Genomic DNA, 230,686 nt, shown 5'->3' with positions numbered 1-230,686 from the left:
GCTTAAGCGGACAGCTAGAACCTCTAGAAACCTGGACACTATTAGGACCATACTTAGCAATAAAGTCGGTCGCAATGCGCGTTGATACATTAATATTGTCAGTGTTACCTAACGTAGAACTCACACCTACAACATCAACTTCAACGCTGCGTAATAAAGAGGCTATTGCATAACCATCATCAACATCACAATAGCTAAATGGGCCATTTTTTTCACCCATCGTAATATCCGTATCAATCCAAATCCGCTTCTGTATAGCGATGTTATTCATTTATGACTTCCTTGCCATTTTTCCAATGCACTACGTTAATAGCATTTCGCCCGCTGTCTTTAGCGCGATAAAGCGCTTTGTCAGCAAGTTCGTATATTTGGTCCATGCTTACATTCGAATCTAGATCGACCCCTTTAGCGCATACGACACCTATTGAAAGGGTTAACACCAAATGCCCTGGATTTCCTAAGTGTTCAATTTCCAATCCTTCGAGCTGAGCACAAAGCTGCACTGCAATCTGCTGGATATCTTCAGCACTTTGGGTTTGTAAAAGAACAATAAATTCCTCACCACCTAAGCGATAAGCCCCATCGGTATCGCGCTTTAATGCGGATTGAACCGTAAGACCGGCGCGGCGTAAAACCCGGTCGCCTTCCGGATGCCCATACATATCATTAAAGGCTTTGAAGTTATCCAAGTCACAAATCAAAAAGCCTAAATACTTACCTTGACGTCGAGTTTGAGCCACAAAGTCTGCTTTAACACTTTCATACAAAAAACGAGAACCAAGCCCAGTTAAACTGTCAATTGCAGAGCGCTTTTCAAGCTCAACTATTTGAAGTTGTACTTTTTTAGCCAGACTATCTAGGCTGCGCACAACCACACCTAATTCATCTTTACGTTCTATCTCTGGTTCGCCAGTAAAATCAATATCTTTAACATCTCGATTCATTTGCAACGCGATATTCTTAAGCGGCTTTACAATGCGCCGAGTTGCCCAAATGATAAGCAACAAGGAGAATAGAAACGCTAAACTAGCCTCTTTTAAGAGCTGGAATTGAATGTCACTTTTAACGTTGAGTAAGGGAGTGGCATCGAAGGATAATATGATTTCTCCTCCCGCTACATTGCGCAAGTCTTGCTTAAGCAGTAATTGCGCATTGTCTTCATCCAAGTAATAGTCGTCAATTGCGGTAATGCGTTTGAACTGCGGACAATACTGCTTGGTGTGGCCCATATCCTCTTCAATACGTTGCAGTAGTTCTTTTCCACGGTTTAAAAGAAAATTGAGTTTTACATCGTCGGAGCCAGCAGTATTTAAGCGCTGTTCTAAGGCTTCGATCTCAATTTGCTGTGCTAAGCGATCTTCAAAGGTAAGATTAGTTCGAAACGCATCGCCGAGCTCCCGTGACCACGCAAAAGAGTATTCATGTTCAGAGAAATCAGATTGGGCTTGTACCGTAAAAAAAAGTAAACGATCGCTACTGGCATACAATGCCAACGCATTGTTGAGTCGAATATTGGTGTAGTTACGACCCGAGGCAGACAAAGAAACTAGGTCTACAATGGGATTACTCACGGCGCGAGCAAGTTCAACCGCATGTGAAATACGGGTGCTCCATTCACTGTTGTAGCGATTGTAGCTCATGGTAAAAACTAGCCACATCACTAACAGTAAATGCGAATAAAAAAGTAGATGACTTATTTTCAGCCTAGAAGCTAGATTGAAGCGCGTCATCGAAATAATTACTTGAACAAATCAATAACTGGAACACTGCAAGTACCATTAATGCAGATATCTTGATAAGTGTTGTGGCAGCTTTCACAATACTGCGGCTCAAAGGTGGGGTGTGTAGACGATATGTCCTTGCCATTGACATCATAAGTGCCATAAATGGGCTTACCGGACAAATGTTCGGTCACGAAAACTACGCCTGGCTTTTCGTAAACACCAACGACAGTAATGCCATCGCTATATGGGCCGTGAGTTTTGTATTGCTCAATCTTATCAGGGTGGACGTGAGTCGTAAGCTTGGTGCCTTGACCATCATTGATCCAGTTATAAGCAGCAACGGCTTCTTGTATAAACAGCGGGGTTTCTTCCGGGAGCACGACATCGCGTCCTGGTACCATGCTTTCACCAACAACGGGCCAATCGCGCCAATCAGCAGGATAACTCGCTATAGACGCGGCAAAAGCAGTTAAAGAGAGGCTTGATATACAGGCAACAGCCATTATTTTCGGTAGTCTAAAGCGCACTTTACTTTCCTTGTAAATGATAACTTTTTGATAATACTGAAAACTACGTTCTATATATATAGTTTTCCTTACTTAGACTGATTTTTGTGCGCTAAATAAGGAAAACAAACTGTTTTGGTTTCAAAAATGTACTACTGACTTTTATACACTCTTCGGTTTTAAGACTTTCGGTAAATACTATAAATGGCTAACAAAGCCAGTATCATTGGATACCAAGATGCGGAAATAACTTGCACTGGGCTCAAACTGAACAAAGAACCAAGCAGCAGTGCTTGAGCACCATAAGGTATCAATCCTTGCACAACACACGCAAAAATGTCCATCAGGCTAGCACTACGTGCAGGTTGGATTTTATAGTCGGTGGCCATTTGACGGGTTAAGTCACCCGAAACTAAAATCGCAACGGTATTGTTGGCAACACCAATGTTAGTAAGCCCGGTAATTAAGGCAATACCGAACTGTGCAGCTCGCGATGGATTACGGGCTTTATTAACTTTATTGCCCACCCAGGCTTGAATGAATGCCAAGCCACCTTGGCGACGCATCAACTCGCTCAAGCCGCCAACAAATAACGACAGTAAAAATATTTCCTGCATATTGCTGAAGCCTTGATAGATATCTTTGCCCCACTGCAATGCACTGTAATCCATACTCAATCCAGCAAAAGCGCCAGCTAATAAGGTACCGCTAAACAGTACGACAAAAACGTTCATACCACTAAGCGCTAGTATTAGAATAGCGAGGTACGGCAGTGCGTTATACCAATTCTCGATAGGGGCTGTAGCTATAGGCGTGCTTTGCCCCAGAGCAAATAGCAACAAAATGGTAACCAATGCGGCCGGCAATGCTATAAATACATTCTGACGAAACTTATCTTTCATATCGCAGCCTTGGGTACGAGTTGCTGCAATAGTGGTATCACTGATAATCGATAAGTTGTCTCCAAACATTGCTCCGCCAAGCACGGCGCCAGCCATGTAAACAGGCTCTATACCCGCACTTTGAGCTAATCCCAAGGCAATAGGAGCAACGGCTGCAATTGTACCCATAGAGGTTCCCATCGCGGTTGCTATCAAACCCGATACAATGAAAAATCCAGGTAGTAAAAACCACGACGGCACCGCATGTAGAGCCAAATTAACTACAACATCAACACCACCGGAAGCGCTAGAGACAGCGCTGAATGCTCCAGCAAGCAAATAGATGAGACACATAGTCATAATATTGCTGTTGCCCATCCCTTTAAGAAACTGCTCAATGGCGTCATTTAGCCGCTCTTTACTCAAATACAACGCCAAAACAATTGCAGGCAAAATGGCTATAGGGGCGGGAAGTTGGTAGAACGCAAATTCAACCTTTTGCAAGTGAAGTATGGTTCCCACTCCAACAAACAAACTTAAAAACACGAGTAGAGGAAGTAGAGCCAAGGCTGAAGCCTTGATCTCTAAATTGCGGTGATGACTCATAAGGAAAACTCAAAATTAGGATTACCGAGATCATACTTAAAAATAGCCATCTGTCAATCTGGACGGCTAAACGTCCAAACCATTATTGATAGATTTGCCATTGCAGTCCTTGAGCCGAGATAGCTAAGCTGGAAAATCTCTGAAGGTCTCTTTATTAATGCGTAAACAGCTTTCAATTAACCAGGATATAAATGTCTATATGTAGGGGCTTACTAGCGCTCGCGTTCAGCAATTCAATACATTTATCCACTTTTGGTGCTAGTGATAAAATTGTAGGGTGCTGGCAACCTGAAGGTAGCTCTACCAAAACCTTGTGTTTCATCGAAGACAAGTCCTTGTATCTAAATATTGTGGACAACACCATCCACGGTTCTTGGATACGTGAGGGCGATTCTATTGATGTTACGTTGGGGGCTTATAAACTTAGGTTTGAAACCCAATCTTTGACGGCCCCCGAGCATGTAAGCACCAGTAATCAATCCACTGGTATAAATACTGACAACAGAACTGATTTTCAGCTCCCGGAGGTAGCTGCAGCGGTTGAACATGATTTCACTCAGGCAGATGAAGATCAAGATGACATGGTGGACGACATAACTGCAATGATAAGCGACAAAAGTCGATTTAAAATAGAAGTATATAATGGAGACACTTTAGCAATGCTGCTCCACTGTAGTTGCGAACTTGATGTTAAAACAAATATTGCAAGTGCACTAAAAATACAAGGCCTCGAAAATGGTGGACCTTTAGTTGAACGTTTTTTAGAACTTGTATGTAATTCAGCCCTATCAGTCGGCAACTCAGAGATCGAACTGGCTTATCAAGTTCAAATCATCAATACCTTTTATAATGGCAATGAGAAACTAGCCGATTTGCCGTGCAAGTTAAACCTTCAGCCCTCATCTAGTAACAAGATCAGCTTATTTGGATTGTTTATGACAAGTGATCAGGTCAGTCGATGGCAAGTTCTCGAAAACAAGCGGGTTAATATTTGGTTGGGTCAATTTCTTTATAGCCCAAGCGATAGCGTGATGTTAGAGATGAGTTTAAAATCTGAAGGTTGGCAAGTGCAAGCAGCGTGTTACTCAACTCGGCTGTAGCCTTAAGCATAAAACGCATAAAAAACGAGGCGGTATACGCAAAGTATAGTTCGCCTCGCTTACTTATCAGTACTAACGTGGTTTCTAGGCTAGCGCTTTTTGAACTTTATCATCGCGTTTGGCATATTTAAACAGCCCTACTAACGACGCTACAATCCAAAAAACTTCAATCACAAAACTAGCCAAATTGAAGTTGATGCATAAACTAATCAACAACAAAATCGCGCCACTTAAGTTCATGACATTATAGGTTAAACCTCGAGGGTCTAAACGCTCTAGTTGTAACAACATGAACGCGCCAACAACCAAACCAGTACCGCTAAGACCGATGACATCGGTAAGTAATTCGTACATTTTTTTCTCATTAACAAGCAAACGTTATCGTCCTATTGCTGGCCCTATCCGTGGGATGGACGTTCTCACATCAAACTTCAATGATTCCTTGAGACAGCTTGTTAGTGGCTTTAACCAAGGGTTAAAAGCGTGCGTAATGTAGCAGACTGAGTTCAAATGTCGAAGGCAATATGAATTTATTTCAGCTTACAGTTGTTAGCTGAAGTAAATAACTCTAAAATGCGCCCTCGTATAAGCGTATATCTACGCATTTGTTAAAGAGGAATGGGTTCATGAACCATTTAGTTGCACTTTTGACTCGTCGTGCACAGCAGCAAGCTCAGCAAGAAGCACTCAAAATCTGGCAACACGGAAGCTGGCAATCAATTACATGGACGCAATTTCAACAATCTTGGCAAAAAGTTGCTCAAGCCTTGATCCATTTGGGGCACAAAAGCGGCGAACGCGTAGCGATTATGTCCAATAACCTGCCTCAATGGACAATTAGTGATTTAGGTATTTTAGCTGCACGCGGTTGCGTGGTACCTATTTACCCAACGAATACCGCTGAGCAAAGCCAGTATATTCTTCAAGATTCTGGCTGTTCCATTTTGTTTGTCGGCCACCGCGAGCAACTTGAACTTGCCTTAGAGTTGCAGCAAAACGGCGTGATTGAGCACCTTATTTGTTTGAATCCCGATTTACAGCTCACAGAGCAAGAAGCGAAATCGGTTATTGCTTGGCAAGAGTTACTTGAAATGAACTCATCGATTGCCAGTACTGAACTCGCAAATCGACAGCTGCAATTTGATAGTAGTGAACTAGCCACGTTGATCTACACCAGTGGCACTACCGGCGAGCCTAAAGGTGTGATGTTAGATCATGACAACTTCGCTGCTGCTTTTCGCATGCATGATGAGCGGCTTAGTGTTGATGAAACCGACACTTCCTTAAGCTTTTTACCCCTAAGTCATGTGTTTGAACGGGCGTGGACGTACTACATTTTGTATCGCGGCGCTTGTAACGTTTACCTTGAAGACCCAAGTGAGGTCCAAGCAGCATTAGAGCGCACTAAGCCAACTCTTATGTGCAGCGTTCCGCGTTTGTACGAGAAAATTCATGGTGCTATTTTACAAAAAGTGGCCGCAGCCCCAAAAACGAAGCAGATGCTTTTTAACTGGGCCCTTAAAACTGCCGAAATGCGCTTTTTGGCAATGAATAAGCATCAATCGGTGAGCTTTGCTTTAGAGAAAAAGTACCAGCTTGCAGACCGCCTCGTTTTACGCAAACTTCGTTCTATATTTGTGAATGCCAAAATTCTACCTTGTTCTGGTGCTCGGCTCGCTGATGACATAAATTTATTTTTCCAAAGCATTGGGGTTCCGCTGAACTACGGATACGGAATGACAGAAACCACAGCAACGGTTTCATGTTATCCAGAAGGAAAAATACGTATTGGTAGTATTGGCGCGCCAATGAATGACATTGAAGTTAAACTCAATGACGAGGGTGAAATATTGGTAAAAGGTGATACCGTGATGCGCGGTTACTTCAATAAACCTGAAGCAACCGAGCAGTGCATTATTGACGGTTGGCTGCATACGGGTGACGCTGGCGAGTTCGATACTGCAGGTAACCTAGTTATGACCGAGCGCATTAAAGAGCTGATGAAAACATCGGGGGGCAAGTACATTGCACCGCAACGGGTTGAGGGCGAGTTAATCCGTGAACCTTTATTTGAACAAGTGGCCATTATTGCGGAAGCTCGCCATTTTGTTTCAGCGCTAATAGTTCCGGCATATGAAGCTTTAGAACTACATGCGCATCAACTCGGGCTGAAGTTTAAAGACCGCGCTGAGTTGCTAGAGCATGCCGAGATCAAATCACTCATGCAAAGTCGCCTCAAACAAGTACAAAGTAATTTGGCTCGATTTGAACAAGTGAAGCAGTTTACCTTATTGCCGCGCGAGTTTTGCATGAAGCAAGGCGAACTGACGCCTACCCTTAAATTGCGCCGCAAAGTGATTGAGGGTCGTTTCGCAGAGCAAATCAAAGCCATGTACGCCATTAAGCCTGCGACTATTTAAAGTCCCAACTATAGCTACTCACGAGCTTGCAGTTATCACATTTGAAATCGATAACATCATGCAACTCGTGCGCTAAACGCCATTGCCCACCGCAACTTGGGCAAAGGCGTTCTTGCTCAGTGGCTAAAGACTGCCCGCCGCCTCTATAGATGTAATAATAAGTAGGCACTCCACTTAAGTTTTCAATTTGCTGGGCTAAGCTGCGCCCCTGCTTGGACAACTCCGAATCAAATTCACTTATTTGTCGACGCGCCGGTTCAACCAAAGCGGTGCCAAGCATTTGTAGTTCATCCAAAGCCATCCAGTTTTGCTGCCATTGCAGTAATGGCTTAAAATCGCGAGCCCCTAATGTTTGTTCAAAAAACTGCAAAGGGATCGGCATAAAATGGTCGCCACAGCGCAACGGCGTGCATGAACTTAAATAATTAGTGTAAACAATTTGCCAGCTAGGTTGTCCTTCTTCATAGCAAGGGTCGCTATGGTCGGCATGTAAATCGATACCTTTAACCGCTACTTTGGGTTCAAGTACGCCAGCAGCGTGTAAATCATCCACCGCTTTAAGGCAAAGCTTGGAATAGTTTTTTCGCGTCACACTATCAGCCCGTGGCGACATGGCCCGGGTTATAAAGGCCGACTCGACCATATGAGAGGGGAATTCTCGACCTATAACTAGACCACAGTCGCGCAGGGCTTCAATATAATCACTGATCGCTTTATCGGCTTTACTGACGGTGGTGTCTTGATAACACTCGAAATTTAGCTCAATGCTATACATGCATGACTCGCAAGCCCAAAAAGGCATAGCATAGCGCACTTGACCGCACCCTGACCAACACCGATAATCCGCGCAGTATATAAATTGGAAAGCCACATGTCAGATCAGCCGCAAGATGAAGACGAAATTTACGTTGATGCCCAAGAGGTTTTTATCGACGAGCAACCCATTGAGCTCTATAAAGTACTCAAACTAGGGAACTTAGTCGGAGGTGGTGGCGAAGCCAAAATGGTCATTGCTGAAGGCTATGTTGGTCTAAACGGTGAACTTGAACAACGTAAGCGCTGTAAAGTTTTTGATGGTGACTTGGTTAGTTTTAATGACGAGTACTTGCTTATTGTATGTGAGCAGCCGGTGGCAGACCCTAAAGAGCAACTGGCACAGAAAAAAAACAAACCAGCAAAACCAGCAAAACCAGCATCGAAGGCTAAATCCAAGGACAAAACCGCCAAATCTAAACTTGATAATAAACCAGTGGAACAGCCGCGTAGCGCAATTACAAAACGGCGTCCGATCAGCTTTTAGGTAAGTTAATCATAAGCTAAGTCTTGCGCCTCAATATTGATAAAGTGCGGGGCTAGCTTATCAGGGATTTGCTTAACTTGAATATGCGTATCGCCACGCATCAAGGCTTTACACACACGGTGCATGCCATCGATTATTTTTCCTTCGCTACAAAGCAATATCGGATAAGTTAGGTCAGCCTCATTAATCAGTTTCGCATGCTCGCTAATTGCTCGGCAGCTTGGTTGTGCACCGCCAAGTTCAAACCAATAATTTTCATCAATTTCAGATATTTCACTTAATCGCCAAGCCCGCTGAGGCAAGTATTGGTATTGATCCAACAAACGGTTTACGTCCCAAATAAAGACATCACCTTCTTGTTTCCTAAAATGATATTGCTGACGCATTTTTACTCTCAATAGACTCTTACAACATGCTGCCCTTTATACAAGTACTGTCGCTTAAGAGCTGTGATCAAAGTCCGCTTGCATAAAACACGCGTTGAAAGAATAACAATTGAACCTAATTGCTTTTTGCGTTGCCTAAATTTTACTCCAAATCGGTATCTAGACTCCCGAATAGCAATCGCGATTTACAGCCCGTCACACGCTTAGGCTTGCCAATGATCCACTTAAGTTACTATCTGGCAACTTTTTAGTTGATTAAGTCAACATATGCGCTTATATTTGTTGATTAGATCAACTAATAATAAAGGCTCCACTGATAAGTAGCCTTCAAGCCGCCCCAGACTTGAGTTCGGAGATTATCGTGAATAACTATCGCAGTATAAATCACGCGCTACGCGCTATTCATATGAACATTCGAAGCAAGATGATTGCTGAAGTGAAGCGTCAGCAAGTGGAGTTCTCACCCTTAGAACACATTGCGATGAGTTACATATTAGAAACGGGTGCTAGCTCTCAACAAATGTTAGTTGAATCGATGAATAAAGATAAAGCTCAAATTGCTCGAATAGTGGCGCGCTTGCTTGCGCAAGACTTAATTATTAAACAAGAGAACCCAGCAGACAAACGAGCAGTCTTGTTAGAGCTCAGCGCCAAAGGTAAAACGCTACTACAACGACTTGATGACGTTGAAATGGAAATTCTCACCGACATGCTACAAGGCTTTACTCAAAGCGAATCTCAGTCCTTACAATTATTACTCGATAGAGTAAGTAAAAACCTTGGTTAATCGAAAGACTGGCCCAGCTATTCCCTCAATCAAAAAGTATATTCACGCCTGCGGCGTAAAGCATTTTTAGGAATCATGAATTGAAACAAGCACAGCATATTTTAGGTAGTACTGGAACCCTCATTTTCTTGGTAGTTATCAGTGCATTCCCGCCTCTGACAACGGATTTATATCTCCCTGCACTTCCTCAAATGGTTGAAGTCTTTAATACCAATCAAACCATGGTCAACATGACTCTAAGTGTCTATTTCGTCATTTATGCCTTTGGCTTGCTCTTTTGGGGCCCCTTAAGTGACAAATATGGTCGAAAGCCAATTATGTTGATTGGCATCGCCATTTATGTGTTGGCTAGTTTGTTATGTGCTTTTTCCGGCAGCATCGAAATGCTAATTGGTTCACGCGTCATACAAGCTTTTGGCGGCAGTGCGGTAACTGTGGTTGCCACTGCCATCGTAAAAGATCTTTATGATGGCCGAGAGCGTGAGAAAATCATGGCGACCATTATGTCACTCGTAATTATCGCACCAATGATTGCACCGGTGGTCGGTGCTTTGCTACTAAAAGTAGCAGCATGGCCAATGATGTTTGTAGCTTTAGCTATATTTGGAGCTAGTTCAGCCATATTTGCGTTGTGCTATCAAGAGACTTTAGAAGTCCGCAGCAGCGGGACTATGCTGCAGTCTTGGGCTCGTTTAGGTGTGGTTATCAAAAACCCAAACTTTGTGTCTTTGCTTGGTATATTTTCAATTGCGCCAATGGCACTCATGGCCTTCCTGGGTGCGGGCTCATACATTTACATCGATGGTTTCGGACTTACCGAGCAACAATTTAGCTACGCCTTTGCCTTCAATGCTCTATTCGCCTCTTTTGGCCCAAGTATTTATCTGCAGCTATCTAAACGTATCGCCATTCAATCAATTATTTCATTATGTTTTGCCCTACTTTGTATATGTGGCGTTTTAACCTTTACCATTGGTCATTTATCCCCTTGGATTTTCGCACTCATAGCAGCGCCCGCGACATTGACGGTGATCGCGACCCGAGTGCCGGGTACAAACCTTATGCTAAATCAACAAGATAAGGATACGGGTTCGGCAGTCGCTATCATTCAGTTCCTAGGTACAATGTGTGGCTCAATTGGCATGATCTTAGTGTCTCTAAGACCCGAATCACTGATAGAGAACTTAGGGACCATTCAGTTTACAATTGGTATGATCGGCGGTGTTTCGTGGTGGTATGTAAGGAGCCGTTCTTACGTTGTCGACAAATTGCCGCAGTCAGTGCAAGCAACATAGGGATTAGTTTTTAAGACCACTACTACTGATTAGTGGGTCTTCATTAGTCGTATATATAATTGCTTAGATCAAGATAAAAGATCGCAGTTACTAGTTGACCTAATGACACCATTGTTGACGCAGGGATAAGTAATAGTAGTCAGCTAAGCTGCATCAATATTTAGTAGGGTTGGTATAATATGAACAAAGTTTAATGTTGTGGCAATCTTGTGTTTAGGGCTACTGCTTTAATCTGAGCATGTATTCACTAATCAGGTAACAAAAATGAAACTAAGTAAAAAAGTAGTCGCCAGCATAGCCCTATTAATCAGCAGCACAGCAAGCTTCGCTGACGAAGATGACGCCATCTCGGCATTGGTTCTTAACCAAGCACAGTTCAGTATTGAGCAAGCGATCAAACAGGTTAATAGTAATTATCCGGGCCAAATTATTGAACTAGAGCTTGATGAGCACAAAGGCCAAGGCGTCTATGAAATAAAAGTAATTGATATCAACGCCGAACAAGAACAAAAACTGTACATTAGCTTAGAAAACGGCGAAGTTCTGAAAACTCAAACTAAGAGCTTAAAGATACTCGGTGTCAACAAGCTTGACGACGACGAACGCCAAGCGCTTGCTGCACTGCAAGACTCAGAGTTCTCTCTTAGCGAAACCTTAGCGGAACTCGAAAGCAGCCTTCAAGGTAAAGTACATGAGTTTGAACTCGAAAATGAAAAAGGTATCACCTATTATCAATTTGAGCTGATGACACAAAGCGGTAAACGTAAAATGATTGTTGATGTAGCCAGTGGTCAACAAATTCCAATGACCCGACACGATTAAGAAGAAAACATGCGAGTTCTAGTAATCGAGGACGACAATACCACCCGTGAATTCCTGCAGCGTGCGCTGCAGGAACAACAATATCAAGTTGATACTGCCGATAATGGTCAAGATGGATTGTTTTTAGCTTTAGAGCATGATTATCAGGTTATATTACTTGATCGAATGTTACCCAAACTCGATGGGCTAAGTGTTCTAAGCACCCTACGCAGCGCTGGAAAAACAACCAGCGTGCTTATCCTTAGTGCACTTGATAGTGTTGATGATAGAGTTAAAGGGCTTCGTGAAGGTGGGGATGACTATTTGGTTAAACCATTTGCCCTGTCTGAGTTATTGGTTCGCGTACAGATTTTGAGTAAACGTCAAAGTCATGCTCAAAGCAGCAGCGATACTTCCCTTCAAGCCGGCGAGCTACACATGGACTTATTAAGTCATCAAGTTCGCTGTAGTGGGCAACTGTTAAGCTTACAGCCCAAAGAATTTAAGCTACTTCGTTATTTAATGGAGCATAAAGGTCAAGTTGTTACCCGAACACTGTTGTTTGAAGCGGTATGGGACTATGATTTTGACCCTCAAACCAATGTCATTGATGTGCATATCGCCCGACTAAGGAAAAAATTTGAAGCGCAAGGACAGGCAGCCATTTTACAAACGATTCGTGGCAGCGGTTACCGCTTGGTGGACGCGTAACTACAAAGCTAACTCAATTTGGAGAATGACAGCTAGCTTTTGCGCGCTAATGCTGATCATTGTCAGTATTCTAATTGGTGTTCTCTACGACCGAAGTGTTGGACAAATGCAACGCAGCCAAGAGCAGCAATTCTCTCAGCTAATCGAGCAGCAGCAGGCTTTGGCTGATCAACTTGACCCCGATGCTTTTTTAGAACAATTTATTCCACAGGCACAAGAAAATCGCCAATTCTTAATGGTCGCTAGAATAAACGGTCAGATTTATGGTCGTTTGCAGTCTTGGCCAAAGGGCATACGCCAATGTCCTAGCCGAAACCTTTTCCCAATTTGGTCCCAGCGCTACGAAGAACTACAACTAGTATCGGGCTGCCAAATTGGCTTGTCTCAGGGTCAAGAGTTGCTCATTGCAACCGACGACACCAGCTTACGTCAACTTAAAGACCAGTTTATATCTTCAGCAGCTATCGCGTTGCTCATTTCCTTTAGTTTCGCTTTAATCGCTGGATGGTGGTTCTCTGCCCAAGTGTTACGCCGAATCCAATCAATAAATGCTGTTGCCCAGCAAGTTAGTCATGGAAAAATGTCCTTACGAGTTCCGCCTTCGAGCAATAATGATGAATTCGACCTACTGGGTAGCAACATCAATCAGATGCTAGACAGACTTCAGAATTCTTTAGAAATGATCGTTAATAATAGCGATGCTATTGCTCATGACTTACGCACGCCCTTAGCACGGCTACGATTACGGCTAGAACAAGCATACATCCAAGCTGAAAATCAGCAGCTTTCAAGCGATGAGCTTGGGATTATGATTGAAGAGTTGGACGAGATATTGTCGACCTTTAGCTCTATCCTGGAACTATCAAAACTAGAAAGTGGAACCCTTGGACAAGCAAAAGAATCGATATCCTTAAACCAAATTATTGAAGACGCCTGTGACTTAGCCCAGCCACTGGCAGAAGAGCAACAACAAAATCTTCATCTAATGACCAATGAACAAGTCATGGTGAACGCCGATCGTCGATTACTGTTTCGTGCGGTCTACAACCTGGTAGAGAACGCGATCAAATACGCAGGAGCAAACGCAAGGATTGACGTGGTCATCAATGCGCAAGATTTTAGGATTATAGATAATGGCCCAGGCATCCCCAAAAGTGAGCATAATAAAGTGTTTCGTCGACTCTACCGCATGGAATCGAGCCGCAGCTCACCAGGACACGGCTTGGGTTTGGCCCTGGTGAAGGCAATTTTGGATAACCACCAAATGCAGATTGAACTCATATCAGCGGAGCCCGGACTAGAAGTTAGAGTAAGTCTTTGAGCATCCACACATCACAGCCATTATGTTCACTGGCTGCTAATGGCGCTTTGAGCTGGGTAAAGCCTAGCTTCTTATAGAGTGCTATCGCAGCCTGCATACTCGATAAAGTATCCAAATAGCACTGTTGGTAGTTAGCACTTTTAGCAAACTCGATACACGCTTCACTCAGTTTACGCCCTATTGATAGCCCTCGGGCATTAGGCAACACAAACAATTTACGCAGCTCACAGGTTTGCGTTACGGCGTCCATCGGTGCAATCCCTGCCCCTCCGACAACTTGTCCCTCAACAGTAGCGACGTAATAGGCGTAACCGGAGAGTTCGCTATAGTGCTGGCTCATACTGCTTACTTCGGCATCTGATGGTCCAAAGCCCTCGCCTATCGCACCAAACTCTCGACCGACTTGTTCGATGATCCGCTTAATCGCCATATCATCCTCAGCTTTAATTAAACGAATTTCTACGTGCTGGGGTGTCTTCATGGTGCTACCCATTCGATAATTGAGCCAGAGCTGACAGGAGTTGAGCGTTTACTTCAGGGTCTACTATAGATTGACTGTGAGCATCGAATACTTGCGTGAATTTGCCAATTGATAGACTGGCTTTTACATCTGCCGAAAAATGCGGCATAGACTTTAGTGCGCTATTGAGAACGGTCTTAGCACCACCAGGCCCTGGTGATGCTGAAAGCAAAACCATCGCTTTGTTTTGGAACACACCCCGATCAATACGTGAAAGCCAATCGAAGGTGTTTTTATAGAACGCGCTATAGCTTCCGTTGTATTCCGCAAATGAAATGATAACTGCATCAGCATGTCCAATTTTCTCAAATAACTGCTTTGCCAGTTCAGGCTGACCAAGTTCTAGCTCACGTTCAGCGGTAAACAAGGGCAATTCATAGTCACTTAAGCGTAGCAACTCCACCTCATCCGCTGTCATTATGCTAGCTACGTACTGTAGCAATTGATGATTGATTGAGTTTTGACTTCCACTTGCAGCAAATGCGAGCACTTTCATTGACTTCATTCCCTTTCGACTGAGGCTATTAAAAACAACAACTTGGATAAGCTACAAACAAGTTAACTGAAATAGATGCAAATTTTAAGTGCCATTCCAATTTTACCTAGACTTAAAGCAGTCCCTCTAAGTGAACATCAAGGTTCGCGCTTTGCTTATAGCCAACTACACTAATGGTTATTGATTAATCAATTCGAAAGGGTCTCTAGGAGCTGAGCATGTTATTTATTACGAATCGCCTACCCAAACAAAGCTCTCGCAGCCGCAACGGCAGGAAATTTAGTTTTGACCTAGACAACAATAGTGTCAGTACTTCAGTCTTTTTCGCCAAACGACTTTCGGACAACGAAAACACCGAGCTTGGTAATCGGGCTTTCTTTACCGAACTTAAAAACTCATCAAAGCGGCAAATTTTGCTCTATATCCATGGTTTTTCTAATCTACCCGAGCAGATCTTCGAGGCCGCACACGAACTACAACAATTATGTGATGCCCAAGACCAGAACGAAGTGCTGGTTGTGCCTTTAATCTGGCCTTGTGACAATGACAGCGGCATTATCAAAGATTACTGGGACGACCAAAAAGCTGCCGACGCCAGCGCTATTAGCTTTGAACGGGTTCTGGATAAGTTTCTTAGCTGGCGGGGCTCAGACGACGATAATCAAGATCCCTGTTTAAAAAGAATCAATATCCTAGCTCACTCAATGGGTAATCGAGTATTACGCCAAACTTTACAAGCTTGGAAAACTTACGAACTGCCCAATGGAGTACCCATGCTGTTTCGAAACAGTTTTCTTGTGGCAGCAGATATTGTGAATGAATCACTAGAAGAGGGAGAAGCTGGTGAATTGATTTGTCACGCTTCGCGTAACGTAGTTGTTTATCATGCTTCGGACGATCTCGCACTACGAGCAAGTAAAGCAAGCAACCTAAAACACAAAATCGCGTCCAGACGATTAGGTCATAGTGGGCCAGAGAATCTAAGTTTATGTCCCAGTAATGTTTATGCTGTTGACTGCGACGACATAAATAATAGCTACGATTTTCCAAAAGGGCACAGCTACTTTCGTTATGGTAAAAACCACGGGCAAGCTGGAGTGGTTTTCAAACACTTATATTCGGTGCTAAAGATAGGTCGGGTATTTCCAAACGATCCCAAGCGAAGAACAATGATTTTAGATGATCCTCATAGTTAAAAAGGCAAAGAAAAAGGCAGCCACTAGGGCTGCCTTTAGAATTTTTTTTAATAATGCCTAAGCATTATTCATCGGCAATTAAACTGCTACGATGTTCTCAGCTTGAGGACCTTTTTGGCCTTGAGTTACAGTGAACTCAACTTGCTGACCTTCAGCCAAAGTTTTGAAACCGTCACCAGTGATTGCACTAAAGTGAGCGAAAACGTCTGGACCAGACTGTTGCTCGATAAAACCAAAACCTTTAGCTTCGTTGAACCACTTAACAGTACCTTTAACAGTAGACATATTTATATCCTGAACAAAATTTTAATTAAACTGCCTCCAACGAGGCGTGAGTAGCGAAGAACAGACTAACACTTAGAAACTTCAGGACGAGCATTTACTTACTAAATACATGTTGAGATTTCAAACACAAGACTTTCTTTCTAGCTGCGGGCACTTTAAACGCTACGCTTAGTCTTGTCAATAGTATTTCACTACAGACTTAATGGGAATAATTAAAAAAGCAAAAACTCAATGTTTTCAACGCCATTTACATCATTAATCACTAAAAAAGAGACCAAAACGCAATAATTATTGCGCTCACTCTTTGTTCAAATAGCACAAATAATCAGCAATTTCTTTACCCGGTGTTATCTCAAAATGTTGACCATTTGGATGAATATGCTCAATTCTATCAACCCTAAAATTGCGAAAAGCACAACGTAACTGGCACCACGCTAGAAGTGTCCATGAAGTTCTCCAGAAATAGATCGCTAGAGGGCGTATGCAGCGCTGACTTACAAGTTGCTCAGCATCACGATAATGCAGTTGCAATAGTTCGCGTTCACGAGCGGCTTTACGTAATAGATCAAGGTGCCTAAATTCGTCGTCATTGATGTAAAAGTCTGGCGCATACATCAAGGCTTCAAAATCTTTAAGACGTTGTGGCAGCACTGACTCCACCTTGATCAAAGTCTGCTTTGCGGCATGTGCTAATTCATGGCCGCCAAATGCTTGTACCATGCGCATACCGACTTGCAGTGCTTCTAACTCGGCCTCATTAAACATTAAAGGCGGAATATCAACCTCTTTGCGCAGCATATACCCAAGACCCGCCTCCCCCTCAATCGGGATACCACTTAGGCTTAAGTCTTGAACATCTCTATAGATAGTTCGAGTACTAACCTCTAGACGCTGAGCCAACTCCGATGCAGTGGTGAGCCGGCGTCCGCGTAACAATTGCACTATCTGAAACAAACGGTCAGCACGCCGCATTTACTATCCTTTCATTGTAACGACTACTTTTTAGCCTACGCGTTTGGTGACCAAAGCCCAACCTTGTTGCCTTCGCAATCTTCGAAGATAGCAATATGCCCAACTTCACCATCCTTAATGGGCATAGCCGGCAACAAAATCCGGACATTGGCGCTTGCTAATTTATCCACCAAACTATTTAAAGACTCACTTAAATACAAATAAACCGTACTGCCTTCAAGACTCGGCTTCATCATTTCATGTTTAACCAAAGCAACCGATGCTGCCATAGGGTCTTTGGTTTCCAGTATCGACATTTCCATGTCAGCCATATCTTCTTTGCGAAAGCTAACCCCAAAATGTTTTTGATAAAATTCAACGGCGCGTGACATATCGTTTACGGCTAACTCTGACCATACTAAAGGTGCTTGTTCCATCATTTTTCTGTCCTCGAAGTTTAGTTAGTTAACTGAACAAACACCCCATGGTGCCCGCTCACAAACCAGTCTACTCCGGGGCTACTGACAGCATTGTGTCAGTAGTGATCATCGATGATTGAATTAAATTTATAACCAAAAAAATGCACCAAGCATGATTTTCGAAAACTGCTGGTCCTGTATCGAATTAGGCTCAAAATGGTTGGACAATAAGCCGGCACTTTACTCATTGTTCATCTTTAAGCAATCGAACCTCGCTCTGCGGATATGGGATGCTGATGTCGGCTGCTTTTAGGGCGTCAAAGACACTCATGTTAACTGCAAATTTAAGCTCGTGAAGTTGCGGCGTTTCTACCCAGAATCGATAACTTAGACGGATCCCACTGTCAGCGAAAGCTTCTATACCTACGCGCTGCTTTGGTGCTTCAACCACACAGGGATTGGCATCCAAGCATTGTTCAATAATCGCAATAGCTGCTTTAGGATCATTTTGATACGCAATGTCGACACTGCCTTCAATCAACGAGAACTGCTGAGTATTTTTTAAGATTTCCCCAACAATATGACGGTTAGGGATGGTAATCCGCTCCCCGTCTTCGTTGACCAATACGGTGGTGCTTAAGTTTATTTCTTCTACGATGCCAGTATACCCGCGCACGCTTAAGGTGTTTTTAAGCACAAATGGACGGGTAAGAATAATTGCCAAGCCCGCTCCATAGTTAGAAAGCGTACCTTGGATAGCTAAACCCGCACCCAGAGATATGGCACCTAAAGCAGCAACAAAGGGAGTGATGCTAATCCCTAATTTACCGAGGCAAATAATGACTGTCATAGCGATCAGCAGCACTTTAACCACATTACCGATAAAGTTGGCTAATGTGATATCAAGGGATTTGGACTCTAAAAGTCGGTAAACGAGTTTACCCATGCGACTGGCAAACCAAAGCCCTAGAAATAGAATCAGTACTGCTGCGACCAGCTGAAAACTGTAGCGTACTAAAAAATCAATAATGATTTGGTATACCGACTCAAGCTGCGCTATTTCTTGTTCAATCATCTCGCTTCCTTGCGTAATTTGCTTTTAACTAGTTAGTCTATACCAGCATAGCCATCACTTGTAAGCTTCTCCTTTAAAATCGTTCTCTAGATAAACGCTAACTATTACTGATACCTAGTCATCCCAAGTTTCATAACGGTCGTCGTCAAAATGGGCTGGGAATGGCCTTTTCTGAGTTAACTCCGGGTAGACACGTGTACAGTCATCATCAAAAGGTTCAAATTCACCATCGTCGAAACAACGTGGGTCAGTTAAACGAGGGTCATTTGCCAAAGCAGCTTTTGCTTGCGGCTGTTCAATTAAGCCCTTACATCCATCTTCGGTAAGTACTTGCCCGGTAGGGCAAAAGTTGTCTGCCCACGCTACATTTGCGAGTAACATGCTTAGAACAAGGATAATCTTTTTCATTTTTATTCCTAAAAGTATTAGATGTGAGGCAGTGCTTATCACAGCCTCGAGTAGATGTGCTATTCCAAAGCTAAACGTTTGGTACTAGCGAAGTGATTTATCGATATCATTGAACCAAACTAGTCAAAGCAAACTTGGGTGTAGTCTGAGAAACGCGGATTGTCGCCAGCTACGTATGCGCAGCCATTTTTAGTGTCAAACACCACGGATTCAACGGTGACAAAGTCTGAATCGTACTTAGCCATATTGATTGGGCGCTGCGAAAGAATGTATTGCATTGCATTCACATCTCGCTCTTTGGCGTAACTAATAAATGCGTTACCAGCATCCTCGCGAGCAAAGGTATCGGCAAAGGTAGCATTAGCTTCACGCAGCGGCGTGTGAGATAAAAACTCGGCGCGCATTTCAGCATTATGATTGGCATGGGCAATCCCACCATCACCGCGCACAATCCGAGTTCCGTTAGTTGTCATCTCTATTGAACCATGATCTCCTGAGTCATCAGCTACAGTGAAATTCAGGGCGACATGGGTCGTGAAATCTTTTAGCTTGTTAAAGGCTTCTTCAACACTTGCTGAAGAAGTAATTGCAGCAAAAGCGGCGTCAGTGGTTATCACATTCGATGTATCGACAGTGGCAGCGGGACCACTTGGGTCGCCCATAAAGTTAAGAACTGCTGCGGTATGCCTTCCCATGCCCTGAAAATGACCGCCATCGGTTGCCAGAAAAATTGTGTCATCGGTTTTAATCACAGAAGTATCACCTTCATGTAGAAAGCCAATACCCATATCATTGTTCAAGCCTACAATTCCGGTTTCAGCGAAAGCTAAGGTTGTACAACCTCTAATTGATTCCACTGCGCTAGTTAATGCTGCGGTGTCTTCGGCTTGTATAAAGTTTTTGTTTATGTCCCAGTCAGCTTGGGCAATCGAGGCAAATAGTTGATAAACCGGAACCCCTTTTATCTGCGCTTGACGCTCCATGATTTCGACATACTCGGGCGCTACTTTTCGGTTATTCTCAACCGCATTTTTAGCAATTTGTAACACCGCTTCTTCTGCTTCGCCGCGAGGCAGCGATGCAAGCTGTTGGGCAATTGCTTCCATTCCCTGCCCACTGAGGTCAATCACAATTGCGCCATTTTGTACTGCTTCACGCTCAGCATGGTAGTAATCTAAAACATCCCCCGCTAAATGTTCTGCGGATGCAATTGATGTTGCAGCTGTGATTACGGCTAGTGCTATTAATGCTTTTTTCATTTGGTTTGCCTCATTTCTTTCGTTGTTTTGTAGAACCAAATTGCATCCAAGCTATGGTTCAAATGATTTAATATTGACTTCAGCTGTATAATCTCACCAAATTCGATATGCTTATAGGACCAAATGGCCCAATTATGAAATGGTTAATCGCAAGCTTAGGGCAAACATCAAAAAGGTAAGGCAAATGCTAGGAATCAATAGTCACTATTTAGAGTGCTTTGTTGCGGCGGCGCAAAGCGGTACCTTTAACAAAGCCGCGAAACGGCTAGGCAAGTCGGCTTCAACGGTGAGTCGCTGGATCAATGAATTTGAACAGCATTTGGATTACCAACTGTTTGAGCGCCAAAGCAACGGCTTAGTTGTGGTATTAAGTGAGAAAGGGGCCTTATTGTTACCTAAAGCTATCATTGCTATCGACTACCTAAAAAAGTTTGAGCACCTCGCTCTGTCTATTCATGATAAGGCAGCCCCTTTATCCCTCACCATGAGTTTTAGCGAGCTAGTAAGTATTAACGGAGTGGCTCAAGTGATAAGCGACCTCAAAGTCAATTCGCCGAACCTTCAAATTGCACTGCGCAATGTTGACTTGAGCAATGTGCAAAACGCACTAGATGAGCAGCATGTTGATTTCGCACTTGGAATTATCAGTGACTCCCTTTACCCAAATGTTGGAGGGGTATTAGTAGGAAACGAAAACGTGCGCTTAATTGCGCATCCAAGCAATCCATTGGCAAATCAATCGAAGGTAAGCACTGATATGCTGCTAGGACAATGCGCAATTTGGTCCTCGCCTTATGCAAAAACGCAACCGTATCAAAGCGCGCTGTTTAACAGCATTGAAGTTCTAGAATGCAGCGATCTGTCAACGGTAGTTGCGCTAGTAAAACAAAATTTAGGGGTCGCATTACTGCCGGAATACATCGCGCATTCGTCGATCACAGCGGGGGAAGTTGTGGCTCTAGATTTGCACAAAGAAGAAGTAGATCAAAGCATTCAGTTGATGCTGTATTACCGTTTAGATTACCCCTATCCCGAAATTGTAGCGCAACTCACTGATTCGCTGCGCGACTGGTTTGGTTATATTGAATCCATCTAGGTGTATTTAGCTTACGATGGTAGCTCTTGAAGCGTGGTCCAACTAATATCAATCGCATGCTCGGCAACTGAGATGTAAGCAGAGTTTCCGGTAATTGTGACCGACAACTCCATGGTTCGACCAACTAAAGCCGCCAAAGATTGAATGGAAGACCAATCAAATTGACGAACCTCAGCCTTAAGATAGCCCATTTTTCCTTGCTCTTGTTGCCACCACACATTGGACTTACTATTAAACGTGTAGACAACAACTTGCTTAGCTATTCGGCTGGCTTTCTTTATTTTATCTACGTTTGGTTCACCAACTTCTATCCAAAGAGAAATGCTTTCATCAAGTTCACGAGCCCAAATATCTGGCTCTTCAATAGCACTAAGTCCCTTAGTAAACTCCAAATTTTCCTGCGCGTGTATGCAATACGCAAGCATACGCGCCATCATTCGTTCAAGGGTTTCAGAGGGATGTTGAGCCACGGTCAAGTTAAGCGCATCGTAATAGTTACGCTCAAGATCTGATAAAGCCACCCGCATTTTGTAAATCGTTGGTTTTAAAGCCACATTCGCCTCTATTCTAGTAATTCGAAGGTATTCGATGATTGCTGATTGTTTTATACAGTAACAAGCGTCAAATACTAGCCTTAACCGAAATTACTACGCTGTATCACTATCAAGGTCGAGCAAAATCACGTCGGTAAAATGATCATCGTAATAGGTGCTAACCATTGCCCGTAACTCTTGGCGAAACGCTTCATAGCTTTTAACAGACATGTGCGGCTCTATGCTGCGTACCTCAACCGTGACCCACCAGCGACGGCCCATTTTCATCACTAGGGTTTGGGTGACTTCAAATTCAGCATGGGAAACCTGGTTTTTTAAGGCATGAGTAACATCTTGAGTTAGCTCAGTATCAGGTGAACTTAAGCTAATTTCCTTCATACCGTTTTTAACTAATAGGTAGGGGTCTCGTAAAAATAGAATAGAGAAAACAATCACTAATACTTGGTCAACATAACGAGCGACCCAACCAAATGCGGTTTCTTGAATGCCCATGACTAATACCAATGCCACGCCAATACTGCCGGTGATGATTGCGTTTAGTAACCAGCCTTGTTTTTCAGCATTAAGAATTGATGAAGGTTTTTGCTCAAAAGCACGCTGACAAAAGAACCAAGCCAGAACACAGCATATGACCGCAGGGACCACATAAATCAGCATCAAGCCAACTTGGGGTTCACGTCCACCATCTAATAAGGTTTGAATATTAGAACTAATGGCGAATACAACCAAAAGCAAAATGCTTATCCCTTTCACCACCACCAACAGTGGTTCGAATGCAAAATAACCCATGGGATAGCGCTTGTTATAGGGCTCGCTGGTGAGCATTGCTATGCGTAAACCTAAAATGGCCATCACTGATGAAAGCAAGTTGTAAGCGCCATCAAGCATAATAACTCCAGACCCCGTGTACAACGCCATCGATATGCCCCACAGAGCCAGTACAAATGCTAATGAAGCTGAAATCAGCAATGTTTTACGTTCGATGTTCATTATTACTATCCTTGCATACAAGCCATACGGCCTAACTAAGGTGAATTCTCGCGATATCCAAAATATCTAATATTCGTGCGATATAAGGTTCTTTGGGTCGAAAACTAGAACGGCTTTTACGTTTAAAATCTTGCTCCAGTTTAACCAGCATGCGCCGCAAGCGCCATTGATGGATACCGAGTCGGGCTTGCAATGGATCGATGATTAGACCAGAAAAACAAGCAACTACGGCAAAGAACACAATACTAATAGTTATGCTCCCCATACTAACCCATATGCTTGGACTTGCATCGAAGACAGTGTAGTAAAGTTGACCTAACCAAGGCCCTGCCCAAAACTCATCAATGGCTATCCATTTTGCCAACCATCCTGCCCCATATAAACCTAGTGCAATACCTCCAGGTGTATACTTTTGAAAAGCAAATACCCCTATCACCATACTTAGCATCGAGTTGCTAATATCCGCGCTGGCTGTGCGGCTCAGGGTATAGTGATTAATCGCTTCATCAAGCAGGGGTCTAATTTGCTGCTCTAAACTCGGGCCAACCACAGCATAATCACTAGCGGACATTGCCATGCGCAAGCGATTTTCGATGGCATCACGCAAGCCATCTTTATCGCCAGGCTTAATCGGGCGCTGCAATAACTGCTGATAACATTGTTGTTCAAGAAAGAGTTGAACACGGGTTGAAAATCCACTGGGGATTTTTTGCAATGCCAACGCTATCGTTTTAAAACCTAGTTTTTTAGCTATCCATGCCATCAACATAAACAACAAATAGAAAGGAGCCCAAAATAGATTTAACGGGGCTTTGATCAAGTCCCAGCCTATCGCCAATCGGTTGAGATGAAATGCACCGGGATACTGAAAATTTTGAGTAACAAAGCTATCAACACGCTGGTGACAATCGCGAAAATAATCTTGTGCGCCGGAACCAATCGAGTCCCAAAGTAGGTTTTCAAACTCAGCTTGGTTAAAGCTGCTAACGGAAGGTGGCATGTATACTAAACGACTCGTCTCTAAATCTGGTCACGATTTTAACACTCTAGCGCTTAGCAACAAGCCCTGCATTGGGAGCAAGGCCAGCTGCGGAATATCTGCACTTATGATTATTCTTAGTAAGCGTCAATTAGTCGATGAACTTGCAAGGCTCTGTGCTTCCAGCTTTCACTGCGAACACTTAAGCGTTGGAATGCGCCACGGCGATGCAGTAGATCTTGCGAGCTTTGATCAGCTTTAAGCAAGGCGTTTACAAAGTCTTCCACGTCATCTACAACAGTAATCAGTCCAGTATAAGGTCGCAAGGCTGGAAAATCGGTACTGACAATGGGCCGTCCTGCCGCTAAATATTCGCGTAGCTTTAACGGGTCGCAACTGCGAATTTGCGAACACTGCCGAAATGGAAGCATCGAAATAGTCCAATGCTGCACGTATTGAGGTAATACACTATGCTCCACTGCGGGTAAGAATTCTATATTTGGTAAACTCCGCAGCATACTTACATCGGTTTGAATGTTCCCGATAAAAACAAAGCGCCAATTCGGTAAACGACGCGCCGCTTTTGCGATCAAATCTAGGTCTAACCAAGACGCGATGCTGCCATAAAACCCTGCAACTGGCTGCTCTTTACAAAGATTGGCAGCCAGTGCGGCAGGTTTGGAAAATAAATCGAAATCAACGCCGTGGGGCAACATGGCTGTTTTCGACGCATAACCTAGTTTGGAGAACTTTTGGCTTAGCTTCTCACTTGCGACCAAAATGTGATTAGCTTTTGCTGCAAGTTCTTTTTCGCAAGCAGTTACATGCTGGTGATCAACGCCAGCCAAGGCCGAGAAGTCATCACCACAATAGTAAATCACATTATCTTCTTGTAGGTGCCCAACTATATCCACCGCTGTGGGTAACGCGATCCACAAGGCTCTAGATTGTAGCCCCATTCGTTTCGCAACTCGATTCACCTGCCATTTCAGTAGTTGTCGGTTCAGAGCGCGTAATAAGGAGCTTTGTGGCGCTGGAAATACAATCGGAGACAATACGATGAGGGCTTGCGGTAAGTCGCTTTTTGGTTGATTTGATTGACTAAATAATCTTGCTTTCACCATCGAGAACAGCTTTTCTACAATCCGTTTACCATCTTTTAGCGATAATCGGGGTTGACGTAAACCAATCGAATTAACCCATAGCACTCGATGATAAGCAGCCAATTGTGTGACCACGTGCTGACTACTACTTGGATGACGTTGCCAGTCTTCTCCAAATACAATTAAGTCTTTAGGCATTAGAACTATCCTCCAACTTACGAATCACTTTTGCTGGAATTCCAGCAGCTAAAACTCCATCAGGTAAGCTGCGAGTCACAATACTTCCGGTTGCTACCACCGTACCTTGCCCAATGGTAACTCCCGGCAGTACACTTACCTTTGAGGCCAACCAAACATCTCTCTCTAATACTACAGAACTGCGCGAATGGGCGGGTTCGGCATGGCCGGCGGCTCGCAAGTCTGCTTGCAACGGGTGCCCTGAATAGCCAGCAATAAAACAGCCTTGAGCAATGCGTACATTGTCAGCAATCGTTACCTTGGTCCCAACCGCTATCGTGCATTGCCAACCGATGTCAACATTGTTACCAATAGATAGTCGTGCCGGTTTACCCTGCTCACTGCGTCCACTGAAAGTGGTATGGGCACTAATTCGGCAATCATCACCAATCTGCATGACTAAGCCCTCTCCCAATAGCGGTATACCGCCGTATAGGTAAAGCCTGCGACTAGTGCCTTGCGTTTGACCTCTAAACAATGGTGTCCACCACAAAACCCGCAGCACTGCCGTCACTACGCTACTAGCAAATACCCAAAGTCGGTAACACAGGTCAAAAATCAACGGGATCTTTGGCAGATTGAATTGCCGTATGGCCTTAAGCTGTTTAAAACTAAATTGCGCGAGCGGATGCTGACTATGTTTCAACCAAACACGGGTATTGGCTATCATGTCTCGAGTCATTAGGCTTTCCTTAATGCTATATCGTGTACTTAATCAGAGATTGCAAATATGAGGCCAATAAAATTTACCTATAAATATCAAATAGATAAAAACATATTTGCATTATGCAACGCTTAGTTCAGTTTCAACCTGGAGGCATTACTGCGTGTTAAAAATGCCCAAGCCAAACTCACCAGAGCGGCTAGAGAAAACCAGTCATTTAGGGTGCTTAATGACAAACCAACAAAAACAAGCGGCAACAACAAAGCAATGAACAACCATGAAGATTGGTAAGCCAATGGACGGATGGATTGACTAAGGTAAAAGAACACCACTAGTCGGGAGGCATAAACGATGTTTAAACTCAGCAATAAGCCCCAAATGCCGTAGCTTGGAACTAAAAGTGCATAACAGACCAGCGCCAAAACCGCTGCGGCGGCGTTACCCCTAAATAACCATACCGGTTTCGCATTGAGGTAGCAGGCCATATCGAAAACCGATGTCGCTAGCTTAAATCCACCCGCTAAAACCAGTAACGGCAACCATTGCAAGCCTTGCAAGTATTGCTCGGGGATCAAAAGCGGTAATACAATTGGCGCCAGCACCAAACAGCTGAGCATGATTAGCATCAGTGCCATTAGCATCATCTGATGAACTTGTAGAACCTTGCGCTCGCCACCATCTTGACTAAGCACCATAAACCTGCGTGGATGCCACCAGGCTTCCAAAACACCAAAGCACATGGCCATTGCCTCAATAAGCTTCACCATAACTGCGTACTGAGCTAAGGTTTCAGCACCAAGACTTGAGGCTAAAAAGATTCGATCAAAACCGTGTAATACGAATAAGCACATAGAAGCTGCAATTAAGTAACGCTGGTAGACCAACATGGAAGTCACCAGGCCTGTCTCTAATCGCAAAGCCAACTGCTTTCGATTAAACAATACAGCCATTAATAAGGCCACCGCGTTTCCAAGCAAGCTAGCATTTAGAATCGCATCAATTCCCTGACCTGATTTTAATCCTGCAATCGCCAAGCTTAATTGGCAAACAACTTGAATAAGGACGACGACTGCATACGCATTGACCCGCTCGACCACGCGTAGCCACATCAATAAAGGTTGCAGAGCAATCATAAGCGCGATAATGCCGGTAACTTTTATTATTTGGCTGTCGCTATAGAGTGACAAAACTTCAAAGCCAGAAAAGCGCAGTCCCAAGCCAATCAGTAAGGCTAAGACACTGCCATAAGCAAGGCTTAAACTAAAAGCGGTACTAATCAGCAATTGTTGTTGCCGTGGTGTCGAATACCGTTCTATAAATCGAGGCAGCGTTCCGGCACTAATTTCCAATAAGGAACAAAACGAAAACAGGACTAGCAGTACCTCAACTAGGCCATATTGCTCAAGACTGAGGTAGCGCGTACTCACTGGAATTAAGATCAAACCAGCTGCTTTTTGCAACACCAGCAATACACTATAAATTGCTAATTGAAAGGTATTCTTTAGCTTATCCCATTGCATCGCCAAGCCTCCGTGCTCGCTTGCGCATCAGCCATAAGACCCACAAGCTATGCCTCCAACGGAAATAGCGACTGACAAAGTAATCATGCTCACAACTGGCGCGGTAAAGCTGCAAGTTGTAGCGCTCAATCATGTCATCAACAAAGCGCCAAAACTGGATTAGTTTTAGCCAACTGACACTACTGCTCAATTGTAAAAAAGCATGTCGGCATAACATGCGTAAGAACAAAGGGCCACCGGCATCGATCAACCTTGAATCCTGCATTTTTTGCATAAAGTCATTCAAGCAATGCTCGCGCGCTTTAAGTCGTTTATCGTCGCCATTGGCACTACGGCAGATTCCTAAAGGATTAATACGATAGAAATAATCAGGCCGAGGCACACAAACGTGGTGGTCTGCCAACAAGTATGACTTGTAGCTAAACAATTCATCTTCGAACAATTCACCAGCACTGAATTCAAGCTGATTTTTTCGAATAAAATCACGGCAAAATAATTTGTTACACACTGAGGTATTTTCAGCAATATCGTGCGATACAAATTCAAATTGCTGTTGCGAGTTGAACTTCGTAAACCCACAATACGCAAACTGGGCGTGCTCGCGTTCAATTGCCTGCAGCAGGCAACTGTACATAAACGGATTAATGTAGTCGTCGCTATCCACAAAACCTATATAGCGACCACGGCAGGCCTGAATCCCAATATTACGAGCTTGGGCTAAACCTTGATTTTTAAGCAGCTCAATCACTTGCACAGGCCGCGGGTTTCGGTTCTGAAAGCTTTTAACTAAACCTATGCTGTCGTCAGTTGCAGCATCTATCACCACAACAATCTCTAGGTTATCGATGGTTTGTGCTGCAATACTTTGCAAACATTGCAAAACGTAGTCTTGGGTATTGTAAACAGGCACCACAATCGAGACATTAATTTGCTTAAGACTCATAGGCCACCTGCTTAACGAGCAACACTTTCGAACCAAAGGACTTCAGTCCGAATCGTAGGCTTTGTACATGAGTCACCATTGCGATACGTAGTTTTAGGGCTACGATTAACCACGGTGATGCTTGAAATTTCGTAAATCGAGAAACATAGTAGCTCGAACTATCGGTGCAATATGGCCGAAGTCCGTACTTGTCGATAAGGTAGTTAATAAACGAATAAAAGCTTAGCAAATCAGATAAGGGAAGTCGGTAGTACAGCGCGGCAAGAGCATGATGACAAAGACATTCTAGGATTTTATCAGCTTGGTTCTTTAGTTGATGACGATTTTGAACATCGAGCATAAAACGGCTTAGCATCAGCTGTTTTTCGTGCAAGTTATTACGCGCTTTGAGACCTTGGTTGTTAGGGTCATTACACAAACTTTGCTGCCCTACCCGATAGAAATACAAGCGTTGATTAACAGCCACTGTCTGCTGACTGCTGAACCAGGCGGTATAGACAAAGGGTTCGTCTTCGAAAATCTGATCTTTATAAAACTGAATTTTGTGCTTAATTAGCAGTTCGCGTTTAAAAATTTTATTGGTAACAAAAGTATTTTGAAACAAAAACTCACAAGACATCGCTTGATTACGCTCGCTGGGAGATTGCGTGCTAAATGCGGCCATTTCGCAGTAAGCTAAATCAGCCATCCCCTCACAAGCCGCTTCAAATAGGCATTGGTACATACGTGGGTGACATTGATCATCGGCATCCACAAAGCCAATGTATTCGCCTTGGCTATGTTGCATACCTATATTTCGGGCCATGGAAACCCCAACATTCTTAAGCAAAGCAACAACAGTAAATGCCTTTCGGTCACGGCAAAATCTTTGCACCACTTGCGCACTGTTATCCGTCGGTGCATCAAGCACCACAATTACTTGCAGAGACTCGATAAAGCTTTGCTGTTCTATCGATACTAAACAGGCTTCGATAGTGCTTTCACAATTATAGGCCGCTACGACTACAGATATTTTGTTCATGGCTTAGACATCCAATTAGCTACATTGATATGGATAGTGCAAAAGCTAAACCAATAATTTAAAAATGTTATTTTTCAAATGCTTATTGAACTATTTCGAAGATTTATATGCGTGATTTCGCAATTTGCAAGCATCAAGAGGATACTCGTTTCTGTTCAGGCTTAAGTTGTAGCCACTGCGAGCAACTGATGGTTAAAGCGAATAGGATATAGAAGGGCCAAGTAAAGCCTTGAGTTAGAAAGGTGCCAGCGACGATGGTAGCTAACAAACCCGAAAACAGCGCTTCACTAAACCCTATCAGACTGGCGCCGAGTTGACGCTCTTGAATGAGATTAAGGTTCTCTAAAGCGCGCATCACAACTTGCTTGATCATCAACGCAAAAACGATGATTCCAGTAAAACCAGTTTCAGCCAAAATGCCAAACCAAGTGCTATGTACAGCGTGGTTTTTTCCATCCCAATGGCTCGAATAGAAGTAGTAGTTACTATAGAAATTATCTAGTCCTACACCTGTAAATGGATGCGCTAAAGCCATACCAAATGCTGCCTGCCACGCGTAAATCCGCCCCATCGATGACTCATCAATACCCGACTCAAGAGCTCCACCGGAACTACGCTGGTCAATTCCAGCCAAACTAAGTAGCAACAACCCCACAGCCATGGCTAGCACAATCAGTAGGGCTTTGTTTTCAACTCGACGCCACCCTAACACCGCAAATATACTCAACATGCCTAAGATCCCTCCGCGACTTTGAGTCGCAATCATGGCCATTAGCAGCGCTGAAAACGCAACCAAGGCACAGACACGTTGCCACCAAGCAATTCGATGTAAACTAAAACTAGCTGCAAAACTTAAGGGAAATAGCAGTGTAAGTGCTAGATCGTTAGGATCGCCAAGTACTGAACCAAAGCTGCGCCCTATCGTGACACGAGTACCTTCAACCATTTCTATGCCAAGCGCTGCGTTTTGCAAGGCAACAATTGCTATCGCAAACCCAGCCACAATAAAAAGAGCTGCGCTCATTACAAAGTCTTTGCCGCAACGCAGCATCCAACAAATTGCAAAACTCATCAGTATAATTTTGCTAAACACACCATTGAAATAAGCCATCGCGAGTCCACGGTTGCTCGCTAAAACCACCGAGATAAAACACAACAGCGCAAAACAGGCCAAATAGCTCATTTCACGCGTCCAAAAAATACGGATCTTGCCACTTAGCCCTATATGCCAGGCCAGCGTTGCTAGACTCGCTAACGCTAGTAGTTGCGGAATACGTAAACTGTAGAGCGCAGGATAAGCTTCATGAATTCTAAAAAAAGAGAAGATAACAAAGGCTAATATCACCAATATTGGCCAGCGCAGCACTGCTAATATTGCAAATGGAAGACACCCCGCCGCGAGTACGATAAGCGGATGAGCGAACTGGTACCACGCAAGGGAAATAAGTAGGCAAAACAACAAGCTAAGCACTATGTCTTTACGAAAATAACTTGATGTTTCTATCACAACATTCATGTTGGCACTCCGGTTGCAGTAAGCCTGTTATTGCAATTTGCAACTGGCTTTATCTTTCTAGATATAAGCAACCACAGTGCCAAGGAGAAAATATGATTGATTTATCGGTTCGATGCAGCGTCATCATCCCCACTTACAACTGTCTGAACTACTTAAAAATTGCGCTTCAAAGTGTAACCGAGCAGCTTTACCGCAACTACGAGCTTATTGTGGTAGATGACGGTTCAAGTGATGGAACATGGGCTTGGCTTCAAACATACCAAGCCAACTCAATAAATGTAAAAATAGTTAAGGGCAAAGGACGAGGCCCAGCTCATGCCCGAAACTTAGCAGTTTCGCACTCTACTGCGCCCTACATCGCCTTTTTAGATGCCGATGATCAATGGAGTGCACAAAAACTGGCAAATCAAATGTCGATTCATAACCGACATCCAGAGCTTGGCTTTAGTTTTGGAGACTATTTACATCAAAACGAGCTAGGCGAAAACTTAGGTACATGTTTTGAGTTTTGGCCAAGCTATAAAGACTACCTAGATTTAAACGATGCATATGTTATTGAACCAAAATTTGCAGCTCATTTATTTGCACAAAACGGGGTCGGCACCTCTACAGTAGTCGTTAAACGTAGCTTGTTTCTCGACGTTGGCGGCTTTGATGAAGACCTTGTCTCCGCTGAAGACTGGGATCTGTGGATAAAACTTGCACTTGCTGCGCCTGTTGCTGTGCTTCGCGATAGCGATTGTACTTACCTGATGCGCAGCGACTCCCATTCCAGTGCTCAAGACCAACGAATTCAGGCTTTATCGCAGATCATTGCCCGTTACCAACACCATTTTAAATTGCCGCAACGCGCCATTGCCCAAGCCCGATTATTGATCGCCAAAGCCGAGTATAGTCAAAGCAAGGGGAAAAAATGGATGGCTTTCGCTTACCGCTTAAGCGCACTAAGTTTCCAACCTACATGGAGAACTAGTCGAGAACTTATCGCCAATGCTTTACCGGGGCGACGTAGCTGATTCACCCTTGATCTAGAATCTAGAATTGAGTTGTTTGCAAAACGCGAATACTAATAACATACAGCACCAAAACAGCATTAAGGCATTGATATTTATCAATAATTAAAAATCGGCACGATCCTCGCTATAGCTAGTATGGAAACAGTAAATAAATGAATAACTAGCCTCGGAACAAGGATTTTACGATGATTAAACAACTACTAGGTTTTAGTGTTTTGGCATTACTTCAGAGTCAAGCTTATGCCTCACTGATCTTAAGCATTGAAGACGCAGCTGTTCAAAGCTCTCAAGTAAACTCAGAATTACGAGTTGAAGACTTTAACCGTATAAGCACATCACAGCTGGATGGATACCGCACCTCGTTTGGACAGTATTTTATCGACTCAGGTAAACCTTCTATACAAGCTGCTGGACCATGGGGAGGCGCGCAAGGCATTGGTAACTACTTATTTGTACCTCGTAGTAAGCAAAGTGCGGTTAGCCTCAACTTTTTTGACCCTGTAAGTTATTTTGGATTTTGGTGGAGCGCCGGTGATGGGGGTAACTTATTGCGGGTAAACACAGCAACTGAAACTCTTGAATTTACCACTCAAGCGATTCTGGACTCAAGTGCTCTGGTAGCTGATCACTTCGGCAATCCCAATCGCACCAACAGCAATACTAAAGAGCCCTATGCCTTTGTTAACCTGTTTGCGTCAACAAGCCAAGACTATATCGAAAGCATTACCTTTTACGGAAGTAATTTTGAAACTGACAACCATAGTATCGCCTACGAAAGTGTCGCACTGCGTGGCCGCAGCTTGGCTGCTACAAATGTGCCTGAGCCCTTAAGCGCCGGTCTATTTGCCTTAGCCTGCTTAGGTTTAGCGTATAAGCGCTCGCACAAAAAACAAGGTAAGTAATTTGAATACCTACAACGAATAAGCCTAATAACAATTGATTAAACACTTAGGCTTATGCTGTAAAACTAGAGCATGTTTAAAGCTCGAATCGTTGCTTTAACTGCTCAATAAATGTTGGTGGCCCACTTAGTTTCCATTCAAACCAATTGTCCCATTGCATGTATAAAGTGCTAGAGCCAAGTACTAGCTCATAGCTATCAAAGTCGATACCTTTATCAAATGCTAATGGACTATATTGCGAGCGGACTTTCCATCCTTCTCGTTTTAACTGTTCGATTATCTCATTGCCCTTAAGCGTAGCGACGTACTCGATAGTGCCGAGCATTAACTACGAAATCCCAAAAGCGCATCAAACCAATCAGATAGGCCCATCGCGCATCGCTCATCCGCTGCTCGAAGACCCCCAACAGTATTTTTTGAGCTTGTCACATAAGCCAATTGATTGAAGGGCCCGCCAACAATATCAAATGATCTTTTCATCTATGTTCCTCACAGAATTGACTAATCATCGGAATGAACTAACTACCGGCTTAAGTAAAATCATTCTTAGCTCTCAAGACTCAAATACGCTTCGCACATCCATACCTTAAGATATTGTCTAATATGGTTTTTTCTAGAAATGTAATCAAGAAAAAAAGTCCAAGATCAAATGAACTCGGTATATAGTTAACCAGCTTATAGAAGACTCGGAGCATAGCCGCTAGACTTAGCTGCGAATTAGCAATGACAAAGAGCTATAAATTAGCCCTTGCTCTTGAGCTGATTTCCTCTGATGTCCAAACGTATCGAGTCTCTTTATGACATCAAATCACTTATATCGGAGTTCAATCATTTGACTAGAAAACTAATCTCAAGCGGTTCCGAATTTGAGGCTAAAATTGGCTACTCAAGAGCCGTTGTTGAGGATCAACTGGTATTCATTTCGGGAACTACCGGCTACGACTACAGCACAATGTCCATAAGCGACAATGTCGCGGAGCAGGCCGAACAATGTTTTCTAAACATCCAGTCAGTGCTCGAAGAAGCCCAATGTAGCATCAGTGACATTGTGCGTATTCGATACATATTGCCCAATCGAGACGACTTCGAAAATTGTTGGCCAATCTTGCAAAAATGGTTAGGCGAAGTTCGCCCAGCAGCAACCATGTTTGAAGCGCGCTTGCTCAACGATTCCATGAAGATCGAGATTGAAGTGACAGCTAAGAAAAATAGCCCTAAAGCACAGCCCTAATACTCAGTCAACATTCAGCTTATTCGTTGAAGAAGCCGCTTCGCTTAACAAGCGGCTTGTTTCTATTATGCTAAATCAGCGGCTATAACAATGGCTTGTGCCTGATCCAACACCGTGCTACTTAACATAGTGTCTAAGCTTTCGGCATTGCTGACTGCATGTGAAACACGATGCGCACCTGCGATTACCGGCCCAACATCAGCTTGGGCAACCAACCATTGAATCGCCAAATGAGCAAGTGGAACCTGGTGTTGCTCAGCCAACGCTTTAAGTTGCTGTGCACACTTAAAATAGGGTGTGAAGTCGTCGCCGTTTAACTTAGGGTTATTGAAGCGATCATCGTTTTGATCAAAGTTATTGCTCGCGTTGAAATCCCCCCCTAACAAACCTTGCATCAACGGGCTATATGGTAAGTACTTCATGTCGTTTTCTGCACAAAATGGTAGGACTTTGCTGCGGCTGCGATAATCTAACTCGATATTATGATAGTGAGTCGGATCTTGCTCTAGTAAGTTGTAGAGCCCTTGAAAACTTGCGATATCAACATATTCTTGCAAGATTTCGACATCGCCTAAGCTATAGTTACACACACCTATATGGCGTACTTTTCCTGAAGCCCAAATTTTTGCTAAAGCGTCACCAGTTTGCTCTAAGGGGGTATTTGGATCAGGCCAATGAACTTGTAGCAAATCTAGATAGTCCGTGCCGAGGCGTTTTAAGGACTCTTCCAATTCACGTTCAATACTGGCTGCACTTAAATCATTGCGGACTTGTTTTTCGGCGTTCCAAGGCAAACCGCATTTGCTTGCGATAATTAGTTTGCTGCGGTCTTGAGTCTTTAACGCTCGGCCAAGCATGATTTCAGAGTGCCCTAAGCCATAAACTGGAGCGACATCAAAAAAATTAATACCACGGTCGATGGCTGCGTGAACAGTGCGAATCGACTCATCGTCATCAACGTTATTCCAAGTGCCGCCCATTGCCCAGCAACCAAATCCAATTGCCGATGCGTTTAAGTCTTTTATTTTTTTGTATTGCATACTTATGAGTATCCTATGAGGTTTTTTGGGTTGATGACGCCAAAACTGCCAGCTTGTCTAAGCTGAGATAATGCTGTTGAGATTGCGTATAAAGTTGGTCGAATAAAACTTGCGCATGCGCGTAATAATCTCGCATTTTCGGATCAGGCAATACTTGTTCGCTGTAGTGCACAACCCGAGCGCAAGCCTCTTGTAAGCTGTAGTACTTATTAATCGCTAACGCTCCTAAAATACAGCAACCTAAAATGCCATTTTCTTCACACTCTGGTTTAACTATTGGCAGGTCATAAATTGAGGCTTTAATTTCAAGCCAAAATCTATCTTTAGCCCCGCCGCCAGAAGCAATAACTTGCGTAACCGGACTATGGTCTTGCTTACGCATCAACTGCAAATTTCGCTGGGCGGCCATCGCAACGCCTTCAAGTATGCTGCGATAAAGGTCCGCCGCACGATGGTTTCGACTCAAACCGAAAAACTGAGCTCTTGAGCGACTAGCCGCGTTAGTTCTTTCACCGCTAAGGTAGGGCAAAAACATGAGCTGACTCGAACCTAAGGCTGAATCACGCGCCGTTGTTAACATCTCTTGATAACTTTTTTGATTATCATGAAACGCCAAACGTGCCCAGCGCATAGCGTCTCCCCCAGCGTCGAGAATAGAAAAGTTACCCCAAACATGCTGGTTTATGAGTACGTTATTAAGCAGTGGATTGGCGGTATTAGCTTGTGACCCAAGTACCGTAAGTAGGGTTGAAGTTCCGGTACTATCTGAGGCTTGTCCAGGGCTACAAACCCCCGAGCCAATTAAAGTAGCAACCATGTCAGCAGCACCTGCAATAACCGGAATCCCAATGGGTAATCCCGTATGCGTCACCGCCGCTTGAGTGTAGCCAATAATGGTATGCGATTCGACAATGGGTGGTAACTGTTGGGCTTTTATTGAAAACAGTTCTAATAGCTCTAGGTCCCATTGCTGAGAATAAGCATCCATTAAATAAAAACAAGAAGCTTCGCTGTGATCGGTGGCAATTTCTCCACATAAGCAGAAATTTATATAGTCCTTCGGCATCAATACCTTAGCTGTATTAGCCCAAAGCTGCGTTTCGTGTTCTTGAATCCATTTTAATTTGAAGGCTGGCCATGCTGTCGTCGGAGGGTTGGCGGTTTTAGACAATAAAGACTGCCAATCATTAGACCCTTTAAACTTTGATACTTGCTGCTGACAACGCTTATCGTTCCATAGTTGCGCATATTCGTTCAACAACTGACCGTTACTATCAAGCAGTACCGGGGCGTGCATTTGCCCACAACTAGCAATGACCTCTATACGCGAAAAAATCTCAGAATGCAGTAACTTAAGCTGTGAAATACAGCTACAAATACTATCCCACCATAGCTTTGGCTGTTGTTCTGACCAGCCTTGGCGTGGGGTGTTTTGGTCATATTCTTGCTGAACCAACGCTTGAATGGTGCCGTTGTGTTCGACCAAGGCGGCTCGCGCGCTTCCGGTTCCAATGTCTAAGGCAAGAATCACTGCGTTCATCGGTTTTCCTAGTTCAGAGCTGAGGCTTCAAGGTTGGATTCAAGCTCGCGAAATAACTCAGGTTGCTGTTCAAGCTGACTAAGAACCATAGTGGCAGTACTTAAACTCAAACCAAAACGGCGTACACCGAGCGCATACAATTGTTTAATCAATTCTAGGTCGCGAATGCCGCCCGCTGCTTTTATACCAATTCGGCCTTTGACTTGATCAGCGATAATACTCACTTTTTCAACAGTGGCGCCCGACTCAGCCCAGCCCGTCGATGTTTTTATCCACGTCATTCCAGCCGTGATAGCGATATCGCACACCCGCCGGATTTGGGCTTCATTTAGATAGTGAGTTTCAAGTATTACTTTAGCTGGCACTTCACCCGCCGCAGCTACCAAAGCAACTAGCTCTTGTTCGATGTATTCGAAATCTCCAGTTAAGACTTTGCCAATGTTAACCACACAATCAACTTCTTGAGCGCCGTCAACAATCAGCTGCTTGAGCTCAGCAACTTTGGTTGCTATCACATGCCCACCGCTAGGATAGCCAACCGGGCCAGCTGGGCGCACCAATGGGCTGGTGTTTAATAACTGCGATAGTAGCGGCATCCAGACCGGTAAAACATGTACCGAAATGAGATCGTAATGTCTGGCTAATTTGGCAACGGCTTCGATATCTCGCTGTTGATGTTGCGCTTGAACTGCGCTTAAGTCGATCATTCGTGCCAAATTAGACACCACAACATGCTGCTGAGCTTTCATAGATTATTTCGCCTTAAAAATATATAAACACAATAAAAGATAACAAAGAAAAATAAAAGATAATTCGATGTGACATTCATCGCAAAAATGCTAATGTTCATTGTCGACTCATTTTGTTACTTTAAACTCAATTAATTTGAATGGATCTGCCATGTTTGCCGAAGAACGACAAAACCACATCATTGAGATTCTTAATTCTCACGGCAAGGTATCGGTAGCCGATTTAAGCCGAGACTATGGGGTGACTGCAGCTACCGTTCGTGCAGACCTTAAGGTGCTTGAAGAACTCGGCTTATTGGTAAAAACACATGGGGGGGCGATTCTAAAATCCAAAGCTAGTTTCGAGCTAGGTTCAGACAAACGAAAGAGTTTGCATGAAACAAAAAAGTTGAGCATTGGATCGTTGGCAGCAAGCATGGTTGACGATCACGAAACCATTATTCTAGATACTGGAACCACTTCCCTACAACTAGCTAAAGGTCTACTCAATAAGAAGGGCTTGAAGGTTATTACCAATGATTTCGAAGTCGCTAGCGTGCTTGAACACGGGCAAGATTTAGATATTATTTTTTTAGGAGGCTTAGTTAAACGCCATTATCACTGCACCTATCATTTCGGCAATGACTCTATCGTAAATACCCTAAATGTCGACAAAGCCTTTATGGGAACCAATTCATTTTCAATCGATTCAGGCGCCTCAGTCGCTGACTTAAACCTAGCTGAAACAAAGCGTCTAATGGTAAAACAAGCCCGTGAAATCATTCTCATGTGTGACTCAAGCAAGCTGGGAAAAACATCCTTAGCTGTTTTTGCCCGGGCTGAACAAATCGACGTTCTAGTGACCGACACACCTCCACATGACATCGACTTATATACGCAAGCAGGGATAAAGGTATTGAATTGAACCGCGAGTCTATAACCTCAAGAGACTCTGCTGTTCCCCATAATTGGGTGCGTTTACAGTTCAACTATAGGCTTATTAGTCAAGTTACATTTCGTTTTACTATCTTTTGGTTTCTTTCTATAATCTGGACTAAGCCAGCCTTTCAGACAAGAACTTAGCAGCCGTACAACTGTTGGAATCGCGGTAATAGCGCCTTCGCCGAGTAATGCTGTTCAATACTAGCGCGAGCTTGCCTTTGCAGATGTTCGGCTTGGCTTTTGCTTAGCGATTGCCAATCAAGCAGAGTTTCACTCCATTTTAGTGCGTTAAAGTGCTCAAACATGTAACCATTACGCCGATGCTCAATCAAGCTTGCAAGCCCCCCCACCTTGGTTGTCATCACCGGAACCTTATTTGCCATAGCCTCTAACACGGCCATGGGCAATCCTTCTTGCAATGATGTTAAACACAATAAATCAATCTGCTTCCAATGGGATTGCATGTTCTTAACTTGACCTTTCCAAATCACATTAGCTGGAGAGCTCTGTTTGAGTTGATGTTCCATATCTCCATGTCCATAGATAAGAAAATCAAAACCGGGCAAGTGAGCAGCGAGTTCCAACACCCGTTGTGGCGCTTTAACCGCAACCACTCTACCAACAAACGCAATTTGCGGCCGCTTTAGGCGTAAAGGACGCTCATTTACAGGATTTATATTCACGAAATTGTCGATGTGAACGCATGTGCCTTTTACCTGTTGCTGCAAGGCAAGCGATACGCTGATATTGGCATCGGATAAGCGAGCACTATAAAAATCAAGCTTGGTATAAAACGCTAGGGCTCCCGTGCAAGCTTCTGCGGCGTGGTAACTTGAGACTAAGCGAACTCGACTGGTGCGGCAAAACAAACGCGCTAAAATCGAAGCTTTGTAACCATGACAGTGTAAAACCGATACACCTTGCTTAAGTACATATGAGCGAAGACGCGCAATGCTGCCATTTAGATAAATCACTTGGATTTGCTTGCTAATTAGCTGTGTGTGCAATGGATGCTGCTGACCATAATCTTTCCAAAACAACACGCGAACACTATAGCCTTGTGCTTGCAAGGCCGCAGACAGCTGTAACACATGGCTTTCAATTCCTCCTATGCCGCGACTATCGAGAAACATACAAATGGTGGGTGTGCAACATTTAGACATCACATTCCCTTAGAATTGAAATTCAATTTGTTGTTGATCAGTAGTGATGCTTTGTACCACTATCTCTGAACTTGAACCGGCCAGGGATAACAGTAAAACCTCGGCTATCAACTGTTCAGAGTGGCCCGCTAGACTAAGCTTTATCTCTAACTCATCAGCACTTAATTGCCCACGATAAACACAAGAGTTGTAGTTGATGATCTCTAGGTCTTGATCAAGCCACTGGGTACAGATATTGATATAACGTTTTTGAGCATCAAAACCGGGATAACTGATATTGACGTTAACTTGCTCATCGTTAGAAAAGTCAAACTCAGCGGCGGCTTGCAAGTCGCTTAATTCAAGATTAGAAGCTGCAATTGTTGAAGCGCTTTGCTGCGAGTTATCATTGTTTACCTCAGCTTGTGATTCAAGCAAACTGAAGCTTGAGCTGCTATTGGATGAAGCGCTTGAATTACCAGTAGTTGCGCCTTGAAAATTGTTGTTTGAACCAACATTGGTGTCGGTAGAGCTGACAGTTTCGCCACCAGATCCACCGCCACCACAGGCGCTTAGGAACATCAAAGGTAGCATGGTTAAGGGAGTCATTTGATTCATGGGTTGTCCTTTGTTAGTCGCTAAAAAGAAATTCTGCTTTCGCGTTGTCGATTAAGTACCAATCACTATATTCACGCCCTTCGCTAAGTACGTATGGGATAAATAGCGGATAAGCATCTGAGATACGGATCCGCTCCCAGGGGTGTTGCCAGTCGTAAGGGATTAAGATTGCCCACGGTAGTCCTCGCTCATTCTGGTAATAAGCACCCTGGCTAGGCTGACTAAAGTCGTCAAAGCTTGACCAAAAGCTATCGTCTACAATGTCGCGAGGCATCTGATTCTTAAGGTGAATTTCTAAAGTTTTACCTGGGCTAGTTTCAAAAATAGGCCACCTGGGGTAGTCTTCGCTGGCAAAAATAAAGGGATCAAATGGTGCTGGAGGAAGTGCCGATAACGCAAGACCACTAGCAAAGGGCAACACCACTTTAAAACGCAGCTCACCCGAAGCGGTGCATCCGCTTTGGGTCCTGTAGAAGTCACAGGTGTTGTCTACATTTAGGTAATCTCTGACGTCATCAGCGATTACAACCGTAAGTTCACTGTCGTCAACGTCTAGCGGGGTAGCCATAACTAGTTGGCCATTGATTTCAAAATTGATATTATTTTCAAGCACCTGCTGGCGCATTATGCCCGGTACGCGGATGGCCAAACCATTGTGATAACTCGCGCCTAAAGCCCGAACACTGCCATGTAACTCTAAACTTACAAGTTGAGCATTTTGATCACTAATGATTCGTGTTTGCAGTTTTAAAACTAAATCGTTGAGGTCGTAATCGCCCTGGGCAGGCCAGTTGTCCTCAAAGGCTACCGTAGCAAAACCACTTGCATTGGGATAAAAACTAACTGAATTTCCTTGATCAGCGATATATAGTTGTAGGTCTTCAACTTCGCCATCCGGGGCGCCGCCGCCGGCTTGAAGTTGTTCAATTGAACTAACTCTAAAACGAGCCCAGGTATCGCCTTTGACAGCATCAATAGGAACCTCAATTAACAAGGTTTGAGAACCTTTAGTGAGCGCAAAACCTTCAAAAACTTGCTCATTGACATCAAAGAGACCGTTACTATTAAAATCTATCCAAGCATTTAAATAGCCTGCCTTGGACGCGATCACTTGCACCAGAAACTCAAGGCCTTGTTGCGCTGGAGTAACCCATGCTACGCCATCTTCATCATCTCGCCACTGATCGCTATCGTCACTGAGCGGGAATACTCGAGCATCGTTTTCACCATCAACTAAGGATCCTAAGCGAATGGCTTCAGCCACCAATTGATGCCTAGCACCATTAACCCCTAGCGAGCTTGCATAACTATCAGGGGCATCTCCAAAGTCAATATTGGCTTCTTGCGACAAAATTGGCGCGATAGCGCAACGTGCTCCGTCGTTATTCCCAGAGCTAGGTCCCTGTGCAAATTCAATCGCGATCGGCTCACTCTGGCTCACATCAATTTGAAATATTTTGCCATCGCTATTACGGCTGATATAAAGCATACCTTCGAGGTCAAAGTAAACCGCGCCAAAAGTGCCGCTAACACCGATATCTGAAACTAGGTCACTTGCGCCACTTAAACTATTTACCCGCCATAACTGTCCATAACCATCAACACTATAAAAATGTCCATCAGATGGATGAAAAGCAAGATCAAAAATTCTAAGGTTAAGTGCGCTACCATCAATGACTTTTGCGGCCGCTAGAAAGTCTGGGGAGTTAGGATCAAGTTCAATGCGATACAAACCAAAAGCAGCACCACTGCGATACAAATAATGGGCATTTTCATCAACAGCAATGTCGCCCACATAAAAGCTAGTTTGAGGGTCTAAGCCACGCCAATCGATAGCCAAGGGTGACACTTGAAAGTCATCGCCTATTTTTACTAAGGTTCCGTATTCATAAGACCAAGCGTATAGGTAATCATCATGTAGGTTGAATGCCATCGCATTGAGCTTGGAATTTGTCCCCATGTCTGTTGAAAGCTCTTCAACAAAACCGGTGGCTAGATTCACACCATAAATCTTTGCCACCGAGTCCTGGACTAAAAAGGCTTGGCTTGGACATTGCAAAAATGGGGCACTAAATCCTGTTAACGGGAACAATAAAAACCCGAGCAAAACAAACGATGACATTCTCATGGGCAATCCTTTCGCTACAAATCAAGGTTAAAGCGATGATTAAATCGCTTTAACATGATGGGTATAGCAAGGACCAAGCCTAGTTTTTAAGCTTCTGATTTACATATAAAAAAACGCCCGAAGGCGTTTAACAACAAGCTGTTTTTGCATTTTGCAATTTAGGCTAAATTGGCATCTTCCCAGGCTTGCTTTTTGCGGTAAATGGTTGAAGGGCTCACTTCTAAAAGCTCAGAAGCTTTCGGGATATTTCCATCACAATGCTCTATGGCTTGCTCGATGACTTGTTTCTCGGTTAACCACAAAGGTTGAATCGTATACTCACTGGCGCTCTCTTCACTAACGCTAAGTTCATCTGTGCTTAGCTGCGCTACTTGAGGCTCAATTTTTTCGACACTCCCCTCGGGCACATGTTGGCTTAAAGGGAAAGGCAATTGCGCTGCCAGTACTTCAATACCGTCGTGCAATACACACACATTGCGAATAACGTTTTGCAGCTCTCTAACGTTTCCTGGCCAATTATAGTTACTCATCACAGTGGCGGTCAAATTGCTAAAGCGGCGAAACTGTTTGTTCTCTTCCTTCGCAAAATGCTGCAAAAAACGCAAGGCTATGGTGATAATGTCTCGCCCACGGTCGCGTAAGGGCGACAAATGCAAGGGTACAACGTAGAGGCGATAATACAAATCTTCTCTAAAACGCCCTGCTTTTACTTCTTCCCAAGGGTCTCGATTCGTTGCACATAAAAATCGAATATCGACGACTTCTTCTTGACTGCCACCTACTTTTTGAAAACGTCCTGTTTGCACAAAGCGCAGTAGTTTGGTTTGTAACTCAAGATCCATCTCCCCTATTTCATCGAGGAAAAGCGTGCCACCATTAGCCTGTAAGGCTGCGCCAGCGCGGTGAGTATGCGCTCCGGTAAATGCCCCTTTTACATGTCCAAAGATTTCACTTTCCATGAGATCTTTGGGAATAGCGCCACAATTTAGCGCAACAAAGGGCTTAGCTGCGCGCGGACCTTGTTTATGGATGGCTTCAGCGCACACCTCTTTACCAGTGCCGCTTTCGCCGGTAATAAATACGGTTGCTTTACTGGGCGCAACCGCTTCAATCATGCGATAAACCTGCTGCATTGGCAGGCTTGATCCCACAAAACCGTGAAAGCTATCGCGATTCACGTCGCGCTGGTAATCATCAACAATAGCGCTTAAACGATGTAACTTAAGCGCGTTATTGACAGTCATTTTAAGACGCTTGGCATCAAAGGGTTTCTCTAGAAAGTCACTAACTCCTAGGCGCATAGCGTCTACGGCGGAGTCCACAGAGCCATAGGCGGTGATAATAATCACTGAAGTAGGGATACTTCGTTGTACCATCCATTCGAGAACTTTAAGGCCATCCATGTCTGGAAGTTTTAAGTCAAGTAACATCACTTGTGGGCTTTGCTGCTCAAGTATAACTAACGCTTGCGCGCCCGTAGCTACTCGCTGAACCTTTAGGTCTTCCTTACTCAGATAGGCACTATAAGTTGCTGCCAAGGTGTCGCTATCTTCGACTAAAAGTATTGATGCTTGCGCAGTTGCAACCATTGTCCTTCCTTTTATTCAATAAAGGCTTGTGCAAAGTCGAGGATCGCAGCCAGTGCTATCTCAACTTGCTTGGGTAAGTACGGAACCAACTTTTCCAACTCACTGCTGTCTTCACTTTTGGCGCTGGATTCAACCTGAGCACAAATCATTTGTAGGCGTTTCGCACCAAAGGTAGCAACATTACCCTTAATCGCATGTGCTTGAGCACAAACACTTGACCAATCTTGCTGCTCGAAGGCTAACATAAGCTCGTCGAGTCTCTCGTTAGTTTCGGACTCAAGAAGGTTAAGCATCAATGGCAGCGCTTCAAATCCTGCATCAAAGGCCAGTTGTTCAAGTCGTTTGACATCCAAAATATCAAATTTATCAAATCGCGGATCATCAAACTCGTCTTCAATAGCTTCAGTTGCCTTTTCATCCTTAAAGTCGGGTCTTAATTCAGCGGCTTCGATTTGGCTTAAATCGAGCTGTTCAGTTGTTAATTGTTGATGGGGTTCGTGGCTTATATTTGCTTCAGCCTCGAGTTCTGAGTCCAAATCAAGTAGGTCACCGCTCACCAACATCGACCATTGCTCAATACAGCTACGAAGCAGCGCAATATCCAAAGGTTTAGTTATAAAATCATTCATACCTGCACTAAAGCAAGCCTGTTTATCTTCTTCAAAAGCGTTAGCGGTCATGGCGATGATTGGACAATGCTGGTTCGGCCCAAGCTTTTCTCGAATACGGCGCGTAGCTTCCAGCCCATCCATCACCGGCATTGCCATATCCATCAATATGATATCAAATTTTCGCTGCTGCGCTTGTTGTAAGCCTTGTCGCCCATCGTTAGCGCAGACTAACTCGTGTACATAGCCTTTTAGCACTTGTTCAACTACGGAACGGTTCATGGCACTGTCTTCAACGAGTAAAACTATTGGCTTGCGGGCCAGACTTGGCCCATCTTTTTTACTTGATGACATCGGAAGTAATGGGCTTTTTCGACCACTAAATGGAAGCAGCACAGAGAAACAAGTCCCTTGATCCAACACACTATCAATGGTGATTTTGCCATTCATTTTTTCAACAATTTGATGGGTGATGGCTAAGCCTAAGCCCGTACCTGAATAGGTTCGGGTGCTGGTATTATCAACTTGAAAAAACTCTTCAAATAAATGGGCTTGTTGCTCTGCCGATATTCCGATCCCGGTGTCTTGGATCTTAAGTAACACACCCTGTTCGGCTTCAACTAGCAAACTCACCTTAACGCCGCCATGATTGGTAAATTTAAGCGCATTCCCCAGCAAATTGAACACAATTTGTCTAAACCTTAAGGGCTCACCAAAGTACTCATCGCTAAGATTTTCATCCAAATCCAAGCTCAAACTTAAATATTTTTGCGACGCTGTTGAGTCAAATAGTTCCACAATACTGCGTAGTGTTGAACGCGGGTTAAACCACTCCTCATTGAACTCCAATCGTCCTGCTTCAATACGAGAGAAGTCCAACACATTGTTAACTAAAGCCATTAAGGTATGCCCTGCCTCATTGGCAGTATTCACAAAGTGACGCTGTTGATCGTCGAGTTGTGACTCTTTTAAGATTTGGTTCATATTAATAATGGCGTTGAGTGGCGTTCGAATTTCGTGACTCATACTTGCTAAGAAACGACTTTTAGCAAGACTCGCCGCTTCTGCATCGACCTTAGCTTGCGACAAGGAAGCTTCAACCGCTTTTTGTTCACTTAAGTCAGTAAAGTGAGCAACATAGTGCGTCACAACTTCATTGGAATCTTTAACTGAAGAAATACTTAGCCATTCAGGTAAAAGCTCCCCATTTTTACGTTGATTCACAATTTCGCCTTGCCAAGAGCCGGTATCGTTTAAGGCTTGCCACATATTCTTAAAAAAGGCTTGGTCATGTCGTTGTGAAGAAAGCAGACTAGGGCTCGAGCCAATAGATTCGACTTCGCTATAACCAGTAATACGGCAAAAAGCTTGATTCACTCGAACAATTGTAGCCTTAGCATCGGTAATAAAAATTGCTTCATTCGCATCAAAAGCTTGCGCTGCTAATCGTAACTCTTGTTCGGCCAATTTTCTGTCACTGATATCCCGCATATAAGCGGTAAAAATAGTATCGTCGCCCACTTCAACCGAAGAAATCGTCAGCTCCGACAAAAACTCGCGTCCACTACTATCAATTGCTGGTAATTCTAAGCGCTGGCCTAAAACCGGCGCCTCTCCGGTATCTCGAAAATGTTTCAAGCCTTTTCGGTGTGCTTCTCGCAAGTGTTCAGGCACGATGTAATCAGATAGATCTTTGCCCATCATGTGTTCACGGGTATAACCAAAAATACGTTCGGCGCTTTGGCTAAATTCAATAATATGTCCGTGACGATCGATGGTAATTACTGCATCCATCGAGGAAGACAAACTGGCTTTAAGCAGTTGTTGGTGGCGGCTGAGCTCTGTAGATAAGCGTTCTTGTTGCGAGATGGATTGTTTAAACTCCAAATGCGACTTTTCCAATGCCTTCGACATTTTATTGAATGCAGCCATGGCTTGGCTGATCTCATCGTCACCGTCGATGTCCAATTGAAGACCGGGACCCACTTCGGTAATTGTTTTTGCGGCATCTCGCAGCCGTAATAGCCGTCTGGTTAAATAGGTACCTAACAGAAGCGAAAACACGCCCAACATGGCAACATTTAGTGCGGCAAGCCCCATAGCAAAAGAGCTGGCAGTACCGATAAGTTCGTGGAATTGATTAACATGTATCCCAACTAAGACACGCCCTATCACCTGCCCCTGCTCGGCTATATTTGCATAGGATCGAAACACACCATCGAGAGTGTCCGAGGGCTTGAGTACATACGATTGCGGGGCAATAGTTGGATAGTCGCGACCACCTTGACTAAGGATTTCACCCGAGGAGTTTTCGAAAATGACATAACTGATATAAGGCTTGGTTAACAACTCTTGCACTGTGCTGTCTAGCAAAGCGATATCATTTTGAGCCAGAGCTCTAGCACTGGTATTTGCAATAAGCTCGGTTGTCGTTAGCGTATAATGAATGAGGTGTTGCTCGTTGGAATCATGTAACCAGCGTACGCTGGCCACAACTAACACCGCCAATAAAGCCGCTTGGATGAAAGTAACACCCAGTACTGTTTTTGCCCTAAAACTTAACTTCAAGCGCAAACTTACATCCTTGATTTAGCGTGTTTATAGCTTGATTCTAGCCCTATACTCGCATAGATAACAATTGAGAATTTTGAATGTGTTGTTCACACCATCTAAACAGCTTAGGTGATATCTTATTTAATCGCTTTGCACTGCGTAAAACTAAGCTTTTAAAACTAGGATTAAATCTATCGTTTAAGACCACCCCCATCACGTTCGCATCAACGCTCTCAAGCTCTCGTTTAGCATTTAGCAGTTGTATGCTGGAAGTCTTACCAGCCAACACACACAGCAACACGCTATCGCTGACACGACATACAGACTGGGCGCTAATGTTGCCGCTGTTGTAGCGATTTAAAGCACTGGTATCAAGTAAAACTAAATGATAGTGCTGCTTCCAGCTTAAAAACCATTGTTGCAACAATTGGGCATCGCGCAATTGTTGACGTAAATCGAAATCAATTGGTGCACACAAGTAGTCAATTCGTGCTTGAGTCTGTAGGTTTTGACTGTCAAGGGCGCGAGTCCAACAAATTTGTGTTTCCGGCGCGATATTACTACGTGGATGGTGCAAATTAAGATCGACAACTAACACCCGTTTTCCGGCATTTTTTGTGCGCTGTGCAATCGCATCAATTAATGTGCTCACCCCTTCACCCGCTGTCGCAGAAGTGACGCTAATGCAGCTTGAGCTTAAGGGGCTAATCTGCTGATAAACTCGCTCTAATTCTTGATAATTATAAGGTAACAGGCTCATTTTATTCTCCACGTTTAACTGCGAAAGCTTATAAAATCCCAAGTACAGCAGTGATGGTAACCACTCTAAATACATCTTCTAAACCTTGACGCGCTTTAGCCCAGTTACTGTCTTCACGCATCGGGACATACACCGTATCGCCAGACCGAAGTACAGGTAATAATGCAAAGTCTCCAGTTTGTGCAAATTCCAACAAATCAAAGCTTTGGGCCTTGTCTTTGCAACACGACAAATTAACCACGGTTATTTTTTCTGGGTAACCGTTGTTTTCCAAACCACCAGCCTCGGCCAGTAAGTCAAGTAAGGTCATGTCGTCATTAAAGCGATAACGACCAGGTTTACGCACCGCTCCTAAAACTCGAACGGTGGTTTCTTTTGATTCAGACAACCAATCTCTGTCCTTTTCTGGGATGTAGATAGAATCGCCAGGCACAACTTTAGGTAACAAGGACTCGTCGCCAGTTTCGAAGTACAAAGCCAAATCCAATTGCGATACGCGAGCATGGCCACCGTCTCGATGACTGATGCGCAAGTTACGCAGGTCAGCATTTGCCGCTGGACCATCAGCAGCCGCTAAAATATCTAGGAAATGCATGCGGGGGTCAAAACGATAGCGACCAGGCGCAACCACTTGCCCAAAAACATAGATGCTGTCTTCTGAACGCTGACGTACCCACTGACTTTTATTGTCACTTGGGTCATCTGGTAATTGCGGCACCATTATCGTAGTACCAGCAACGATCGGAGGTAACATGTTTCCAGCTGACTCGCCGCTGATATACGCATCTAGATTGAACAACACTGATTTGGTTTGCTGGCCGCCCATCTGATACAGAATACGAATTGCGGCGGTGTCAGCACTAGGTTTTGGGCCTCCGGCATGTGCTAATAAGTCCATTAGTGACATTTCATCGGACCATTCGAAACGACCGGGTTGATTCACCTCCCCCATCACCTTAACTGCTCGATTTGGTGATACTTTGGTCCATGATTTCTCATTAAGGTCAGTTTTTTCCGGAACAAAAATCGCGTCACCAGGGCCTATATCCGGCATGCTAGTTATCAAGCCTTCGGTAAACGCCAGTAAATCAAAGGGCTCCACCCCGCCGCTTTGACGAATAATTCTGATCTGTCGGGTTTCAGCAAAGCGCGTTGGACCACCAGAATTGGCTAAAATGTCTAGAAAACCAGCGCTTTGATTGCCCTCGTAAGCACCTGGCTTAAACACTTCGCCCATAACATAGACAGTATTTGCTCCGGATTTGATTTCTTCTTCTTGCTTGGGTACAAAAATGGTAGTTCCAGCTTGTAGCTCAGGCAACAAACTAGCATCACCACTATCAAGATAAGCTTTTAAATCAAAAGTTTGTGGTCGAGAATCGACGATAACTCTAATTTGTTCAACACTCGCATAGCGAGTAACCCCACCGGCTCGCATTAACATATCAACTAAGCTGGCATTGGCTTTAAACGAAAAGCTGCCAGGGTTATACACTTCACCAAATACCTTTACAGCTGAGCGATTTTCAGCCGCGTCCCCTTTATCGTTTAAGCTCTTCGGATCAAAATCTACGGCCACATTACCTATTTTAGGAGAGGCGGGAACAAACAGTACGTCTAATGATTGTAGTGTTGGAAGTAAGCTTACATCGCCACTATCAAGGTAGCTTTTGTAGTTAAACACTAAGGGGTCTGGCATCGATTCCCGGCGCAGCTGTATACGATCAAGTTGCGCTCCGCTACGTAAACCACCAGCGGCCTGAATGGCCATTTGTACACCTGAACCCTGCGACAAGACCACTTCGCCAGGGACTTTTACGAAGCCTCGAACGCTGACTCGTATACGTTGTTCAGCAAGAATAACTCTTAAGCCACTGAGGTCTCGGTATGCCGAACTCAACTTGCGCTGAATCTGCTTCTCCAGTTGTTCTTCACTAAAACCTGAGACCATTACCGGTCCAACTTCAGGCAGAATCAACTGACCACTGCGATTAACCTCAAAGGTTCGATCCAAACTGCTCTCCCCTGGTAGTACGATTTGAACAACATCACCGGCTTTCACCAATATTCCGCGCTGGGCAAAACTAGCCGCCGATACCAGTAAACAAAACAACATGGCGCAATAAAAAGTTAAACCTTTGATATTCATAATTTTTTCCTTAAAGAGCTGCCATCGCATTGATACGCAACGCCTGCTGGTGCTCCAAGCTCGCATTCAGACTTGAACTGGGTTCTAAAAAACTAATAGTTACCCGACGATTAGAAAGACGAACCGCCTGTTCATCTCCGGCTAGATATGGCGCGTTATCAGCAATCCCTAGCACTGTCATTTGCTCGCTTACAAGGCCTTGTTTGGCTAGATAGCTGGCCACATTTTCGGCCCGCTTGGTTGACAGCTTTTGCTTATAAGCTTCATCCCCTTTGCTATCGCTATGTCCAGTGATGGTAATTGCCAATGAACTTGCGATTAGTAAGGGAGCAACCTTTTGTAACTGGTCTTGATAAGCGGGACTTAAATCACTGGAATCATAAGCAAATTGGTTATTGCTGTTCACTAAGGCGTCTAGGGCTAATACAAGGGCGCTAGCATTTAGTTGCGGAAGACCATCAATACGACAAGCTGAGCCATCAAGCGCCCGTTGCAGACGTTGCTCCAGCATATTAAGAAAGCGTTGCTGAATTTCAATATCATTAGCTGCATCGAGTCCTAAGCCCCCTTCTATCTCACGAAATATTCGCTGCTCTTGCAAGCGAGCTTGACTCACCGACGCGGGGAAACATAGCTCAGCGCCTTCGAGCACCAAAATCTCTAGCTGGTGTTTGAGTAAGGTGGATTGAAACAACATGCCATGCTCAGGTCCTAATTGTTTCTCTGGCCCCATATCGACCCAAGCTAATAGATCAAGCTCATTCTCGGCAAAACCACCTTTACCAGGCTCCGCCCATGTGGTGCAGCCAGAGAGTCCAATCGAGCACGCTAATACTAAGACCATGTTCTTCATCACTTGCTCCTTACGCCGCTACGGATTGTTCGATAGACCAGCTTTGATCTAATCGAAGCAAGGCCAACAGGCGCTGTGATTGCTGGCTTACTCCGCAAATATGCAACTGGCATTGCTTTGAACGTAACAGCTTGAAGATTTTCACTAATCTATAAATGGTTTCCATGCCCAATTCTGGTTGCTGTTCAAAATTAAGCGTGACTTGTTTACAGGGACTGTGGCTACTAAATTCGTGAAAACTCTGCTGTATGTTTTGCAGTACTTGGGCGTGGCTGTCAGCATTGGTCAAATTGGACTGCCAATCGATCAGTAGTTCATGTTGGCTTGGTGCAATAGTCGTATTCATAGTGCTTCCTCACGTTGACCACTTGCCGATTAATTCGTCCAGTGGTGGATATATTTTGTTGCTGTACACCCTGGTATAGCGAGAATCGTTCCAATTTGTAAATAAGCAATGAAAACAGCTAGATAAGTATATGTTTAAGGCATAAAAAAGCACATTTGCAGAATGCGAATGTGCTTTTTAGATAGCGCAGCATTAATCTAGAATCGTTTGGCTAAATAACTGAGCCCACCATAAAAGCTAGCAAAATGACCTTCGACTAAATAATTCAAACTGTGGCACAACTTAGGACTTACACCTTTGGGGAGCAAGCGCGGCAAAAATGCTAAAACATACGCCAGCGCTTGCAGCCCAAACAACACAGCAAACCACGTTGAGTGCTGTGCTAGCAGTAGCGATCCTATGCAGCTAACAATCATGCAAAAAGGGATGACCACGCGCAATGCTTTGCCTGAGAAGAAGGTAAATGCTAAACCTTTGAAACGAGGCTTTAGCATTCCCCGTAAACGAATTAACTGCTGCATGTTGCCTGCGCCAATACGTTTACGCCGGCTTCGATCTTGGGAGTTTGGGGCTTGCTCTAATTCAAGCGCATTAATTCGTGAATCATAGACCGCTTCAAAACCACGCTGCAAAATTTGCATTGGGATCATAAAATCATCATTTATGGTGTCGGCCGCCAGTGTTTGGTAAGCGCTGCGCTTGAACAAATAGAAAGCGCCATGCGCACCTAGAGGTGCACCCAACTGCGCTTCGCAACGTTTTAGCTCTCGCTGATAGTCCCAATAACGGGCTTCACCGTGAGAGCCTGGACTGAGCATATGATAATGCGCGCACACCACAGCAGTTCGCGGGTTTTGAAAGTCGCTAGCCGCAATGAGCAGCGCGTCAACCGATATCAAGGCTGAAACGTCGCTAAGACCAACAATGTCAGCCTCACTGGCTGCAATACATTGGTTCAGTACCGCCACTTTTCCACGATTGCGTTCAAAGTTGTGTAATTGGAAATCAATTGCACACTCACTCAAACAATCGATGGTTTCACGGGCAATTTTGGCCGTATCGTCTGAACAACCATCGCAGGCAATATTTACCGTTAGCAATTGTTCCGGATAATCAAGGCTAGCCATATTAAGTATTTTTTGGGCGATAAATGCTTGCTCATTGTAGGCCGGAATAATGATCTCGATACTGGGCAGCTTGTCACCTAAAGCGTAAGCGCGCTCACTTCCTCGCAACAGTTGATTGTCTTGGCTTACTCGGCAGCTAAGTAATTTTAACAATAGCGGATATATCGCATGGTGATAAACCACCAAAAACATCGCAAGCCCGGTTAAAAACATGAGTACATTCATGATGTTCTCCTTATTGATAAAGCTGACGCAAGGCGGCGTAATTTCGAGCTGTGGTACGAAGGTCTCCACATTTTTTTACGAATTGTCGCGGATTACTAACCTTGCTATTGTTAATTTGTTGCTCTAAAGCTTGGGCTAAGGTGAATGCGGAGCCCGGCTCAACTAAAAGTCCGCTACCTGGACAAAGCGCTTCTTTTGAAGCGCCAACGTTGGTCACCACCGCCGGTATAGAGCATGATTGCGCTTCTAAAATGACTAATGACAAGCCTTCAAAATAAGAGGGTAAACAAAACACATCGAGTGACTGATAAAACTGGGGCATGTTTTGTACATTACCTAGCAAATGCACGCGGCCCTGTAGGCCAAATTTCTCAATTAACTGCTCCAAAACTGACTTTTGACTGCCCTGACCCGCAATACATAATTGATAATTCGCCGGCAGAAACTGCATTGCTTCTATCAGTACAGCGTGCCCCTTCACCAATTCAAGTCGCCCCGCAGTACCAACCATATGCACTGCAGGTTCAAGGCCTAAAGCAGCTCTTGCTCGGGTCTTATTACCGGGCACAAACTGGCTCAGATCCACCCCATTTTTTATTACTTGAACTTGATCATCATCCAAGATCAACGCGTTGCGAAGCTCACTAGCAACCCGCTCGGCGTCAGCAACCAAAATCGGTTTAACTAGCTTTAGAATTGCCGATTGTAAAAATCGACGCTTAGCCTGTCGCAGATGCCAAGCATCATGTTCAGTATGAATCAGTACTGGTACGTGGGCCAAACGAGCAGCTATTCCTGCATATATCAAGGGACCTATATGATGGGTATGCACCACGGGGGTTTGCCATTGTCGAAATAGGTTTACTAAGGTGCGTACTGTGGACCAGCTCCATCCCGCTTGCTTGTCCAAAAATATTAAACGATCAGCAAAAGGCTTTAATCGGGGCCAAAGCTCTAATGCATCTTGCTTATTACCTTCCAACGATACGATAACGCCCTCTTCATCACTGCTCTCAAGCCTTTTCAAGTCTAGCGCCATGGTTTCAATACCACCCGGCTGTAGATGCTGTACCACTTGTACCCATGTGTTCATAAACTATTCCTTTAATGGTGGAATTCGACTTAAGACGCGTAAACCTAACAAGTCTTCGACTTGCTGTTGCGTGCGTAGACTGGAGTCACAAAGTTCGCTAAGCACTACAATTGCAAATCCTAATAACAAGCCAGCTACTAAACCTGCAACGGCGTACATCCAAAGGGGCAGTGTTGACGGAGAACTTGGCGTATAGGGACGGTCAATTATCTTAATCCGCTCGGAACCTTCAAATAAGCCCAATGCCCCGGTCACTTGCGCCATTTCGTAGCGAGTTAACAAATTCTCATAGAGCTGACGTTTTACTTTTAGATTACGATTTAGCTCTCGTAGCTGCTGTTCTTGCTCCCCGACCCCTTGCAGTTTTGACTCAATGCTTTTGGATAGGGCTCGTAGCTGGGTGACTTCTTCCTCGGCGGCAACAACTTTATGCCGTGCGCTAAGCAAGGCTTGCGCTTGCACAACTAACATATCGCTTTGACTATCACTCAATTGCAGCTGTGAATTTAGAATGCCTTGTTCAATCGTTAGCAGTCTCTCACTGGGCTGTTCAAGTACTGTCATCCGCTCTTCCTCCAAGCGGCGTAAGTTACGTTTAACCGCCAAGACTTTGCTATGCCCATCGGTATAACGAGAACTTAAGTTGGCGAGATTAGACCGTTGCGCCACAATTTGTTCTTCAAGACGAAGTAACACAGGGTCGGTTCTGGAAAGCTGCTGATCAATGGTTCCTAGGCTTTGCTTGGCACCGGCCAATATGGCCTCTTTTTCTACTAAAGACTGGCTTAACTGGGCCAGTCGCTCTGCATTCACGGTATAGAGTTCGGGTAAACTGCTTGCGTTTTGGGTTCTAAACCAAGCCAATGCGTCTTCAGCTTCTTGTAATTGTTCACTGCTTTTAAGCAAGTGCAGCTCTAAAAATTTTTGGGAGTCTTGAATCGAAGAGCGCTCTGGGGCTAACAGTTGGTCGATAAATTGCTGAGAAACCGACTGCAACAACTGAGCCATTCCCTCGGGACTTTGAGCTTGGTAATCAATGCGTATTAAATCACGGCCAATTAAGCGCACATTGAGATTTCTCGATAACAACGCTATTACTTGATCTTTGCTCAAATCGCTGTCGTTTTCCTGGAACAAACCTTGGTCAAGAGCAACCTGGCTTAAAATGTGCCTACTTTTTAAAAGCGTAGACAATGCGTCCATACGAGAGTCAAGGTTAGAGGACACAGCTAGATCTTCCAAAAAGGGATTTAGTTTTGCTGTTTCTTGTATCAACATACTAGTATGCGCTTGATAGCGCTTAGGTGCATTTGACCCTACAGCGAGGCCGACAACCGGAAGTATCAATACCGGAAGTACTAAAGCATAACGTCTACGCCACAGCGCAAAACAAAACAAATATAGCTTTAACAGCACTTGCGCCATTGATTTCCCCTAGTTCAAAACAATATGAACGGGTGTTGCCAGATCCATTCCAGTTTTAAAATAGTTTTTATTATCATGTAGTTAAATGAGATTCATGCACCCAACCGTTATCAGTTTGCAATTTGCAAAGCGCACACTTGAGTTAACGAATGAAGCTAAGCTTGGAACAAAAACAATAGTTCTACACAGGCTGCAGGCAACTAAGAACTTGCTAGGCTTAAAGTACACGTGCTCTTATTTCCCGTTTATGTCGCTTTAAATTCCAAAACCCCAATTTTTTTAGCTTTCAGGCAGCTTTAGTCGGTCAACAGACATAGCCGTAGACATTGTTTAAAACGGTTGGCACATGGATAAAGCAAAGGCTTGAGTTGTAGTGGCTAGGCACTCTGTTTGCTAAGGAAGGTGAATCGATGATCAATAGTGCTGAGTTGGTATCTTAGGGCGACAGCTAGAATTTAAGGGACTTTTTAGTCTTTTGGAGCAACAGCGGTGCTACCTATCAATGTTTTTACACCCTTGGGATTATTTCATTGCACCGATTTAAGCTGCCTTGGAGCCAGATGCTAGCAGCAATATTCTTTATCGCTGTTGGCGTTTGAATAAGCTGCACTTACCTTTACTCAAAACAGTTTCAATCGAGCGTAATTTAGCGCCGCATAAGGATGAGAGTTAAAAATATTTTGCTAGGAACCAGCAATAACAATCCAGTGCCGATAAGCCCAGCAATGATTTGCACTCCCCGCACTCCCATGCTGGAGCTGATATCTGTGAACATGGCCAACGCTATACCTAGGGCAACTAGGCACAAACCCAAGCCCATCACCAAGTATAGGATTAACTTAGTTTTATCGCTCATTGCCTTCTCGCATGTACAAAGTGATTATTTAATTATGCCGAATAATAAAATCAACTTTGTTGCGAGAACTCAATTTAATATTGATTAACCAGGATGGCCATCGACCCGCGCCTTAAACAACATTTTTGCGTGCAAAAGGACAAACATACTAAATCCACACATCCATAGTGCCGCTGAAACATGTAACCACAGTTGCAGTTGTGTTGGCCACCACGCAACCGCAACCCCACGAATTAGTGCTGCTATTGCAACAGCCAAAAAGGCGGGCCACATTACCGGACCTTTATATATGTCTCGACCAGTATGACCTAAGGTGACGCGGCTGATCATCGCAAGTATAAGCCCACCTAAAGCGCCAATAGCAAAGATGTGCAATGCGCTGTGGCTTAACAAGGGATTATTAGCCAAGCCTTTCACAATCAAAAAGCTTGGTATAAACGCGTAGGCCAAGTGTAGAGACCAAACCAGCGGTTCTGCCATACACAACCACGGTTTCCAACGCACAAAACGCAGCAATTGAGCTAAGCCTGCGAACAGCATGAGCATGGGAGCAAGGTCTAAGTAGACCAAAGGGAAAAAGCTTAATAAAAACAATAATAACAAGGAGATCGTCGCCAGATACTCAAGTGCCGGTAGTGGCTCAGCTTTTTGGTAATTAAAGCGCCTTGCTGAGAAAAACGGTATGACCCGTCCTCCCATAACCGAGAGTAGCAAAACAAACCACCACAACATCGCCTGCCATATTGCACTAGAGCTAAACGGTGTTAAGCCTTTAATGCTGGCGTAACTTGCAAAATTGACCGCAATTGCCATCAAAAATAGCGGTACAAAGAAGAGATTACGCCAACCTTTGACCACAACAACACGCCAGCCAATTTCGTAGCACACCCCGAGTAGAAATAAGCCTTCAATAACACTAATCACCCAAGTAGGTACCGGTAACCAAAACATGACTCGCACGCTAAGCCATAGGGCTAATAACAACGCTAGTCGCCAGCCCTTGGTGCCCGGATTACCGGTCCAGTTTTGCACCGCCGTCAACACAAAGCCGACAACAATCGCAATTGCAAAACCAAATAGCATTTCATGTACATGCCACCACAGTGCTGGCACTTGCAGCGCTGCAGGTTGACCATGACTTAAAGCCCAAATCCACAGCGCAATCGCAATCACAGCATAACTTGCACCGACCAAAAAGAATGGTCGAAACCCTAAGCGAAAAAAGGGAGGAGTACGCTCTTCGAGGGCTTTATCAATAATGTTCAAGGCTGTTCCTTTAGAGTTCTCTTAAGCTCAAGGCGCACACTCTAACCTAGCCGGGTTTTGCCGCCAACTTATTCAAGAAATAATTCAAGAAAATGGTATAGCAAGCCATATGAACGATTCTCCCGACTCTTATTCTAAACTCGCAAGGACGTGTAAAAACAACTGATATTACAAACAGAAACGGTCAATCCAAACTCAAAAAGGCTTTGAACACTGGTGTTCAAAGCCTTTGTTTGGTTCTGGTATTTGTTAGTTGGTCGCTGTTCCGCGATAGCTAGGGTGTGCCCCCAAAACAACTCGCTCAGCTTTTTGCGTATCAAAATCAGCCATACTGTATTCTTCTACGGCCCATGTATCATGACGGTCTAGTTTCCAAGTTCCTGCATTACGGTCGGTATAATTAGTCCATAAAGTTGGAAAAACGGCTGTACCATCACCGACGTACGGATCCATGCGGTCGGTACCCGAAAATGCTGTTGCTCCGACGGCTTTAATTGCAATTGCTGCCTGCTCACCCTGCACATTACGGGTGTACATGTCTTGAACTTGCGCTTTAGCACGCAGACGACGGTCAGTTGCACGAATAGAGGAATTGGCTTCAACTTTTTCGGCATCTTGGGTTAAATGATAATCGAAAGTTGGGTCGTTACTCATATAAGCTGCACCATCAACTTGATAAATCTTCATTTCGCCGGCGATGTATTCAACAACCGCTGAATTCCCATGCTTATCGTTAATTTGGAAATGAACCGGCGGCTTAATACTTTCACCTTCGTGCCCTTCTAAGTTGTAAACTTCAGTCCCAATCACATCGACGCCTTTGAGCCCAGCAATGGCCTCATCGACATTGGCAAAGTTATCGACTAAGAAACGCGGTACGTTAGTAGCGTCTACATTTTGAAAATCGGCAGTATCAGCTTGGAACTCAGTACCAGCACTAATGCCTAAATACAATAAATGAACTTCTAGGCCCTGCTCATTCATGGCCTCGGCTACAATACCGGGATTAAACGATTCAATTTTGAGCGCGGCATACTTAGAGGTAGTTTGTAAGCCATCGTTGTCGCTGTAGGAGTTGAGCATTCCGGCGCCGGTGCCAACGACTATCGCTTCATCGTTACCAGCCCAATCCATAGTCCGAGCCGAAATTGAAGTATCACCATTGTGATATGCAGCGGTGGTACATGCTTGAGAAACTCCAGTTCCAACGATACTCATGGTTGCGATTACGCTTGCAATTATTGTCTTGTTCATCGTGTCAGCCCTTGCTAAAAATTGGTCTACCGTTTTGGTCTGAACACATAGTATGTACAAATAGTCGATTGAACGAGTTGGTAACTATAGGAAAAACGAATATGTTAAAGAGAATATTAAGACAAGCATCAGCACTTAGTTCAGCAAGCCATCAATTAACTCATCAGCATGAGCATTAATATAGTCGATGTCGGCTAAGTACCCCAGGTGATGTCCATGTTCGACATTTTCTATAAAACAGCTTTCACCCGCGCTGGCTTGTTTTAGCATAAAATTGACTAAGGCTTGTAGTCGCTTCGCCATAAGCGAGGGTAAGCGGCGACGTTGTTTAGCATTTAGCCCATAATTGTCACAAAAGATCCGTGCTCGCCTAAGTTGCTGTGGCCAACGATTTAAACCAGTACCAATACTAGCGACTGTTCCGGTTTTTAAGGGAGCCCAACAATAAACTGCGTATGCGACATCCCATAAGCCGCTGCCAGGATGCGCGGTATCAAAATCAAACACGCCTACGACGAGCTCGCCGCGTAGTGCCACGTTGTAAGGAGAAAAGTCACCATGGCAGACAAGCTCTATAGGCTCATTGCTTTCTAACATCCATGGCAATGACTTATAATCAATTGTCTTTAAAAAGCTAGCGCTATGTTGGTGAAATTGTTTGAGTAATTTAGCGGCGCTTACCAGTGCAGTTTCGCTAGCTATCGGCCCCTGTAAGGGATAATTATAAACATCGCCATCAATAAAACTGAGGATCTCCTGACCTTGCTCAGATTGCCCTAAAAAGCGCGGGCTTTGGGTAAAACCTTGCGCTTGTAAATAGTTGAGCAAAAGATGCACAGAGTCTGACCAGCTATTCCATGGCCGATAAACACAGTCTTTTTCCAAATAAATAGCTTGCCTGCGACCACCACTAAGTTCAATCATTTATCGATTGCCTTAATCGCAGCAATTGCAGCTTGCACGCCTAAATACGGACTACTGTAGATTGGAATTTCACATTGGGTCGCTTCAACAGCGCCGGCCATTGAAGCTTGCGCAAGTACGATGGCATCATAGTCGCTCTGAACATTTAAAATAAGTGACCGGATTAATGCTAAAGACTCACCTTGCTGGCCACTCATATACATATCAAAAGCGCCGTCAATCACAGCCGTATCCATCGTAATCGTTTCACCTTGGTTTTGCGCAGATTGCGTTAGCAGTTGGCAAGTAGGCTCCAAAGTACTCGCCAATGTTGCCAATACCAGTAATCGCGAGTGCTTTACAGCTTGGTCAGCCATGGCGCGATCAATGCGCGAAATAGCATAGCCATAATCGCTGGCGGCTTGCTCAGCTATTTCTCCAATAGACGAGCAAGTGCACACCACCAGCTTGGCCTGCTGCTGCATCTGTTCCAAGGCAGCCAACATCGTTTGTTTAAGTCCCCTATCACAACCGTAAAGCTGGGCATGCTTTAGATAATCTGCTTCAACTCTATGCCCAACGTTTAAGGTCAGATTATCGTCACTGGCCAGCTTGTGGCTCAAGGCCTCAAAAGTGTTTACGTGCACCTGGCCCGTATGCAAATAGTAAATATCAAACACGATATATTTAACACTCCAAAACTACTCAAATAGTAAAATTACAAACTAGCAAAGCGTTGCTTTAGCTTTCGGCGCATTTCTATATGAAATTCATCATACTGAAAGCGCTTATGATAAATCATGTTGTAGCGGATTTTTTTGAGACCAAGTGGCATGGGTAGCACCTGTAGGCCTAGCGTTTCTCGCCACGCTAATGCTAAAGATTGCGGACAAGAGCCTATAAAGTCAGTTTTGGAACTGAGCATTAGAAGACTGGCTAATGAGCTGGTTTCAATGGCAATATTGCGCTGTTTTTGCGGACCGTCGGATAAAAACTCGACTGCGTTTTGACCATTGCGCCTTATTTTTAGCGCAATGTGCTGCTCTTGATAATAATGGTCAAGCGCTATGCTGCCGTTAATACGCGGATGATCAATACGGCAAACCGAAACGGCAGGCTCTTCAAATAAGGGCTCTACCACTAAGGCTGAGGATGTAACGCTTAAAACATCCAAGACCAAATCAACTTTTTGTTGAATCAAGTCATCAATTAACACGTCCTCTTCGAGCGGCGCTTCGTAGATCACTAGCCCATCAATATCATGGATGAATAGTTGCAAGTTCTCTCGGCAATAAAGAGTTAAGCTTTCAAAGCTCTCCCCTACGCTTTGCATGACCGTTAGCGGCTCTTCAATTTTATGAGCTAAAGCTATCGCAGAGCTAGTTGGCGAGATACCGCGGCCACTACGTACAAATAACTGCTTTCCAATCTGTACTTCGAGACGTTTAAGCGCGGCACTAATTGCCGGTTGCGACAATTCAAGCTCGTCAGCCGCTTTAGTGATAGAGCAGTGTTTGTATACGCTACTAAAGGTGCTTAATAGATTGAGATCCATAAACGTTTCCCCAGCCGGTTAATTTAGCTACGTTACCTGATTTAACTATATTTTAGAATGACCTAAGCCTTGTTAGACCGGCGACGATAAAGCAGACGATAGCCAAGGGCCAACAACAAGCAGATACTCGCGGGAACCATAAGACTATTGAACTGGAACGACGTAAATAGGCCAGCTCCTAAACTAGCACCACAAATAAAACCCAAAATGATGATTAGCAACAAGGTCATTTTCCGGCGATCTAAGTGCTCTCCCTTGAGAGAGCGACCAAGCATAATTCCAATATCTGTAAATAGACCCGTAACATGGGTAGTGCGAACAATGGCCCCACTATAAGTGGTGGCCATCGCGTTTTGCAATCCGCAGGCAGCCGATGCTAGATAGTGTCCCCAAAATGAGGACTCTGTGAGTAACAGCATGGCAACTAAAAGTAACAAACCTTCTATGAGCAACAATGAATCATAGTGCCGCCCCAGCTTTAATCCGCTAGATTCCAGCATCAGCCCAGACAAGGCACTACCAAGAACAAAACTCAACATGATCATCAACAGGTGCCAGGTATCACTGCTCCCCATGCCTACAAAACTTGTACCCACCAAGGTGGCCGTACCGCTCAAATGCGAAATTGATTGATGCTTAAAACCCAGTAGACCTATCGCGTTAACGCAGCCTGCGATAAAGGCTAATACAAATGCGCCAGATTCAACCCAGCGCGGTAGTTTTGAAATCACATTCTCTCCAGGTCATTGCCACGCTTTTTGCCTAAGTATACGCCGATAAAACTAAGCAATAAACGACATGACGCAATTCTAATCATTTGATTTTAATGTCTAATCGTTTTGGGGTTTCGGTGTATGCATGGCCATACACAATCTTGGGTTACTAGCTTTTGAAAGGTTTTCTAGTGATTGATTTACATGAGACCCAACCAATAAAGCGCTACTTTTCGCTTTCAAGCTACTTCATACCTAGCCCTTGTCGGGGATCAACATCAAATCTAATTTTGATGGTTACTATCAAATCAACAATTTAACCTTACTAATTGAAATTGGACGAGGGAGCACCAATGCAAGAGCTAATAGATCAATATACTGGGGTTGATGAAGATGGGCGTTTAACCCGGCAATTAATTACCCAAATGGAATTTGATACCACCATGCATGTCTTGAGCGAGTATCTTGCTGCTGGTACCAAGGTTACTGAACAAGGCGCAGCTACAGGGCGCTATTCATTAAAATTTGCCAGTATGGGTTGTGATACTACAGCAGTTGAGCTTGCTCCTGAACAAGTTAGCATCTTAAAGCGCAAGGCCAACGAACAAGGGTTACAACTGGATATTTACGAAGGTAATGCTTGTTCAGTCCCCTTTGTTGAAAGCAACTCGCAAGACGTCTGCGTGATTCTTGGTCCACTCTATCATTTGCAAACACAAATGCAGCGTGACCAGGCAATTCGCGAAGCACATCGAATCTTAAAACCAGATGGGATTATAGCTGTTGCCTATATTTCTCGTTTCTTTGTAGCTGGGATGTTCGCGCAGCAATCGGCGCAGCTTATTACACCTGATGTTCTAAGTACCTTGCTTGAGACAGGCTTAGTCCCAAGCAAGCTCGCTGATAGTTTCTTTAATGTTGGCTATTTTGCCACCCCCGCTGAAATGGAATCTTTGGTTGGCAAACATGGCTTTACCAAGCTGCGCCACGTATCCACCGATGGATTTGGCCGCTATATTTCATTTGGTGTAAACAACTTTACGCAAGCGCAATATCAAACCTGGTTGAACTATCATCTGAAGACCTGCGACGAGCCTTCGCTTTTAGGTTCAAGTAACCATGGTTTAATGTTAGCTAAAAAAAGTAACTCAGATAGGGTCTAAAACAAGACATAAAGCTGACAAGTTTGCTTTCTTCATTTATAGCGCAGCTTAGATGACCCTAATCCACTCGATTAGGGTCTGATTTATCATTTCGAACACGTATCCAAACTGGCAACAAAACGTTAATGCTCAATCCGAGCATAATTAAACCAGCTCCAAGAATCTCATTAAGCGCAAGCTGTTCGTCTAGCCACAGCGCTGAACTTGCAATACCAACCACAGGAATCAATAAAGCAAATGGAGTGACACTGGCTGCACTGTATTGCTTGAGCAGTTGTCCCCACAATGCAAAAGCCACCAGAGTCGAAATATAGGCCACATAACCAAGCGAGAGCCAGCTAGCAACATTACTTTGAGACAATAACTGCAAGGGCTGCTGACTTTCACTGAAATATGAGAGTAAAAACAGCGGCAAGGGAGGCACTAAGCTTACCCAAACCATAAAATGTAGAATATTAACACCCTGCATGCGCTTCATTATCAGATTTGAAAACGCCCAAAATAAAGCGGCACTTAAAATCAGCACTAGGCCTTTTTGGGTGATGTGCGCGGAGTCCTGTAGTGCAAATACCAGAAAACCCACCAGCGCGACCGCGATGCCGAACACTTGCCAGCGATTGAGCTTTTCACTAAAGATCCAATAACTTAAAGCAATGGTGAAAAAGACCTGCGCTTGTAAAATAAGAGATGACAAACCGGCACTAGCATCTTCTTGCATCGCTACAAACAACAAGCCAAATTTGAACACGCCTAAAAACAGTCCAACAGCTAACACGTTCCAAAATGAGGTTTTTGGCCGCGGCACAAAAAACACGGCAGGCAGTGCAACGACAGCAAAGCGCAGTCCTGAAAACAACAGTGGCGGAAGTTGTTCCAAACCCATTTTAATGACAGAAAAGTTAACCCCCCAAATCACCACCACTAGCAGCGCAAAGCATATATCTTTAGCTTTCACCGCTGTGCTCACCTTGCTGATAAACGCTTGGTTGCCATATTTGCATAAAGCGTTCTGGATTAGATAAGGGTTCAAATCCGAGTTTTTCATAAAGCCCATGCGCATCAGCCGTCGCAAGCACTAAACGACGCAAACCTTTAACCTCTGGTTGGTCAAGTATCTGTTGCACAATCGCTTTGCCTAATCCCTTGCCCTGGTGCTGTGGACTGACAAATACGTCAGCCAAATACGCAAAGGTAGCGCGATCAGTGATCAAACGCGCAAAGGCTAGCTGCTGCTGATTGCCATCAAATAAGGCAAAGCACCAAGAATTCTGCAGGGCTCGTTGGCATAGCTCTCGTGGCATACCTTTGGCCCAATAGCTTTGACTGATAAAGCTATAGATAAAATCAAAATCCATTTGATCTAAATCGCTACTAATTCGATAGTCCAATATAACCTCCCTAGGCTTACTCTAAAAATCGCTTTATCACTTGGCTTGTGCACGCAGTTCAACGAACTTGCTATCACCTTTAATCGCCCAATAACGCAAGGCATGACGAATCAACCATTTGCGCTCCTTATCCGCATCCAGCAACCAGCGCTCGCACAAGTCTAATACTAGCTGCGGGTGATCTTTGCCTATATCACCTAAGCTATTGGCTACGCTGCGACGAACATATAGGCTAGGGTCATCTTTTAAGGTCTCCAAAATTGGCAAAATCGGGCTTGGATCTTTGACAAAACTTTGGATGCGTTTGCCCCAAGGTAACTTAGGACGCGTACCTTCACTGCACAAGCGACGAATGTCGGGCTTGGGGTCATCTAACCAGGCTTCGAGTTTGGCTAAAGTACGCTGCGGATCTTGGATCAAAAATGGACGAATACAAAACTCTGCACTGAAATACTGGGTTAAGGTATATTGCGCTGCCATTGATAACTCGAAGGGATCTTGCTGGTCGTTAAACTGTGGTTCTAAACCATAGGTCGCGATAAAACTACTATGAGCCAAGTAGTAAAAAACAGCTAAACCTTGTTCCTCACTTTCATCGGGCAACGGTCCAAGCGACTCTAGCAGAACCTCTAAAGCTGCGGCATAAGGTTTGGGTAAGCACTGAAATAGGCAGACTGCAATATGCTCGCCGCGCTGCATCAGTGTTAATGGCTCCAAGCCATCATTGGCTTGCTGGCTGAACAGCTGTTGATCAAAGCTTGGATAAACCGCCGCAATGTTGACTGCCATGCAACTGATCACCTCAGGTGAAATGACGTTTTTAAGCGGTACACCTTTTTGTATCGACATCGGTGCTTTGGGGATTTTAGGGCGCTGCATACTGTCCATCCTTGGCTTTTTAGAGTGCAGTTTAAATCGATTTTGTGTATACGCGTATTCCTAAGTGACTCCAACAAGCTCAATCTAACGCGCAATTAACGCTTGCGCGGCTTGGCAAGTGTCAATAACTTGGTAACACTATATCTCAATCTTCTTCGTAATTAAGGCAAAATTTGACCACAACGAACGAGCAATGGTTACCCGCCAGTATCAAACTTAGTGTCGCATTTAGTGTGTTCTTAATTTTGCCTAGCTATCTTGACTCAGTGTCTCGATTATTTGAGCGCGACCTACTCAGTTTGAGTTATCTGGCGAGTATAGAACTTGCCGGATTTGCCTTTGCAACTATTCTCAGTTTTATACTTAGTAGTTACAGTTCGATAAAAATCAATGAAAGGCTGACGATCATGGTATTGATCGTCAGCCAACTGGCCAGTGCATGGTGTGATGATTTAAGCTTATTTGCCGCCTTGCGACTAATCGCAGGGCTCAGTGCTGGGCTAATCGCGATAAACAGCTTTGAGTCTTTAGCCCGCCAAAATAATCCTGATGCTGCCTTTGCTAAGGCAATTGCTACGCAAATGGCCTATGGTGCTGCCCTACTTTTTGGACTGCCAGCTCTAATTGATGTACTCGGTTTGAATGCAATATTTTTAGTATTTTCAATTTTAAGTTTCGGTTTATTAATACTGCCACAAACTCAGGAGCGGCGACGCCAATCAAGCCCAAATACCAAACAATCAGACGTCAGTGAAGATAATCGGAGCTTTATTATTGTGGGTCTGGTGGCCATTTTTTTAGTGATGGTCAGCCATTCGGGTACTTGGTCAATACTTGGTTTGGAAGCAAGCAAGTTGGGGATTAGCGCTCAAAACCAAGGCAATATTCTAGCCACTGGAACCTTATTCTCAATCGTAGGAGCCTTGCTGGCCAACTACTTTGCTGATTTTGAAAACAAACGCATGATTGTAATCATTGCTATCGTTTTACAAATGTTCGTTATTGAACTAATGATAGATGCAAAACACACTTGGCAATACGTGGGATCGGTATGTCTATTTATGTTGAATTGGAATTTTGTTCTGCCATACGTAATTGGCGCGCTTGCACGCATTGACTACAGCGGCCAAAGTTTACGCTTCGCCTTAGCGCTGCAAACCTTAGGGGCGGCCATTGGGCCTTCTGTTATTTTAGAAAACTGGCTTGAAACTGAACTGCAATTATTAATGCTGCTTAGTTTACTTGCCGTCTATCCGCTATTTATAAAACGCCACTTGCAAACGGGTAAGGCCCGCAAATAATCGGGCGAAAAAGACGTAAAAAAACCAGCTATATTACAGCTGGTTCGCATCTCAACGATAAGTTCAATCCAATTAAAAAGGCATGCTCATTATTTCTGACACTTCTAAACTGCCACCAATACCTAAAAACGGACAGGCTTTTGCGTCAGCCAATGCTTGGTCCATATCTTCTGCTTCGATAATCGTAAACCCTGACATCTGACAGGCGCTACCCGCTGTGGCACTTCCATCAGGCGCAATGGTTTGAGTACCTTTGAAAGGATTCGCTGGACTAACGGCGCGTTCACCAAGACCAGCCATCCAGACTTGGTATTTTTGCATATGCTGCTGACCTTCTTCAGGCGTTGAAGGCGGCTGACCGCCCGTATAAACAATTGCAAATTTAGGCATTCTAATTTCCCTGTGTGATATCACGTTCAATTAAGCTTAACATTAGTTTAACACTTATGCGCAATGGCTCAAGTTACGACTATGCAGCCCACCATTTATCCAAACACTGAAACAATGCCGATTCCAGTTCAACAAGTCTATTTGGTTGCTGTTCAATTAGCGCAGCAGACCACCCCTCATGTTTTGCAAAGCCTGCTAACATAGATTGATCCCATTCAGGATGAAACTGTAGCCCCAGATGCCGGTCTATTTCAAATCCCTGGCAGACACAATCCTTACTTGAACCCAAGGAAATTGAACCTAAAGGTTGATCAAATAGATAGTCGTGCCATAGGAATACCTGATCCAATTTAGATAAGGGCTTGAGAATATCATCTGGCTTGAGCTGGTTCATTTCTAGGTTTATCCAGCCGAGCTCAGATCGCTTTAGGCGAGTTATGTTAGCGCCCAATGCAAAGGCAAGCAGTTGAGCCCCTAAACAAATTCCAAAGACACTGACACCTTCGGTCAAACAGGCTTGCAACCATGCTTGCTCAGCCTCAAGCTCTGGATCACCAACATTACTCGGCCCACCTAGCAGCAGTAGTTTCTGATTACCGCTAAGGGTCGGAAAGCTTTGCTCTTGAAAGGCATATATTTCTTGTACTTCAATCCCACGAAGTTCACACCACTTGAGAATTCGACCTGGGTGTTCAAGTTCATTGTGACGCAAGATGGTCAAAGATTTAGTCGTCATTAAGTCCCTCGCTAAGCATGCTAAAGTGAATCAACAAGATGCATGCGCTGTTACTTAAAAACTGGTGTTCAAGACCTGCAGGAATACTTATTTGTTCACCCACAGCAAGGTCAAATTGTTGTTGATTTGCGCTAAGCATACATTGTCCTTGCAACACCGTAATGGTTTCTATCGCCTTGGCATGACACTCCAAGGGGTAAGTTTGCCCCTCGCCTAAGCGCAGTAGTAGCTGGGTTGAGTGAGCGCAGCTCGATAATTCGTAATCGCGGTCAATAGCAAGTGACTGGCCGATAGCCAATAGATTTATAACTTCCATTTATGATTTTTCTCAATTAAATAATATTGGATTTTTTGGAGTATAGCTTTTGTTTGGCTAGCTATGCTTGCAACTCGGGAAGAGCTGAAAACAACAACAGCATTAGTGCAACCGCAGGGGTGCGGCCTTGACCAAGACTTAGTGGGTAGGTGTAGTTAGTATTCATCGGCGAAATACTACCATTTAAGAAGACAAAACCAAGTCTAATTTGAATTAAGTCCAAAGCTGCGCGAGCCTAGTTTGCGTTTAACTAAACTCTCGGCCTCAAGTACATGAGTATCAGGCGTGTTAATTTCAAATGCTTGGAGTACAGTAAACTGATAATTGATGAAGGCATCAGGATTACGTACAAGCCGCTCAACTAATAGTTTGTTCCCGCCATGGCCATTACTCGTATAGCTTAACCATCGTTGCCATAATCCCCCAGATCCGATAGCGGCCCCCACATATTGGTTACCATCACTAAGATCCAATATTAAATAAACCGCTTTTATCTGACTCAATGCATCTCGCCAGCTAAAATCCATAGAGTGTTGAATCTGTAGCAGGTCTTGGTAGCTAAGTACAAACTCGAGAACACCTCGATACTCCAAACGATTTACCACAGCTTCGGCCTTAGCTGGAAATTTAGTTTTATATAGAGATGCAGATTGCTTATCACTCAGTTCTAAACTATCAATACTGCTGTACTGTTGATAGGAGTGGCCAGGACCCGTAATACTAACCTGAGCACTGCTATCATGTTCATGTTTAAGCAAGAACTTGGCGGCAGCTAGATTTGCTCCAGGCAAACTAGCGTATTTACTAGTTTTTGAGGTGTTTCGAACTCTATATATCACTTCAAAATTATTGTTGGCCATCTCTACACTCTCACTCGCCTATAGTAGAATCGAGATACTTCATACGAAGTTGCTGCCATTTCGCCTTCCCTAAGCGTTCTTGAAATAAAAGAGCAGACGCGCTATCAAAGTCGCCTTGTTGATCAAATTCCAGCTGTGTTACTAAGTGATCGAGTTGGAATCCCTTAGCGGTCAATGATGTATCTAAGGCATGCCAAAATGCAGCGCCTTTTAGATAGAATAAAGGATAGTACTGATAAAGATGCTTTTGAGCGACCAAATGGTTTGCCTCTAATAAGCCTATATTAGCGAAAGGGAATTGTTTTGATTGCAACTCCCAAGCGAACACGGGCCGGTCAAACTCGTACTCGGTGCCGAACAAGGACTTTTGTGCATAGTATTCCGCCAAGCTTTCGTTAGCCCAGAGGCTATTGGGATACTGGACGATAAAATGGAGAGCTTCATGGGCACTAATTTTAAGCAAATGCGCGAAACTTTTATCTGCAATAGCACCTTTGGTCACGGGAACATTGACCAACAAGCTCTCGTTGCCAGCAAGCCCTGAGACCGATCCGGAGCTTTGTTCCCGGCTAAGATAAACAAAGTTCCAATCAGCTGACTCTTGTTCTGCGAAAACCTGTTGTAAGTAATTAAGTTGCGACTGTAGGCGCGGTATCCATCGTTGTGAAGATTCGAAAAGAAACTCCAGATTAGTGCTGATGTTCACTTGGTTTTCAGCGAGCTGTATATGTTTGACCGCAAGTCCCCATACTATCAATAACGGGGCTTCATCAACTGTCGGTAATACTTGGCAGTGTTCGCCTGCAATACAAAGCTCCACTTCATAGTTGCCCTTGATTCGTGGTAGAGAATTCCATTCACTTAAAAAATACCAACCTTGCTGCGCATCAAAGCTATCTTGTTGTTGGGAAAGGTCTATACCAAGTTCACTCACACTTTCAAAGTTAAGCCACCAAAAAACAGACTCGCATTGTTGCTCCTCTTGGTATGCCAACTTAATGACTTGCTCTGAGTTCAGTTTACAAAAAAGCTGTGGTGTAAAAGAGTCCCCCATACTACGAGCAGCTTCAAAGTTCACAGTATCAAAGCTGCGTGTATCGAGTTCTACTTTTGCTTTAGCGGCATCATTTGGATCAATTTGTAAGTCGTAGACTAGCGCCGCATTCACTCCAGTCATCATTGATAATAAAGATACCCAAAGTATCCAAAACACAAGCTTATGCATTCGCAATTTTAACATCCTTGTTGGATTTGATGGGTCAGTATAACTGGGCAATTACCCAAAAACCTTTGACGACAGACAAGAAAACCGAATCCAAGTTTTTTCGCGAGATGAACTCGAGTTGTTCTGAAAATAGTTAACGATAATGATTGCCAAGTTGCGACTGACTGTTAATATTATTCGCCGTTTTATTGCTAAGCACTTACTTTCAAAGGAAAATAATATGTTGAATGGACTCAACAAACTAGGCCTGGTATTGACTGCTCTACTGCTCAGTCAGTCTCCTGCCTTTGCTGAAAAAGGACAAGACCATCCTGTTATAAGCCGCATGCCTGGCGCAACTATCGATCACTATGCCCAGCTCGACTATGAAGAAATGCAGCTAATTCTAAGTAAACCCTATAAAAAAAATGGTCAATGGATAGCTGACAAAACAAAGCCTGTTGCTGGCAAGCTTACCTATATTCACTACGAGCTTCCGAATAAGTACTCTGCTTTACAAACCTTCCGTAATTATCAAAAACTAGCCAAGCGTGAGGGGATGCAAACCTTGTATAGTTGCGACCGTCCTTGCCCAAACACTAATTTAAGTAATCTTGACGACCTGATTCAAAACAACAATGATTTTTACATCAACGGCAACAAACAAAATCAATATATGGTTGCCAAAAAAGGGAATCTATATTTTTTCGTTTTCGTTAATGATATGAATGGAACCAACGTCTTCCAGTTCATTATTGAAGAGGATAGTCTTGATGACGGTTTGTTATCTTCAATGGCGTCAAGTATCGTCATGGATGGTAAAATTGATCTTTACGGTCTGTATTTTGACAGTGGTAAATCGACCTTAAAATCTAACTCTAAAGCCCAATTATCGGAACTTGCAGAGTTGTTATCTGACTATCCTGATCTTAAATTAGATATTGTAGGTCACACTGACTCTGTGGGTTCAGGCGATCAAAACAAAAAGCTAAGCAACGCTCGGGCCGCTGCCGTACTACAAGCACTAGTCAACGATTATGGCATTGAGAGCTCTCGCCTTGATAGCCTCGGCCGCGGTGAAGCAAGACCGATTGCCAGCAATGACAACGCCGAAGGTCGGGCTAAAAACCGCCGCGTTGAACTTGTTGCTCTAAATCCAGAAGTCATAGGTAGTGCGCCACAAGCCAATGACAGTTCAAATAAAACGTCAGCAACATCGAGCAGTTCAGAAAAACAAGAAAAGAGCGAGAGCGAGCTTGACGTTATTCTAGATAACGCCGAAAAAGTAAGTAAAATCGGCAGCGCACTTAAAAGCTTGTTCTAAAGCAGTTAAGCTTTAGCTGCCGTTAAAAACGGCAGCTTTACCCTCTTTGCATAGCTCCAAAAAACCATACCTTTTGCTCATTTTTCTAGCGGTCGCGTTTACAATTTCTTGGCCGGTATCTATAGATTTTAGTTTCGGAAGTACCTTTAATAGGCAAAAGTCAGGCTTTGCCCTAGAATATTACCTTGCAACCAAACAAAGCGTAAGGAGGGAACCAATGCTTCTCAACACCCCCATTTGTGATTTTGGCTGGAAAGCACCCAATTTTACCCTTTCAGACCCTAGCGGTAATCAGTTCACCATGATCGACAATTTAGGCGACAAAGGCTTAGTGATCGCATTTATATGCAATCATTGCCCTTATGTTAAAGCCATTGCCGACAGACTCGCATTGGACGCCAGCATACTTATAGATGAAGGTATTAATGTAGTGGCCGTTATGTCTAATGATTACCGCGATTACAGTGCTGATAATCCAGAGAATATGGCCATATTTGCCGCCCAGCATAGTTTCCCATTTTTATATCTGGTAGATGAAGACCAAAGCGTTGGGAAAGCTTACGGTGCTATTTGCACACCAGATTTCTTTGGTCTAAATCACCTTGGCCAGCTTCAATATCGAGGCCGAATTGATGATGCTCAAATGGGTGACGCTAGCAAGCGAAGTCCTGAACTGCTTGACGCAATGCGACTGGTCGCCCAAACCGGGCGTGGTCCTAAACAACAAACAGCTAGCATGGGCTGTTCAATTAAATGGCGAGACTAAAAATGGTAGTTGGCGCTTAAGCGCCGAGTAGATGTTGGTGTTTTAGGTTTTTGTAGTTCAGAGCCATTAGCAAACAAGGGACAATTACAGCGGTATCTATAGCGTTGTCTAAACTTAGCCGTATTTCACGATTGCCATGAAACTCTAAGTCATCGGGATATAGTTCGCGAAAAGTATCGACCAGTTTAGTTTGGCAGTTGAAATAAATACTAATGTGATTTGGATACTTTGGTTTCCAATCAATGCGGATCGGGCTGGAATGGGGAGTACCATAACTGAGTTCACCCCACTTGAGGTTTTCGCTAACTTCACCAAGTCCATAAGTAAGCGATATGTCAAAAATAAGTGCTTTAAGCTGCTCTAAGGCAGCTTTTGCAGTCGCTGGATAATTTGCCACCTTTTGTTCGAAAAGACTCATGGGCATTCCCTGGCCGCTTGGTATTAGCTCGATATTTTTAAACCAACAATCCCTAGCACAATAAAACTTAAACTAAGCATACGTACTAAATTTGCAGGCTCATTAAACATAACCACCCCAAGGATCACTGTACCAATGGTGCCAATGCCAACCCAAACAGCATACGCCGTCCCTACAGGTAGACTATTCATCGATAAACCTAAGAGCACAAAACTTACGATCAAACAGCTTAAAGTTGCGACACTTGGCCAAAACTGGGTAAACCCTTGGGTATATTTAAGTCCAATTGCCCAAGCAATTTCAAACAAGCCAGCAAAAAACAACACTATCCACGCCATATTAAAACCTTACTTAACAGCGAGGCCGTCCTCGTTAATGGTTACGAGCGGTAAGGTCGTCCCTACTTCGAATGTACGGTGGTTAATCTCTAGCTTACCGTCACAACGTCGTTATACCATAAACGTTTACCGAGATAATTTACTTAAGCGGTGAAGTTGGCCGCAACTACAACAAAAAATCTAGATGAGGTTCAGCGCTTATTGCCCCATCCTGCCCAAGGATCTGCACGCCCTGTACTACTAACTTCGGCCGACTTAGCTGGTTTGCTTTGCGACTTGAGCTTAGGCTTAGGCTTTAACTTAGTCTTGGAATTTTCGTTATTCTGCGGTTTATGTTTAGGTTTATGAGCCGATTTAGAATAGTTCAAATCAGACTCTGGTAAATCCTTTAGAACCATAAACTCAGGAATTTGGCGGCGCTCAATCTCTTGCCCAAGTTTTCTCTCAACCGCGCAAAGACGTTTAAAATCGTCTCGTGAGACTAGCGATACAGCTTCACCTGAGGCGCCAGCTCGTCCGGTGCGGCCAATACGATGAATGTAATCGTCAACGTCGTCAGGTAAGTCATAATTGACCACCGTGGATAAGTCTTCTATATCTATCCCTCGCGCCGCAACGCCGGTGGCAACCAACAAGCTTATTTTACCTGACTTAAAGTCTTCTAGGATGCGGCTCCGAACACTTTGACTTCGCCCACTATGAATCGACTCGGCACTAATCCCCCGCTTTTCTAACTGACTGACTAACTTTGCAGCTCCGGCTTTAGTGCGGATAAAAATAAGGGCTTGAGGCCATTTTAAGTCACTAATCAAATGACTAATTAGCGCTGATTTCTTTTCTTTATCAACAGCAACTAACCACTGCGAAATTTTTGGCGTTGAATTTTTGTTCGCACTAATGCTGATTTCAACTGGATTTGAAATGGCAGTTTTAGCAAGCGACTTTACTTCCTTCGAGAGCGTTGCTGAAAACAGCAAGTTTTGCCTGATCTTTGGCAGGCGGTCAATAATTTTATTGATGTCACCAATAAAGCCCATATCAAGCATACGGTCAGCTTCATCAAGAACCAAAAATTCTAATTCGTCAAAGTACAAAGCCCGTTGGTGTGCCAAATCAAGCAATCGGCCCGGTGTCGCAACTAAAATATCAACGCCGTCAATCAACGCCTGCTTTTGCGGCTCAGAGTCTAAGCCTCCGACCATAACCATTGAACGCAGTTCAAGATGCTTGGCATAGGTTTGGATATTGCTCTCAACTTGCATCGCCAATTCGCGGGTTGGTACCAATACCAACGCTCGAATGCGCTTTGAGCGACGAGTTCGCTCAGTGTTTAAACGCTCTAGTATTGGCAATACAAAACTTGCGGTTTTACCGGTACCCGTTTGAGCACTAACAACCGCATCTTTTCCCGATAAAACAACAGGGATTGTTTTGCTCTGCACAGGAGTAGGCTCGGAGTAGCCTTGTTCGTCTAGGGCTTTTAGGATTGAGCTACACAGCCCAAGCTTGGAAAATGACATAGTTAGTCTCGAAAATTAGGAAATTTGCCCACAAAAACTCAAAATAAGCTTAAGCCAACAGTGCAATATCGTAGCAACCGCCTAATATAGCACATTCGAGAAGAAAACCCTTGGTATCAGCTCGCAAGCCAGCTGATACAGACCATAGTGGATACTGCTTTGTCCTTTTTATGGCTGGGGTTAACTTAAGGTTGCCAAGGAGAACAAATATCAACTAAGCAATTGTCGGGGTCTTTACATAAAAAACGTCGTTGGCCATAGAATTCGTTACGTGGCTCTGACACCAATGGCACGCCCATTTCTTGAGCGCGTTGAAAGCTCGTGTTGACATCGTTGACCACAAAAGTGAGATACATGCCCGTTGGCTGTTGTTGGTACTCTAAGGGCACAAGATCATGATAGCGATCGATAATTCCTAATTCGATCTCACTATTTTCCGCAGAGCACAACTGAACATACCAATCACTTTCAAACTTCACGTCTAAGTTTAACAATTCGACATAAAATCGTTTACTAGCTTGTAAGTCCGACGAACAAATATTTGGCAAAATTTTCATGCATATGCTCCACGAGAAAGTATTGTTTAGGGTTGTTTATCGAATTGTTTGACGCCATCAGGAATTTCAACCCAGTCCAGCTTTTCGCAAACCCAAAAGTGCGCAGTAGGTTTGAATAAACTGTCGTCGCTAAGGCCCATTGGCTTAAGTTTCAATTTCACTGTACTTAGATCTTGGGGATTATAATGATAAATCCTATTTCCACATCCTGGACAGAATGCGGCAGTATTGGAATTACCGCTATCGGCGGTACGAGTCCATTCGTTTAGCTTGCCACTAAACTCAATATCCTCACTGGCGACAATGCCGGTAATGCTAAATGGGCTAGTAGCCAGTTTCTGACAGGCTTGACAATGACAGGCAACGACCATTTTAGGCGCTGCTTTTAACGAATATTTAACTTGCCCACATTGGCACGAGGCTTCAATTGGAAATTCCATGTTAGCTATCCTTGCTGAGTTTGAAGTCAGACTATAACAACCATTAAAGCTAATTGAGAAGCCCTCAATGTTTAATTTTTGTTAATCATTGAAAATTCCAATCAACTGACATTAAGAATATCCGAACAGCCTCTTCCATTCTCGGTGCTTAGCTTTAGGTAAAAAGCTCCAAGCAACAAAACGACTCACTTTATTACCTTGCGCCATATCAACGATTCGATGTTCGACCACTCCGGCTTTCACCAAGGCTTCAGTGATCGCCTTTAAGTTATCTTGCTTAGATACCAAACTGGTAAACCATAGAACATTACTTTGGAAGTCACTACTTTCGGTGATCATAGTTCGGATAAAGGCTAGTTCACCGCCTTTGCACCAAAGCTCATTGCTTTGTCCACCAAAATTTAATGCGCTTGAGTTAGTCGTTGGTTTTAAGCCAGATTGGCTCAAATTTTTACTTTTACGCTCACTTCCAGCTTTAGCCTCAGCTGCGCTGGCATGAAAAGGAGGATTACACAGGCTTATATCAAAATAGTCATCACTTTGGATTATGCTTTTAAATATATGCTGTTGTTTACGCTGTAATCGGAGCTCTATAAGTTTGGAGAACTTCGGATTCGCATCCAAATTTGCTTGAGCTTGGACTAAAGATTTGGGGTCGATATCGCTACCAACAAAACTCCAAGCATATTGCCCAACCCCTAACAAAGGGTAAACACAATTAGCACCGACACCAACGTCCAAAGCCCGAATTGATTTGTTTTGATAGGCTTTGGATCCGTAACTGTGCTCGAGTAAGTCACCTAAATAATGTAGATAATCCGCGCGACCAGGTATCGGGGGGCACAAATTGTTCTCACTAATAGTCCAGTTTTCAACACCGTAAAAACAAGCCAACAAACTTCGATTAAGTTCGAGCACTGCTTTTGGCTGAGCAAAGTCAATGGTAAGATCGCCACGCGGGCTCGCCTTTATATAGGCTTGTAACGCTGAATTGAAACTAACCAAGCGCTCAAAGTCATAGCGTTCAAGGTGCTGACTACGTGGATGCAGTAGGGTTTTACTATTATTTGGGGGCTGCTTATTGTGGGTCATTCTCTTAAGCCTTGTTGAAGATTCGCGCACGTTATCACTATTTGAAAGCCGCATCAGTAAAAATAGCATTTCAGGAGCAGTATTGAGCTTTTTTACTGTTATAAATCATTGCTGCTGCCCTGGCTGCTGATTACAATACGCTTTTGTTTTCAGACAGACGCCATTTTGACTTTTCACAGCGCAGCAAATGTTATTGTTCTCGACTTCGAAACCACCGGTTTATCGCCAACTCAAGGCGACCGAGCAATTGAGATTGGGGCGGTTAAAATTGAATCGGGGCAAATAACTGATACTTTTTCACGTTTAATGAACCCCGGCTTTCGAGTCAGTTCGTTTATCGAGAACTACACCGGTATCAGTAATCATATGTTACTTGGTGAGGACGAATGCGCAGCGGTTATGGATGAGTTCGCCGACTTTATTGGTGACATGCCCTTGGTAGCGCACAACGCATCTTTTGACAAACGCTTTTTAGATGCCGAATTAGATGCAATTCAACGTACTTACCCGGGGATTTTTGCTTGCTCAATGTTGATTGCACGAAGACTATACCCGAATGCACCTAACCACAAATTAGGTAGCCTAATTGATTACAAAAACATTGCCCATGACGGCGTTTTTCACAGAGCCTTAGCCGATAGTGAAATGACAGCCAAACTTTGGTTATCCATGCTCGAAGATCTAAATCTGACATATCAAATTGAAAACCCTAGTTTCAAATTGATGCAAAGACTCGCTAGAACGCCCAAAAAAGATATATCGCGTTTTCTCAGTTCCCAATTGCCAGCATAATACCTTTAGAAATACCATAAGCTTATTAAACGGCGAACCAAAACAAAACTAGTTGTAATTTCTGGTACAAAAAAGCCTCCACTGTGGGAGGCTAGTATAGTCAAAAGTTTTGTACTGATAACAATAGTTTATTCGTACTCTGAAGAATATGTTTCTGAATACGAGTGAGAATAAAGCTCAAAAAGATTTCCAAACGGGTCTTCTAGATAAACCATTTTGTATGGGCGATTTTCGTCTTCAGGATGATAACGCATAGTGTCCATTCGGGCTTTACCGCCGTATTGCTCTACTCGCTTAATCACACCCTCAAAATCATCAGTTTCCAAACAATAATGGAAGATCCCAATTTTAGTGAAATCGACATTATGTTTTTCTTCACGGTCAATCATTTCGAATAGTTCGAAACCAACACCATCGCTTGTGACTAGGTGTGCAATATTGAAACCTTTGAAGCCTTCTCCAAACACGGCTATACACATCGCACCAATTGCAGATTCTTTCTCTTCAACGACTGCAGATTTACCCATAACAGTTTTAAGACCTAAAGCTTTAGTATAAAACTCAACCGCTTTGTCCATATCGCCGACCATAATGCCTACATGACTCATTTTCATATTGTTCTCACTTAACGTATTAGTTGCTTGCTTTGATGAGTTCAGTATAGGTACAAATGTGAATCACAGGAAATTATCAAGCCTTATACATTTGATAAATTTACGTTATACAACCTTAATGAACGCAAGCAAAGGCCTTGATCAATACCTAAGTTTTGTCTTCATCTAAACGTTCTAATAAAACTTGATTTTGTTGCGTCGTTTTCTCTACCAATTCAGCGGTGATTTTAAGACTAGAGGCAAGCTGGTTAACATGACTAGTAACGGTAATGATCGACCGGCTAGTTGGAGCAAGTACCCCAAAATAGATCGCGAGTATTGAAGCAATGATAATTAAAACTAAAGCGACCAAAATAATTATCACCCACAATTGGATCTTTTGGGAAAGATTATCGGCTAAGCTTACGATTGGCTTGGCGCTTTGCTCTAGCGTTTTTGGCACCTGCTGCAAGCTTGCATTAAGCTGCGTACTCAATTGCTCAATTGCTAAAAACGTTTTATCAAGTTGCGCTTGCTCCTCTACACTCAACTCTGGATCATTTGCCAACATCTCCATGCTTGTTGCAATATTAGTTAAGGCTTGAGCTGCTTGCTGCGCTGCTTTGTCAATTCCGACAACTTCGAGGTTCAACTGCAAGTTAATCTGGGGCTTATTTGTTTCAGTACTGTTTTCTATCGCATCTTGTGCAGCACTTAAGGGGAATACTAGACTTAGTAAACCGATAAGTAAGACCTTTTCGAAAATTGCTAACATATTGTTTCCCTACAATAATTTGGCTCTATTAGATTCAAGTTAAATGATCATGCGCTTGGCTTAACCCATAAGAATGCTTGATCAAAGCGTAGTAAGCGTCTATTGAGATTTGTTTAGTTAGTGGCGAATAAGCAAAGACAGCGCTGATGACTTTAGTTAAAAGCTCATCAATGCGCTACAGCCTTACCAATACCCGCCCTGTTATTTTTCCTTTAACAATTTTTTGTGCATATTCGGCAACTTGTTCAAGCGTGATACTCTCGCAGGCTTCTTGATAAAAACGATTGGGAAGTAAAGCCAATACTTGCTCCCAAGCTGCAACACGCTTCTCATAGGGACACGACACAGAATCAATCCCAAGTATGCTCACACCTCGTAAAATAAAAGGCATCACCGTTGTCGGCAGGGCGTATCCTCCAGCTAAACCACAGATTGCAGCCGCACCTCCATACTGCATTTGGGCAAGGGCAGTGGCGAGCACTTTATTGCCAACCGTATCCACCACGCCAGCCCAACGTTGTTTTTCTAACGGTCTAGCGTCGATTTCCAATTCACTGCGATCAATTACCGAACTGGCACCTAGCGCCTTCAAATAACTGCCATTTTGCTCAACGCGACCAGAGCTGGCAACCACGCTATAGCCAAGTTGCGTTAATAAAGTCACTGCGACGCTACCCACTCCACCGCTTGCACCAGTAACCAAAACATCACCGTCGCTAGGTTTAAGACCCGCCGTTTGCAGCGCCTGTACACATAGCATCGCGGTTAATCCTGCAGTACCGATTTTCATCGCTTTTTGGTCATCACAGCTGCTTGGCATTGGTACTAGCCAATCTGCTTTAACTCGCGCTTTTTGCGCTAATCCACCCCAATGGTTCTCACCTACGCCCCATCCGGTCAAAATTACTTTATCACCTGTTTGATAGCGCTTGTCACTTGACTCAAGTACCTCTCCTGCGAAATCTATACCAGGAACCATCGGAAAATTGCGGATGATTTTACCTAGTCCAGTCACTGCAAGCCCATCCTTATAGTTAATCGATGAACAAGCGACACGCACCAATACTTCACCATCAGGCAAATCACTTTCTTGGATTTGACGAACTTCAGCGAAGGTGGCTTTTTCTTCTTGAGTCAAAACGAGAGCATTAAACATGAGTATTCCAATCGGCAAGGATAAGCTCAGCATAAGCCATAACGAGATATCGGCAAATTGAAATTAGGACTAGACGAGGTTCGAGTTAAAAAGGGCTTGTACAATTACGCCATTTAGAAACAAAAAAAGCGCGTCATTTAACGCGCTTTGTTTAGGTTTTTTCGGTATTAAACTAAAGCTTAAAGCTCCCAACCATGGTATCGAGTCGCTCAGACAAATCACGAAGTTCGTTACTTGCTTGGGCTAGCTGCTCGGCGGTGGTGGTTGTCACTTCATTAATTGCATTAATTTCATCAATGTTTTGGTTAATGGTATGCACCACTGTCGATTGTTCTTCGGTTGCTGTAGCAACCTGTGTATTTCGGTCCGATATATCAACGATTCTATCTGAAATGGTCTCTAATACATGAACCGCCTCATCTGAAGAAGAAACCCCTTCTAAAGTAACTGACTTACCTTTCTCCATGGCCTCAACTGCATCTTTGGCATCACCCTGAAGTTGATTGATCATCTTCTGGATTTCTTCTGTGGAGTCGGCGGTGCGGCTAGCTAAATTGCGGACTTCATCAGCAACCACGGCAAAACCGCGACCTTGCTCTCCAGCACGAGCAGCCTCAATTGCAGCATTTAGTGCTAACAAGTTCGTTTGCTCGGATATACCGCGAATCACCTCGAGTATGGAACCTATATCTTGAGTTGTGCTTGCTAAGTGCTGCACCACCTGACCGGTGCCTTCGATATCTGCGGCTAAGCGTCCTATCGCATCTTTAGCTTGGCTGACCACTGCCCGGCCTTGCTGAGTATTATCTGAGGCTGTGTTTGCTGTTTCTGCTGCTGTTGCCGCATTGGACGCGATTTCACTAATTGTGGCTCCCATCTCATTAATAGCAGCAACTACCTGAATGGTTTGATCGCGTTGCTCATGGCTATTATCACGGGTGATATTGGCTTTATTAGAAACACCTTCGGAGGCGATTTGTAAAGCCTGGCTAGTCGCCGAAACCTCTTTCATCGACTCATGGATTTTTTCTATAAATCCGTTGAATCCTTGTGACAATTGAGCGATCTCGTCATTACCTTTAACCTCAATACGCTGTGACAAGTCGCCATCGCCTTTGCCTAAATCGGAAAAACGATGCGCTATTAGTCGAATAGGATTGGTGATGCTGTTGGCTAAAATAACCCCTAAAAGCACAAAGCCGAGAGCAACAACAATGGTAATGATTAACATGGTTCGGGCACTTGCGTTTAATTCCTCAAATACCTCGTCTACAGGTACAACTCCAACCACAAACCAGTCCATTGATGGCACGTAATTACTAGCCAAAAATACGTCTTTACCTTCAACTACAGCTGGAACTAGGTTAAAGCTATTTTTACTCAAAAGCTGCCCAACATCTGCATCATAGATATCTGAGAGGTTTTTCTTAAGCTGGGATTCTTGGCGATGGATTTGCACCCCACCTTCAGAGTCGGTTAGAAACACATAGCCCGTTTTTTCAATTTCGAATCCATTAAGCATAGCGATCATATCGTCTAGGGTTTTTGACAAGCCCGACAATGCAATCCCGTTCACTTGCTGAAAATTTGCAAACATCTTAGTTTTTTCTGTCGATGAGTGATACACACTCACCGTTGTTTCTAGGCCGGAATTAACCAAGGCAAAAAACCAGCCATCTCTTTCTGGCGACATCTGACGTAAGAAACCTTTTTGGTTCCAATAATTAGCCGTTTTTCTGTTGGCTATAGATGCATCACTTAATTGATACTGATCTTTAAGGTTTTGCAGTTCTTTAACTAATTGAGCTTCACTAGCAGCATCTAGTTTTGTGGCAGAGATTGCCTGTTTTACATATTCATTGTTCGCCAGTTGCTCAGACGCTTGAAGTAATTGAACAACCTCTTTATCAATCTCCATATTGATTTGTTCAAGCATCATTGGCAGCTCAATTGTCATCAATCGTTGAGTTTGAGAATTGCGCGCTTGAGAATGCGCCATCCAACCGACGATAATGGTTGAGGCTAAAACCGCAAATGCAATTCCAGTTACGACTTTTTGCTTGATACTCATTGAGCTTAATTTGAACATGCTTTTCTTTCTTCTTTGAATGACTGGGGATCGAAAACTATCGATATATAGGTTGAAGCATAACGTAAGTTAGGTTTTTGGGAAGCGCAGAAGTATAAAATTTGTATAAAAATTGCTCGATTTCGCTTATTTTTTGACCGAACGGTCAATTTAGTTGTCACCCTTCATTGTTTGTTGATGTTTTTATCCAATTATAAGACCTGAACACCGTAACCAGATGGTTGCGGTGTTCGTCAAAAGTACACTTCGAACTTTAAAAATGTAAACATTGAGTACTTAGCATCGCGAGTCGCTAAGCGATGTCAAAAGAGCTACCTCGTTGTGTTGATTGCCAATCTCTAGCGATCGCAACGGTTGCATGATCCGCCGCTAATGGCGATAGTCCCAAAATCATATCAGCCGCTTTCTCGGCGAGCATAATCGTTGGTGCATTCAAATTACCATTTGGAATACTAGGGAAAATCGAAGCGTCGACAACTCGCAAAGCCCTCACGCCTCGAACTTGAGTCTGAGAATTAACGACCGCCATATCGTCTTCACCCATTTTGCACGAACAAGATGGATGATAGGCACTTTCGGCAGCTTGTCTTACAAAGGCATCTATCTCTTCATCACTTTGCACCCCTTTGCCGGGTTGAATTTCATCACCTCTGTAAGCATCAAAAGCGCTTTGCTCGATAATTTCTCGAGTTAAACGCACGCAAGCTCGGAAGCCTTCAATGTCATCAGGATGTTGTAGATAGTTAAATTGGATTTTGGGCGCATCTTTAGGATTGCTCGATTGTAATAACACATGCCCGCGACTCTTGGGTTTGTTATGCCCAACGTGCACCTGAAAACCGTGACCTGAAAAAGCTTCTTTACCATCGTAGCGAATTGCCGCAGGTAAAAAATGATACTGAATATCGGGCCATTCAACTTGTGCTTTTGAGCGGATGAATGCGCAAGACTCAAAATGATTGGTAGCACCTAAACCACTGCGATTGAGCAGCCAACGTGCTCCTATCAATCCTTTAGATATAAGGCCTAAACGACCATTAAGCGTTATTGCTTGCTTACACTTATATTGAAAATAGAACTCTAAATGATCTTGCAGATTTTGTCCCACACCGGGTAGATGATGCTTATATTCAACACCTGCAGACTCAAGCACGTCCTTATCCCCAATACCTGACAGTTGCAGTAGGTGCGGCGAACCGATAGCGCCGGCGCTCAAAATCACTTCCTTATTGGCCATCGCATATCGGCTTTTACCGGCGTGTTGATAGTGGACACCTGTCGCTTGCTGGTCTTCTATTTCAACGCGTTCAACCAAAACTTTGGTGATTACCGTTAGGTTTTTGCGCTTCATCGCTGGATCTAAATATTCCCGGCTGGTCGAGCTGCGAACGCCATTTTTCACCGTCATGTGCATAGCGGCAAAGCCTTCTTGCTGTTGGCCATTGTAGTCTGCACTTACGGCATAGCCGGCTTGCTTACCCGCATCAATAAAACATTGGTATAAGGGGTTTTGCATTTGATTGCCGTTATTGACCCCAAGAGGCCCTTGCTCGCCTCGGTATTCATTTTTACCTAGGTAATAGGTCTCGGCTCGTTGGAAGTACGGTAAGCAAGCCTGGTAGTCCCAACCTTGTGCTCCCAAATGCTGCCATTCGTCAAAATCTTTGGCATGACCGCGCACGTAGACCATGCCATTGATCGATGAAGAGCCGCCAAGAACCTTGCCCCTAGGACAATGCATTTCGCGATTATCTAAATACGGTTCAGCTTGCGTATGAAACTGCCAAGCATACTTAGGCGTATTCATTGGAATTGACAACGCTGTGGGCATTTTAATAAAAATGCTTTTATCGCTGCCACCAGACTCAAGAAGCAATACTTTATGGGTTGGGTTTTCAGACAAACGATTTGCAAGTACGCAACCTGCAGAACCAGCCCCTACGATAATATAATCGTAACTATCACTATTGTTTTGGCTCAAAACGGACTCTCTATATTAGTCATTCCAACATAAATTGATTTGGTTTGAGTGTAGTGCTCAAGTGTCTCAATCCCGTTTTCTCGGCCTATACCCGATTGTTTGTAGCCACCCACAGGCATCTCTGCGGGAGAGTTTCCATAGCTGTTAATCCAACAAATACCTGCTTGCATTTTATGGATGACTCGGTGGGCACGCTGAATATCCTTGGTAAAAATCCCAGCGGCTAAACCTAAATGGGTGTCATTGGCTCTTTGGACAACGTCTCTTTCATCGTCAAAGACTAAAATGCTCATCACTGGTCCAAAAATCTCTTCGCGAACTATGCGCATATCATCTTGGCAATCAACAAACACGGTCGGTTCAACAAAATAGCCATTTGCAGCTGATGCGGGTCTCATCGCTTTTCCACCGCAAAGCAAGCTAGCGCCCTGCTCAATGCCTGAGTCAATATAGCTGAGCACCAACTGTTGATGTTCTCTAGAAATTAAGGCTCCAAAATTAACCTTAGGGTCGAGAGGATCGCCTGCAACAATGTTGTTTTGAATACGATGAAGCAATTTTTGAGTAAACTCAGTGTAGATATTACGGTGCAGATAAACGCGCGTACAATTGGTGCAGATTTCACCCTGGGTATAAAAGTTACCGAGCATGGCCGCACTAACAGCTTGGTCAATGTCCGCATCCTCAAACACCAATAGTGGCGATTTTCCACCCAGCTCCATAGTGACCGACTTCAACGATCCCGCACTACTAGCGACTACTTTTTTACCTGTTCCTACTTCGCCGGTAAACGACAGCTTGGCTATCTCAGGATGATGGCTTAACCACTGACCCACTTCAGCCGCACCTTGTACAACATTAAACACACCGGCCGGAACACCAGCTTCGCAAAATACTTCTGCCAACTTTAGCGCGCCCAAAGGTGTTAATTCTGAGGGCTTAAAAATTAGAGCATTACCAGCAGCCAAGGCTGGACCCGATTTCCAACAGGCAATTTGTAAGGGGTAATTCCATGCCCCAATGCCGGCGCAGATGCCTAAAGGTTCTTTACGAGTATAGTAAAAGTCAGCTCCTACTGTTTGCTGTTGACCAACCTGTGTCGGGGCTAGACCTGCGAAGTATTCAATAACATCGGCCCCAGTTTCAACGTCGACACATTGCGCTTCTTGCCATGGCTTGCCTGTATCGAGAACTTCTATTGTTGCGAGTTCATCATTTCTTTCGCGTAGTATTGCCACGGCTTTTAATAATATGCGGCTGCGTTCAATCGCGCTCATCGATGACCAAAGATCGAAACCCAACTTTGCGCTCTCTATTGCTGCTAGTTGTATGGATTCATCCGCAATCTCAACCCGATAAATGACTTCATCTGTCGCAGGATTCTTTACTTCAAAATGCTCGCCAGTAGTATTGGCTAAGTAGCGCCCATGAATAAAGTTTTGGTAAATAGGTAGTGTCACTTTGAGTCTCCATACTGTTTGATCAGAGAATTGATATAAGTCTTAGCCAGCGCTTCGCTTTGTTTAAAAGCTATTGGGCCAGATTGTGAGAGTACGCTTCGAAGCCATAGCCCATCGATCATGGCGGCACTTAGCAAGGCCGCTTGTTTCGCATCTTTGCGAGGCATTAGCAAAGCGAAGGCGTAGCTCAAATTACTAATGAGGCGACGGTCATTAACTTTTTGTAGACGCTGTAATTGTGTATTGTGCATCGATTGCGCCCAAAAACTTAGCCAGGTTTTAGTAAACGCAGCACTATGCTGTAGCCCAGAGAAGTTAGTTTCGACAATGTACATAAGCCTCTGCTCAGCGCTGCAATGACCGTCAATTTTCGACAAAAACTCTTGCTTTAATCGAGCAAGCATATACCGAACTGAGGCATTGATTAGGCCCTGTTTACTACCAAAATAATGGCTAATAATGCCACTTGATAGGCCTGCCCTCTGGCTAATCCGACTAATGGTTGTAGCGTGCATCCCAAATTCTGCGATGGACTCAATGGTTGCACTCATCAGTTGGTCGCGTCGTATAGGTTCCATTCCAATTTTTGGCATATTTTTATTAATTGAACGTTCAATATAAATAAAGGCTACGTCATTCTCATGGTTTACTCAAGTCAAGTGTTAATGGTGTGCCTGAATTTCAACAATCTTTCCAAAATTGTTATGTTCGGTGCAAGAACAGCAATCAAAACGTCTAATTTTTTTACACTTGATTAACACTTGTTCAAAGCAACAAAACACAAAATTGCACTAAAATATTGTATTTATTTAGTATTTTTATAAAGGAACAATTATTGCAATAGTTGCAATTCTTTAGTGAATACGGATATCCCACCAATAATGAACATCAATAAATCTATTACCCTTGCATTTGGTACTTTGTTAGCGCTTTCGGCAAATATGGCTGTTGCAGGTGTGATAACTGGCGTAGGTAGCTATGCTGCGACGTCAACCTCTAGTAACTGTCCCTCGTATTGCACCAGTGGTGATGACTACTATGAATCCATGGGTGGCGAGTACCAAAGCACGGCTCAAAGCGAACTAAGCAATTATGCTGCTGCTAAAGCATTTTCCGGTTTTGTTGATGGCTCCTATTTACCCTTGCTAAGGGTTGAAACTTCAGCAGCTTATCGACAACGCGCCGGTGCAACTGCTTTTTCGGTACAAAACTATACCAATACCAGCGGTAGTGACCGAACCATTGGCCTGAATTTAAATTTGCACGGCTCTGTGGGAGGCTCAGGGAGTAACTCATTGAGCGCAAGCGTCGCGATTATGCGTGGATCATTGCTAGAGTGGTATCCCGACTTCGCCACCTTGGTTTACGAATTTGGAGGTGGATTACGGGTCGGAGATCCTACCAACACTTACATTTCGAGCGGCCAAGATGTTAATGTTCCAGCTTCACTAAGCTTTGATTTAGAAGAAGGCGAAAGTTTTTTCGTAGTAGCAGCTATGTACGCAAGTTCAAAAGACGGTTACGCTGATGCTTGGAATACCCTAAGCATGAGTTTTAGTGATGGTAGTGGGCTACAAGCAGCTCTTCAGCCAATTGCACAATCTGTTCCTGAGCCAGCAAGCTTGGCTTTGATGGTGATCGCTCTTGCCGGATTAAGCCGTAAAAAACTACGTAGGTAGTTCATCGTACGACATAAGTTACCTTAAAAGCCAAGTTATAAACTTGGCTTTTAAGTTTTTGATTTCTTTATTTTCACCCACACCCTGATACCGATCTTTGTTTGGAACTTAAATACTCCCTGTACTGAGCGACATATAAAAGATGAGACGAAGCAAAGATCAATAATTTACATTTCAGCTTAAAACTAATTGTGTCAATTATTTTTACAAAAATAATAATCCTTTCAAAAGAAATTTACATAAACTTCTGTTTTATATGCTTTTTATAATTAGGCCTATTTATTGCATCACGATCTCATAATTGCTGAAACTGCAATTTCATAATTTTAAGTAAAGGAATACGCATTGAAAAAACTACAACTTGCGGTGCTAAGCACCGCACTGCTGGTGTCTGCTGGCCATGCATCAGTCATGCTTAATGGATTTGGTGGCGAGCTTGGCTACGGAACAAATGACATCTCATTTGGAGATGACACCAGTAGTAATGAGTTAGACCTCCCATTTGTAATAAATTACTTTGGTGAAGTACATGACACCTTTTTCATCAACTCAAACGGTAACATTACCTTTAACGATGGCTTCACTACATTTACTCCGCAACCTTTTCCTTTAGATCGCATCGCTGACGGCGGTGGCTGTGAAGAATGTGGTGACGATGGCGAACCAGCTCCACAAGCTCTTCTAGCGGAGCCAGAACCAGATTATTTGAGCATGATTGCTCCATTTTGGGCTGATGTCGATGTTAGAGATGGAGGCCAAATATTTTTAGGTGCCCCTGACCAAAATAGCATTGCGGTCACTTGGAAAGATGTTGCTGGTTATGGTTTAGACTCTGAACAGACGAACAGTTTCCAACTTGTTTTAATCAACCGTGATGATACCGGCGCTGGTAACTTCGATGTTGAGTTTCGTTACGACCAAATTGAATGGACTACGGGCTCGGCTTCTGGTGGTGTAGCAGCGCAAGTAGGTTATGATGCTGGTGATGGTGAAAATCATTTTACTCTTCCAGGATCGCGTAGTGAAGCAGTAAGGGACCTCGTTTCTACCTCAAATACGGGTGAAGATGGTGTATGGCGCTTTGCTATACGTGATGGTGCTCTTCCAGGCCAAACCCCATTAAACCCAATTATGCCTGTGATAGTCGATGGCGGATTTGACTTTGATTTTAATGTTATCGAAAACGAAATCGTATTCATTGACCCTGATGTAGCCGTTGGGTACGACTACATCGTTGATCAAGGTCCAAATATTCGTTCGGTTATTCTACCCGCTGGTTTTGATGACGATATCTACGCACTTTGGTTGTTTGGTGTAAATGGTTGGGAAGAAATCGGAACCATCAATGCAGGTGAAGAGTATTTCTTCGCATCTGGCGGCGTTAATCAATTCCGCATTACCGGTATTGATGTAGATAACGCAGTTGACCCAGAAGATTTACTTGCCTTTGTCACAGGCTTAAGCTTTGTTGATGCTGGCCAAGTTCAAATGCGCCAAGTACCAATTACCGAGTTTGTTGCAGACCCTTCTTCAGTACCTGGACCACAAACGCTGATCTTGCTAGTTTTAGCATGTTTTGCCTTGTCGGTTCGTAGCCGTAAGATAACTCGCTAGTTCTAACAAGTTATTCTTAAGAAAGGCCACCTAAGGGTGGCTTTTTTGATTTAATTTCTAGGTACAACTGTTATTGTTCGCCTTATTTACTAAAACAATCTGTTGCTGTTTTCACACGGAAGTACTATGCCAATTCTTATCATTTTAACTCTAAGCTTATTTAACTCCTTCGCCTTTGCAGAACAAGAACTAGAACCAGTCTGGAAAAGTTCATGTGACCAACAGCAACGTTGTAATGCCACGCTACCTGTTGTTGTAGAGAACCAAGGACAAAAAAGAGTAGTTGCTGGACTGACGTATCTCTACAACCCACCCGGAGACATTTTACGTATTCGATTTAGCCCAAAGGCAACTCGAGGAGCCGGCATTGGTTTGAAAGTGGATCAAAACAAGGCGCTTCAGTTGCCAATTAGTAATTGCGACGACAAAGTATGTGAAGTGAATATTGCTGTTGATACCCAGCTGTTAAACGAACTACGCGGTGGGCAGTGGATGCTACTTGCTTACCAAGAAAATACGAAGCAACGCACACTACCCATACAGATTTTTGGCTTTAATGCTGTTTATGAGCAATGGAACCAAGCGCGAGAAAAGCCAACTCATTAATCGACTTAATTTGGTTCAAATTGCTTAGCGCTAGTCAGCCTAGCCAAACCATCTGAGGCAACGCGCTTAAGTCCAATTTGTCACCATGTTTAGCCGCAATCGTCGACGAGGGGCTTAGTTTGGTATTCTCTTGTAAGGCTTTAATGAGTCCCTGCTGAGCTTCCGGCTCACCATGGACCAATATTAAGGGCGGTGCGTTATTAAATTTGCGATACCAACTGACTAACTCATGTTGATCAGCATGTGCCGACAGCCCGCCAACCGTGTGTAACTTGGCAGCAACCTTCACAACTTTGCCATGGATCTTAAGATGATCTGCGCCATCAACTAACAAACGTCCCGGTGTACTCAGTGCTTGATAGCCGCATATAATGACATCGCATTCTGGTCGCCATAGATTGTGTTCTAAGTGGCATCGAATACGTCCACCATTACACATACCACTACCAGCAATAATAATTAGGCCTTGGCTTACATCGTTGAGTTCCATTGATTGTTCAGTACTTTGAACAAATTCGACATTTGACAGTAATGGATGTTCACCAGGATGTTGGCGAGTAAAGCGTTTAAAGTCTTCATCCATCAGTGGATAATTATCTAAGTACACTTTAGTGGCTTCAATTGCCATTGGGCTATCTAAGCAAATTTTCCATGCTGATAAGTCCCACTCTTCGGCATACAAATGAAATAAGTACAACAGCTCTTGCGCACGCCCAACCGAAAATGCGGGTAATAGAATGTTGCCACGGCTACCACGAATCGCTTCGGCAAAGATTTGCTTAAGTTCGGTGATGGTATCTAGCCATGAGCGGTGGGTACGATTGCCATAGGTGCTCTCCATCAGCACCAAGTCTGCCTCAGGTATAGCCACTGGATCATTGAGAATCGGCATGCCTTCACGGCCTAAGTCGCCACTGAAAACGAGTTTTTTTTGTATGTCTTGGTCGGTGACCCATAACTCAATAATAGCCGAGCCAAGAATATGCCCTGCATCACTAAGACGAACTTGAAGCTCGCTGAATATCGTTAGTGTTTGGCCATAACTAAGCGCTACAAACTGCTTCATTGCCTGCGTTACGTCGTCTTCGTCAAACAAGGGTTCAAGCTGGGGCAAGTCATTTTTCTTACGTCTTTTATTGAGTCGCTCAACATCACGACTTTGCAGCATCGCTGCATCTTTAAGCATAATGTCGCACAATTGAGCACTGGCTTTATGCGTATAAATAGGCCCTCGATAACCTGCTTTTATTAACTTAGGTATACGACCGGAGTGATCGATATGGGCATGACTAAGAATCACAGCGTCAATAGCCGTAGGGTCAAAGTCAAACGGGTCTTGGTTACGTAGCGTGTCTGCTTTGCTACCTTGGATAAGGCCGCAATCGAGTAGAATTTGTTTGCTGCCGACTGTTAGTAAATGACATGAGCCCGTCACTTCTTCGGTGGCACCTAAAAACTGTAGAGTCATCGTCATGATTTTTCTCCGCTTCAGTTCTTTAGCGTCTAAATATAGTTATAACTAGACTAAGGATTGCTCTTACTATTAGCATAGACCAACTGCCGTTAACGCAATGTGCGCTAGTTCCAACAACGCCATAAAGGCTATGTAAAGCAATGCATGTTATTGTGAAGTGATTACTGCTAGGTCGAATTTATCGCGAATTTACATCGTACTCAAAAAACACCACATCCCCGCTTCCATCAATACTTTGGCTAAATCCAAGTTTACGTAACAACTTTAAAGACGCGACATTGGTGACATCAACTCCAGCGACAAGCGTGTTCCAATCTAGCTTGCCTTGCGCAAACACTAGAAATGCAGCCAACAACTCGGACGCCAAACCTTGCCCCCAATATTGCGGCGCTAACAAGTAGCCAATGTGGTTTCGTCCAGCATGACTATTGGATACAAACAATAATCCAAGGGTGCAAGTAGACCCCTTATCTTCAAGCATAAATAGACTACTTTCGCTCAACATTCGATCTAACCAAGTAGCAGCATCTTCCATGGATAAAATGTTATGGAAATATGGCGGAAGATTCTCGACCACTTTAGGACTTAACAATGAAACAATACTTAACAGTAGCTGCTCTCGTTCTAACTCAGATATTTCGGGCTTAACTTGCTTTGCATGTAAACGTTCACTTCTGAATTCCATAATCTTCCCTATTCATAGGTATTAATAACTGCCTGAATTACAATCGGAAAAATCAGGCAGTTTTGATAGTCATAGATCAATGTAACTTAAGCAAAGCCACAATAAAAAGGCCGCTACTAATAACACAACTTCCAACTCTTACATGATTCCAACGCGTCCAATACCTCATATAACGTTTCCACAAGCGCTCCTCACTCTCTGAGTTAGCGCCTTGTAACTGCTGATTAAGAGGGACATTAAATAAGCCAGTACAGGCAATCCCACCCAGCAGATAAAACCCACCAGCCCAATAAATCCAATGCGCATTAGGGTGCACCGATGATATCAACATAAGCAACAATGCCAATACAATCGAGCCTAAAAACAAAGGCATGAATGCTGACTTTAGAATCACTAGATTAATGCTGTTCATACTTGCTACCGCAACCTGGACCGGTAGCCTATCAAAGGCCCGCATTATGAATGCTGAAAACGCAAAAACGATGCCAGCAACCAAACCAATACTAAGGGCGGCTACGCTTAGGCCTATGACTAATAGGAGTTCCATATTCATAACACCGGCTGCTGTATCTGTGCATCTATGAGGTCCCAAATACCGCTGCGTGCAGTATTAGCAACATAGTCTTGGAATCTCCTTGCTGGCTTACCCAATACTTGCTCAATCCCATTGTTGATATGGCTATTTCGCCCATCAAAGACGAGGCTAAACAACTCGTTCATTAACCACAGCATTTCTTGGGGCATATCGAGCTGACGTAAACCGTGCAAAAACTGCTCTACGCTGATCGGTACAACCTCAATAGGGCTATCAATAGCTTTAGAAATGATTTGCGCGCAGTCTCTAAAGCTAAGTAATTCAGGCCCAGTTAGCTCAAATAGTTGATTTCGTAGTTCAGGCCTAGTCAAGCAAGCAACTGCAACCTCGGCAATATCATCGACATCGATAAAGGGTTCTAAAGTGTCAACAGCCGGCAGTATAAATTGACGGCTGTTGACACTTTCAATCAAAAAGCTTTCGCTAAAATTCTGAGAAAACCAACTCACACGCACTACATTCCAGTTTATGCCACTATCAATCAATATTTGCTCGCAGGATTGAGCACCACCCTCTCCGCGTCCCGACAGCAACACGATGTGCTTTATTCCTGCTATCTTCGCAATTCGAACAAACTCTACAATTGCTTGTTGCGCCAAAGGCAGCGCTAAGTCTGGTTGGTAGCAGACATAGGCACGGCTACAGCCTTGCATCACCGATAACCAGTCTTGCGGTTTATTCCAATCAAAACTAAGTTGCGTGCTGCGTGATACCGCGCGTGTAGCGTAGCCTTTCATTTTAAGTATCGTTTCGATTCGACTACCCGTTTTAGCGTACTTGCCAATGATCAATGTTGTCTCTGAAGTCATGGTTATTTCCTTTAATAGTTGAATACCTTTTGCTCGGCAAACCTAGTATTCTCGCTATTGACTGGATCTTTAATGCTTAATCGACTAAAAATAATGATTAAACGTCTATTTTTGTTGGTCTAGGTAAAATCAATGCACGCATCGTCGATGAACTTTCCACAGGCAAGCGATCCGCTCGGAGAAGCGCTGCATCGATTAAGGCTTGAAGGCAGTTTGTATTGTCGCTCGGTACTTCACGGCAATTGGTCATTTGCTATGCCCCAAATGCCTGGGAAAATGATGTTCCATATTGTGACCTCAGGACAATGTTGGTTAAGGCTTGAGGGAGAAGAGGCAACGCTTCTTGAGCAAGGATCATTGGTATTGGTCCCACATGGACAAGGGCATATCATTGCAACCGACCTTGATCGAGAGGCGACCCCGCTGTTTGATGCAGATGTACAAAGAATTAGTGAACGCTACGAAATACTAGAAGTGTTAGGTCCCGGCACAAAAACAGAGGTGACCTGCGGGGTTATGGGCTTTGACCAATTGGCGGGCAAGCAGTTAATTGAACAATTACCAAACTTGGTGACGCTTGAAAACCTAAGTCAAGAACGTGAGCAATGGTTACATCAATCGCTAGCATTTATTGCTAGTGAAGCTCAACAGCTTAAACCTGGCGGCGAGACCATCATCACCCATCTGGCAGACATTCTAGTGATACAACTCATTCGCCATTGGTTGGAGCAATCCCCGCAATCAAACACCGGCTGGATAGGCGCACTACGCGATAAACAAATAGGTGCAGCCATGCGCGCTATTCATAATCAGCCACAACTTAACTGGACCGTTGAAACCCTTGCTCGGGAATGCGGAATGTCACGATCTGGTTTCTCGGCTCGGTTTTCGGATTTAGTCGGAAACAGTGTGAAAAGCTACCTAACCCAATGGCGTATGAGCCTCGCATATCAGCAACTTAAACATCAAAACGTGCCCTTAATTAAGCTTGCCGAAGATCTTGGTTACAGTTCAGAAGCAGCTTTTTCACACGCCTTTAAACGAGTTATTGGCGTGTCGCCTGGTAAAATAAGCAGCAATCATTATTAATCTTTAACAAGGGCTATAGTTACCATGTATATACCGTTTTTCCAGTGATATTGGCTTGCGGTACAAATCCCCAATAACGGCTGTCCAAGCTGTTGTCTCGATTATCTCCCATAACAAAATAATGGCCCTTTGGCACTAGCCATTCACCCGAAACTCGCCCAGTTTGTGAAAAGTAATGCTCGAGAAGTTCAGCCCGATTGGGATCTTCTAGAACCGTGTAACGGTTGTCTTCAAGAGACTCTTGATAACTGTGTAAAACAAACTGCTGCACAGTTAAATCTGCTAAGCGCTCTTTTGTGAAGCGAACAGGCTTTGAGCACGGCGAACGTTTAGCTTTGCAAACAGGCTTAATCGTAATCGTTTTGTTGCGGTAGACAATCCGTTCACCCGGCAAAGCGATTACCCGTTTTACAAAATCGACTTCAGGAGATTGCGGATGTTGAAACACGATAATGTCGCCGCGTTCTGGCTTCTTACTGGCTTGAGTTCGTAGTATTTGGTGCCCTAAAAACCGATAGTTACCATAGCCCCACTTGCTAACCAAAATTTGCTGGCCTACATTCAAGCTGGGGCTCATTGACGCCGAAGGTATAGAGAAGGGTTCATAGAAAAAAGTTCTAAAGCTAGCACTTATAAACATGACCACGATAAAACAGCTCAGTGTAGCCCACCAACTGGCGAACCAAGCTCGAACTTGTGTCGTGTCATAGCGCCGAGCCAAAATAAAAGCATGTATAGGGCAAATAATTACCAGTATTAACGGCAATCGTAGTTGCGAATACCATTCACCTTGGGCAGCACCGCTATGCATCTTCAAATCAACAATGCTTAGAAGCAACGTGGCCAAAAAATAAAAGATAAATAGCTTAGGTCGGTTGATATATAGAAATGCAAAAGCTTGGGTGACTAGGCCCAAAACCGCAGCGAGCCAGGCTTTAGGCTTCCAGGTTAATTCCATTAATAAGTCGCAACATCCGTTGAAAACTGATATTAAAATACAGCAAAAACAAATGAATAGAAGTTTTTTGTGCATCCTTAAGTTAGATAATGATTCAATTCAGAACAGCAAACACATCTCTTCTAAAACATGAGCAAAACCTAGCTCAAAAACAATTGAACTAGGCCCTTGTCTCAACTATGAGACCTGACGAGTAGCGCAGATCACGATTTCACGAATGCACACACCCTGTGGCTGTTGATACGCATACTCAACCGAACGCGCGATATCATCAACATTGAGCACACCACCCATATCATCTTTCCAAGCTTGGTAGCCATCCTTGATATCTTCAGATGTAGTATGTGATAGCAATTGGGTTTCAACCGCTCCAGGGGCAATGGTCGTCACTCTGACATTATGGTCGGCAACTTCTTCGCGAACATTTTCAGAAATGGCGTGCACTGCAAACTTAGTACCGCAGTATGCTGAGTGGTTTGGGAAGGATTTACGTCCTGCTACCGAACTTATATTGATTATACTGCCACTTTTACGTGCTTTCATTGGGGAAAGCACCGCCTGCATGCCATTCATCAATCCGATCACGTTTACATCAAACATAGTTTTCCACTCAGCTGGGTCTTGAACGTCTAAGGCGCTTAGAAGCATGACACCTGCATTGTTTACGAATAAGTCGGTTGGACCATATTGGGCTTCTGCTTTTGCGATTGCAGCACCAAAGCTAGCTTGGTCGCTTACATCAACTTTGGCACAAATGGTGTTTTCTAAACCGAGGTTTTCTAGTAAATCGAGACGACGAGCAAGTAATAGCAGCGGATGACCTGCTGCATTCATGCGTCGTGCGATAGCTTCGCCAATTCCTGAGCTAGCCCCAGTAATAACAACTAGTTTTTTCATGCCTATTTCTCCAATCAAAGGTGTGGCGAACAAAGCAGTTTGTTCGCGATACATTAATCATAAGGTAGAAGCACTTTGTTGATATATAGCAATTCACTTGAAACATTGTTTCTATACAGCACCAATAAAGACTAGAGCTTCAAGCTTTCGAATTGCTCTTTTATATAACTGATGAAGGAGCTTAGCCGTTTAGATTGGTATTTGTCGCGGTGATAAATAACAGAAAATTCAACACTAGGGATTTCCCATTCAGGCATAATTCGAAGTAAGCGCCCACTTTCAACATGCTGGGCGCAATACATCATTGGTACTCGGATAATGCCATTACCTTGTAATGCACCATCGACCAATGCCCGACCATTTTTACTATGCAGTCGACCATTGACAACCACTTCAGCATGTTGAGATGGGTCGCCACCGTTGATGTAAGTCCACTTTGTGACTGAACCACACAAGGTACGATGCTGTGACAACTCCCGAGGATGGCGAACTTCACCATGGCTTTGAACATATTCTGGACTGGCCAAAGTTACCATTTCGATGTCCATTAGCTTTTTAGCGACAAAGCCAGCATCTTCAATCTGACCCATCCTAAATGCTACATCAAAGTCATCTTCAATTAGGTCAACGCGATGGCTAGAAAAATCTAAGCTGATGTCTATGTTAGCCTGCGAACGCATGTACTGACTGACAAATTTTACGATAATTTCTTCGCCGATATATCCACCTACGCAATTGACTCGAATCAAACCCCGAAGGGCTTCGGTATTGTCTAAGGCAGCGAGTAAGGCTTGATCGATAGAAGCCAGCGCAGTTTCGCATTCCCTAAAAAATCGTGCACCAGCCAAGCTAAGACGCTGGGTTCGAGTCGTTCGGATTAGTAGCGTCACTCCCATGTCCGCTTCTAGCTGGCTAATTTGTCGAGACACGTGCGAGCGCGAAACACCTAATGCCTCTGCAGCCTTAGTAAAGTTTCCCAATTGAGCGGTCAGCACAAATGAGCGGATATCGGCAAGATTAGTATTGTTTATCATCTCTACGCTCTAGGCTCACAAAAATACTTGTTCATGACGAAGGACTAACACAGCTATGTATTACGTTCTTAGGTAGTTCATACACATCGCTCGCAGAGTTCGGGCTCTCGTCTGGAATTATAATCCACAGCGGATCCAATTTAACGACTTGCCATTGTTGTTGCTGCCAGCTTAATGAGATCTGAGTTTCACTGTTCATTGCCAAGGCCCGACTCTTTTGCTCCACATTGCTGACAATAGTTAATTGTGTCGGCTCAATGTCAGACAAAACCAGCTCAATGCACGAGCTAAGTAAATCATGGTTTGCAAGTTCTGTATGTTCGCTAGTGTTACTAATGATCTCAGGCTCGACCTGTACTGATTGTATTTGGCTTTCCATGGCGAGAGACCTATCCGCCATCTCAGATTTCTTCGCTATTTGCTGTTTGCTATTCAACGACTTTTGTTGCTTCATCTGATTGTCTTGCTGACGAAGTAATTCGCGCTCAAGCGTAGGTGCTGATGAGGCTACGCCTGATTGCTGCGTTACTCGATTTGGTGCAGCTGGCGTTTGCATCATCTGAAACTCGTCTTGCTCCATAGCTGCATCAAAACTTGGCCCACCCGTTTGCATGTACAACCACCAACTCAGCACACTAACACAAGCTAAAGACGCCGCACTCGCCCACCAAGGTGCGCTACTCCATGTATAAGCTGCTTTGGGTTTTGTTGTGGATTGCTGAATTTTAGTCGCCTGTTGCTTCGCAAGATTGGCGATGCGTTTATCCACCAACTGCGAAGGCTGGTTATCACTCACAGCAGCCTGATAAGCAGCGTCGAGGTCTTTATCACTAGGAGATAAATCGGTACTTGGTTTATCTGTCATGGTGTTTCTCCCAGCATTCTCGAAGTTGTTGATAGGCGACTCGCAGGCGGCTCTTAATCGCATCAAAACTGCTATCGAGTACCTTGCCGATTTCAGCCACCGCTAGACCCGATTGTTTCAAGGTAAATGCCTCTTGCTGCTTTTGTGGAAGTCGCGAAACGCAGCTCAATATCAGCCGTTTATCTATGTCTTGCTGATGCTCTTGTTCCGGATCAGAGCTCGAAAGCAGACTATCAAGATCATACTCTTCGGTAGCCGGACTAATTGCATTCTTACGAAAGTAATCGGCAATTCGACGACGGGCAATGGTATATAAATAACCACGGAAATGCTTTGTTACTTCAGTCGTGGATTCATCGACGGTGGGAACCTGATAACGGTCAGCGCCGCTAATTAATGATTCCCACACATCTTGAAATACCTCGTTACTGGCAGCCTCTGTCATTTTTTGACGGATAAAAGCAAACAGAGGTTGTCGATAACGTTGATACAGACGCTCAAACGCGGCGTAATCGCCACGCTGCGCGTAATCAAGCATCAGTTGTTCATCGCTGGCTAAGTTCATACCGGTGCGCTTGGTTCCTTTCTTGTAACGTTAGCGGAGTTGGCTGTGGAGTAATGTCGTACTGTGGCACTGGCGCGGTTATTGCCTCCGAACTCAATGCCGCTGTCATGGAGTGGCTCAATCTAGCCAATTTAACAAACTCTGAACGATAACCAAACTGATCACTACCTTTAGACGAGCTTGCCCAGTCAATGATTTGTGCAAATGACAGATCATCTACAACGCTATTGCCACGAAGCTTCTGTCCAAAAGCGGCTACCGCGATTGCAAATCGGTCATCCTGAGTAATGTTGTCAAACTCTATGTATTGAGTCGGTAGCACGCGCTGGGTATATTTTTGTGACACGCTCGATTGTGACTGTTTATAACGCACTCGTACTTCAGCTAAGGCTTCATTGCTCGATGGCTTAGCCATTTTGTTGGATGCTTGCACTTGGAAAACTAGCGGATCGATTAAGCCTTGGTTTGCTGCCGGCGTGATTTCGTAGATTGCAGTGACACTATGCCCTGCTCCCATGTCACCAGCATCCTTTTTGTCATTATTGAAATCCGCTCGTTCTAGTTGGCGGTTTTCATATCCTAGTAACCGGTACTCAGAAACCATGCGAGGATTAAATTCAACTTGAAATTTAACGTCGTGAGCGACGGTGAATAGTGTACTGCCAAGTTGATCAACCAGTAATTTTTGGGCTTCATGTAAAGTATCAATATAACCTGCAACACCATTGCCGGTGTCCGCTAATTGTTCCATCAAATGATCGTTATAATTGCCCTCCCCAAACCCAATCGTTGAAAACTGTACCCCAGCTTTTCGTTTTTGAGAAATACGATGCTTTAAGTGGTCGATGTCTGTCATTCCAACATTGAGGTCGCCATCTGACATTAAGTAAACGTGGTTAATTCCGTTTTCAATAAATCCTAGTTGCGCCTGACGATAAGCCAGTTCAATACCTGCTGAGCCATTAGTTGATCCACCAGCACTCAAACTCTGAATGGCATACTCAATGTCAGCCTTATTGCTCACCTTGGTCGATGGTAGCGCTACTGACGTGCCGCTGGCATACGTAACAATAGCTACACGGTCGTCTTCATTCAGGTTATTTAGCATCAGCAGCATCGATTGTTTAAGCAATGGAAGCTTCTCATTGGATTGCATCGATCCCGACACATCCACTAAGAACACGATGTTGGCAGCGCTTCGTTGCTGCACATCAGGTTGGTAAGCACTTACGCCGATGCGAATCAATTGATTGTTAGCATTCCATGGCGAGGCACTTAAAAGCGTACTCAGTGTTATTGGATTTTCTAAACTTAGCGTTGAATTTGACGGATTTTTGTAATCGTACGAGAAGTAGTTGATGAGCTCTTCAACTCGAACCGCATCTTTTGGGGGAAGCGCTCCACTATTGATAAAACGGCGCATATTAGAATAACTAGCAGTGTCTACATCGGCGCTAAAGGTGGACACAGGCTGCTGCAACACAGACACAACCGAAGCATCTTGCAACTTTTGGTAGTTCTCGGTATTGATGGCTTCATGGTAGTAGATATCATGGTTAGGATATTGAACTGCCGCTAATGATTTCATTTGCGACATACGCGCTTGTTTACTCTGCACCGCAACGGCTGCATGCTGCTCAACCGCAAGCATAGGGTGCATGGGTTGGACCATCATTTCATGCTCAACTGGCTGCGACTTTTTTTGATCATGATTTACGGTTCTGTCTTTGCTACCACCGCATGCGCCAAGAACAGAAACAGTGACAAGCAGCGCAACTGAGCGCGCCAATAGTGATACTTTAAAGTTTGAAATTTGCATTTGATTACCTTTGTTTAAGTCATTCTCAAACAAGTAATCGTTGTCGATTAAAAAGCGAGGCTAAAAAACTTTAAAATAATTTGAATTGGGCCTCGACTACAAAAAATACACCACTACAGACATTAAAAAGACACTTAGCGCCCGATAACCAACTTGTATCCATAACAGTTGCCAACCCCAGCCACAAAACAAGCTATCAGAAAGCATTGCCGGAAAAATAATGAGTAAGCCAAGTATCAGCCCAACCAAGGCTGCCATTTGAAAACTGTCCACGCTTAACACTGAAAATAACAGTGAAACACCAATCGCCGATAGTAAACTAGCAACGATGCTTCCTAGCATAGGTCCCGTTGATTTACCTAAAGTGTCCGCGGTTTTTCCAATGCATTGCATCCACACATTGCCAAACAAAAGTGGTGAGTACCACAAGGCACCCAATACCATGCCAATAATTGTTGCTACAGCTATACCCAATCCATTGAGTTCCATTGTTCTTTCCCCTTATTGGGTTAATGTCTTAAACAGTCTTTGAATAATACCATTCCTATTAATTTGTTGGTCTTTATTGGTCGTATATAGAATTGCTTAGATCAAGGAAAAATCGCAGTTACTAGCTAAGCTAATGACACCACTTTTGACGCTGATATAAGTGATTGTAGTCGGCTAGACTGACTTAATAATTATTAGGATTAGTTAAGTATAGTTGTTAAAAAGAAAAAGCTATAAACCGCTCCCCTAGCTACAGTTCAAATTGTACGACAAGCAACTTCGAACTTAGGATTGTTAATTAGTTGCTAGATGAAGACGCTTCATCTCAGTTATTCGCAAGCAGTACCTTTTTTAACAGGTTTGCTAACTGGGCTTGCTCCTTGCCGTCTAACATGTTGACCATCGCATCCATATTCTCGACGTGGCTTACTAATGCTGCATCTAGTTCGATAACACCGGCTTGGGTTAACTGAACTTGGCAACTTCGGCGGTCTGCTGGGCTTGCTAGACGTTCAATCAAACCACGCTGTACCAGTTTTTCGATCCACGTACTAACTGCTCCCGAGGACAACATCAGCGTTTTATATAGCTCTGTGGGGGTTAAAGGCAATTGGTTACGGCGCAACGTTGCCAAAATATCGAACTCGATACTACTAAGCTCATGGGCCTTGAACACTGTATCTAACTGTTTTTGCCAATCTAAACTCACTTGTCTCAAGCGACCAACAATGCCCATTGAGTCACAGTTCAAGTTCGGCTTTGTGTCTGCCCATTGCAATAAAATGTCATCAACTTTGTCCTTCATAATAAGCCCTTTAATTAAATCTTTTTAAAAAGATACTTGAACAAAATATAGTTTTCCATTACTTTTACCTAAGTATCTTTTTCAAAAGATATATTTTCTTTTTAATGGCCAAATTTATGAAACCAATCCAAGTGTTATTTGCTTTAACTGTCACAGCCCTTGCCCCAATTGTATGGGGCAGTACCTATATAGTTACCACCGAGTTACTCCCTAGCAATATACCGCTAACGGCAGCTTTGCTTAGAGCACTACCGGCCGGTATGGTTTTAGTTTTGATCACCCGTACTAAACCCCAAGGTCAATGGTGGGGCAAACTTGCAATTCTTGGCTTGCTAAACATCGGTTTCTTTTTTTACTGCCTGTTTTTTGCTGCAACCCATTTACCCGGCGGAATGGCGGCACTCGTAATGGCCATATCTCCTATATTGGTCATTACGCTCAACTTTTTGCTTAACAAAAGCCCTTTAAGCCTGAATCAAGGACTTGCTAGCGTACTTGGGGTCGTTGGTATTGCGCTACTAGTGTTGAACAATCAAGCCGCACTTGACCTCAGTGGAGTGGTCATGGGATTGCTTGGGGCGTTCAGCATGGCTTTGGGCATGGTACTAACCAAACGTTGGAATCGACCTACTGATATGAACTTATTAGGCTTTACTGGATGGCAACTACTCTTTGGCGGATTAATGCTATTGCCCGTCTCATTATGGTTTGAAGGCCTGCCTCGTTCGCTGAGCTTAAACAATATGGTCGGCTATGCCTATTTAACTATCGTAGGCTCCATGATTGCTTATTCACTATGGTTTAGAGGCCTCGAAAAACTGCCGACTGTTACCGTCTCTTTCTTAGGCTTGCTGAGCAGCGTTTCAGCGGTTGCTCTTGGTTACTTTATTCTTGGAGAATCACTAACTATTATGCAATTTGTCGGCGCAATGACCATCTTTGTATCTATAGTGCTCGCATCGACTGCTTCCAAACCTCGACCTATTGTAAAAGCGGATAAAACAGCACTGGAGCCGCGACTCACTTAGAGTCTCGCCAGACGTATTTAAGCGCTCTTTGTCATCCGTAATATTTTTACGAGTTAGAAGCTAATGCATTAGGCGCTTGCTTAGTCGTCGCTGAGCTAAGCCTATATCTCAGCTTGTTTGAAATAGGCTTTTCGATAACTAAGTGAAAAACTATGGATGACAAAATACAGGCAAAAAAGATTACAACAAAGCTGAAAAAGGCGCCATAAACACCTGCACGCTGCAAACCAAGCAGCATGGCAATCTTGCACATAATACTAATCAGCGGGAAATGTATAAGATAAAGGGCATAGGATGACGCCCCAAGTAGCTGACTAAATTTGTTGTTTAGTAGCACCTTGCCCTTTTTCTCGAAAGCAACTAAAGACAAAACAATACAACTAAATGCGATGCCATTTAAAAGAATGTTATAGCTTTTGAGTTGCTCTCCAGCAAGGACCACATCTAAGGATGTACTCACGAAAATAAACATGCCTAATACAGCTAAAAACGCGGATAAAATCGTGCTAAATTCGGTTTGTGTAGATAGCTTCGCGCACACCATCCCCATTAAGAATAACCAAATATAATCACTGCTAAAGAAGCTTAATGGAAAATCTACGGTAGTTGGTGCAAACACAGAAACGCAAGCGAAACCTAGCACAGCAAGCAGGCCTAATCTGCGGTTCAATATTCCCAATGAAAACACCAAATAAAACAACATCTCAAACTGAAGTGTCCATGCCACGATCACCACAGGAGCTCCCTGGGCGCCCACAATGGCTTTGTCTTGTGGAAACAACAGCACTGATTTTAACAAGGTCGAAAAGTCATGAGGAACGGTGGCACGTAACTGAGGAATACTTAACGCTAGGAGATATACTGCCGTAAAAATGATCAAATAAACCGGATAAATTCGAGTGATTCTTTTATAAAGATAGCTTGGCAAAGCTTTGGGCTGACCAATGTCATTCTTATGCGCGTGATAAATAATAAAGCCGCTCAATACGAAGAAAAAGTCGACACCAAAACCACCAAAAGAAAACGGAATAAAAAAGGCTTCCATATCGAAATACTTTTCTTTGGCTATGGTCCCACCAAGATGAAAAAGCACCACCAATAACGCGGCGATTGCTCTACCCGATTGTAGCGACTTGTACATTTAAAACTCCCTTAACGGAAACTATGGTTGCACACAAGGTGTCCAAGCTAGTCCCCAACATCCAATACCATCCGTAGTACCGGAATAAATTACGACGAATATATACCGAGCTATGTAATGCTCGATCCTATAAGTTAATACATCGGCGCATAATAAAAATACAGCAGTAGGATAATGAATTACGCCCTAAGTAAGCAAGCGATACATTTTCAGTACCACGGTCTAAGGTTTAGCTTCGGTAACGACAAAGCACCCAAGAAGATTCTTCAACTCTGAACCGCAGCAAAGACACTGTGAAATGATTGCTGTTTTTGAATTAATTTAAGATCGCATTCCAAGTGGCTTTGCAATTTGTCGAATAAAAAATTCCCCATACTAATGCGCTTCACACCATTGGCGGCTAAGGTGTCAAAATTAGATAGTTCTGGCATGCACATTACATTCAAGGGCAACTTAGTGGCAGCAGCTAAGGATCGAATATCTTGAACTTGAGTAATGCACGGTACAAACAACCCGTCTGCTCCTGCGCTGTGATACAAGCCTGCTCGCTCAATTGTTTGCGCTAACGCGTCGGGCATGGCTAGCAAAAAGCTATCACTTCTTACGTTCAAGAATATATCTATGTTGTCTTCAACCAGTTGTGATTTGATCGCAGTAAGGTAGCTAGCAAAGCGCTCAGCTTGAATTAATGTACGCGTTGATTGCATATGACTATCTTCGATATTGATGCCAACCACACCCATTTGAGCCAACTTAGAAATATGCGCTGCGGTGATCTTAGGGTCTTCGCTATAGCCAGATTCAATATCAACACTAAGTGGTAACTGACTACATGCTGTAATACGCTGCACAACAAAACTCAATTGGTCAAAACTCATTTGCTCGCCGTCTTCATAACCTAGTGTGGCAGCAATGGCAGCACTAGAAGTCCCCATTGCTGTAAAACCAAGCTTTTCAGCAGTCTTAGCACTAGCCACATCCCAAACATTGCATATAAGCAGAGGTGAACGGCTATTGTGATGCAGGGCTTTAAACTGTTCGAATCTCATGTTTCAAATTCCTTTTGTTGAATAAATTCTTGCTGGTTAACAGCTGTTGATATCTATTGTGTCGCCAATAGTGTGTCCAAGCCAATGATAAAACTGGCCTAGTATTATAAGTTTTACTTATAATACTAAATGTTGTTCAAGCCAATATACCTAGCGAAGTCGGAATTTTAATGAACACTAAGCTCCCTAATTTCAATCTCTTACGCAGTTTCGAGAGCGCAGCAAGGCACCAAAGTTACAGCCGAGCAGCTAACGAGCTGTGTATTTCTCAGGCCGCTGTAAGTCAGCAGATGCGTAATTTGGAATCAAATTTAGGAGTCCAGCTATTCCAGCGAAAAGGTAAAAAAATGCACTTAACTGAGCCAGGAGTAACCTTGCTCAAAGCGGCGCAAAAAGCGTTCGGAATTCTTCAAGAGAGCGTCAATGCCATTACCAAGCAAGAACTTGCAGGTAGTTTAACAATCAGCTCCACACAAGCCTTTATCGCGCTATGGTTGATGCCAAGATTAAGTCAGTTCTCAGCGCTATATCCTGAGATTCAAATACGAGTACTATCTAGTGCAAAGTATGAAGACCTTAAACTTGAACACATTGATCTTGCAGTACACTTTGGCAATCAAGTCAAAAGAAATACCAATCCAGAATACGCTTGTGAGTTCTTCGGCGAAGATTTTGTATATCCCGTGTGTTCAGCACGTTTAAACGATAGCTTTAATTTCGAAGAACCGAGCGATCTGCTAAATAGTTGGTTAGTCGGTCTAGACCAAGCGAATAGCTACGATTGGTCTTCCTGGTTCGATCATTGTAATGTAAGAACCTATCAAAACCATCAACAATGGACCTTAGTTCATAGCACCGATATGGCCTTAAACGCGGTTCAGAATGGACATGGGGTAGCCCTTGCGGCACATTTCTTAGTTCGCGACAAAATTGATTCCGGCGAACTTGTAATACCTATAAAAACTCCCCACCCCAAAAGTATTCAGCGTCATTTCGTATTCGACCCACAATCATCCAAGCTGGCTCGCCTAAATGTTTTTATGCGCTGGATAGAGAGCGAGATGTCCGTATAGATCGGTTTTCTAACCCAAGGGCGAATAGGGATTAGAAAACCACCGTTGTTGATTATCCACTATCTGGTTTACCCTGCTGCGACAAGCGAATTAGAGCTTGGCTTACGGTTTAAAATCAGTCCGACTATAAACAACACAATTGTTAACCAGAAACCACTAACGGGCACAACCGATACACCGATAATTCCCCCTATCAATCCAGTCCAAAGCACGGCGTTACTAATTTGATTGGTATTGTTCCAACACTGAACGATTAACATGACCAGTGGCCAAGAAAAAATCATAAACCAAAATGCCGCTGCCCCCATTAAATAATCAGGACCTGCTACGTTTATCCAACCGCGATTTATCATTTCGGCGAAAACTGGATAAAACAGGACCACCCCAATAGAAATATGCCCGAGAGTTATCGCAAGTAAATATCTTGAAAACGTTCTTTGCATCATGGTGTGCTCCTTGCCTAGCGGCTTTAGTTTGTTAATTAGCGCGGCTGGACAACGCTATTCACTGGCAACAACACTACATTGAGCGCGCTCAATGAGCAAGCTCATTTTATTTATTCTAACAAAACAGGTAAAGTGATCACATCGAGTAAATGAGCCTACTGAACAAAATGACAAGACAAGAACAGAAACAACAAACCCGCAATAATATTGTTTCTACCGCAGAACGTTTGTTTAGAAGCCAAGGTTTTGACCAGATCTCAACGCGACAAATTGCAAAGGAATGTGGGATTGCGGTTGGAACTGTTTTCGCGCACTTTCCCGATATCAACGCACTAACACAAGCGATATATCATCAAAAACTAACCCATCGATTAGCCATACTATTCGAATCATTAGCCGAAGATTCAGATGGCTTAACTCGTTTTTTAGCCTATGCGAAAACACTCTATGAGCTCTATGATGAGGACCGCGCCTTTTCAAAGTTTCTACTAAAATCAGCTATGTTTGACCTTAGTTATTTTCAGCAGCAAATGGACGAATTTTTGTTGCAAATTGCAGAGAAACTTGAGGCGAACATGCCGAGAAATAACCATGAACAGCGTTATATCGTTGCCAAGTCGTTCTTCGGTTTTTACATGTTTAATTTGCTGCGGGGTCTAGAAGATACGCAAACTAGCCCAAATGATTGGCTAGCATTACTAGAAATTGACTGTAGGCAATTACTTACTATCTAACGATGATCGCCGCCAATGGGAGAGTAAACTGCATCATTGAGTTGGGAATAACATCTATCTTAGGGAAGTCTTAGTGTGGCTCTGCTATCACATAGCATGGATGTGGATATCCAAGTGAGGGATGCTCGAGCGTAGAGGCGACGAGTCTAATGCTATGTGACTTTTGAGTTTATCTATATTTACTTTTTTGAGCGCTTTCTTAGTACTAATATTTAGTTTAAACCACTATTTTTACTAATTAACAAACTAGTTTTGATTCGACTTTACCATTTTGTTTACGGCTATGTTGAAACCAAAATCTTTTACGACCTGTTGAACGAGACATAAGCGTCCTTATTATGTTCAGCATACAAAGTTTTATATTACTTCGATTACTGATGATTATATTTTTATGTGGAATTTATAGTGATGTTGCGAAGATAACTAAAAGCAGCGGCTTTTCTAAAACCAGGTGTTTGAAATGATTTTCCGAATACTCTATAAATTTTCAAGTTTACGCTAATTAGTGACGTAGATAGAAAATAGTCCCATCTACGCAAGCTTACAAAGTTATAGCGCGATTACATTCGCAGCTTGAGGACCCTTTTGGCCCTGCTCAACTTCGAACGATACTTTTTGACCTTCAGTAAGCGTTTTAAAGCCTTCTGAGGCGATAGCACGAAAATGTACAAATACGTCTGCACCGCCATTTTCTTGAGAAATGAAGCCAAAACCTTTGTCTTCGTTAAACCATTTTACTTCGCCGTTTGTTTTATTAGACATGTGTGTCCCTTATATATTCAAAATTAATAAATTTGTCGCAAAAAATGCGATGCGCTGAAAGCTTGAATTATTGAATGTGACGATGAAGCTAAGGGAAACACTAAGGATAACAACAATAACGAAGAGATTCTGAGGCTTTACTTTTACTTGATGGTTCATTAATAACTCTGAATGTCAGAGCGAGATACATATTACATCACCGGTTCTAAGAGTAAAGGCTTATTTTGATTTATTTTTAATCAACAATAATAATAAAAGCGACTCTCTACATGAGATGCTACATGAAAGCTGTTTGTTGCTCATTATTCTGTGCTTAGAGTTCTACTACACTAGCTTTAATCTAGAAACACCTAATAGGATGTATTCATGAGAATATTATGTTCACTAAACATAGTAAATGATGGGAAGCATAACCGCTTTTGTATGCTTCCCGTTTATGCTCAACTATTGCATAGAGTGTAAACCAATCATATTCCCTTCAGTGTCAGTTACTAGACTTATAAAACCATTCTCACCTATCGATACCTTCGGCGAAACTACACTACCACCGCTAGTGACAACTCTAGACTCTTCTAGGCTACAATCAACGCAGGAAAAATAGACCAAAGTGCTATTATTACCCGCTTTTACGCCTTGCATGCTGACCAAGGCCCCCATTGCACCGTAACTTTCCATACTGCCGGCGAAACTCCACATTTGCATCTGCATCTCACCTGGAGGTACATCTAGCTTTTCCAAGTTTGTTGCAAATACCGCTTCATAAAAGGCTCTTGCTCTTGGTAGATCATCAACATAGATCTCAAACCAACCCACCGCATTTGCTTGCATAATCACTCCCTAATTTGCCAACCAACCTCGTTAAGCATAGTCAATATTTAGCAACTATGTGCGCCAATACTGACTGTCACAGTTAAGTTAAACTTGCTCGTTTGGGATTTGGAAACTAAAAATTCGGTTCAGGGTTTTGCGAATGCGGTGACTAATGTGTGGCTATTTGGGCTGACTTAGCTTGTTTTTCTTTCTCGCATAGCGATAGACAACTATAGTAGCGGCCATAATCGTTGCAAAAAGGAACCCCCATGAACAAAACACCGACTCAAGAAGACTCATTAACACTTTATCATTTTGTAGGCTGTCCATTTTGCACTATCGCAATTTCCCCAATCAAAAAGCTTAATCTGAATGTTGAAATGCGCGATACCATGCAAAACCCCCAGTACCGAGCAGAGTTAGTAAAAGCTATGGGCCGAGGCACAGTGCCGGTTCTAAAAATAGTCGCGAAAGATGGCACAGAGAAATGGCTGCCCGAATCCAGAGATATAGCCAAATATCTTGAGCAGAAGTACGGCTAAACATCTTAACATTTGGCTGTATGCGGCAGTAAAGTTACCGCCGCATACAGCCATGTCAAAAGCTCTAATACAACGAGAGCCTAACGTTCAAAATTGCACTGACTTTGAGCCTAGCTAGGTGCTCAACAAAAAGATCGACACTATTATTTGCTGACAATCCTTTGAATAATTGCATCGTTTTTTTGTTCTTCGCTTAATGAAGGGTCGGACAAAATATCACTGGCATCAAAACTTGTGACCTCATCAAGGAATGGAATAGGCCACACTTGTTGTGGAGGATAAACAATGGCTTCAATTTTACCTAAGCGGCTTATCACCGAAACCTGTTGATTGCTGTGCGGATAGACCAAGAAATAAAAGTAGAGCGCAAACAAGATGCCCAGAATTGTTAGTCGCCCAGCCCAAATCGGTAGTCGGCTTGGTTTTTGGGGTTCTTGCTTTTCTTGCTGCTGCGCTTCTAGCTCATTTTGTGCAATTTGCTTTGGATATGCGCTTCTGGCATACGAAGCAAGCATACGCGGCTTCATTTTTTCCCAACTACTCACATGGCGTTCTAGGTCAATAAAAATACAGTGCGCTGGAGTTGCTCTAAACCCCATCCAGTGAAATTTTTTGCTAACCAATACATCGACAATTTTGTCATCTTTTAGCACCACAGCCGCCTTTCCCCGCGGGACATAAACACAACTGAGAGAAAATAGTAGGGCTATACAAAACACCAGCATGAACATCGAAAAGTGACCAAAGAACAGTACAACGATAGTCGGGATTAGAAGATATTTTAAGTATGCTTTCATTGCTCGGGGGGATATCCATATGTTGGTTTTAAGCAGCTTTCTGCGCGACCCAAGCAGGTTACTGTGTATTGACTTAAAACGTAACACTGAATTTAAATAAAGATAGAGACTAAACTTGCCGTGTGTCTTGGCTAAAGTCAGAGCTCTCAAATGTACGTCAGTATAGCTACTACTCAACAATACTAGTTAATTATGCGACTTGCTCTCTATAGACTTTTTTCTGCAGATACATACTCTTATCAGCTTCTGAAAGTAGTTGTTTAACGTTAGTAACCTGCCCACGGTACACCGTATATCCAATACTTAAGGATGGATTAATAACACGTTCATCCCAAATCAATGGCTGAGACTCTACTGCTCGCTTCATTTGAGATACTTTTAAAGCTGCGCCTTCGTCATCGGGTACATCACGCAAAATAACGATGAACTCATCACCACCAAACCTAGCAACACTATCCGATGCCCTAATATTATCACTTAGTAGCATCGAGACATGCTTTAGTAACTCATCTCCGGCTTCGTGTCCTATGTCGTCGTTTACCTGCTTAAAGTCGTTAAGATCAATGTTGAGTAGCGCAAAACTAGGTTTACTAAGACCTTTTGAAGTGAGTTCATTAAGCAAGTTTATAATAAATCGGCGGTTTGGCAGTTGGGTTAATTCGTCAAATAACGATGCTTTATGTAATTGTTTGTAGTTACGAAAGTGTAAAAATAACATCAGATATACCAGTAAGGTGACGAATGCACTGATACTCATTGTCGCTGTTCTAATTTCTCTAATATGCTGTAGTTCACCGACCGTAAATTTAGCCGCTAGTAGCCAACTATCTGAAGGAAGACGAATCGTGTGCTCAATATCTGGATTATCAAATATAGCCGCTGAACCATAGAAAACTTCTCCAACACCATCCGAGGATTGTGTTCTAAGCGCAATTGTCGCGCCTCCAAAATCAACTAAACCACTATCTTCTATCATTGCATCATAATCCATCACGACGCTAACACCGCCCCAATAGTGCTCATTCAAGGGGTAATCAGAGAAAATAGGGTAGCGAGCTATTAGCCCTAAGCCTCCCTGAACCAAAGTTAAGGGTCCAGCTATATAGACTTGTTTTAATTCCTTAGCCTTTAAAATACTTTTGTATTGTTCAGGTCGAGTTCTAAAATCTAGCTCTAGAGCTGCTTCGTTTCCCTCTATTGGATAGATCATAGAGATGACATCGTTCGGGGCAATTCCTATATTACGAACAAAGCTCGCTTTTGACATTAGTTTTGCTGCAATACTCTCCCAGTGAATTATCGCTAGTGCGGGGTCAATAGTGACGACAGTCGCAAGACTATCAGCCAAATAAGCATCTTGAAAAATAGTGCCTTCAATTTTGGAACGGATTAACACCAAGTTTCTAGCAACTACGGCTTCAACTTTTTCGGTTTCCCTCGCGACTAAATAACTACTCGCTATTTGAGTTAGAACTATAGCAATCGCAAAAAATAGCAATGAGCTAAGTACGAAAACTAAGTTAGCTTTTTTCTGTAGTTCTAGTAGCACTAAAAAACCTACTTTTTGTGTTTTAGGCTTGGAAACGACGACGAAATTGGATGATCTCAATCGCCAAGTATATGATTTATAACTCTAGCAGAGATTTCTAAAGCTCCAAATCGCTTGCTGACACGATTTTCGGACATGGGGAGTATTAAAGAGCCACATAAAGTTGCCAAACTTAAGCCCGAACTAGCATTGTTAAACTAATAAATGACATCAAGCAGTGGGTGGAACAAAGCAATGGACTCCAACTTAGCCCAAAGCTTTAGCATAGTTATATTCTATTGAAATCAAAGTGCCATTAGCATACTGTCAAGGGACAACTAGCTAAACGACACTTATGCCTGCTACTTTCCAGCCCGCTCGTGATGCACATTAAGTTGTTGATATAACTTGTCTTTCAAGGCCATTCGCTGCTGCTTAAGGGCGTGCATATTGGTATCATCAATCGGACTGCCCGATACCTCCAACTCGCGTATATCAAAGTCGAGTTGATGATACTGCTGCATGTCAGTTTTAAATACTGGGTCGTCGTGGTTGAGTTGAACGATGTCTAATTTGAACTCAGGGAAGTCTAAGATAAAGGCGTGATTTTCATTTAGCATGGGCATTCCTTTTAAGTCGAATTCCCTTCAGTATAAAAGTAATTAAATTGCAGAAATGTGGTCTAAAACACAAACTAAACATGTTGCGGGCTTTCAACAAGATTAGCTCATAGACTGCAAAGCAGCTTCGGCCTTTAACCAGTCAACAAAAACTAAGATTCTGGATTTCCGTATCGAATCAGCGTGATACACGGCTGAATATTCCACTCCGGGGGATAGGCTGATATCAAAGGGCTTCACAAGTAATCCTCGCTCAATAAAATCACCGGCTAAGCTATCGGTGCCAGCGCAAACCCCGTGCCCTGCCACAACAGCATTGATGCCCATATCAAAGGTTTCAACTTCCATCCAGTTAAAGACACTGTCATCAACAACAACACCAGCTTTTTTAAACCATTCTTCCCATGAAAAATGATGACTGCTGATGTTACTAACTAACCAACACTTAAGTAGCTGATCGGGCTGTGAGAGCTTCATTGATTTTGCCAGCTCTGGAGAACAAACCGGAAACACCGGCTCATCAAATAGTTGTTGGCAGGTGAGTAAAGTATCATCGATTTTGCAGTTAACCTCACCAATAGCAATATCAAAATCACCACTGAGATCGATATTAGGTTGATTAGATGAGCTAACTCGAATTGGTGTTTTTGGGAATGCTAATGAAAACCTCCACAGTCTTGGCATCAACCATCTAGATGCAAACGACGGACTGGTGACAACCGACAACACCCCTTCGATAGGTTCAGCTTGGGTTGCATTAAGGCCATCCACAATACTCTTAAAAGCCACAGACACGGTTTCATAAAGTCTAAGACCTTCGGCCGTAAGCAGCATATTTCGACCTTTACGCACAAATAGCTTACACGCTAACTCGTCTTCTAGCTGGCGCAATCGCTGACTTACCGCAGCCTGAGTAATGCTTAACTCTAATGCTGCTTTACTATAACTACCCAAACGAGCAGCCGCCTCGAAGTATCGCAATGCGCTTAAGTGCCGCAGTTCTGAATTCATAAGCTCTACTTATATATGTTGTTAGCAATCATCGTTCGCTCTGGGTAGCAGCTTACCCAATACTAAGCAAGTAAGCCAGATACTCGCCGACTTTGGTACTTGAGTATTGCTTGTTTACGGCATCTAAGTTGAGTTAAGGAAAACTTATGAGAAGTATCACTTTATTGGACCGTTACTTTAGGGGACAACATCCCAACGACAGCACTTTTCAGCTTAGATCTCCAATTTTTACATCAGGAGTAAGTTCTTATGAATAACTTCCACGACTATATTCCCGCGATATTGACGAAATCTTATCAAGAAGAAAGCATGGCAAAACCAATGTTAGTCACCAATGCCATAAGAAAGAAAACAACTTGGCATCTGACTGCGGTAGCGCTTACGAGTACATTTTTGGTCATATTATTCGTGTAGGAGTATACGAATACGTACTATAAATAGTGCTAACGCAACTTATAAGCCGTCAGCTGGGTATTCGTGTTTAAACAATGCTATTTCACAGGTATTACTACTATTTCCAACCATGGATCCAGCTCGTCGAATCTTTCAGGTCACGCCAATCTATGGCCGCAATTCGCTTAGTTAATACAGCCTCAACGCAGCAAGAAAGCACACTGTCATCTTCATCCAACTCCAATTCCGAGATAATAAAGTGCTTCTCTTTGAGCTTTGGGCTGACTGAGGTCCACTTACTATTTAGCAACTTCTTCGGATTTATTCTATTCATAGCAGCTCACTTAATGGTTTGCATCTTGCCTGCGCCTATTCGAAAGTCTCAGCTTTAGCTGTCGCTTATACAAAGTAGTGGATTCATTTACTTTTACGTTAAATCTGAGCTTTAGATCAAGGTCTGCAAACTTAAGCAACATAACCTTTGGTTCGTAACTCTTAGACAAGGTTACAGATACAAATATTTGTCAAAATTTATCTCAACATGAACGACTAAGTAGTACCGGAAAGACCAGTGTTTTGAACCAAAATAACCGGATTATCTACAGCAAACACTAGTCAAAAGCTTTTAAGCGCTACAATCAAAAATACTTAACAAACTGATAACTATGGCTTTTTGTCGAAAAACACTGCAAATTGGTCAGCATGTAAACATTTCATTTTTTATCTTCCAAATTAACAAGGACTTAATATGCAACCAACGCTTAAGCCGGCTTGCCCAAATTTCTCATCAGGCCCCTGCGCCAAACGGCCTGGATATCAACTGGATCAGCTTGATACCACAACCTTAGGCCGCTCTCATCGCAGTAATGTTGGTAAACAAGCCTTAGCACAAGCAATTGAGCAAACCAAAGCTTTACTAGAAATTCCTGACGATTACCGAGTTGGGATAGTTCCGGCCTCCGATACCGGCGCGATGGAAATGGCAATGTGGTCAATGCTTGGAGCGCGTGATGTTGATGTATTTGCGTGGGAGTCCTTTGGCAGCGGCTGGCTTAGTGATATCAACAACGAGCTTAAACTCAATGCCAAAGGTCATGTTGCTGATTATGGAAAGCTGCCAGATTTTAGCCAAGCGAACCCTAATAATGACACCGTATTTACTTGGAATGGCACCACTTCTGGGGTCAAAGTACCCAATGCCGACTGGATTAGTGATACGCGTACGGGCTTAAGTTTTTGCGATGCAACCTCTGCCGTATTCGCTATGCCTATGCCATGGTCCAAGCTAGATGTAACGACCTTCAGCTGGCAAAAAGTTCTTGGTGGTGAAGGTGGGCATGGGGTCATTATTCTTAGCCCGCGAGCTGTACAGCGCTTATGCGAGTTTAGTCCTGACCGCCCTATTCCTAAAATATTTAGAATGGCCAAAAACAACAAACTAATTGAAGGCATCTTTAGTGGGGCCACCATTAACACCCCGTCCATGCTTGCGGTTGCTGACTATTTAGACGCACTCAATTGGGTACAGCAGATCGGTGGTGTTAGTGCTTCCATCACTAAAAGCGAAAACAATCTAAAAGTTATCGAGTCCTTCGTAGAAAGTCACGACTGGATCAACTTTTTGGCTCAAGAAATCGAGGAACGCTCTAATACCAGCGTTTGTTTAGTGCTGGATTTAAATGCAGACCAAATAAAAACCATGGTGAGCTTACTCGCCCAACAGCAAGTTGCCTTCGATATTGGCGCCTATCGCGATGCGCCTTCAGGCCTTAGGATTTGGTGCGGTGCAACGGTCGAACAAGCGGATTTAGAGGCTCTTATGCCTTGGGTTAAGTGGGCATACCATCAGGTCAAATAGACCGATAACACGCACCCAATGCCTTTGTATTAAACAAAATAAATGGACTTATGATGTTTCAAATTAAAACCTTCAACCAAATCGCTAGCCTTGGACTCGATCATTTTCAGCACGAGAAATATGAAGTCGCGAGCGCTTTGCAAAACCCTGATGCTCTTATTGTAAGAAGTGCCAACTTACATCAAGAAACCCTGCCCTTATCAGTACGTGCAATTGCTCGCGCTGGGGCTGGGGTTAACAATGTTCCGCTAGATGATTGCACCAGCAAGGGTATTGTCGTGTTTAATACCCCTGGAGCAAATGCAAACGCCGTCAAAGAACTGGTGCTATGTGCAATGCTGCTTTGTTCAAGGGGTGCAATTGAAGGGATCAATCATTGCCGTAGCCTAAAAGATGTCAGTAATGATCAAATGGGAGCGACCTTAGAAGCGGCTAAAAAGCAATTCAAAGGCAAGGAAATATCAGGCAAAACCCTAGGCGTTATCGGTTTAGGCGCCATCGGTGCCAATGTGGCAAACATGGGTATTGATTTGGGCATGAAGGTAGTCGGCTATGATCCCGCCATCTCAATTGACGCTGCATGGCGGCTTTCAAGCAAAATTGAAAAAATGGAAAACCTGCAATCCTTAATGAGCCGTTGTGACTACATCACTTTACATGTCCCGGCCATCGAAGCTACCCGCCATATGATCGACCAAAATGCCCTGTCTCATCTTAAACCTGGGGCAAGTTTACTAAACTTTGCTCGCGGTGAAATCGTGGACTCGCAAGCAGTTATTGCGGCTTTAGATAGCCAAAATCTAAAACGTTACGCAACTGATTTTCCAACCCAAGCCATGATTAGTCGTGAGGATGTACTACCTATGCCGCACCTCGGGGCAAGCACAGGTGAAGCGGAAGATAACTGTGCAATCATGGCCTGTAAGCAATTGATCGACTTTCTTGAGAACGGCAACATTACTAACTCGGTGAACTTTCCGCCAACTAGTTTTGAGCGCTCCACCCCCTATCGCGTTACATTCGTGAATGACAATGTACCAGGGGTACTAGGTCACGTTTTATCGATTTTGGCCGAAATGAACGTGAACGTCGTCGATATGATGAACAAAAGCCGCAATAACATTGCTTATAACATCATCGATTTAGAGTGTGCTGCCAGTGAGCAACTATTGGCATCAATTTCAGAGATTGAGCACGTTATCAGTGTTCGGTCGTTGACCTAGCTTATTTAATGAACCGCATTTGAAACTAGGCATGAGCTAGCAGACTCGACGCTTTTCGTTAGTTAGCTCATCTTTTTTTTCGATAGAACATCACTCAACTACCAACTTCATTGTGTATTCGGGATGTCCGGTATGCGGGTCAGCTTGCTCGCTAACAATCTCAAAACCATTAGCGAGATAAAATCCCAAGCTGCGTGTATTATCTTTATACACACTTAGCGATAAATTTGAGCACTGAGCTTTTGCATGGCTAAGCAATGCCTTACCAATGCCTTTACCTTGATGCTCAACAGCTACAAAAATGGCGGCTAAGCTATCCTCATGTAGGCAATAAAAGCCAAGGACTTTTGAGTTTTCTTCGTAAACAACGTTTTTTGAGGCTGGGATATAAATATTACGCATGCTTTCAGCTTGGGAGCGCCAGAATGCCTCAGCTATAAAATGATGCGACTGAAGCGATGCTGTAAGCCAAATATCTAGCAAAGTATCAATATCACTCGTTCGATATTCTCTGATCATGTATTTCTAAGTCCTCAGCTTGGTTTTAAACAACTATAGCGCTAGACATCTCGCTTTTATTGAACGTTTACGACAATTTCGATCGCTCTAAGAACCTAGAATGACGCCAATTTTCACACGATGAGCTCAACAGAAAGACCCAATGGTTAGTGGCTTTCAACCTTAGCTTGGAATCGTATTTTGAACCGTGCAAACTTTATTTTTGCCAGTATTTTTAGCGGTATACAAGGCTTCATCAGCCAGTTCTAATAGCTTTCTCGGAGTTTGTTTTTCCTTGGATAAGGTCGCAGCTCCAAGGCTTATACTCATATGCAATGGTATTCTACTGGTTTCAAAAGTAGCATCTGCAATTGCTGAACGCAGTCGTTCTGCGACTACGAGGGTGGTACTTAAGTTGGTATATGGTAGGTAGACTACAAACTCCTCACCACCATATCGACCAAAAATATCGACATCCCGCAGCACTTTGCTACAGCGATTTGCGACCTCAGCTAGAACTTGATCACCGACCGCATGCCCATACATATCGTTAACTCCTTTAAAGTTATCGACATCTATCATAATCACCGAATAATCATGATTATAGTTATTAGCTAACTCAACTTCACCATCGCCTAATTCTAGAACTTTTCGACGATTATACACTTGGGTAAGACCATCAATTTCAGCGTTCTTTTTGAGCTCTTCTAAGGCACAGTATTCTCGCCTGCGTACTGTTGAAAGTTGAATATACACATACGAACCAAAGCAATTCACCACCAGAAACATAAGGAAACTTGTGTAAATGTATTCCAGCGACGCGTACCCTAAAACCCAACAGGTGATCAAAAATGTACTGCAACCGATGACACAAACAGCCATCACATCTTTAAATCGCGGCGGAAAACTGAGGTAGAACAGCAGTACTAAAACGGAGCTTCCCGGTATCCCTACATATGCTATCAATTCTGATTTTATGGCTATTTCTGCCGACTCGCCAAAGAGTACTAATAACAGCAATATACAAACAGCTTTGTTTAAGACTGGTGAATATTTATCTAAAAAGTACCCTAGTAGGCTAACCATCAAGCCTACGATTAGAATTGAAATTCTGATGACCGCAATTTCTCTGAACATCGATTCAGATGAGATCATTAAGTAATCGCCAATGAGCCCTAAACAATAGGCAAGAGCACCAGCAAAGCTTGCAAACATCATTCTGCGACGAAGTTCATTCCATTCATACTTTCGAAAAGAATGTTCTATCTCTGGGTCAATGAATTCGCCCATCCAATCAATCTTACTCATCTACAGCCACCTAATGTAACGATCGTTTAAGCTCCATTTCTGTGGGCCTGGGAGTTTATCGCTTTATATTAGTCAGCGCCGTCTTGTGTTCTGTCAAAGTTAAAGCTGAACGATAAGCCTGCTTTCGACAGTGATAAGTAAACGGGTATTGGTAGCAACTAGAGGTAAAGAACCGGAGTTGTAACAAGTTTACAGCAGAAACAGACAGCAACCATATTTGCGTAGGTCGCTCTCTCTTCAATATCTATAGTTGGACTGACTTATTAAGCGATTCGGATTATTGCAATTAAATCGGTATTCAAATTTGATATAACCCCTTTTAATCAAAAAAAATCTGAACAATACCCATGTCTAAATCCATATGCCTGAACAATAGTGGTATCAGGTATCACAAGCGCTGCAATACCGAAAAACAAATGACTTTAAATCGAATCTTATTTATTCATTTAAGAAACTACTAATAAGACTTAAGCTCCATTCAGGGTTCAGCGTTAGCATGTTATGCCCCATTTTATTGGCCTTGACATGACGCGTCTGTTGCGGCAACTTAGGCATATGGTATTGCTCTTGAAATGCATAACCAATGGCACTGCACTCACTACTGATTAGCATCAACTTACCGGTATAGCTTTCTATGCCTTGGCTTAAGTCATATCTGAAAGAGGCTGGATCGTCCATTACTGGCTTAAGCATGCTGTTAAAGGCTTCGTAACTAGCCCTAGTAAAACTGTTGTCTGGCATTGATTCTCCCGCACATTGGTAAGGTGCTCCCGGATCATTTTTATTCAACAGCTTGGTCATCACATAATCAAAGCCTTCGTGACCATCATGTTGACGAACAAAGGGATAAACACTCATATATTTGGCGAGGCTAAACAGACTGCCTATTGACTGATGTGCTTTCATCGTTTTGACAAAGGCTGCAGCTGCTTCGGGATGAAGCATCCCAGGCTCAACAAGGACTGCGTGTGACACTTTAGTCGGATAGGTAGACAAATAGCCCGCAACAAGCATTCCCCCCCACGAATGCCCGATTAAGGTCACTTTTCTATCTGCTGAGAAGTGTTCAACAAGTAAATCGAGGTCCTTTAGGTTTTGCTCTAATGTAAGCTGAGATTTATCAACTCGCGGTGACAACCCGCTACCACGCTGGTCGTAAAAAATAACGCGATGAGCTTTTGCAAGTGGGCCCATGGGCAATAAGTATTGATGGTCCGCACCAGGACCACCGTGAACAACTATCACAACCGGTGCCTTAAGGTCTCCCTTAACTTGGGTGTGGAATTTGTAACCCGAGACCTCGGTGAATTCCAAACGACTGTCGTGTTCCAATGTTTTGGGAACTTCAACACACGCACTCAAAGCAAAAGCGCTAGACAAGACCATCAGCAGTTTATTCATTTGTAGTTCCTTTTTGACAATATCTAATGACTTGCTTAAACATACTTACCCGCAGCACCATACTTAAATAAGCTAAATTGCTGGTGATAAGCTGCCTTAATTTCGTTTAGTGGGCGTAGGTTAAACAGGGTTGGTACAGCAAAAAAAATACCACACAGCGAGACCAGTAAATTATCAACTTCACAGGCTTTGGGTAGTTCACTTTGTTCAATCGCCTGTTGAATATAGAGCGATAACAAAGCTTTTAAGTCCTCAACATTAATGTCAGAAATCCCCTCACAATCGGGGTAAGCAACCAACTTATCTGCCGCGCCTAAACTGCTAGCACTAATACTTTTATGAGGTTTAGCCTGAAATGACACAATTTCGGCCATTAGCTGTGGTTGGGCCGCGCATATTTCGGCGGTGTCAGCAAAAAGCTGTTCAATCGCAGCTAAGCCCGTGAGTTTTTGTACTCTGGTGATCTGCCAGTGCATCTCAACGGCCCACAACTGAATGTAGTAAATCAAGATGTCAGTTTTTTGGGGAAAGTAGTTAAAGAAACTTGCTTGTGATACCGCAGCATCGTTGCAAAGGTCACTAATTTTAATTAAATCGAAATCTTCGCAAGACATCCGCGACAACAAGCTTTTAAGAATAGCTTGTTTGTTTTGTGCGGTTTTTAGTTCACGTTTACCTAGGCTCATGCTCTACCTTAAACTTGTAGCTGACTATAAGTTTAAGGTAGCAACATCAAAAGTTAGAGTCAACTACACTTTTAGTGTTTTTCTAACTATACGCAATTTAAACATTGAACAATCCACAGTTGTATCGCTAGTTTCAAACAACATTGAAAGAAGTGTAGCGAACCAAGGCAAGCTAGTTAAGCACTCGCTTCAAAGGAAAAATGCTTACCTAAAAGCGCATGATAAAATTCATTGTCATCCAGTATACCAACCAGTACTCCATCATCAGCCAAAAGCACGGCTTGCCCAGTGCGATAACGAATCTCTAAGGCTTCACGCATCGATATATCTGCTGGGGCAATCACTTGGCTATCTATATTAACACTCTGAAGTCTATCGCCCTCATGCCACACATGTATCGATAATAGGCTTTCTTGGCGGGTCACCGCGGCAACCTGTCCTGTTGAGTCAAGCTCAATAAAGCTTTGTTGATGCTCACTCAGCAATAGCTTGCCGTCTTGTTTAGGCAAGGTACTTGAATGTGTCATTAGTGAACGGCCGCACAAGACATTAAGCGGATTAGTATGAGCAACAAACTCGCTGACATATTTAGTTTTTGGGTTAAGCACAATGTCTTCAGGTTTGCCCTGTTGAATTAAGCGTCCCGACTCCATAATTGCAATCGTGTTACCAAGTTTAAGTGCCTCATCTAAATCGTGACTAACAAACACAATGGTTTTATTCAGCTTACGCTGCAATTCAAGTAGCTCGTCTTGGAGCTGGGTTCGAATTAAGGGATCTAAGGCAGAAAAAGGTTCATCCATTAATAAAATGTCACTATCCATAGTGAACGCACGTGCCAAGCCTACGCGTTGTTGCATCCCCCCGGATAACTCATGTGGGAAATTGTCTTTCCATTCGGATAAACCAACCATCTCTAGTCGTTCTTCAGCTAAGCACCGACGTTCGGTCTTTGCGATACCTTGTAGTTCAAGTCCAAAAGCTGCGTTGTCCAACACCGATAACCATGGCATAAGCGCAAACTTCTGAAAAACCATAGAAATACGGTTGGTACGTAAATGGCGCAAAGCCACTTTATCGCAAGTCGCAAGATCGATATCCTGCTCCCCATCGCGCACAGTAAGTGAACCGCGCGTCACCGTATTTAGACCATTAATAGCCCGTAGCAAGCTTGACTTCCCCGAGCCAGATAGACCCATGAGTACACATATCTCACCTTTTTCTATATCAAGGCTTACATCATGCACACCAACCACATCGCCAGTTGCGTCGATAATTTCTTGGCGACTACTGCCATTATCTAACATGGCTAAAGATTTACCATTTTGGTGCCCAAAGATAACGTCAAGATTCTTAATACTGATAGCACTCATGCTTATCCCTCTTTACTTTGGCTGGCTGGATTTTTGCACAGGCGGTCTAAAATGATAGCCACCAGCACAATGGCCAGACCGGCTTCAAAACCTTGAGCAATATTCACCGTATTTAGCGCTCGGACAACTGGTTTACCCAATCCGTCAGCACCAACTAGAGCGGAGATAACCACCATCGATAAAGACAACATAATACACTGCGTTACCCCCGCCATAATGCTTGGCATTGCTGCTGGAAGCTCTACTTTTAACAGCAGTTTGCTTCGGCTTGCACCGAAGGCTTTACCTGCTTCAACCAGTTCTTCGGGCACACGACTAATACCGAGATAAGTTAGCCGTATTGGAGCAGCAATGGCAAAAATGATGGTCGAAATAAGCCCAGGAACAACTCCTAAGCCAAACAAAACTAAGGTTGGAATTAAGTAAACAAAAGTAGGAATGGTCTGCATTAAGTCAAGAATTGGACGCAAAATGGTATACACCCACGGCTTATGCGCGGCCAAAATACCGATAGGCACGCCCACTAATAATGAAATAGTGGTGGCACTAAGAACAAGCACTAAGGTCTCTAACATCTCTTCCCAATACCCCAGGTTCATAATCAATAATAGGGCTGCAACAATGAAGACAACAAGGGAAATACTGCGGTGCAAAAACCAAGCTAACAACGCCGTTACAACTATCGGAACCGAGGGTGGGAACCACTTAAAGAGTTCAACCAAGAACATAATAATCGATTCTAAGGTGTAGGAAACTGAGTCAAAAAATCCAGCGGCGCTATAGGTTAGCCAATCCACGAAGTTTGCCATCCATTCGCCAAGAGGGATTTTGTGCTCTGTAATATAGTCCACTGGTACTCCTTTATGGTCTGTATTGTTCTAATAAGTATATAAGGGTCGTAAGCAGCCGGCCGCCACGCATATCGCGGGCAGCACAGCTAGCGTTTGGGTTTAGATGTTTAAATAAGCTTGTAGAGCTTTGCCTGCATCACCACCATCACGCGCGGTAACTTGCTCAAGCCATGCTTCTACGGCTGTTGGATTAGCTTTCAACCACGCTTTCGCTGCAACATCAGGCTTTTGATTGTCGTTTAAAATACTACCCATTAACTGGTTTTCCATCTCCAAGCTAAAGCTCAGATTTTGCAGTAATTGACCGACATTTGAACAGCTTTCCAAGTAGCCTTGACGCACGTTGGTATAAACACTTGCACCGCCATAATTAGGGCCAAAAAAGTCATCCCCGCCGTCTAAGTAAGCCATATCAAAATTACTGTTCATTGGGTGTGGTGCCCAACCTAAAAAGGCTACCCATTGCTCACGGTCAACGGCACGTTTCACTTGAGAGACCATACCCGCTTCACTCGACTCAACAAGTTTAAAGCCTTTAAGATCAAAGGCGTTTTTGTCTATCATATCTTGAATTAAACGGTTGCCATCGTTACCCGGTTCGATCCCGTAAATACGACCCTTAAACTGATCTTTGTGCTTGGCCAGGTCAGCAAAGCTTTGAACGCCAGCATCAAAAACATACTTGGGTACTGCAAGCGTGTATTTAGCACCTTCTAAGTTTGCACGCACCGTTTCTACAGAACCGTCATCGCGATACTTCGCAATATCAGCTTCCATGGTTGGCATCCAGTTACCTAGAAAAACATCAATATCATTGTTGGCCATAGACGAGTACGTTACCGGAACAGACAATAGCTGGGTGGTGGTTTCATACCCAAGTCCCTTAAGTACTTCGCTAGTAATAGCAGTGGTTGCCGTTATATCGGTCCAACCTACATCTGAAAAACGCACGATATCGCATTGCGCTGCAAATGCTGTAGATGCCGAAAAACTAAGTAATAGTGCGCTGCTGCCCAAAATGGCGTGTTTTATAGTGGTGTTCATGGTTTAGACTCTTCCTTTTTGTCTAGGGTGTTTGATTTGGGGCACAAATTGATCCCCTCAGAATTTTTGCTGATACTAAGCCACGCAAAGCGAAGCTGCCCTCAGCGAAATAGGTTTGGATTTATGGAGTGGAGAAGCTTGTCAGGGAAAACCGAGGCGTTGCGAGCTCGTCACTCGCTGCTCGGTTGCCCAACTAGGTGGGCTAACACAAATTTGATTCGAAGGAAAAAGCACCGCGTTTTCAACTGAGACTGTTGCTGTCATTTCAGTATCGACTATGGTTTGAGCATTACATTTACAATTCGAAATAACTGCCTTCCAGTGCTGTTGTGGTGAATTTCAGTGGTCATACGAGCACGCTTAGCTTAAGTACGGTGCTAGCTGCTTTTCTAAATAGTCAGAGATAATTTCTTGGGCTTTGTGCATAGAAATTCCCGCAGGGTTAAGTGCACCACGCAGCCAAATACCATCGATGAGCGCAGCAATACCCTGCGCCACAAAAACGGCTTGCTCTGCCGGCATGGCCTTTTTAAGCTCAAAGCGCAAATGAGAGAGTAAACGTCGCTCGTTAACCCGTTGCAAGCGGTGTAAGTCCTGGTCGTGCATTGACTGAGCCCAGAATGCCATCCAGGTTTTAGTCACCTTGCTTTCAACTTGATAGCCGTCAAAATTGGCAGCAACAATAGCCGTGACACGTGCCGAAACATCGTTAGGATCAACAGCGCGTAAATGCGCTATTGATGCCGTAGATAATTTACGCAGTACCGTACGCATGGTTTCTTCTAACAAACCGTGCTTGCCGCCAAAGTAATGGTGAATAATTCCAGAGGATACGCCGGCTTTTTTGCTAATGAGGCTCACGCTAGCGCCCGCCAAACCAACATCATCAATAACCGCCATGGTTGCTTCAACTAGTTGTGGTCTGCGTACTTCTGGCATTCCTACTTTAGGCATAAATGTTGCTCAAATATTTCTTAATTGCACGTTCAATTAAAAATAAATTTACACTAATTCAACCAAAAGTCAAAGTTATGTCATAGCGAGTCGAGCCCTCAGCAGCCCACACTATCTTTCTAACAAACTGTTTTGTATAGACTTTCATCAAGAATAAAGACTTTCAAATCAGCAGGATGACTATGTACATTGGATCTCTCCAAGGCAGTAAAGGTCAAACATAAACAACACGACAAGGGTGATTCTTTTAAATGAAATCAGCTCAAATAGAGCACTCATTCTAGCCTTTTTACAGCGTTCTTAATGAACGAAGAAGAGAATCGGGACGCGGGGCTAATTGCCAGAAAGGATGTCGATAAAACAGCTAAACAAATAGAACTGCCATGCATTTTGCTGGCAGTTGGAACGTATTTACAGCCTGTTAGATCAACGACACATGAGTGTCTATTCTTTTACATCTGACAAGGGCTAGTATAAACGTGAAATGACGACACGCGCTTACTTGGGAAATAAAAGTTGTACGGTAAAGCTAGAGCTCCACTTCGGTGCTCCCGTAGGTCGAACCGTATTATAATATCCTTCAAGTCTCATATTTACCGGCTGCTCACCAATAGTAAACACGCGACCGACACCACCACCAACAGGTACAGTCCATTGGTCACCAGAGGAAGCTTGCCAATTAGCAGTAATCACCATGTCTGTGAGTAGGAACCAGCCATCACTTAAATTGTAGTTTAAGAACGGTTCAACCAGGGTTTGATTAACGTTTTGCCGATCGTTGTCGCCCGCAAACGACCATAAATGACGACCAAGCATACCCATCGAGCCCCATTTTTGAGGAGCTAAAGCGACAGCGGTTGGACCGGCGCTCCACTTACCAGCGCCAAGCGTATCTTTAGATGCGGTAGGTCCAGTAATAGAAGGACCTACACCCCAAATCACAGAGCCATATTCAACCGGTGATAAAAACAAAGAGTAGTTGATATCTGATAAACCACTGGCTCGCGGCCCAGGTTCTGAATTTGGTATTCCTGGTAGTCCTGGCGTATTACCTGGTGCATCAGCAATCGGAACGATGAGTCGATTAACGTAGTTCCAGTCGCCATACGTAATCGGATAAACCGGTTGTATATTTAAAAAGTTAGCGTCACCATTTTCGGCGCCGTTATCTACCGTAAATTTAAAAGGCAAACTAACCAGAGAACTAATCGGGTTTTGAACCGCAGAGCGTAAGTCATCACTCGCGACAACATTGCTCGCATGCAGCGAGAGTATGCTCAAACTCGCAATACCTATAGATTTAATCATTCGAGTGACCGCCTTTTATATTATTTTTTTACATGGGAAACATTGTTGAGAATTGAGGAACTACCATAGCCCCAGTGCGCCAATACCTTGCTGATATCACCGACACTCACATCTTTGAGAACAGTTACTTGTTGTGTTGGATATGCGCGCACAAAACCGGTAAAACCGCTAGGTGCAGTAGGCTCTAAAACGACAGTGTATGGGCCACTCTCTTCAATAATATACACAAACTGCAATGCACCGCTTGATAACTCAATAAGCCCAGTTTGATAGCTATCTTTGCCCGAATTGCCCAGCAATCCGCCGAATAGTCGTTTTATGGCCTTATACAAAGGAATGTAGGCAATCGTTTTCGCTTCGACAAAATGAAAGAAACGTTGAAAGAGTTTTGAACGCAAGGCTAGCCCGAGTAAAAAAGACGCAATGATAAGAATTAAAAAAGCCAATACCGCAGGATAATCTTCGAAGTCGACAATCAAATCAGGAAATAGTGGAGCCAGAGGGGTCGCTAAGGCTACAAACACCTCAAACAATTTATCTGCAAGCAAATAAAACAGTAACAGCGGAAAAATAACTAATATTCCACCTTTAAAACAAAGGCCTAAGAAGTTTTTGATAGATCCCATAGCTGATTCGACAATTCCTTTCATCGTTAAACGCTCAGTTACAGTCTAGAATGCAGACTTGGCTTTAGCAACTTAATACTCGTAGCTATTCAGATGTATTATGACGACCCTATACTTATGTTTTTTAAGGTTATTTGTGTATCACTAACGGTCTATCAAGCCCTTCTCAAATTGCTTAGAGTCATTACAAACCACCGGTTAAATCTAAGTAATTACCGGTTGCATAAGATGACTTATCGCAGGCCAGCCAATAGATAGCTTCAGCAACTTCTTTAGCTGACCCACCTCGTTTTAAGGGGATAATGCTTTTTAAGCGTTCTACCCGCTGAGGCTCTCCGCCATCGGCATGCATGTCGGTGTAAATCAAGCCAGGTCGAACGCAATTCACTCGTATGCCTTCAGCAGCAACCTCTAAAGATAGTCCTTTGGTTAAGGTATCGACTGCGCCTTTTGAAGCGGCGTAATCAATATACTCATTAGGCGACCCTGAGCGAGCAGCTCCAGAGGAGACATTAACGATTACACCGCCCTCACCGCCATTATTAGTCGACATGCGTTTTACGGCTTCGCGACAACATAAGAAGTAACTAGTGACATTGTTGGTCAGAATTGTATTGATGCGCTCTGCACTCATATCTTCTAAGCGTGATTGTTGTTTTAAAATTCCGGCGTTGTTAACTAAAACAGAGATACTCCCGAGTTCTTCATCAACGGTGGCAAACAAACGCTCAACATCAGCCTCTTGAGACACATCGGCCTGAACTGTTATGCACTTTCCGCCCTTATCAGAGATAGCTTTGGCAACGCTATTGGCTGTTGGTTGATTGCTTTTGTAATTGATACAGACCGCATAACCATTTTCAGCAAACAATTCTGCCGTTGCGGCGCCGATGCCGCGACCGCCACCAGTGATGATAGCCACTTTCTGTTTACTCATTCATTTATCCTTAAATGTTAGAAGCTTAACGGTACATAGCAGTTAAATTAGGACCAGCCTTAGCTGTATGAAAATTCCCTAGGGCTTTTCAAAGGCGTACTTCGCATCAACAATATTCCCTTTCCAAACGAGCTCCAGACTATCATTATCATACCACCCTACCTCGCCATACTGTGGCACTTGCATTCCTTCCACCTCTTGATAGCTATCAAACCGCCCCTGCCACGCAACTTTTTTGTACTTGCCGCCAAATCGTCCAAACCTGCCGTCGCTATAAATACCCGTAATTTCACCGCTCTCATTGAAGCGAAACTCTAATGATACGCTTGTCCCATTGTGAGTTAACGTAGCGAGCGCGGAATTCTCATCAATCGCAGACCACTGTACTCCCGATTGCGGCAGCAAAGCAGTAGGATACCAAACCGCCTCAGCCAAATAACGATGCAAAGCACCGGAATTAAGTTCTGTAACATTGGCATCTGATGCGACAACAAAACAAGACAATAGGCTAACCCGCCCAGAGCCTGCGCCTGAGATGTAGCTATCCAACACGCGAACATGGCTGGCCAAAGGCATTTTAACTTTGGCATTCCACAAAAACGATTTTGAGAGTGGCATGACAATCTGTGAAGCAGTGAAGGCGGGCCAACTTTGACTTGCGGTAGATGTTCGTAATTGACCTGTTTGCTTAAAGGTCGCTGTCTTTATCAAATGCTGGGTGTCGCCCAGTACATGCTTAAAATATCGAGTAACCGGTATAGGAAGATTGTTGATTGAATCAAAATCAATAGTGCCCTTGTCCCGAGCAACAGCGTTTTCTGTCATTGATCTTAGCATCTGCTTGAGATGAGAGGACTCGCGAGCTCGGCCAAGCAATACAGCAGTCAAGACGACCCCGCAACTAGCGATTGCAATCCAAATACTCATGACTAACTATCCTTACATTTGGCCACTTATTCGCTAACCACTAAGGTGAAAAGTTGCATCAGCTGTCCATTTTTGTCTGTTACGCGCTAAAGGACTACGTCTTACATTGCTCAACTCCAGCGCCGCTTTGTTTTGCCAGTAGAGAGCTGTTTGCAATCGTTTCCTAACTGCCGATCGTGATGCTACTTGTTGTTTTCGTGAATAAAGATACCATCGAATGGAAAGTTCTAAGCTTAGTATAAACAACAATTCGAAGCTGCTCTTAACATTCGTAAAAACCATCAGCAATCCATTCGATATATATATACTTACTCACTCAAAGCATTTGAATTCCCGCATTATGATAAGCCTAAATCAAGAGCACGAAACAGACATTGTCTGCAATTACATTTAAACAAAGGTCTAATCATGAAAAACAAATTAATAGTTTCAAGCATCCTCGTTCTAACAACGTTAACTAGCGCCGGAGCTTTCGCTGCTGCTGGATTCTCTTCAGGTCAAACAGCTCAGAGCACTCAATCGTCATCGGTAGGTTTTAACGGGAACTTAGCTACCCCGGATACCGTTAAAGCGGCTTCGCAAGCCAGAGATGATTCCTATGTTACGCTCACCGGCAATATCATTGATCAAGTGGGACACGAACTTTATACCTTCAGTGATGGCACAGGCCAAATAGTGGTCGAAATTGAAAATGAAGATTGGTATGGCATCAATGTAACTCCAGAAACGAAGCTAACTATTCAAGGCGAAGTTGATCAAGGTTGGACGACAGTCAAAGTTGATGTTGACCGCATTCATGTTGTCAACTAACAACTAGCGTTTAAGCAGGAGCAAGTCGTCACCTTAGAAGCTGAAGGCCGGTGTATAATTACCGCTTTATTCTCAAAAAATAATGCTATTACCATACCAACAGGACTAAAAATGAAGCCCCTTACTCGACAACGCGAGCAAGGGGTTTAAAGATTTATACCAATCCCATTATATTTTTGGTCTTTTAGTTGTTGTACTAAAACGCTTAGCTTTAGGATATTAGCGGTCTAATGACAAGAGTTATGACAACAAGATTGGTGTTTTAGTCAAACAATAGTGATCAATAAATTACTGTGATTGGTATTAATCCCAAAGAACTATACCGTCTTTTCTATCGATGATTTGAGTAACTGCAATGAAGCCTGAATTTGCTCCAGCGGTGCAGCAAAATTCATACGGTAGTAGTTTTCGTTAGTTTCACCAAACCAAGTTCCCGGAGTTAAAGCTAGTTTTGCTTGCTGAGTTAATAAAAATTTCAGCTGGCTTGAATCGAGCTCTAAGCCTGAAAAATCAAACCAGATTTGGTTGGTTCCCTCGGGTTTAAAGGTTTTGACTTGCCGCAGTTCATTAGCCATAAAATCAACAATCCAATTACGCACGTTTTGAGTGTAAGCTAAAAACTCTTCAAACCACGGCTTACCATGCTGATATGCAGCAATGCTGGCAGCTGTCGTAAATGCGTTACCATGATCAAGCGCCAAAGAATTCGACGTTGCTTTTATCTTCTCCCGTAGGGCTTCGTTGTCGCTGTAAATATAGCCATTGGAAATGCTATTTAGTCCAAAGTTTTTCGCCGGCGATCCAATAATCGTTAAGCTATTTTCATAGTTCAATGACGCTATTGATGTAAAGCTTGCTCCCTCAAATACGATGTCTGCATGTATTTCATCACTTATAATAAGCACTTGATATTGTCTCGCAATATCGACCATTTTTTGTAACTCCGCTTTAGTCCACACTCGACCAACTGGGTTATGTGGATTGCAAAGTAGCACCATTTTTACGCTGCCATTTTTTAGTTGGCGTTCAAAATCTTCGAAATCAATAAGGTAGCGATCATCGTCTATTGATAGCGTGTTACTCACGACTTTTCGCCCAGCTGATACGATTAGACGGCGGAACTGATGGTAAACGGGCGTCTGAATCAAAACACCATCACCTTCATTGGAAAAATCGCGTATCAACAACGCAATGGCGCTCAGTACGCCGGGCACCTGCACAAAATGTTCTGCATCTAATTCCAGGCCATGTAACTCTTTATTCCATTTCGAAATAGCTTTAAAAAGAGTTTTAGAATCAAATTCATAGGAATAAGACTCTCGGCTTACCAATTGCTGCATGGCTTGGCTTATGGCTGACGCAATTGGAAAGTCCATATCTGCAATCCAATACGGCGTCAGCTCTTCGCTGCCATAGATTTGGCTTAGCATATCACTATCGCGCTTTACAAATTTATCATCAATATCACTACTGCTAGGGCTAGTTCTAAACATTATTTTTCCAGTAATTAAGTCTGTACTACTTAGACGCAGCACTTATCAAAAAGACGCAAATTATTGCGCATTAATTGCTTAGCATTAAGGAATCTAGAATACCTTTGCCACTATGAATTCCTCCTTCATTCTCACTCGCAGGCTTGCTTCGAATCAAATATCCCGCGTATCCATCCATTTCGGTAACCGGTTCTCCATCATAGAAAGCAGTAAACAAACCAATTTCACTGACAAGGTCATTGATCTGCGTTTGAACACCGTCGCGAACTGCTATCGTTGGCAGTTCACGCTCATGGGGATACAAACGTAACATTAAGGCCCAAGCGTCATACTCTTGCGTTGGAAGATGCTCCAGCTTTTTAACGATATCATCTCCAAATACGCAATGACCGCCGCCCTCCCCTTGGTTTTTTAGTACCCATTCTTGCTTTGTAGCCTGGCTGTTAAACCAATTTATAGTCTCTTGGTTTATCGGTTTCATGTCAGCCAATACGCTTTTAACTAAGCGAGCTTGTTCAAGATCTAAATCCCAACGAGCGAAGTCTTCAGCTGGCATCATGGTGAGTAACATTTGCATCGTTTTACTGCTTGCAAGTTGCTGACTAAACGTGGCGTTGACCGCAACATAGTGCTGTTCAATGAACAATCGAGTTTGGCTCAAGGTCTGACAACAAATGGCTTCTTCACCCGGCGCTAAATAGTAATCAGAATACTGATAGCCAGCTCGCAGATACACCGCATCTATTGCTCCCACTCCGTCTAAAACTAAGCGTTGGTTTTCGCCGGTCGACAGCTGGGTACTTAACTGCTCGAAGGTACGCCTCACTGTTCTTAAGCCTTGTTTGTTCAATGCAACTTCTAACAAGTGTTGATCATAAACATTGTCTTCATTATCTTGAATAACCATCAAAAAAGTCGGCTTACTTTCGACTACCTTGTGGCTTAGCGATACTTGTGTTGTAAAGCTCGCGTTTACTTTCTTAGCCGCTATCGAAATACCGTAGGCAAACTGATCCAGTCCATGATTTTCCGCTGGAGTCGAAACGCTTTCGTCCAAGAAGTGAGCAGATACTTGTGGCCATTGTTCGCGTAAAAATGCATGAAACTCTGTGCCACGCTGGCCAAAGGGCGCCATCCCTGCTGCAATACCATTAAACTCGATGACTTTTGCCCCATGCTGACGATCATCCATAAAATCTGTGCGCATCAGCAAAAGCGGTTTGCGTGCGGGTAAAAGCCTATGCGCCGCATCTCCATGTGCTTGTTGATGCAAAGAAAACAAACGACCAATAAACGGATCTGCTTTTGCTACATCGGCAAGTTGTGCTTGCAGAAAATCATGATCTTCAGAAACATTGTTAATCAGCTTGGTGATAAGCGGTGTCACTTTTTGTAAATGCTGAAATACCTCTCGCTGCATTGTTATGGGTGCAATACTAAATGGGCAGTGCCGCGCACTGTTGTCGGCTTGGCGAAAAGCGACGCCATGCATAATCGCCCATTGAGTCGCTTCTTCTATAATCTGAGCAGGGATAAGGGGGTTAGTTGAGCTGTTCATGGATACTCCAAAATTCTAATCACTAATGCAAGATTGGATTCAAGCGCCCATTCATCGCTCGTTCACCAAATGACATAAATAGGAAGTTTTATACTTGTGAGTCGCGTAAAGCTAACACTTACGCTGTGTATTAGATTTTTTAGGCAAGTAGTCGGTGATGCCCTCTCGCCCGATTTCAAAGTCACAACAGGCCATCATTTGTTCTCTAAACTTAACGCGTCCTCGCTGTACCCGACTTTTAGCTCCCGAAAGCGACAATCCAAGTTGGTCAGCAATGTCTTGCTGCGACACCCCTTCAAGCTCTGCCAGACGCAGGGGAGTTGCATACTTTTCGGATAGCTCGTCAATCAACGGGCCTAAACATTGCGCCAACTCTTCTCGCGCTTGTCTGCCGGTGTCGGATTCTTCAGCAACAAGATCCTCTGGCAGTTCATCGAATGGCTGTCGAGTTCTATAGAAGTCCATGATCGTGTTATGAGCAATACGGTAGAGCCAAGCTTTTAGGCTGCCCCTTGATTTCAATTGATGCAAATTGCTACTAGCTTTGATGTAGACATCTTGCAGAATGTCATCAACCGCATCGACATCATCAATGCGTGTTCGAACGTAAGCACCAAGTTGTTCTTTGTGATTTTGCCATTCCGAAATCATACTCACGCAATCTCTACTCTAATAAATTTCCAATACTCAGACAAAGACGCAGCTAGTTGTCAAAAGATGCAGATTTTAAAAACTATTTTTGACCTGTGCTTTCGAATCCGCGCTAACTTTAGTTGTGTAATACCTTATACAACTTTAGCACAGCGGCTTTCGTGCATTAGTAAAGAGATAAGGCTTAACGATATGAAACACTGATAAACGTAAGGAGTAGACTAAATTGTTGTGCGCTGATGAATCATTAATATCGAAAACCAAACGTCGAGCCACTTAATGATCGGACCCGATATGTACCAAAATATCAGTCAGTCTAAGTGACTCAAAGCTCTCAAGTTATTGCTTCACTTAAAAATTTAGGAAGTCGTTTGTTTTCTCAACCATTCTAAAATGGCATGGTTGGTTTGTTCGGGCTTTTCTTGCTGGATCCAGTGGCCGCAATCGAGACTGATCACATCAGCATTGGGAACAAACTCTGTAAGTTTTTCAAACTTAGGGATCACATCACGATCGCCGTAAATCATAAGCGTAGGGTGCTCAATAATAGGATTAACCGCTTCCAATAGTTGCCAGTTCCGGTCAAGGTTTCGGTACCAATTGATGCTACCGCTAAAGCCAGTAGATTCGAACGCTTTGACAAACACCGCCAACTCGCTGTCGCTCATAATAGGCATGCCGCTGGCTTGTTCCGCTCTGGCAAGGTTGATCATCACCATACCGGGCTCGGGCTCACTTTGCGGCACATTTTTCCGGTACAGATTACGCAAAAACTGAAAAGTATTCTCATCTAATACTGCGTCTGCGACGCCTGGTTGACGGTTAAAATGGACAAAATAATTATCACCACCAAAGAATTGTTCCATGAAGGCTATCCAAGGTATGGGTCCACGTTCTTGGTAAGGCAAACTTAGGTTTATTACTTTGTTGATACACTTTGGATGCAATAAGGCCAAATTCCAAACCACCATTGCCCCCCAATCGTGGCCAACAAAGGTGGCATTTTGGTAACCGTAGTGGTCAAGTAGTGCCACCAAATCACCGGTTAAGTGTTCAATGTCATAGTCTGTCACTTCTGTAGGACGAGATGAATTACCGTAACCGCGTTGATTTGGAACAATGACATGGTAGCCCGCACTGACAAGCGCAGGTATCTGATAACGCCAAGAAAAAGCATGCTCTGGCCAGCCATGACAGAGCACGATAGGCCTACCTACATTCTCCCGACCGGCTTCGAAAACTTCGAGTGTTATACCGTTTACTGAAACAAGCGTGGGTTTGGGGAAATCTATGGGATCAAACATTTAGTCATTCCTTAATCAAAAAATTGTTGATGCGCATTACAAGTGACAAAACTACTTGCTGACGCGGACAGACAATTTATATAACGTAATGGTGACAAATACTGGCACCATTGAATGGTAAGCTTAGAAAATGAATATTCGACTACGACAAGATGCTATCGTTCGTCATCTTAGACGCAACGGTACGTCGACCATCGCTGAGCTGGCACAGGAGGTTGAAGCCTCTAGACGAACAGTGTTACGAGATATTAGTGCCCTGCGCGATGAGGGCTTTGTGATCAACGCTGAACCCGGACGCGGGGGTGGACTGCAACTTGATCCAAGCTCCGTACAAACCACGGTGAGGCTCTCAGTCGCTGAGGTGTTTGCACTTCTTATCAGCGTTGCATCCATGTACGCAATCGGAGGGGTTCCGTTTTTGGGGCTGGCAGATGTTGGGCTGGCTAAAATTGAAAAATCATTGCCATCAGACAAACTGCGCGATCTACGCCGCTTACTTGATTGCTTATACATTAGTAAACTTGCACCGCAAGTTGGGATCGCTGACATGGGCGAAATGGACCCGATGCTGCTGCCGACCTTTGAGACGGCTTTTTTACAGCAGCTACGTTTGCGCTTTGAGTATTGCGACGCAAAAGGAGTAGAAAGCATGCGATATGTTGAGCCGCAAGCGATGCTTATTTTGCCCCCACTTTGGTATTTGGTGGCTTGGGATCCAACACGCGAAGGCTTTCGTCATTTTAGAATGGACAGGATCCGTTCACCAGAGTTCGTAGAAGGGACAACATTTCTAAGGCGACATGTGCCCTTTGAAGATCACGTATCCCCACTTCGCAATCTAGCTCGCTGATGTTAGGTAAATTAGTACGATTTAGTATATTTACAATTAAATTCAGTCGCTTACCAGATATTTTATGATTCTATTATTCGAGTTCAAATTGTCGACAAACAAGGTATTTTTGCTATGGTTAGTAGATGAAACCGTTTATATACGCGTAAGTTTATTCTCGCCAATACTGGTGATTAGGGATACAAAAATGATGGCAGTTTGTAGTTATTGTAAAGTTGCTTTGATTGGTCTGCTCTTTTTTTCTCAACCGGTTTTTGCAACAACGACTGTTGTTTATCGCTCTCCAGAGAGTGAAGGCGATGTACGTTATCAATACGACCTAGAGCTACTTGAGTTGGCTCTCCAGACAACCAAATTAACCGATGGTGACTATAAGCTAATCCCAAGTGCGAATATGAATTTTTCGCGAGCAAAAGCAATACTGAATAAAGATGAAATAGAAAACTTTATAGTAAAACTTAGCTTCGAGCCTGCTTACAATACACATTTTGCCTATGCACCTTTCCCGGTGGACTTAGGGATTGTTGGCTACCGAGTCTGTTTTACCAGTCATAAATTACTCGAGGATCTGAAAAAGGTCAGAACAAAGACCGACTTACTTAAATATAGTCAAGGCGTGGGCCATGGTTGGAGTGATGGGAAGATATTACAAGATAATGGCTTTGAAATAGTTAGCATCTCGCGCTACGAGAATTTATTTCGCATGGTAGCGGCTAATCGTTTTGATCTATTTTGTCGCGGTATTAATGAGGTGCTCGAAGAGTTCAATTCGCATCTGGATCTTGATGGTTTTGATTTAGAACAAAGCTTTGCAATATATTACCCTTTGCCAAGATTCTACTATGGTCATAAAAACAGTGCGCCGCTGCTCGAGCGGATTGAACGCGGCCTCAAAATTGCGTATCAAAATGGTACGCTTCAAGAACTATGGAAAAAGCATTATCAAGAAAGTATCGAATTCGTCAAATTAGACCAAAGATACTTGTTCAAGTTAGAAAACAAGTTCGCGCAGGATCTCGACCCTAGCTATAAGCAATACATTTATCACGCGCAACTTAAACAACAGTGACCATATCATTTTGCTAATGCCAAACGCTGTACAAGCTTATCTACCCAGGTATGCCCGTTAGAAACTGAAGGCAAACCGAGGGTATATCGACCATGGAAGCTTATTGATTAGCAATGCTATTCTCTACGCTAAAAGCTTAGTAGGCCACACCGATACGTTGGCGTGGAAATTGATTCGTTTCTAGCTCATCAATCATCGCAAGCGCGTAATCGCTGACTGAAATTCTGCTGTTGCCTTCTTCATCTGTTAGCAACGTATCTCCGCCTTTACGGTAGCTTGAGCGCTTATCACCGGGAAATATATCTGCTGCGGGGCTAATAAAAGTCCAGTTTAGTTTGCTTTCGGATTGCTTGAAGACCTTAAGTGCTTCGCCTTGGGCAAGTGCTTCGTTTTTATAATCAGCAGGGAAATCAGGAACCGTGACCAATGGTACGCCAGGGGCTACTTCGAGGGAGCCCGCACCACCAACCCAAAGTAAGCGTTCTATACCCAGACTTGGCAATGAAGCCAAAAGTTTTTCAGCTGTGTGTTTTACAATGTCATGATTCCCAATGGCACGGCCACCTATCGATGCAATCACCGCATCAACTCCCGATAGCGTATCAACTATATTTCCATCGCCACTTAATAGATCAAACTGACGAATTTCGATATTTTCTAATTCTACTCGGCTAGGGTCTCTGACGACGGCAACTACCGTGTGTCCTCGTGATTGCGCTTCTTTTGCTATGTGACTACCAATCCATCCTGACGCGCCTAATATTGCAACTTTCATTTTACTTCTCCTATGAATTAAGTCTGTTTCTCGACAGCCATTGCAGTTTAATAGATCACTATACAGCGATAAATATCACCAAATGATGTAGATTGTATCGATATAGCTTACTAATAACGTAATTTACTTATGTAACACTACGCTTTATGTGAATGAACTTAGCAGACCATAGTAATGACAAACAAAGGAACGTGGGATGGACAAATTAACTGCGATGCGGAGTTTTGTAGAGGTGGCCAATAGTGCCAGCTTTACCCAAGCTGCGGAGCATCTGGGGTTTAGTCGGCTCCAAGTATCACGCCACGTCCAAGAGATTGAAGCTTGGTTGAAGCAACGCTTATTGCATCGTACAACGCGCAAAGTAAGCTTGACGACAGCCGGAGAGGATGCGCTGAAACGTTGTGAGAAAATACTACATGAAACCGCAGAGCTAGAACTCACGGCATTAAATCAAACCGACCAACTTTCAGGCATTATTCGTATTGCAGCTCCGATAGGGCTAACTCAGAACATGTTATTGGAGGTCGTTGAGCAGTTTACTGACTTGCACCCAAATACAACAGTTGAGCTATTTGCTTCAGATCATTTTGCGCATCTGGTAGACGAAAGAATAGACATTGCACTTCGTTATACTGATCAACCTGACGATAGTTTGATCGCCCGAAAACTAATGGAGATCGAGCATGTGGTATGTGCTTCTGCCGAGTATTTAGCGAAGTATGGTGAGCCGAGCACGCTTGATGATCTTAAAGAACACAACTGCTTTAGACACTTAGAGACTACTTCTTGGACGTTTGTTAAAGATAATCAATACAAATCTGTTGAGATTAAGGGAACCATAAAAGCAAATGATGTTGCCGTATTAGCCAATGCAGCACAGCACGCAAAGGGTATCGTTAGTCTTCCTTGCGACTTAGCCAATCCATTAATTAATAGTGGGAAACTACAACCAATCCTGCGTGATTTTATCGTGCCCAGCAGTGCGTTATGGGCTGTTTACCTATCTCGTAGTTACCAGTTACCCATTATCCGTCAATTTATTGATTTTGTTGCTCAATCTTGGAGTTCAGATATTCGAGTCGGAGACGCTTAATCTAGGGAAGTTTACGCTAAAGGAGTAACAAGACTGCCTTTATAAAGAGGGTTGCCTTGTTATTTAGTTGTATGATTCCATTTAGATAAGACAGCCATGAAATATTGCCCGCTGATTTACCGTTAGTAAAGTCCTGAAAGCTAACTCAGCCACGTTAGTACTTTTTCAGGTTTAGGGATCCCTCCTGCGTGCACTACTTGTTCATCCATAACCACTCCAGGTGTAGACATAACACCGTAGTTCATAATCGTTTCAAGGTCAGTCACCTTTTCAACCGAAACTTCAAGATCTTGCTCTGCAGCGATGGTTTCAATTAACTTGGCTGTGTTAACACAGTTTGCGCAACCAGAACCTAAGACTTTAAATACTTTCATGTTTATTTCCTAAAATTGCCAGAATGGTAAATTAAATATCCAACCCATTACCGTAAATGCGCTCAGTAATAGACCAAAGAGTATCCCCAACAACTTCCATTGCATTACTTGTTTTAGCATTACAAACTCTGGAATGCTCGCTGCAACAGTACTCATGCAAAAGGCCAGGGTCGTGCCGATAGGTAAACCATTTTTGAGCAAACTTTCCATAATCGGAATCACGCCTGTTGCGTTAGAGTAAAGAGGGATACCAATCAGTACGGATGCGGGTACTGACCACCACTGCCCTGCCCCTAAATGAGTTTCAATCCATCCGTCGGGTACAAAACCATGTAATCCTGCGCCAATCCCTACCCCAATAAACACCCATTTCCACACTCGGCCAACAATACTTATCATTTCTTGTTTAGCAAATTGATGACGATAAGACATTGTTATTACGGACGGGTCGTTATTGGTGTGGTTGTTTTCATAACTGCTCTGCTGAGTCTGGGCCTTATGCATCGCTTTAGCAGCAAATGGTTGTAGCCAGCGATGTGCTCCTATTCGATCGAGCAACCAACCGCTAAATATCCCTATAAGCATGCCAACCACCACATACATAAGCGTGAACTTCCAGCCTAGTAAGCTAAACAACAGTAGTACTGCAATTTCGTTGATCAATGGGGAAGTAATTAGAAAGGCCATGGTAATACCCACCGGGATACCAGCAGTTGTGAAACCAAGGAAAACAGGAATGCTAGAACATGAACAAAACGGCGTAATTGCTCCGAAAAAACTGCCCGAAACGTATCCAAAGATACGCCGTTTTCCGGCCAAATAATGACGAACTTTTTCAACATTAAGTGACGCTCGAAACAGGGCAATGACGTAAATCATGACCACTAATAGCACCAAAATTTTACTGCTGTCTTCAATAAAAAAATGAGTGGCATCAGCCAGCTTACCGCCTTGCGGCATATCGAATAGCTGGTAGGTCATCCAGTCGGCAAGATGCGTAAAAACCTCAAACATTTCAGCCCCTCAAAACTATTTTATTGTCCCCTCTATAGTGAAGACGAAGCAGAGATAAAAAGGATGCAGAATATTCAATATTTAAATGACTCTTGAGTTGGTTAAAAGAGCTAGAACCAAATTTTAGGCAAAGCAAAAGTCAGACGGTCTAATTGGCGATTTATGACCTTATGAAACACCTGTAGTGGCAATTGTTGATGGCTATGCACGCTGTTCTTCGATACCTAAGGTGTACAAAAATGAAAGCTATTCACCATGCGCTTTATCTATAATATTTTATAGACAAGCGACATCACCATAGTGTTATCTGAACTAAGTTCGGCCGTTCTTGATTATCATTTGGTTGCGGTCGTAGGAAATGGCCTATTCCTTAAAGAAACAACAAACGCGCTGTTGCTCATCAAACTGTATATGACATTGCTTTTGCAGTATGGTTTTAAGCTTTTTCCTTGCACGTTGAATTCGTGATTTTGTTGCAACTATAGTCAGGCCATGTTCGCTGGCAAAACTCTGCTGGCTCATCCCTTGCAAATCACATTGCTGAATAATCTGACTCTCACTTGGGCTAAGTTTGTTCAAGGCTTTGGGAATGCACTGTGCCAAACTATCGATGGCATATACCTCTTGCTCCACCCATAAGGGCTCATAATCCAATAAAGGCAAATTTTGCTCTTGGTTCGCTTTACGCTGCCTATCGACAAGCAAGTTGCGTGTAACTCTATACAACCACGCACGCTGGTTCAAAATGTCACAAAAATCCTGTTCTTGCTGCAAGGCTTTTAAAAAGGTGTCTTGTAGCAAATCAAAGCTTAGCTGCGGATCATTGGTATGTTTAAGTAGCCAATGGTAGAGCTCAGATTCAGAAAGATGCCAGGTCTCCATTAGACATGGCACTGCTGAGGATGGTGTTGATGGATTGTATTTACGCATAATGCTGACATCTCATTCTTAGTGCGCCCTTAACCCAATCGACTTACTTAAGTTTAGACAACAGAAAGTAACTCTGACTCTTTTGCTGATGATGAAGCTCGCTCTTACTACATAGAACAGGGTCAGCTTTGGTATTTAGTCGCGATACATACTAATTAGTTGTGTGGCCTCTGCAGAATTTTTAACACTCGTAATGCCCGAAAATGGCGATATCTAAGCGGCCAAAATAAATACTATATTGTTGGTTTTGGTCTATAAGTGTCAACGCGCTATAGTTAACCCAGATAAAAATCTTGTTATGCTTACTCTATACAATATTCAGAAATCGACTGAATTATCCGCTTTTCGAGAACAACATTCCCAGCCCACCACCCCTTAGAATCAACAGGAAACCCTGTAAATTGGCACTTTTCACGATACATGCCATATAAGTTGCTTCGGATAGGTACGCTATAGCGACTAGCATCATCTTTTCTAGAAAAATACATCTTATAGGTTTCATTACCAACTTTATCTGAATGATACCCAACTCCATGTACATATAGAGTCTCATTGTTAGCTGCAAACCAATATGTCGGCCATGCCATAATATTAAAGCTAAACCAAGTGAGGAACATCATAAAGAGAAAGTAAACCAAGAGCATAATGCCATCTAGCTTTCTTTTTCTAAAATTATTGAGTAACAAGACTAAAACAACTATCTCAACAGGGATTACAAATACATATATAAAGCCCTTAATCAACTCACTTGCAATGTAAGGAACAAATGTAAAACTGATAAATAATGAATAGGTAATAATCAGATAGATTAAAGCTCGAAAATATATGATGCCATGTCCCTCGAATAAAAATGTGTCACTTTCAAATTTTGCTTAGACAGTTACGTTCATAGTACGACGAAACTAAATGCTTGTTAAAGCACAACGAATAAACCACAATTATTATCAGTGTGATCTAACTAAGGTAAACTTATTACTTCTGTCAAATTAACTATCTAGACAGAATTGCGACCACGAACAGCCATCCAAAGATAAGTAAAGCTGCAAGTCTGCCAAAAAAATACAATTTCGGCAGTCTTGCTATTTAGCAATATGATTCTATTTAAAGACGACACCTACATACATTTAAATCGAGCAGAATATCATTCGCGACCAGAGACAACTATCGGTGACTTGTTGCTTTTAATTTTTCCATTATTGAGCATAAATACTCCCAGCCAAACAAACCAAACGATTTGACTTACACCAAATATTTCAGTGAGCACTTCAGCAGGATAAATAGTTAAAACACCAACAATGCCAACAAACATTCCAAGGTAGATAAGCGCAGTGCTAAATTGTTTTCCTTTTAAAGCTGCAACACTTAACAGTAGAACCCATAAACCTCCAACAATTTCATTTCCACCCCCTATGCCTTCAACTACATAGTTAATAGTCCGCCAGATTGTCATCGCTTGTTCTGGCTCCTTGACTGATAGTTCTATAGATGCAGCTAAACCTATATTTGAAATCATCCCACTAGCAATCACCATGCCCACCCAAATAACTCCAAAGATTGAAGCTAATTGTGAAAGGATTGGAGAGTTGACCTTCAAGCGCTCATGAAGTGCCAAAATTAATATAGCCAAAAGCATTCCAAATAGTACATACATAGTGAAATATACAACAGACAAGATAATCTGATTTTCAGCTAGAAAAAGAAACTGTTGTATTGAGTCAGCATCTGCGGGGTAACTCCAGAATGCACCAAAAAATACGAATGCGGATATGTATATAGCACCCTCAAGCAGTGCTGCGATTCCACCTAATTTTTGAAGACTATTCACGATGTTATTTCCTTATATTATGTGAGGCTTTGATGCTCAGAAGGGCGCCAAAATCTGTCTTTTCTGTTATCCGAGTGTCACTATTTTTTTTTGCCCTGCCGCTATAGCTATCCAAGGACAGAGTCAAATTCTCGCTGTTATGGGCGCTTAAGTCGTCCGAGACTATAAGGGCGGACACTTTTTTGTGTTTTAATCGAACAAGAGACAGTACACTTATTTTGTTTTCCCACACGTACAAACAGTTATAATAAGAGGAAGTGATCTTGGAAGATCTTGTTGTGCTTGTGATTGCAATGATAACACTTGGACAAATCGGCTTTTGTCTGCCTCAATTCCTATTACGTGCATTTCATACCCAAACCTATTTACCGCTAGCGATTTTCTTTGTTGCTAACGCTGTTATCACCTTAGGTCCCCCGGTATTTTTACTATTTCCTGAATGGGACACGATTTACATCGCTTCAATATTTCCGACCTGGCTTCTTCTTGGCCCTGCATTTTGGTTGTATGTAGAAGGACTCACTTCAGAGACACCGTGGCGCATGCAAGCTAAACACACTATCCAGCTCATCCCCTTCGTCTTGGGCCTAGTTGTTTCGGGCTTAATAGTTAGTTTACCGCCGGATATGCGTCAGACTATTTTTAGCGCTGAAGCGGATATTAGTAGCGGATTTCCTCTTGTCGTAGTTGTAAGCATGTTTCTGGTAATGCTACTTTGGGCTGCGCAATCGACTTACTATGTTATTCGGATAGTTATTCGTCTATCTAAATATAGGAAGCAACTAAAGGACTTATTCGCAAGTAATGAACAACGAGAATTAGGTTGGTTGAGCTGGGTATTAATTATCATCGCAGGAACTTGGTTTCTTTCCTTTGCAAGCTTAATGTCAACATTACTACAAGACTACCCATTGTTTGGTTATAGGATTGGTTACCTACTATTGCTGATCCTAGTTTGGACTTTAGCCTATTGGGGATTGAGACAAAAACCTGGATTTGAAGGACGATATATAAATAAAACATCTGATATATCTGAGCCTATAAACCCTGATTCAGTAATAGATAAAAAATATGACCGTTCTGCTCTTAGAAAAAACCAAGCCCAGCGTATTGCAGACAAAATTAACGCGACAATGGAACTTGAGCAGCTGCATTTGGACCCAAGTTTATCATTGCATAAGCTTGCACAGCACCTTGCTATCTCCCCGAACTATATATCCCAAACATTAAATGAAACCATGGGAACAAACTTTTTCGATTTTGTAAATAAATGGCGAGTCGAAACGGCTAAACCCAAAATAATCGCAAATGAAGACACCGTGTTAAACATCGCCATGGAAGTTGGTTTTAATGCGCGTTCATCTTTTTATAAAGTGTTTAAAAAGGAAACCGGTAAAACTCCTACTGAGTTTCGCAAGTCGCACTATGCTCAAACAAGCTTGAACGCAGAGTAAACACAATAATAATGTCTCTGATAACTTCGCTGCTGTTTCAGTATTATCATTTTTATAGCAAAACTGGCATTAATAAGTGCTTGGTCAATGATCACTTTTGTTCGTTTTAAGACCCTCTGCCTAGTTTCGTTCAACTGATGCTCAGGATCATGAGGGCGTTTCCCCACACCTAGGCGACACTCGATTTATTATTTAACCCGTAATTGGCAAAAATGAGTTAACCGGCTTACAGATTGAATATAACAAGGGCTACAGTACGTAAATTGTACGAAAAATAGAGTTCAAATTTTCCCCCACCTCATCTTACAACTACACTTAAGCCATCTTTTCCTTAATGGATATTCTTGCGATGAGAATTGCAAAAAATCAAGTCATCAGCATTTCATCTGTTATTTTACTGACTATGGGGTTCTCACCATCACCTGGCATGGCTTCCGATAGTATTATCAGCGATTACCGTGGTTCAGCAAGTATTACGCAAGGTGTTGCTCAAACGTTGGAATCAAATCTGTTTGAGTGCGAAAACGGTCGTAGCCGAATTGCTGGCATCGGTGAGATTAAAGATTCAGAAGGGCAAATTTGGACGGTTCCAGCTGAAAACCATTTTGCGACTGCACCAAAAGCTATCGACTTATACGAAGAATGTGCAAACATCACGCCCCAAAGCCTTGCTAAGGTAGATGAAGCCTCTGTACCTGTCGCTGAGGTTGATTCTGACGGTGAAGAAATCACAGGCTATATCTTTGCTGATAATTACTTTGAGTTATACATCAATGGCACTCTTGTAGCGGTAGACACAGTACCGTTCACACCATTTAACTCCAGTATCGTGAAGTTTAAAGTTAAAAAGCCTTATACGATTGCAGTAAAAGTCATTGATTGGGAAGAAAACTTAGGTTTGGGTACTGAAGATAACCGTGGAAAGGAATATCACCCTGGGGACGGAGGCTTTATTGCAAGCTTTAGTGATGGGACTGTGACAGGTTCAGACTGGCAAGCTCAAACATTCTATACCGCGCCTATATACGATCTAACCTGTCTGACCGAAGTTGAAAGCAAACGCCTATCTGAGACATGTACTATAGAGGGTACCGATCATGGCGAGAAAGCTTACGCAGCACATTGGGAAACACCAAGCAATTGGATGGCTAAGGAATTTAATTCAAGCTCTTGGCCGCAAGCGACGTTATATTCGGAAGATGAAATTGGTGTCAATAACAAAAAAGCCTACATGAATTTCATTGAAAAATTCAGCGGTGCTGGTGCGAGTTTTATTTGGTCAACTAATGTCGTACTGGATAATCAAGTTTTACTGAGGTACCAAGTAAAATAATTCGTTGATTCAGTCTTCTCTTACCTTGTCGCAGACAGTTATGCTTGCTAAGTCCATTAGGTATAACTGTTTGCTAGTAATCTCTATCAAGTATCTTGTTTTTCACTGCTTGTTCTCAACTTCGCTATTGATAACTATAAATGATAACGAGACACCCATTATAAAAGAATATGAACATTCAAATCACTGCACTCGCTTTAATACACAACGATCATCATGCTCAGAGATGAAGCAAGGCTTTAATGCTAGACGACTATTTCGGGGGCACCCTTGGTATGCATTGGTATGGGTGCATTGTTATTGCCGTTTAACTAGCATCCCAAGAACTGTTTTCACTTAGAATGATTGGTTAAATTTCACCATTCTAAGTGAATCCCCCTGTGCGGAGCCGCATGCAGGGGGCTGGCGATTAGATACCAGCGGCTATCCGATTAGCTGGCCTTAGCAATACCCACCTATTATTATCATTTCTCGTACGGGTAAATGACCTTCCAATCCAGCTTCATGTCAACAATCGTCCAACCATTCGCCTGTGCTTCGTCGAGGCCTTTGTCGAGGCGACCAATGCTGGATTTTCGGTCATAAGCCCATTCGCGTATAGAATCGGTGTGATGGACGTAGAGCGCGAACCGCGAACCTTTCCCAGCTGTGGACCATTGCAGCATCTCCAGGTCTCCGTCAGAATTACCGAAGGCTGCGATAGGGCGACGACCTATGTGCTGATTGATGCCCACCGGCTTGCCAGCTTTGTCGTCGATGAAGTTGAGTTCGGGTTGACGCACGAGAACCGGCTCACCATTTTTCATCTCGAACTTTGTCTTAATACTGCTGCCGACCACCTGCTCGGGTGGGATCCCATAGACTTCCTCTGCCCACGGGCGCATAAACTCGATGCCACCGCCAGAAACTATGAATGTCTTGAAATCATTAGCACGCAGGTAGGTGAGCAATTCTAGCATCGGCTGGTAGACCATCTCAGTATACGGGCGTTTAGTTGTTGGGTGCTTCGCAGTGGCGATCCAGTCTTTCACGTTCTGCTCGAATTCTGTGGTGGTCATACCGGCATGGGTAGCCATTACGATTTCGAGAATCGATTTTTCGCCGCCAGCAAGAGCACTTTTAACATCGCCCTTGAGTAATGAGGCGAAGGGCTCCTTACCCTCCCATTCAGGATGCTGTGGTGCGAGCTCCTTGACACGGTCGAGCGCAAAAAATAATTGAAAATACATCGGCTGTTCAGCCCACAACGTACCGTCGTTGTCGAAAACAGCAATGCGCTCTTCAAGCGGAACAAAGTCGGGCGATCCTTTCTCTGTTACCTTCGCCACGAACTCAATAATTGACTGCTTGGACTTGCCATCATTCCAGGATGGAAGCGAATCAATGGTCTCAGCTATCGCCAAGTTACCAAAGACTAGGACAAAACCCAGAGCGAATACTGCAAGTAGTGTTCGTTTCATTGTCATTTTACTCCTCTATGATTACTGTTCTCAGACCAGCTAACTCCCATAGCTAGCCAATCCCCTCATAATTTCTTGGAAATTCAATATAGTTGGCAAACACTCCGTTGTTTAATCTATTCAATGTCAACAAACACAAATCTTATCTAATCCTACCTAGTGGCTGTCGGGTTGTAGGTAATTTAAATATTAGATCAAGTTTTCGTTAAGTCACGCCCACATATTCAGATTAGCAAGATAGCCATGATAAATGTCACTTCTTGCACACCTTAAAAAACTTTTTTTTTGGCCACAACGACCGCACGCTTGATCGTTAAAACATTGCTTATAGCTACAATAACCACTTTGTCTGAATAAAAGCCACAGTTAGAGATCCCCATTCGAGATAGTGCAAGGTGACCATTTGGGCTTGTGAAGACTATGCACTGTTAAGTAGGCGTTTGGCTGCGCCTTTACCATGCAGGCGTTACTGTTGATGCTCACTTTTGTAAAGCAGGATGCCGATGCTACTTCCTACAACCTCACCGAATTGATGTTCTAAGCTAGTAGTAAGTGCTAACCAACTGCTTTAGTTGATATTTAAGCGCTTCAAAATAGTGATGTGGCTAGCGCTGAAGTAGCCGCGCTGATTGTGTCGGGTCGCACTACCGGTTAAATCGACAGGTGCTAGGTAATCTTTGCGCTCAAATGGTAGGCCATTTGGAAAGCAATCAAGAGTGTCTTGTGAATTGCTTCCCAAATAAATCGCCTATATGGCACTTCAAATTTTATAGTTGGGCCATTAGATTGGATAAGTCAAAAAACAACTTTGGGAACGGTCACGAGCATTGATTCTAACCAATAATGCGCCATATACGAGTTACCAATTTACTGATCAAAATAGCGTTGAGTAAGCATTTGTCTATAAGTTGACGCGGCAAATATAGCTCTCATTTAGGAATAAACCTCAATACTCACATGCTTTAATCTAGGAATGTTCTGTAACTGTTGCTTATACTCTATCAGAGGGCGTGGCTCTATACTGCGCAGTGAGATAACAACTCCAAGGGATTCCTCCCCAAGGTGCCAAACATGTAAATCAGTTATCTCTGTATCCTGACCTTCTAAAGCCTTACGTACACTTTGCTCCGTCGTCTGGCACTGTTGATCGAGCAGGTGATTGCTGGTCAAAGAAATCAATCCCCATGCCCATTTGCTTATGACCAATGCGCCCACAATTCCCATTACAGGATCAAGCCAATTTAAGCCGGCATATTTGCCAGCAAGCAATGCAACGATGGCGAGTAACGAAGTTAAGGCATCAGCTAAAACATGCATATAAGCCGCATGTAAATTGTGGTCGTGATGAGAATGTACATGCTCGTGACCATGGTGATGCTCATCCTTCAAGATCCATGCGCTCACTAAATTTACAACAAGGCCGATTATGGCAACCAATATCGCCTGATTGAACGCAATCGCTTGTGGCTCAAAGAATCGGGAGATGGATTCAATAACCATTACCAGCGCGACCACGGCTAGAGCTACCGCGCTGGCAAAACCGCCAAGCGAACTGACCTTTCCAGTACCAAAGCTGAACTTAGGATTATTGACGTGCTTACGAGCATAACGGTAGGCGAAGATGGTTATAGCAAAGGCGGCAACATGCGTCCCCATGTGCCAACCATCTGCGAGCAAGGCCATGGACCCAAACCAGGTTCCTGCGATTATTTCTATAACCATAGTGATAGCAGTCAGAACCAAAACGATTAAAGTTCGTTGTTCTCCTTGACTAGTATGATGAGAAAAATCGTGCTGGTGTGGCCGGCCGCTGATATCAAATACGGCATGATGATGGTGACTCATGATATTTCCAACTATCCCTGCTAGTAAATGTTGCCAGTAAATAGTAACAGTTCTCACTTGCATTTATACTGACACGAAGCAACTCGGAATGTTTTAGATCAATAAAGTGTTAACTTTTACTAGAGGTTTAAAATACCGGAGACAATTATATGCCTTGATTTCATGGTTGACGGTTTGCAAAGAAAGTTCATTTGGCCGGGTGATCAGGCAGTGTCATCATTTTTAAACAAATTTTTCTAGCTGGGCTGGGCGATTGCAGTCAGGGCCAATATCAAGACAGCCAAAACAAACATTACTCGCCGCTCACTTAAAAATTATTTTTTATAGACCACAACGACCGCACACTTGATCGATCAAACGAACGCTATCGTAGGTGTCTAATTATTTCAGTTGAAGGTCGAGTTGGCGTCAATGATGAGTCAGGGAAATGCCTAAGCGTATTGCTTGAAGTCGTGAATGAAATTTACCTTCATTCTAGTCCTGTTTCTCTTTCGAGCTTAAGATATGTTGGTTGAACTTTCTGCGCATTATCAAAAAAGGGTATAAGGCACATGCGTAGATGATGATATGAAATTGCTCTGGTACCACGAGAGTCGCGCATACAGCAATAGCGGCAATAACGGCGAGCTTAAGTAAGAGTTCTGTGTAGCTGGTGGCTTGTGTGAACTTAGCAAATAGTTGGAGCATCATTTTTAGATTCCTTTAGCTAAAGATGTCGGGTTGCGAGAAGAATCAAATTGCGAAAATTCATCCATAATCACTAAAGGACGTCCTAGTTTCTTATCATTTTAGAAGCGACCTCAAAACAGCGTACCTTAGTGACTTAGCTGATGCATCCAATCTTTAAAAGCCGCTGTGTTAAATGCTCTGGCTTTTTGGCCTTGAGCTCCATTGCATCGGCATTAGAGTCTCCGGAAAAACATAGGATTAGATAATGAATTGTGTTGCTCATGGCTTTATATATTCCAAATTTAGAATAGCCATTGATAATTCAGCCCATAGATTGTATCAAAAAATAAGCAGGGCTGTGCTCCATTATGCACACGGGTTTGCGTCATAAACATAACAAGATAGCCATAATAAGTTAGTTACTTATCACTGAATAGGCGCAGACACCTATCGAGAAGATGCCAGCGAGTTTAATTAGGTATTCCTCAACCCACTGGCGTCGATGTTCAAAAATTTTGGCCTGTTACCGCCTCTCCACCACACAAGAAAGCCCGCCGCACACAACGCGAAATACAGTGGTAATAAGGGGTATCCGATAACCTAACCTGCTCCTTACGTGGTCTTGGCATCACAAAAACCTTATTGATTAACTAATCACTTAAGACTAGACCATCTTTCCGTGAACACCACTATTATGAGTGTCTTGTTAATTGATGAACAACACAGAAGGTCGTTGTAATAATTCCTATTGCGATAGTTAATCGATCCGCTGCTATCAATGCTCTTTGGAGATTATTCTGTCTATTTCCCTGCAACTTTTTTAGCTACCGCTCGCATATATCCAGGCATTTTGTCGGAACGCTCGTTAGGGGAAGTTGAAAAGACAAACGCTGCAAAATCTCTTTCAGGGTCGGTATAAATACCCTGATGCATATTACCATGTTTAAACATACCTCCGTCAGCCCAAATGTGGTCCCATTGAGCCGAATTTCGTTCAGCCTTTTCCCCTGTCCACTCAAGACTGTAAGCTTCTTCTTCAGAACCTACATAAGCAGCCGGATCACCAAGGGTGCGAATTCGTTCCAATACTTTTGGAGTGATGACTCTTTGCTCTGAAACCACATTCCAGCTCGGTGTGAACATCATCGCGTATTTTAATGCATCTTCGATGGTTGTGTTTACCAAACCGCCACCTACAGCTGTACCATCAGATGTTAGACCAACCATAAACTGATTTTGAACACCTAGCTTGGACCAGACTTTTTCGTTGAATACGTCTTTATATGTTTGGCCAGTGGCACCTTCAATGGCCATCGTTAAAGCTTGAGTAATCGCCGTAGAATAACGGAATCGTTCTCCTGGTTCTTCACCGTCTATAGCTTGCACATTTTTTAAGACGTCTAACCATTGGCCACCTTCTTTTTGAGAGAATAGAGAAGCGAAGAATTTCTCAATCCAACTATTTGGATCAGAAAAAGCAGCCGTTGTTTCTTCAAGATCTAAACCTGAGGCCATATTTAGTGCATTTTTAACGGATACCTTGTCCCATGCGGTTCCTTTTAACTCTGGCGCATAGAATGGAATCGATTTATCAAGATCCATTTTGCCTTCACTTTCTAGCAATACACACAAGGTTCCAACCGTGGTTTTAGATGCAGACATCCAGACATGAAAATCGCTTGGGTTCATACCAGGGTATGCTTCGAACACAACCTTTCCTTTATGGGCCATAATTATAGCTTGTACTCTGTTGTAGTCATTCCCCAAGTATTCTTCTAGTTTGGGGGTTTCTGAGCCATCTTCCTGAGTAAATGTGATTTCTTTTAAATCGGGATTAATCGCTCGTTTCAGATTCCGAATATCATGGGTGGGCATAGCGATATCTACATTGATGAATTTTGGAATATTCAAATTTACAAAAACACCGTGGTCCCCTGCCGACTGCCAATTGGGGGTACTAAATTTTTTGCTTACATCTTGAGTAAAATTAAGCGGAAATGACTCCTTCGCCTTTGATATCGGAGTAGTTACATCGGTTATTTTACTAATGTATATTTCCTCGTGAACATCTGTTTTTGTCATGTTTTCATTTTTCACATGGCTTTCCTGGCCCCCAAAAGCAAGTGTCGGTCCCATAACGAGCAAAGCAAGGTACTTCATTTTATTCATGATTTGTTTCCATTTTTTGAGTTAAAGATAGTTATGTGGGCCTCTCTTCAGATAAACCTACAAATAAATCGTGTCTTGATTTAACGAAAGTATATTGGAGACCTTGCTTATCAATAACTCTTCTGAGATGGACGTAATCATCGTATATCTTTAGTGTGCATCTATAGCATTTATATAGGTAAAAGACAGTTTCAAGGTAATCAGAGGAACATTTTGAGTTTGCTCTGTAATGAATTAAATATGGACTTCCCAGACTTTGCTAGGCATTTTTGAGTCACTTAACAGGGGAAATAACAAGACAGCCATAATAAGCTTGCAACACCAAATGTGTGTGGTTACTCATTACCGCATAAGCGCAGACATCTATGGAGAAAATACCAGCGAGTTTAAGCAGATAATCCTCAACCCATTGCCGACGATGTTTAAAACTGTGCCCACTTACAACGTCTTCACCACACAAGAAAGCACGACGCACACAGCGCGAAATACAATGGTAATACGGGGTGTCCGATAAACTCACTTGCTCCTTACGTGGCCTTGGCATCACAGAACTCTTATTGATTAAATGGTCACTTAAGCCTAGACCATCATTCGATGAGTGCCAATATCGTGGGTGTCTTGTTATTTTTATGCTACTTCCTACAACCTCACCGAATTGCTTTTCTAAGCTAGTAGTAAGTGCTAACCAACTGCTTTAGTTGATGTTTAAGCGCTTCAAAATAGTGATGTGGCTAGCGCTGAAGTAGCCGCGCTGATTGTGTCGGGTCGCACTACCGGTTAAATCGACAGGTGCTAGGTAATCTTTGCGCTCAAATGGTAGGCCATTTGGAAAGCAATCCAGAGTGTCTTGTGAATTGCTTCCCAAATAAATCGCCTATATGGCACTTCAAATTTTATAGTTGAGCCATTAGATTGGATCAGTCAAAAAACAACTTTTGGAACGGTCACGAGCATTGACTATAACCAATAATGCGCCATATACGAGTTACCAATTTACTGATCAAAATAGCGTTGAGTAAGCATTTTAATTATCCTCTACAAGTGAGCAAAGCGATAGTCCGATAGTCAGAGGTGAGGTGCAAATAGCAATGAAAGTCGCGCTTAAGATTTGTTATGATGCCAACCGTTTATCTAGGTCACTAAAGGGAAATTATTGAATATGATTAGAGAGTTATGGTCAACGCTGCTGAATAAAAGTCGGATCAGCAATATTGCAAATCTTATGAAGGTCGTGCCTTTTTTGAATGTGCTATTACCTATAGCAAAGGTGCTTGGCGTTTCAGCGGATGCTGTTCATGAAATGCCGGGAGGCCGAACAACCACCTATTACGTGAAAGGTCGCACCCCATCAGGCACGCGCGTTAATGGGTTTGTTGAAGAAACTAGCGCGGGCATGGGTGATTTTGCCAGCTTCGTGTTATTAGCTGTTACCATAGCATTTATAGCGGGGGTTTACTTCTTGCTTCAAGGGCCTCTATTGCTGCTTGCAAAAACGCCTCTTGTATATACTTTAAGCTTTCTACCGGCAGCGGTCTATATTATCAAGAATCGTTCTAATGATCTGGCTCGAGCTTGCGAAATCATTTCAAAACGCACGAAAGTCATGGGTAGTAAATCCATGATGCTCGCTATTCCGCTTTCAATTTATGGCGGTTTTATGGTTGCGGATTACAATACGGTTTTTAGATTTGACAGCCCGCTATTGATGATGATCGTTGGCACTGTTTGGTCTGTTCTTTTATTCTTTTGTATGTTTGTACCTTTGGTAAACTCCTCACTTATTGTTCGTGCTTACTTGATCGGAGCAGAAAAAAGAAAGTATCGAACTATATTAATCATGGTGCTTTGGACTTTACTTTGCATGTGGTTCTTTTCTCTATCCTACACAACTCAAGGTGGTGGGGATGCATCAGGATTTTTATGGACGGCTGCTGATGGAAGTACTCATCCTATCAAGGTAAGCACGATTTATATATTGGCACTAAATATACTACTTACTTGGTATATCGTTAAATTCGCCACTATCTTAATTAGAGAAGATGATGTGTTTCAGTTCTTTCCGATGATTGTCATTTTTACAATTTATGTCTTATTCTGGACACTTGGCTTTGTAGGTTATCTTAGTGGTTACAGTCATGCACGGTTACTCGCAAATGCGGAGAACTGGCTTTCAAACGGTATGTTTCAATTGGGTGCAACAATCTTGTATTTGGTGTTGATAATATGGTCCGTAAGATACCCATATCTGAGTGCAAGCAAGGAAATGAATGATTCTAAAGTATTGTTTCTGTTCCGTTTTATTCCAATGCACATCTTATGCGTCTATTTTATATTTCTCTGGTATCCAAGTGTAGGAACATTGACCGGATGGTACGTGACTGCGATTGGAAGTTTTATTCAGTATTTGCCGTTCATCTGAGATTTAGGTGAGCTTTAAAGTTTGTGAACCTCTCTGGACATAAATGAGTTAGCAATTCCTTGCTAACTTTGACTTGTGCTGAGTATCAAACGATAAGAAGACAGCCATCAAAAGTTCTGTTGTGATCAAAATAGCAGGCTTAGGTCTAATGGCTGCGTTATTACCACCATTACTTGCTTGGATATATGGTTTAGTCTTCCGCAGAATGAACCCTGCAATTTTAGCTGGCGCTTGTGCAGGAGCCAGTAACAGCACCCCAGCAATGAAAACAAGGATAACAGGGCAGCCATCATAAGTTAGTACAGCACTACCGCAAGAACAATCGTCCTTTTAGACCATGAAGACCTCAGACTTGGACTAGGAAATCGTCACTCTTCCAGAATTTGGCCATTTTTGCTGTATTTCAGCCACAGTAAATCGACTTTAACTAGGTAGAGCTGCGAGTTGCTTGTTGTTAGAGAAGGTTAAGCGCTGTTTAGTAGCCGCTTGGCGGCGCCCATGCCATGCAGGCGTTGTTGATTATGCTCACTTTTGTAAAGCACCATGCTGGCGCTACTGCCCACAACCCCACCGAATTGCTGTTCTAAGCCAGTAGTAAGTGCTAACCAGCTACTTTGGTCGATGTTTAAGCGCTCCAAAATAGGGCTGTCGCTAGCGCTGATAAAACCACACTTATCCTTGCGGATAGACCTGCCGGTTAAATCTACAAGTGCTAGGTAATCTTTGAGCTCAAATGGTAGGCCATTGGGCATGTTGCTGCGGGGGTTTCCTACAAACGGATATAAAGCTGTAGGCTGCTTTGCTTGGTTAGCCTGTTTTATTCGTATTTTTACGCTGGTGTGGGCTGAGGTTTCTGGTTTGTCTGCTATCTTTGCGCGGATTGGGTTTAAATCTACGTATGCCATACAAGCAGCCAGCGCAGCTTCATCAAGTAAGGCTTGGGATTTAAACCGACCTTCCCAAAATCGCCCAGTACATTGGTCTTCTTTGTTGGCTTCACGGGCTATGTGTTCGTTGAGATGACGCATAAACCAACTTAAATCGTACAAGCGTTGGCGATAGATTTCGGCAGTATCACTCACAGCCTGCAGCTGCACGGCGTCTAGCTCAGAGCGCAACTCTGGATTGAGATAGCGTTGCGCCAGTAAGGTGCCTTTGTGTAGGCTGTGCCAACGTTGTAGAACTTCGTCCATTGACCAACTGAGGGCTTGTTGTTGATCCACATGCAATACCAAATGGGTGTGGTTACTCATTACCGCATAAGCGCAGACATCTATGGAGAAAATACCAGCGAGTTTAAGCAGATAATCCTCAACCCACTGGCGACGATGTTCAAAACTACGCCCACTTACAACGTCTTCACCACACAAGAAAGCACGACGCACACAGCGCGAAATACAGTGGTAATACGGGGTATCCGATAAACTAACCTGCTCCTTACGTGCCTTTGGCATCACAGAACCCTTATTGATTAACTAGTCACTTAAGACTAGACCATCTTTCCGAGAGTGCCACTAATATGGGTGTCTTGTTAATTGTACAAGCGAACGCTATCGTGGGTGTCTTGTTATTTGCATGCACATCAACTACTGGACTATTTTTCTTTGGAAACAAGCTTTGTCCTCTTACTTCCCGAGTATTTGTCTTGGATCTCTAGCGGAATGTCTAGCTTTTCAGAAATCCAAGATTTGTCTTTGTATGAAATGTAATTGATGTACTGGAATTCAAGAACAGATCGTTTCAATAGATGGTCCGCTAAGAAAGAGCCTTTTACTACTTTGATCGCCTGCTCGATTTCTTTCTTCGGAATGTCACTTTTGTTCGATTTGAACTCTAGCTGTATATTTGCATTCACCAAACTGTAGGCTGGGGTCTCGGCATCAACGCAGATAGAGTTAAACAGCCCAATTAGTTCCCGATGGCCGATGGAAGTACTAATCTTCCGAATAACATTCAAGGAAATAGTATAAATAAGATGAATAAATGTCTTTTTGCTCATCTCTGCGATCTCGGCATTAGATAACGTCGATTTCTGCTCTATAAGTGTATGAATTATCTCAATGAGCTCTCCTTGAATATTTCGTGTGGACTTTAAGTAAAAACCCAAAAATCTTAAACCAACATTAATAGCTTGCTTGCCAAGCTGCTTTAGCTGCTCCTGTTCAATAGAAGCATGCCTGTTTTTTATAATCTGACCAATGATTTCAACGCTACGAACCGACCTAGTTACATCTCTCAATGTCTCAGATAAAGACAGGGCCTCTTCATGATCGTATTCGACCTTTTCCAGTTTACTTTGGTTTAGATCTTTTTGAATCAAATCTCCCTTTCTTGCTTCATGAACATTGTTCCTTTGCTTTATTACAAGCTTAGGAATCTCACTGATAAAATCCTTCAAAAACTCAGTATCGACTCTATCAAGCTTAGCTTCTTCCTCCTTTGGAAATACTCCCAGCGTATGTTGGATAATTTTATCAATGACTTTGTTGTTTCTTGTGTGGTGTGTAATAAAAATTAGGATGTTCGAGTGCTGTTCGGTGTGGAGCTTACTGCAAAGTTCCTCTACAAAGTCGAGAGCCGCATCATGGTCAGACATGTACTTTGCTACATAAAAGTAGAAGATATACTTATACTTAATTGAAATTCCAGTCTGAGTGACTTTAATTAGCTTAGCCAATACCAACTTCTCAATAAGGTCTTCATGAGAGTCTAAGATAAACCGTTGACTATACTCTTCCTTAAACTGTAAAAATGCCTCATCGGATAGCTTTAGCTCTTTAGTTTTGTAGATATAATAAGCGAGCTGAGTTAGGTAGTTGATGTACTTGTCAATCTGGTCAGTCTTTATCTTTGCTTTTCTTAGGTTTTCTTGAATTAACATCTGATAACAAAAGCCATGAGAAGTTAAACTGTAATCTTGTGATTGAGCTGATTCCAATGCTTGCAAAATCATGATGATGAAGATCGGCTTAGGTGGAACAATATTCTTGCGGATGATCGAATTCAACTGCATCGTTGCAGTGTCCACCAATTCTACTAAGTCACAATTTTCGATTTGCTCACTTCTACCGATAGAGTACCAAGTACGAAGTAGTTCGTCTCTTCTTTCATGGCCAAAGGGTAGGATTTCCAATACATCATATCTATCAAACAACGAGAGCACTTCTTCTTTGTATTGAATCGAATCCTCGGAAATAAGTATGATGCGGTCAAAAATGGATTCAAGATTTTCTAACAGCTTGGCTATTGCTTTAGTATTTAGCCTCACCTCATGTAAGTTATCTAATATCAACACCTTTGATTTTTCAATTGCCATATAGCTGTCATAGTCAAGGTTTAGATATTGAGTGCCTAGCTTTTTAGAAATATACCGCTCAGGTTGAGAAGAAGATATGTCCTTGCCATTTAGTAGGACAGGGAAATGATCGGCCTTTATTATTGAACTGTAGATGGTTTTGGCCAAAGAGGTTTTGCCGACTTGCTCCTCTCCTACCAGAAGGGTCAGGGCGGGAATATCATCAAAAGTACATAAATACTTTGATTTTTTAGTGACTTCGTACTTGGATATATCCGGTGTAGATTTTTTCAAGTCTGGGTGAACAAACGTATCTTCTAAAGTAAGAAACTCTTTATGGGTATGTTGAAAGTTTACTTGTGTGCTGCTCAAGTACTCCTTAAAGTCATCAGTAAGAGCTATATCATTTTTTGAAATGATTTCTTCAGTAATAATTGCTGGATTAATGACTTTTTCTTCTGAAATCTTGCTCAAAAATGATTTAAGCTGATTTGCTACCTCGAACCACCCTTTATTTTCGTTTTCATATTCTGTTATTGGTTGACCGTCTTTTGGGACACAAGTAAAATCTTTGATTTCTGTTTCAAGCCACATGCAATGGTCAACAATAATTGGAAAAACCTTCCCTGTTCCGGAATTTGCCTTGTCCAAGGCTCGTTTTAACTCCTCTTGAACGCAATAGTATGAATTAAGAAAATCTTGAGTAATTAGCAAACAAACCGCATCCGCCTCTTCTAGATTCCCGATAATCTCATCATTCAACTTGGAGCCAGCTAACAATTTCCTATCATTCCATTCCGAGATTAGCCCATTATTTTTAAATGTGGCTAAAAACTTCACGAAGGTGTCTTTGTGATTTTCATTTTCGTGGGCATAGCTGATGAATAGCTTGATTTTACTCACTTCAACATCCTTAGTGCATGAGCGATTAAGAGCCAAAAGACTCCGTTACCAGATGATTTTGCTGCAGAAAGGTGCAAAGTACAAGTGGAATAGGAACAGTTTATCATCGGCCATAACATATACTATGAACCACTCTAGGTTTGTCGGGGGCGATTCACTACTCATACAAGAATCACCTAAAGTTGACAATTTGTGTTCCCTTGATTTAGGGCAAGATACAGAAAAGCTAAAAAGCTTTGGGGCACTAATGAGTGAGCTCGACGCCCAAACCACCTTTCTGGGCAGAAATTAGCTACAAATTTACGACTAGATTTCGCAATATCTAAGCATTTATCTATTTCTTAATACGTTTGCCTGAAAATCTATATACGCAACAACATATCTTAAACAAAAAAGCGAACCATTCGGTTCGCTTTTTTTATACTTAACTTTAGAAATTAACTAACTTCATTAAGATAACCATCTTCATTAAATCGTTAACCAACTTAATTAATGATCCTCAACAGTACAAACCCTTATTCATACGCTTCCATCGGCAAGCACGCGCAGAATAAATTCCTGTCCCCAAACACATCATCAATACGGCTAACTGTTGGCCAGAACTTATTGCTTCGCACTGCATCGCTTGGGAATACGGCTAGCTCGCGGCTGTAGCTATGCTCCCAATTGGCGTCGGTTAAATCGTCCAACACATGCGGTGCAAATACCAGTGGGTTGTCTTCTAGGGTCCACTCGCCGCTTTCGACTTTGGCGATCTCTTGGCGAATGCTGATCATCGCATCAATAAATCTGTCAATTTCACGTTTTGACTCAGACTCAGTTGGCTCAACCATTAAGGTGCCCGCAACTGGGAAGCTCATGGTTGGGGCGTGGAAGCCGTAATCGTTCAGGCGCTTAGCAACATCCATTTCGGTGATGCCGGTTGCTTCTTTGAGCGGGCGCATGTCGATAATACACTCATGGGCTACGCGGCCGTTTTTACCGGTGTACAAGATTGGGAAGTGACCACTTAAGCGCTTCGCTAGGTAGTTGGCATTCAAAATCGCGTACTCAGAGGCGTTTTTAGCGCCCTCTCGGCCTAACATGGCTAGATACATCCAACTAATCGGCAAAATGGATGCGCTGCCGTATGGCGCGGCTGATACAGCCGGGTTGGATGCACTTTGCTTACCATTACTAATCACACTGTGACCGGCAACAAACGGAGCAAGATGCGATTTCACACCAATGGGGCCCATACCGGGGCCGCCGCCGCCATGCGGAATAGCGAAGGTTTTATGTAAGTTTAAGTGACTGACGTCTGAGCCAATAAAGCCCGGTGAGGTTAAGCCCACTTGCGCGTTCATATTGGCGCCATCCATGTACACTTGGCCGCCGTGCTCATGCACTAAGTCGCAGATTTCACGAATGGTTTCTTCGTAGACACCATGGGTCGATGGATAGGTAATCATGATGCACGATAACGAGTCTGCTAATTCTTCAGCTTTATTACGCAAATCGACCATGTCGACATTGCCATGCTCGTCACACGCGGTCACCACTACTTTAAGTCCGGCCATTTGCGCCGAAGCAGGGTTGGTTCCGTGAGCTGAACTTGGGATCAAACAAATATTACGGTGATGATCGCCGCGGCTAGCATGGTATTTTTGAATCGCAAGTAAGCCTGCGTATTCACCTTGCGCACCTGAGTTAGGTTGCATGCAAATAGAATCATAGCCGGTTACTTCCACCAGCCAGTCTTCAAGTTGGTCGATAAGCTGCTTGTAACCTTGGGCTTGGTCGCTAGGGCAAAACGGATGCATGCTGCCAAACTCGGGCCAAGAAACTGGGATCATCTCTGCGGTAGCATTGAGTTTCATGGTGCATGAACCTAATGAAATCATAGAATGATTCAAAGCGAGATCTTTGCTCTCTAAGCGTTTGATATAACGCAGCACATCGGTTTCACTGCTATAGCGATTAAACACTTCGTGCTCAAGAATTGGGGTATCGCGCTCCAATTGACTTGGGATTGCAACCTGTTCGGTAGCCAACAAATCCAGCTCTTGGGCATCAATCTCGTTATCAGGCCCCACAAATACTGCGAGTAGCTCGCAGACATCGCCAATGGTGGTGGTTTCATCAAGACTCACACCTAGCGCGCCATCGAAATCGGTACGTAGGTTCATGCCAAGCGCTAAAGCGCGTTGGTTGACCTCGTCGCTGTTATTTAGCTCAACACACAGGGTGTCGAAGTAGTGTTCATGGCGCAGTTTAATAGCGTGCTGTTTTAAACCCAATGCCAGTATTTTAGTGAGTCGATGCACACGATTAGCAATGGTTTTAAGGCCGGTAGGGCCATGAAATACCGCGTAGAACGAGGCCATATTGGCCAACAGAACTTGCGCGGTACAAATGTTGGAGTTGGCTTTTTCGCGGCGAATGTGTTGCTCACGAGTTTGCAGGGCCATACGTAAGGCGTTATTACCACGGCGGTCTTTAGACACCCCAATAATACGACCCGGCAGCGAGCGCTTGTAGGCGTCGCGAGTTGCGAAAAACGCAGCATGTGGACCACCGTAGCCCATCGGTACGCCAAAACGCTGGGCGCTACCAAGAACAACATCTGCCCCTAAAGCGCCAGGTGATTTAAGTAACACCAAGGCCAGGATATCGGCTGATACCGCCACAATTGATTTTTTGGCTTGAGCCGCAGCAATAATCGGCGCTAGATCGGTAATTTCACCGCTAGTACCTGGGTACTGTAACAGCGCGCCAAAGCAGTTATGTTGCTCAAGCTCAGCTGCATCGCCACGCACGATTTCAAAGCCAAAGAAGTCGGCGCGTTCGTGCACCACGTCTACCGTTTGCGGGTGCACATCGTTGGCTACAAAATAGAGATTCGATTTACGATTTTTAGACACGCGCTTAGCTAAAGCCATAGCTTCGGCGGCGGCGGTAGCTTCATCAAGTAACGAGGCACTGGCCAGCTCTAGCCCAGTTAAGTCTAGAGTCATTTGTTGGAAATTAAGCAGTGCTTCTAGGCGACCTTGAGCAATCTCGGGTTGGTAAGGCGTATAGGCTGTATACCAGCCGGGATTCTCAAACACGTTACGCAAAATAACGTTAGGTACGTGGGTGTTGTGATAACCCATACCAATGTAGCTGCGGTTCACTTTGTTGAGCTGGGCAATTTTGCGAATTTTAGCCAGCGCTGCTTGCTCACTTAAGCTTTCGTCAATCGCCAGCGGCGCATGCAGACGGATATCTTCAGGTACAGTTTGATTGATGAGCTCATCTAAGCTCGACACGTTTAAATGCTCTAGCATTTGCGCCGTCTCTGGAGCAGTCGGACCGATATGTCGACGGATGAAGTCTTGGTTTTGTTCCAAGTCTGAAAGGGGCAATGAACTCATGCAATTTATCCTAATATAAAAAAGGGGCCAGAATTATTCATTCCAGCCCCATTTGTTTTATTTAATTATTCTTCTTCGATGCTTGCAGCGTAGTCTTCAGCGCTAAGCAGTGCTTTTAGCTCGTCGCTATCGCTGGCTTTCACTCGAAACAACCAGCCATCGGTATAAGAATCGCTGTTAACAAGCTCTGGCGAGTCTTCTAGATCTTCGTTAATCGCTACGATTTCACCGGTTAATGGTGAATAGATATCAGACGCCGCTTTAACAGACTCAGCAACGGCGCAATCATCACCAGCATCTACGTCGTCACCCACATCAGGTAATTCAATAAAAACCATATCGCCAAGCAGCTCTTGTGCGTGCTCGGTAATACCAATGCTATAGCTTCCGTCACCTTCGTCGCGGATCCACTCGTGTGAAGCGGTATAAAGCAGTTCAGCAGGAATGTTACTCATAATTTGTCCTTCGTAGTCATCAATTAAATTCTAAATACAGGCTGCGCGAGCGACTTAGGCCTTAGTCAATTTAAACTTTAGCACCGTTGCGCACAAATACAGGTTTTCCAATCTTCACTGTAAGCTGTTTTTTGCGCATTTCCACTTTTGCGTATTCACCTTCAAAGGCAGGGACACGCGCTAAGGCAATACTGTAGCCCAAGGTTGGAGAAAATGTTCCGCTAGTGATCACACCGCTAACTTGTTCGCCATCACGATTAGTGACCCACACCACTTGCCCGGTGCGCATCACGCCTTTTTCCTCAAGGCTTAAACCAACAAACACTTCTTTGCCTTGGCTACGCTGAGCTTCGAGGGCTTTGCGGCCAATGAAATCTCGCTCACTTGGCTCCCAAGCAACTGTCCATCCCATGTTAGCAGCTAATGGCGAAACGCTCTCGTCCATGTCTTGTCCGTACAAGTTCATACCCGCTTCTAAGCGAAGCGTATCGCGCGCACCTAAGCCGCATGGCACAACACCTACTTCAACCAAGCTATCCCAAAGGGCACCCACTTGTGACTGGTCAACAACGATTTCGTAGCCTTGCTCACCGGTATAACCGGTGGTTGCTATAAATAGCTCGCCGGCTTGCACACCAAAGAAAGGTTTCATACCTTCTACGGCAGCATTTTGTTCGGCGCTAAATACTTTGGCGCATTGTGCTTTCGCCTCTGGGCCTTGCACTGCAATCATTGCAAGCTCAGGGCGCTCGGTAATACTCACCTGAAAATCAGCCGCAATCTTTTGGATCCACGCGATGTCTTTCTCGCGAGTGGCACTGTTAACCACCAAGCGATACTCGGTTTCGCTGAAGTAATAGGTAATCAGATCGTCAATCACCCCGCCTTCATGATTGAGCATACCGCCATAAAGCGCTTTGCCTGCTTGGCTTAATTTAGCGACATCATTGGCGAGTAAATAACGAAGAAAGGTTTTGGCTTGCGCGCCTTGAATATCAACAATGGTCATATGCGAGACATCAAACATCCCACTTTTTTGACGAACTGCATGGTGCTCATCAAGCTGCGAGCCATAATTGATTGGCATTTCCCAACCGTGGAAATCAACCATTTTTGCATTGGCTGCCACATGTTGCGGATAAAGTACGGTTTGTTGGCTCATTGCAGTTCCTTTTTGCTTCTAAACAAAGCTCGCTTGAGCCTAATTTAGCTGTTTCTAGATAAGAAAAAGCAAACTAGACACCATTAAAGTTGTTTGAGTATAGCTAGGGAGGGAAGGAGTTCAAAGCCACTTAGACCTAGAAAATCTAATCCATTAAATGACAATTGTAAAAATAAAGCCTCTATTACACCTATAAATAGGCTGTTCAAACGGTCAGAAATAGCATTAAAATGATATTTATCGACTCACCTTAACAAAAATAACGCAATTTGTGCTTAGTTATGAAATTAAAATCTAAAGCCCAACGCAGGTAAATTAAACTTCAGATTAGAATTCATTATGAAAAAAGCAACAAAACTGTGGATTATGACTGCTTTTGTTTAGCTTTAGGGCAACAAACATCCGGTAAATCACCACTAAGACCTAGGGCTTTGCGCATTGCCTGATTCTTAAGAGGCCCACTTTGGTCGACTAAGGACATACCTAGGCCACGGATTAATTTCTTAACAGGATCATTGCCACCAAAGAGCTGTTTAAAGAACTCCATGGCTGCAATCATTTGGCTTGCTTCTGATTTACGCCAACGCGCCCAATGCTGCAAGGCTTGGGGCTGATCAATGCTGTCACCGGTTTTATGCAGCTTTAAAATAACTTGCGCTAGAGCGGCTGCATCCATCAAGCCTAAATTCACACCTTGTCCAGCTAAGGGGTGAATGGTGTGCGCAGCATCACCAATTAATACAAAACCTTCACCAGCAAAATCTCTAGCGTAGCGCATGCGCAGTGGGAAGGATGACAAGCTGCTCTGAATTTCGCACAAGCCTAAACGCATATCCAAGGCGATAGCTAATTGCTTATTGAAATCTGACTCGCTACACCGAATCAAATGTTGTGCTTGGCTGGCCTCAGTTGACCAAACAATGGAACATAAATTGGGATCGTCCAAGGGTAAAAAGGCTAATGGACCGTTGTCTGTGAACACCTGCCTTGCGCAATTGTTGTGTGGTAATTGAGTGCGAATGGTTGCAACCAATGCTGTGTGTTGGTAATCCCAAAAATTTAACGGCACGTCCATTTGTTGACGTAACCATGAGTTAGCGCCGTCTGCGCCAACAACCAATTTGCAACTTAAGGCCTGACCATCGTCAAAGCTTAGCCACGTTTCGCTCTCACCGCGATGCAATTGAGAAATACTGGCTTCAATAATCTCTAGATTGTCCTGTTGGGTAATCTCGTGCCACAGCGCGTTTCTAATCACATCGTTTTCTACGATATAACCTAAATTGGGTAAGGCCATATCTTGCGCGTTAAACTCAATATTGGCGAAACTGTCTGCATCCCATACCTGCATATCGCTATAAGCTTGGGCGCGTTTAGATTCTATTTGAGACCAAACTCCCAGCGAGTCCAAGTAAGATTGGCTAGCTAAATTTATGGCGCTAACTCGTTCACTGCGGTGCAATCCCAACAACTGCTCGGCGTTGGGAGCGTGGGATTCAACGACAGCAATACGTAAATCGCTATCTTTAAGGCTGCGAGCAAGACTTAAACCGACCATGCCCCCGCCAATAATACAAATATCGATGCGTTTCATCGCTTACCTTCTGTCATCAAATCAAAGCGGCCAAGAGTTTGATTTGCGAAATGATTTTTTAAGAAACTAGAGCTGCGTAGTGTCAACATGCCTATATTTCTAGCAACAACTGCGCCTTTATCGGCGCTTGCAAAGCTAGACGCAAGCAGGCTAGTTAAGACAATGGTGTTTTGAGTATCTTGGCTACGCAAGTCTTGGTAGCGTTTTAGCAACGAATAACTGCCACAGTCACTATCCGTTTCTTGGCTAAGCAGCTGCTGAATAAGCTGGCTTAACACTGAAACACTGCGTAACCCAAGATTAAATCCTTGCCCAGCAATTGGATGCAAGGTGTGAGCGGAGTTTCCAATTAATACGCAACGATGCGCTATCGCTCTGGGGTAATGCTTTAGTTTTAGCGGATAAGCAGCGCGCTGTCCTACTTGCTCAAAGCGGCCTGCCATTAAGCCAAATTCGGATTGTAAGCTGCGCATGAACTGGTGGTCACTGCACTCAAGTAATTGTTGTTCTTGCCCGGTTTGTACGCTCCAGACCAGAGACCAACGATTATCATTCATGGGTAACAGTGCTATAGGGCCATGTTCGGTAAAACGTTCGAAGGCACGGCCAGCAGGAAGTTGGTCGCTTCGAAGATTAGCAATGATAGCTGATTGCCCAAAGTCGTGGTCGAGGGCGTCGAGTTTAAATTGTTGCGCTAAATTACTAGCGCCGCCATCTGCAGCAACCAATAACTTACACGTCAGTTGCTGCCCATCTTCAAGAGTTAAGCGATTGCTATGCTTAGCTTGCTCCAAGCTTTGAATTTGATTGGGGCAATACAGGCTGATGTTGTCACACTGGGCCAAGGCGGCATGTAATTGTTGCCCCGCTTGTTGCAGCTCAATCACGTAGCCTAAGCTATCTAGCTGGTAGTCTTCGGGCTTTAACTTGAGCCGGCCGATATGACCACGATCGGATACCAATATTTTGTCGATGGGCTGCGCCAAAGCACTTAGGCTTGGCCATAATTGCAGCGCTTCCAATATGTCTTTGGAGCCCGCAGATAAAGCAATGGCGCGCGAGTCAAAACCTGGGTGTGCGCCAAAATCTAAAGCTTTGGCTTCTATAAGCGCGATCTTAATCGGCTTAAAACCTTGCAAGTTTTGGCTCAAAGCTAAGGCTAAGGTAGCGCCTACCATGCCGCCACCTACAATTGCTATATCCACATTTTGATGCGACATGCTTTCTCTCTATACTCGAGCCATCAACGTTTCAATATCAGCGATCGATTTAGGAGCACTGGCGGTTAAGTTACGATGCCCATCTTGAGTGATCAAAATATCATCTTCAATACGTATTCCCATACCTTGGTATGCAGCCGGCACATTGGCATCGCTTGCGATATATAGGCCCGGTTCAATAGTGATGACATTACCTGCTTGCAACGGACGAGTGCGCTTTGCATCTTGGTAGTCGCCCACATCGTGTACATCAATTCCAATCCAGTGACCAAGACCATGCATATAGAACTCTTTGTAGGCTTCTTCTTCAATAAGCATATCAACATCACCGTGCATAATGCCCAGCTCAACCATGCCAGTCACCATAATCTCAAGCGCTACGCGATTTGCTTGCGCGATTGAAACACCAGGCTTAAGCATCGCAATTGCTGCTTCTTCGGCATTAAGTACTATTTGATAAAGCTTTGCTTGTTCAGGGCTAAACTTGCCATTGACGGGTAGCGTACGCGTAATGTCCCCAGCGTAGTACTGGTACTCAGCTCCTGCATCAATTAACACTAAATCGCCACTTTCGAGCAAACAATTGTTTTCGGTATAGTGTAAACAACATGCATTAGCCCCGCCGCCTACAATAGTATTGTAGGAAGCAAAACGCGCCCCTTGTTTGGAAAACTCATGCAAAATATTGGCTTCGAGTTGGAACTCCAACATACCTGGTTTGCAATCTCTCATGGCACGGATATGCCCCTGAGCCGATATTTCCCCAGCCTGGGCCATTAGTTCAATTTCAGCGGCGCTTTTAACCAAACGCATTTCATCAACTAAGGGACGCCAGTCTTCAGTCTGAGCCGGCGCATTCCAACCTTGGCGAAGCCCATTTCTGAGCTTGTCGATAGCACTGTTGAGGTGCACATCGCAATCTGGGTAGCGACCTTGGGCGGTGTAAACTTTGTCTAGCCCATCGAGTTGCAGGTGCAAATGTTGCTCGATATCTTCGAAAGCAATCGACAAATCAAGACCTAAGGCTTTAGGTGCGGCTTCTTGTCCTAGACGAAATCCATGCCATATTTCTTGAAGTTTGTCTTTAGCACGATTAAAAATAACACTGCGTTGATCGGTTGCGGTTTTGATGAGTATTAAGCAAGCATCGGGCTCAGTAAAGCCGGTGAAGTAGTAAAAGTCACTATCTTGGCGAAAGCTATATTCGGTATCACGGCTGCGCGTTTTTTCTTGAGCGGCAAAAAAAACAGCAGCACTGTTTTCAGACATTTGAGCTAAAAGTTGTTCTCGACGTTGTGCAAACACCGCAGTCTTCCTTTTCAATAGAGAATAGAGCACACCAACAGCGGTGATGTACTTCAAAATGGTTGGGCTTAATGCAGTACGGGCCCTTTGATATCGGGAGTGTTGAGCTCAGCAAACAAACTAATACAACCGACGCGCACGTACTCGACGATTTGCATGTAAGCTTGCTCACTTTCTTCTACGCTTTGGCTGTCATCAAAGCTCAATTGCGAAATTTCAGTAAAATCGCCAATAAGCTCTTGTGCGTCTTCGCTGGTTTTCTTGAGATCGGTTTGAATAATGCCAAAGCCCAACACAAAGCTTTGTACCCATTGCGCGAGAGCTTGAGCGCGGTCTTCTAGTGGCAAGTCGTCATCGGGTAAAAACAATTCAAATCCAAATAATGCATCGCTGAGTTGCTCGAAACTTTGTTCCCGTAGCGCTTCAATTTGCTTTTTTATTTCAAGCGAAAAGGCTTGTCCTTCGTTCATCAGATCGTTGATATTGACCATGAAGTTAGGGTCTGATTTTGCCAAACCTGCAGCAAACATACCGCTGATTAAACCATGGATTTCTGCCGGAGTTACCACAATTTTGTGCTGTGATAGTTGCACACTAAACGCGATATAGTCTAACGGTGTGGTATTTGACACTAGAATGCCCTTCAGCTTAAAAACGCGTATCTTAACATTCTCGGCCTAGCAACTCATCTGGAAATTCGATTTAGTCTGCGATGGAAAGTCGACACAATAGACCACAGCCTTCTAGCGCTTATTTCGGCTTGGTAAAACATAGCGCACCGCAGCACGCAATTAAACGATGCTTAAATTGCTCAACTCAATTATGACGCCTTTGGTAGCAACGTAAACCCAATACTAGTTGATATTTGTTCATACAGTTGTGTATTCGCAACTAACATTGGGTTCCCCAAGTATTGACCTTGCCCCAGTAAAAAATCGCAGCACTTTCCTCCCGCTTCGCTTACCAATAACAAACCTGCCGCACCATCCCAGCTATTTAAATGTGCTTCAAAATAAGCATCAAGTTGTCCAGACGCTACATGGGCAAGCATAAGAGCCCCAGCCCCGAAACGGCGATACTCGAAACCATCATTTACTAAACGCTGAATCACAGTGAGATAGCCTTCTAAGGGGCGACGCGAGGACAAACCTAAGCCAACGATAGCTTTATCAACAGGAACCGGTTTTAGCTTCTGTACTGCACCATTTAAGTAGCTTCCCCCGGCAGCACTAGCCCAAAACAATTCGTTTCTATCCGGCGCATAGATAACCGCTACTTGTACTTGATGGTCCACAACAAATGCCATGGAAATACACCAGTAGTCCATCCCTTTAATGTAATTGCTGGTGCCATCAATGGGATCAACAATCCACATTCCTCCACTTGTTATTTCAAGTCCACTCTCTTCACCCAGAAATCCATCTTCAACACACATTTTTTTGAGCTCAGACTGAATAAACTGTTCAACAGCGTAGTCCGCTTGGGTTACAAAATCTTGCTGACTTTTGCTGCTAATATTTAGCCCTTCATCACGGTGTTGCTGAGCTATCGACCCAGCCTTAATCGCTATCGACTTTGCTAACTCTAAACGTTGTTCTAGCGTATACATAAAAATCCTTTCTAAAGTGTATTGCGTTGAATCAGCTCAACGCCGATCTTATCAATAACCTGCGGTATATCTTGGTTTTTGGCACGATGATGTAAACGGGTAAGTGCGGCGCAGGCAATGGCTTTGGTGTCTTGTCGTAATGTAGTCAATTGATAGGCGTCAAAGCCTGCAGTGGGAATGTCATCAAAACCAATAATGCTAAAATGCTCTGGGCTGTGTAGATTAAACAAGGCTTTAGCCCCATCGATAAATCCGCATGCCAGCAAGTCATTTGCGCAAAAAAGGCCATCAAAGTTCAAGCCGGCTCCTAGGTACTCTAAAGCTGCCTGTTTACCAGCGTCGTAGTCCGAACCTTTGGCCTGTAAATGCTGGTAGCTCACCCGGCCTAGGGCTAGCGCTGTCGCTATGGACTCCACAAATCCCGTCCCGCGATCTAATGCTGAGAAAGTTCCCTGTTCGATACCTAAATAGGCCAGTTTAGTACGACCACTATCAATCATTGCGCGGGCAGCCATTGCAGCACCACTATGATTATCACACATCACTACGTCGACATTACTGATATCCGTTTCTCGGTTTATAACCACAACCGGTATATTCAAACGAACACACTCCCCCACTAATTCTATTGGTGGATATCCAGAGGTTACGATAACGCCTGAGACTCGAAGCTGAGTAAACTTAGTCAAAGTGGATTCCATATCATCCTTTTCAGTCATCTCACTAACGAGAACTTGATAGCCCTCGGATTGAATCTGATGCACAAGGCTTTCCAAAAGAGCTCCGCGATATGGATCTGAAAGGCGTGCTGTGACTAAGCCAATAAGATTGCTACGCTGTCGATTCAAACTTTGGGCTAACACATTGACCTGATACCCAAGTTCACTAGCAGCCGCGAGTACTTTTGTCCGAGATTTATGAGATACGCTACCGTTTTTGGAAAATGTACGAGAGACCACTGCCCGTGAAACCCCCGCTTTCGATGCAACGTCTTGCGCTGTTATTGTCGTTAGAGGCTTGTGGCTCATAAACTGGCATTACGTTGTTGTGCAACATGGTCTAGCGATATCAAATCGCCCTCAATTGCTAAGCGTAAGTTCGAATAATTAGCCAGTTGCTGCTCAATCTTAGCTTTATCAGCATCTTGATAATGATACAGATACATACTTGCCGTAAGACGCGCTTGTGAAACGTTTGCGAGTTGCGGGAAATCAGCATGAGAAGCATTGTCCGCCAATGCATCGTATGAACCACATTCTTGAAATATCAACGTTGAGCGTTGCATCAGCTCCACTCCCTGAGCGCATGGCCGACCGTCACCACTATAAAACAAAGAGTGATTGCCAACGCTGATTCGAACTGAACGATTCGGCACTGAGTGCTGGCTCAGACAAGTCTCAATTTCCCAATTGGACCATGATCCTTGGGAAGGAGTTTCCAGCCAAACAATCTCAAAGCCTGCATTAGCTGCTGGCCACCATGCATGACTTGCTAAAGTTTTAAGCCAGCTAATATCGCTACGCTGCGCCATGATGCACAGCCTTTTGCTTCGCCCTGAGCTATCCCATTGATTGAGTAAGCTGGTTAATCCCATACAATGATCAGGATGGATATGGGTAAAATAAATAAGATCGATATCATTCGCAGGTAATTTCCGTTGCCAAAGCGCTTTTGGTACCGTCGGCCCGCAATCGATTAGGCACTGAAGACCCCGCTCATCGATGACCCGTATCGCTGCATTGCTATTTCGGATTGTATAAGCATCACCTACCCCTAAAATATCGATATGCATTTCTCGCTAACACCCTTAATGACTTTGAAGAAAATCTAATGAGTTCAAGAGTGCCTATCCAATATTTCATATTTTTTAAGTTTTTATGAACACGTGTTCATTTCTTAATTCTTTCACGAAACCGTCATCTTTCCAGCTTTAAATAGCATCAACAAGCACATGCTCAGGTGTATCACTAACAAAACAAGTGAACACGTGACCATTATATTTCGTTGAAGCTTAGGAGCTTGAATGCCGTACTCACTGAGAGTTAAAAATTTACATATTGCTTATGGCAAAACCCGGGTTTTGAAAGGGGTTGATCTCGATGTAAAAAAAGGGGAGATGATTGCATTACTAGGGCCCTCTGGCTGTGGAAAGACCACGTTACTCAATGCCCTGTGTGGCTTTCTAAGTGTTGACCAAGGGCAGCTGATGGTAGGAAGCCAAGACATAAGCAATTTACCAGCAGAAGCAAGAAATATGGCAATGGTTTTCCAAAGCTATGCGCTTTGGCCACATATGAGTGTTTTTGAAAATATTGCCTACGGTCTTCGCATTCGTAAGTACTCAAAGATAGAAATCAACAAGCAAGTTGAATATATTTTGCAGCTGGTAAAACTACAGGGATTGGAGCATCGCTGTGTAACTCAGTTATCTGGCGGGCAACGTCAGCGAGTTGCCCTTGCGCGGGCTCTCGCAATTAAACCGCCTATATTATTGCTTGATGAACCGCTCTCAAACTTAGATACCCGAGTACGCTTATCGGTGCGTCATGAAATAAAAACTCTTCAAAAGCAACTTGGATTCACGTCTATTATCGTCACTCATGACCGTGAAGAAGCAATGGTCATGGCCGACCGAGTCGTAGTACTTAATCAAGGTCGTATCGAGCAGGTTGGGACTCCCGAAGAAATCTACCAACAGCCAGCAACACCATTTGTGGCCGACTTCATGGGCGCAGACAACCACATCAAACTAAAACTTCAACCCCATACTAAAGACGACATAGTTCTATCCACATCCATTGCCTCACGGCTTGCAAAACCCGGACTACCGAAACCCCTAAGTATTTATTTTCGTAGTCAAGAAGCACGTATTAATCCAGAACTAAATACAAGTCAGCACGAAGCTGGATTAGATTTTAATGGAGTGGTTGAAGACTTTGCATATTTAGGCCAAAACTATCGCTATAGCATACGAAGTGGCGAACATTTTATCCAGGTTGATGACCCTCGATTGTTTGCATCTGGCAGTTTGATCACGGTGAAAGTGCCTCGGTCAGCACTGCATGTTTTTGATTCATAAGTACACCATCTTCTAAGCACCCTAACTTGCTCAATGTGAGTAAACCAAACCAAAAAACAAAACTTTTAACAAGGATAAGTAATGAAACTTCAACTAAGCCAAATCGCCTTACTTAGCACCAGCTTGCTCGCAATTAACGCCAGCGCTGCTGAACAAATCGTACTCAATGTTGCAAGTGCCGGTAGCCAAAATATGGTTGACTACGTCAAAACCTATTTGGCACCAAAATTTGAGGCTGCACACCCAGGCGTTAGTGTACGTGTATTTGGCACAGGACCAGGGGATGCAGGTTCACACAAGATTATGGAAAAACTTGAAGCCCAACAAAAAAATAACGCCCAAACCTGGGATATCGACGTGGCGGTTGTTCACCAGAAAATTGGTGGTGAAATGAAAAACAAGGATTTACTTAGTCAGTATCGTAGCGAGGTCAATACAAGCAACTTGGTTAGCCGCGACAGTGCCACCAATGCCCTTGGCGTTAACGTCGATGGCTATGTTATGCCAATGTTCCATAGTCAAACTGCAATTGCCTATAACTCTGATCTGGTAAAGCAAGTCCCTCAATCGTATGACGAGTTAGTGCAATGGGCGCAAGATCATCCGAAAGCTTTTGGTTACAACGGCATTAAAAATGGAATGTCGGGTGTGAGTTTTGTGACGGGTTGGATCTATGCCTATGGAAGTGATGCCGAGCAACTTAGCCAACTTCCTTACAAGCCTGAACTTAAAAACTCATGGACCGATGCATTTGCGCAACTAAAAAGCTTTAACAACAATGTCACCTTCACACCCGGAAATGCTGGCACCTTAGATATGCTCAATCGTGGTGAAATCGTGATGGGTCCAGTATGGGTTGATATGTTCTACAGCTGGAAAGATAGTGGAAAAATCCCCCCTTCAATGAAACTTGCATTGATTGCACCGGGTATGCCTGGACAACCAATGTACTACGTTGTGCCAGATAAAGCTTCCCAAGCCGATTTGGCTAAAGCGTTTATCGAATTAGCTACCAGCCCAGAGGTTCAAGCTGAAGGAATTGTGGAGCGGTTTAATTGGTACCCAGGGATTGATGCCCAGCATGTTAAATCGCAAATGGAAGATGCAAGTTGGAACAAACTTTTTGCCGAAATTAGCCCTTCTGATTTATCAAGGAAGGGGAAAAACTTTCCGATAGCAGCCTACTTTGACGACATCAAAGAATCTTACGAGCGCCAAGTCGCGAACTAATTCGACTAATGCAGTCTAACACCTGCTTAGGCTGCATATTAGGAAACAGCTATGCTTGAAAAACGTTCATATTCGGTCGTAATGGTGGTGCCTGCACTTGCCATAATTTTGGTGTTTTTTATTTACCCACTGTTATTTTCATTGCACTCAGCGCTTACTGACAGCGAAGGAAATCTAAGTTTAATTCATATATATAAGGCCTTTGAACTGTATTCAAAGGACATCTTATTTACGTTTTTAATCGTGATTATCTCGATATTCTTGATTGGCGTGCTATCCATAACCATTGGCGGTTTAATTGCTTTATCGCCTTATAAACGTTTAGTTGCCGCACTGTCTTTTATTTATCGTTGGCCCCTGTTTATTCCATTTATCGTTAGTGCGCAAATGATGCGAACATTTCTAGCTAAAAACGGCTTAATGAATAACGCTTTTGTAAGTCTTGGATTGCTAGAACCTCTAGACGCCATCTCATTTCTTGGTTGGACAGGAATCATATTCACTTTTGTCTGGAAGCAAACGGCTTTCTCAACACTTATGGTGAGTGGTGCCATGGCGGCCCTAGAACCTACTCAAATTCAATCTGCACGCAACTTAGGTGCCAGTAAGTTACGAATTTTGTTTCAAATTATTATTCCGCAAATCATCCCAACCCTCGGTGTTAGCTTAATTTTGAGCGCCGTTAGTATTTTATCTGTGTTATCTGTTCCATTGATGATTGGCACCGGTTCGCCAACGATGCTTACTGCTGATATGGCTTTTAGAATCAGTTCATATGGTGATTATGGCACCGCCAATTCATTGGGGCTTATATCCTATTTGTTTGCCGCTGTATTGGCATGGTTCTACTTACGACACAGCCTTAACACAGGAATAAAAAAATAATGATGAGTACCAGCATAAGCACCAACGAACTTAGCAACATCAAGCTGAGCATGCTACGTCCCAAATGGGGGAAATATGTACAAGCTTTATTTATCCTAGCCTTAGCCTTACTGATCTTTGGGCCTTTGCTAAATCTATTAATATGGAGTGTCGCGGAAACTTGGTATTACCCACATAAATTACCGCTGACTTGGGGTTTTAAGTACTGGGAACAAGTGTTTGGTAGCGACAGCGATGTCTATAGTTCCCTCTTAACTAGCTTAGCTATCGCCATACTCACGGTACTGGTGTGTTTGTTAGTTTCAATACCAGCAGCTTACGCTTTGGCAAGACGCAGTTTGCCGTTTAGAGCTGCTGTTATGCTTATTTTCTTATTACCCCAAGCTTTTCCTAATATTGCCGTATATATGAACGTTGCACGGATTTTCTACTACTGGGACTTGAATGGCACCATACTTGGAGTTGTGCTGGTACATACGGTTCACGGATTAATGTTCTCAATCTGGATCACCGTTGCAGCTTTTAGCAGCGTTGACCCCCAGCAAGAATTGGCCGCTCGAAACATTGGAGCAGGACCTATAAAAGTATTTTTTAGTGTAAGTTTGCCACAAGCGATGCCTGGAATAATAGCCAGCTGTATTTTCGTTTTCTTAGAATCACTCGATGAATTTACAGGAACTTTTTTCGTAGGAGCTCCAGAGATAACAACGTTACCCTTACTTCTTTATACCGCTAGTATGGAGGGAAACTATCAAATAGCATCAATCACAGCCATGGTGCTACTCGTGCCGTCAATAAGCTTTATGCTTTTAGTCGATCGATTTATCAAACCAGAGATGCTTTCGAAAATTGGACACTAACCGTTTGGAAGCGCTTAATCACCGCTCTGATTTTGCGACTCAACAAAACTACGACGGCGCTCACGAACGCGATCTAAGTATTGCTCCTGGAACAATTTGATCATGGCCTTATCTTGCTGACGGATAAGCCGCGTTGGGATGCGGGTGCTTCGAGTAAATTGAAAACAAATTTGTGGGTACGGATCACGCTTATTCTGAATTTTACGTACGATTCGTGCTTCAAATTGATGCTCAGGTAGGTCTTTTCCGTATACTCCAACTAGCTCATGGAGTATATCCACACTACCTTCAGGTAAGTAATCAATGAGCTTGACGAGATCACGATGGAACACTATTTTGCCAATGACACGTTTGTGCTCCATTGGCATGTCTTCAGCAGAAGAGCGCCATTGCACTCTAAATCCACCTTCGGATAGGTCTAATACCGGGAAACGATGATCCCCAAAATACATTATCGGTAAAAAGCTATGCGCTTTAGCTTCTGGTTTTTTCTGACGACTTTGAGAGACACGATGTATGGTGTCAATTTTACGATTAGCCATTTGTACCAAAAGCTGAACTAGTCGAACCGGATAAGCAACTCTGTAATAATTGCGGCGATCATCACCAGCCAAATCTTATTTCCTTTGAAATCATGCTAAAAAACCAGTTTGTTGCCCCATTTGGTCAACTCTTTACGCCATATTATAGATTTTTAACCGATTATTATATATCTGAGGGAGATTCCAAAGGCATTTCCTTGCAGTTTGAAATCGCGCACTATATATTTTCCTGATTATTCCACGCCTTGCTGAGATTTATGAGCCATACAGTCGAAGTTGTACTACTCGGAAGAAGTTATCGCGTCGCATGCCCGCAAGGTCAAGAAGATGATTTGCGTGCTGCGGCTGATGAACTTTCAAAACGCTTACAAACCTTAAAAGATAATTCTCGAATCAGCAACCCTGAGCAAATTGCTATGCTGGTTGGTTTAAACCTATGTTACGAACTTCAAGCCGAGCAGCATAAAAACACTGACTATTCAGAAAACATGAATCAACGGATCCGCGACCTGCAGTTAACGATTGAACACGCTTTACTCGATCAGAGCCAAAAACCTCAAGAATAGTTGGCGTGTTAAGAGCGCTTTGACTACAATAAGGGTCCCTGGGGTGTTTGCCAGTTGAACACGACCCTGAGCCGATAATCTATATCCAAGGGTAAGCCCTGCGCTACTATTGAGCATGCTCATATTATTTGAGAAGCCTACGGTAGCGATTGTTTACCCGTCCTGAACCTACTGGTTTCAGGCCAAATTCAGCAGCGGCACCCTGGGCTCTTTTCTTAAATATATCCATCACGGATATAGTCCCCCCATCTTTTGTAAGCTTCTCAAACCAATGCGATTTACAGTGTTTGATTATTGATGAGCAGCAACGTATCTTGAATATACGTACGCCCTGAGCTTTTTTTGGAACCCAACATGAATATTGAATTCAAGCAAGATGACATAGCTGGCGCATTTTTTGTCGCTCCTTGGGCAGATGACACTGCCAAACTTAGCTTTCAAAAGAAATCACCAACACTTTGGTTGGTCGATCATACCTTTGTACCTGAACAGTTTCGCGGGCAAGGAGTGGCAGCGCTTTTAGTCAATGCGCTTATAGAGAAATCGGAACAAGAAGGTGTGAAAATAATCCCGCTTTGTTCCTATGTTGCCAAGCAATTCGAACGCCACCCGCAATGGCAACACCTACTGGCCCAAGCTTCTTAAGGGTTCGAACCCAATCGTTCAACTTAAAATTTTACCCTCCTAATTTAGAGAGAACACCTTTTGGAACTGCACGCATCTATTATCTCGACCGCTTTGATCCTGCTTTTTATCATCGATCCCTTTGGCAATGTTCCTATTTTGCTTTCTGTACTTAAAGATGTAGAAAAGTCTAAGCGTCATAAAATCATTCTTCGCGAAATGATGTTTGGTCTCATCATCTTAATGAGCTTTTTGTTTTTTGGGGGTAAATTCTTAGATATTTTTAACCTCGAAACCGAAGCCGTCACCATCGCCGGTGGCATCATTTTATTTGTGATTGGGATCAAGCTGACTTTTCCACCAGCAGATGGCCATAGCATCTATGGCGGCAGTGGCGGCGAGCCCTTTGTAGTTCCCATTGCAATCCCTATGATTGCAGGCCCCTCCACCCTAGCAACCTTGTTAGTCATGACTCAAAGTTCGCAGCATAGTACTCAAGAGTTAAGCCTAGCGGTGCTATTGGCGTGGGGCATTACCTTAGCTGTGCTACTGTGCTCCCCACTACTGTATCGCATTCTAAAAGACAAAGGTTTGCAAGCCTTAGAGCGGCTTATGGGTATGTTATTGCTAATAATGGCAGTTCAAATGTTTATAAACGGGGTGCGCAGCATTATTCTGGCTGCAGTTTAAGGCCTATAAAAGCGTGTTATCCATGGATTTTCTGATCGAATACCTTGGTTTTCTCGCTTAGGTAAGTAGTATGTGAAGAGTGAGTAAAATTTACCACTAGGTTATCAATGGAATGAAGACAAATACCTTAACATTAACAGCAATGGTATCGGGTTTAGTTACCCTCCCCCAGGTTTGCCTTGCTACCGATTTTAGAGTAATGGCCTGGCCTGGATACGTCAGCGATTCTGCTATTCTAGAATTCGAAAAACGCTACCAAGTTAATGTTGAGCTAAGTGTCATCCAAACAGATGATCAAATGTGGACGCAAATCAACGCGCCCAAAGGTAAAGCCTACGATGTCTTTTCTTTAAATACCGCTGAATTGCAACGTTATATCGATAACAACAAAGTACAAACGATAGACACAGTACTGATCCCAAATCACAAAAATCAACAAGCCCCTTTTGATGAACTACATAGCATTCAAGGTCTAAGCCGTAATTCTCAATTATATGCGGTGCCCTATACTTACTCAGAAATGGGGTTAATCTATAACACTGATGAGTTTTCGAAGCCGCCAGATTCTTGGAATATCTTGTGGGATCCCAACTATCGAGGCCGCGTTCTGGCTTACGAAGGTAGCGTCCATAACTTCACCTTAGCTGGTTTAAGTATCGGAATTAGAGACCCTTTCAATCAAAGCAACGAACAGCTCATTTCAAGTTCAAAGCGATTAATTGAACTTCGCCGCAATGTACGTACTTTTTATTCGTCTCCTGCTCAAAGCCTTGATTACCTGATAAACGAGAAGATTGTATTGGCCTTTGCAAATTACGGTTCCCAGCAGCTAAATGATCTACACAAGCATCAATTAGAAATGGCGTATACCATCCCCAAAGAAGGTGCTTTAGCTTGGCTAGATACCTGGGCGATTAGCCAAAGTAGCCCAAGTCGACTGCTTGCCCATCAATGGATCAATTTTATGTTAAGTACTGAGGTATCTGAACAACTGACCCGCGAACAGGGCTTAGCTAATACTATCAATCCAAATAAGCAGTATTTCAAAAATGACAATATTCATTGGCTTCAACCGGTCGAAAACCCTCAACTTCGCTCCGAATTGTGGCAACAAATTCAACAGGGTGTGAGTGAGGTTAGTTTTAATCCATGAGGTTTAAACTATCAATAAAGCTAACGTTAGTTTTTGCAATGATTGCGATTGCTGTTTCTGTGATAACGGCTTATCAGGCATTTTCAGCGAGCCGAGACCTTATATTGGAAGATGCCCAGCAACAACTTCAAGACACCAACCGAGTGTTAGCAACACGAATTGAAAACGCAATTACACGTTCCGAAGACCTGGCCCTATTTTTAGCTGCAAACCGTCATATGCGCGAATATCATAACCCTGGGGATCGCAAAGAGCGTTATGACTCAATAAGCGAAATGTTTGAACAAATGCTTACCTTTAATGCGAACTTCATGAGCATTACCTTTATTGATTCCCGTAACTATAATCGAGAGTTAGTGAGTTTTGTTCGTCAAGAGGATTCCCTGCGCCGTATTCCTTTAATTGAGCTCAAAGAACTCTCCCACTTCCCTTATGTATTTAAAACTTTAAGGCTCAAGCCAGGTGAAGCTTATAGAAGCCCAATAACCATGGGGAAGATTCGTATTGTCAGCAGTGATTCTTGGTATAGCTTTCCAAGTTTTAGAACTTCAAGCCCTATCTATAATGGTGATGAATTAGTAGGTATTGTCGCCATTGACGTCGACTTAGGCGTTACCTTTAACAGTCTGAAGCAAGACTTACCCTCTGGAACCGAACTCTATCTTGCCAACGCGACTGGTGATTATCTGATCCATCCGGAGCCCAACAAGCAATTTGGCTTTTTGTTAGGTGATCGTTATCAACTACAACGCGACTTTGAAGCTCTTTCAGGTCTGATACAACAACCTCGTGAGATCAGTTTCACCAGTAATCATCGCTTTGACCTTATTGATTTAACGGCAGGCGCCTTCATGCCCATTGACTATAATTCGGCTGGAGAACGAAATGTTCTATATCTAGGCTTGGTCGGTGAATTACGCTCGCTACGAACCATGACAAGCCATTTGATTAACGAACTTTTAGTCAATCTCGCTTTTGTGACTTTTATAGGCATCGCTGTTGCGATGTTGCTAGGCCGCTTTGTTTCTAGGCCCTTAATCCTATTGCTTAGCGCAATGCGTTCTCTAAAAGCTGGACATACGCATGACTTTAAACAATTGTCGATAAATCGCACCGACGAAATTGGTGCTTTGTCACGAAGTTTTAAAAAAATGGCTCAGCAAATAGATAATCAAATGCTTGAGCTTGAAACTCAACGCCAAAGCTTTGAACACCTTTCAAGACACGATCCCTTAACAGGCCTACCCAATCGTAGCTATTTTCTGTCTATTCTTAATCACGATATCGCAAATTCCAAAAGGCTTCGTAGTCAGCTAGCGGTGGCGTTCATCGATTTAGATGACTTTAAGCCCATCAACGACCTATATGGACATGACAGCGGAGACGACTTGCTTAAAACAGTAGCCGATGAGCTACGCGCAAGCTTACGTGAAGTTGACACAGTTGCACGATTTGCCGGTGATGAATTTTTATTAATCCTTAACGGCATTTCCGATCAAGAGGCAGTAGCATCAGTTATTGCCCATCTATTAGAACGCTTGGCTCAAAAACATACCATCGTAGAGCACCAACTACCCATCTACGCCAGTGTTGGAATAAGTCTGTATCCCGGAGATTCCGAGTCAGCTAACGACTTAATCAAGCAAGCCGACCAAGCAATGTACAAGGCAAAACAAGCTGGCCGCAACCGCTATCAGTTTTTTAGTGACAGTCCAAACGAGTAGGCCTTTACCGACAACAACATTGATTGGTACAAACTAAGCAACGAGGCTCTGGTTGATTTAATAAAGTGAGACCTGTGGGCGGAATTGACGGTCCGACGTATCGGCCGCCACGCTCACTGCAGTGCAGTGATTAACTCTACTTCCCCGGTCTTTCTCAAATTCTAGGCATAAACTAACCAGCCTAGTGGCTGGTTAGTTTATTTGAGTGGTACCAGTCGGCGGACTTGACGGTCCGACGTATCGGCCGCCGCGCTCACTGCAGCGCAGTGATATCTCTGGTTCCATGTTGTTTCTCAAATTCTAGGCATAAAAAAACCAGCCTAATGGCTGGTTAATTTATTTAAGTGAGACCTGTGGGCGGAATTGACGGTCCGACGTATCGGCCGCCACGCTCACTGCAGCGCAGTGATTAACTCTGTTTCCACGATGTTTCTCAAATTCTAAGCATAAAAAAACCAGCCTAGTGGCTGGTTAATTTATTTGAGTGGTACCAGTGGGCGGACTTGAACCGCCACGCCCGAAGGCAACGGATTTTGAATCCGTCATGTCTACCAATTCCATCACACTGGCTTCTCAAATGGCTCGCCTTAGCGAGTGATTGGCATTATAAGGCTCAAGCGGTCTTTGACAAGCCCTTTTTGGCAAAAAAAGTGCGTTCGGCGAAACTTTCGACACAATGTGCTCAAATCCAGCATTTGTCGAAGTGAGCTTGGATTGTTAAACTTCGCCGGCAATTCCTCAATTCTAATTTGGACCACAGCAGTATGTCACAGACAAAAAACGAGCAAAAACTTCCAAGTTCAGGTTTCTTCCGCCGCTTAGGTGCATGGATATACGATGCCTTTATGGCCATCGCAATCGCTATGGTGGTGATCATGTTATCACTTGGCATTGTTGCGGGCGGTCAAGCAAGCGGTCTACTAGTGCTCGACGAAGGTGTGCAGCATTCGCAGTACTTGGTACAGCAATGGTGGTTCCAGGTGCTTATTTGGGGCTCTATTACTTGTTTTTACGCTGTGTTTTGGAGCCGCGCTGGGCAAACGATTGGCATGCGCGCATGGCGTCTGCGAGTACAACGACCTGATGGCAGCAACATCAGTTTCACCCAAGCCTTAATTCGCGTTTTTACCGCGGCGTTTGGCCTAGGAAATTTAATGGTGTTAGTCACCAAAAACAATACAGCCTTTCAAGATTTATGGGCAAAAACAGAAATGGTGGTACTACCTAAAGTAGCTAAATAACTCACGCATTTTGGCTCGCACAAAAAAACGAGCCTCCAGGCTCGTTTTTTGTTCACTACTTAGGTTCTTCGTCGTAGTAGCACGATCGCAAGGCTTAAAAATAACAAACTAGGGACCGATGCGGAGGCTAACGGTGGTAAGCCATAAACTAAGCTCAGCGCACCTAAGACTTGGTCCAAAATATAGTAACTAAAACCTGCAACTACGCCCATCATTAAGCGAACGCCCATGCTCACACTGCGCAGAGGGCCAAATACAAAGGACAAGGCAAGCAACATCATAACGGCCGTGATAACTGGCGACATCAGTTTGCGCGCTAACGATAGCTCGTATTGCGAAGCGTCTTGTTGATTCTCATGCAAGTATTGGATATAGGCATAAAGACCACTGAGCGATAAATTTAGTGGTTTAATCGACACTACACTGAGTTTTTCTGGATTAAGACTGCTTTCCCAAGTCATTTGGCTAAGATGCCGACGTTCTATTTTGTCATCGCTATATTCGGTGATTCGAGAGTCTTTTAGCAACCAATTGTTTTCCTGATAGACAGCGGTTTTGGCCTCTATTTGCTGATAAAGATGTTGTTGTTCTTTAAAACGGAAAATGGTCACATTAAACAATTTGTCACCGTCTCGCGCTTCTCCAATATTGACAAAACCATCGCCATCTTTGGCCCATAAACCACGTTCAACAGTCATAATTGAACCACCAGATATTTTGCTACTGCGCATTTCGTCAGCCATGATTTCGGTGGTCGGTGCAATAAATTCACCCAGCAACATGGTAGCAATGATCATCGGAACAGCGGTCTTAAGCACAGCCCAAGAAATATTCCATCTTGAAAGCCCAGCAGCTTGCATCACAATTAACTCAGAACTACTCGCTAATGAACCCAAGCCAATGAGCGAGCCTAGTAAAGCTGCCATTGGGAAAAACAATTCAAGCTCTTTAGGTACACTTAATAGTGAATACCACAGCGCGTCCAAAATCTCATAGTTACCGCGACCTACAGCCCGTAATTGCTCTACAAATTTAATAATTAGCGCTAAGCTTTGTAGAGTAATGAGCACCAACATTGTCGTGAGGAAGATAGTCCGGCCAACATACCAATCGATAATCTTAAACATTTTTTCTTCCTACCCAGCGCGCGCGAATGACTAAGTATTTCTCACTACGAAGGAACAAATAGCTAAGCGCTATGGTGAGCATCAAAACATGCACTGACCAGATGCCAACCGACGGTGGAATAGCGCCATCTTGCAAGGCGCTTTTTGCTGCGCTCATCAACAAGTAATAGCTTAAATACAATAAAATGGCTGGGACTAACTTGGCATAGCGGCCTTGACGATGATTAACAACTGACAAAGGAACAACTAATAGTGTCAAAATTGGAATAGACAAGGGCAAAGATATTCGCCATTGCAGTTCCGATATGGCTCGAATATCGTCGCTTGCCCATAGCTCATTTGTAGACATTGCATAGAAGCCTAAATTGCGGTTTTGGGTTGCGCGCTCTTTCACTTCAATAGAATACTTAGCAAAGGTAGTGATGGTTTGATCTAAGCCTTGCTTGGTGCCTTCGTATCGGGTGCCGTCTTCAAGATGCAACCAAGCAGAACCATCTAACTCCGATTTAAGACCGCCGCGGTCCGCAATGACAATAGAGGGCCGAGTCTCGCCTTGTCCGGCATGAGATATAAACACTTTGTTTAGCTTTTCACCCTTGTGCTCGATCTCTTGAATAAATGCAACAACGCCATTACCCAAGTTTTCGAATCGTCCTGGTAAAATGGACGCAACGCCGGTTTCGGCGTTTGCTTCATCAACCATTTTATGCTCAAGCTGATGAAAATATGGCGAAATATATAGTGAATTGGCGAAGGCTAGAACCGTGGTTAGGATTCCAAGTACCATGGTGTCGCGCAGCACCTGGGCGTTGCTATATCCGCAGGCATGCATCACAGTCATTTCACTTTCGGCGTACAAGCGCCCATGGGTAAACAAAACCCCGATAAATAGACTGATAGGAACAATCAGAACCATATAGGTAGGAATGTTGTATATCACCAACTTGGCAACGATAGCACCGGGAATATTGCCCTCAGCAGCCTGACTGATAATCTGCACGAATTTTTGTGACATAAAGATCAGCAAAAGTACCGCTGTAACGGCCAGTTGAGTTTTAAATGTCTCTCGGAACAAGTAGCGGAAAATCAGCACTCAGTACACCTTAATCATAGAAACTTTGCTCGCAACCACAAAAATAATGAATAAACTCCCGTTTTTGACACTTTTCGTATAGCAATATTGGGGAAAATCCCCCATATTTAACGATTAGCACCGTCTATGACGAATTATACCCTCGGGACGCCTATCTTATATCAAGCGGTGGCGATTATTAAACGCTTATCTTTGCCAGTCCCAGCGTCAGTAGATGAAAAAAGTGAACGGAATTAGTTATTAGGAGCATTCATGGAGTTTAGCGTAAAAAGCGGAAGTCCGGAAAAACAACGCAGCGCTTGTATTGTCGTCGGCGTTTACGAACCTCGCAGATTATCCCCAGTTGCCGAGCAACTCGATAAAATAAGTGATGGCTACATTAGCGCCTTACTACGTCGTGGAGATCTCGAAGGTAAAGCTGGACAAGTTTTGCTACTTCATCATGTACCCAATGTACTGAGCGAGCGCGTATTGTTGGTAGGTTGTGGTAAAGAGCGTGAATTAAACGAGCGTCAATACCGCCAGATCATCACCAAAACCATTGATACCTTAAACGAAACCGGCTCAATGGAAGCAGTTTGCTTTATGCCTGAGCTGCACGTTAAGTCGCGAAATACCTATTGGAAAGTTCGTCAAGCGGTCGAAACCACCCAAGAAACCTTGTACAGTTTTGACCAGCTAAAATCTAATCGCGAAGAAACCCGCCGCCCCTTACGCAAATTAGTTTTCAATGTCCCAACTCGACGTGAACTCGCGATTGGCGAGAAAGCAATTGCCCATGGTCTCGCGATTGCACACGGTGTTAAAGACGCAAAAGATTTGGCCAATATGCCGCCAAACATCTGTAATCCCGAGTACTTAGCTACCCAATCAAAAGAACTAGAGTCTTTTGATAATGTGAAATTCGAGCGCTTTGGTGAAGAGCAACTCGCTGAAATTGGCATGACTAGCTACTTGGCCGTAGGCCGTGGTAGTGATAATGAGTCAGTTATGAGTGTTATCGAATACACAGGCCCAGGTAGTGATGATCAGAAACCAATTGTTCTCATTGGTAAAGGTCTTACTTTTGATTCCGGTGGTATTTCTCTTAAACCAGGCGCAGGCATGGATGAGATGAAATACGACATGGGTGGCGCTGCTAGTGTTTTTGGTACCATGAAAGCACTCGCAGAATTGCAATTGCCGATTAAAGTAACCGGTATTCTTGCTGGTTGTGAAAACATGCCTAACGGTAATGCATATCGTCCAGGTGACGTTATTACCACGATGTCAGGTCTTACGGTTGAAGTACTTAATACCGATGCAGAAGGCCGTATGGTGCTTTGTGATGTATTAACCTACGTTGAGCGATTAGAGCCAGAACTTGTGATTGATGTTGCAACCCTAACCGGTGCTTGCGTTATGGCGCTAGGCCATCACACATCAGGGCTTATGACGCCGCATAACTCGCTGGCGCACGACCTGCTAAACAGTGCCGAACAAAGTGGCGACAAAACCTGGCGTTTACCACTAGGCGAAGAGTACCAAGAGCAACTCAATAGTAACTTTGCAGACATGGCTAATATTGGTGGGCGTCCAGCAGGATCAATTACTGCCGGCTGTTTCCTATCTCGCTTTGCTAAGAAATATACCTGGGCTCATCTCGACATTGCCGGTACCGCATGGAAAACTGGTGCAGCTAAAGGTGCAACAGGACGACCGGTACCTTTGCTTACTCAATTCTTATTACATAAATCTGGACAAGAATTCGAAGATTAAGCAGGTTATACTACGCAATCTGATCTAAGGACCTTCGGGTCCTTTTTTGCATTATTTTAGCCTATTTAAGTAATTGAGCTTGTAACGAGTAAACAAAACTACGCAATGAACGCAAAATTTTATATTATGTCCGGCTCAGTAAGTGCTGACAGTAGTGAGCTTGATGAAGCCGCATGCCAAATTATCTCTCGCCATTATCGAAATGGGGAGAAAGTATTTGTGCTGGCAAACTCACAACAGCATGCCGAACGCATCGATGAAATTCTTTGGCGTTTTGATACCGCACAATTTGTACCGCATAGTTTGAGTGGTGAAAACCCACAGCAAGCGAGCCCAGTAGAAATAGCTTGGCAACCGGTCAATGCGCGACGTCAGACTCTCATAAATTTAGCGAGTTCTGCACCAAATACTGCAACGTACTACCAACAAATTATCGATTTTGTGCCCGGTGATGAAGCCGGAAAAAAACAAGCACGAGACCGCTACCGACTGTATAGGCAAATGGGGATCCAATTAGAAACCCTCACCTATAATGATGAATTTGAAGATTTGAGCTAAGTGTCCGATGGAAAAAACATACGATCCAAAAACGATTGAACAATCCCTTTATCAAACTTGGGAAGAGCAAGGTTATTTCAAGCCCAACGGCGATCAAAGCAGTGACGCTTACAGCATAATGATCCCGCTGCCAAATGTGACTGGCAGCTTACACATGGGACATGCTTTCCAACATACAATTATGGATACTCTGATTCGCTATCAGCGTATGCAAGGCAAAAACACCTTGTGGCAAGTCGGTACCGACCACGCTGGCATCGCTACTCAAATGGTAGTTGAGCGCAAAATTGCGGCTGAAGAAAACAAAACCAAAGACGATTACGGCCGCGATGCTTTTATCGATAAAATTTGGGAATGGAAAGAACAAAGTGGTGGAACGATCACCAAACAAATGCGTCGCCTCGGTGATTCAGTTGATTGGGAACGCGAACGTTTTACCATGGATGACGGCAACTGCAAAGCGGTTCAAGAAGCCTTTGTGCGCATGTTTGAAGATGACCTCATTTACCGTGGCAAACGCTTGGTCAATTGGGATCCTAAACTACATACTGCGATTTCAGATTTAGAAGTAGAAAACAAAGACAAAAAAGGCTTTATGTGGCATCTGCGCTATCCCTTAGCCGATGGCGCCACTACAGCAGAAGGCAAAAACTACTTAGTTGTTGCCACTACTCGACCCGAGACCGTTCTTGGCGATACTGGTGTGGCCGTAAATCCAGAAGACCCGCGCTATCAAAGCCTTATTGGTAAGTTTATCGAACTACCGCTTGTTGGTCGCCGCATCCCTATCGTTGCCGATGAACACGCTGATATGGAAAAGGGCACTGGTTGCGTAAAAATCACACCAGCCCACGATTTCAACGACTACGAAGTCGGAAAACGTCATCAATTGCCAATGATTAACGTGCTCACCTTAGATGCAAACATTCGTGCCACAGCCGAAGTATTTAATACCAATGGCGAACCTAGCGACGATTATAGCAACGTTATACCAGAGCAATTTCAAGGTTTAGAGCGCTTCAAAGCGCGCAAAGCTATTGTGGCTGAGTTTGAACAACTCGAACTACTACAAGAAGTTGCAGAGCATAACAATACCCTGCCTTACGGCGACCGTGGCGGCGTGGTTATTGAACCGATGCTAACCGACCAATGGTATGTGCGTGCTGCGCCACTTGCAGAAACTGCAACCAAAGCCGTTGAAGATGGCGAGATCCAGTTTGTACCCAAGCAGTATGAGAATCTGTATTACTCGTGGATGCGCGACATTCAGGACTGGTGCATCTCGCGTCAACTTTGGTGGGGACACCGTATTCCAGCATGGTATGACGAAGCTGGTAATGTATATGTTGGCCGCGATGAAGACGAAGTTCGTGCTAAGCATGGCTTAGCCAGTGTCGTGGTCCTGCGCCAAGACAACGATGTACTCGATACCTGGTTCTCATCGGGCTTGTGGACCTTTGCAACCCAAGGTTGGCCTGAGCAAACAGATAACCTAAAAACCTTCCACCCTAGCGATGTACTAGTGACTGGTTTTGACATCATTTTCTTCTGGGTTGCTCGCATGATCATGATGACCATGTATTTCATTAAAGATGAAAACGGCAAACCACAAGTTCCATTTAAAACCGTTTACATGACAGGCCTGGTTCGCGATGAGAATGGCGACAAAATGTCAAAATCGAAAGGTAATGTGCTTGATCCTCTCGATATGATAGACGGCATTGGTCTTGAAGAGCTTGTTGAAAAACGCGTTGGCAACATGATGCAACCGCAACTAGCCAAAAAGATTGAGAAAAATACCCGTAAAGCCTTTGAAGATGGCATTGAAGCCCATGGTACTGACGCACTACGCTTTACCCTAGCGGCAATGGCGTCAACCGGTCGCGACATCAATTGGGATATGAAGCGCCTCGATGGCTATCGAAATTTCTGTAATAAAATATGGAACGCTAGTCGCTACGTATTAATGAATACCGAAGACCAAGATTGCGGTTTAGATAGCAAGCTTGAGCGCGAGTACTCATTAGCGGATCGCTGGATCCAAGGCCAATACCAAGAAACAATCAAAGCTTATCGCGATGCGCTAGATACCTATCGTTTTGATATCGCCGCTCAGATTATCTATGAATTTACTTGGAACCAGTTCTGCGATTGGTATTTGGAACTAACTAAACCGGTATTGTTTAAAGGTAATGAAAGCCAGCAACGTGGCACTCGCCATACCTTGGTGACCATTCTTGAAAGCTTGCTGAGATTGATGCATCCGATTATGCCGTATATCACTGAGAGTATTTGGGCAACGGTTGCACCGCTTGCAGGTAAAGCTGGCGATACCATTATGTTGGCCGCTTTCCCTGAGTTTGACGGAGATAAAGTTGACGCAACAGCCATGTCAGATTTGGAGTGGTTGAAGCAATTCATTGTAGCGATTCGTAATATTCGCGGCGAAATGGACATTAGCCCAAACAAGCCGCTGAATGTACTCATCAAAAATGCCAGCAATGAGGATCTGCGCCGCCTAGAGCAAAACCAGGCTTTCTTGTCTGCCCTAGCTAAGCTTGAAACTGTAACAACCCTTGAGTCTGGAGAAACAGCTCCAGCAAGCGCTACGGCATTACTAGGCGAGATGGAAGTTCTTATTCCTATGGCAGGTCTAATTGATAAAGATGCTGAGCTTGCCCGATTGAACAAGCAATTGGAAAAGGTAAGTGGTGACCTGAAGCGCGTAGAAGGTAAACTTGCCAACGAGAAATTTGTTGCAAATGCACCTGATGCGGTCATCGCTAAAGAGCGCGCTAAAATGGACGAAGCATTACTTGCTGGTGACAAGATCCGCGAACAAATCGCGACGATCGAATCACTTTAGTTATACCCTAAACAACCCAAAGCTTTACCCAAAGCTTTGGGTTATTTACTTTTCAAGTTGTGAAAAAACAATGAACAAAACTCTTGTAACCAATCTTATAACTTTAACACTGGTTGTTTTCGGCTGGGTTTCTGGTAACACCTTAGTGCTTAGCGTTGGCCTATTCGCCTTATCAGGAGCCGTCACTAATTGGCTAGCGGTGCACATGTTGTTTGAGAAAGTACCGTTGCTCTATGGTTCTGGTGTTATTCCCGCACGCTTTGAAGATTTTAAAATTGGGATCCGTCAATTGATGATGGAACAGTTTTTTACTGAAGAAAATATTGACCGATTCCTAAGTGACGCCAGTGGTGGTGCGGCTCACTTTGATCTTCAGCCTATCATTGAAGACACAGACTTCAGCCCAGCTTTCGAGGCTTTATTGCAAACTGTAGAGGGATCGTCGTTCGGTGGCATGCTAGCCATGGTCGGTGGGCGCGAAGCACTACTACCGATGCAAGACGACTTCACCCAAAAGTTGAAGTTCGCGGTCAACGATATTGTTGCAAGTGATAGTTTTAGTGAGAAGCTACGTGGTAATGCTGAAAGCCCGCAAGCCATGTCGATGATTCAAACTAAAATTCAATCCATTATCGAGCAACGCCTTGAAGAACTAACGCCGAATTTAGTTAAAGAAATCATACAAACTATGATCCGCAAGCACTTGGGATGGTTAGTAGTATGGGGTGGCGTATTTGGTGGCGTATTTGGTTTAATCGCTCATTTTATTTAGCCATAAGTTTACTTCCAATCTTCTGAGGGCTCGTTTAGATGAGCCTTCAATCTATATATTCATAGAATATCCTGTAATAGATGTTAAGCTTTATTGATAGACAATCTGGAAGCTTATATATGAGTGCACAACTTACCGTAAAAATACATGGCTGGATCCTATGCTGCCTTCTCGTAATCTTCTCTTTAAGCTTTAGTCCCCCAAGTTTAGCCCTTAGTACTGAATTAGATAAAAAGCTTGGCGCTCAAAATGCAAAAATGGTCGAGCAACAAATGGGGATTTACCAAGACGCGGTGCTTATTGATTATGTTCAACAAGTAGGTGCTAGGTTAGTTGCTGAACTAGAAAATCCACGATTCGACTTTCGTTTTACGGTCATAGACGATCCTGCACCGAATGCTTTTGCCCTGCCGGGTGGATACGTGTATGTCACTCGAGGCTTGTTAGCACTAATGATTAACGAGGATGAGCTGGCAACAGTTTTGGCTCACGAAATCATTCATGTCACTGAACGTCACTCAATTAAACAGTTAGGCTCAAGTATATTACCACGGCTCTTAGAAGTTCCCGGAGATGTAGTTGGACACGTCATCGATGAAGACCTTGGCACCTTGCTGAATGCACCGTTGAAAACCAGCAACAATTTGTTGGCGTCTGGTTATAGCCGCAGCCATGAATCTGATTCAGATGAATTAGGTATTACCCTAGCAGCAAAGGCGGGATACAACCCACTAGCAATGGGACCTATACTAACCCGCTTAAACGCTTCTATCGAATATATAACTCAACAAGAGCAACGTAAGAGCTATTTTGATGATCACCCCTTTACACCTGATCGCGTAAAAAATATTAAAAAGACCAGTAAAAAGCTTAAATATTCAGGTACGTCGCCAATAGATAGTGAGTTTTTAACTCGCTTAGACGGGCTGTTTGTCGCAGAGAATCCTAATCGCGGCGTTTTCGTAAAACAGCTATTTTTGCACCCTCAAATGGGGATCTCTATTGAATTTCCAAAAGACTGGGATACAGTCAATAAGCCTGAAGCCGTTGGAGCGGTTCATACCGATCGCCAATCATTTATATTTGTTGGCTTGGCTCCCTATCAAGGGGCTAAAAACAACGCTGATAAGTTTAAACATCAAATTGAAGAAAAGTATCACGTTGACGTCAAAGTCAATCCTGAGACAACAGCGTGGAATAGCGAGGCCTATTGGGTTGGATTAATCGATAGTAGTGGTCCAGAACCTATGTACGTTCACCGCGTTTGGCTTGAACTTGATAATTTAAGCTATCAAATTGTCGCGGTTTCTCCCAAAGCCCACCAACAACAAATTGAAGCATCAGCACGTAGTTTTAAGCCGATTTCAGAACAACAACGCGATAAAATTCAACACCCTGTTGTAAGGGTAGTAGCGGCTATGTCAGATGAAACTCTAGATGAGCTTGCTAGACGCAGTGCTAGCGAGATCCCTAGTGACGCTATAGCTTTGCTCAACCAACTTGAATTAAAACAAAAACTAGAAAAGGACCAGGCTGTTAAAATTATTGTTTTACAAAAATATAAAGACATAAGCACAGCACAGTAGATTTATTCGGATACCTTAGACAAAGCAATTTCTACGACCGAGGTATCCGCCCCAGATTTATGCGCATTTTCGCTGATATGTCTGCGCCATGCCCGAGCTCCTACGCAGCCTTGAAATAAACCCAACATATGTCGCGTTATATGCTGTAAACGCCCACCTTGGGCAAGGTGCGCTTCAATATAAGGGTACATCGCCTCCACCACTTGATGACGGCTTAGGCCAGAATCTTCCAAGCCAAATATTTGCGAGTCAACTTGAGACAGTATGTAAGGGTTTTGATATACCTCGCGCCCCAGCATCACGCCATCAAGATGTTCCAGATGCTGCTTACAGGCTTCCAAACTCTGGATACCGCCATTCACCGATATATTGAGGTGCGGGTAGTCGCGTTTGACTTGGTAAGCCCGATCATAATCCAAGGGCGGTATATCACGATTCTGTTTAGGGCTTAAGCCCGATAGCCAAGCTTTACGCGCATGGATAGTAAAGTGCTCTACTCCAGCGGCTTGAACCCCATCTAGAAATTGTCGCAAGAAGTCATAGCTGTCTTGCTCGTCAATTCCGATCCGAGTTTTAATGGTAACCGGGATATCAACAACCTCGCGCATTGCACGAACACAATCCGCAACTAATTGTGGTTCAGCCATTAAGCAGGCACCAAAACGCCCATTTTGAACACGATCTGAAGGGCAACCCACATTGAGGTTTACTTCGTCATAGCCATACTCTTGGGCTTTTTGAGCGCACAGCGCTAGGTCTTTCGCGTTGGAGCCACCTAACTGCAAAGCTATCGGATGCTCTTGCTGCGAATAACTCAGGTAGTCCCCACGACCATGCATAATAGCACCAGTCGTCACCATCTCGGTGTATAGCAAGGTTTGCTGGCTCATCAAGCGGTGAAAGTAACGACAATGCCGGTCCGTCCAATCGAGCATCGGGGCGACTGAAAATCGATTAGCGTGATATGGACGACGAGGTTCGAGCTGATTCAAGATAATTGCCTGTTTTAGTTACTTAGGTAAAACAAAAAGATGGCAAAACCAAGTCTATCTGCTTTGAGACGCGCGATTATACAAGTAGATCCGCTGGGCTTCAAATTTTGAACATTAGAATACCAACAGACTTCCTAAAACCATTTTCTCAATGCGCAGGTTCAGGTTAGAACGCTGGTTGTTTGTAATAGAAGCCAAGATAGAACAGGTCCGAAATGATGCTTCGTTTCAAGCATATTTTGGCTTGCTTTCTTTACACCCTGCCTGAATATTGAGGCTTGTCTTTCACATGTTGTATTGATGATGATTTCATCCACTGCAGCTCAAGAATTGCGCGTTATATCGGGGAATGGGCACAAGAGCGTACAAAAATTTCACGCCTCGAAGCTATCTCAAGATGCCCCCCTATTTCGGCTAATATTTTGCGCGATGTTGTGCCGCAAATGAAAAAGATGGACGGATACAAATTGGTGCCAATGCTGATATTTTGATTTTCGGTTTGGGCAAAATTAACAGTAAAGCAAACGTTGTTAATCCGTGTTATTTCAACTGGTCATAACCAAATAAAGGTTAATGGCGAATGGAGAATTCATAGTTTCAAATAACGAGCGCGTTGTAAAAGTTCGACCTGATAGAGCAACTCGCTGCGCAGTAACTAAATATTATTGAAAGCGACTACTATTGTGAAGTTCCCACTTTTGGTGGGTACATGACTAACAGCAACGCCAATACAATTGCTATGACCGTTTACCTGTCAGCAGAACTTTTTTTAAGATAGAGATTAATCGCATTATTGATAGATTTTTTTATCTCTAATATAGGTTTAGACTGTAAATTCCATAGTGAGAGTGGTATTGAGATACCACTCTCAATTTTCTTACAGTCGACCCTTATCAGATTATTCGCTATATAATCGATCGAGCTGCTGTTTTTAGGTAACAGAGTCCATCCCAAGTCCATTTGACTTAACTTGATTGCCATTGCAAATTGATCAACCACCTCATAATTTGCCGAGAGAATAACGCGTTTATGCATATCCTCGTCCAAAAACGATTTTAATATAAATTGTCTGGATTCTTTCAAAGCTAAATATTGTTCATCCGCTGGGAGGGAAACTATCTCATTTGATTTGGCTACGTACGGGACAAATGAAATATCGCCTAACATCGTATAATCAATGTTACTCACAGCACTACCGTTATGAGTATTAACAATCGCAAAATGAATCGTTTCGTCTTCCAATCCTGCACGAATTTCTGCTTGGCTTCTTACCAATAAATTCACTTTCATATTTGGATAATCTAGTGCAAGTTGTTCTCGAATCGAAGCAATACCACCTAAAGGAATAAAGCTACTGTAAGCGATGGTCACCGATTCCAAACCACCATAAGCAAGGCTCAACGCAATTTTATCAAATGCCCCTGCTTGAGATAGCGTTTGCTTGGCATAGTGATACAGGAGATGCGCTTCTTCTGTTGGCTCTACCCATCGAGGGGTTCTCTCAAATAGATCGACGGCCACTATATCTTCTAAATTGGCGATCACTTGCCCCACTGTCGTTCTGTGTCTTTCTAACTTAATAGCGGCTTTACTAAAAGATCGTTGCTCATACACATACACAAACGCTTGCAGTTGCTCCAAGCTGAATTTCATAATTCCCCCAGTCGCTCTGTTATGAATTTAATCACGCTCTCAAATCTGTCTACCTATCATGACGTATATTAAATGGGGTTAATACGATTTTTTAATCGTGGTAAAACCGTTTTAGTAAAACTGTTGAATAGAGGGCATTTGTGAAAATCAGCGTCTAATGAGCATGAGGATACACGCTGCAAAAGAGAATGAGTCGAACAACTTCAACAGACATAGAAGCAGACAGAGGAGAACGAGAACGCCGGTTATAGTAATATAAGGGACTTGTAGACATTCGTGATCAAGCTACAGCAAGATTGTTATCTTAGCTTGGCTGAAAAGAACGCCATATTTTACCAATCCTACTATTTGTTAGATCAGCCTAGTCGACTCCAAACCCTTGCCTCAACGTCAAAAATGGTGTCATTAGGTCAACTAGTAACGGGGTTTTATTCGTGATTCAAGCAATTCTATATACGACTAATAACGACCAACTAATTAGTAGCATTGAAATTATCACGCTGTAGAGTCCTCAAGTTTGACCCTACGATGATGGCAATGATTCTTTTTGTGCGCGGTTAATCTTAAAGTTTATGGCTGCATAATTTAGTTAGTATTGGCAATTAAGACTTCATATTAAGCACAATTTTATCAAAGCGGCTATCCATGCAGGCGCTAATATCGGTAGTCACAAATCTACCCTCATAAAACAAACTAAAGATGCTACTTGGAGCAGGGCTAAGCATTGCTTGCTCGTTACTCTCAAGCTTAATCACTGTAAGTTCAATCTGACGGTTTCGACAGCTTTCGACTAAGGAATTTTGTACGTGATACTCGCTAAACGGGCAGCGATTGGAGTAGTAAACAACGCACCCTTGCGAGGGTAGCTTGGCGGTGTGAAGATGTTTAAGAAAGCTAGGGGTTGGTGCATTATTATCGAAGGCATACGCCAATAGCACAAAACCAGACTCCAGCGCGTCAACTTCGACAAAGCCTTGTTTGAGTAGCCACTTGGTATCGCTACTAAAATGAAATTTTTTGCGCCCTACTATGGCCACAAGACCATGCTTATCTTGCGCCTTAGCAGCATGAATTGCTTGGGCCAATAAGGCTTTACCATGCCCTTGCTGTTTATACTTACCTGAAACCCAAAAACAACCTAAAGCTAAGTAGTTGTCTGCATCTATAGGCTGCCAAGCCGTCTCTGCGGGGCCATACTCAATGAACACTTTTGCTCGCTCATCGAGCCGGCTAAATACGTAATCATGTGCAAAGGACTGTGAAAGCCATTGTTTTTTCGCCGCATAGCTTTGCGCGCACTTCTTATCAGATATTGCGCAGCATATGTGTTCGGCTGTGATATTCGTTGAGTCCAAAGTTAGGTAGCTCATCTTCATTCCTCATTCTAAACGGAATACAAGGAGTCATACTAGAGAGCAAAGCGACTGACATATGTTAATAACAGGTATAGCGATGACGCATGTCAATCACTGCTTTTTTTAGCAGTTGCTCTAACACTTGCATATCTATGTTTTCGAGTCGGTTTATATATAGGCATGATCGCGCTGTTTTTACTTTGCCCAAACGCGCAATTTCAGAAGAAAACAGCTCGAATCCCTGCATGATATAGATCGTGGTGTTCTGCTTACGCGGCGAAAAACCGGTTAACAACCAACTATGTTTTCCACGTTGATTGCTGTATTCGTAACGACCAAAGCCAATGATTGAATCGCCCCACATTACAGCCGGTCGTTGGCTTACTTTTAGGAACAATGTTAACAATACTTCAGCATCAGCACGGCGCTGCTCGTGTGCAACATTTGCAATAAAAGCTTGCACGTTTCCACCATTTGGTCTGGTTTTAAGTTGCGCCATATTTGCTCCTAGTCAGTTATCAACCTTATTAGACCGATGCGCCTATTGATAGGTTTTGCCATTATGGCGCAACCAACCATGATAGTGTTTCTGATTTGGATCATGATGCGTCCAATGTAAAACCCCACCCTTGTCGTTCCATTCATACTGTCCGTAGTAGCGCACCGTATCCCCAACACTTAGCTTTTCTATTCGCGGGGCTAAATCTATATTATGTGCAACCAGCACTGTTAAGCCAGTTTCCAACTCTAAAATAAACCGTTGATGTCGACTGCCCTTTAAGTCATCACTAAGTATCGTTATAACCGTTCCACTTCCGGTGACTTGAACTTCGCTTCGTTTTTGCTTAAAAGCCTGTTCAATCGTTGTATCGATATAATGTTTACTAGCGGCGGTTTGAACGATTCCGGCAGATGACACAATTGCCGGATCTCTATACAGTAACTGTGTAGCAAGCCCTATAAATGCAATTAGTATAATAGGAAGGATTGAATTTTTACGCATGTCTATTCCTTCGATGATATCACTGAAACGAGATGTTCGGTCGACTTGGGAACTTCAAACTGATGCCAAAACATCGCAAGCATTTCGTCGCTCATTTGATAGCTCAAGTCGGAGTTTAACTGATTGCGCGCTTTAGCTTGCTGACAGCAACGCTCAAAGCTTACATCTAAGTAAACTATTTCAAGATCCAGTTGGTGTTGCTTAGCCCAAGACCTTAGGCGCTCTCGGTCTCGAAAAGCCCAAAAACCATAATCAAAGATAACCGAAACACCCAGTTTCAAAAGATCCAACGCGGCGTTATCGAACAATGTACTCAAGCATGCCAAGCGACTGTCAAACTGCTCTCGAGGCATGTGTTCACCGAACAGTGGGATCATCCATTCATCAATAGAAAATCGATACGCACGCTGATGCTCTGCAATTTGATTCGCTAAGGTGGTTTTACCCGATCCGATAAACCCACATATGGCATACACTTTTACGCTCATTGCTGTGCTCGCTTGTTCGCTAACGATTACTCAATCAAGTCTTTAAGATTTTTAATGCAGCGCACGGTTTCATGCATTAAACTCGGACTTTCAGATTGATACCAAATCGTTTGCATGCCGATTTCCAGCGCCGGCACTATATCCCGCTCCCAGTTATCTCCTACCATGCAGCAGTTTTCAGCAGGTTGATTTATCTTGGACAAAATAGCTGGTAAAAATCCCGCATCCCCTTTTTGTAGCGCTAAGTTTGCAGGGCAATAATAGCCACTAATATACTTAGCTAAGCCGACTCGTTCGAAAGCACGTTCAATTTCTTTCGGCGTAGATTGCTGAGCCCCTGTCGCCACATAAATTTGGCTGGCTTGCGACAAACTGGCTAAGGCTTTTTGTGCGTTAGGCATTGCTTCAAGCTTCTGCCAGTCACACATTTTTCCAGCCTGGTCACTAAAGTCGCGCATTAATGTATCCCCCCAATCGAAGAGGTAAGTTTTTTCTGTTACCAGATCTCGTTCCATAACCTTGGTTCCTATATCCGCGACTAAGCAGTTTAGTTAATTTGGTAAACAAATGTCGCACTTGTATTATTGCCCTACAAATATCTTGATATCTGCGCTGTGTCATTTTTCACACTTAGAATAAAAGTTAGACTTGTAAGCTAAGCAGCTTTCAAAATACAAGCCAAACTTGGAGTGACAATAATGATTACCGGCAACATCAACAATTCTCAGCATGTTAAACGCTTACACCCCTGTCTACAACGTGGCCTTACAGCCGTACAACAACTGTTGAGCGATGGTAAAGACGATGGCAAATATGCCATTGAAGGCGACCAGTTATTTGTGATGTTGATGACCATCGACAGCAAAGATGCTGAGCAATGCCGTCCTGAGTTTCACGCGAAGTACAGTGATATTCAAGTTTGTCTTGAAGGCCATGAATATCTCGGTTTTTCCAACCAAGAACGCAGTGAGAGCGTTAGTGAAGACAAATTAGAGGCTCACGATGTGGCCTTTACTGACACTATCAATGACGAACGTTTTGTTGAACTCAAAGGCGGTGACTTTGCAGTGTTTTTTGATAACGAAATGCACCGCCCAGGTTGCCATTTTGATAAACAAGGTAAGCAAATCCGCAAAGCGGTGGTGAAGATACACCAAGACCTTTTCATTTAAAAACAACTACAATCAATCTCTAAGGCCGTCTTAAAGCTGGACGGCCTTTTCACAGCGCTCCACCAGCGTATCAAAATCAGTATCTATATCGATAGCAAACACGCGCGCTTCATTTGGTTCTGGGGTTTCCAAGGTATCAAATTGACTTTGTAATAGCTGAGTCGGCATAAAGTGATTATGTCGAGCCCTGTGTCGTTGTTCTATCAAGGCCTGACTGCCCTGCAAAAAAATAAATGCAAGGTGGTCATTCTGCTGGCGTAACAAATCTCGATAAGCGAGTTTTAGCGCGGAGCATACAATGACCATTGGCTTACTATGATTCAACACTTGATGGGCAAGCAATCGAATTTGTTCTAACCACGGTTGCCTGTCACTATCATTTAAAGCTAAGCCTTGGCTCATTTTTTCTATATTGGCAGGCGGATGCAAGTCGTCTCCGTCCACAAAATTTGCCGTTAAACGTTCGGCAAGGGCGGCTCCCACGCTCGACTTGCCACAACCGGAAACGCCCATAACTACATAAACCTTAGCCATCTTGTGTTTCCGTAACCAAAGAACTTAAAGGTAGTTTGACCAGCACTTTATAGCGCATCCCTCGCTCAATATTTTGAATACATGGCATGTCTAAGTGTTCGTCATTTACAAATACTTGCATAGCGTTTATATCGGCAGAGCGTTGGTATGTCACACTAAATTCTGCGCCTCTAAATTCTCGCTTTGCCTTGGCTTGTGACCAATGGCTAGGCAATTGCGGCTTTATCAGTAAGCCGTCTTTACAGCCCTGTAACCCAAACATTTTTTCGATTGTAAGCTGGTAAAACCAGGCTCCCGAACCGGTGTTAAACAAATTACTAGAACGACCAGCGGTCCGCGGGTGCTGATAATAGGCGCCACGATAGTAATTTGGAATATAAACAGGTAATTGATCTCGGCGTTTAATGTCAGTTTCGTTGCAGGAGCTTAACATGCGACGGAGCGTTGAAAATGCGCGGTCAGGCTCATCAATAGCAAACAATGATGCTGCGTAAAATGCTGCCGCATGATTGTAGACAGAACCATTTTCGGCGCTACCTGGCCATTTTTGAGTTACTCGCCCAATATCGTCGCGCATCGCTGTAAATGCTGGTGCAAACATCATGACTCCATACGGAGTCTCTAAACGTTCGTCTATAGCTGCAAGTATTTGCTGTTGTTGTTCGGTATTAGTCGCTTTACACAACAGTGCCCAACTTTGCGCGTTCAGAAAAATTTTGCCTTCCGGATCTGAATCAATACCAAACAAAGTTCCTGCATCGGTAATACCACGGCCAAACCAGTTGTTATGCCAAAAATGCTGATTTAAGCGTTGATTGAAGATACCCGCTTGTTCTTGGTAGTAAACAGCCAAGTCATCACGTTGATGCTGTTCACAAATATCAGCCCACAATTGCAAGGCGTAAGAAATAGCTTCCGTTAACCAAGCTGAAACCCCTTTACCTTGGTAGCCCACCATATTCATAGGATCACACCAATCACCTTGAGCTATATAGGGCAACCCCCGCTCATCGACAGCGCCAATCAAGTAGTTCATAGCACGACTAATATGCTCAAAAACGCTATCGCTAACATCGTTATTTGACCACTTAAGCTGATGTTCTAACAAACTAGAATCACCAGTTTCATTGAGATAGGAAGTCATAATGATACACAACCATACTGAATGATCAGTATGTGGTACTTGGTTGATGTATTTAAGCTCTGCCTCAGCACTTAATAAAATGCCGTCGGGCATTTCGCCATCGTCTTTTTGCTGAGCAAGAGCGGTCAAAATAGCGGTTTTAGTTAGCCCATCATCTACATATGCCATCCCCATTGCGTCCTGAAGATAGTTTCGGGTTTGGGGATCGGTACTGAGACGGTTACTGTCGCCGTGATAATAAACTTGACGGGGTAGCCAATGGTTAACAAAGCTGTCAAAATCGCTATCTGGGCTTTCAATTTCTAAGCAGCCTTTGCCTCTCTCAACGTACTGCTTATACTCTAAATTGCGCTGTTGGGTATCGCTAAGCAAGTAACGCTTGCGCATGCGTGCAACTTCGGCTGCGTCTTTAGCTGGGCCAAAAATGAGCTGGGTGTTTTGTGATTCATAAGCTTGGAGTTTGATACAAAACTGCATACAACATGTTGGCATTTCATAAATTGCATCGCCACATCCGAGATTGGCGCGATTCGCTAAACTTGAGGGCGCATGTAAGCCTCCCTCCCCTTCAAATACTGGCTGCGAAACTTCAAAGAAATCAACCTTCCTATCGGCGCACAAGTAAGTCATATCTTTGAGGTGAGCATTCTTAAAATAGTCATCAACTTTTTGATAGGGAGTAATGCAGGTACAAAGAATTGCGTTTAGTTCTGGATCAAAGCTACCTCCCATATTCATCCATGATGAGTAGCCCACCGGAAAATACGGAATCAAAGAAATATCGCGTTCACTTTCGCCAAGATTAATGAGATCAACACTCCAACGTTCAACCACATCGGTATCGCTGAGGCCTAGGCTAATAATTAGTTCAAGTCCAAGGCATTGAACTTTCCAACGAATATCACTCGTCCCTGGTTCAAAACTAAATAAATCGAGCTCTCTATTCATCGGAGCGTAGGGAGCCGAAAACATTTCACCACTTTGATTGTCTCTAATATAGAAAAACCGGCCGGGATGGTGAGCGAAGTAAGGCTGCTCAGGCTGCATAAAACTTACCGCGGCCAGCGTAGGTACATGGGCGTACTTTCTTGGCTCAGGGTCCATATACTGGCTTACCGCATATCCGCGGCAGTTCATATGCAACATCATCTTTCGGTTCCAAAGATATGCGGCACTATTTGGCGCTAAGCTTGGACTGTTAAGCTGAAAACGTTTGCCTTGTTCAATGTACTGAGCCATGCGGTTTCCTGTTTTAAAAAAGAGAATTACTTAGAATTGAATCAAACTAAGTACTGCTGCGTTGTATAAACTCCGGTTGGAATTGAGTCTCGAATGCCATATCCAAACCGTAAGCTGAATTAAGAACTTTACGACAGGCGGCTGTCGCCATTGCTTCGATGGGGATATGAATCGTACTTAGTGCAGGTGCTGTATAAGCGCAAAAGTCCACATCGTCATAGCCCACAACGGCCATGTCAGAAGGCACACCGAGATCCAGATCATAGAGCTGGCTTAATGCCACTTGCGCAAGCTTGTCATTGCCGCAAAACAAAGCACTAAATCGCGAGCGCTGCTTCAGAATAGATTTAATAGCTTTGGCGCCGGGTTCATAATTAAACGAGCCCTCAATAACGAGATCTGAGTCAATGGAACAGCCTAGTTCAATTAGAGTCTCGATGAATCCTTGCTGGCGGCGCTGAGCATCTTGGGCACTTAATCGGCCTGTAACCATCGCAAAACTACGATGACCCAAGCGAACTAAATTTTGTGCCGCTATTTTACCGCCTAAATAATGGTCAACACTAAAGCATTTATCCGCATAACCCTTAAGCTCTCGATTAATCAGTACTACGTTTGGATGTTTATCAATAGTGGCTAACAAAGCGTTGTCACTCACACTAGGGCAAGCCATGAGTACGGCGTCACAATCGCGCTCAAGCAGGTACTCTAGATGCGCAAGCTGTTGCTCATCGTTTAGAGAACCTTCGGCATTGGCCAAAATAAGGTGCTTGCCCTGCTCTCGAAGTTGCGTTTCAATTGCGCGTAAAATTTTGTGGTAAAAAGGACCCGATAAAGAAGGCAGATACACGCCAATCAGATCGGAACGTTGTCGAGACAGAGAACGCGCCATGCTATTTGGTCGATATTCCAAATTTAACATCGCTTGTTTTATTGCGGCAGCGCGCTTCTCCGAAACCGAGCCTCCAGACATATAACGCGATACCGTACCTACGCCTACGTTGGCTAATTTTGCAACATCTTTAATGGTGGCCATTGCTTTCCCGTATCGAGACAAAATAACAATTATCACTGTGCTAATTGGGAATGTCACAAAGTGCTGCCCAAAGGTCAAGTGACTTCACCCAATAATGGAACCGGTTCCAAATAAATATAATTCAGTTCCATACGATATCGTTTTTTCGCAGTTAATAAGCCACAAAACTAATTCGCCAAAAAATAAGAATTATTCCCCCCTACGCACTGCTTATTTGTTAAACGTTTTACGCTATTTCATTGAGTAAACACCCCCCTAACTCCACTAATTATCGAAAAAGCTTGATCATTGAATTCGATGGCAATTATTATTCACCACTAACTCAAGACAAACGAGAATTTATATGGACGCCGCTTTTATCAACCCATTTTTAACGTCGCTTCAAAATGTGTTGGGGACTATGGCTCAATTGCAGCTAAAACCTGAAAAACCTCGTTTGAAAAAGGACGAGCGTGCACGTGGTGACGTATCAGGTTTGATTGGCATGGTGGGGCCGGAATTAAAAGGGTCGTTTTCGATTAGCTTTGACCAAAGCTTGGCCTTGGAAATTATGAAACGCATGCTTGGTGAAGCACCTTCACAGATTGATGAAGAGGTCACTGATATGGTGGGTGAAATCACAAATATGGTTACCGGTGGTGCGAAGCGATTATTAGCAGAAGCAGGTCATGATTTTGGTATGGCAACTCCAATTGTGGTTTCAGGACCGTCACATACCATAACCCATTCAACAGAGAGTCCAAAAATCATGCTGCCTTTTAGCTCTGAGCATGGGAATGCAACAATTGAGATTTGTTTTGAAAGCTCGTAAGTCTTAATTTTTACTTTTCAACAGGCATAAAAAAAGCGACTAACGTCGCTTTTTTACTATCTACTTGCTAGTTCTTATAGATCTTCAGCATTCTTAGCTAGGTACTTTGCAACGCCACCAGGAGTCGCGTCCATGCCTTCTTTACCTTTTTCCCATTGTGCTGGGCAAACTTCGCCGTGTTGCTCATGGAATTGAAGGGCATCAACCATACGTAGCATTTCGTCGATGTTACGACCTAAAGGTAGATCGTTGACAACTTGGTGACGAACTAGGCCTTCTTTATCAACTAAGAACGAACCACGGAAAGCAACACCATCTGAAGGATGCTCAACATCGTATGCTTTACAAATTTCGTGTTTAACGTCAGCAATCAATGGGTATTGAACTTGACCAATACCACCATCTTCAATTGCTGTGTTGCGCCATGCATTGTGGCTAAACTGAGAATCGATTGAAACACCGATAACCTCAACGCCGCGCTCTTGGAAATCAGCAAAACGGTGATCGAATGCGATCAACTCAGAAGGACATACGAAAGTGAAATCTAATGGATAGAAAAAGATAACTGCTGCTTTGCCTTTAATTTTTTCGCTTAGAGTGAAGCTATCTACGATTTCTCCATTTCCAAGAACAGCTGCTGCAGTAAAATCTGGTGCGGGACGACCTACAAGTACGCTCATTTCCTTTTCCTCTGTGTTAGGGATATTTTCAACGACACAATAATGCGACAAATCGACGCATTTATCGAATCGGCAATTTCAATCAGTATGATTGGCTATACCTATCAAAAAATACCAATTCAATACGTAGTATTAATTAAGAGTCACGTTTTGGCTTCATATCAACCCTTGAATCAATACTAGTAAACGAATCAAGCATAGCAACTGCTTGTCGCTAGTTCAAAAATCAACTAGCACTCAATTTTAAACTTCTTCGGCAGCTCAAAAACCAGCCAGGGTTTATATCAAAGCTAAGCTGATTCGCGTTTTATTAGTTCTGGTTTAAAACAAAGACCATCCGTAGATACACTTTCATCGGTATTCTTCAAAGCAAAGAGATCGAGTGCTTGCTGGGCTGCGCGGCCTCCCATTTCTTCGATTGGATAACGAATCGTGGTCAAGCGCGGAAAGGTAAACTTGGCATAATGGTTGTCATCAAAACCAACCACTGCAATTTGCTCTGGGCTGCTGACTTTAAAGTCTCGAAAAGTAGATAATGCACCGGCAATCATACTATCGTTGAATCCAAAGGCTGCTGTCACATCAGGTCGTTGCTCAAGCAAGTGTTGTCCGGCAAAACTGCCACCAAGCTCGTTTGGAAAGGCTCTGAAAATTAGCGAAGGATCAAAGACAATGCCGGCCTCTTCTAACGCTTGTCGATAGCCCTTTTCTCTCTCAATAGCATCAACAAAGTCTAAGTCATCAGAGCTAATCATCGCAATATTGCTATGGCCTTGTTCGATCAAGTACGCGACTGCAACACGGGCACCTTCTTGATTATCAATAAATACGCAGCGGTCTTCAAAACCTGGCACCAAGCGATTAATAAATACAAAAGGAGTGTCACCACTTGCGATCTCACAAAGCTCGTCGTCAGTCATTGCCATTGCATGTACGATCAAAGCATCGCATTGGCGCTGAAGCAAAATATCGATAGCATGGCGCTCTTTATCGGCTTCGTGATGTCCAGTCATGACCATAGTGTATTTGTTGGCTCCATCGACTACTTCTTCGATACCTTTCATCATTTGCATGAAAAATGGTCCACCACCTAAATCACCAACCACTAATCCTATGCAGTCAGAACGTTTACTCACCAAAGCTTGAGCAAAACTGTTAGGCCGGTAACTAAGCTCTTCCATCGCCTTAAGCACAGCCTCACGCTTTTCGGGTGCTACTTGCGCGGTATCATTGATCACGCGCGATACCGTTGATATCGATACATTTGCTAGCTGAGAAACGTCTTTAATTGTAGCCAATTGCTGTTCTCCAGGAGAATGGATTTAGAAACCAAGACAAAAACTGTCTAAGGATAACGGTGCATGCACCAATATTACCAATTTGAGCTTTGGAAAAGTAGTTATTCCGCACTAACCAACGCTTTACAAAGTATTTGTCAGCTATTGTTTTAGCTGCTCTCGGTTTACAATAGCCAAATTCATATTGTTAGTAGAAAAATATCATGTCAATTTTTCAAAAAATCCGCTGTGCTATTACTTTAGGCCAAGGGGTTTTACTTGAGCTTCCTGAGCCCACAGGGCAAGAAGACCCTTTTGAGCTCTTCGACACTTGGCTAGAAGCAGCTAAAGACTCTGGCATTATTTTGCCCGAGTCGATGAACATCAGTTCGGTCAGCTCCCAAGGCAGACCGTCTTCGCGCATGGTATTACTTAAAGATTTTGATACTCACGGTTTCGTTTTCTTTACTAACTACCAAAGTAGAAAAGCTCAAGATTTGGAGCAAAATGGCTTTGCTAGTTTAAATTTTCATTGGAATATCTTGCAGCGCCAAGTTCGCATCGAGGGGCGCGTTGAACGAGTCAGCGTTGAAGAGTCAAAAGCCTATTTTGATTCACGAGCGAAAGGCAGCCGAATTGGCGCTTGGGCAAGTCACCAGAGCAAAGTTCTGGCTAATAGAGAAGAACTTGAAGCGCAATTCAAATACTACCAAGATAAGTTTGCTCAGGTTGGTAATGAAATACCTTACCCTGAATTTTGGGGCGGATACCGTATTGTTCCAGATAGCATTGAATTTTGGCAAGGCAAGGCCAGCCGTCTGCACGACCGTTTTCGATATCATCGAGAACAGCCGCAAACAGCATGGCAAGTAGAGCGACTTAGTCCTTAGCCTCCACTTAAGTAACGGCTTTGGTACTGATTGGCTTTTTCAGCTTCACTCATCAGCGGCGGTAGTTTGTCGTCGCGTCTTGAGTAAATTATTTGATAAGCCAACACACTTTGCACATAGCCTCTCGTTTCATGGAAAGGAATGGTTTCGACCCAAACCGGTCCGGGAACATTACCGCGCTCAGCCAACCACCGTTGCACTCGATGAGGTCCGGCGTTATAAGCAGCAGCGGACAGGATTCGATTTCCCTTATAGCGCTGCATCAATTCCTTTAAATAGGCACTGCCTAAGCCAATATTGGTTTCTGCTTCGTAGAGCTGGCTACGGCTGTTGTAATCGATGGCATTTTTACGCGCAGTTTCTTTCGCTGTTGCAGGCATTAATTGCATCAGTCCTCTAGCACCCGCACTGCTATAAGCCTTGGAATACATGGCGCTCTCTTGGCGGGCAACCGCCATCAGCAGCGACTCTGGAAGTTGACGCTGTTTTGAGTATTTCGTGAACTCGTTTTGAAAGGCATATGGGAAACGCAGCTCAAGCTGGTCCCAATACTTACCGATGATTGAGGATTGTACGGCTAAGTCATCCCATCCACGCTCAAGGGCTGCTTCACCAAGATCTAGGCGTTGATCCTTATCCAAGGGCGAGAGTAAGTTTCGCCATTCAGCTCGCGCATCTTCAGCCTGCCCTTGCCACTGCAACTCTTGTACGCGTTTAAAATCATCACTTTCTACAAGCAACTGTTGGCGCTCACTATCAACCTGATGACGTTGTGCTCTTAGTTGATAGGGGCTGCCTAAGGTATCAGAGGCTAAGAAACCATAATAACTTCGCTCTTGAGCTAACAATAAAAGGATTTTTGCCGCTGGTTCTGAGTTGGCATTTTGTTGATTGAGACTCCACGCGTACCAAAAACGCCAACGTTCTATTTGCTGAGCAGTATCAGACAATAACGGATACCAAGTGCGGATCTGAGCCCAATTTTGCTGTTCAACACTTAAGCGTAAACGGCGTTCGATACTATTATCATTCGGGTAGAGTTCTATTAGTTGGTCAGCCCATTTCAAACGATAACTCTGTTTAGAACTAATCGCAGCTCGAATCAACTGCTGGGCACTCGCATCAGCAAGCTCGGGATAGGCTTTGTAACTAGGATATAAACGCTGCCACTGCTCATAGGCCGAGTCTAGTTTAACCCAAGCTAAACGTTGCAAACTTCGGTCAACTAACTCTGCCTGCCAGTCTGAGTCTATTTTGCTCACACTTTTCAAATAATTCGTTTGTACTGCGTAGGCGCTTTGCAAAGCTTTAACCTGCGCTTGTTTAGCGCTTGGCAATTGGCGACCCAAATAATCCATCAAGCCCTTTTCACGGGCTTTGAACGCTAATAACATCCTTTGCCATACATCGTCCGAGCTTCGCTGCCCTGCATCATTCCAAGCTTTGAAAAGGCCATCACAGGCTTTAGGACGTGACTTGCCATAAGCCCATAGCTCTTTAGCACCAAGCCACGCTTGCTCGGCTTGCCCCGTCTTCAATTGCGCATAATGGTAATAACATTGCAGATCAACATTGTTGGGTTTTTGCGGATACGCTTCGAGCATATCGGCCCAACGCTGTTGCCCAGCCAAGCGCAATAAATATCGTCGTTGAATTCTATTGTTAAGATGCGATGCTTGATTTGTGCTCAGAAAGCTTAGTACCTCTTGGTCGCTACTTTGCGCCCAAAAAGCACTTAAATGTTGATAATCTAAGTAGGATTTTAAAGGGTAAGCGCCAGCCAATTTTCGCTGCTGTTCGAATCCTTGCCAATCTTTTTGTTGCTGCTTGGCTAAAGCTTGTTGGTAATGCGTACGCTGGGCGTCTAAATTTGAAGATGCATTTACCCCTAAAGCCATGCTTGTAGAACATACTACGATAAGTCCGATTAGGGCTTGTTTCATTCGGTTTCCTTTAGGCTTGTTCAAGCATTGCTGCTTCAATCAAAGCACGAGTATAAGACTGTTGTGGCTGGCGAAACACCTGCTCTGTTTCACCTTGCTCGACCACTTGTCCTTGTTTCATAACCATAACTCGATGAGCTAACGCCCGAATAACGGCTAAGTCATGGCTAATAAATAAAAAGCTTAAATTATGTTGAAGTTGCAAATCACGCAGTAGTTCTAAAAGTTGCTGTTGTACACTTCGGTCTAGGGCTGAAGTAGGTTCATCTAGGACAATAATTTTAGGCTTTAGCACGATAGCACGCGCAATCGCAATACGTTGACGTTGACCACCAGAAAACTCATGCGGATAACGAAAACGACTTTGTACATCGAGGCCAACTTCATTGAGTACTTCACAGACCCGTTGCTCAACCTGTGCTGCGGTTAGATTAAAATGTAGCTGTAGACCCTCGCTAATGATTTCCATGACCGACATTCGAGGGCTTAAGCTGGCGAAGGGATCTTGAAATACAATTTGCAAATTTTTACGCAGCGGGCGCATTTGGTTTTGAGTCAGTGATTCGATATTCTCGCCATGATAAACAATGTTCCCCTTCGAACGTTGCAATTTTAATAAAGCCAAGGCTAAGGTACTTTTGCCACTACCGCTCTCTCCGACAATGCCAAGTGTTTCACCACGCTTAAGTTCTAAACTTACGCCATCCACCGCTTTTATATAGGCGCTAGTCCGCTTAAAAAATCCAGTTTTCAATGGAAACCAAACTTTCAAATCTAGCGCCTGCAAAACCGTTGGCCCCGATACTGCGGGTAAGTTACTAGGCTTAGGTACCGCATTAATCAACATTTGTGTATACGCTTCTTGGGGCGATTCAAAAATGTGCTTAACCTCACCCTGTTCAACAATGTGGCCATTTTGCATTACCGCAACTCGGTCAGCATAGTTTCGAACAATATTCAGATCATGACTGATGAGCAATATTGCCATGCCTAATTTACGTCTTAACTCATCCAGCAAGTTTAGGATTTGTTGTTGAATGGTGACATCTAGTGCGGTTGTTGGTTCATCAGCAATCAACAATTTGGGCTCATTGGCTAAGGCCATCGCAATCATAACCCGTTGTCGTTGGCCACCACTGAGCTCATGCGGGTAACTATTTAGGCGTTGCTGTGGGTTCTCAATTCCAACCAGTTCGAGTAATTCAACGCAGCGGACACGAGCTTGGGCGGGGTTTAAACCGCGGTGCAAAAATAGCACTTCATTAATTTGTTTTTGCACCGTATGCAAAGGGTTTAGCGAGGTTAGAGGTTCTTGAAAAACCATTCCAATCTGATTACCACGCAGCGCTTGTAGTATCTGTTGCGGTTGATTTAATAACTGTTTTTGCTCTAAGTAGATATCTCCCTTTACCCAAGATCCTTCGCCGAGCAGCGACAATATTGATAAAGCACTAACAGACTTTCCTGACCCACTTTCACCAACCAACGCAAGTACTTCACCAGCTTCAATTTCAAAGCTAATGTTGTTTACGACTTGAGTGTCACCAAATCCAATCTGAAGATCATTAACAGTGAAAAGCGCCATGTTTAGTACCTCCCTCTGGGGTCAAAGGCATCGCGAGCTGCTTCACCAATAAAAACCAATAGCACTAACATAACCGATAAAGAAAAGAACGCAGTCAACCCCAGCCAAGGTGCTTGCAGGTTATTCTTACCTTGAGCTACTAGCTCTCCTAAGGATGGAGAGCCTGGGGGCAGACCAAAACCTAAGTAATCCAGACCCGTTAATGCTGTTAGACCTCCGATAAAAATAAACGGTAGGAAAGTCATGGTCGCAATCATGGCATTTGGAAGAATATGTTTTCGCATAATACTGCTATCCGTCAGTCCCAGAGCTCGAGCAGCTTTGACGTACTCCAAGTTGCGACCACGTAAAAATTCAGCTCGCACCACATCCACCAAAGACATCCAACTAAACATCAACATAATTCCCAGCAACCACCAAAAATGGGGCTGGACTAAACTGGCAAGAATGATCAGCAAAAACATTTGTGGCATGCCGGACCAGATCTCAATAAAACGCTGGCCAATTAAATCAACTTTTCCACCAAAGTAACCTTGAATTGCACCAACTGTCACTCCAATAATCGACGAGGCTATACTCAATACCAAGGAAAATAATACCGAAATTCTAAATCCATAAAGAAGTCGAGCGAACACGTCGCGCCCTTGATCGTCAGTACCTAAAATATTGACACGACTTGGTGGAGACGGTGCTGGTTGTTTTAAATCAAAGTTGATGGTGTCGAAGCTAAACCTAACCAAAGGCCAGTAAATAGAGCCCTCAGCATTTATCAGATCTTGAATGTAAGGATCTCGATAATCGGCTGCTATTTCAAAATCACCGCCGTAATCCAGCTCGCTATAATCAAACAACACTGGAAAGTGCCATTGAGATTGGTAACGGACGACTACGGGTTGGTCATTGGCAATAAACTCAGCAAATAAACTCAGACCAAACATGATGCAAAAGATCCACAGGCTATAATAACCGCGACGGTTATTTTTAAACTGCGTCCAGCGTCGTTGATTAAGCGGATTTTTTCTAATTTTCTGCCACTGTGTCACTAAGCCCATATTAAGCTCGGCTCTCAAAATCGATACGCGGATCGATAAATGTATAGGTCAAGTCACTAATGAGCTTAAGTACTAGTCCTAGCAGAGTCGACATGTACAGCGTCCCAAAAACAACCGGGTAATCTCGATTAACAACCGATTCAAATCCAAGTAATCCAAGCCCATCTAGCGAAAAAATCACTTCAATAAGAAACGAGCCGGTTAAAAAGATGCTAATAAGGGTTGCGGGTAATCCCGAAATGACCAGCAACATGGCATTACGAAATACGTGCCCGTACAACACTCTATTTTCGCTTAATCCTTTGGCCCTAGCGGTTAATACATATTGTTTATTAACTTCATCAAGAAACGAGTTTTTGGTTAGCATGGTTAACGTAGCAAAACTACTAATCACCATTGCTGTGACTGGCAAGGCTAAATGCCAAAAGTAGTCTATGATTTGCTCGCCCAAACTTAATTGGTCGAAGTTACTTGAAACGAGGCCTCTTAGTGGAAACCAACTAAAGTAGCTGCCTCCAGCAAACACCACGATTAGTAGGATCGCAAAAAGAAAGTTAGGGATGGCAAAACCAATAGTGACAATGGTTGAACTCCACACATCAAAGCGGCTGCCATGACGAACTGCTTTTTTAATTCCTAAAGGAATTGATATGCCATAGACCAATAATGTCGTCCATAGACCTAGTGAAATGGAGACTGGCATTTTATCTAAGATAAGGTCGATAACAGAACGTTCCCGATAAAAGCTATCGCCAAAATCAAAACGTAAGTAATTCCAAAGCATGCTGAAATAACGTTCATGCAAGGGTTTGTCAAATCCATAAAGCTGCTCGAGTTCATCGATTAGCTCCGCAGGCATCCCTTGCGCACCTCGATATTTACTAGTGCTATTGTCACTGCTTGAGGACGAAACTTCGCTGCTAGCCCCCGCATCAACTCGCTGCAAGCTAGATGTCGAATAGCCTTGCAACTTAGCCAAGGCTTGATCAACCGGGCCACCAGGCGCCGATTGAATAATGATAAAGTTTAAGGTCATGATCCCTAACAGAGTTGGGATCATCAACAATAAACGTCTGAGAATATAGTGCGCCACTTAAGCTCGATTCCAGTCTAAACTATTCAACCCACCAACTGTTTAACTCGATATTGTACTTTGCGCTGTTTTCCGGGCGTTTTAGCTTACCCCAGTAAGCAACCCGCCATGTATTGAGGTGGAATTGCGGTACAACGTAATGTCCCCACAGCAACACTCGGTCTAAGGCACGAGTGGCTTGAACCAGCTGCTCGCGATCATCAGAATGGATTAGTTCTTCTATAAGCGCATCAACAACCGGACTCTTAATACCAATTAAGTTGCGACTTCCGGGTTTGTCTGCGACCAAGCTGCCCCAAAACTCACGTTGTTCGTTGCCCGGAGAATTACTCTGCGCGAACACATACGTCATCATATCGAAGTCATAGCTTTGAATTCGATTAATAAACTGCGAAATATCAACCAAGCGAACTTCGGTTTTTATACCCACTTTTTGAAGGTTTCGAGTAAAAGGAAGTACGATACGCTCTGAACTTTTATCCCGAATCAAGAATTCAATTTCGAATTGCTCACCCTCGGCATTAAGCAATTTACCCTTATCTAAGGCCCAGCCAGCTTCTTTAAATAAGCGCAAAGCTTCACGCATTTCTTTACGAATAGTGCCATCACCTGAGGTGCGGTTGACTTCAAAAGGCTGGGTGAATAGTTGCTCGGGTAACTGGTCTTGATAGGCTTCCAACAGCTTTAGCTCACGTCCTTCAGGTAACCCTGAGGAAGCAAGTTCAGAGGCGGCAAAAAAACTATTGGTTCGTTTATAAGCACCATAAAACAATTGGTCGTTGGTCCATTCGAAATCAAACAATAAGGAGATTGCTTCGCGAACCCGAATATCACTAAATTTGTCTTTACGTGTGTTGAAAACGTAGCCTTGCATGCCTTGTGGGTTAAGGTTTGCGATTTCCTCGCGTATTACCCGACCATCTTCAAATTGTGGACCGGTATAGGCTGTCGCCCAGTTTTTAGAGCTATTTTCTAAGCGAAAATCGATTCGGCCAGCTTTAAATGCTTCAAGAGCCACTGATGAATCGAGGTAATATTCGTAATTTAAGGTTTTAATATTGTTTTGACCGAGATTCACCGGCAGCTTTGCTCCCCAGTAGTTGGGGTCCAACTCATAAGTCACACTACGACCCGCATCAAAGCTTTTTAAAGTGTAGGCACCTGAACCCATTGGTATCGTAAGGTCAGCCTTAGTAAAGTCCCGTTCTTGCCAGAAATGTTTAGGTAGTATTAGCAACTGGCCCAAAATCAATGGGAGTTCTCGGTTGTCACCATTCTCGAAATTGAATCGAATACTGCGATCCGACTCGACCTCGATGGAGCTTATTCCACCATAATAGGAGCGATAAAACGGCGTGCCATTTTCAAGTAAAGTATTAAAGCTAAATTCAACATCTTGCGCGGTAACCGGCATTCCGTCTTGGAACTTTGCATCGGGGTGAAGATTGAAACGCACCCAAGTATTATCGTTGGCTAAATCGATGGTTTGGGCTAATAAGCCATAGTAGGTAAAAGGTTCATCGCTATTACTCGTCATTAAACTATCGTAGACAAGTCCGACGCCTGCTGCTGGAGTACCTTTGACGACAAAACCATTAAAAGTATCAAAGGTGCCAATGCTAGCAAATGTCACATCGCCTTGCTTTGGCGCATTAGGGTTTACATAAGCAAAATGCTCAAAGTCCGCACTATATTGCGGAGCCCCATGCATGGCTATAGCATGGCTACGAACATAATCTTGCGCTTGTGCATTAACACTAAAAACAATCCAAATAAGTGTAATGATACGCAGCATAGCAAAGGTCCCTTATCGATGAATCGAAATGATTACCTAAGTTATAACCGACTCAGGAGAAAAAGATAAGCCTTGTAATAGCTAAAGCACCGTTATTTATCTAAGAAAGGTTAATAGATGCTTAAAATAGCGTCGAAATCGAGCGTTTTGAGGCAGGACAGTCTGCGCTACTCGCTAAGACTTCGCTAAAAAGAGAGGCGGTTTTGTTTTTGATACTTGGCAATATAGCGAGCCATAGCATCGGCGGGTAAGGGTTTACTGGCTAAATACCCCTGATAAAAGCTGCATTCCTGCTTGCGTAAGAATTCAAGTTGCTGCGGTGTTTCAACCCCTTCCGCGGTTACTGTGTAACCAAGGTGCCTTGCGATCGCGAGAACCGCTTCAACAATAGCCATATCTCTGGTATCACGCGGAATATTACAAATGAAACTACGATCAATTTTAAGCTCATCAACTGGCAATTTTTTAAGATATGACAAAGAGGAATAACCAGCCCCAAAATCATCAATAGTAAATCGAAGTCCCGCTTCCTTGAGTTGTTCCATCTTACGCACGGTTTCTTCTGCATGCCCCAAAACTACTGACTCGGTAATTTCTAAATTGAATCGAGCCGTTTCAAGCGAATAGCGGTTCATGATTTCTTCGACTTGTTCGACAAAATCAGGATGGTGAAACTGTTTGGCACTCACGTTAACTGATAATTCAGGCAAGGTCAGTCCCATTTCTTGCCACTTGGCCATGTACATAAAGCTTTGGTCTAACACCCACATCCCAATATCTATAATGAGATCGCTTTCTTCTGCCATGGGAATAAACTGGTCCGGAGATACAATGTTTTTCCCCTCAGGCTTCCACCTAACTAGCGCCTCTGCACCAATCAAACTGCCTTTACTTACCAGATGCTGCGGTTGAAAATAAAGCATCAGCTCTTGGTTATTTAAGGCATTTCGAAGATCGTTATTCATTTTCAAACGTTTGTCAGCTTGACGTTGCATACGCTCGTCAAAAAAGATAACTGTTCTACGCCCTGCAGATTTCGCCTGATACATGGCAGTATCAGCTTGTTTTAGAAGATCCTCTGCGGTTTGCCCTTTTCCAGGAAATAATGATACGCCAACACTGGCTCCAATATGCAAGGACTGGCCTTCAAAAGGATAAGGTGCTGAAAGCTTTTCGATGAGTCGCTTAGATACAGCGCCAGCCTGCAGCTCTGCATGTGGTGGGCTGTCTCCTAAGTTAGCCAACATAATCACAAACTCATCGCCACCTAAACGAGCTAACACATCACCTTGTCGAGAAAGAAGCTTTAAACGCTTGGCTACTTCACGTAACACCCAATCGCCAGCGGCATGTCCTAAGGAGTCATTGATATTTTTAAAATGGTCTAAGTCGACAAACAGCAAGGCACCGATAAACTTTTCGTTTCGCGCTCGAGTAAATCCAGTTATCAGCTCTTCTTGTAACTTCCTGCGATTTGGGAGGCCGGTTAGCTCATCAAAAAACGCTAAGTTTTCGATTTGCTTGTCACGAATCAAACGGGCACTGATATCCTGACAATTAACTAAGTATTCGCTTACCTCGTCATTTTTGTTACGTAGTACTGATATGGTTTCTAACTGTGTATAAAGTTCACCATTTTTTCGTTGTCGTTGTTTTTGCTGGTGCAAAGCCGAACTCTGATGCTGGGCCGCATAAAAGTAACCCTCAGGTTCCTCAAATATGTCGTTAAGTCGACGGCCAATGAGCTCGTCAAGACGATAACCGGAGTGATTCAAAAACGCACGATTGACGCGACGTATTACCAGTGATGGATCACTGATCACCATCCCTAAGTTAGATTCGAATGTCGCTTCAGACCACCGCACGTGCTCTTCATTTCGGATGGAAAGCAGCTCATTGCCAAAACGCACTCGAAAGAGCTCTAAAATATTAGATAATGCTTGATAGTCCACTTGGGAGTGTTTGAAACTAAAACAGATAAAGGCATTGAGCTTGCTTGACAATGGATCTAAACGCCATGCATAAAACGACTGCTGATGGGCTCCATCTGGAGTAAGCGACGGTAAGTTTTGGTAAGTGTGTTGACCTTGGGTTTGAAGCTGTTTTAGTAAATCAATTGGCGAGTAACAATGATCAATTTGTCCGGTTCCATCATCCCATGTTGCAATATGAAAATGTTCGCCAGGCCCATGTTCGCCAACCCTAACCAAGCTTGCATGACTAAACTTAAAGCTGTCGCTTAGTAAAGATAAGCCGCTTTCAAAAAATGCTCGGCCGGTAACGGTTGCTAGGGCAATCGCCGCCTCAGTTTCCAGTGTTGAAAACTGAGAACTATCAACACGTTCTGACTTCCTTTGTGAACTTAAGAGCTCATGCATAAGGGCTCTTTTTATAAGTTTCGGGCAATGCAAAATCTACTATTAGGGTATTCAATGACCAGAATAAGAGTTGATTCATCAAAATCCAATAGCTGGAGCAATATTTAAAGCTTAATTAGTAAAATATGCGAGCTTAAGCCTATTATCTATACAAAAGCTGCGAAAATGACCGCTTTATCCCTTCAAATGTGCCGATTAAAATCACTAAGAGCAAGAAATTATGTCACTAAACTATGACTACTTTGTTCCTAATCACAGAATTCATCTGAACCGATACGCTCTAAAGGTAAACGTGATCTAGTTCTCTTTATTTGGGGACCAAACGATTAAGCTGAAAGTGCATACCAAGTCTATTAGGAGGGCAAATATGCAAATAGATATCGCCAGTAAAACGGTTACTATTTCTGAACATCTTCGCGAAGACATTCGGCAACGTTATAGCAAGCTTGCTAAGTCACACGTGCCTCTCATCAGCCCCCAATTCATCATCACAACCGTCACCGATAAAGTAAAAATTGAAGCCAAGATAGGTATACCTAATGGGCAGCTGTTTGCGAGTGATGCGCATCAGGACATTGGCCCCGCGGTAAACGCTTTGTTTCATAAACTAGAGCGACAACTTCTTAAGCATCAACAGCGCAGCAATGATCATCGCGCCAATCGAGATTTAAAGCAGATGACTCCCGAGTTAGAGCCCGATATTGCCTAAATATCATTTTTAAATGACTTTAAATGCGATAATGCCCACGTTTCACTTGACATCAACGTGGGCAATTCATATTTTGTAACTATGAAAATATATCTTTCGCTCGTGTTTACTTTCTTTTTTACACACCTTCATTGGTGAGGCTTGGTGTTAAAAAGAAATTAAACCCAAAGCCTCCTAACTGGAGGCTTTTTTTTTAGCCACTTTATGGAAATACTAGGAACGCTAAATGCCATCTCTTCAGGACATACGCGAGAACATCACGGATCTGGATCAAAGCATGCTCGAAATACTGAGCAAAAGGCGATTACTAAGTATTGAAGTAGCGCGCAGTAAGTTAAAAAACCCCAAAGCAGTGCGCGACCAACAACGTGAGCAAGAGTTACTACTAAGGCTGATTGCGCAAGGGCGAGAGTTGGGTTTAGATGCGCACTATGTGACGCAGTTATACCACACCATTATTGAAGACTCAGTTTTATCCCAACAAGCCTATTTGCAAGGGCTGAGTAACCCTCAAGACCCTGAAGTTTCGCTCAAAGTTGCCTTCTTAGGTACTAAAGGTAGCTACAGTAATATCGCGACTCACCGCTATTTTTCTCGTTATCAAAAACAAATTGTAGAAATTGGGTGTAGTGGTTTTCAGGAAACGGTAGATACAGTTGAAGCAGGCCTAGCTGAATACGCATTGTTACCCATTGAAAATACGAGCTCAGGTAGCATTAATGAGGTTTACGATGTTCTGCAACAGACCACCCTTTCTATCGTTGGTGAAATCACGATAAATATTGATCATGCGGTACTGGTTAAAGCAGGAACCCAACTTAGCGAGCTGCATACCTTATATGCTCACCCACAACCCTATCAACAATGTAGTCGTTATTTACGCACGCTATCCGGTATTAAAGTAGAGTTCGTTGATAGCTCGTCCACTGCGATGCAAAAAGTTAGAAACTCTAAAGATGCTGGTGTTGGGGCTCTCGGTAGTCAAACTGGTGGTGAAATGTATCAGCTCGATTCACTTGCCAACGGCATTGCCAATCAACAACAAAATCAAACTCGCTTTATTATTGTCGGTCGTAAACCGGTTGAAGTTGCCGAGCAGGTGCCCGCGCGTACTACCTTTATTTTATCGACAGCCCAAAAAGCCGGGTCTTTGGTAGAAGCATTGCAGGTGTTGCGTGAACATAATATCAACATGAGTAAATTGGAATCCCGTCCTGTACAAGGCAATCCGTGGGAGGAGATGTTTTATGTCGACGTCTCAGCTAACGTTAACTCGGCTCCAATGCAAAGTGCTCTCGCCGCTTTATCTCGCCTGACCCGTTACATAAAAGTATTAGGGTGCTACCCAAGTGAAAATGTAGACCCTACTCAAGTCCCCTTTGATGCTTTAGTTCAAGTTCAAGAAAACGAGCACAGTCTCATTCACGAACCTAGTGAAAGCTATAGTTTATCGTCTCGACAACACAAACCAGAGAATAGCGTAGTTCGAGTCGGGCAAGTTGAATTTGGCAAAGGCCATTTCGTGAGTATTGCTGGACCAGCGGCGGTGGAGTCCAAAGAACAGTTGGAAGCCTGCGCCCGCCATATTAAAGAAAGCGGCGCGGCTATTTTGCACAGTTCTTGTTTCCACAACTCGCATAGTCCTTATGGTTTCCAAGGTATGGGGAACGAGGGGCTAAGCCTGCTCAAACATTTTGGACAAAAATACCACCTACCTACCGCCACTGAAGTTCAGTTTTTGGAGCAGGTTCAGAACTTGGGCTCGCAAGTTGACATTTTACATGTGCGCGGGGAGCAGATGCAAAACTTCAATCTGCTAAAAGAACTGGGGCTAAGTACCCGTCCTGTCATTCTTGAACGTTCACAAATGGCATCAATTGAGGAATGGCTATACGCAGCGGACTATATTTTGGCACAGGGTAATCAACAAGTTATATTGTGTGAGTCCGGAATTCGTACCTTTGAAGGACAAGGGAAAGCAACCTTAGACTTAGGTGCAGTAGCCCTGCTTAAAGAACGCACTCATTTGCCCGTGATTATTAATCCAATCGAAGCAATTGATGACTTAACCCAACTTCCTGCGCTATGTAAAGCAGCCAAAGCGATTGGTGCGGATGGTGTTTTGTTACTGAGCCATCCAAGACCGACTGAAGCCAAAATACAGCCTAGCAAAAGCCTCGATTTCGATGCTTTTTCACAGTTATTATCTGGCTTATACAAATAGCCTTACTGTTGACTAATGGCGTTTATCAAAGACGCCGTTATGGCTTTATCTATCGGCAAAGCTTGCGAGAAGTAGTAGCCTTGTTGAAAATCACAGCCCAAGTTCTGCAGCTCCAAACTGGCCACATTGGTTTCTACGCCTTCTGCTACAACGCTACAATCGAGAGCATGGGCTAGATAGATGGTCGAACGAACAATGGAATGTTCGGTGTTTCCATTTTGCATATCCATAATAAATGAACGATCGATCTTAATTTGATGAATTGGAAGTTCACGCAGCAATGACAAAGAAGAATAACCAGTACCAAAATCATCTACGCTGAATTCGAAACCAAGTTTTGATGTCGCCATCATATTCGTTTTAACCAGCTCCAAATTACTCATCATGGCGCTTTCTGTAACTTCAAAAACAAATTTTTCTGCTTCTGAAGATGCTTGGCCAAATTCTTGTTGCATATGCTTAACTACGTTTTGGTTTTGCAGGTCTCTAGCAGACAGATTGATATGTATACGAACGTCCATACCTGCATTAATCAAGCGTTGCCGGTCTTGGCGACACTGCTTTAAAACCCACTTACTAATATCGTTGATCACCGAGCTTTGTTCTGCGATGGGAATAAATAAATCTGGCGCGATAAAGCTACCATCACTTTGAGGCCAGCGAATAAGTGCCTCCATCCCGTGCAGCTCATGATTCTCGGAGTGAACGATTGCTTGATAATGCATCTCAAATTCATCGTTGTTTAACGCACTCTCCAAGCGGCTAGCGATTTGGAGTTTAGCACTAGCGTCTTTATTTAGACCACTATCAAACACCGCTAGTAAACTCGCTTTCCGCTTTGACTCATACATCGCGATATCAGCTTGACGAAGCAGCAATGTACTCTCTTGCGCATGTTCAGGACACAAACTAACACCAATACTCATACTGGTTGTAAGTGACAAACCTTGAATCTCAATTGGTTGTTTTAAAGCCATGTGAATATCTGAACAAATGCTTTCTAAGTCTTGGTGTCGAGTTGAATTAACGATAAGGGTAAATTCATCTCCGCCGATTCGGGAGAATAGTACCTCTGTTGGTAAGATAGCGCGGATGCGTTTGGCGAGTTCAACTAATAATTGGTCGCCATAGTAATGGCCAATCACATCATTTATTTGTTTGAAATTGTTTAAATCAAGCAGCAACAGGGCAAACGGATGTTTGGCATCAATTTTTTCAGACAAATGGTGTAAAAAACAACTACGGTTTGGGAGGCCAGTGAGGCTGTCATGCTTGGCGTTGAAGTGTTCTTGTTCAGCAATTTTGTCAATTTTAACGATGCTATTCAAACTAAAGTTGACCACGATAACAACGAATAGACCACCAAAAAAGAGTAGTAAAGCCAGGACAGTATCGATGAACTGAACTTGATTTATTCTTAGCAGGTAAATAGCGAAGGCTATGTACGCAAAGACAAAGCCGATGATGAGCGCGCTTAGGAACTTCCAACCTGGATTCAAGTCTATAGCACAGATTCTTAAGCTCGGTTTTATAGCCCATAAAATGAAAGCAAGGCCGACGACAACTAAATTTAAGGCGAGCATCTCTGCCATTAATGGGGTCCTTTATACAAATCCATCACCCAAAAGAAATGTAATTTAGCCGATCACTTGCGCAACAAAGCGTCTCAACTACTATGTCGAACACCCTCTTATTAGAGCCGCTACAAATACAGTAACGACTCTGAATCAAACGATGACACCTGACTTTAAAATCGACCTGGGCCGCGTCCACCGCCCATTGGAGGCATTCCACCACCTCCCATCCCACCAGGCATCATACCTTGCATTTTACCCATCATTTTACGCATGCCACCTTTGCCTTTCATTTTTTTCATCATTTTTTGCATTTGGGTAAATTGTTTAAGCAAACGGTTTACGTCCTGGATCTGCGTACCTGAACCTGCCGCAATTCTACGCTTACGAGATCCTTTGATGATCTCTGGTCGAGCTCGTTCACCTTTTGTCATGGAGCTAATCATAGCTTCCATTTGTATGGTCATTTTGTCGCCAACTTGGTCTTTCATTGCGTCAGGAATTTGCCCCATTCCAGGTAGTTTATCCATCATACCCATCATGCCGCCCATATTGCGCATTTGTACCAACTGTTCTCTAAAGTCTTCCAAGTCAAAGCCTTGGCCTTTTTGGACTTTAGTTGCCAATTTTTGAGCTTGTTTCTTATCAACCTTGCGTTCAACTTCTTCTATCAGCGAAAGCACATCGCCCATGCCTAAGATACGCGAAGCAATACGGTCAGGATGGAAAGGTTCTAAAGCGTCGGTTTTTTCCCCAACCCCCATGAATTTGATAGGTTTACCGGTAATATGGCGAATAGACAGTGCAGCACCACCTCGAGCATCACCATCGGCTTTGGTCAATATCACGCCGGTTAAGGGAAGTGCTTCGTTGAAGGCTTGAGCGGTATTTGCTGCGTCTTGACCGGTCATCGCATCAACAACAAACAGAGTTTCAATTGGGTTTACGGCTTGATGAAGGGCTTTGATCTCGTCCATCATATCGCTGTCAACATGCAGGCGACCCGCGGTGTCGACTAATAGTACATCCGCAAATTGGGTACGGGCTTGCTCTACTGCCGCTTCAACAATGGCTATTGGTTGTTGATCAACACTACTTGGAAAGAAGTCGACTCCAACCTCAGTGGCTAAGGTTTCAAGCTGCTTAATTGCCGCTGGACGATATACATCGGCGCTGACAACCATCACTTTTTTCTTATGACGTTCTTTTAGAAACCGAGCCAATTTAGCGACACTAGTCGTTTTACCAGCACCTTGTAAACCAGCCATCATCACTACAGCTGGAGGCTGGCTAGCAAGATCGAGCTCTTCATTAGCTTCGCCCATAGCCGAAACCAGCTCGCTTTGAACGATTTTAACAAAGGCCTGACCTGGACTTAGACTCTTATTAACGTCTTGTCCTAAGCCTCGCTCTTTTACTTTTTTTACAAACTCTCGTACAACTGGCAGGGCCACATCGGCTTCAAGTAGCGCCATACGTACTTCGCGCATTGTATCTTTGATATTGTCTTCAGTTAGACGACCGCGCCCGCTAATGTTCTTTAGCGTATGGGAGAGACGATCCGAGAGATTCTCAAACATGGATATTCCTATAAGTCAGTTCGGCAACACCGAGTAATTACCCGCATTATACCCCCCAACAGCGCATAGCAACAAATCTCTGTTTTTGATCACTATCACCTACGGCGGCTTCTGGTTATACTGCATCATAATTTTTCGTCAGCAACGACTTATTTCATGGAATGGCTTTCGCTTTTCAGCGCGATATTATACGCACTTGCAATTTACCTTTGTTTTCAGGAGCTAGGTTCTCGCAGGCAGGGTAAAAAAATGCTGCTTTTGAGCCTTGCGGGCGTTGCTATGCTGGCGCATGGCATATGGATATACAAGCAACTCTTCTCCCAGTATGGCCAAGACTTAAGCCTGACTAATGTTTCTGCCTTAGCTAGTTTATTGATTGGCGTCGCTTTAAGTGGATTTGTTGGTCGAAGTAAAGTGCTGTTTATGTTGCCTTTGGTCTATGCCTGCGCAATTCTAACTATCGCTTTAGCATTTTTTTTCCCTGACCAATACATTGTTCATTTCGAGCTTCGTCCTCAAATTGCCTTACATATCGGTTTATCGTTATTAGCCTTTACGGTGTTTGCTTTGGCTTGCTTGTTTGCAATCATGTTCGCCTACCTGAACTGGAACTTAAAACACCACAGTGTCGCCGCTATCCATCCAGCCTTACCACCACTAATGAGTATTGAAGCTTCACTGCTAAAATTGATACGCATCGGTTTTGTTTTGTTGAGTTTGGCATTAATCAGTGGTTGGGTATTTTTGGATAGCTTCTGGAATAGTGGCCACTCTCACAAAGCGATACTAACTAGTCTTGCGTGGCTGGTTTATGCAGTGTTGTTGTGGGGACGATACCAACTAAACTGGCGCGGGACACGACTCATTGTGGGCACGATTAGTGGCTTTGTTTTGCTGACCCTAGCGTACTTTGGGTCACGATTTGTGCGCGAAGTATTGATAAATTAGTCGAACTTGATTAGAAATCAATGAAGTTTGATTGAATTTGTTTGATTCTGAACGCATAACACGCTAGTTTGATCTTTCTATAAATACATAGGAAAACCCTCTTGGACGACATATCGACGAGTATATTGTTTTTAATACTCGCGCTACTTATCTGCTGTTCGGCTTTTTTCTCAAGTTCAGAAACTGGCATGATGAGTCTCAATCGCTACCGCCTACGTAATCTCGTTAATGAAAAAAACCGCTCTGCCAAACGGGTTGATCGCCTACTTCAGCGTCCTGACCGTCTAATAGGGCTGATTTTGATCGGCAACAACCTAGTAAATATTTTGGCTTCCGCTATCGCTACCGTCATTGGCTTACGCCTTTATGGTGATGTTGGAATCGCGATTGCGACCTTCGTATTAACTTTTGTTATCTTAATTTTTGCTGAAGTCACACCTAAAACGATGGCAGCAGTTTATCCTGAACGGATAGCATTTCCCGCGTCCATCATTCTGCGGCCCTTGATGGTGGTTTTGTACCCCTTCATTTGGCTCGTTAATGGGATTTCCAATAACATACTTAAAGTATTCGGTTACAACCCTGAAGCCGGATCAGACAGTGCATTAAGCTCAGATGAGTTACGCACGGTGGTCAATGAAGCGGGAGCGATGATCCCACAGCGTCACCAAGACATGCTGGTTAGTATATTGGATTTAGAAAAAGTTACGGTTGACGACATCATGGTGCCGCGTAACGAAATTGCAGCAATCGATATCAACGATGATTGGGAACAAATTTCGCGACAGTTGATTCAAAGTCCTCATACTAAACAATTACTTTTTCGGGACAGCATCGATGATTCGGTTGGTTTTGTTCACGCCCGTGACGCGCTTCGCCTGATGGCTCGAGACCAGTTTGATAAAAATAACCTGCTTCGCGCAACCAAAGACATCTACTTTATCCCTGAAGGTACGCCGCTTAATGTTCAACTGCTCAAGTTTCAACGCAATAAGCGTCGTATTGGCTTGATCGTAGACGAATATGGCGACATTCAAGGCTTGGTCACCTTAGAAGATATACTTGAAGAAATTGTTGGCGATTTTACCACCACAATTACCCCGCAACCGAGTGATGAAATTCATCCTCAAATTGACGGCAGCTATTTACTCAATGGTAATGCCAATATTCGCGATATCAATAAAGAAATGGGCTGGCATCTGCCCACCAATGGCCCTAAAACAATTAATGGCTTGATTGTTGAGTATCTTGAAGACATCCCAGATGCGAATATTAGTTTGCGTTTGGCAGGATATCCTATGGAAATTCTTGAGATAGAAAACAACACTGTACGCCAAGTACGGGTTATCCCTAACCTATACCAAAAACCCAAATCGGATTAAACGTAATAAAAAAGCCGAAGCGAATGCTTCGGCTTTCTGCTAACTGGGCTTGATTAAGATTGAGTAAAAATAGCCTCTATCGACAAACCTTGTTGTGACAAAACATCTTTTAATCTTCGCAGTGCTTCGACTTGAATTTGACGTACCCGTTCACGAGTTAAGCCTATTTCACGGCCTACATCTTCTAGGGTTGACGCTTCATAACCCAATAATCCGAAACGACGCGCTAATACTTCTCGCTGCTTGGGATTAAGCTCTTCAAGCCAATGGATAATACTGTTCTTCATATCATCGTCTTGGGTTGAATCTTCAGGGTCTAGCTCACTATCATCGCGCAATATATCGAGTAAAATCTTCTCTTTGTCACCACCAATGGGCATATCAATTGAGCCAATGCGCTCATTAAGCCGTAACATTTTGGCGACGTCTTCGGCGGGCTTATCGAGTCGCTCAGCGATTTCTTCGGCAGTGGGCTCATGATCGAGTACTTGGGCTAATTCTCGCGCAGTGCGCAAATAGATATTGAGCTCTTTAACTACATGAATAGGCAAACGGATGGTGCGTGTTTGGTTCATGATTGCCCGTTCAATGGTTTGACGAATCCACCACGTAGCATAAGTAGAAAAACGAAAGCCTCGCTCAGGGTCAAATTTTTCGACAGCTCGAATTAAGCCAAGATTACCCTCTTCGATTAAGTCCAATAAGGCCAAGCCACGATTGTTATAACGGCGGGCAATTTTAACGACTAAGCGTAAGTTACTTTCGATCATGCGTTGTCGCGCAACTTCATCGCCAAGCAATGCCCGGCGGGCATAGAGTACTTCTTCTGGGGCGGTGAGAAGCGGCGTATAGCCAATTTCACCAAGGTAGAGCTGAGTAGCATCGAGATTTCGCCCAGTTGGCGCATTTGCTACGGAATTGGTTCTGGAATTCTTAGGTACTTTGACTTCAACGCGGGTTGTTTCTTCAAGTGCGTCGGTATTCAGTTCTACGGCATGTTGGACCTGAGCCATGGTAAGACCTCCCTAAAAAGTGGATTCGCGCCGCTAATTTTTTAATACTAGCTGCGACGTCGATCAACGTTTCGGTAGATACTTCATCGGATCTACCGACTTTCCTTTATACCTTATCTCAAAATGTAGGCGGGTACTGCTGGTGCCCGTGTCACCCATATCAGCAATGTGCTGACCTGCTTTTACACTATCCTTTTCTTTTACACGAATTAAACTGTTGTGTGCGTATGCGCTCAGAAAATCGTCATTATGTTTAACTATAACGAGTTGTCCGTAACCGCGCAAAGCACTGCCCGCGTAGACAACTTTGCCTGGGGCGGACGCCAATATCTTTTGGCCTCTATTGCCTTCGATATCGATGCCCTTGTTCCCACTTTCAGCAGCTGAAAAACCCTTTATAACTCTGCCACTGGTTGGCCATCGCCACGTTTTTACCGCAGCACTTGTTGTTGATTTGTTAACTGCTTGGGATTTATTAGCGTATGCTTTTGAATTATTTGATTCAAGTGATTTGTTGGTTTTTTTTTGAGCAACTGGTTTACTCTGGGTTTTGGCACTACTCGCTTTAGCTGTAGCTTTAGTAGATGAATTGCTATTCGTTGCAGGCTTAGTTGCGCCTAATCGTAATTTTTGTCCAACAAAAATTGTATAGGGCGGTGCGATGTTATTCCGTTGAGCCAAGGTCTTGGGATCAAGCCCTGCTCGCCATGAAATAGAATAAAGAGTGTCACCCTTAGCAACCGTATACAAATTGCTGGAGATGCTGCCACGAGTCTTACTGGTGTACTTTCCTGCGTCTTTAACGGGTGCAGCACGATCGTTACTACACCCGGCAAGCATAAAGCCGAGGGTTAGTAAGCAAAGGGTGCGACTAAACAACATAAATACCGTAGCGAATTAGGCTAACTCTCCATTGACCAATGGTACAAACCTTACTGCCTCGACAATACGCTGCTCAAATCCACCTTGGGTTTTATCTACTTGCAGCAGGTTTTGTGAATGCTCGCCCACTGGAATGATTAAACGACCACCGACTTCAAGTTGCGCTACAAGATCCATCGGCAATTGGGCTGCTGCAGCGGTGACAATGATGGCATCAAAATTAGCGTGTGCTGGCCAACCTTTCCAGCCATCACCGTATTTGGTTTTCACATTGTGTAGATCTAGCTTTTGCAAACGTCGCTTCGCTTGAAACTGCAAAGTCTTGATGCGCTCTACACTATAAACCTGCTCAACTAGCTGGGCTAATACCGCCGTCTGATATCCAGAACCGGTACCAATTTCCAAAACTCTTTTCGGCGAAACTTGCATCAACAGTTCACTCATCCGCGCCACAATATAAGGCTGAGAGAGTGTCTGACCTTGGCCAATAGGCAAGGCGGTATTGTCCCATGCTTGGTGGGCAAGCGCTTCGTCAATGAAGAATTGCCGAGGCGTATGTGCTATCGCATTGAGTACCTCAGACGAGCTAATGCCTTGAGAGCGAAGATTAGCAACCAAAGCCTGACTATTAAGTGTTGGGGCCAATTGCATTCTCTAATCTCCTTGTCGAGCAACGCTAAAAGCTATGGGGTTATGCGCTGGGTACATCTGTGCTCCGCCGCTCCTGTTCATCTAATATACACAATTCTCGTAATACACTGGTGGCGTAACAACCTTTTGGAAGGCTGAAATTTAGCCATAAGTCGCCGGCTTCAAACTTCCACTGTAATTGTTCAGGGCGTAATCGGTTCGCCCTACGTTCCATTCTTAATCCTGCAGCGGACAATCCTTTGACAAACTCAGGGTAACTATCTGCGACTTCAGACTCCGATAATTGTGCCTGAGCTTGGGTCGGTAGTTCGCCTTTACCAAATAAAGGCCCGCTAATATCAACTTCACCGTTATCGATACGCTTTTGACTGTTAGTGTCATTAATCGGATTACAGAAAAATGCACTTTTACCCACAAATTGCAGGCAATCGCCGTTAAGCCCTTGGTCCCAGGTTTCATTTTCGATGCGTTTACTGACACACTGATTAAACAGGAAACTACGCGCCGCTGACAAGTAAATTGATCTTTTTTCGCGGTCTCTTACCTTTTTCCCACCAAACATTTCCAAGGCACGGTCCAAATTTTGAGCTCGATGCCCAAAACGTTGCTCACCGAAGTAGTTAGGAACACCATGATCCTTAATCGCTTGTAGTCGTTGTTCCAATTCATGTCGGTCGCTGACGTCGCGTAACCTAATTTCAAAGCGATTGCCGCTTAAAGCGCCCCGTTTCAATTTCTTGTTGTGACGGGCAATATCTAGAATCTGAAGCCCTTCTTGCACTTTTGGACCAAGCTTAGGATTATCAATGCCAGGAAGTTGAATACTAAACCATTGTTCAGTCACTGCATTTCTGTCTTTGAGTCCGGCATAGCTCACGACTTTAATCGAACATTCCAAGCTTTGCGCTAGGATCCGAGCCACTGCAGTGGTGTTTAATCCAGTTTTTTGCACCTTCACTAACATGTGCTCACCGTCACCGGAGAATTCAAAAGGTAACTCTTCAAATACTTTAAAATCTTCAGGGACTAGCTTAAATCCAAGTACTTGTTGAGGAACGCCTAATCGGTATGCCCAATTGATATTCATTGATTTGTCTCTAGCAAAAGTATCACCGCATGGCAGGCAATGCCGAGTTTCTCTCCGGTAAAACCAAGTTTCTCTGTCGTTGTTGCTTTCACATTAAGCGAAGATATGTCGCAGTTCAAATCTGAGCTTAGACATTCGCGCATAGCGCTAATATGAGGCGCCATTTTTGGTGCTTGAGCGATAATAGTAAGGTCCGCGTTAGCGATGCTATAGCCTCTTTCTTTGGCTTTTTGCATCACATCACGTAGTAGTTTTCGGCTATCAATACCAGCATACTGAGGGTCATTGTCAGGATAAAACTTACCGATATCCCCGAGCGCCAATGCCCCTAAAATTGCATCGCAAAGTGCGTGAATGAGTACATCACCATCGGAGTGAGCGACAAAGCCTTGTTCATAAGCAATTGGAACACCACCTAAAACAATGGGTCCATCGCCACCGAAACGGTGTACATCATAGCCGTGTCCAATTCTAAGCATGTTTGTTTCCTAGCTGATTGTCTAAATAAAATTGCGCCAAGGCTAAATCGTTGGGCCGGGTAATTTTCAGGTTGTCATCATGTCCTTCGACTAAACCAACGGCATAGCCTGCAAACTCCATCGCCTGAGCTTCATCAGTGAGGCCAATACCAGCAGCTAGCGCAGACTCTATCGCTTCTGTTAAGAGCTCACTTTTAAACAGCTGTGGTGTTTGTGCATGCCATAACTGATTGCGCTCAACCGTGGTTTCAATTCGAGCCTCAAAATCACCACGTTTCATGGTATCGCGGACTTTACTGGCTAATATAGCGCCATGCTTAAAGTGCTCTAAACTGTCGATCAGTCGCGTGATATCGCTAGTGCGAAGACAAGGTCGTGCTGCATCATGGATCAGAACCCATCGATGGCTAGGTAAGGATTTGAGCCCTGCTAAAACGCTATCATAGCGTTCATCTCCGCCCAACACTGTTTTCAAGGGGGTAGACAATTGCACTGCCATCTTTTCGAATTCGACATCGTTTGGGCTTACCACAACGATGATTTCGCTAACCAATGGATGGGTGTCGAAAACAGCCAAGGTATGCTCTAAAACCGACTTACCTTGCAGTTGCATATATTGTTTGGCTTGCTTAGATTGCATGCGCTGGCCAATCCCGGCAGCAGGTATAACAGCAGTAAAACTGATCAAGGTTATCTCTTTACTAAGCAGAGGGTTAATTAGGGTTGCGAGACGATTCGATAGAAGGTCTCACCTTCACGTATCATGCCAAGTTCATTGCGAGCATGCTCTTCAATAGCATCTAAGCCCGTTCGTAAATCGTTAATGTCCGCTTGAATGACTGTATTTCGCTGCCCAAGCTGCGCATTACTCTCTTGCAGATGCTCAACTTCTTGGAGCATAGACGAGTAATCATGTATGGAATTTTTACCAAACCAAAGGTGATATTGAAGGCCGGCTAGCACCACCAATAGGATGGCTGTAATCATGCGCACAAAAGTAGACTCAGCTTGATAAATCGTGTGCAGATATTCCCATAAAGCACGTCAGAATGCTAGATTTTGGCTCATTCAAGCGCTTAGTTGTACAAATTTCGATGCGCTATGGGATTGCGAGCAAAAAAAAACGCCCCATAGTTATGGAGCGTTTCGAAGCTTAGTTTCTAATTCGAAAGAATTATTGACCTTTAACTTCTTTAAGACCGTTGTATGGTGCTTTTGAACCTAGCGCTTCTTCGATGCGAAGCAATTGGTTGTACTTAGCAACACGATCAGAACGGCTCAATGAACCAGTTTTGATTTGGCCAGCAGCCGTACCAACAGCTAGGTCAGCAATTGTTGCGTCTTCAGTTTCGCCTGAACGGTGAGAGATAACAGCTGTGAAACCAGCATCTTTAGCCATTTTAATTGCAGCCAAAGTTTCAGTTAGAGAACCGATTTGGTTGAATTTAATAAGGATAGAGTTTGCAATGCCGTTATCGATACCACGCTTAAGGATCTTGGTGTTAGTTACGAACAAATCGTCACCAACCAATTGGATTTTATCACCCAAAAGTTTAGTTTGATGTGCGAAACCATCCCAATCAGACTCATCAAGGCCGTCTTCGATAGAAACGATTGGGTACTGTTCAGTTAAATCTTTAAGGAAGTAGTTGAACTCTTCAGAAGTGAATTTCTTGCCTTCACCTTTAAGGTCATAGATGTTTGCTTCTTTGTCATAAAACTCAGACGCAGCACAATCCATCGCTAGTGTGATGTCTTTACCCAGCTCGTAACCAGCATTTGCTACTGCAACTTTAATTGCCGCAAGTGCAGCTTCGTTCGAAGCAAGGTTAGGAGCAAAACCACCTTCATCACCAACAGCTGTTGAGTGACCGTCTGCTTTAAGAACTTTAGCTAGGCTATGGAATACTTCAGCACCCATACGAAGACCTTCGCGGAAGTTTGGAGCGCCTACAGGCTGAATCATAAATTCTTGAATGTCTACAGAGTTGTCAGCATGCTCACCACCGTTGATGATGTTCATCATTGGAAGAGGCATAGAGTAAACACCAGAAGTACCGTTTAGGTCAGCAATGTGAGCATATAGTGGTACTTTCTTAGAAATTGCAGCAGCTTTAGCAGCAGCTAGAGAAACAGCAAGGATAGCGTTAGCGCCAAATTTTGCTTTGTTTTCTGTGCCGTCTAAATCAATCATGATTTGGTCAAGTTCAGCTTGAGCCAATGCGTCTTTACCATTGAGGGCTTCAGCAATTGGGCCATTTACAGCTGCAACAGCTTTAAGTACGCCTTTACCTAAGTAACGTGCTTTGTCGCCGTCACGAAGTTCTAGTGCTTCGCGCGAACCAGTTGATGCGCCAGAAGGAGCAGCAGCCATACCTACAGAACCATCTGCAAGATGAACTTCTGCTTCTACAGTTGGGTTACCGCGAGAATCCATGATTTCGCGACCAAGTACTTTTACAATTTTAGCCATTTGTAGCTTCCTCTAATTAAATAGTATGGTTATTTTTCTACATCAAATTCAGGTTCACCGCGATGGAAATCGCCCGCAGCTTTAATAAAGCCTGCAAAGAGAGGGTGTCCATCACGTGGCGTTGAGGTGAATTCCGGGTGGAACTGCGCCGCAACAAACCAAGGGTGATTTGGATTTTCAATTACTTCGACCAGCTTCTTGTCTGACGACAGTCCGGTCACTTTTAAACCTTTACTGACAATCTTAGGCAACAGGTTATTATTAACTTCATAACGATGACGATGACGCTCATGAATTTTAGCACCGCCATACATATCATAGACCTTAGAGCCTTTCTCTAGATGACAAAGTTGAGCGCCTAAACGCATCGTGCCACCCAAATCTGAACTTTGAGTTCTTTTTTCTAATTTGCCTTCTTCATCGGTCCATTCAGTAATCAAACCGACAACAGGATAAGGGGATGCAGAATCAAATTCTGTAGAGTGAGCCCCTTCTAGCCCTGCAACGTTGCGAGCATACTCAATAAGTGCTACTTGCAGACCTAAACAGATACCTAAATACGGGACTTTGTTTTCTCGCGCATATTGGGCCGCGGAAATTTTACCTTCAACGCCGCGCTCTCCGAATCCGCCAGGAACCAAGATAGCATCAAAGCGCTCAAGGATAGCCACGCCCTTTACTTCTACATCTTGAGAATCAACATATTCAATCTTGACACTTAAGCGGTTTTTTAAGCCCGCATGTTTAAGCGCCTCGTTTACCGATTTATAAGCATCTGGCAGCTCAACATATTTACCCACCATACCGACGATAATTTCATCCGTTGGGTTGGCTTCTTCATAAATCACTTGTTCCCATTCGCTAAGATCAGCAACCGGGCACTCAAGACCAAAGCGGCTCGTCACTAATTGGTCAAGGCCTTGCGATTTTAGCAACGCTGGGATTTTATAAATGCTGTCGACATCTTTCAACGAGATAACCGCGCGATCTGCAACATTAGTAAATAAGGCAATTTTGGCTCGTTCGTTAGCCGGAATTGGGCGATCACTTCGACAAATCAAAATATCCGGTTGGATACCAATAGAACGCAGCTCCT

At 43.6% G+C, this 230,686-nt stretch carries 222 protein-coding genes, 1 tRNA gene, 1 other RNA gene, 2 pseudogenes and 1 other annotated feature (2 of these 227 running past the window's edge); of the genes and pseudogenes, 60 read left to right on the top strand and 166 right to left on the bottom strand.

Translation table 11 applies throughout. From position 1 onward, the window contains the following. The 4 genes from DBZ36_RS10540 to DBZ36_RS10525 all read right to left on the bottom strand — a co-directional run. Positions 1-271: the 5' portion of a nucleoside hydrolase gene (locus DBZ36_RS10540; protein WP_120354901.1), read on the bottom strand. The gene continues 1,196 nt to the left of window position 1, outside the view; the window shows 271 of its 1,467 coding nt (coding positions 1-271); it begins with the start codon at positions 269-271; its stop codon lies beyond the left edge, outside the window. Further along, positions 264-1,640, bottom strand: a complete 1,377-nt coding sequence (locus DBZ36_RS10535) for a sensor domain-containing diguanylate cyclase (RefSeq protein ID WP_158589076.1) — start codon at positions 1,638-1,640, stop codon at positions 264-266. Before DBZ36_RS10535 ends, DBZ36_RS10540 begins: the two co-directional genes overlap by 8 nt. Positions 1,641-1,738: 98 nt before the next feature. Continuing rightward, positions 1,739-2,251 (bottom strand): hypothetical protein, encoded by a 513-nt coding sequence (locus DBZ36_RS10530; RefSeq protein WP_199711829.1) that lies wholly within the window; start codon positions 2,249-2,251, stop codon positions 1,739-1,741. 158 nt (positions 2,252-2,409) lie between these two features. Further along, positions 2,410-3,717 (bottom strand): Na+/H+ antiporter NhaC family protein, encoded by a 1,308-nt coding sequence (locus DBZ36_RS10525; protein ID WP_120354898.1) that lies wholly within the window; start codon positions 3,715-3,717, stop codon positions 2,410-2,412. 191 nt (positions 3,718-3,908) lie between these two features. On the opposite strand from DBZ36_RS10525, the gene DBZ36_RS10520 reads away from it, so the two are divergent. Then, the gene (locus tag DBZ36_RS10520) at positions 3,909-4,817 is read left to right on the top strand and encodes a hypothetical protein (protein WP_120354897.1); all 909 of its coding nucleotides are present in this window, start codon (positions 3,909-3,911) and stop codon (positions 4,815-4,817) included. An 84-nt stretch (positions 4,818-4,901) separates the two neighbouring features. Here the strand turns inward: DBZ36_RS10520 and DBZ36_RS10515 are convergent, their stop codons facing one another. Further along, positions 4,902-5,171, bottom strand: coding sequence for a CBU_0592 family membrane protein (locus DBZ36_RS10515; protein WP_120354896.1), 270 nt, complete (start codon positions 5,169-5,171; stop codon positions 4,902-4,904). A gap of 272 nt (positions 5,172-5,443) precedes the next feature. On the opposite strand from DBZ36_RS10515, the gene DBZ36_RS10510 reads away from it, so the two are divergent. Beyond that, positions 5,444-7,237 (top strand): AMP-dependent synthetase/ligase, encoded by a 1,794-nt coding sequence (locus DBZ36_RS10510; RefSeq protein ID WP_120354895.1) that lies wholly within the window; start codon positions 5,444-5,446, stop codon positions 7,235-7,237. Here the strand turns inward: DBZ36_RS10510 and DBZ36_RS10505 are convergent. Beyond that, positions 7,230-8,012, bottom strand: a complete 783-nt coding sequence (locus tag DBZ36_RS10505) for a Zn-ribbon-containing protein (protein ID WP_158589075.1) — start codon at positions 8,010-8,012, stop codon at positions 7,230-7,232. The two genes, DBZ36_RS10510 and DBZ36_RS10505, sit on opposite strands and share 8 nt — an antisense overlap. A gap of 96 nt (positions 8,013-8,108) precedes the next feature. Here DBZ36_RS10505 and DBZ36_RS10500 point away from each other — a divergent pair, with 96 nt between their 5' ends. Then, positions 8,109-8,537, top strand: coding sequence for an RNA-binding S4 domain-containing protein (locus tag DBZ36_RS10500; RefSeq protein WP_120354893.1), 429 nt, complete (start codon positions 8,109-8,111; stop codon positions 8,535-8,537). A 5-nt stretch (positions 8,538-8,542) separates the two neighbouring features. Here DBZ36_RS10500 and DBZ36_RS10495 read toward each other — a convergent pair whose 3' ends face one another. Then, complete coding sequence (locus tag DBZ36_RS10495) at positions 8,543-8,923, bottom strand: hypothetical protein (RefSeq protein ID WP_120354892.1); 381 nt, start codon at positions 8,921-8,923, stop codon at positions 8,543-8,545. 361 nt (positions 8,924-9,284) lie between these two features. On the opposite strand from DBZ36_RS10495, the gene DBZ36_RS10490 reads away from it, so the two are divergent. The 5 genes from DBZ36_RS10490 (at position 9,285) to DBZ36_RS10470 (ending at position 13,838) form a co-directional block, all read left to right on the top strand. Further along, positions 9,285-9,710: a MarR family winged helix-turn-helix transcriptional regulator gene (locus DBZ36_RS10490; protein WP_199711828.1), complete on the top strand. Its 426-nt coding sequence runs from the start codon at positions 9,285-9,287 to the stop codon at positions 9,708-9,710. 80 nt (positions 9,711-9,790) lie between these two features. Continuing rightward, positions 9,791-11,005: a multidrug effflux MFS transporter gene (locus DBZ36_RS10485; protein WP_120354891.1), complete on the top strand. Its 1,215-nt coding sequence runs from the start codon at positions 9,791-9,793 to the stop codon at positions 11,003-11,005. Between the two features lie 264 nt (positions 11,006-11,269). Further along, positions 11,270-11,827 (top strand): PepSY domain-containing protein, encoded by a 558-nt coding sequence (locus DBZ36_RS10480; protein ID WP_120354890.1) that lies wholly within the window; start codon positions 11,270-11,272, stop codon positions 11,825-11,827. Positions 11,828-11,836: 9 nt separating this feature from the next. After that, complete coding sequence (locus DBZ36_RS10475; RefSeq protein WP_120354889.1) at positions 11,837-12,517, top strand: response regulator transcription factor; 681 nt, start codon at positions 11,837-11,839, stop codon at positions 12,515-12,517. After that, complete coding sequence (locus DBZ36_RS10470) at positions 12,447-13,838, top strand: HAMP domain-containing sensor histidine kinase (protein ID WP_158589074.1); 1,392 nt, start codon at positions 12,447-12,449, stop codon at positions 13,836-13,838. The genes DBZ36_RS10475 and DBZ36_RS10470 overlap by 71 nt, the downstream gene beginning before the upstream one ends. Here DBZ36_RS10470 and DBZ36_RS10465 read toward each other — a convergent pair. Both DBZ36_RS10465 and DBZ36_RS10460 read right to left on the bottom strand, forming a co-directional pair. Beyond that, positions 13,822-14,319, bottom strand: coding sequence for a GNAT family N-acetyltransferase (locus tag DBZ36_RS10465; protein ID WP_120354887.1), 498 nt, complete (start codon positions 14,317-14,319; stop codon positions 13,822-13,824). The genes DBZ36_RS10470 and DBZ36_RS10465 overlap by 17 nt on opposite strands. Positions 14,320-14,323: 4 nt before the next feature. Then, positions 14,324-14,854, bottom strand: a complete 531-nt coding sequence (locus tag DBZ36_RS10460) for an NADPH-dependent FMN reductase (RefSeq protein ID WP_120354886.1) — start codon at positions 14,852-14,854, stop codon at positions 14,324-14,326. Positions 14,855-15,072: 218 nt separating this feature from the next. Between DBZ36_RS10460 and DBZ36_RS10455 the strand changes: the two genes are divergently transcribed. Beyond that, on the top strand, positions 15,073-16,050 hold the full coding sequence (locus DBZ36_RS10455; RefSeq protein WP_120354885.1) for an alpha/beta hydrolase: 978 nt from the start codon (positions 15,073-15,075) through the stop codon (positions 16,048-16,050). Positions 16,051-16,128: 78 nt separating this feature from the next. On the opposite strand, the gene DBZ36_RS10450 is transcribed toward DBZ36_RS10455, so the two are convergent. From DBZ36_RS10450 to DBZ36_RS10425, 6 genes are all read right to left on the bottom strand, one after another. Continuing rightward, a complete protein-coding gene (locus tag DBZ36_RS10450; RefSeq protein ID WP_120354884.1) occupies positions 16,129-16,335 on the bottom strand; it encodes a cold-shock protein in 207 nt (68 codons plus the stop codon). A gap of 297 nt (positions 16,336-16,632) precedes the next feature. Further along, positions 16,633-17,307, bottom strand: coding sequence for a helix-turn-helix transcriptional regulator (locus DBZ36_RS10445; protein ID WP_120354883.1), 675 nt, complete (start codon positions 17,305-17,307; stop codon positions 16,633-16,635). Between the two features lie 35 nt (positions 17,308-17,342). Beyond that, positions 17,343-17,726 carry a VOC family protein gene (locus DBZ36_RS10440; protein ID WP_120354882.1) on the bottom strand — a complete coding sequence of 128 codons (384 nt, stop codon included), beginning with the start codon at positions 17,724-17,726 and terminating at the stop codon, positions 17,343-17,345. 223 nt (positions 17,727-17,949) lie between these two features. Further along, the gene (locus tag DBZ36_RS10435; protein WP_120354881.1) at positions 17,950-18,780 is read right to left on the bottom strand and encodes a mechanosensitive ion channel family protein; all 831 of its coding nucleotides are present in this window, start codon (positions 18,778-18,780) and stop codon (positions 17,950-17,952) included. Between the two features lie 114 nt (positions 18,781-18,894). Then, positions 18,895-19,188: a hypothetical protein gene (locus DBZ36_RS10430; protein WP_120354880.1), complete on the bottom strand. Its 294-nt coding sequence runs from the start codon at positions 19,186-19,188 to the stop codon at positions 18,895-18,897. A 119-nt stretch (positions 19,189-19,307) separates the two neighbouring features. After that, on the bottom strand, positions 19,308-20,447 hold the full coding sequence (locus DBZ36_RS10425; RefSeq protein ID WP_147395015.1) for a carcinine hydrolase/isopenicillin-N N-acyltransferase family protein: 1,140 nt from the start codon (positions 20,445-20,447) through the stop codon (positions 19,308-19,310). Positions 20,448-20,631: 184 nt separating this feature from the next. Here DBZ36_RS10425 and DBZ36_RS10420 point away from each other — a divergent pair, with 184 nt between their 5' ends. Next, on the top strand, positions 20,632-21,543 hold the full coding sequence (locus DBZ36_RS10420; protein WP_158589073.1) for a LysR family transcriptional regulator: 912 nt from the start codon (positions 20,632-20,634) through the stop codon (positions 21,541-21,543). A gap of 11 nt (positions 21,544-21,554) precedes the next feature. On the opposite strand, the gene DBZ36_RS10415 is transcribed toward DBZ36_RS10420, so the two are convergent. The 9 genes from DBZ36_RS10415 to DBZ36_RS10375 form a co-directional block, all read right to left on the bottom strand. After that, entirely contained in the window at positions 21,555-22,097 is a 543-nt protein-coding gene (locus DBZ36_RS10415) for a YaeQ family protein (protein ID WP_120354877.1), read from the bottom strand. Between the two features lie 93 nt (positions 22,098-22,190). After that, a complete protein-coding gene (locus DBZ36_RS10410) occupies positions 22,191-23,087 on the bottom strand; it encodes a cation transporter (RefSeq protein ID WP_120354876.1) in 897 nt (298 codons plus the stop codon). A gap of 31 nt (positions 23,088-23,118) precedes the next feature. Beyond that, the gene (locus DBZ36_RS10405; RefSeq protein WP_120354875.1) at positions 23,119-24,087 is read right to left on the bottom strand and encodes a DUF6635 family protein; all 969 of its coding nucleotides are present in this window, start codon (positions 24,085-24,087) and stop codon (positions 23,119-23,121) included. Between the two features lie 116 nt (positions 24,088-24,203). Then, complete coding sequence (locus tag DBZ36_RS10400) at positions 24,204-25,367, bottom strand: glycosyltransferase (RefSeq protein WP_120354874.1); 1,164 nt, start codon at positions 25,365-25,367, stop codon at positions 24,204-24,206. After that, complete coding sequence (locus tag DBZ36_RS20760; protein ID WP_199711827.1) at positions 25,360-26,088, bottom strand: acyltransferase; 729 nt, start codon at positions 26,086-26,088, stop codon at positions 25,360-25,362. Before DBZ36_RS20760 ends, DBZ36_RS10400 begins: the two co-directional genes overlap by 8 nt. Before the next feature lie 113 nt (positions 26,089-26,201). Further along, positions 26,202-27,590, bottom strand: coding sequence for a lipopolysaccharide biosynthesis protein (locus tag DBZ36_RS10390; RefSeq protein ID WP_120354873.1), 1,389 nt, complete (start codon positions 27,588-27,590; stop codon positions 26,202-26,204). Further along, the gene (locus tag DBZ36_RS10385; RefSeq protein ID WP_120354872.1) at positions 27,577-28,533 is read right to left on the bottom strand and encodes a glycosyltransferase family 2 protein; all 957 of its coding nucleotides are present in this window, start codon (positions 28,531-28,533) and stop codon (positions 27,577-27,579) included. Before DBZ36_RS10385 ends, DBZ36_RS10390 begins: the two co-directional genes overlap by 14 nt. After that, the gene (locus DBZ36_RS10380; RefSeq protein WP_120354871.1) at positions 28,523-29,554 is read right to left on the bottom strand and encodes a glycosyltransferase family 2 protein; all 1,032 of its coding nucleotides are present in this window, start codon (positions 29,552-29,554) and stop codon (positions 28,523-28,525) included. Before DBZ36_RS10380 ends, DBZ36_RS10385 begins: the two co-directional genes overlap by 11 nt. A gap of 133 nt (positions 29,555-29,687) precedes the next feature. Further along, positions 29,688-31,070 (bottom strand): O-antigen ligase family protein, encoded by a 1,383-nt coding sequence (locus DBZ36_RS10375; protein ID WP_120354870.1) that lies wholly within the window; start codon positions 31,068-31,070, stop codon positions 29,688-29,690. 92 nt (positions 31,071-31,162) lie between these two features. Here DBZ36_RS10375 and DBZ36_RS10370 point away from each other — a divergent pair, with 92 nt between their 5' ends. Together DBZ36_RS10370 and DBZ36_RS10365 are read left to right on the top strand one after the other, a co-directional pair. After that, a complete protein-coding gene (locus DBZ36_RS10370) occupies positions 31,163-32,086 on the top strand; it encodes a glycosyltransferase family 2 protein (protein ID WP_158589072.1) in 924 nt (307 codons plus the stop codon). A 185-nt stretch (positions 32,087-32,271) separates the two neighbouring features. Beyond that, positions 32,272-32,988, top strand: coding sequence for an Npun_F0296 family exosortase-dependent surface protein (locus DBZ36_RS10365; RefSeq protein WP_120354869.1), 717 nt, complete (start codon positions 32,272-32,274; stop codon positions 32,986-32,988). A gap of 76 nt (positions 32,989-33,064) precedes the next feature. Here the strand turns inward: DBZ36_RS10365 and DBZ36_RS10360 are convergent, their stop codons facing one another. Both DBZ36_RS10360 and DBZ36_RS20520 read right to left on the bottom strand, forming a co-directional pair. Further along, a complete protein-coding gene (locus DBZ36_RS10360; RefSeq protein WP_199711826.1) occupies positions 33,065-33,313 on the bottom strand; it encodes a hypothetical protein in 249 nt (82 codons plus the stop codon). Then, positions 33,313-33,468 (bottom strand): hypothetical protein, encoded by a 156-nt coding sequence (locus DBZ36_RS20520; protein ID WP_158589071.1) that lies wholly within the window; start codon positions 33,466-33,468, stop codon positions 33,313-33,315. The genes DBZ36_RS10360 and DBZ36_RS20520 overlap by 1 nt, the downstream gene beginning before the upstream one ends. A 352-nt stretch (positions 33,469-33,820) precedes the next feature. On the opposite strand from DBZ36_RS20520, the gene DBZ36_RS10355 reads away from it, so the two are divergent. Continuing rightward, entirely contained in the window at positions 33,821-34,219 is a 399-nt protein-coding gene (locus tag DBZ36_RS10355) for a RidA family protein (RefSeq protein WP_120354868.1), read from the top strand. A gap of 65 nt (positions 34,220-34,284) precedes the next feature. Here DBZ36_RS10355 and DBZ36_RS10350 read toward each other — a convergent pair whose 3' ends face one another. The 3 genes from DBZ36_RS10350 to deoC are packed head-to-tail and all read right to left on the bottom strand — an operon-like array spanning position 34,285 to position 37,548. After that, positions 34,285-35,259: an aldo/keto reductase gene (locus DBZ36_RS10350; RefSeq protein WP_120354867.1), complete on the bottom strand. Its 975-nt coding sequence runs from the start codon at positions 35,257-35,259 to the stop codon at positions 34,285-34,287. A 13-nt stretch (positions 35,260-35,272) separates the two neighbouring features. Beyond that, positions 35,273-36,799 carry a xylulokinase gene (locus tag DBZ36_RS10345; protein ID WP_120354866.1) on the bottom strand — a complete coding sequence of 509 codons (1,527 nt, stop codon included), beginning with the start codon at positions 36,797-36,799 and terminating at the stop codon, positions 35,273-35,275. 8 nt (positions 36,800-36,807) lie between these two features. Then, the gene (deoC, locus tag DBZ36_RS10340; protein WP_120354865.1) at positions 36,808-37,548 is read right to left on the bottom strand and encodes a deoxyribose-phosphate aldolase; all 741 of its coding nucleotides are present in this window, start codon (positions 37,546-37,548) and stop codon (positions 36,808-36,810) included. 151 nt (positions 37,549-37,699) lie between these two features. On the opposite strand from deoC, the gene DBZ36_RS10335 reads away from it, so the two are divergent. Further along, positions 37,700-38,452, top strand: a complete 753-nt coding sequence (locus DBZ36_RS10335; protein WP_120354864.1) for a DeoR/GlpR family DNA-binding transcription regulator — start codon at positions 37,700-37,702, stop codon at positions 38,450-38,452. Positions 38,453-38,606: 154 nt separating this feature from the next. Here DBZ36_RS10335 and DBZ36_RS10330 read toward each other — a convergent pair whose 3' ends face one another. The 19 genes from DBZ36_RS10330 to DBZ36_RS10240 form a co-directional block, all read right to left on the bottom strand. Beyond that, on the bottom strand, positions 38,607-39,632 hold the full coding sequence (locus DBZ36_RS10330) for a glycosyltransferase family 4 protein (RefSeq protein WP_120354863.1): 1,026 nt from the start codon (positions 39,630-39,632) through the stop codon (positions 38,607-38,609). Positions 39,633-39,641: 9 nt separating this feature from the next. Then, positions 39,642-40,229, bottom strand: a complete 588-nt coding sequence (locus DBZ36_RS10325; RefSeq protein ID WP_120354862.1) for a hypothetical protein — start codon at positions 40,227-40,229, stop codon at positions 39,642-39,644. A 13-nt stretch (positions 40,230-40,242) separates the two neighbouring features. Further along, on the bottom strand, positions 40,243-42,357 hold the full coding sequence (locus DBZ36_RS10320) for an LruC domain-containing protein (protein ID WP_120354861.1): 2,115 nt from the start codon (positions 42,355-42,357) through the stop codon (positions 40,243-40,245). Positions 42,358-42,515: 158 nt separating this feature from the next. Further along, a complete protein-coding gene (locus DBZ36_RS10315) occupies positions 42,516-43,946 on the bottom strand; it encodes a sigma-54-dependent transcriptional regulator (RefSeq protein ID WP_120354860.1) in 1,431 nt (476 codons plus the stop codon). 11 nt (positions 43,947-43,957) lie between these two features. Then, positions 43,958-47,128: a PAS domain S-box protein gene (locus tag DBZ36_RS10310; RefSeq protein WP_120354859.1), complete on the bottom strand. Its 3,171-nt coding sequence runs from the start codon at positions 47,126-47,128 to the stop codon at positions 43,958-43,960. 43 nt (positions 47,129-47,171) lie between these two features. Continuing rightward, positions 47,172-47,867, bottom strand: a complete 696-nt coding sequence (locus DBZ36_RS10305) for a P-loop NTPase family protein (RefSeq protein ID WP_120354858.1) — start codon at positions 47,865-47,867, stop codon at positions 47,172-47,174. Between the two features lie 28 nt (positions 47,868-47,895). After that, positions 47,896-49,983, bottom strand: a complete 2,088-nt coding sequence (locus tag DBZ36_RS10300) for an SLBB domain-containing protein (protein ID WP_120354978.1) — start codon at positions 49,981-49,983, stop codon at positions 47,896-47,898. A gap of 43 nt (positions 49,984-50,026) precedes the next feature. Continuing rightward, positions 50,027-50,869 carry an OmpA family protein gene (locus tag DBZ36_RS10295; protein WP_120354857.1) on the bottom strand — a complete coding sequence of 281 codons (843 nt, stop codon included), beginning with the start codon at positions 50,867-50,869 and terminating at the stop codon, positions 50,027-50,029. Positions 50,870-50,879: 10 nt separating this feature from the next. Next, positions 50,880-51,215, bottom strand: coding sequence for an STAS domain-containing protein (locus DBZ36_RS10290; RefSeq protein WP_120354856.1), 336 nt, complete (start codon positions 51,213-51,215; stop codon positions 50,880-50,882). Positions 51,216-51,412: 197 nt separating this feature from the next. Beyond that, complete coding sequence (locus DBZ36_RS10285; RefSeq protein ID WP_120354855.1) at positions 51,413-52,567, bottom strand: glycosyltransferase family 2 protein; 1,155 nt, start codon at positions 52,565-52,567, stop codon at positions 51,413-51,415. Positions 52,568-52,577: 10 nt separating this feature from the next. Continuing rightward, positions 52,578-53,660 (bottom strand): glycosyltransferase, encoded by a 1,083-nt coding sequence (locus DBZ36_RS10280; RefSeq protein WP_120354854.1) that lies wholly within the window; start codon positions 53,658-53,660, stop codon positions 52,578-52,580. Positions 53,661-53,663: 3 nt separating this feature from the next. After that, entirely contained in the window at positions 53,664-55,085 is a 1,422-nt protein-coding gene (locus tag DBZ36_RS10275) for a GNVR domain-containing protein (protein WP_120354853.1), read from the bottom strand. A 646-nt stretch (positions 55,086-55,731) separates the two neighbouring features. After that, positions 55,732-55,941, bottom strand: coding sequence for a hypothetical protein (locus tag DBZ36_RS10270; protein WP_120354852.1), 210 nt, complete (start codon positions 55,939-55,941; stop codon positions 55,732-55,734). An 84-nt stretch (positions 55,942-56,025) separates the two neighbouring features. Beyond that, entirely contained in the window at positions 56,026-57,207 is a 1,182-nt protein-coding gene (locus DBZ36_RS10265) for an NnrS family protein (protein ID WP_120354851.1), read from the bottom strand. Between the two features lie 249 nt (positions 57,208-57,456). Then, on the bottom strand, positions 57,457-58,461 hold the full coding sequence (locus DBZ36_RS10260; protein ID WP_120354850.1) for a linear amide C-N hydrolase: 1,005 nt from the start codon (positions 58,459-58,461) through the stop codon (positions 57,457-57,459). A 135-nt stretch (positions 58,462-58,596) separates the two neighbouring features. Then, positions 58,597-59,385, bottom strand: coding sequence for a phosphotransferase (locus DBZ36_RS10255; RefSeq protein WP_120354849.1), 789 nt, complete (start codon positions 59,383-59,385; stop codon positions 58,597-58,599). Then, positions 59,382-60,044 carry an amino-acid racemase gene (locus DBZ36_RS10250; RefSeq protein WP_120354848.1) on the bottom strand — a complete coding sequence of 221 codons (663 nt, stop codon included), beginning with the start codon at positions 60,042-60,044 and terminating at the stop codon, positions 59,382-59,384. Before DBZ36_RS10250 ends, DBZ36_RS10255 begins: the two co-directional genes overlap by 4 nt. 38 nt (positions 60,045-60,082) lie before the next feature. Next, positions 60,083-60,919: a LysR family transcriptional regulator gene (locus tag DBZ36_RS10245; protein WP_120354847.1), complete on the bottom strand. Its 837-nt coding sequence runs from the start codon at positions 60,917-60,919 to the stop codon at positions 60,083-60,085. 62 nt (positions 60,920-60,981) lie between these two features. Further along, positions 60,982-61,650 carry a YoaK family protein gene (locus DBZ36_RS10240; RefSeq protein ID WP_120354846.1) on the bottom strand — a complete coding sequence of 223 codons (669 nt, stop codon included), beginning with the start codon at positions 61,648-61,650 and terminating at the stop codon, positions 60,982-60,984. A gap of 335 nt (positions 61,651-61,985) precedes the next feature. Here DBZ36_RS10240 and DBZ36_RS10235 point away from each other — a divergent pair, with 335 nt between their 5' ends. Next, the gene (locus tag DBZ36_RS10235) at positions 61,986-62,795 is read left to right on the top strand and encodes a class I SAM-dependent methyltransferase (protein ID WP_120354845.1); all 810 of its coding nucleotides are present in this window, start codon (positions 61,986-61,988) and stop codon (positions 62,793-62,795) included. A 58-nt stretch (positions 62,796-62,853) separates the two neighbouring features. Here the strand turns inward: DBZ36_RS10235 and DBZ36_RS10230 are convergent, their stop codons facing one another. The 3 genes from DBZ36_RS10230 to DBZ36_RS10220 are packed head-to-tail and all read right to left on the bottom strand — an operon-like array spanning position 62,854 to position 65,062. Further along, the gene (locus tag DBZ36_RS10230) at positions 62,854-63,750 is read right to left on the bottom strand and encodes an EamA family transporter (protein WP_233558122.1); all 897 of its coding nucleotides are present in this window, start codon (positions 63,748-63,750) and stop codon (positions 62,854-62,856) included. Continuing rightward, a complete protein-coding gene (locus DBZ36_RS10225; protein ID WP_233558121.1) occupies positions 63,740-64,183 on the bottom strand; it encodes a GNAT family N-acetyltransferase in 444 nt (147 codons plus the stop codon). The genes DBZ36_RS10230 and DBZ36_RS10225 overlap by 11 nt, the downstream gene beginning before the upstream one ends. Positions 64,184-64,219: 36 nt before the next feature. Further along, positions 64,220-65,062 carry a DNA alkylation repair protein gene (locus DBZ36_RS10220; protein WP_120354842.1) on the bottom strand — a complete coding sequence of 281 codons (843 nt, stop codon included), beginning with the start codon at positions 65,060-65,062 and terminating at the stop codon, positions 64,220-64,222. 173 nt (positions 65,063-65,235) lie between these two features. On the opposite strand from DBZ36_RS10220, the gene DBZ36_RS10215 reads away from it, so the two are divergent. After that, positions 65,236-66,363 carry an MFS transporter gene (locus DBZ36_RS10215; protein WP_120354841.1) on the top strand — a complete coding sequence of 376 codons (1,128 nt, stop codon included), beginning with the start codon at positions 65,236-65,238 and terminating at the stop codon, positions 66,361-66,363. Between the two features lie 72 nt (positions 66,364-66,435). Here DBZ36_RS10215 and DBZ36_RS10210 read toward each other — a convergent pair whose 3' ends face one another. The 5 genes from DBZ36_RS10210 to DBZ36_RS10190 form a co-directional block, all read right to left on the bottom strand. Then, entirely contained in the window at positions 66,436-66,753 is a 318-nt protein-coding gene (locus DBZ36_RS10210; protein WP_120354840.1) for a YciI family protein, read from the bottom strand. 79 nt (positions 66,754-66,832) lie between these two features. Further along, entirely contained in the window at positions 66,833-67,489 is a 657-nt protein-coding gene (locus DBZ36_RS10205; RefSeq protein WP_120354839.1) for a type 1 glutamine amidotransferase, read from the bottom strand. Continuing rightward, on the bottom strand, positions 67,479-67,805 hold the full coding sequence (locus tag DBZ36_RS10200) for a cupin domain-containing protein (protein WP_120354838.1): 327 nt from the start codon (positions 67,803-67,805) through the stop codon (positions 67,479-67,481). Before DBZ36_RS10200 ends, DBZ36_RS10205 begins: the two co-directional genes overlap by 11 nt. Before the next feature lie 203 nt (positions 67,806-68,008). Next, the gene (locus DBZ36_RS10195; RefSeq protein WP_120354837.1) at positions 68,009-68,665 is read right to left on the bottom strand and encodes a GIY-YIG nuclease family protein; all 657 of its coding nucleotides are present in this window, start codon (positions 68,663-68,665) and stop codon (positions 68,009-68,011) included. Between the two features lie 10 nt (positions 68,666-68,675). Then, entirely contained in the window at positions 68,676-69,890 is a 1,215-nt protein-coding gene (locus DBZ36_RS10190; RefSeq protein ID WP_120354836.1) for a hypothetical protein, read from the bottom strand. A 220-nt stretch (positions 69,891-70,110) separates the two neighbouring features. Here DBZ36_RS10190 and DBZ36_RS10185 point away from each other — a divergent pair, with 220 nt between their 5' ends. Together DBZ36_RS10185 and DBZ36_RS10180 are read left to right on the top strand one after the other, a co-directional pair. Then, entirely contained in the window at positions 70,111-71,193 is a 1,083-nt protein-coding gene (locus DBZ36_RS10185; protein WP_158589070.1) for an OmpA family protein, read from the top strand. A gap of 217 nt (positions 71,194-71,410) precedes the next feature. After that, positions 71,411-71,959, top strand: a complete 549-nt coding sequence (locus DBZ36_RS10180; RefSeq protein ID WP_120354834.1) for a thioredoxin family protein — start codon at positions 71,411-71,413, stop codon at positions 71,957-71,959. A gap of 16 nt (positions 71,960-71,975) precedes the next feature. Here DBZ36_RS10180 and DBZ36_RS10175 read toward each other — a convergent pair whose 3' ends face one another. From DBZ36_RS10175 to rlmF, 6 genes are all read right to left on the bottom strand, one after another. Next, complete coding sequence (locus DBZ36_RS10175; protein ID WP_120354833.1) at positions 71,976-72,377, bottom strand: DUF1801 domain-containing protein; 402 nt, start codon at positions 72,375-72,377, stop codon at positions 71,976-71,978. A gap of 23 nt (positions 72,378-72,400) precedes the next feature. Further along, positions 72,401-72,715: a quaternary ammonium compound efflux SMR transporter SugE gene (gene sugE / locus DBZ36_RS10170; protein WP_120354832.1), complete on the bottom strand. Its 315-nt coding sequence runs from the start codon at positions 72,713-72,715 to the stop codon at positions 72,401-72,403. Between the two features lie 191 nt (positions 72,716-72,906). Continuing rightward, entirely contained in the window at positions 72,907-74,235 is a 1,329-nt protein-coding gene (locus DBZ36_RS10165; RefSeq protein WP_120354831.1) for a DEAD/DEAH box helicase, read from the bottom strand. A 185-nt stretch (positions 74,236-74,420) separates the two neighbouring features. Beyond that, positions 74,421-74,792 carry a VOC family protein gene (locus DBZ36_RS10160; protein ID WP_120354830.1) on the bottom strand — a complete coding sequence of 124 codons (372 nt, stop codon included), beginning with the start codon at positions 74,790-74,792 and terminating at the stop codon, positions 74,421-74,423. A gap of 26 nt (positions 74,793-74,818) precedes the next feature. Continuing rightward, the gene (locus DBZ36_RS10155) at positions 74,819-75,232 is read right to left on the bottom strand and encodes a GFA family protein (RefSeq protein ID WP_120354829.1); all 414 of its coding nucleotides are present in this window, start codon (positions 75,230-75,232) and stop codon (positions 74,819-74,821) included. A gap of 111 nt (positions 75,233-75,343) precedes the next feature. Beyond that, positions 75,344-76,324 carry a 23S rRNA (adenine(1618)-N(6))-methyltransferase RlmF gene (gene rlmF, locus DBZ36_RS10150; protein WP_120354828.1) on the bottom strand — a complete coding sequence of 327 codons (981 nt, stop codon included), beginning with the start codon at positions 76,322-76,324 and terminating at the stop codon, positions 75,344-75,346. 165 nt (positions 76,325-76,489) lie between these two features. Here rlmF and DBZ36_RS10145 point away from each other — a divergent pair, with 165 nt between their 5' ends. Beyond that, entirely contained in the window at positions 76,490-77,116 is a 627-nt protein-coding gene (locus DBZ36_RS10145) for a 3'-5' exonuclease (RefSeq protein ID WP_120354977.1), read from the top strand. 128 nt (positions 77,117-77,244) lie between these two features. Here DBZ36_RS10145 and DBZ36_RS10140 read toward each other — a convergent pair whose 3' ends face one another. From DBZ36_RS10140 to betI (DBZ36_RS10110), 7 genes are all read right to left on the bottom strand, one after another. Then, positions 77,245-77,730, bottom strand: a complete 486-nt coding sequence (locus DBZ36_RS10140; protein ID WP_120354827.1) for a VOC family protein — start codon at positions 77,728-77,730, stop codon at positions 77,245-77,247. A 148-nt stretch (positions 77,731-77,878) separates the two neighbouring features. Continuing rightward, positions 77,879-78,484: a hypothetical protein gene (locus DBZ36_RS10135; RefSeq protein ID WP_120354826.1), complete on the bottom strand. Its 606-nt coding sequence runs from the start codon at positions 78,482-78,484 to the stop codon at positions 77,879-77,881. Between the two features lie 175 nt (positions 78,485-78,659). Beyond that, positions 78,660-79,640: an acrylyl-CoA reductase (NADPH) gene (gene acuI / locus DBZ36_RS10130; RefSeq protein WP_120354825.1), complete on the bottom strand. Its 981-nt coding sequence runs from the start codon at positions 79,638-79,640 to the stop codon at positions 78,660-78,662. A 172-nt stretch (positions 79,641-79,812) separates the two neighbouring features. Next, the gene (locus DBZ36_RS10125) at positions 79,813-81,729 is read right to left on the bottom strand and encodes a methyl-accepting chemotaxis protein (RefSeq protein ID WP_120354824.1); all 1,917 of its coding nucleotides are present in this window, start codon (positions 81,727-81,729) and stop codon (positions 79,813-79,815) included. A gap of 292 nt (positions 81,730-82,021) precedes the next feature. Then, positions 82,022-83,710: a choline dehydrogenase gene (gene betA, locus DBZ36_RS10120; RefSeq protein ID WP_120354823.1), complete on the bottom strand. Its 1,689-nt coding sequence runs from the start codon at positions 83,708-83,710 to the stop codon at positions 82,022-82,024. Beyond that, on the bottom strand, positions 83,707-85,170 hold the full coding sequence (gene betB / locus DBZ36_RS10115) for a betaine-aldehyde dehydrogenase (protein WP_120354822.1): 1,464 nt from the start codon (positions 85,168-85,170) through the stop codon (positions 83,707-83,709). The genes betA and betB overlap by 4 nt, the downstream gene beginning before the upstream one ends. Further along, entirely contained in the window at positions 85,167-85,763 is a 597-nt protein-coding gene (gene betI, locus DBZ36_RS10110) for a transcriptional regulator BetI (protein WP_120354821.1), read from the bottom strand. The genes betB and betI (DBZ36_RS10110) overlap by 4 nt, the downstream gene beginning before the upstream one ends. Before the next feature lie 288 nt (positions 85,764-86,051). Here betI (DBZ36_RS10110) and DBZ36_RS10105 point away from each other — a divergent pair, with 288 nt between their 5' ends. The 3 genes from DBZ36_RS10105 to DBZ36_RS10095 all read left to right on the top strand — a co-directional run bounded on the left by DBZ36_RS10105 (position 86,052) and on the right by DBZ36_RS10095 (position 89,069). Beyond that, positions 86,052-86,849: a PEP-CTERM sorting domain-containing protein gene (locus DBZ36_RS10105; RefSeq protein WP_120354820.1), complete on the top strand. Its 798-nt coding sequence runs from the start codon at positions 86,052-86,054 to the stop codon at positions 86,847-86,849. Positions 86,850-87,194: 345 nt separating this feature from the next. Continuing rightward, complete coding sequence (locus tag DBZ36_RS10100; protein WP_233558120.1) at positions 87,195-88,463, top strand: nidogen-like domain-containing protein; 1,269 nt, start codon at positions 87,195-87,197, stop codon at positions 88,461-88,463. 126 nt (positions 88,464-88,589) lie between these two features. Further along, positions 88,590-89,069, top strand: a complete 480-nt coding sequence (locus DBZ36_RS10095; RefSeq protein WP_120354819.1) for an invasion associated locus B family protein — start codon at positions 88,590-88,592, stop codon at positions 89,067-89,069. 34 nt (positions 89,070-89,103) lie between these two features. On the opposite strand, the gene DBZ36_RS10090 is transcribed toward DBZ36_RS10095, so the two are convergent. The 4 genes from DBZ36_RS10090 to DBZ36_RS10075 form a co-directional block, all read right to left on the bottom strand. After that, a complete protein-coding gene (locus DBZ36_RS10090) occupies positions 89,104-90,543 on the bottom strand; it encodes an MBL fold metallo-hydrolase RNA specificity domain-containing protein (protein ID WP_120354818.1) in 1,440 nt (479 codons plus the stop codon). 178 nt (positions 90,544-90,721) lie between these two features. Continuing rightward, entirely contained in the window at positions 90,722-91,228 is a 507-nt protein-coding gene (locus DBZ36_RS10085; RefSeq protein WP_120354817.1) for a GNAT family N-acetyltransferase, read from the bottom strand. Positions 91,229-91,304: 76 nt separating this feature from the next. Further along, positions 91,305-91,781, bottom strand: coding sequence for an anthrone oxygenase family protein (locus tag DBZ36_RS10080; RefSeq protein ID WP_120354816.1), 477 nt, complete (start codon positions 91,779-91,781; stop codon positions 91,305-91,307). After that, positions 91,778-92,632, bottom strand: coding sequence for a Rossmann-fold NAD(P)-binding domain-containing protein (locus DBZ36_RS10075; protein WP_120354815.1), 855 nt, complete (start codon positions 92,630-92,632; stop codon positions 91,778-91,780). The genes DBZ36_RS10080 and DBZ36_RS10075 overlap by 4 nt, the downstream gene beginning before the upstream one ends. 132 nt (positions 92,633-92,764) lie before the next feature. On the opposite strand from DBZ36_RS10075, the gene DBZ36_RS10070 reads away from it, so the two are divergent. Continuing rightward, on the top strand, positions 92,765-93,721 hold the full coding sequence (locus DBZ36_RS10070) for an AraC family transcriptional regulator (RefSeq protein ID WP_120354814.1): 957 nt from the start codon (positions 92,765-92,767) through the stop codon (positions 93,719-93,721). 19 nt (positions 93,722-93,740) lie between these two features. On the opposite strand, the gene lepB is transcribed toward DBZ36_RS10070, so the two are convergent. The 8 genes from lepB to DBZ36_RS10030 all read right to left on the bottom strand — a co-directional run bounded on the left by lepB (position 93,741) and on the right by DBZ36_RS10030 (position 101,153). After that, complete coding sequence (gene lepB / locus DBZ36_RS10065; RefSeq protein ID WP_233558119.1) at positions 93,741-94,679, bottom strand: signal peptidase I; 939 nt, start codon at positions 94,677-94,679, stop codon at positions 93,741-93,743. Positions 94,680-94,856: 177 nt separating this feature from the next. Then, a complete protein-coding gene (locus DBZ36_RS10060) occupies positions 94,857-95,576 on the bottom strand; it encodes an SDR family oxidoreductase (protein WP_120354974.1) in 720 nt (239 codons plus the stop codon). A 131-nt stretch (positions 95,577-95,707) separates the two neighbouring features. Beyond that, complete coding sequence (locus DBZ36_RS10055; protein WP_120354813.1) at positions 95,708-96,610, bottom strand: LysR family transcriptional regulator; 903 nt, start codon at positions 96,608-96,610, stop codon at positions 95,708-95,710. Positions 96,611-96,641: 31 nt separating this feature from the next. Then, positions 96,642-97,475: a hypothetical protein gene (locus DBZ36_RS10050; protein ID WP_120354812.1), complete on the bottom strand. Its 834-nt coding sequence runs from the start codon at positions 97,473-97,475 to the stop codon at positions 96,642-96,644. Beyond that, positions 97,465-98,040 (bottom strand): sigma-70 family RNA polymerase sigma factor, encoded by a 576-nt coding sequence (locus tag DBZ36_RS10045; protein ID WP_120354811.1) that lies wholly within the window; start codon positions 98,038-98,040, stop codon positions 97,465-97,467. Before DBZ36_RS10045 ends, DBZ36_RS10050 begins: the two co-directional genes overlap by 11 nt. Continuing rightward, on the bottom strand, positions 98,021-99,859 hold the full coding sequence (locus tag DBZ36_RS10040; RefSeq protein WP_120354810.1) for a vWA domain-containing protein: 1,839 nt from the start codon (positions 99,857-99,859) through the stop codon (positions 98,021-98,023). Before DBZ36_RS10040 ends, DBZ36_RS10045 begins: the two co-directional genes overlap by 20 nt. Before the next feature lie 96 nt (positions 99,860-99,955). Continuing rightward, positions 99,956-100,348 (bottom strand): DUF1761 domain-containing protein, encoded by a 393-nt coding sequence (locus tag DBZ36_RS10035; RefSeq protein WP_120354809.1) that lies wholly within the window; start codon positions 100,346-100,348, stop codon positions 99,956-99,958. Between the two features lie 325 nt (positions 100,349-100,673). Next, entirely contained in the window at positions 100,674-101,153 is a 480-nt protein-coding gene (locus DBZ36_RS10030; RefSeq protein WP_120354808.1) for a MarR family winged helix-turn-helix transcriptional regulator, read from the bottom strand. A gap of 116 nt (positions 101,154-101,269) precedes the next feature. On the opposite strand from DBZ36_RS10030, the gene DBZ36_RS10025 reads away from it, so the two are divergent. Next, a complete protein-coding gene (locus DBZ36_RS10025; protein ID WP_120354807.1) occupies positions 101,270-102,181 on the top strand; it encodes a DMT family transporter in 912 nt (303 codons plus the stop codon). Positions 102,182-102,227: 46 nt separating this feature from the next. On the opposite strand, the gene DBZ36_RS10020 is transcribed toward DBZ36_RS10025, so the two are convergent. Further along, a complete protein-coding gene (locus DBZ36_RS10020) occupies positions 102,228-103,322 on the bottom strand; it encodes an acyltransferase family protein (RefSeq protein ID WP_120354806.1) in 1,095 nt (364 codons plus the stop codon). 266 nt (positions 103,323-103,588) lie between these two features. After that, positions 103,589-104,371 carry an isocitrate lyase/PEP mutase family protein gene (locus DBZ36_RS10015; protein ID WP_120354805.1) on the bottom strand — a complete coding sequence of 261 codons (783 nt, stop codon included), beginning with the start codon at positions 104,369-104,371 and terminating at the stop codon, positions 103,589-103,591. A 170-nt stretch (positions 104,372-104,541) separates the two neighbouring features. Between DBZ36_RS10015 and DBZ36_RS10010 the strand changes: the two genes are divergently transcribed. Next, positions 104,542-105,444: a LysR substrate-binding domain-containing protein gene (locus tag DBZ36_RS10010; RefSeq protein ID WP_233558118.1), complete on the top strand. Its 903-nt coding sequence runs from the start codon at positions 104,542-104,544 to the stop codon at positions 105,442-105,444. 68 nt (positions 105,445-105,512) lie between these two features. Here DBZ36_RS10010 and DBZ36_RS10005 read toward each other — a convergent pair whose 3' ends face one another. Beyond that, positions 105,513-105,890 (bottom strand): DUF6463 family protein, encoded by a 378-nt coding sequence (locus tag DBZ36_RS10005; protein ID WP_120354803.1) that lies wholly within the window; start codon positions 105,888-105,890, stop codon positions 105,513-105,515. A gap of 167 nt (positions 105,891-106,057) precedes the next feature. Here DBZ36_RS10005 and DBZ36_RS10000 point away from each other — a divergent pair, with 167 nt between their 5' ends. Beyond that, the gene (locus DBZ36_RS10000; protein WP_158589069.1) at positions 106,058-106,624 is read left to right on the top strand and encodes a TetR/AcrR family transcriptional regulator; all 567 of its coding nucleotides are present in this window, start codon (positions 106,058-106,060) and stop codon (positions 106,622-106,624) included. Positions 106,625-107,173: 549 nt separating this feature from the next. On the opposite strand, the gene cspE is transcribed toward DBZ36_RS10000, so the two are convergent. Both cspE and DBZ36_RS09990 read right to left on the bottom strand, forming a co-directional pair. Then, a complete protein-coding gene (gene cspE, locus DBZ36_RS09995) occupies positions 107,174-107,386 on the bottom strand; it encodes a transcription antiterminator/RNA stability regulator CspE (RefSeq protein WP_120354801.1) in 213 nt (70 codons plus the stop codon). A 444-nt stretch (positions 107,387-107,830) separates the two neighbouring features. Next, on the bottom strand, positions 107,831-108,214 hold the full coding sequence (locus DBZ36_RS09990) for a VOC family protein (RefSeq protein WP_120354800.1): 384 nt from the start codon (positions 108,212-108,214) through the stop codon (positions 107,831-107,833). A 251-nt stretch (positions 108,215-108,465) separates the two neighbouring features. Here DBZ36_RS09990 and DBZ36_RS09985 point away from each other — a divergent pair, with 251 nt between their 5' ends. Then, complete coding sequence (locus DBZ36_RS09985) at positions 108,466-108,738, top strand: glutaredoxin family protein (protein WP_120354799.1); 273 nt, start codon at positions 108,466-108,468, stop codon at positions 108,736-108,738. A gap of 143 nt (positions 108,739-108,881) precedes the next feature. Here DBZ36_RS09985 and DBZ36_RS09980 read toward each other — a convergent pair whose 3' ends face one another. The 5 genes from DBZ36_RS09980 to DBZ36_RS09960 all read right to left on the bottom strand — a co-directional run bounded on the left by DBZ36_RS09980 (position 108,882) and on the right by DBZ36_RS09960 (position 113,421). Then, positions 108,882-109,535 (bottom strand): hypothetical protein, encoded by a 654-nt coding sequence (locus tag DBZ36_RS09980; protein ID WP_147395014.1) that lies wholly within the window; start codon positions 109,533-109,535, stop codon positions 108,882-108,884. 190 nt (positions 109,536-109,725) lie between these two features. After that, positions 109,726-111,084, bottom strand: coding sequence for a diguanylate cyclase (locus tag DBZ36_RS09975; RefSeq protein ID WP_120354797.1), 1,359 nt, complete (start codon positions 111,082-111,084; stop codon positions 109,726-109,728). 341 nt (positions 111,085-111,425) lie between these two features. Beyond that, on the bottom strand, positions 111,426-111,683 hold the full coding sequence (locus DBZ36_RS09970; RefSeq protein WP_120354796.1) for a YdcH family protein: 258 nt from the start codon (positions 111,681-111,683) through the stop codon (positions 111,426-111,428). A gap of 102 nt (positions 111,684-111,785) precedes the next feature. After that, positions 111,786-112,694, bottom strand: coding sequence for a LysR substrate-binding domain-containing protein (locus tag DBZ36_RS09965; RefSeq protein ID WP_120354795.1), 909 nt, complete (start codon positions 112,692-112,694; stop codon positions 111,786-111,788). A 511-nt stretch (positions 112,695-113,205) separates the two neighbouring features. Then, positions 113,206-113,421, bottom strand: a complete 216-nt coding sequence (locus DBZ36_RS09960; protein ID WP_120354794.1) for a TIGR02450 family Trp-rich protein — start codon at positions 113,419-113,421, stop codon at positions 113,206-113,208. 414 nt (positions 113,422-113,835) lie between these two features. On the opposite strand from DBZ36_RS09960, the gene DBZ36_RS09955 reads away from it, so the two are divergent. Then, entirely contained in the window at positions 113,836-114,945 is a 1,110-nt protein-coding gene (locus DBZ36_RS09955) for a phosphoserine transaminase (RefSeq protein ID WP_120354793.1), read from the top strand. Between the two features lie 53 nt (positions 114,946-114,998). Next, positions 114,999-116,168, top strand: coding sequence for a phosphoglycerate dehydrogenase (locus tag DBZ36_RS09950; protein ID WP_120354792.1), 1,170 nt, complete (start codon positions 114,999-115,001; stop codon positions 116,166-116,168). Positions 116,169-116,258: 90 nt separating this feature from the next. On the opposite strand, the gene DBZ36_RS09945 is transcribed toward DBZ36_RS09950, so the two are convergent. The 12 genes from DBZ36_RS09945 to DBZ36_RS09890 all read right to left on the bottom strand — a co-directional run bounded on the left by DBZ36_RS09945 (position 116,259) and on the right by DBZ36_RS09890 (position 128,081). Then, the gene (locus DBZ36_RS09945) at positions 116,259-116,687 is read right to left on the bottom strand and encodes an N-acetyltransferase (protein WP_120354791.1); all 429 of its coding nucleotides are present in this window, start codon (positions 116,685-116,687) and stop codon (positions 116,259-116,261) included. Between the two features lie 162 nt (positions 116,688-116,849). Then, positions 116,850-117,974: a GGDEF domain-containing protein gene (locus DBZ36_RS09940; RefSeq protein WP_120354790.1), complete on the bottom strand. Its 1,125-nt coding sequence runs from the start codon at positions 117,972-117,974 to the stop codon at positions 116,850-116,852. Between the two features lie 438 nt (positions 117,975-118,412). Continuing rightward, the gene (locus DBZ36_RS09935; RefSeq protein ID WP_120354789.1) at positions 118,413-119,375 is read right to left on the bottom strand and encodes an alpha/beta fold hydrolase; all 963 of its coding nucleotides are present in this window, start codon (positions 119,373-119,375) and stop codon (positions 118,413-118,415) included. Positions 119,376-119,410: 35 nt separating this feature from the next. Then, positions 119,411-120,061 carry a TetR/AcrR family transcriptional regulator gene (locus DBZ36_RS09930; RefSeq protein WP_120354788.1) on the bottom strand — a complete coding sequence of 217 codons (651 nt, stop codon included), beginning with the start codon at positions 120,059-120,061 and terminating at the stop codon, positions 119,411-119,413. 176 nt (positions 120,062-120,237) lie between these two features. After that, positions 120,238-121,434: a choline ABC transporter ATP-binding protein gene (gene choV / locus DBZ36_RS09925; protein ID WP_120354787.1), complete on the bottom strand. Its 1,197-nt coding sequence runs from the start codon at positions 121,432-121,434 to the stop codon at positions 120,238-120,240. Between the two features lie 2 nt (positions 121,435-121,436). Next, positions 121,437-122,285 (bottom strand): choline ABC transporter permease subunit, encoded by an 849-nt coding sequence (choW, locus tag DBZ36_RS09920; protein ID WP_120354786.1) that lies wholly within the window; start codon positions 122,283-122,285, stop codon positions 121,437-121,439. A gap of 99 nt (positions 122,286-122,384) precedes the next feature. Beyond that, a complete protein-coding gene (locus tag DBZ36_RS09915; protein ID WP_120354785.1) occupies positions 122,385-123,329 on the bottom strand; it encodes a choline ABC transporter substrate-binding protein in 945 nt (314 codons plus the stop codon). 360 nt (positions 123,330-123,689) lie between these two features. After that, on the bottom strand, positions 123,690-124,283 hold the full coding sequence (gene betI / locus DBZ36_RS09910; protein WP_120354784.1) for a transcriptional regulator BetI: 594 nt from the start codon (positions 124,281-124,283) through the stop codon (positions 123,690-123,692). 498 nt (positions 124,284-124,781) lie between these two features. Then, complete coding sequence (locus DBZ36_RS09905; RefSeq protein ID WP_120354783.1) at positions 124,782-125,591, bottom strand: neuromedin U; 810 nt, start codon at positions 125,589-125,591, stop codon at positions 124,782-124,784. Between the two features lie 20 nt (positions 125,592-125,611). Then, a complete protein-coding gene (locus DBZ36_RS09900; protein ID WP_120354782.1) occupies positions 125,612-126,217 on the bottom strand; it encodes a DUF502 domain-containing protein in 606 nt (201 codons plus the stop codon). A 184-nt stretch (positions 126,218-126,401) separates the two neighbouring features. After that, positions 126,402-127,154 (bottom strand): SDR family oxidoreductase, encoded by a 753-nt coding sequence (locus tag DBZ36_RS09895; RefSeq protein WP_120354781.1) that lies wholly within the window; start codon positions 127,152-127,154, stop codon positions 126,402-126,404. Positions 127,155-127,232: 78 nt separating this feature from the next. Further along, on the bottom strand, positions 127,233-128,081 hold the full coding sequence (locus DBZ36_RS09890) for a DUF6544 family protein (RefSeq protein WP_199711823.1): 849 nt from the start codon (positions 128,079-128,081) through the stop codon (positions 127,233-127,235). 408 nt (positions 128,082-128,489) lie between these two features. Between DBZ36_RS09890 and DBZ36_RS09880 the strand changes: the two genes are divergently transcribed. Next, positions 128,490-128,891, top strand: coding sequence for a YgiW/YdeI family stress tolerance OB fold protein (locus tag DBZ36_RS09880; protein WP_120354779.1), 402 nt, complete (start codon positions 128,490-128,492; stop codon positions 128,889-128,891). A 317-nt stretch (positions 128,892-129,208) separates the two neighbouring features. Here the strand turns inward: DBZ36_RS09880 and DBZ36_RS09875 are convergent, their stop codons facing one another. The 4 genes from DBZ36_RS09875 to DBZ36_RS09860 form a co-directional block, all read right to left on the bottom strand. Then, positions 129,209-130,384, bottom strand: coding sequence for a MalY/PatB family protein (locus tag DBZ36_RS09875; RefSeq protein ID WP_120354778.1), 1,176 nt, complete (start codon positions 130,382-130,384; stop codon positions 129,209-129,211). A 70-nt stretch (positions 130,385-130,454) separates the two neighbouring features. Next, positions 130,455-131,942: a glutathione synthase gene (locus DBZ36_RS09870; RefSeq protein WP_120354777.1), complete on the bottom strand. Its 1,488-nt coding sequence runs from the start codon at positions 131,940-131,942 to the stop codon at positions 130,455-130,457. 111 nt (positions 131,943-132,053) lie between these two features. Then, positions 132,054-132,593 carry an RNA polymerase sigma factor SigZ gene (gene sigZ / locus DBZ36_RS09865; protein WP_120354776.1) on the bottom strand — a complete coding sequence of 180 codons (540 nt, stop codon included), beginning with the start codon at positions 132,591-132,593 and terminating at the stop codon, positions 132,054-132,056. A 359-nt stretch (positions 132,594-132,952) separates the two neighbouring features. Further along, positions 132,953-133,897 (bottom strand): alpha/beta fold hydrolase, encoded by a 945-nt coding sequence (locus DBZ36_RS09860; RefSeq protein WP_120354775.1) that lies wholly within the window; start codon positions 133,895-133,897, stop codon positions 132,953-132,955. Positions 133,898-134,027: 130 nt separating this feature from the next. On the opposite strand from DBZ36_RS09860, the gene DBZ36_RS09855 reads away from it, so the two are divergent. Together DBZ36_RS09855 and DBZ36_RS09850 are read left to right on the top strand one after the other, a co-directional pair. Next, the gene (locus DBZ36_RS09855; RefSeq protein ID WP_120354774.1) at positions 134,028-134,747 is read left to right on the top strand and encodes a helix-turn-helix transcriptional regulator; all 720 of its coding nucleotides are present in this window, start codon (positions 134,028-134,030) and stop codon (positions 134,745-134,747) included. A 187-nt stretch (positions 134,748-134,934) separates the two neighbouring features. Continuing rightward, on the top strand, positions 134,935-135,816 hold the full coding sequence (locus tag DBZ36_RS09850) for a type 2 periplasmic-binding domain-containing protein (protein ID WP_120354773.1): 882 nt from the start codon (positions 134,935-134,937) through the stop codon (positions 135,814-135,816). A 136-nt stretch (positions 135,817-135,952) separates the two neighbouring features. Here DBZ36_RS09850 and DBZ36_RS09845 read toward each other — a convergent pair whose 3' ends face one another. Beyond that, entirely contained in the window at positions 135,953-136,591 is a 639-nt protein-coding gene (locus DBZ36_RS09845; RefSeq protein WP_120354772.1) for an NAD(P)-dependent oxidoreductase, read from the bottom strand. A 196-nt stretch (positions 136,592-136,787) separates the two neighbouring features. On the opposite strand from DBZ36_RS09845, the gene DBZ36_RS09840 reads away from it, so the two are divergent. After that, positions 136,788-137,684 (top strand): LysR family transcriptional regulator, encoded by an 897-nt coding sequence (locus tag DBZ36_RS09840; protein ID WP_120354771.1) that lies wholly within the window; start codon positions 136,788-136,790, stop codon positions 137,682-137,684. A gap of 140 nt (positions 137,685-137,824) precedes the next feature. On the opposite strand, the gene DBZ36_RS09835 is transcribed toward DBZ36_RS09840, so the two are convergent. The 5 genes from DBZ36_RS09835 to DBZ36_RS09815 all read right to left on the bottom strand — a co-directional run bounded on the left by DBZ36_RS09835 (position 137,825) and on the right by DBZ36_RS09815 (position 141,827). Further along, complete coding sequence (locus DBZ36_RS09835; RefSeq protein ID WP_120354770.1) at positions 137,825-138,058, bottom strand: thioredoxin family protein; 234 nt, start codon at positions 138,056-138,058, stop codon at positions 137,825-137,827. 9 nt (positions 138,059-138,067) lie between these two features. After that, positions 138,068-139,072, bottom strand: coding sequence for a permease (locus DBZ36_RS09830; RefSeq protein WP_120354769.1), 1,005 nt, complete (start codon positions 139,070-139,072; stop codon positions 138,068-138,070). A gap of 363 nt (positions 139,073-139,435) precedes the next feature. Then, on the bottom strand, positions 139,436-140,002 hold the full coding sequence (locus DBZ36_RS09825; RefSeq protein ID WP_120354768.1) for a sigma-70 family RNA polymerase sigma factor: 567 nt from the start codon (positions 140,000-140,002) through the stop codon (positions 139,436-139,438). Between the two features lie 302 nt (positions 140,003-140,304). Then, complete coding sequence (locus DBZ36_RS20515) at positions 140,305-140,745, bottom strand: hypothetical protein (protein WP_120354767.1); 441 nt, start codon at positions 140,743-140,745, stop codon at positions 140,305-140,307. Positions 140,746-141,143: 398 nt separating this feature from the next. Continuing rightward, positions 141,144-141,827 carry a DUF4386 family protein gene (locus DBZ36_RS09815; protein ID WP_120354766.1) on the bottom strand — a complete coding sequence of 228 codons (684 nt, stop codon included), beginning with the start codon at positions 141,825-141,827 and terminating at the stop codon, positions 141,144-141,146. A 263-nt stretch (positions 141,828-142,090) separates the two neighbouring features. On the opposite strand from DBZ36_RS09815, the gene DBZ36_RS09810 reads away from it, so the two are divergent. Further along, a complete protein-coding gene (locus DBZ36_RS09810; RefSeq protein ID WP_120354765.1) occupies positions 142,091-143,281 on the top strand; it encodes a helix-turn-helix domain-containing protein in 1,191 nt (396 codons plus the stop codon). A 349-nt stretch (positions 143,282-143,630) separates the two neighbouring features. Next, positions 143,631-144,614, top strand: a complete 984-nt coding sequence (locus DBZ36_RS09805; protein ID WP_120354764.1) for a hypothetical protein — start codon at positions 143,631-143,633, stop codon at positions 144,612-144,614. A 464-nt stretch (positions 144,615-145,078) separates the two neighbouring features. Here DBZ36_RS09805 and DBZ36_RS09800 read toward each other — a convergent pair whose 3' ends face one another. The 8 genes and pseudogenes from DBZ36_RS09800 to DBZ36_RS20505 all read right to left on the bottom strand — a co-directional run bounded on the left by DBZ36_RS09800 (position 145,079) and on the right by DBZ36_RS20505 (position 151,622). Continuing rightward, complete coding sequence (locus DBZ36_RS09800; RefSeq protein WP_233558117.1) at positions 145,079-146,074, bottom strand: HAD family hydrolase; 996 nt, start codon at positions 146,072-146,074, stop codon at positions 145,079-145,081. Positions 146,075-146,642: 568 nt separating this feature from the next. After that, positions 146,643-146,813, bottom strand: coding sequence for a hypothetical protein (locus DBZ36_RS20510; protein WP_158589067.1), 171 nt, complete (start codon positions 146,811-146,813; stop codon positions 146,643-146,645). 194 nt (positions 146,814-147,007) lie between these two features. Then, the gene (gene dmeF, locus DBZ36_RS09795; protein ID WP_120354762.1) at positions 147,008-147,919 is read right to left on the bottom strand and encodes a CDF family Co(II)/Ni(II) efflux transporter DmeF; all 912 of its coding nucleotides are present in this window, start codon (positions 147,917-147,919) and stop codon (positions 147,008-147,010) included. Between the two features lie 474 nt (positions 147,920-148,393). Next, positions 148,394-148,609: a hypothetical protein gene (locus tag DBZ36_RS09790; protein ID WP_120354761.1), complete on the bottom strand. Its 216-nt coding sequence runs from the start codon at positions 148,607-148,609 to the stop codon at positions 148,394-148,396. A gap of 397 nt (positions 148,610-149,006) precedes the next feature. After that, a pseudogene (locus DBZ36_RS20825) lies at positions 149,007-149,217 on the bottom strand (transposase); the annotation flags it as partial. A 172-nt stretch (positions 149,218-149,389) separates the two neighbouring features. Continuing rightward, complete coding sequence (locus DBZ36_RS09780; protein WP_120354760.1) at positions 149,390-150,757, bottom strand: serine hydrolase domain-containing protein; 1,368 nt, start codon at positions 150,755-150,757, stop codon at positions 149,390-149,392. A 316-nt stretch (positions 150,758-151,073) separates the two neighbouring features. After that, a pseudogene (locus DBZ36_RS09775) lies at positions 151,074-151,301 on the bottom strand (transposase); the annotation flags it as partial. A 150-nt stretch (positions 151,302-151,451) separates the two neighbouring features. Then, positions 151,452-151,622, bottom strand: a complete 171-nt coding sequence (locus DBZ36_RS20505) for a hypothetical protein (protein WP_158589067.1) — start codon at positions 151,620-151,622, stop codon at positions 151,452-151,454. Between the two features lie 294 nt (positions 151,623-151,916). Between DBZ36_RS20505 and DBZ36_RS09770 the strand changes: the two genes are divergently transcribed. Both DBZ36_RS09770 and DBZ36_RS09765 read left to right on the top strand, forming a co-directional pair. Then, a complete protein-coding gene (locus DBZ36_RS09770) occupies positions 151,917-153,176 on the top strand; it encodes a hypothetical protein (protein WP_120354759.1) in 1,260 nt (419 codons plus the stop codon). 121 nt (positions 153,177-153,297) lie between these two features. Beyond that, positions 153,298-153,471, top strand: a complete 174-nt coding sequence (locus DBZ36_RS09765) for an aspartate-alanine antiporter-like transporter (RefSeq protein ID WP_267900177.1) — start codon at positions 153,298-153,300, stop codon at positions 153,469-153,471. Between the two features lie 169 nt (positions 153,472-153,640). On the opposite strand, the gene DBZ36_RS09760 is transcribed toward DBZ36_RS09765, so the two are convergent. The 12 genes from DBZ36_RS09760 to DBZ36_RS09700 all read right to left on the bottom strand — a co-directional run bounded on the left by DBZ36_RS09760 (position 153,641) and on the right by DBZ36_RS09700 (position 169,906). Next, complete coding sequence (locus DBZ36_RS09760) at positions 153,641-154,630, bottom strand: transposase (RefSeq protein ID WP_120354758.1); 990 nt, start codon at positions 154,628-154,630, stop codon at positions 153,641-153,643. 140 nt (positions 154,631-154,770) lie between these two features. Then, the gene (locus tag DBZ36_RS09755) at positions 154,771-157,374 is read right to left on the bottom strand and encodes a TIR domain-containing protein (RefSeq protein ID WP_158589066.1); all 2,604 of its coding nucleotides are present in this window, start codon (positions 157,372-157,374) and stop codon (positions 154,771-154,773) included. 515 nt (positions 157,375-157,889) lie between these two features. Next, entirely contained in the window at positions 157,890-160,769 is a 2,880-nt protein-coding gene (gene gcvP, locus DBZ36_RS09745; protein WP_120354755.1) for an aminomethyl-transferring glycine dehydrogenase, read from the bottom strand. 65 nt (positions 160,770-160,834) lie between these two features. Further along, entirely contained in the window at positions 160,835-161,224 is a 390-nt protein-coding gene (gene gcvH / locus DBZ36_RS09740) for a glycine cleavage system protein GcvH (protein ID WP_120354754.1), read from the bottom strand. 70 nt (positions 161,225-161,294) lie between these two features. Next, positions 161,295-162,386, bottom strand: a complete 1,092-nt coding sequence (gene gcvT / locus DBZ36_RS09735) for a glycine cleavage system aminomethyltransferase GcvT (RefSeq protein WP_120354753.1) — start codon at positions 162,384-162,386, stop codon at positions 161,295-161,297. 364 nt (positions 162,387-162,750) lie between these two features. Next, positions 162,751-163,980 carry an FAD-dependent monooxygenase gene (locus DBZ36_RS09730; RefSeq protein ID WP_120354752.1) on the bottom strand — a complete coding sequence of 410 codons (1,230 nt, stop codon included), beginning with the start codon at positions 163,978-163,980 and terminating at the stop codon, positions 162,751-162,753. Continuing rightward, on the bottom strand, positions 163,977-165,200 hold the full coding sequence (gene ubiH / locus DBZ36_RS09725; protein WP_120354751.1) for a 2-octaprenyl-6-methoxyphenyl hydroxylase: 1,224 nt from the start codon (positions 165,198-165,200) through the stop codon (positions 163,977-163,979). Before ubiH ends, DBZ36_RS09730 begins: the two co-directional genes overlap by 4 nt. Before the next feature lie 9 nt (positions 165,201-165,209). Continuing rightward, positions 165,210-166,505 (bottom strand): Xaa-Pro aminopeptidase, encoded by a 1,296-nt coding sequence (pepP, locus tag DBZ36_RS09720; protein WP_120354750.1) that lies wholly within the window; start codon positions 166,503-166,505, stop codon positions 165,210-165,212. 68 nt (positions 166,506-166,573) lie between these two features. Beyond that, the gene (locus DBZ36_RS09715; RefSeq protein ID WP_158589065.1) at positions 166,574-167,137 is read right to left on the bottom strand and encodes a UPF0149 family protein; all 564 of its coding nucleotides are present in this window, start codon (positions 167,135-167,137) and stop codon (positions 166,574-166,576) included. 188 nt (positions 167,138-167,325) lie between these two features. Further along, the gene (locus DBZ36_RS09710) at positions 167,326-168,114 is read right to left on the bottom strand and encodes an inositol monophosphatase family protein (RefSeq protein WP_120354748.1); all 789 of its coding nucleotides are present in this window, start codon (positions 168,112-168,114) and stop codon (positions 167,326-167,328) included. An 11-nt stretch (positions 168,115-168,125) separates the two neighbouring features. Continuing rightward, the gene (locus DBZ36_RS09705) at positions 168,126-169,142 is read right to left on the bottom strand and encodes a LacI family DNA-binding transcriptional regulator (protein WP_120354747.1); all 1,017 of its coding nucleotides are present in this window, start codon (positions 169,140-169,142) and stop codon (positions 168,126-168,128) included. After that, positions 169,139-169,906, bottom strand: a complete 768-nt coding sequence (locus DBZ36_RS09700; protein ID WP_120354746.1) for an MBL fold metallo-hydrolase — start codon at positions 169,904-169,906, stop codon at positions 169,139-169,141. Before DBZ36_RS09700 ends, DBZ36_RS09705 begins: the two co-directional genes overlap by 4 nt. Positions 169,907-170,137: 231 nt before the next feature. Between DBZ36_RS09700 and DBZ36_RS09695 the strand changes: the two genes are divergently transcribed. From DBZ36_RS09695 to DBZ36_RS09680, 4 genes are all read left to right on the top strand, one after another. Next, on the top strand, positions 170,138-171,193 hold the full coding sequence (locus DBZ36_RS09695) for an ABC transporter ATP-binding protein (RefSeq protein WP_120354745.1): 1,056 nt from the start codon (positions 170,138-170,140) through the stop codon (positions 171,191-171,193). 81 nt (positions 171,194-171,274) lie between these two features. Next, complete coding sequence (locus tag DBZ36_RS09690) at positions 171,275-172,423, top strand: extracellular solute-binding protein (RefSeq protein ID WP_120354744.1); 1,149 nt, start codon at positions 171,275-171,277, stop codon at positions 172,421-172,423. A gap of 51 nt (positions 172,424-172,474) precedes the next feature. Next, positions 172,475-173,308: an ABC transporter permease gene (locus DBZ36_RS09685; RefSeq protein WP_120354743.1), complete on the top strand. Its 834-nt coding sequence runs from the start codon at positions 172,475-172,477 to the stop codon at positions 173,306-173,308. Further along, positions 173,308-174,168 (top strand): ABC transporter permease, encoded by an 861-nt coding sequence (locus DBZ36_RS09680; protein WP_199711822.1) that lies wholly within the window; start codon positions 173,308-173,310, stop codon positions 174,166-174,168. The genes DBZ36_RS09685 and DBZ36_RS09680 overlap by 1 nt, the downstream gene beginning before the upstream one ends. Positions 174,169-174,182: 14 nt before the next feature. On the opposite strand, the gene DBZ36_RS09675 is transcribed toward DBZ36_RS09680, so the two are convergent. Next, positions 174,183-174,782, bottom strand: a complete 600-nt coding sequence (locus tag DBZ36_RS09675) for a hypothetical protein (RefSeq protein ID WP_120354742.1) — start codon at positions 174,780-174,782, stop codon at positions 174,183-174,185. Between the two features lie 185 nt (positions 174,783-174,967). Here DBZ36_RS09675 and zapA point away from each other — a divergent pair, with 185 nt between their 5' ends. From zapA to DBZ36_RS09645, 6 genes are all read left to right on the top strand, one after another. Beyond that, complete coding sequence (zapA, locus tag DBZ36_RS09670; RefSeq protein ID WP_120354741.1) at positions 174,968-175,276, top strand: cell division protein ZapA; 309 nt, start codon at positions 174,968-174,970, stop codon at positions 175,274-175,276. A gap of 32 nt (positions 175,277-175,308) precedes the next feature. Further along, positions 175,309-175,489, top strand: a non-coding RNA gene (gene ssrS, locus DBZ36_RS09665) — 6S RNA. Positions 175,490-175,630: 141 nt separating this feature from the next. After that, positions 175,631-175,921: a GNAT family N-acetyltransferase gene (locus DBZ36_RS09660; RefSeq protein ID WP_120354740.1), complete on the top strand. Its 291-nt coding sequence runs from the start codon at positions 175,631-175,633 to the stop codon at positions 175,919-175,921. A gap of 60 nt (positions 175,922-175,981) precedes the next feature. Continuing rightward, a complete protein-coding gene (locus DBZ36_RS09655) occupies positions 175,982-176,590 on the top strand; it encodes a MarC family protein (RefSeq protein WP_120354739.1) in 609 nt (202 codons plus the stop codon). 112 nt (positions 176,591-176,702) lie between these two features. Then, positions 176,703-177,743 carry an extracellular solute-binding protein gene (locus DBZ36_RS09650; RefSeq protein WP_120354738.1) on the top strand — a complete coding sequence of 347 codons (1,041 nt, stop codon included), beginning with the start codon at positions 176,703-176,705 and terminating at the stop codon, positions 177,741-177,743. After that, complete coding sequence (locus DBZ36_RS09645) at positions 177,740-179,467, top strand: GGDEF domain-containing protein (protein WP_120354737.1); 1,728 nt, start codon at positions 177,740-177,742, stop codon at positions 179,465-179,467. The genes DBZ36_RS09650 and DBZ36_RS09645 overlap by 4 nt, the downstream gene beginning before the upstream one ends. A gap of 485 nt (positions 179,468-179,952) precedes the next feature. On the opposite strand, the gene DBZ36_RS09640 is transcribed toward DBZ36_RS09645, so the two are convergent. Continuing rightward, positions 179,953-180,037: transfer RNA gene (locus DBZ36_RS09640), tRNA-Leu, on the bottom strand. 194 nt (positions 180,038-180,231) lie between these two features. Between DBZ36_RS09640 and DBZ36_RS09635 the strand changes: the two genes are divergently transcribed. Then, entirely contained in the window at positions 180,232-180,708 is a 477-nt protein-coding gene (locus tag DBZ36_RS09635) for an RDD family protein (protein WP_120354736.1), read from the top strand. Positions 180,709-180,767: 59 nt separating this feature from the next. On the opposite strand, the gene lptG is transcribed toward DBZ36_RS09635, so the two are convergent. Continuing rightward, positions 180,768-181,835 carry an LPS export ABC transporter permease LptG gene (gene lptG, locus DBZ36_RS09630; protein WP_120354735.1) on the bottom strand — a complete coding sequence of 356 codons (1,068 nt, stop codon included), beginning with the start codon at positions 181,833-181,835 and terminating at the stop codon, positions 180,768-180,770. Further along, entirely contained in the window at positions 181,828-182,928 is a 1,101-nt protein-coding gene (gene lptF, locus DBZ36_RS09625) for an LPS export ABC transporter permease LptF (protein WP_120354734.1), read from the bottom strand. Before lptF ends, lptG begins: the two co-directional genes overlap by 8 nt. Positions 182,929-183,180: 252 nt before the next feature. On the opposite strand from lptF, the gene pepA reads away from it, so the two are divergent. From pepA to DBZ36_RS09600, 5 genes are all read left to right on the top strand, one after another. Then, the gene (gene pepA, locus DBZ36_RS09620) at positions 183,181-184,686 is read left to right on the top strand and encodes a leucyl aminopeptidase (RefSeq protein WP_120354733.1); all 1,506 of its coding nucleotides are present in this window, start codon (positions 183,181-183,183) and stop codon (positions 184,684-184,686) included. Positions 184,687-184,791: 105 nt separating this feature from the next. Then, positions 184,792-185,244: a DNA polymerase III subunit chi gene (locus DBZ36_RS09615; protein WP_120354732.1), complete on the top strand. Its 453-nt coding sequence runs from the start codon at positions 184,792-184,794 to the stop codon at positions 185,242-185,244. 7 nt (positions 185,245-185,251) lie between these two features. Then, positions 185,252-188,110 carry a valine--tRNA ligase gene (locus DBZ36_RS09610; protein WP_120354731.1) on the top strand — a complete coding sequence of 953 codons (2,859 nt, stop codon included), beginning with the start codon at positions 185,252-185,254 and terminating at the stop codon, positions 188,108-188,110. A 70-nt stretch (positions 188,111-188,180) separates the two neighbouring features. Continuing rightward, positions 188,181-188,882, top strand: coding sequence for a DUF445 domain-containing protein (locus DBZ36_RS09605; RefSeq protein WP_120354730.1), 702 nt, complete (start codon positions 188,181-188,183; stop codon positions 188,880-188,882). 119 nt (positions 188,883-189,001) lie between these two features. Beyond that, positions 189,002-190,468, top strand: coding sequence for a M48 family metalloprotease (locus DBZ36_RS09600; protein WP_158589064.1), 1,467 nt, complete (start codon positions 189,002-189,004; stop codon positions 190,466-190,468). 2 nt (positions 190,469-190,470) lie between these two features. On the opposite strand, the gene dusA is transcribed toward DBZ36_RS09600, so the two are convergent. The 7 genes from dusA to DBZ36_RS09565 all read right to left on the bottom strand — a co-directional run bounded on the left by dusA (position 190,471) and on the right by DBZ36_RS09565 (position 196,474). Further along, positions 190,471-191,460 carry a tRNA dihydrouridine(20/20a) synthase DusA gene (gene dusA / locus DBZ36_RS09595; protein WP_267900176.1) on the bottom strand — a complete coding sequence of 330 codons (990 nt, stop codon included), beginning with the start codon at positions 191,458-191,460 and terminating at the stop codon, positions 190,471-190,473. Between the two features lie 747 nt (positions 191,461-192,207). Next, positions 192,208-193,113 (bottom strand): LysR family transcriptional regulator, encoded by a 906-nt coding sequence (locus DBZ36_RS09590; protein WP_120354728.1) that lies wholly within the window; start codon positions 193,111-193,113, stop codon positions 192,208-192,210. Positions 193,114-193,715: 602 nt separating this feature from the next. Further along, positions 193,716-194,483: a GNAT family N-acetyltransferase gene (locus tag DBZ36_RS09585; RefSeq protein ID WP_199711821.1), complete on the bottom strand. Its 768-nt coding sequence runs from the start codon at positions 194,481-194,483 to the stop codon at positions 193,716-193,718. 64 nt (positions 194,484-194,547) lie between these two features. Continuing rightward, positions 194,548-194,967, bottom strand: a complete 420-nt coding sequence (locus DBZ36_RS09580; RefSeq protein ID WP_120354726.1) for a DUF1801 domain-containing protein — start codon at positions 194,965-194,967, stop codon at positions 194,548-194,550. Positions 194,968-195,009: 42 nt separating this feature from the next. Beyond that, on the bottom strand, positions 195,010-195,471 hold the full coding sequence (locus DBZ36_RS09575) for a DUF3465 domain-containing protein (protein WP_120354725.1): 462 nt from the start codon (positions 195,469-195,471) through the stop codon (positions 195,010-195,012). 2 nt (positions 195,472-195,473) lie between these two features. After that, complete coding sequence (locus DBZ36_RS09570; protein ID WP_120354724.1) at positions 195,474-195,959, bottom strand: AAA family ATPase; 486 nt, start codon at positions 195,957-195,959, stop codon at positions 195,474-195,476. Positions 195,960-195,985: 26 nt separating this feature from the next. Continuing rightward, on the bottom strand, positions 195,986-196,474 hold the full coding sequence (locus tag DBZ36_RS09565) for an HAD family hydrolase (protein ID WP_120354723.1): 489 nt from the start codon (positions 196,472-196,474) through the stop codon (positions 195,986-195,988). 183 nt (positions 196,475-196,657) lie between these two features. Here DBZ36_RS09565 and DBZ36_RS09560 point away from each other — a divergent pair, with 183 nt between their 5' ends. Next, complete coding sequence (locus DBZ36_RS09560; RefSeq protein ID WP_120354722.1) at positions 196,658-197,131, top strand: YhcH/YjgK/YiaL family protein; 474 nt, start codon at positions 196,658-196,660, stop codon at positions 197,129-197,131. 30 nt (positions 197,132-197,161) lie between these two features. Here DBZ36_RS09560 and DBZ36_RS09555 read toward each other — a convergent pair whose 3' ends face one another. From DBZ36_RS09555 to DBZ36_RS09545, 3 genes are read right to left on the bottom strand one after another with little or no spacing between them, the layout of a single operon-like run. Next, positions 197,162-197,665, bottom strand: coding sequence for a gluconokinase (locus DBZ36_RS09555; protein WP_120354721.1), 504 nt, complete (start codon positions 197,663-197,665; stop codon positions 197,162-197,164). Next, the gene (locus DBZ36_RS09550) at positions 197,658-200,048 is read right to left on the bottom strand and encodes a GH36-type glycosyl hydrolase domain-containing protein (RefSeq protein ID WP_120354720.1); all 2,391 of its coding nucleotides are present in this window, start codon (positions 200,046-200,048) and stop codon (positions 197,658-197,660) included. The genes DBZ36_RS09555 and DBZ36_RS09550 overlap by 8 nt, the downstream gene beginning before the upstream one ends. 46 nt (positions 200,049-200,094) lie before the next feature. Continuing rightward, positions 200,095-201,084 carry a LacI family DNA-binding transcriptional regulator gene (locus DBZ36_RS09545; RefSeq protein ID WP_120354719.1) on the bottom strand — a complete coding sequence of 330 codons (990 nt, stop codon included), beginning with the start codon at positions 201,082-201,084 and terminating at the stop codon, positions 200,095-200,097. Positions 201,085-201,427: 343 nt separating this feature from the next. On the opposite strand from DBZ36_RS09545, the gene DBZ36_RS09540 reads away from it, so the two are divergent. Beyond that, the gene (locus DBZ36_RS09540; RefSeq protein ID WP_120354718.1) at positions 201,428-201,895 is read left to right on the top strand and encodes a chemotaxis protein CheX; all 468 of its coding nucleotides are present in this window, start codon (positions 201,428-201,430) and stop codon (positions 201,893-201,895) included. Between the two features lie 74 nt (positions 201,896-201,969). On the opposite strand, the gene DBZ36_RS09535 is transcribed toward DBZ36_RS09540, so the two are convergent. Further along, positions 201,970-202,575 carry a peroxiredoxin gene (locus DBZ36_RS09535; protein ID WP_120354717.1) on the bottom strand — a complete coding sequence of 202 codons (606 nt, stop codon included), beginning with the start codon at positions 202,573-202,575 and terminating at the stop codon, positions 201,970-201,972. Between the two features lie 290 nt (positions 202,576-202,865). After that, the gene (locus DBZ36_RS09530) at positions 202,866-203,873 is read right to left on the bottom strand and encodes a LacI family DNA-binding transcriptional regulator (RefSeq protein WP_120354716.1); all 1,008 of its coding nucleotides are present in this window, start codon (positions 203,871-203,873) and stop codon (positions 202,866-202,868) included. A gap of 203 nt (positions 203,874-204,076) precedes the next feature. Here DBZ36_RS09530 and pdxH point away from each other — a divergent pair, with 203 nt between their 5' ends. Next, entirely contained in the window at positions 204,077-204,742 is a 666-nt protein-coding gene (gene pdxH, locus DBZ36_RS09525) for a pyridoxamine 5'-phosphate oxidase (protein WP_120354715.1), read from the top strand. On the opposite strand, the gene DBZ36_RS09520 is transcribed toward pdxH, so the two are convergent. The 6 genes from DBZ36_RS09520 to DBZ36_RS09495 form a co-directional block, all read right to left on the bottom strand. Further along, positions 204,739-206,685: a transglycosylase SLT domain-containing protein gene (locus tag DBZ36_RS09520; protein ID WP_120354714.1), complete on the bottom strand. Its 1,947-nt coding sequence runs from the start codon at positions 206,683-206,685 to the stop codon at positions 204,739-204,741. The two genes, pdxH and DBZ36_RS09520, sit on opposite strands and share 4 nt — an antisense overlap. Before the next feature lie 10 nt (positions 206,686-206,695). Continuing rightward, a complete protein-coding gene (locus DBZ36_RS09515; RefSeq protein WP_120354713.1) occupies positions 206,696-208,270 on the bottom strand; it encodes an ABC transporter ATP-binding protein in 1,575 nt (524 codons plus the stop codon). Between the two features lie 2 nt (positions 208,271-208,272). Beyond that, on the bottom strand, positions 208,273-209,322 hold the full coding sequence (locus DBZ36_RS09510; RefSeq protein WP_120354712.1) for an ABC transporter permease: 1,050 nt from the start codon (positions 209,320-209,322) through the stop codon (positions 208,273-208,275). 1 nt (position 209,323) lies between these two features. Further along, a complete protein-coding gene (locus DBZ36_RS09505) occupies positions 209,324-210,415 on the bottom strand; it encodes a microcin C ABC transporter permease YejB (protein WP_120354711.1) in 1,092 nt (363 codons plus the stop codon). 22 nt (positions 210,416-210,437) lie between these two features. Continuing rightward, positions 210,438-212,210 (bottom strand): extracellular solute-binding protein, encoded by a 1,773-nt coding sequence (locus DBZ36_RS09500; RefSeq protein WP_120354710.1) that lies wholly within the window; start codon positions 212,208-212,210, stop codon positions 210,438-210,440. 185 nt (positions 212,211-212,395) lie between these two features. Next, the gene (locus tag DBZ36_RS09495) at positions 212,396-214,588 is read right to left on the bottom strand and encodes a putative bifunctional diguanylate cyclase/phosphodiesterase (protein WP_120354709.1); all 2,193 of its coding nucleotides are present in this window, start codon (positions 214,586-214,588) and stop codon (positions 212,396-212,398) included. A gap of 367 nt (positions 214,589-214,955) precedes the next feature. Here DBZ36_RS09495 and hpf point away from each other — a divergent pair, with 367 nt between their 5' ends. Beyond that, positions 214,956-215,297 (top strand): ribosome hibernation-promoting factor, HPF/YfiA family, encoded by a 342-nt coding sequence (gene hpf / locus DBZ36_RS09490; protein ID WP_120354708.1) that lies wholly within the window; start codon positions 214,956-214,958, stop codon positions 215,295-215,297. An 86-nt stretch (positions 215,298-215,383) separates the two neighbouring features. Next, positions 215,384-215,492 (top strand) — a sequence feature (Phe leader region). 31 nt (positions 215,493-215,523) lie between these two features. Then, positions 215,524-217,521 carry a chorismate mutase gene (locus DBZ36_RS09485; RefSeq protein WP_120354707.1) on the top strand — a complete coding sequence of 666 codons (1,998 nt, stop codon included), beginning with the start codon at positions 215,524-215,526 and terminating at the stop codon, positions 217,519-217,521. A gap of 2 nt (positions 217,522-217,523) precedes the next feature. Here DBZ36_RS09485 and DBZ36_RS09480 read toward each other — a convergent pair whose 3' ends face one another. Both DBZ36_RS09480 and ffh read right to left on the bottom strand, forming a co-directional pair. Next, positions 217,524-219,113 (bottom strand): putative bifunctional diguanylate cyclase/phosphodiesterase, encoded by a 1,590-nt coding sequence (locus DBZ36_RS09480; RefSeq protein WP_120354706.1) that lies wholly within the window; start codon positions 219,111-219,113, stop codon positions 217,524-217,526. Positions 219,114-219,268: 155 nt separating this feature from the next. Further along, on the bottom strand, positions 219,269-220,675 hold the full coding sequence (gene ffh / locus DBZ36_RS09475) for a signal recognition particle protein (RefSeq protein WP_120354705.1): 1,407 nt from the start codon (positions 220,673-220,675) through the stop codon (positions 219,269-219,271). Between the two features lie 249 nt (positions 220,676-220,924). On the opposite strand from ffh, the gene DBZ36_RS09470 reads away from it, so the two are divergent. Beyond that, the gene (locus DBZ36_RS09470) at positions 220,925-221,623 is read left to right on the top strand and encodes a cytochrome C assembly family protein (RefSeq protein ID WP_158589063.1); all 699 of its coding nucleotides are present in this window, start codon (positions 220,925-220,927) and stop codon (positions 221,621-221,623) included. A 101-nt stretch (positions 221,624-221,724) separates the two neighbouring features. Next, complete coding sequence (locus DBZ36_RS09465) at positions 221,725-223,005, top strand: HlyC/CorC family transporter (RefSeq protein ID WP_120354703.1); 1,281 nt, start codon at positions 221,725-221,727, stop codon at positions 223,003-223,005. Between the two features lie 53 nt (positions 223,006-223,058). Here the strand turns inward: DBZ36_RS09465 and rpoS are convergent, their stop codons facing one another. From rpoS to DBZ36_RS09420, 9 genes are all read right to left on the bottom strand, one after another. Further along, entirely contained in the window at positions 223,059-224,018 is a 960-nt protein-coding gene (gene rpoS, locus DBZ36_RS09460; RefSeq protein WP_120354702.1) for an RNA polymerase sigma factor RpoS, read from the bottom strand. A 63-nt stretch (positions 224,019-224,081) separates the two neighbouring features. Beyond that, the gene (locus tag DBZ36_RS09455; RefSeq protein ID WP_120354701.1) at positions 224,082-224,900 is read right to left on the bottom strand and encodes a peptidoglycan DD-metalloendopeptidase family protein; all 819 of its coding nucleotides are present in this window, start codon (positions 224,898-224,900) and stop codon (positions 224,082-224,084) included. A gap of 15 nt (positions 224,901-224,915) precedes the next feature. Next, the gene (locus DBZ36_RS09450; RefSeq protein ID WP_120354700.1) at positions 224,916-225,551 is read right to left on the bottom strand and encodes a protein-L-isoaspartate(D-aspartate) O-methyltransferase; all 636 of its coding nucleotides are present in this window, start codon (positions 225,549-225,551) and stop codon (positions 224,916-224,918) included. A gap of 40 nt (positions 225,552-225,591) precedes the next feature. Beyond that, entirely contained in the window at positions 225,592-226,638 is a 1,047-nt protein-coding gene (gene truD, locus DBZ36_RS09445) for a tRNA pseudouridine(13) synthase TruD (RefSeq protein WP_120354699.1), read from the bottom strand. Next, entirely contained in the window at positions 226,635-227,117 is a 483-nt protein-coding gene (ispF, locus tag DBZ36_RS09440) for a 2-C-methyl-D-erythritol 2,4-cyclodiphosphate synthase (protein ID WP_120354698.1), read from the bottom strand. Before ispF ends, truD begins: the two co-directional genes overlap by 4 nt. Then, positions 227,110-227,805: a 2-C-methyl-D-erythritol 4-phosphate cytidylyltransferase gene (gene ispD, locus DBZ36_RS09435; protein WP_233558116.1), complete on the bottom strand. Its 696-nt coding sequence runs from the start codon at positions 227,803-227,805 to the stop codon at positions 227,110-227,112. The genes ispF and ispD overlap by 8 nt, the downstream gene beginning before the upstream one ends. A 29-nt stretch (positions 227,806-227,834) precedes the next feature. Beyond that, complete coding sequence (ftsB, locus tag DBZ36_RS09430) at positions 227,835-228,104, bottom strand: cell division protein FtsB (RefSeq protein WP_120354696.1); 270 nt, start codon at positions 228,102-228,104, stop codon at positions 227,835-227,837. A gap of 187 nt (positions 228,105-228,291) precedes the next feature. Beyond that, entirely contained in the window at positions 228,292-229,590 is a 1,299-nt protein-coding gene (gene eno, locus DBZ36_RS09425) for a phosphopyruvate hydratase (RefSeq protein ID WP_120354695.1), read from the bottom strand. Positions 229,591-229,619: 29 nt separating this feature from the next. Next, positions 229,620-230,686, bottom strand: partial view of a CTP synthase gene (locus DBZ36_RS09420; RefSeq protein WP_120354694.1) — the 3' portion only. The gene runs 586 nt beyond the window's last position; 1,067 of the gene's 1,653 nt are visible here — the last part of the coding sequence; its start codon lies beyond the right edge, outside the window; its stop codon occupies positions 229,620-229,622.

Source organism: Alginatibacterium sediminis, assembly GCF_003610775.1.
Taxonomy (GTDB): domain Bacteria; phylum Pseudomonadota; class Gammaproteobacteria; order Enterobacterales; family Celerinatantimonadaceae; genus Alginatibacterium; species Alginatibacterium sediminis.
The sequence above is the reverse complement of the archived record's forward strand: the minus strand, read 5'-3'. Positions and strand labels throughout refer to the sequence as shown.

Coding starts and splice junctions, on each gene's coding strand:
- DBZ36_RS09950 (WP_120354792.1), top strand. CDS start 114,999: ATGTTTCAAATTAAAACCTTCAACCAAATCGCTAGCCTTGGACTCGAT.
- DBZ36_RS10190 (WP_120354836.1), bottom strand. CDS start 69,890: ATGCATAAGCTTGTGTTTTGGATACTTTGGGTATCTTTATTATCAATG.
- DBZ36_RS09585 (WP_199711821.1), bottom strand. CDS start 194,483: ATGAGCTACCTAACTTTGGACTCAACGAATATCACAGCCGAACACATA.
- DBZ36_RS10275 (WP_120354853.1), bottom strand. CDS start 55,085: ATGGCGCAAGTGCTGTTAAAGCTATATTTGTTTTGTTTTGCGCTGTGG.
- DBZ36_RS09935 (WP_120354789.1), bottom strand. CDS start 119,375: ATGAATAAACTGCTGATGGTCTTGTCTAGCGCTTTTGCTTTGAGTGCG.
- DBZ36_RS09610 (WP_120354731.1), top strand. CDS start 185,252: ATGGAAAAAACATACGATCCAAAAACGATTGAACAATCCCTTTATCAA.
- DBZ36_RS10370 (WP_158589072.1), top strand. CDS start 31,163: ATGATTGATTTATCGGTTCGATGCAGCGTCATCATCCCCACTTACAAC.
- acuI (WP_120354825.1), bottom strand. CDS start 79,640: ATGTTTAATGCTCTCGTTTTGACTCAAGAAGAAAAAGCCACCTTCGCT.
- DBZ36_RS09915 (WP_120354785.1), bottom strand. CDS start 123,329: ATGAACACCACTATAAAACACGCCATTTTGGGCAGCAGCGCACTATTA.
- DBZ36_RS10520 (WP_120354897.1), top strand. CDS start 3,909: ATGTCTATATGTAGGGGCTTACTAGCGCTCGCGTTCAGCAATTCAATA.
- DBZ36_RS10410 (WP_120354876.1), bottom strand. CDS start 23,087: ATGAACATCGAACGTAAAACATTGCTGATTTCAGCTTCATTAGCATTT.
- betI (WP_120354784.1), bottom strand. CDS start 124,283: ATGCCTAAAGTAGGAATGCCAGAAGTACGCAGACCACAACTAGTTGAA.
- DBZ36_RS10345 (WP_120354866.1), bottom strand. CDS start 36,799: ATGAACGCAGTGATTCTTGCCTTAGACATTGGAACCGGAAGCGCGCGA.
- DBZ36_RS09635 (WP_120354736.1), top strand. CDS start 180,232: ATGTCACAGACAAAAAACGAGCAAAAACTTCCAAGTTCAGGTTTCTTC.
- DBZ36_RS10295 (WP_120354857.1), bottom strand. CDS start 50,869: ATGAAGAACATGGTCTTAGTATTAGCGTGCTCGATTGGACTCTCTGGC.
- DBZ36_RS09685 (WP_120354743.1), top strand. CDS start 172,475: ATGCTTGAAAAACGTTCATATTCGGTCGTAATGGTGGTGCCTGCACTT.
- DBZ36_RS10040 (WP_120354810.1), bottom strand. CDS start 99,859: ATGCAAATTTCAAACTTTAAAGTATCACTATTGGCGCGCTCAGTTGCG.
- DBZ36_RS10285 (WP_120354855.1), bottom strand. CDS start 52,567: ATGAATGTACTCATGTTTTTAACCGGGCTTGCGATGTTTTTGGTGGTT.
- lepB (WP_233558119.1), bottom strand. CDS start 94,679: ATGGAATTAACCTGGAAGCCTAAAGCCTGGCTCGCTGCGGTTTTGGGC.
- DBZ36_RS10255 (WP_120354849.1), bottom strand. CDS start 59,385: ATGATTGAACTTAGTGGTGGTCGCAGGCAAGCTATTTATTTGGAAAAA.
- DBZ36_RS09840 (WP_120354771.1), top strand. CDS start 136,788: ATGGACAAATTAACTGCGATGCGGAGTTTTGTAGAGGTGGCCAATAGT.
- DBZ36_RS10505 (WP_158589075.1), bottom strand. CDS start 8,012: ATGTATAGCATTGAGCTAAATTTCGAGTGTTATCAAGACACCACCGTC.
- DBZ36_RS09825 (WP_120354768.1), bottom strand. CDS start 140,002: ATGCGTAAATACAATCCATCAACACCATCCTCAGCAGTGCCATGTCTA.
- DBZ36_RS10155 (WP_120354829.1), bottom strand. CDS start 75,232: ATGGAATTTCCAATTGAAGCCTCGTGCCAATGTGGGCAAGTTAAATAT.
- DBZ36_RS09515 (WP_120354713.1), bottom strand. CDS start 208,270: ATGGCGCTTTTCACTGTTAATGATCTTCAGATTGGATTTGGTGACACT.
- DBZ36_RS09770 (WP_120354759.1), top strand. CDS start 151,917: ATGATTAGAGAGTTATGGTCAACGCTGCTGAATAAAAGTCGGATCAGC.
- DBZ36_RS10315 (WP_120354860.1), bottom strand. CDS start 43,946: ATGGTTGCAACTGCGCAAGCATCAATACTTTTAGTCGAAGATAGCGAC.
- DBZ36_RS10035 (WP_120354809.1), bottom strand. CDS start 100,348: ATGGAACTCAATGGATTGGGTATAGCTGTAGCAACAATTATTGGCATG.
- DBZ36_RS10210 (WP_120354840.1), bottom strand. CDS start 66,753: ATGCCTAAATTTGCAATTGTTTATACGGGCGGTCAGCCGCCTTCAACG.
- DBZ36_RS09710 (WP_120354748.1), bottom strand. CDS start 168,114: ATGTATACGCTAGAACAACGTTTAGAGTTAGCAAAGTCGATAGCGATT.
- sugE (WP_120354832.1), bottom strand. CDS start 72,715: ATGGCGTGGATAGTGTTGTTTTTTGCTGGCTTGTTTGAAATTGCTTGG.
- DBZ36_RS10055 (WP_120354813.1), bottom strand. CDS start 96,610: ATGATAAACAATACTAATCTTGCCGATATCCGCTCATTTGTGCTGACC.
- DBZ36_RS09960 (WP_120354794.1), bottom strand. CDS start 113,421: ATGAATAGAATAAATCCGAAGAAGTTGCTAAATAGTAAGTGGACCTCA.
- choV (WP_120354787.1), bottom strand. CDS start 121,434: ATGAGTGCTATCAGTATTAAGAATCTTGACGTTATCTTTGGGCACCAA.
- rpoS (WP_120354702.1), bottom strand. CDS start 224,018: ATGGCTCAGGTCCAACATGCCGTAGAACTGAATACCGACGCACTTGAA.
- DBZ36_RS10405 (WP_120354875.1), bottom strand. CDS start 24,087: ATGCCACCTTCCGTTAGCAGCTTTAACCAAGCTGAGTTTGAAAACCTA.
- DBZ36_RS10455 (WP_120354885.1), top strand. CDS start 15,073: ATGTTATTTATTACGAATCGCCTACCCAAACAAAGCTCTCGCAGCCGC.
- DBZ36_RS09555 (WP_120354721.1), bottom strand. CDS start 197,665: ATGGCTAAGGTTTATGTAGTTATGGGCGTTTCCGGTTGTGGCAAGTCG.
- DBZ36_RS10200 (WP_120354838.1), bottom strand. CDS start 67,805: ATGGAAGTTATAAATCTATTGGCTATCGGCCAGTCACTTGCTATTGAC.
- DBZ36_RS10380 (WP_120354871.1), bottom strand. CDS start 29,554: ATGAACAAAATATCTGTAGTCGTAGCGGCCTATAATTGTGAAAGCACT.
- DBZ36_RS10030 (WP_120354808.1), bottom strand. CDS start 101,153: ATGAAGGACAAAGTTGATGACATTTTATTGCAATGGGCAGACACAAAG.
- DBZ36_RS09940 (WP_120354790.1), bottom strand. CDS start 117,974: ATGAGTAAGATTGATTGGATGGGCGAATTCATTGACCCAGAGATAGAA.
- DBZ36_RS10435 (WP_120354881.1), bottom strand. CDS start 18,780: ATGATTGAACAAGAAATAGCGCAGCTTGAGTCGGTATACCAAATCATT.
- DBZ36_RS10400 (WP_120354874.1), bottom strand. CDS start 25,367: ATGCCTAAAGACTTAATTGTATTTGGAGAAGACTGGCAACGTCATCCA.
- truD (WP_120354699.1), bottom strand. CDS start 226,638: ATGAATATCAATTGGGCATACCGATTAGGCGTTCCTCAACAAGTACTT.
- DBZ36_RS09890 (WP_199711823.1), bottom strand. CDS start 128,081: ATGAGTATTTGGATTGCAATCGCTAGTTGCGGGGTCGTCTTGACTGCT.
- DBZ36_RS09695 (WP_120354745.1), top strand. CDS start 170,138: ATGCCGTACTCACTGAGAGTTAAAAATTTACATATTGCTTATGGCAAA.
- DBZ36_RS09510 (WP_120354712.1), bottom strand. CDS start 209,322: ATGGGCTTAGTGACACAGTGGCAGAAAATTAGAAAAAATCCGCTTAAT.
- DBZ36_RS10175 (WP_120354833.1), bottom strand. CDS start 72,377: ATGAGTCTTTTCGAACAAAAGGTGGCAAATTATCCAGCGACTGCAAAA.
- DBZ36_RS09965 (WP_120354795.1), bottom strand. CDS start 112,694: ATGAATTCAGAACTGCGGCACTTAAGCGCATTGCGATACTTCGAGGCG.
- DBZ36_RS10450 (WP_120354884.1), bottom strand. CDS start 16,335: ATGTCTACTGTTAAAGGTACTGTTAAGTGGTTCAACGAAGCTAAAGGT.
- DBZ36_RS09875 (WP_120354778.1), bottom strand. CDS start 130,384: ATGTTTAGAACTAGCCCTAGCAGTAGTGATATTGATGATAAATTTGTA.
- DBZ36_RS10045 (WP_120354811.1), bottom strand. CDS start 98,040: ATGAACTTAGCCAGCGATGAACAACTGATGCTTGATTACGCGCAGCGT.
- DBZ36_RS09900 (WP_120354782.1), bottom strand. CDS start 126,217: ATGGGATCTATCAAAAACTTCTTAGGCCTTTGTTTTAAAGGTGGAATA.
- DBZ36_RS10105 (WP_120354820.1), top strand. CDS start 86,052: ATGAACATCAATAAATCTATTACCCTTGCATTTGGTACTTTGTTAGCG.
- DBZ36_RS09955 (WP_120354793.1), top strand. CDS start 113,836: ATGCAACCAACGCTTAAGCCGGCTTGCCCAAATTTCTCATCAGGCCCC.
- DBZ36_RS09455 (WP_120354701.1), bottom strand. CDS start 224,900: ATGTTGTTTAGTCGCACCCTTTGCTTACTAACCCTCGGCTTTATGCTT.
- DBZ36_RS09560 (WP_120354722.1), top strand. CDS start 196,658: ATGATTACCGGCAACATCAACAATTCTCAGCATGTTAAACGCTTACAC.
- ubiH (WP_120354751.1), bottom strand. CDS start 165,200: ATGTCGCATCAAAATGTGGATATAGCAATTGTAGGTGGCGGCATGGTA.
- DBZ36_RS10050 (WP_120354812.1), bottom strand. CDS start 97,475: ATGACAGATAAACCAAGTACCGATTTATCTCCTAGTGATAAAGACCTC.
- DBZ36_RS09535 (WP_120354717.1), bottom strand. CDS start 202,575: ATGAGCGTACTTGTAGGTCGTCCCGCACCAGATTTTACTGCAGCAGCT.
- gcvH (WP_120354754.1), bottom strand. CDS start 161,224: ATGAGTAACATTCCTGCTGAACTGCTTTATACCGCTTCACACGAGTGG.
- DBZ36_RS09580 (WP_120354726.1), bottom strand. CDS start 194,967: ATGGCGCAACTTAAAACCAGACCAAATGGTGGAAACGTGCAAGCTTTT.
- DBZ36_RS10270 (WP_120354852.1), bottom strand. CDS start 55,941: ATGAGCGATAAAACTAAGTTAATCCTATACTTGGTGATGGGCTTGGGT.
- DBZ36_RS10300 (WP_120354978.1), bottom strand. CDS start 49,983: ATGTTGTTTTGTTTACTGGTATCGGCGGCTAGTTTTGCCCAGCGCGGA.
- DBZ36_RS10430 (WP_120354880.1), bottom strand. CDS start 19,188: ATGAAAAAGATTATCCTTGTTCTAAGCATGTTACTCGCAAATGTAGCG.
- DBZ36_RS09605 (WP_120354730.1), top strand. CDS start 188,181: ATGAACAAAACTCTTGTAACCAATCTTATAACTTTAACACTGGTTGTT.
- DBZ36_RS10090 (WP_120354818.1), bottom strand. CDS start 90,543: ATGACGATGACTCTACAGTTTTTAGGTGCCACCGAAGAAGTGACGGGC.
- DBZ36_RS09990 (WP_120354800.1), bottom strand. CDS start 108,214: ATGCAAGCAAATGCGGTGGGTTGGTTTGAGATCTATGTTGATGATCTA.
- DBZ36_RS09495 (WP_120354709.1), bottom strand. CDS start 214,588: ATGCATGAGCTCTTAAGTTCACAAAGGAAGTCAGAACGTGTTGATAGT.
- ftsB (WP_120354696.1), bottom strand. CDS start 228,104: ATGATTACAGCCATCCTATTGGTGGTGCTAGCCGGCCTTCAATATCAC.
- DBZ36_RS09615 (WP_120354732.1), top strand. CDS start 184,792: ATGAACGCAAAATTTTATATTATGTCCGGCTCAGTAAGTGCTGACAGT.
- DBZ36_RS10425 (WP_147395015.1), bottom strand. CDS start 20,447: ATGAAAAAAGCATTAATAGCACTAGCCGTAATCACAGCTGCAACATCA.
- DBZ36_RS09850 (WP_120354773.1), top strand. CDS start 134,935: ATGATGGCAGTTTGTAGTTATTGTAAAGTTGCTTTGATTGGTCTGCTC.
- DBZ36_RS10350 (WP_120354867.1), bottom strand. CDS start 35,259: ATGCAATACAAAAAAATAAAAGACTTAAACGCATCGGCAATTGGATTT.
- DBZ36_RS10440 (WP_120354882.1), bottom strand. CDS start 17,726: ATGATGGAACAAGCACCTTTAGTATGGTCAGAGTTAGCCGTAAACGAT.
- betI (WP_120354821.1), bottom strand. CDS start 85,763: ATGCCAAAAATTGGAATGGAACCTATACGACGCGACCAACTGATGAGT.
- DBZ36_RS10525 (WP_120354898.1), bottom strand. CDS start 3,717: ATGAGTCATCACCGCAATTTAGAGATCAAGGCTTCAGCCTTGGCTCTA.
- DBZ36_RS09545 (WP_120354719.1), bottom strand. CDS start 201,084: ATGGCCACCATTAAAGATGTTGCAAAATTAGCCAACGTAGGCGTAGGT.
- DBZ36_RS10365 (WP_120354869.1), top strand. CDS start 32,272: ATGATTAAACAACTACTAGGTTTTAGTGTTTTGGCATTACTTCAGAGT.
- DBZ36_RS10375 (WP_120354870.1), bottom strand. CDS start 31,070: ATGAATGTTGTGATAGAAACATCAAGTTATTTTCGTAAAGACATAGTG.
- DBZ36_RS09600 (WP_158589064.1), top strand. CDS start 189,002: ATGAGTGCACAACTTACCGTAAAAATACATGGCTGGATCCTATGCTGC.
- DBZ36_RS10360 (WP_199711826.1), bottom strand. CDS start 33,313: ATGCTCGGCACTATCGAGTACGTCGCTACGCTTAAGGGCAATGAGATA.
- DBZ36_RS09970 (WP_120354796.1), bottom strand. CDS start 111,683: ATGCTAAATGAAAATCACGCCTTTATCTTAGACTTCCCTGAGTTCAAA.
- DBZ36_RS09470 (WP_158589063.1), top strand. CDS start 220,925: ATGCTGCTTTTGAGCCTTGCGGGCGTTGCTATGCTGGCGCATGGCATA.
- DBZ36_RS10140 (WP_120354827.1), bottom strand. CDS start 77,730: ATGAAAATGAGTCATGTAGGCATTATGGTCGGCGATATGGACAAAGCG.
- DBZ36_RS10325 (WP_120354862.1), bottom strand. CDS start 40,229: ATGAATCAAATGACTCCCTTAACCATGCTACCTTTGATGTTCCTAAGC.
- DBZ36_RS09905 (WP_120354783.1), bottom strand. CDS start 125,591: ATGATTAAATCTATAGGTATTGCGAGTTTGAGCATACTCTCGCTGCAT.
- DBZ36_RS10495 (WP_120354892.1), bottom strand. CDS start 8,923: ATGCGTCAGCAATATCATTTTAGGAAACAAGAAGGTGATGTCTTTATT.
- DBZ36_RS09450 (WP_120354700.1), bottom strand. CDS start 225,551: ATGCAATTGGCCCCAACACTTAATAGTCAGGCTTTGGTTGCTAATCTT.
- DBZ36_RS10220 (WP_120354842.1), bottom strand. CDS start 65,062: ATGCAGCGCCCTAAAATCCCCAAAGCACCGATGTCGATACAAAAAGGT.
- DBZ36_RS10475 (WP_120354889.1), top strand. CDS start 11,837: ATGCGAGTTCTAGTAATCGAGGACGACAATACCACCCGTGAATTCCTG.
- DBZ36_RS10235 (WP_120354845.1), top strand. CDS start 61,986: ATGCAAGAGCTAATAGATCAATATACTGGGGTTGATGAAGATGGGCGT.
- DBZ36_RS10080 (WP_120354816.1), bottom strand. CDS start 91,781: ATGAATATGGAACTCCTATTAGTCATAGGCCTAAGCGTAGCCGCCCTT.
- DBZ36_RS10390 (WP_120354873.1), bottom strand. CDS start 27,590: ATGCAATGGGATAAGCTAAAGAATACCTTTCAATTAGCAATTTATAGT.
- DBZ36_RS10420 (WP_158589073.1), top strand. CDS start 20,632: ATGCTAGGAATCAATAGTCACTATTTAGAGTGCTTTGTTGCGGCGGCG.
- DBZ36_RS10480 (WP_120354890.1), top strand. CDS start 11,270: ATGAAACTAAGTAAAAAAGTAGTCGCCAGCATAGCCCTATTAATCAGC.
- dmeF (WP_120354762.1), bottom strand. CDS start 147,919: ATGAGTCACCATCATCATGCCGTATTTGATATCAGCGGCCGGCCACAC.
- DBZ36_RS10290 (WP_120354856.1), bottom strand. CDS start 51,215: ATGAATACGACTATTGCACCAAGCCAACATGAACTACTGATCGATTGG.
- DBZ36_RS10125 (WP_120354824.1), bottom strand. CDS start 81,729: ATGTTCAAATTAAGCTCAATGAGTATCAAGCAAAAAGTCGTAACTGGA.
- DBZ36_RS09835 (WP_120354770.1), bottom strand. CDS start 138,058: ATGAAAGTATTTAAAGTCTTAGGTTCTGGTTGCGCAAACTGTGTTAAC.
- DBZ36_RS09780 (WP_120354760.1), bottom strand. CDS start 150,757: ATGAATAAAATGAAGTACCTTGCTTTGCTCGTTATGGGACCGACACTT.
- DBZ36_RS10500 (WP_120354893.1), top strand. CDS start 8,109: ATGTCAGATCAGCCGCAAGATGAAGACGAAATTTACGTTGATGCCCAA.
- DBZ36_RS09570 (WP_120354724.1), bottom strand. CDS start 195,959: ATGAGCGTAAAAGTGTATGCCATATGTGGGTTTATCGGATCGGGTAAA.
- DBZ36_RS09650 (WP_120354738.1), top strand. CDS start 176,703: ATGAAGACAAATACCTTAACATTAACAGCAATGGTATCGGGTTTAGTT.
- DBZ36_RS10535 (WP_158589076.1), bottom strand. CDS start 1,640: ATGAGCTACAATCGCTACAACAGTGAATGGAGCACCCGTATTTCACAT.
- DBZ36_RS10330 (WP_120354863.1), bottom strand. CDS start 39,632: ATGTCTAAATGTTGCACACCCACCATTTGTATGTTTCTCGATAGTCGC.
- DBZ36_RS09855 (WP_120354774.1), top strand. CDS start 134,028: ATGAATATTCGACTACGACAAGATGCTATCGTTCGTCATCTTAGACGC.
- DBZ36_RS10305 (WP_120354858.1), bottom strand. CDS start 47,867: ATGAGCCTGTTACCTTATAATTATCAAGAATTAGAGCGAGTTTATCAG.
- rlmF (WP_120354828.1), bottom strand. CDS start 76,324: ATGACCCACAATAAGCAGCCCCCAAATAATAGTAAAACCCTACTGCAT.
- DBZ36_RS10000 (WP_158589069.1), top strand. CDS start 106,058: ATGACAAGACAAGAACAGAAACAACAAACCCGCAATAATATTGTTTCT.
- DBZ36_RS10335 (WP_120354864.1), top strand. CDS start 37,700: ATGTTTGCCGAAGAACGACAAAACCACATCATTGAGATTCTTAATTCT.
- DBZ36_RS10460 (WP_120354886.1), bottom strand. CDS start 14,854: ATGAAAGTGCTCGCATTTGCTGCAAGTGGAAGTCAAAACTCAATCAAT.
- DBZ36_RS10095 (WP_120354819.1), top strand. CDS start 88,590: ATGCCAATTCTTATCATTTTAACTCTAAGCTTATTTAACTCCTTCGCC.
- DBZ36_RS09790 (WP_120354761.1), bottom strand. CDS start 148,609: ATGATGCTCCAACTATTTGCTAAGTTCACACAAGCCACCAGCTACACA.
- DBZ36_RS10010 (WP_233558118.1), top strand. CDS start 104,542: ATGAACACTAAGCTCCCTAATTTCAATCTCTTACGCAGTTTCGAGAGC.
- DBZ36_RS09540 (WP_120354718.1), top strand. CDS start 201,428: ATGGACGCCGCTTTTATCAACCCATTTTTAACGTCGCTTCAAAATGTG.
- DBZ36_RS10135 (WP_120354826.1), bottom strand. CDS start 78,484: ATGTTAGCAATTTTCGAAAAGGTCTTACTTATCGGTTTACTAAGTCTA.
- DBZ36_RS10465 (WP_120354887.1), bottom strand. CDS start 14,319: ATGAAGACACCCCAGCACGTAGAAATTCGTTTAATTAAAGCTGAGGAT.
- DBZ36_RS09930 (WP_120354788.1), bottom strand. CDS start 120,061: ATGAGCCTAGGTAAACGTGAACTAAAAACCGCACAAAACAAACAAGCT.
- DBZ36_RS10015 (WP_120354805.1), bottom strand. CDS start 104,371: ATGAGATTCGAACAGTTTAAAGCCCTGCATCACAATAGCCGTTCACCT.
- DBZ36_RS10070 (WP_120354814.1), top strand. CDS start 92,765: ATGCACGCATCGTCGATGAACTTTCCACAGGCAAGCGATCCGCTCGGA.
- zapA (WP_120354741.1), top strand. CDS start 174,968: ATGAGCCATACAGTCGAAGTTGTACTACTCGGAAGAAGTTATCGCGTC.
- DBZ36_RS20760 (WP_199711827.1), bottom strand. CDS start 26,088: ATGACTCGAGACATGATAGCCAATACCCGTGTTTGGTTGAAACATAGT.
- DBZ36_RS09575 (WP_120354725.1), bottom strand. CDS start 195,471: ATGCGTAAAAATTCAATCCTTCCTATTATACTAATTGCATTTATAGGG.
- DBZ36_RS10025 (WP_120354807.1), top strand. CDS start 101,270: ATGAAACCAATCCAAGTGTTATTTGCTTTAACTGTCACAGCCCTTGCC.
- DBZ36_RS09830 (WP_120354769.1), bottom strand. CDS start 139,072: ATGTTTGAGGTTTTTACGCATCTTGCCGACTGGATGACCTACCAGCTA.
- DBZ36_RS09680 (WP_199711822.1), top strand. CDS start 173,308: ATGATGAGTACCAGCATAAGCACCAACGAACTTAGCAACATCAAGCTG.
- ispF (WP_120354698.1), bottom strand. CDS start 227,117: ATGCTTAGAATTGGACACGGCTATGATGTACACCGTTTCGGTGGCGAT.
- DBZ36_RS09760 (WP_120354758.1), bottom strand. CDS start 154,630: ATGCCAAAGGCACGTAAGGAGCAGGTTAGTTTATCGGATACCCCGTAT.
- DBZ36_RS09895 (WP_120354781.1), bottom strand. CDS start 127,154: ATGAGTAAACAGAAAGTGGCTATCATCACTGGTGGCGGTCGCGGCATC.
- DBZ36_RS10160 (WP_120354830.1), bottom strand. CDS start 74,792: ATGAAAATTTTGCCAAATATTTGTTCGTCGGACTTACAAGCTAGTAAA.
- DBZ36_RS10280 (WP_120354854.1), bottom strand. CDS start 53,660: ATGAACACATGGGTACAAGTGGTACAGCATCTACAGCCGGGTGGTATT.
- DBZ36_RS10205 (WP_120354839.1), bottom strand. CDS start 67,489: ATGACGACTAAATCTTTGACCATCTTGCGTCACAATGAACTTGAACAC.
- cspE (WP_120354801.1), bottom strand. CDS start 107,386: ATGTCTAATAAAACAAACGGCGAAGTAAAATGGTTTAACGAAGACAAA.
- DBZ36_RS09980 (WP_147395014.1), bottom strand. CDS start 109,535: ATGAAAGCATACTTAAAATATCTTCTAATCCCGACTATCGTTGTACTG.
- DBZ36_RS10085 (WP_120354817.1), bottom strand. CDS start 91,228: ATGGAATTCAGAAGTGAACGTTTACATGCAAAGCAAGTTAAGCCCGAA.
- eno (WP_120354695.1), bottom strand. CDS start 229,590: ATGGCTAAAATTGTAAAAGTACTTGGTCGCGAAATCATGGATTCTCGC.
- DBZ36_RS20520 (WP_158589071.1), bottom strand. CDS start 33,468: ATGAAAAGATCATTTGATATTGTTGGCGGGCCCTTCAATCAATTGGCT.
- DBZ36_RS09485 (WP_120354707.1), top strand. CDS start 215,524: ATGCCATCTCTTCAGGACATACGCGAGAACATCACGGATCTGGATCAA.
- DBZ36_RS09860 (WP_120354775.1), bottom strand. CDS start 133,897: ATGTTTGATCCCATAGATTTCCCCAAACCCACGCTTGTTTCAGTAAAC.
- DBZ36_RS09845 (WP_120354772.1), bottom strand. CDS start 136,591: ATGAAAGTTGCAATATTAGGCGCGTCAGGATGGATTGGTAGTCACATA.
- DBZ36_RS09985 (WP_120354799.1), top strand. CDS start 108,466: ATGAACAAAACACCGACTCAAGAAGACTCATTAACACTTTATCATTTT.
- DBZ36_RS09590 (WP_120354728.1), bottom strand. CDS start 193,113: ATGAAATTCAGCTTGGAGCAACTGCAAGCGTTTGTGTATGTGTATGAG.
- pdxH (WP_120354715.1), top strand. CDS start 204,077: ATGTCAATTTTTCAAAAAATCCGCTGTGCTATTACTTTAGGCCAAGGG.
- DBZ36_RS10060 (WP_120354974.1), bottom strand. CDS start 95,576: ATGAAAAAACTAGTTGTTATTACTGGGGCTAGCTCAGGAATTGGCGAA.
- DBZ36_RS09520 (WP_120354714.1), bottom strand. CDS start 206,685: ATGAAACAAGCCCTAATCGGACTTATCGTAGTATGTTCTACAAGCATG.
- DBZ36_RS10005 (WP_120354803.1), bottom strand. CDS start 105,890: ATGATGCAAAGAACGTTTTCAAGATATTTACTTGCGATAACTCTCGGG.
- gcvT (WP_120354753.1), bottom strand. CDS start 162,386: ATGAGCCAACAAACCGTACTTTATCCGCAACATGTGGCAGCCAATGCA.
- DBZ36_RS09690 (WP_120354744.1), top strand. CDS start 171,275: ATGAAACTTCAACTAAGCCAAATCGCCTTACTTAGCACCAGCTTGCTC.
- deoC (WP_120354865.1), bottom strand. CDS start 37,548: ATGAAAGCTCAGCAGCATGTTGTGGTGTCTAATTTGGCACGAATGATC.
- gcvP (WP_120354755.1), bottom strand. CDS start 160,769: ATGAGTTCATTGCCCCTTTCAGACTTGGAACAAAACCAAGACTTCATC.
- DBZ36_RS09800 (WP_233558117.1), bottom strand. CDS start 146,074: ATGAAACGAACACTACTTGCAGTATTCGCTCTGGGTTTTGTCCTAGTC.
- DBZ36_RS10245 (WP_120354847.1), bottom strand. CDS start 60,919: ATGGATCTCAATCTATTAAGCACCTTTAGTAGCGTATACAAACACTGC.
- hpf (WP_120354708.1), top strand. CDS start 214,956: ATGCAAATAGATATCGCCAGTAAAACGGTTACTATTTCTGAACATCTT.
- DBZ36_RS09730 (WP_120354752.1), bottom strand. CDS start 163,980: ATGAAACGCATCGATATTTGTATTATTGGCGGGGGCATGGTCGGTTTA.
- DBZ36_RS10320 (WP_120354861.1), bottom strand. CDS start 42,357: ATGAGAATGTCATCGTTTGTTTTGCTCGGGTTTTTATTGTTCCCGTTA.
- DBZ36_RS09700 (WP_120354746.1), bottom strand. CDS start 169,906: ATGCATATCGATATTTTAGGGGTAGGTGATGCTTATACAATCCGAAAT.
- DBZ36_RS09480 (WP_120354706.1), bottom strand. CDS start 219,113: ATGGCAGAGATGCTCGCCTTAAATTTAGTTGTCGTCGGCCTTGCTTTC.
- DBZ36_RS09880 (WP_120354779.1), top strand. CDS start 128,490: ATGAAAAACAAATTAATAGTTTCAAGCATCCTCGTTCTAACAACGTTA.
- DBZ36_RS09705 (WP_120354747.1), bottom strand. CDS start 169,142: ATGAGCCACAAGCCTCTAACGACAATAACAGCGCAAGACGTTGCATCG.
- DBZ36_RS09645 (WP_120354737.1), top strand. CDS start 177,740: ATGAGGTTTAAACTATCAATAAAGCTAACGTTAGTTTTTGCAATGATT.
- DBZ36_RS09565 (WP_120354723.1), bottom strand. CDS start 196,474: ATGGAACGAGATCTGGTAACAGAAAAAACTTACCTCTTCGATTGGGGG.
- DBZ36_RS09870 (WP_120354777.1), bottom strand. CDS start 131,942: ATGAACAGCTCAACTAACCCCCTTATCCCTGCTCAGATTATAGAAGAA.
- lptG (WP_120354735.1), bottom strand. CDS start 181,835: ATGTTTAAGATTATCGATTGGTATGTTGGCCGGACTATCTTCCTCACG.
- DBZ36_RS09805 (WP_120354764.1), top strand. CDS start 143,631: ATGAGAATTGCAAAAAATCAAGTCATCAGCATTTCATCTGTTATTTTA.
- DBZ36_RS10515 (WP_120354896.1), bottom strand. CDS start 5,171: ATGTACGAATTACTTACCGATGTCATCGGTCTTAGCGGTACTGGTTTG.
- DBZ36_RS09550 (WP_120354720.1), bottom strand. CDS start 200,048: ATGGCTCAGTACATTGAACAAGGCAAACGTTTTCAGCTTAACAGTCCA.
- DBZ36_RS09660 (WP_120354740.1), top strand. CDS start 175,631: ATGAATATTGAATTCAAGCAAGATGACATAGCTGGCGCATTTTTTGTC.
- DBZ36_RS10385 (WP_120354872.1), bottom strand. CDS start 28,533: ATGAGTCTTAAGCAAATTAATGTCTCGATTGTGGTGCCTGTTTACAAT.
- DBZ36_RS10075 (WP_120354815.1), bottom strand. CDS start 92,632: ATGACTTCAGAGACAACATTGATCATTGGCAAGTACGCTAAAACGGGT.
- DBZ36_RS10185 (WP_158589070.1), top strand. CDS start 70,111: ATGTTGAATGGACTCAACAAACTAGGCCTGGTATTGACTGCTCTACTG.
- DBZ36_RS10165 (WP_120354831.1), bottom strand. CDS start 74,235: ATGTCATTTTCCAAGCTTGGGCTGTGTAGCTCAATCCTAAAAGCCCTA.
- DBZ36_RS10510 (WP_120354895.1), top strand. CDS start 5,444: ATGAACCATTTAGTTGCACTTTTGACTCGTCGTGCACAGCAGCAAGCT.
- DBZ36_RS10020 (WP_120354806.1), bottom strand. CDS start 103,322: ATGTACAAGTCGCTACAATCGGGTAGAGCAATCGCCGCGTTATTGGTG.
- DBZ36_RS09945 (WP_120354791.1), bottom strand. CDS start 116,687: ATGATCAGAGAATATCGAACGAGTGATATTGATACTTTGCTAGATATT.
- DBZ36_RS10195 (WP_120354837.1), bottom strand. CDS start 68,665: ATGGCCAACAATAATTTTGAAGTGATATATAGAGTTCGAAACACCTCA.
- DBZ36_RS10445 (WP_120354883.1), bottom strand. CDS start 17,307: ATGCGGCGTGCTGACCGTTTGTTTCAGATAGTGCAATTGTTACGCGGA.
- pepA (WP_120354733.1), top strand. CDS start 183,181: ATGGAGTTTAGCGTAAAAAGCGGAAGTCCGGAAAAACAACGCAGCGCT.
- sigZ (WP_120354776.1), bottom strand. CDS start 132,593: ATGATTTCGGAATGGCAAAATCACAAAGAACAACTTGGTGCTTACGTT.
- ffh (WP_120354705.1), bottom strand. CDS start 220,675: ATGTTTGAGAATCTCTCGGATCGTCTCTCCCATACGCTAAAGAACATT.
- DBZ36_RS09500 (WP_120354710.1), bottom strand. CDS start 212,210: ATGCTGCGTATCATTACACTTATTTGGATTGTTTTTAGTGTTAATGCA.
- DBZ36_RS10180 (WP_120354834.1), top strand. CDS start 71,411: ATGCTTCTCAACACCCCCATTTGTGATTTTGGCTGGAAAGCACCCAAT.
- DBZ36_RS10260 (WP_120354850.1), bottom strand. CDS start 58,461: ATGAACAAGACAATAATTGCAAGCGTAATCGCAACCATGAGTATCGTT.